We start from the raw sequence: 214,812 nt of genomic DNA on the forward strand, positions 1-214,812 counted from the left end.
ACCCGCCTTGATCGGTAATTTGCTGGCCTTGTAAGGTAAAAGCCACACTTGATGGAATCACCGCAGAACCGATATAGAGATTCTGGCTGACACCAATCACCATATTTGGGTAACCGGCTGTAATAGTGCCGGTATTACCCGCAACCAGCACCACACTTTCACCTGCAGCATTCACATCAATAATCGGGGTTTCAGTCTGGGCCGATGGGATAAGTTGGGCAAAGATACTTTTGGCATTGACTGTAAACTCACCCACATTGGCATCTGATGCCAGTGCAGTAGATGAGTAATACAGCCCGGTATCGGCAACAATGGTGTCCCGGATAATGGTTTTTGATGTGCTGCCTGAATACCATTGACGCGCTGACAAACCTACAAAATCAACTTCAAGTGGATCGTTTAGCGAGTAAGTAGCTACCTTGTACTCAACATTTTTACCATCGATCACCATGATTGCAGTGCGTGTCTCAACTTTGGTAATACGTACATATTGCTCATATTCCAAAGCCTTGCCCTCATCACTGATCAGAACAATGGTATCACCCACGGCAGACTCGGTTTCTTGTGGAAACATGGCCGCCTGAAGTGATGACATGCCTTTCCAATGTGTATCAAGTGGTGTACCTGCAATCTGCCCGCCTTTGGCCAAATAATTTTCTAACCGGTTCTGGGCAGACTGGCGTTCATCGGTCCAGTTTTCCGTGCTGAATAATAATGCTGATACGTTTGGATCAGCAGGCAATTCAGACACAAACACCGTTGCACCCATCAATAAATCGGTATCTCCAGTTGTGACAGCCGGAAAGACCTTGCGCATGGATACATCACCCATGGTGCGATCCATCTCAGATACATCGTTGAACAGGTTATTGCTGATGCCATCCTGTACTACAACGCCTGAATATTTCCCACCGCCATCAGAGTTATCAGTCAAGCGCTCAGACTTGTAAATCACTAAATCCTTTGTTTCAATCGCCATCGTTTAACTCCGTAAAGCGCAAGGTCACGTTGTAATAATCATCCAGTGATACCGCTGGAATTCCTTTAACCGGATCGGCCTCTAAAGCCCCATCCTGGTGATTGAATTTGACTGTGAACTGCCGACTGTCATGTGGCTGCTCAAACTGCAGTTGAAACACTTCATTCTGCAGCTTCGACCATTCCAGAACAGTTAGTAATTCACGCAGCTTGATCCAGCCCATTTCCTTATCTGCCGGCTGTAACGTAATCGGTCTGCCTGACTTCTTTTTCCCTTCTTGAACTACCAGAGAGCCATCGATTGCATAGTTTTGATTCTGCTCAATAGCCTTCCAAGAGAATTCATTAGGCCATAAAAAACCGTCCTCTAATGGGACGGTCTCTGATGTTGCTAAGCGAATAAGTTTCATGATGATTTCTTTATTACCTTTAATTTTTCAAGCATTGCCACCAATGGATCTACCTGGTTTGCATCAACCTGAGCCTCTACTTGCTGCCCATTCGACTCGAAGCGAATTATGGTTGTTGGACTTGAGTTAATGTTGCTGGCTGCATTAGATACTGAAGGAATAGACGGCACGTAGTCATTCAAGTTACTCGAACCGGTTGAAGCCATATTGATAGAGCGAAGCAATTCATTGATCTTGTTTGTGCCATTTTGAGTTGTTAGACCCTTAGACGCGGCTTTATCAAATTCAGCATTAATCAATGCGGTTAATGGACCGCTTCTACCTAAACTTGAATATTTCGCATCCCGATCTGCCGCCATCCCTTGCGCCCAAATATCACCAGCAAGTTTCTGGGCCTCTTTGTCGCTATAACCCTTGCTCTTAAGCTGCGATAAAACATCGGCTTTACTGTAAGACTGATAATCATACATAGAGCTAAGGGCTTCACCCTGTGCCTTCATTTCAGCTTTAAAATCCTGGTTTGCTTTCTCTACAGCAGCCCGCCATGCATCACCAGCACTTTCAGCCTCCTCCCGCATAACATTGCCTGCAGATCGAGCACCGTTCTCAATATTCTTAAAGCTATCACCAGTACGGTTGATAGATGCCTCAAGATCGGACATGGATTTAATTGATGCTTTGCCAGTAGCATCAACTTCAATTTTTAGATCTAGCATGTTTGCTTGTGAGAGAAGTGTGCTATCAGCAACCCCTTTGTTGGCTGCAATAGCTTTTTCAGCATATTGCTTAAAGGCTTCCTGTTGTTGGGACAATGTAGCCTGACCACTTTTCTTCATTTCATCAAATGCAGCTTTGTATTGCTCGGCTATAACCTTTAATTGAGATGGGGTTTTCATTCCAAATAAATTAAAAGCCTCTTGGACCGAGTTTATCCCCGCCTTTGCTTGATCAGCTTTATCTTTAATATCTATAAGTTGTTGTTCTGCTTGACGTAACAAACCATCAGCAACCTTTTCACCCAAGACATTTCGAAGGCTATTAATTTTCGCTTTTAAATCATCAACCTCTTTCTGATTAGTAGCGGTACTAATTGCATTGGAGATACTTGCATCCAATGCACGCCCAACATCCACCCCTTTTTCTTTTAGATTATCAAGATTGCTAACTAGAACATTTACATCATTTTTAGCTGATATAAACGCCTTTGTTGACTTGCCGCTTAGCTCCTCATAGCTCAATCCAGTACGGCGAATTGCCTCATCTAGGATCGCACCCTGAACCATTGCAGCGCCTTTAACTGAGTTGGCATACTGAACTTGTAATGCGCTTGATTCCGCCTGCAGTTTTTCAATATCTGCACGATACTTATCTGTTGCTGCCTTCCAGTCATTCCAATTAGCATCTTGATTTGCTTTTTTCCATGCATCTAACTCAGCCTGTTTGGCTTTAATCTTGGCATTGGTTGCTTCAATTTGCTTCTCGATATTGATAGGAATTGCAGCAAGACGACCTTGAAAGGCAACAAGATCCTCATCTTTCAAGATACCAGTCAATGCTTTACGAATTTCATCACCTGATGCCTTGCCTTGGGCTTGCAATGCAAGAAGTGCAGTGATTCCATTATTGATACCAGTTGTGCTATCAAAATTGAATGATTTAGCTATACCATCTAGAGTTTCGGATACTTTTTCTCCAGCCTTAACTTGTTTATCGAACTCAAGTACAGTGGCTTTTGATACCTCATTTAAACCTAATGAAGCATTTTTAAGCATTTCGGTGCGTGCAGCATTTTTCTCTTTTACTGCAGCAGCTTCTTCCTGTTTCTTTCTGGATTCCTCTTCCGCCGCAACCCATTCCTTTTCTTGCTCAACTAGAGACTTAGTTCCAGTGATTCTTGAGACCGCCCAATCTATAAAGTCTGAGCCCTGCCTAAGTAGCCATTCATCAGTTTTCTTGAGACCATCAATGATTAAGTCACTAGCAATAACCAACCCGGCAGCAGCTATACCGTATGCCCCAAATCTAGACAAAACCGCAGCAATACTTCCCTTTAGCCCACTTGCGGCAGAAGAAACCTTACCAAAAACACCTGATGCTGCAATATTAGCCGTATTGCTTGCATTTGTAGCAGCTGCAAGTTGGGTCTTAGCTAACGCAGCGGCTCTAGATGCACCAGCATTCGCGATTTGAGCCTGAGTATTTGTCACCACAGATGTAGTTTCAGTTGCAATTGCTAGCTGTGCCCCACGAATTGCATTGGCTTTTTCGAGAAAAGTCGCAGCCATTCCAATTGCTTTATAAGCCACAAAGGCTTGAGCTGCGCTAATAAAGGCACTTACCAGCACATCTAGATTGTCAGCAACAAGTTTAATAGCCTCAGCCACTCTTGCGCTAACTCCGGATGCGGCATCTGCTTCACCAATATATACAGTCCATGCGGTTTTTAAATTTTCAATTGATGCGCCAATAGTTGTTGGAAACTTAGCAAATTCAGTACTAATTTTTTCCGATTGGCTTAATAGCGCTTTCGTCACAACATCAGTAGTCAATTGACCAGCTTCAGCCATTTCGCGCAGCTTGCCAATCGTCACACCAATACCATCAGCCATTGCTTGTGTTAATCGAGGTGACTGCTCAACCATTGAGTTAAATTCATCACCACGAAGCACACCTGAACCTAATGCTTGGTTTAATTGGGTTATAGCAGCCTCATTTGATGCAGCCGAGCCGCCACCCACCTGAATTGCTTTATTGATTGTTTCAGTAAGAGCGAGCGCTTGTTCTTGAGGCCATTTCATCTCCTGACCAATCTTGGTTAGCCTGGCATACAAGTCACCTGTAGCGGTTAAATTTGAATTTGTGGCAATGGCAACATTTTTAACATCATCCATTGCCTTTTGAAGGTTGCCATGCTCACCAACAGCAATAGAAATACGACCTGATAAATTCTTATACTCATCTGCAGTTTGAGCAATCTCCATTGCCGATGTGCCAATGCCTAGTGCTGCAAGCGCACTGGTTAATGCAGTAAATCCGGTTTTTAACCCTTGAATTTCACCAGATGCTCGCTGAGTAAAGGACTCTGTTTGTTGTAATTCTGCATTTGCTTTACCCAGCTCCGCATCTAATTTGGCTACTTCTGGATTGATAAGGCTTAGTTCTGATTTAAATGCGATAAATGCCTTGTCTGCTTGTAAGACCTCTTTCTCTAACGCATCTACTTGCTGTTGCGCATTACGAATATCTTCTGGTGTTGCATTGGTTTTTGAGAACTCTTCAAGCTTTGTTTTTGAAGTCGCCAAATTGGCTTTTAAGATATTCAGCGATCGAACCGAATCAACACCCAACTTTTTAAACCCATCAATCGCCCCATCCGCTGCAAAATCTGTGCTTTTTAACGACTCTGTAATAGCGTTCAATGACTCAGTAAGCTTGATGGCTCGTTCATTTGCATTTTTTGGAATAATGCCATCAATAGCTTTTGCTGCCTGATCTGAAACACCAACTATACTTGCAGATCCATCTTTAATTGCAGCTATTGCTTTTTCCGCAGCTTGTTTAGACTGATTAACATTAGTGACAAAGCTTTTAGTATCAGCATCCATCACCAATTTAAAAGTTAGATTTTTTCCAACCATGACAACCTCTAAATTTTAGGCAACAAAAAACCCGCGCATGGCGGGTAGAAATTTTGGCATTAAAAAAGCACCCTATGGTGCTTTGCAATAATCAAGAAGAAAGGTTGCATCACTCATAGATGAGGAACTAAGTCTTGTGTTTACACTAGACTCTGTTTCATTTTTCATCATAAATTCTAGAAAGCCATCTATGGTGTAATTGTAGGCACGCAATAAACTACCCCTCATCATATCCTCACAAACTGTTTTAGGTTGCCGAGCATCCAACTCCCTTTTAAGTTTTTGTAACTCTTGAACAGGTCCTGAAAGGTCAATTCGTGGTGTTGCTCCAGCAACCTTAAGAGCATCGCTCCACTTTGCACTTAAATCTCTATAAAATTTTATGTCATCAGCACTCATTTTTGGTGATTCAATTAATTTTAAAGCATCAGATTGTCTTAAATCAGGAAGGCTCTTTTGCAACTCTGCAACTTTTACAGTTTTATTTTGCTGGTCTATGTATGCTTGTTTGCTGGCTTCAATTCTAACCCTATCTTCTTTATTGCTTTCATTAATGAAATAAAAAAGAGCAACGATTACAACCAGAGCACCAATTGAAAGATATTTCAGATTCATCCTCAGCGCTCCCAATTAATGCTATAGACAGCGCCATCAACGACTGTTATTTCATACTTCACATTATTGAGCGAATAAAAATAACTTGTTGCTTTGTGTGGCCAACCATCACGATCATGGATAATATGCTTATAAGAAGAATCTGGATTGCCCAGTACATCTAGCATCTTGCTATATGAATTTCCACGCTCTACAAAACCATAACTACCACGAACTGAGTCAACACTGACTGCATATGAAGATGAACATACTGCCAAAATAATCACTAAAAATATCTTTTTCATGAATTTTACCCTTTGTTTTCACAAAGAATATCCAATCATTCGGTAAAAGTCACCTGCATATTATTCCCTCAATTCCTCAAAGAACTTCTTAAATTCATTGGCATTGGCATGATCAATCAGAGCCCATATCTTTTTTAAACGTCTCAAAACCTTTCTTGTCAGATTGAGCGACACGTGCAGCAACGGCAGAATTGAGAACCCCTTGCTTGTACATCTTATTTGCAGCTTTAACGTAACCATCAAATGCTCCATAGGTCATCTGCATGATTTCGCTATGTTGGTGGCCCATTGATACCAGGAACTGAAATGAATCAAACCAGGTGGATTCTGTGGCCTGTTTTGCAGACCGCTTTGGCTTTTCATATTTGAAATAGGTATGATTTACCAGAAGCATAGTTTTAAGCAGTTCTTTAAAGGCATGCTCATTTGAAGCAAGTTTGAATAGTGATTCATTGTCCAGATCAGTGACACATGCAATTGTAGAAATGACGTGTATGCCATGTGCTGCAAATAATTCTGTCAAAACTTCATCTGAATGATTTTTATTTTTAAGGAACTGCTTGATTACCTCAGCATGTGTAGCCCAAATGTCAAAGTCTTTCATTTGTATCTGTCGAACTTCAATGTCATTCACCACGACGGATCGGTTTGTGGCTAAGAAAAAATCATTCATGATGGGGTCTCAATGTAAATTTTGGACATAAAAAACCACTCCGAAGAGTGGTTTTTTTATTTTCTAAAGATTCAATTAAACATTTGCCCAAATTGGTGGATAACCAACATAAGCATTAGAGCTGAAAATGATGTTACCAATACTTCTATTATTGCTGTCATTCCTTTTCCCTCTGATTTTAATTGTTCTTTTTTTATACAAGTAAATAAGAATATTCTCAACAATTAATTCAACCAAAGGGTAAAAAATTGTGACCATATTCAATATAAAAAGGCGACATTGTAACAGGCACAAAAAAGACGCTTATGCGTCGTGGAATTCTTTGTGCCTGTGTGTATTACACTGCTGCTGGAATTGTCACTACATGACCATACAGGCCTAATGCTGGATCTGCTTCTTTGGTCACATCTGATAACGCCTGACCTGAAATTTCATATTGACCCAATTCTTCATGAATCAATGGGAAAGTTGTTTCAGGTGATTTTTTGGTACGCCATAGAGTTACAGCCACATGTTCACCATTTGCTGTATTAATCCCTTTAAAGAAGAGCTCGTACTCTTTTTCAAAGTCAGATGCCAATGTAGTGTTGGTTACTGCACCAGTTGTGTAACTTGCCAAAATTGGCATTGTTAGATCAGCAACATCATTGAAAATAACAGTACCGAATTTAGCATCTAGGGTGTAATCACCCACATCAACCGTTTTAGGCGTGCCACTAGTTGAATCCTTGAATGAAACCGTTTTTAGGTTATAACCATCCAACTTGATTTCTTCACCTGCAACCACATTACCAAGCGATACATCCGTAACAGTTTTTGTAGGCACTTCATGTGTCATACCAGAAAGAATGTATTGCAAATTTTCCGGATTAACTTCCTCAAGTTGCCCTGAGAAGTTTACAGAGGTGGCATTAATCATGGTGAAATCGGTAGTGCGTTTACCAGTCGTTGATTCTTTATGCTCAATAACATCAGCACCGATTTCCAATTCAAACTCTGGTACGTTTCCAAGGTGGCGCATAGCACCAGCTACACCATTTACAAGCTCAGATAAGTAGAACTTACCTTGCAGTGAGATATAATTCTTTTTAGCCATTACTTTTCATCTCCTGTGGTTTTCTTGGCTGGAGCAGCTTTTGTTTCAGGTACTTCCTGAATTGTGCCATCTGCCAGTAATTTTTTAATTTGAGCATCACTCAGCCCACCGACTACATCGCCTTTTTTGAAGCGACCTACTGGCTGCAATGCCTTGTATTGTTTTGCCATGACTGGCTCCTAAATGAATTTTTGAGATTCAAAAATAATGGTGATGTATGCAAAGCCTGGACTATATCCATCCTTCACGGAAAGGAACTCCAAAGCGGTACGTGATGCTTGAGGTTGCCAACCAGAAAGCAGCTTAATTACTTTCTCTGCCAGAGAACCAGCCTCATCACTTACAGCCCGGCCATCTGTCATTTGAGACTGAGCATTTCGACAAGCCACTGTGACAGCCCATTGCTGGCCGATCTGGTTGATGTTGCCCTTGCCTGCACTGGCTTTTTTATCGATACGCACAAAGTTCACGTGTGCCGCTGGTACAACCTGTGACATCTCTGTCACACTGACCGAATTGAGTGGTGTATAAATCTTTAGAAATTCTGGAATCTCTTTCAGTTTTTCTGCAATTTCATCACGCACCGCGAAGAAGGTGCTCATCTATAAAACTCCCAACAATATCTAAAATCATGGCCTCATCTTCAGCATTAATGCCGAGTTGAGTACGTGGTGGAAGAATGGATTGCTTGACCTTTCGATATTGACCACCCACTGCAAAAGTAATGTATTGACCATTCTTAGGCAGAATCGTTGCTCCATAATGCAGATGAGGGGCGTATTCAACATCCGTTCCCACTTCCACACCACTTGAAAGGACATTGTGCGTGTAGGAATTCATCAAGCGACCAGTATCACGGAGTGTTTCACCAACACCCACTCCATCACGCCCTTGCATGCTTGCACGCCATGAAATCTTCCATGGATTGCCATCAACATCAGTACCTGTTAAAAATCGGTGCTGAACACTTGAGACAAGCCCTTGTCCGATCTCATCAAACAACTGGTTTTTTAATGCATCAAAGCTACCCAATTGCTTGAGTACTGCTTCAATCGGTGAGCTATCAGCCTGAATACTAATAACAAAAGCCATAAACACCTCACTTCATGCTGGGCATTTGATCCAGGATAGAATCACCAAAAACACCACCTGTATAAGTTGTGCCAATTGGCATGGTGGAAGGTTTGTTTTTAGGTTGGTCATCCACGATCTGGTTTGTTTCAGGCAATTGGATCTGCAAATGTGCCTTGTTGTCAGCAACACGTTTCAAGAATGCGATTGCATCCTCATAACGCTGTCTAACCTCGTCGGTTGGTTGCTGGAAATAAAGGCGATAGCGTGCAATATCACACGCCATACGCTTTAAATTACTCGGCACGTTAGGAAGCGGCAAAGGATAACGACCACCAATGTGACCGTTAATTTCCTCTGTTGCATCTTGGATTGCATCATTAACAGCTGATTGAGATGGAAGCACCTGTTTAAGTTGCTCTATCTCATTACCAAATCGTGCGACCAAATCAGCTTCAGTCGCATACATAGATCACCTATTTAGTTTCGTCAGCTGGTTTGTCACTGGCTTTTGGCTTAACCGCTGGCTTAGCTTTTTCAAGTTCAGCTACCTTTGCTTTAAGCTCGGCATTTTCCTTTTCCAGCTCAGCCAAACGTACGGCGATACCATCTGCCTTAGGTTCTTTAAGCTCTTGATATTCTTCAATAGCCCCAGATGCTAAAAGGGCCTGAAGTTTTTTCTCTTCAAGCCCTTGGATTTCATCACCTGGACGAAAATGTCCGATCGACTGTTTTGCAATATACTTTGGCATTTAGTTCTCCTTATACGAATCCACGGCCACCCACTAAACCGTTCTTGTTATTTGGAACAGCAAGTGGAGAGGATTCAGCCAATAATTGAATGCTTGAAGGGTTCTTTTCTTGCCATTGGCTTAAATAGAATTCCAAAGCCTGTCCAAATGCTTCAACGTTTTGCAATGCACAATGGGCAATCCAGCCATTTGCATCAGAAACAAGACCGAAGAAATCTTCAGGAATAAAACGTTCCGCAACACCTTCCATGCTGTGCTTAACGTCATACGTCCAGATTTCAATATTATCCACTGTGCCACGGAACTGAGGCTTATCTGCCTGGTCAAAAGTTGGCGTGATTGGAACACTAATACCTGCATAAGGAGCAATGAATTTTTCTTTAAACTCAGGGTCCTTAATCAAGACATTAAATACTTTAGATGTGGTCAAAGCCATATTTGGCGATGTACCTGAGTGCTCAACAGATAAGTCAATCATTGATTGAATATCTTTAACAGGAGTGGCACCGGCTTGTCCCCATTTGATCAACGGCGTGAAGTTACAAGCAGGGTTGCGCTCATAATCCACTTCATACATTGGGAAGTCTGCTGAAGCGAAAGTGGTTTTACCGTAGAGTAAGACATCGCGGGCAATTAACAGTTTTCGATTTTCAATAGACTGGCGAAGATACAAAGCCTTCTGCGCTTGGTCAATTAAAAGTAGATCCGCATCAGATAAACGATTTGAACCGGTCGCAATCACCCCAAACTGACGTAAGCGTGCGATCAGAGCAGTGTTTTGTACTTCACTTGGCATAACCGTCATCATTGGCTTTAAGTAAGCAGGCTTCACGAATTTCACGTTGCCAGATTCACCTACTTTGATTTGGCGACCAGCAGCCGTCGGAGTAACGAACGGCGCAAGTGGAGTTGCTGTATTCAACTCACCAACTGGAACTTCCTTTTTGGTGTATGAAACACGTTGAGGGAAGAAGCGATCCATCAACCAAGTATCTACCTTTTGAGTAGTATCGGTCAGTAGCACCAGTTGTGGCACATCCAGCAATTCAACTGGTGCATTTTGAAATGTAAAAGTTTGACTCATGTCTTAGTTCCCCACAACTTTACGAAGTTCGATTTTATTAGCCAATGCCTGTGCACGTACTGCATCATATTGATCTGCTGTTAATGGAACTCCGTTCACAGTAACTACAGCAATATCGAAAGGACCTTGTGTGTAGATTGGCATTTCTAAGTTATTGTTGGCGTGATATGTAGATTGCTCTGCAGTGAAATCTGATACAGCAATCGCGTTCCAATCCCCTACCACCCCAGTGGTAACAACAGGGTGGTCAGCCACATTATTTGCACCAACGTTAAGTAGGTCGCCTCGTTTGTATGCAGTTGCTGTTTTTACTTTGGCATTTTCAGTGCGAATACCATCACCTACCACCAATTGATTGGTCGTAATGGTTTGAGTAATTGTTCCCATTATTTAGACTCCTGAGCTGCCGCAAATTTGGCGAATGCCTGATCTAAAGCTGATCCTTGTGGAGCTTGCCCACCTTGACCACCATTAGCTTGGTGAGTGAATAAGTGTGCATATGCTGGATTAACACTTGGTGCCGGCGTTTGTTGTTGCTGTCCAGCTGGCGGTTGTTGGTTGCCTGCTGCAAATTGCTTAAGTGTTCCAGCCATCAGATCAAATGCATCGTCTGGCATTGCAGCAAACTTGGATTTTTCATCAGCACTAAACTCTTTGTTCAAAGCTTTGGCCAAAGCATCAATCTCAGCATTGCGCTTATCTGTAGCAAACTTTTTAACCTGGTCCTGCAAACCTGAAATGGTTTGCTCATGTTCTTTAATTTTTGCTTTCGCTTGTTCTAGGTCCACGTCTGTGTCCTCTGGTTGATTAAAGTTTTTTGGAGAGTGACTGGCTGCCACTGCGTTTGTGTTGTCATCCGCACCCAAAGCACAGAAAGACACTTCACGAATACGTCCACCGCGGAATACTGCAACAGGAGCTTGGAATGTTCGACCATTTACAATGATCGAACCCTCTTTAACTTCCTCAACTGTGGTCGGATAAATTCGAACTGACATTTGCCATGGGAAGTCATCATCAGAGTCTTGAGCGACTTGAGTGCCAAATTCATTTGAAAGCAAATTGCCTTCAATTTTCAGACCTTCAGCATGACTGATGGAATGGGAGTTGATTGCTCCAACACGCTGACTGGTTCGATGTTCAAGTAGTGCAGGAATACGACCTTTGATTTGAATTGAATCAAGATCAAATACCACTTTGTCCCAATACCAGTGATCAGTAATTGCTTCACCACTGTAAGCAATACCCGAGAATGTGCGTTTCTTTTTTCCATCTTCAGGCTTGTCTACACTGACTTGACCTAATTGGAAGCAAAACTGGTCTTGCTCCTTTTTTTGATTTTCATTTGGATCTGGCATTTTCATGCTCCATAAAAAAACCGCCTTTACGGCGGTATAAGATAGACATTAGAAACTCACCTAGGTGGGCCAATGAATAAATTAATTTTGACGGGTATTAGCTTAAGTCTCCAATCACTTTCAAATCTCTTGTTTAAAAAATTTGAAATTTGATTCTCATGTTTTTTGAACTCAGAACATGTCAGAACTATTGCATTTCTACCACTCGTTAATCCATATCTCGTAAAACCCTCAAGAGCTCTTCTCATTGAAGTATTATTTGATAATAGAAGTTTGGCTTTCCCTTCTTTTATTAATCGTTTTCGGCCTCTTACTTTAGGGCATTTATTAGCAGGTATTTCAATTTGAATAGCAAAACAGTCCATTTCCATATAACCAAAGGAATTAAATCGTAAAGATTTTATAAATCCAATTTCACCCTAAACCAATATCCATTTATTCCTAAGGTTGTATTAAAAATGTAGCTTAAACATAAATTTATACAGCACCTATAACTTAATAATTCAGTTAAATAATGGCTTCAATGTATAAATCATCTGTCCTTCAATCGTTTCTATCGAAACCACTTCAAAAGACAATCCCATCGGCATGAGAACACCATTACCAGCATTCAACATATCTAGATCAATGCCCATGCCTTTAGCATTCTCAATCTTAATCACGATGTCACCAACACTTTCAGCCATTAGCAACGGCGCATTAAACTGGACTGTCTGCCCAACCTGATAAGCCCCTACCTGCTGAAGAGTCGCAGCACCTACCACGGTTGATGCCGTACTACTTGCCACAGCTTGAATGGCTGCCATGTCGGTACTCAGCCAGCGCTTCAGCACATCATCAGCCAAGCTAATGGACGGCTGGCCAAGATATGTAGTCAATGCAGCATCATTGCCTTGTACATAATCCAGAAAAGTACGAATTGCACTTGGCCGAATGTTTGGATCGAGTGGAATAACAGTATTGGCCACCGTATCAAATAGGTCCCGAGTCTTATCATCCATTGGAGCGAATAAACTGGTGAGCTTTTTACTTGCTGTCCACTCAGCTCTAATGACCTCCTTCTGCTCAAGGAGATACTCCTTATCCAGAGATGAAGCACTGATCTTTTTATCAACCAGCGATTCAAGCTCACCAAACTGCAAAGGATGAGAACTCCAATCCAAAGCCTCAGCCACTTCTGGCAACTGATCATCAGGAGTAATGCCGTATTTCAATGCTTGTTTCTCGGTCAAAGCAATCACGATGCAACGGCAACGGAATGAAATGGGTGGATAATGTGTCAGCCAAAATGGATGATCAATTGGCAATACAATTCGATTCAAAGCCAAATGACTGGGACGGACCCGGCTATCATTGATAGCTGAGTACATCAAATACGGTCGTTTAGCCTTATTGCGTTGCTGTTGTTGCCACCGGCCATGACCATATGCGTTCTGGATATTGGTACGGAATACATTGTCCAGGTAATGCTTTGGCAGAATGATTTCAGATTCAGCAATTAGCTTTTGAAAGTCATTAAACGTTCCACCGTCTGCAATAGATTTATTCACGGCCTTGATGACGGTTTCAATCTGCTCAAGACTTGATAGGAAGCTGACTGTAGTTGCCATCTGCCGAGTCTTGAGGTCCATTGAATAGAACTCATCAGGTAGAACGATCTTTTTGCTGTGAGCGTACTGAAGCGCCTCAAGAAATGTGACTGGTTGCATAACTCACGCCCAATAAAAAACCACCTTTCGGTGGTTTAAGTTTCTATCTGAAAATCAACAACACGACAGCGAGGCATAATCACCGGCTCACCATTCCGAATAACAAAAATTTGTGTTTTAGACGGCTTAATTGAAGACTTAAGTTGCTTGAGTAATTTCTTACGTTTTCGCTTTGAAGGATTTGCAACTAAATAAGGCTTACCATTTTCATCGAAATACATTCCAGTTGGTTTCATATCACTGCCCATCCTTCGCCATTGCATACCCCAGCACATCAGCCGCATATAAAGCTTGATCCAATTTAGCTGTGAACTCAGTCCGCGATGCTTCAGGTATTAACTTTGCCAAGTTAAAAATCAAAGTTTCAGGACTGTCTGATTCAGCCACTAATTGTTTAATCTGATCCTGATTTAAAAGCTCTAAATCACCCTGACCATCCGTCAGCTCTTCAACTTCCTGCTGTGCTGCAGATAACTTGTTGGCAGATGCCTTAAAGCTGAATACTTGGCGTGGTAATGCAGAGAATTGTGTATTCGCCGGTAATTGCTGAGTTTCAGCAATATCACCATCCTGAAGTCCATATTCACGCTGAAAGTATTGCGGTGTCAGGTTAGCCCCGGCATTCTTCAACTTCACATCGCGATCAGCTTTTTCAGGTTCAAGTGACTTTTCTTCACCAATGATGATTCTGTGACGCTCCCAACCATTGATATCGCACAACGCATTAATAATGGCTTGAATCGTCGGCATGATCATTCGAATGTCAGCTTTGTACTTGGCATTCTGCACTTCAAGATGAACCTCACCCAATGATCGAGATCCAGAGTTATCTGTACCACTGGTGAGCGTCTGACCAAGAATAACTTTCTGAATACGGCGCTCTAGGTTCTTATCAAAGGTTTCAAATGTTTGCGAGCTATTTCCAGAATTATTAGCTGCCTGAATTTCTACCGAGTCTGTCGTCCCAAGCGCAAGAACAGAACTTGCATGTGCCCGAAGTAATGCGTCACGCATATCTTCAGTTTTACCAACAGTCTTACCAACCATCATCGGCAGGCCAAATTTCTCAACAAACTTAGCCCAAAATTTAAATCCTGAATTCTTAAAGAACCACACCCAATACAATCGACTCAGTAGAGCTTCACCTAAAGGGTTCTCATAAGTAGATTTACAACGTGTCAAAAAGTGCTTGAAACGCTGGTCCACCTCCTGATCTTGCCGAGTACTGTTGTAATTGGCCAACAAGATTAGCCGACCATCATTCTTAGGCTCATACCATTGCATTGGTTTTTCACCAATCCACTTAAAACCTATAAACGGAGTAATGGTATTGCCATCAATGTGAAGACATGGATCCTCAGGCTTACTGTAAATAGTCTCTAGCACTGAGTAGCCATACCAACGGGCATTCTGTGCACCCAAAACAATTTCAGACCACCACTCCCGTAAATGATCCATCAGGATTTTGGATTCAGGTCTGTCTGTCGGCTCAATACGCCAAGGCGCACTTTCTAATTTATCCTGACGCTTTTCAACACACTGATAAATCTCATCGTCATACATCATGACTTTGAGACGTGGACGAGTCACACCTGCTTTACGCAGAACCTCATCACCATCAGGCATCTTAGTTAGATAGCTGATTAAAGCCAATTCAGCTTCATGTGAATACAATCCACCTGAAGCCGGCTTTTCAATTTCAGACTTTTTTGATTTCTTAGCCATAAATTAAACCTTATGCCGCTGGTGGGCTGTAATTAATCATCACCGTTGCTTCTTCAACTGCATCAATCAAGGTGTCTACCTGGTCGTCATGATCCTGAGTCATTGCCGCATTAAATGACTCACACTCTTCAATAAATGGAGCGACCCACGGCGCATTGACTGGAAGCATCACAAAACGGTCATCAGGGTTATTTTCAAAGTCATTTTCCAGTGGTACCTGGATATCCATAAAGCGAGTTAGCTTATCGATGTTACGCTGCACCGGCAGCACAGGAACACCGGAATAAGTACCTAAGTTTTGAATCAACTGTGTGCCATGGGCCTTGTCTTCAACCTTCATCCAACGGATTGGACGGAGCTCATAGTTATAATCTTTATGCTTATCGATAAAGGCTTTTGCCTGCCTGTTCATTTCAGGTGCTTCCCATTTACCCCGCAAAAGATCAATCAGGTAAAGCTTCCCATCAATACCGAGACCGGCCAGCAAGAACACAGTAAAGTCGTTATGCTCTTTAATCTTCTGTGCTGTATCGACATAAATCGCACGCCACTGCAATGGCGGCAACTCTTTGTATGTTCCAAACCATTCAGCCTTAATGAGGTCACCGCCTAATTTCTTAGGCTGCTGCATATACTGACTTGAGAATGTATAACGGGAAACCGTAGCACCCTCTTTATCTTGGCCACCTTTCTCAAGCTGCAGTAATGATTTTAGGGTTTCCTTTTGTGGCCAGTAGCTTTGGCGGCCCTTTTCATCACGCTCAACATCTCTTGGTACCAACTTTTGAATGTGTTCAGGCAAAGTATTGATATAAGCCTCATCAATTAATGCCGGAATAGAAACTTGCTCCCAATCACCAGGTAAGTTGCCAGTCATTACAAAGTGAGTTGGATCCTCAACATGCAGACGCTGCATGATCATGATGATGGGTGTATCTGACTTAGCCTTTCGGGAGTTCACCGTATTCAGAATTTTACGGTTTGCTGAATCACGCTTGATCTTACTAAAGGCATCTTCAGGCTTTAATGGGTCATCAATGATGATACAGCCCGTAAACCCTTCTTCCGCCAAGGTACCAGCACGGCGGCCAGTAACCTGACCACCCATCGATGCAACGTAGATATGTCCCACATCATAGTCATCTACAGTAATCTTCCACTCTTTCTTTGAATCGGTACTGTTGGATACCTGAAGATTCCACATTGCCTGAAAATCTTTCGATTTCACAATGTCACGGGCAGTATCAGAAACACCTTCAACTAAAGATTGGGAGAATGACAAATATAAAAAGCGTGAACGAGCGTTAAGAGCCAAGCCACGCGGTATTAGGTTTGTCGTTAATTCGGTTTTACCTGCACCTGGTGGAACGTTAATCACCAGGTTCGCGATATTGCCTTTGATAACTTCGTCAATTAACCAAGCCACATACTGATGATGCCAATTGACCATAAACTTAAAGCCCATGCGGGGCTTAAAGAACCGCCGGGTGAAATATAAATGCTCATCTTCACACAGCTTTTTTTCAACCTGTGTTTGCAGATCCATTTAGTATTCCTCTTGGGCTTTCCTCACAGCTTCATTGATTTGCTCATCAGTAGCCTTTGTGACAGTGGTTTGGGTAACTTCACTTGTGACTTCAGTCTTATTCGTAAACTGCCCACCTACATCCCTTGCGGCTTGCTCAAGAATCTTAAGAGACATCACTGTATTTTTTAAATTACGCTCTAACTGCTTTTGATAATGCTTCAGTCGATAGAATTTCTGAGCAATTGGAATATCAATCAGACCAGCATCAAAGTCAGCACGGGTTTTATGAAATAAATCTACAAATTTTTTAGATAGATTCTTACCTGCAACTTTGGTCGGGTCATATAGCTGGCATTGCTTTCTATCAATTTTCACCCCAAATTCTTGCAAGACCTGATCCGCTACCTCTTGAGGTGTATCACGGCATGCAAGAGCTTGAACTATAAATATTTTTACAGGCTCTTTTAGTGCTGCCATAAACACCTCTTTGTCTAGCTACGTCTAGCAAAATAGGCAAAAAAATTTAAGCCAACTTCAATAAACACGTACCGCATGCATGAGCAATATTAGCCCGGGATATAGTTGGGCCATCTTCAACTAACTTAGCCATTTTTTGAATATCGGAATGACCACCATAGCGACGAACAACCCCGAAGAATTCCTCTACATCATGGCCGCGCATTTTTAGAATTGGATGCCCTGTGTGGCTGTCATAGCATGGCCCGCCATTTGGACTGATCTTGTGCATTAAGTGATAAAGCTCATGCTCAACCAATGCCATAAAGTCCTCATCGGAACAGTAAGAGCAGTAATGTGCATCAAGCGTGATAAGTGCTTTTGGTAGAAACCCAAACCATCTAATCAACTGTGCTTCCTGTCTAAACTTTTTCCAACCACTTACTTGAAACTGAACAATCTCAGCTTGCCCCAATACAATGCGCTCTAATTTATTGAAAGCTTTTTCAGCCCATAAAAAACAAACACCAGAATGACCAACTAAATGCTCATGGTCTGGGTTATAGAGCTTACTGTTTGGATCAAGAATATTTGTATGCAGCCAGTCGTAAATTTCTTGTGCTGGCTCAAATAAAAATTCTTCTGTCCACTCTTCAGGATCAGTAATGTGCTTTGGTGGATAAGGTCTATTCATCGAAACACCACTTCAAATCATCCGGCACAGTCAAATGAATACCCAATTTCGTGACAGTAAAATCATGTACACAATTCAGATACTCAGTCATCTGCTTAACGCTTAATTTGGTTGTGCTGCAAAGTCTTATTACTTGCTCTGCAATCACTCGATATTCTTCACATTCATTCTGCTTCAACATGGCAATCGCTTTACATGTCTCTGTAAACTCTTGATCATCACGACGGTAAATAAAAATGAGGAACCTTTTCTTAAACTCAAAATGTAATTGATCTTTATGGGTGCCATTCTTCTTTTCGATCTGGCCTAACCACATCCAATAAAGTCTATTCTGGGCTGCTGACCGATCATCCTGTTTTTGATCTATCACCACACGTAAAGGCTTGCCGCTTTCCAATGCCTGAGTGTAATTGGTGTGCATGAAGTTAATAGCTTTAGTGATATCGGCATGGCTTTGGATAGGAAACACGGCTTTTTGCATTTCCTCTCCTTAAAACTTATCATGATGCAAAATTACAAAATCAAGAAACCGTAATGCTTTATCTCATTGGCATCTTATTTCTAGGCTTCATTATTTACTATTACAGGCTGGATCAGGCTAGTTCCACATCAGCTGAGTTTATTCTTTATCTATGCATTTCATTGATCATAATTTGCATTGGTCGAGCCTGGCGTGTTCTGACTTAATCAAAACACCTCTCTGTCTTCCATCACCAACATCCGATCCACTCTCACCAACCACTGATCAAACATTGCCTCACTCTCCGCCCGGTTACCCAATTCAAAACGGTCAAATTTCCCATGGCATGAATGACACAACGGTACCGTGAACTCATCACTGGATTTAATCGATCTACCCTTGCCATGCTTTGCTGAATTGCTATGCGCTGCCTGACTATTGGGATTACCACATCGAATACACGGCAATAATCGAACCGCAGCCAGTCTTTTTGAATCACGCATACAACGCTACACGCAAATTCTTAATACGCTCTTTCAACTTAATCATGATGCCGTCAATTGCCAGTAACTCATTTCGAGTCAATCCGGACCGGCTGAGATTCTGATACTTAGACAGCTCAGCACTGCAAAATTCTAAGTCTTGTTTCGCTTGTACTTTGTCTGTCATGGAATCACCAAATAAGAAAAGAAAAACCCCAACAAGTGTCAGGGTCTTTATGTGTTTGAATGAGTGAAAAGAACTTTATTTAAATTGCATAAACATCTGTTTCTACCTCATCCCAAAATTTCAAAATCTGATCTCGGTGATCAGCAGGCTCACTACCCCTGATAATATAAAAAGTTTTTACATTACCTTTAATACTAACACTTGTGCGAATGTAAGACTCTTGGAGTCTTTCCATTCCTGTGAGTGGTCCATATCGCTTTGAAATCACCTGATCTTTTAAATCTAAATGATTTTTATCAACAGCCTGCCCGCCAAAGTTACCACCAATAAAATATGTCATGTTGAGCATCCTTAATGCCAATTAAATAAAAATTAATCATGACCATAATGGATGCAAAAAACAATAGAACAATTATACTAACATACTGTTTTATAACACAATTGTATTAATATAAAATTATAACTTAATGAATTGTCTGTTCTTTTTTTTGCAAAAAATATAAAAATAAAACCCCGCCAATAATGCATATTTAGCGGGGTCTTGCGTGCCGTAATACGTCCGGCAAATGTCACCGAAGTGACAAGGGTCTATTTAACTTCTTTCAAACAATCCCTACACACCTGGATTTCTTCATCATCAATCGTGTAATCGATTTCAGTGGCACCATGAAGGCCAAATAAACACATTAAGAATCGGAGCATCACTTTTCTCCATGCGAAAAAAAAGCCCACTTCAGCAGTAGATTGATGTGGGCTTAAACTAAGGACCTTGGAGGGTCATTCAGAAACTACAGCTGTTTCTAGCAGCAATCATGCATACTTGTTCGTGAATTTCTTGTGAAGAAAATTCATTAAAAAAGCCCGCTTAACTCGGGGAAGTTAAACGGACTAGTATGGGGTATCATCTTTTTTATTTTTTATTGCGCTTTCTCTTGGAGCAAAAAAAATATATCACCAAGCTTTGATTTACAAAGTATAGAGAATTTGGAGAAACTGTTTTTCTGTGTATGCTTTTGGTTATTTTTTGATCTTTGTTAGACAATGATCATTAAATCTAATTTGGGTGCCCCGATATTGCTTACACCGAACATTTCTCAGGGCATTAAAAATGCTCACATTACTGTAAGCATTTGTGGTACTTCTCGTCTTTCCGAGTGTCAGTCGTTTTTCCCAGCTAGGCGATAGATAACTTCGTCTAACCTGATAAAAAATTAACCGGGATTTGCTATTCAATCAATCGTTTTATTTCGTAATTTTTTGATAAATATCACGTTTAATTCACGACTGATCTGATTTTGAATTGATCACCACAAAAGATCCATGCTGTGGTCCATGGCTAATCCCTACTTTGATTGCCACTGAATAGGCACAGTACTAATCAATTTTCGGTTTCGATTCAAATTTCGGCGGGGCATCACTCCCAATTCTGATTTCACTTTCCTGCATATCCTATTCATGCTCGATGAACTGCATGGGTTGTACCCTCTTTCGTGGGGCCCATACGTATTTGCTCAAACAGGCTTTAGCTAATCAGCAAACTATAGAAAATGGGTTTTAAGATACTTTTCTCCTGGCATTAAAAAACCTCCCAAGGGAGGCCTATTTAGCAATCTAATTAGGTGATTTTTGAATCTTCAAAATTTTTAGGGAGATTTAAATTTATTTTAAAATTCGCAATTTGATCAGCATTGCCCCAATCCCCATAAATAAGCGCTTTTACTTCAATGCCAGTATCTTCATATAGATGCTTATCCTTTAAAATTTTGAGAAACTTTTCTGCATCTTCATCACTTAGATAACCTATTTGAATACCACCTACAATCACCATAATTGCATAAGTGTATTCTGTGTTTGTGGTATCCATGATCAAAAGAGCATTGACAACTTTACTGACAGAATGATCAAGTTGAGGGCCAACTATTTCAATTATTGGTTCTTGAAAGTCAATTGCACTGTAAATTTGATGACCAAACTTATTTTTAGTCATTTCTTTAAACTTTCCACCGGACTTATATTGGGTGGGCTTCACCATGACAAAAAATGTTATTAGAACAATGATCAGAAGAAGAACTAGACCCATGACTCATACTCTTCACATGGGAAAGACAACAACACCTTAACACGAAAGGATGTACGTTCTTTAGATTTTGATCTGCCCTCACAATTTATTTAATTCAGAAGACAGATACTCAACGAGCTGCTTTTTACACCCTATCTCAGGTATATCAAATACCCAATAACATGTAGATCTAGACCTGCATTTAAATATGACGGTCAAAGTATTGATTTCAATATAAGCATCTTCATCCCTAAGCTCTGCAAATAATCGCAGAGTTATTGAAAAAAACTTTAACTTATTGACTATTTCATATTTTGATGGCTCATACTCCTTTAGAGCCTCGTCATAAATAAAGTCAAAGATCTCTTGGACCATAGTAATGTCCAGCAGTTTAACTTCGAGTAATGAAGATAAATGAACACTTACCATTACGCTGTACAAAAACTGTATTGTGGCTTGTTCTAATCTTTAAAAGGTTGTAGATGCAAAAAAGCCCACCATTTGGCGAGCTTTTAAATTAACTTAGTGCATCACATACACTTCGGTCACTATAACAGAAATATGCCATATCTCGGCATGCCAGTCAAATACTAATCAATACGTAATCGCTTATCATGCCCAGCTAAATAAAACTTCCCCGCATAAATCATATTTCTTAAAACATTCCGGCCCAGCTTGAATTCATCTTCCATTTTTCGATCTGACAAGCCTCTTACATTTCTTTCAATAAATAACTGAACAGCCACCTTAGCTGAATCACAAATCAGTTTTGATTGCTTCACTTCAATGATGAGCTTCCGCACCTGCTCCGCTTCAAAATCATTAATCTTACAAATGATCTGATCCTTGCGTGGTGCCACACCTTTATTGTTCTCACAGATCAACCAATAGATCTGGTTCACTCCAAGGCTATCCGGCTCATTCCCCGACTTCATGCGACAGGTTTGAATGTATGCACCGTACTGCTTTAACCAATCTTCAGCTGTAAATTTTGACCAATCCATTACTTGTGTTTTAACCGCTGCATTCATCCCATTGCCCTCAAACTTCTTTAATATCGATGTCGTGTACTGTTTTCATTAAGTGCTTTTTAGATCTATAACTCGCCAATTTCCGCGTTACTGCCGACTTCACATCCTCAACAATCAGCTTCCCATCGCTCAGGTATGTGAAATCTGCAAAATATCTAAGTGCTGGCTTGGCTCGTTTCTCCCCTTCTATTTTTACCTTAGGTGCTAACTCAAATTTGACCTGACACTTAAGCTCTGAAATTTCACCCCTTTGCATTAACGCTGTAAGCTCGATATAGCGTTTGTATTCCTTGACGCTATCGAACTTCATTCCATCCTTTTCAATGCGCTGTGCGTTGAATTTGTTGCGCTTGGTGGCTGTCTTACGACCACCACCGTAAAGTTTTTTGTATTCAGCGAGTGAGATGCTGGTCATTAGTCACCTGCAACCAGCTTAAAAACCAAAATCACCACAATGATTGAAATTGAGAACCCAATACCAAAACTAAAACCCCGGTTCATCCACTCCATGACAGCGATATTGTTAAAGCCACCAGTCGCCCACCTCCAAATAAATTTGACCGCAAAGAACAAAGCAGTGCCAAGCAGAATACAAATGAGGAAATCTTTGTTATTCATCTCTCAATCACCTTCGTAGTGGGTGCAATATGATTGCGGATATCGGATACATAGTCCGTGCGGTCGTGGTCTGCTAGAGCGGCGCGGATGCTATGGAGCTTAAAAAACTTCTCCACCCCTCGTAATGCAATCAAACCTGAGCCATAGAAAACTTGACTGCCATCAAGAATCACATCAGTTGCCGCATCAGGCGCCCCATCCACAATCGCCTGACACTTTTCCAACCCCAATTCTTCGATTAAGTTCATGCTGTCACCTTAATTTTAAAAATCTGCTTAGCCTTTTCCGTAGCCTTATAGCCTGCCGGTGTTTCAAAATCGCTTTCTACATAACCAGCTTGCTCTAACTGATTCACATATCGCTGTGCTGAGCGCTTACTCATTTGCAACCAGCTCTTTACATCGTCAGTGCTTGTGCGACTACGCTTTTTAATAATGTTCCCCAGTACAAGAATCATTCGCTCACCGTATGCAACTGCAAGCATGGAAGGGAAACAATCCACGGTTTTATCGTCTAATGGGTGTTTCATGCGGCACCTCGATATTTATCTTCATGTTTAAAGTTTGCTTCAACCAAAGCACGTGATAATTGAGGACAAACAGAATTACCCACCATTCGAGTTTGCTCGGTTTTAGTCAGGCGAATTTCATTGCCATGCTCATCAATTCCTTTTTCAAAAACGTAAGATTCTGGAAAACCTTGTGCTTTAAAAAGCTCAACTGGTTGCAGCATGCGAAAACCAATATCTACAATTTGATATTCTTGCTGCCCCACGGTAACCAAACCAAAACGGTCGCGAGTCGGGATTGTGCGTAAAGGCTCACTAATCGAATTTCCATCTTTTTCACTGCCGTAAAAAGCAGTTAGAAATGCACGAACTTCAGCAAATTGATTAACTGTGGTCATCGCATGTAATGGCTCATTGAGTTTTTGCCCGATACAGTTTTTCTTCATTTTAGATAGATGACTGATTACAAGAGAGTTATGGTCTTTAGCGGTAATCGTGTGAACTGGATCTGTCACAGCACTCCCAACAACACCTGTATAGTTTTTTGCCAAAAATGCCGATATGAGGGCATGGTGACCACCTTTGGTTTGAGCGCAAATAGTTCTCAATGGTTCATGAACTGGCATCGACCTCTTATTGGATGCATTAGCACATTCAGTAAGAACTGGAACAACACCATTCACAATAAATGGCTCAGGGCTATCAAATACAAACTTCTTCAAACCACCTGCGATACGCTCCATTGTTGCTGTAGCCAATGGGCGATTACGAGTGAATATACTTGGTGCTTCAATACTCCAGTCAATACACTCAGCTGCAGTACGCCATGGTTTTAATTTTCCTTTTTGCACCTGGATGCTATCCGGGTGACCGTGTGTTGGTGCAGGCCATTGAATTGGTAATCCATCACGACGAGCAATTAAGAAGAAACGCTTGCGAATAGTGGGTGATCCATAATCACATGCGCGCAGTTCACGCCATTCAACCTCATAACCTTGGCGGTTTAATGCATTCACAAAACTTTTGAATGTTCGACCTTTCCCCTTAGGACATGGACGACCATCTTTACCAAGCGTTCCCCAGGTTTTAAACTCTTCAACATTCTCAAGCATGATTACTCGAGGACGAGTTTTAGCGGCCCAGCGCAATGCTACCCAAGCCAATCCACGGATTTTCTTTTCAACCGGTTTGCCACCTTTAGCTTTGCTAAAATGCTTACAATCCGGTGATAACCAAACCAGACCTACCGGTTGATTTCCAGTTGCCTCGATTGGATCTATATCCCAAACACTTTCACAATAATGCTTTGTATCCGGATGATTGATTCGATGCATGGCCAATGCTTTTGGATCGTGATTAATCGCAACATCAACAGGACGTTTGAATGCCTGCTCAAGACCTGTCGACGTGCCACCACCGCCAGCAAAGTTATCAACGATCAATTCATGAGGAAGAAAAGACATATTCACACCCCACCCCCTAAACCTTGTTCTTCAAAAGACTTGATTTTTATCTTGGCTTCTTCCAAATATTTCTTAAGCTCATCACCTTGAAGTGGCCGAGTGTCTTTAGGTGCAGGCCCATTACCCCAATCCCCATAATCAGCAACAATCTTTTTTTCAATAGCTGGTGGCTTAATCCATACAGCCTGAAGAACGCCTTGTGCTACAAACTCAGAAACAACATCGGTGTAATTTTCCTTAAATGCCTCGTATGCATAGAATTGAGCACGCTCAACATTCTTCGCCCAGTTGATATCGTTAAACATGTCGTAGCAGCGGTCGTAGGCTTCTTTCTCAGCATTTGTGATTTGATGTTTTTTATCACCAACCCACTTAACAATATCCGCCAACGCTGCATGTTTGCCCTTGAATGAATCAACAGCTCTTTGTTGTTCGGTGCCAAAACCTGTGATACCTAAACACCACTTGCGGAACATTGCTGGATCTGGACAAAAGCCGTTATCACGAACCATGCGTAGACCTGTTGTAATCTGCTCTCGTGAAAGATCTTCAACACAAATTTTCATTGCATGATTGATTGCTTCAGCTGGCATGCCTTCAAAAGTTTTTTCAAAAGAACGTGGTGCAATTGCTTTGAAAGTTGCAACCAGCTGACCAGTCTTGATTGGCTGAATCACTTGTTGATTAGAAACCATAGCTGTCATTGCCCTGCTCCTCTTTTGCGATCAACTGCTGAATCTCATCCCAACGAGATGATTTTTGGTTTTGTTGTCCAGGTGTGAATTGCTGTTTCGGCTCAAACAATCCTTGGTAGTTTCCAGTGATTGAAGTTTTTAAGGACTGATTGCTTCCATCGAATCCCCATTGCTGGAAATCCTTGTAGATTGTGTTTAGGGCATTTTTGGTTAGTTTGGTTTTTGCTGTTTGAGAGCGGTTAGAAACGTATTGCTCCCAGAGAGAGAAATCACAGAGAACTGCAAATTTTTCAGAAGTCAGTTTGATTACTTCGTCATAAGATAATTTACGAGATTTCTCTTTGCGCTCTTTTTCGGCTTTTGCTTTTTGTTGTTTTGAAAAAACTTGGTAAGCATAAAAATTAGCTTCCAAAGGTTTTTTAGAGCGAAGCGACTTAAATAATAATTCTATAGAAGTAATTCTATAAATTAATTCTATTGTGTCTACAGATTTTGTAGTACCTAGCACTACAGATTTTGTAGTGGTGCTATCCATTTTTTGTAGTGCTACAGATTTTGTAGTGGTACTACAATTTTTAAAGTGCTCAACAAGAGAAACCTCATTAATGCGGTACTCGTTACCCTTTCGGCTGTTCTCGCTAACAATGGAAATTACACCCAAATCAAGTAACTCTTTAAGCCCCTTACGAACAGTCATAGCGCTGGTTTTTTTGGCGCCCTCAAGCTTTCCACCTTGCAACTGTGAATAGCTAACATGATCTGTAGTCTTGTCTTTGAAACCGTTAATACGATCCTCAAGCTCTGCATATACGTTCCTGGCTGCGTCAGTTAAGAATGGGCGAACCTCATAGCGGTAAAGACGACTTGAAGGAACATAACCTCGCTCAAACCTGTCTTCCATTTTTTTACCTTTGGAGAACGGGACTATGTTGTCCTCGTGTTTTTTTAGTGCTGTCATTCCCAACCTCCCAATCGCTTCCCGGCGTTCAATTCCTGCACGTTTGCATGACGAATCAGGTGGATTAATGCAAAGCTTCTGTTTCCATCCAGCAATACGCCATTGCCTTGAACTTTATGCACAGTCATTAAGCCGCATGGCTTGGATTCATCGATAAAAACAACCGTATCGCCGGCTATAAGATCTGATTCTGAAATCAAGCAATGCCAGCACTGCTCTTCTTTAAAATTCGTGCACTTGTTAGCGCATGGGTGTTGTGGTAGATTTGTTTGCATTCTTGGGTTCCTAAATTCTTGAATAACGACCACTTCTCTGTTCGCGCAGGAAGTGGTTTTTTAATATCCGAGTTCTTCTTTACGTTCGCTAACTTCGTCATGAAACAGATCGTCTACTGATTCAATTCGATTCATCCAGCTCTTCGACATAACTAACAAAGCTTCCACTCTGGACTTATCAATGCTTTGATATTCCTTGGGAACGATCTTCAAACCAATGCAACTCAACAGCTCGCAAAGAGTTTCAATTTCTGTCAATCCATTGTTTTTCTTGTCATTTTTCATTCTAGAAATGGTACTAGGGTCAACCCCTAGTTGCTCCGCGATATCGCTATTTTTCCCTTTTGCAAGAGCCTGCAAAATGCGTGATACGTCATTTCTGGCACTTGCAGATAGTTCTATTGATAATTTGTTCATGGTGTTCCTGGGCTGTTAAAGCATTGAGTTTTTTTCATTTGCTTTTTTGGTCGCAATTCAATCCAGATGTCCTGGTAAGACCTCGGAAAGATTTTCTTTCGAGTGCATAAACCTTGATCTTCAGCGATAACTGCTAGCCTGATTTTTCGATCAATAGGTATTGCCTTCCATCCGCTAACTGAGGCTGGTGTGATTCCAAGCAATCTAGCTACAGCGCTTACACCACCAAGAGCCTCGATAAGTTGTGAGTCTTTCATAACTTACTCCTAATTCACGAAACCTATTATTAGGCATTCCTTATTTTTAATCAATAGGAATACCTTATTTTTTATATGTTAGGATCACCTAATGAAAACACTTGCCGAACGTCTAAGATATGCCATGGAAGTTTTACCTCCTAAGAAAGTAAAAGGGGTTGAACTTGCACGTGCTGTAGGAGTTAAGCCACCATCAGTTAGTGATTGGCTTTCCGGGAAATCCAAAACAATGGAAGGGGAAAACCTCCTACGAGCTTCCAAATTTCTTGGTGTAAATCCGAGCTGGCTTGCTACGGGCGCTGGAAAACACAATCTTGATCTAACCTCCAATGTGATACCGGTTGCCCCTAAGATGGCCCCTGTCCTTTCATGGGTTCAAGCAGGTGTGTTTACTAACGTCCAATCTGTAGATATGTCACAAGTGGAAGAATGGCTCCCTCTTCCAGAAGAATGCACAAACTGCTTTTACTTGAAAGTACAAGGCATTAGTAATAGCCCTGAATTTCTTGAGGGGGATTATATTCTTGTTGATCCTGATGTTTATTATAGTGATATGCAGTCTGGCGACATGATTGTAGTTAGGAAATTCGAAGATGCTACTTTTAAAAAATTGGTAATTGAAACTGATGGTTCTCGCTACCTTCAGGCATTAAATCCGGAATTCAAACCCAATATCATTCCACTTGATGAAAATTGTCATTTTGTTGGTCAGGTTGTTGATTGTATTCGCTATACATATCGCGCCAAACGGAGAACAAGAGCGAATTAAAAAAACAAAAGCCCAAGTGCATTCAATCCTGGGCTTTGATGGTGGATGATAATAATGAATAGTCCAAAACTCCCAATACCGCCGCTACATACATATAGGAATCAATCCAGCACAATACAGCTGGCAATAAATCAATTCCTTATATCTTATGTACGCGAAGATTATTATTTTAATATCGCCATGCTTGATGGAGCTAAAGCCTATAACCTCGTGAAACTCGTAAGTATAAATTTTGGATATGCCACTGTTGATATAATTTTCAAAACCATCACAGGTGAATTGATAAACCTGCCTATAGATTTACTTATTTCAATAGAGGTAGCTGGGCAGAAAGAAGTTTAAAGCCGCTATATGCGGCTTAGGTGTTAGCTGTAAACCTACTGCATGTTTTTAGGGGTATTAGGTTTTGTTTTAAATGGGGTGGTAAATGGGAAAAAGACTAAAGGATGATGAAATAATAGCTTTAAAGAGTGTTCCCAAAATACTATTAAAGCCACTTCGTCAAAAGTGGATAGAACAGCTAAAATTTAGGCAGCTTTCTATTGAGTTGTGTAGCCAGGATCAGAAGCATAGATTTAAGCTTTATATGAGACAATCAAATCTTGATGAGGATAATTTCTCATGTGGATTGAGTTATTTGGAGTCAAATGAGAGTGATATAACGCTAGCTAGATACAATGGTAGTAGTCATGTTCATGTTAATAAGTGTGATGGTCAACGATTTGATTTTCAGTGCCATATCCATCAGGCTAACGAGGCGTCATTAAAAGTTTCTAAAAAAATTGAAAACTTTGCTATTCAAACAGATAGATATAAAAATCTATCTGGCGCTATACAATGTGTGCTAAAAGATTTTAATATAATCGATATAAACATCGGACAGCTTATAGAGCAAGGAGGATTGTTTGATGAAAATTAATGAAGTTAAACAATTGCTTTGCAATAGTTTTTGTCGTGATATAGGTTTTAAAGAAACCAAAAATGGAGCAATAGTGTCCCTGCCTATATTTGATATGGATGGTGATGCTTTTAGTATTTATTTAAGCGAGATAACTGGTGGTTGGCGTTTATCAGATGGCGCAAGCACAGTGATGCGCTTAAGCTACGAGAATGACTTAGACGCATTGTTAAAAGGCTCGCGTCTTGATTTATTCAACAACTATGTAGCAGAGGCTAATGCTGAATATGATGATGGTGAGTTCATAATGCAGATCCCAGCTGATCAACTGGTCATGGGCTTGTTTGAATTTACTAGATTGTTAAATAGAGTTAGCGATTTAGCTCTACTAAAACAACATAGAGTTGTATCTACATTTAAAGATCAACTTAGAGAAGCTTTATTCTCTCTACTACCACCTGATCAGATTCACGAAAATTATCGCGTCCCAGGGCTGCCGAATGCTGATGATTATGTTATTGATTATATGGTGGAAGCAGAAACTCCCTTATTTCTATTCGGTGCCAGCAATAAGGACTCTGTTAGACTCTCAATTATTACAATGCAATACCTTGAAAAACATGATATTAACTTTAACTCCTTGGTGATTTTGGAAGACTCTTCAAAACTGCCAACACAGGATTTAAGTCGACTCATGATTGCAGCTAACGATATAATTCCTAATTTGCATGAAATGCAAGCTATCGAGAAAAAAATTAAACATAGATTAGTTTGCTGACGCTCAACTTGACTCTATAGCAACACAACCCACCCCAGCGGTGGGTTTTCTTTTGTCTATTAAAACACAAAAATTAGGTTTGCTTAATTTTATTAGGCATACATATTGACAATATAATTAGGTTTGCCTAATATTTATTTCACCAGATAACAAAAAAGTCCCTAGCTTTCGACGGAGAGGGACTTTTACTCAAAGAGTGAGATAAGTATGAACCAAACACCTTCCCACAGTCAAACACCTACGTTTGGCCATATCCCAACTACAGGGATTCTTTACCAGCAGCCGCCTTCTAGTGAACAGATTGCTAAGGCGAATCGCTGGAACAAGTTCAAAGCTTTTATGCGTGACGCCATTGCAGTAGTGGTTTTTAGTTCGCCAATCGTGGCAACGCCTTTTGCAGTTCGTAGTTGTTCAGATGATGTGGATCGTCAGGCAGTGCAGGCGGTTAAGTTTCAGATGGAGGTTAACCATGAACGCTCAAACTAAACCTGAATTGCTTGCTCCGTGTTTTCCGATGCTTTCAATCAAAAAGTCAGGCATTGAAGTTGATGCAGACAACGTGCAGTTCTCTTTCGTTGTTGGAAATCAGTCTATTGATTGTGAAATCAAAGCAGCAGAACTGACTGATTCAATGTGTGTTGAGTCTCAATTTGATCCTGAATCTGGCCGTGATGTGGATTACACCAGGCTTGAAGTGGATAACAAGACTTTGGCACTGGTCACTCGATCTGACTTTGAGGAAACACCAGCTGGCTTGCATTTCATTCTGACTGAATCTCAGGTTTATGAGTTGAATGAATGGCTTGAGGCGGATGCTGTTGAAAAGTTTGAAATGGCACAAGGATAAGAAAAATGAATGCACCAGTACATCAAAACCAAAACCCTTTTGCAGTGTCAGCGCCTCAAACTCAGGCGATGTCTACTGTTCAATCTGACAGTCAACGTGCTATTGCGGAAGTTCAAGCGGCTCTTGTGATTGCTAAACAGTTTCCGCGCAATCCGATTGAAGCTTATGACCGTGTAATGAATGCTTGTCAGCGTCCAGGCTTGGCACAGTCGGCAGTTTACTCTTATGCACGTGGTGGTACTTCCGTCACTGGTCCATCAATTCGACTGGCTGAAATGCTGGCTCAGAATTGGGGGAATATTCAGTACGGAATTCGCGAGCTTTCATCTGAAAACGGTGAATCTACTGTTGAAGCCTTTGCTTGGGATGTTGAAACCAATACCCGTCAAACTAAGGTTTTTCAGGTTCCACACATCCGCTATACGCGCCAAGGCACTAAAAAATTAACTGATCCGCGCGATATTTATGAGTTGGTTGCAAACAATGGTGCGCGTCGTCTTCGTGCCTGCATTCTTGGTGTCATTCCAGGTGATGTGGTAGATGCAGCTGTTGATCAATGTGAAAAAACTATTCATGCATCTGCTGACACTTCGCCAGAAGGCGTGCAGAAGCTCATTAAAGCTTTTGAGCAGTTTGGCGTATCCAAAGATGATATTGAGGGATTCATTCAGCGTCGAGTTGATGCAATCACTCCTGCCAATGTGGTTTCGCTCCGGAAGATTTTCACCAGCCTTCGTGACGGTATGAGCAGCGCCAAGGATTGGTTTAAAGGTGCAAAAACAGTTGATGTTGCAGCGGTTGATGCACCAAAACCAACCCTGAGTGATGATGAATTTAATGCAGCACTTGAGCAGTTAAATGCTGGTGCTATTGATAAAACATACATACTTGATGGCTACGCTTTAACAGATGCGCAACGTGTAGCAGTGGAGGCTCAATAATGAAATTATTCCGCTGCTCATCTCTACATAAATTAATTGGTGATGGTCGCTCTAAAGCGGCCGTCATCAGCGACACTGCAAAGTCTGCAATCCGTGACACGGTGAAAGAAGACCTTTATGGCTTTCGCTCATTCACTGGCAACCAGTACACAGCCAAAGGCAATCTGCTTGAGGATTTGGCAATCGAAATGTCTGGCAAGATGCGTTATCGCAATTACCAAAAGCACGTAGGTCGTGTTGAAAATGAATTAATCACTGGTGAGTGCGATGTGCTTGATCTTAAAAACAAACTGATCATCGACACGAAATGCACCTGGGATATTGGCACCCATCCTTTCTTTGTTGATGAAGCCATGGAGAAGGTTAAAAAAGCAGGCTATGACGTTCAGATGCAAGCCTACATGTGGTTGTATGAATGCGAAGTCGCTGAGGTGGATTTTTGGTTATTCCCTACTCCACTGGAACTCACAAAGGATTGGGATGATCGGGAGCAACTGATCGACATGGTTGAGAAGATCGACATTCGTGAGCGTTTAACGACTGTGGTGATTGAACGTGATGAAGCAATCATTCAGAAGATCAAGGACAAAATTCCACACTGTCAGGAGTATTACGCAAGGCTGTTTGCTGAACGCAGTAAAGGAAAGGTGGCGGCATGAAAAACTAACTCGCGTCCACCCTCTAATGAGCGAAGCCTTTGTGATTTGGCTTGTCAGCATTGGCTATAGAGGCGTAACAAATGCATCTGGTGTTTTGTTCTACTGCGAAGCGTCTGGAAAGAATTTCCCTCGTAACGTGATGATTATGGCGAATGGTCGATTGAATAAACCAGCGACCCAGTTGTTTGAAGAATTTAAAAAATACAACCCTTTTGGTGAGGTGGCGTGATGATTGGAACTCAAATCAAACCTGACTACTCGGAAGCAGTTGCTCAATTTATTAAAAGCGGCGGTCAGATTAAGCCGGCAGTAAATACCAATAAAGCTATCGAGTGGAACCAACCCGTTTCTACAGGTGGTTTAAAAAATAATATCCCACTTCGCAAGGCAGCCGAAGCTAAAGGTTTAAAGACGTATGTACCTTATGCACCTTGTGAAAAATGTGGTAGCTCGGAACGCTCAGTCAAAACTAATGCTTGCATTATATGTGACCGACGTAGAGCAAGAGCCAAGACGGGTTTGAGCTCAAAAAATTTGGAAGCAATTGGTCATTACTTGTTAGGTAAAGGCGAAGCGGTTGAGTTCACCAGTGGCGGCAAAAAGTACGTTTTGAAAGTTGAGGTGGCTTGATGAGATTAGCTAAATTTACTGCGAGTACACAAAAGCTTAAAAAAGCTGGCTTGTACCAGATAGGCGCAAGGAAAAACGCCTTAATTAAGGTCAATAAATACATAAATTGCACGGTGAAGTATACAGAAAATGGTCCTGTGACCATTCCTGAAAATCTTATCTACTTTTTCACTGAAGAAGAGCTTCAAGCACTAAAAGATGGGAAAACACAAATTAAAAATGGGAAGGTGGCGTGATGGATATTCAAATTAGAAAGCAATTAGAGCAGCTTGAGTACATCAAAGACAAACTTGAATACATTGAATATGACGAAGCTCTTGGTTGTTATATTGAAAAGCAAGATGGATTACCGACAGGTGTGGCGGCATGGGTAAATGGTGCGTTTTATGGATTTGAGCAAGCAGCCAAAGCCCAAGCGGTGCCGGAATGGATTTCTGTTAAAGATCGATTGCCAAAAAATAATATTTTAGTTTTAGCAATGTCTCAAACCGTTAGCAATATCTTCAATGTTTACGATGTAATGGCTTTGGATGAGTTTGAAGAAGCTGACGTAACGCATTGGATGCCATTACCTGATGCGCCGCAGGAGTCAATCAAATGACTGAAATTCAAAAAACAAACATCCGGTTTGCTCAACTCCAACTTGATAACCTGATCGAGCGTGATAAGCCATACATTGATTCATGGTCAGCTGGTGATGTTGGTTCGTTCAATGCGATTTTAAATGCAGTGGATTTTGACAATGAGTTCACTTTTGATATGCGCGGCTGGTCACGTCAGCGTGTAATCAGTGGCACAGGTGCAATGCTGGAAATCAATGAAATGAATGAGGATAAGTTGTATCACTTGTTTACGACTTATTTGAGTGAATTGCCGAGTGGTGTGGTGAAGTCTTTAGGAGAAGTGTCGTGAATCTAATTGAAAAGTTAGGTGGGTATGGGAAGGCGAAGCGTGAGCTTGAGTTAAAAGAGCAAAACTCTGTTCTTCAATGTTGCAGTGCTGTAACCGCTGAAATGATTCGTGATGCTTTACTCGAATACCGCCGACAGCACAATATTTTTGAGGTTGGGGATAAGGTTGTTTTTAGAGAGTGCTCAGGAATTGGTGGCGCAAGTGATGCTATTGATTTAATGACGGTTAAGAGTATTGATGCTTTTGGGGTGAGAATGACAAATAGTTTATGCCCGTGGGCTATTCAAATTCGTCATGCAACTGATGCAGAAATCACAGCAGGTAAAAGATTGGAGGTGGATTGATGGAAATTGATCGCAGAATTCGGGCGAAAGAGTTCATGCAGTTACTTGCCATTGGTAAAGATAAATTCTATTCAATGGTGAACTCTGGTGATATTAGACAACCGGTCCGACTTTCAGAAAAGGATGTTTTTTGGTACTCATCATATGTGAAGCATAAAGTCGAGGAACATAAAACAGAATCTGATATGATAGCCCACACATAGTGGGCTTTTTCTTGTCTATCCTTAACCTACTTTCACATAAACGGGTAACTAAACGGGTAACATGAACACCACAAATAAATTATTTTATATATTACAGTAGGTTAAAGTGAAAATTGTCATTCTCAACAAACCTTATGACGTCCTCTCCCAATTCCGTAAAGACGAAGCACACATGACCATGTCTGACTTCGTAGATGATCCGACTTTGCGCTTGGCGGGTCGCCTTGATATGGACTCGGAAGGTTTAGTTTTTTTAACCGATCACGGCGGTTTAAACCAGTTTATTACCAACCCGGCCAACAAGAAGTTTAAAACCTATCTGGTACAGGTGGATGGTGATGTCACTGAAGAAGCGCTGGAACAGCTTCGTCAAGGGGTTGAACTGAAAGATGGCATGACCCTTCCTGCCAAAGCCATTAAAGTGCAACAGCCTGAATGGTTATGGGAGCGTGATCCTCCGGTTCGTTTCCGGGCGTCGGTGCCTACCTCCTGGATTGAAATTTCAATCTGTGAGGGCCGTAACCGCCAGGTTCGCCGTATGACTGCTGCGGTAGGCTTTCCAACTTTACGTTTGATTCGTACTAAAATTGGTTCGATTGATCTGGTTCAGTTGGGTCTGCAACCGGGTGAAACCAAAGAAATTGAACCTTTACTTTACCCTGACTTTAAAGATGTCCCTGCCGAAGAACCTTACCGTTCACGTTCTTATGTGAAAAAACCAGGTGGTACGGGCGGTAAACCTATGGTTCGCAAGAACAAAGATGGTTCTGTGAAGAAGAAATCAGGTACCAAACGTATCTGGCAAATGGATGAAAGCGAGAAACCGCGTCGCAAGACCAACGGAACAACGCGTCCAAACACCAAAGCGCCGCGTGGACGTGGTCGTGGTCGCGGTTAATCGCCACAATATAATAAGGGTGCATAAGCACCCTTTTTTAATACAAAATCCAAATATATTGTTTTTTTATATTCTGTAGACTGAGTTTAGGTTGCAATTTGAGTCGGCTTATTATGAAAAATATTATCTTTTCTGCTTTAATCGCAGGTTTTTCGACTTTGAGTTTTGCTCAAAATCCTTTAAGTGTTCATGTACTGAATCTGGATTCCGGCTTGCCTGCCTCCAATGTATCCGTGGTACTGGAAGCGCAGCAAGGTGATAAATGGACCAAGCTCAATGAAGCGAAAACTAATACCGAAGGCCGAATCACGGATTTATACCCCAAAGACACCAACCTTCAAAAAGGCATTTATAAAGTTACTTTTAAAACCGGCGACTGGTTTAAGGCAAAAAATCAGCGTTCTTTTTTTCCGGAAGTACCGGTGGTATTTGTGATTGATGGCAGTTTGGAGCATTACCATATTCCGCTGTTGCTGAGTCCTTATGGGTATTCAACCTATCGGGGGAATTAAAAGTTTATCTTTTAAGCGGCACAGTTTTTTCAAGAATTAAGTCATCATCATGATCTAACTTTTGTGTTTCCTCGAAATGTATAGCTAATGATAAATACATAATGGAGTTTCTAACAAGCCTAGCTAAATCCATTAAGGATTTTTCAAATTCAGCAAGCGGCATTTCAAAAATATAATCTTTCTTTATTTTTTTATCATTGATATCTGAGATTAGTTTTTGATATTCACTAGAATTTATAAGATTTTTTTCTTCTAAATATGCTTTTTTTTCAAGAGCTTTATTATAATTATAAGGCGTTACTTGATCATATTTAGTATTCAGCTCATAACCAAAATCATCAACAATTCTAAATGATCTATGTTCAAGATGATTTCTAATTTTAGCTAGTCTATGTTTTTCATCTTGCACCTGACTTCCATCTTCAATTTCTTTCAAAATATAAAATAATGCATGTAAAAAAAAGTTTGTTGACTTCTTTAGCTCTACTCTTGGTTTAAATTTTTTATTTTCATTCCTACCAAAAATTTTTGAGAAACTAATTTCACGATTACCTATATTTAAATTTAGATATTTTGCTAATAGGTAGGCACTTTTATCAAAAATAGAATATAAAATTTTAAATGCTGATTTCATGTGAGATGTTTTTAGATTATCTACAGCATGCAAAGTATCATCTGTATGTGGATATGTCTGATTGTAAAAATGTCTTGATTCACTACTCATTTCTGAAGCTTGAAAAATTAAAAATCGTGCGTATGTAAAATCATTTCTTAATTCATCAAAATTTGAATGAAAGACCAAACTTTCTTTGAGGCTAAGCAGATTATTTATTTTATAGTTAATAGAAGGCAATCCTAGAATATCTTGATATACAATTTCATATTTACATAAATCGTTTAAATCATTTATAAAAAGTTTGTTATCAGCAACCCATTTTAAGTAACGTGCCTCTACTTTACTTCTCGTCTTTTGCTTATATGCTTCTAAAAAATTGAAATCTTCTAATTTAAAATTATTTTCAAACCAAGAGTGAAATCTATTTAGAGTTCCATTAGTCAATAATGGTATTTTTTGCTCTTCTTCCAATTTATCTAAATTTTCTAAAGCAGTTTTAATTAAGTTATTGCAATAGTAATAATGAATTTGAGTGTGAGATTCATCAAAAAGTTGTGTACCTCTAAAAAGCATGCCTTCTGCTTTAGCAATTAAAGCTACTGAATTTCCATCCAATTCAATTGCCTTATCCCAATAAAACTGAGCACAAAAACATCGTCCTTGAGAAGATAGAAAATTTCCCAAATTTGTTAATGCAAAAGATAATAGACCAGTATCGCTTTTATGTTTTTCGAGTAAGAAAACCGATTTTTCATACAAATTTACTGTATCAATTAAACTTTGTGAATACCAATCCTCATGATGGTATTGATAAAGCTCTGAGCTGCAATTTCCTAAAATGTAATAGAAATATCCTTCACAAAAACCATCCAAAAATACAAAATCTGTCTCAGTATGCACCTTTAGAAATTTAGTCAATTCAGATTTCTTATTCTTATCTAAAATTAGTTCATCTACTAAACCAGCCATAGCATTTAATTGACGTATACCGAGTTCAAACATAATTTTTCAATAAAAAACCCATACCTAAGTATGGGTTTTACATGGTTTTTATAGCTTATGCAAATCAAGCTTTTAACCACTTCTCAGCCTTAGCCTGATCTGTAACTTTGAGTTCTACTTCAGGCAGTTCAGAACCACCGGCCTGAACCTCAAAAGTCATCAATTCATCACGGCGGAAAGCATGAACGGTATAAGTACCTTCCTGCTTCGCATATTTTTCTACCAGTTTGCTGGTCGCTTTCAAGCCATCAATCGCGAGAATGACATCTTGCGCAGAAAGACCTGCTTTTGCCCCTGCACCATCACGACGCGCAGTTTGAATCACCACACCTTCGGGTTTATCGGCAAGCTTTAAGCCAAATGGCAATGACTTGTCATTTTTAATATCAAAACTTAGACCAAACTCAGGGAATAACTGGTCTAGCGGCAACTCATCGGTGGTATTGATCAAATGATTGATCTGTTCAAGCCAGTTATCACCGGTCAACTCATTACACAAATCGAAGATGGTACGCTCATTAACTTGAACACCATTTTGCGCATTTTTATACAATTTACGCATTAAGGCGTCCAGGCTTGAACCGCGTAGACGCAAGCCCAAATCCAGACACAGCGCCACTAAACAGCCCTTGTTGTAGTAGCTGGTACCGGCGTTATTGGAGTTTTCATCCTGACGGTAGAATTTTACCCAGGCATCAAAACTTGAATCTGCAACGGTTTGAATCGCACGCCCCGGGTTCTGCAAATAGCGGTCTATCTGCGTCTTTAATAATTTCAGATAGGATTCTTGAGAAATCACACCACTACGCAGCAAAATCAGGTCGTCATAATAAGAAGTAAAACCTTCAAAAATCCACAATAATGAAGTGTAGCCTTCTTTGTTCAAATCATAATTGACGAAATTTTCAGGACGGATAAATTTCACCAACCAGGAATGGAAATATTCATGACTGCACAGCCCCAGAAAATGCTGATAATCCGCTGATGGTTCAGCAGGTTCATCCGCTTTAGGCAAATCGTCACGCGGGGTAATCAGACTGGTACTGTTCGGATGCTCCAGGCCCCCATAGCTATTGCCTGTCGCCATGGTCATAAAGGTATAGTCGCTAAATGGTGCTGAACCAAACATTGAAATTTCAGTGGCACAGATTTTTTCAATGTCTTGCTGCATGCGCGCGGCATTCATGGCATGTTTGCCAGACACCACGAATTCATGCGGAATACCATTGGCTTCAAAGCTAAAGCGGGTTTGCTCTGCCAGCTCAAATGGTGAATCAATCAATTGGGCATAGTTGTCTGCCTTCAAGGTATAGCGGCCTTTAACCAGGCTTTTGGCCATTAAACCGGTTGCCAACTGGAAATGCTTCAGCTCATCTGGCAAGAACACTTCCACTTCAACCGCTTTATCTTCCTGTCCCTCAAGTCCCAAACATGCACAGGCCGGATTCACATAAAGGCGGGTTTGATCGACATAAGCGCCACGTACCGATAAATCATAGGCATAGACATCATATTCCACCGTAATCAGCTCATGATCGGTGTTAAATAAACGCCATTTATTCTTTTCAAATTTCTGAATTTGTAAAATGCGGCCCTCTTCATCATATGCACGAACTGACTCAATATGCTTTGAGAATTCACGAATCAGATAGCTCCCCGGAATCCAGGTCGGCAAAGCAAGGACTTGGGTCGGATCTGCCAAAAAGCGAAGTGTCACGTGAATAAGATGCTGACGATAATCGTCAAATTCGATTTGATAATGCAACATAATGGGCAATATAAAATATAAGAAAAGTTAACTTAACAATTAGCTTAGCATTTTTTGCCCGGCAATGCTGAACTGTCGCAATTGTCTACAATTCCGACTAGCCATACTTAAAAAAAAGGCATAGCATTCCTCATATTTTTTGCATTTCTACCACCAATGGATTGGTAAATAAGGAAGATCATTGAAAGCTGTCATCTACCTCCTCGCATCCTTAAGTTTATTGTGCTCCACGATAGTCAATGCTGCATTGCTGAACCTGGTTCCTGAAAGCGTTGAAGCCGCTGCATGGACCATTCTTGACACCCAATCAGGTCAGGTCATTGCAGAGCACAATAGCCATGAGCAACGTGCACCGGCATCCATGACCAAAATGATGGTTGCCTATATCGCCCTGAAAGAAATTGAAGCCGGTCATTTAAAGAAAGATGAGGTCATCACGGCGACACCGGTGGTAAAAATGGTGCAGTGGGATGAGTCGCAGATGTACCTGAAAGAAGGTGATCAGATCACCGTTGATCAGCTGCTTGCAGGCCTGATCGTGATGTCAGCCAACGATGCGGCTGTGACTTTGGCAGAACGCATTTCGGGTAGCGTACCGGCTTTCATCGAACGCATGAATAAAGAAGCCAAAACCTTAGGAATGAAGGACACGCATTTTGCCAATGCGCCAGGCGTGACCATGCCAAATCATTACTCATCTGCTCATGACATGGCCTTGCTCGGTCAAGCCGTTAGTGTTCAGACACCTGAATACCTGCATTATTCAGTCATGCCAAGTTTCAGTTATAACCAGCGTTTTCATCGCGCAACCAACCTGGCACTCAAGTTTGACCCCAGTGTGGATGGTTTAAAAACAGGTTTCACCAAAGCGGCAGGCTATAACCTGGCACTGACTGCACACCGTCCTACCGGTAATCCTGCACTGCCTGAACGCCGCCTGATTGTGGTGGTGATGGGAACAAAAAATGCCTTAAAACGTGCTGAAGTTGCACATACCCTGCTGGATATGGCTTATACCTATACCCGTAATGAAGTGGCAATTAAAGACAAGCAGCTGATCGCTGAGTTGCCGGTCATTAAATCCACTTTAAAAATGTTCAAACTGGAAACCAGCCAACCGCAAATTGTGACGACGTCTTTGTATAACCAGCCCTATGCAATTGACCTGCAAACTTATGATAGGGTGAATCAGCGTGTTATGCTGAATACCGGCAATGGAACAATTCAGGCGGTTGCTCCCTTACAAGAAACCAAAACCTACTTAAATGTTGAAATTAAAGAAAAATACCTGACTGCACCTTTAGCCCAAGTCATGCAACTGGCAACTGTGCATGTTTACCAGAATAACCAGTTGATTCGTACCATTGCCATTGAAAATGATGTGCAAATTGAAGAAGCCAATTTCTTCCAGAAAATTGCCATTTGGCTTAAGCAGCTTTTTAGCTTTTTCTCCACTGAGGAAATTAAAGTCAAAATTTATCCTCTAGGTTAATTGCGTGACATTTCTTTAAATTATGTAAGCTGTATAACAATATAAACAAAAGCAATGAATTGAAGGTGGCATATTGATGCCATCTTTTTTTTCGTCTTTAAAATAAAAATAGGTCAAAAAAATGAGTAATCTCCATAAAATTGTTATTGTGGGTGGCGGTGTCGGCGGTTTAGAGCTTGCAACGCAACTGGGTAATACTTTAGGTAAATCCCATCAAGCTCACATCACTTTAGTCGATCAGAAACTCACCCATATCTGGAAACCGCTGTTACATGAAATTGCAGCGGGTACCCTTAATCCGCATGCCGAAGAAACCAATTATTTTGCCCATGCTGCCAAACATCATTATGAGTTTGTTCTGGGCAGTTTTATTGGAATCGACGCAAACGCCAAACAGATTATTCTTGAAACATCGCAGCGGTCTAAATTCCAACAAACCAAGCCAGATCAAAGCCAGAAAAATATTCATCTGGATTACGATACCCTGATTATTTCAGTGGGTTCGACCTCGAATGACTTTAATACTGAAGGCGTGAAACAGCACTGCCATTTTCTGGATAGCCGTAAACAGGCAGATGTGTTTCAGCAAGACCTCCTGCATTTATATCTGCAGGCCCAAAATCATGATACTACCCGCGTCCTGAATATTGCCATTATTGGTGCAGGTGCAACCGGTATAGAACTTGCTGCCGAAATGTTTCAAGCCAAAGAAACTTATTTTAAATATGGCTTAAACAAAATTGACCCGAACAATGTCCATATTAGCGTAATTGAAGCCGCCGACCGGATTTTGCCTGCCCTTTCTGAAAGCATCGCCAACCACACCCGCCATCAACTTGAGCAATTTGGAGTTAAGGTATTGACCCAACACCGGGTAGCAAAAGTTGACGAGGACAAAGTCTATTTTGCCGATGGAAGCTCTATAGATGCCGAACTGAAAGTCTGGGCGGCAGGCATTAAAGCCCCTGCTGTTCTGGAAAAGTTAAAAGACTTTCCGAAGGACAATATTCACCGCCTTAAAGTGTATGCAACACTGCAAACGCTATCTGATCCGAATGTTTTTGCTTTTGGTGACTGCGCCCATTGCCAGCCCACTGCGGATGAACCGGTACTCGGTCCACGTGCTCAGGTGGCCAGCCAGCAGGCCAGTTTCCTGGTTGATGCCATGAAAGCCCGCATTCAGGGCAAGCCCCAACCGATGTTCAAATTCTCCGACAAAGGCTCGCTGGTGTCATTAAGCCATAACAAAGCCGTGGGAGAATTACTCGGACAAGTGAATGTGCAAGGTTTGCTGGCAAAATCGATGTATATTTCTTTATATCGACTGCATCAAGCGACCATTCATGGCTATGTCCATGCAGGTCTTTTAACCGCCAAAGATTTTGTCACAAGAAAAATGGGGCCAAAGATAAAATTGCATTGAAATTTAAAAAATTGTCCCCATTATTAAAAAAACGCCATACAAAGTGGGAAAATTGCAGATTTTTGCTAAATCTAGTCTACAAAACCCACTTTTCACTTTATGATGTACCCTTAAAAAATTGAATGGATCAATAACATGACTGCTATTGCAAATGACCTCGTGGTTTCTTTCCACTACACGTTGACTAACGCAGAGGGCGAAACTCTCGACCAATCACAAGGTGAGCCACTTGCATATTTGCACGGTGCGGGTAACATCATCCCTGGTTTAGAAAACGCTTTAGAAGGCAAAACTGTTGGTGAAAAATTCACTGTAAACGTTCCTGCTGCTGAAGGTTATGGTGAATACAACCCTGACCTCGTACAAGAAGTTCCAGCTCAAATGTTCCAAGGTGTGGACAACATCCAACCTGGCATGCAATTCCAGGCTCAAACTGATGACGGCGTTCAAATCGTGACTGTTAAAGCGGTTGAAGGCGACAACGTTGTTGTAGATGCCAACTTCCCGCTTGCTGGCCAAGATTTAACTTTCGAAGTTGAAATTGTTGAAATTCGTGCAGCTTCTGCTGAAGAATTAGAACACGGTCACGTACACGGTGCAGGTGGTCATCACCACTAAGATCGTTCATGATCATAAAAGGCAAAGTTTTGACTTTGCCTTTTTTATTGCCTTAAATTTTGAAATTATTTTCAGTCGTCCAGGAAAGTTTCAGTGTGATGAGCAATTTTCTAATACTCTATCCCGAAATGCCCCGCTAGAAATGACTGATCTGTTTTAAGCGCTGCAGATCAAGAATACGGATTTGACTATAATTCCACTCTACAATGCGCTCTTGGATAAAATATTGCAGTTGCTTGTTTAAGGTTTGCCGGGACACATGCAGTAATTCGGCAAATTCCTGCTGGCTCATTTTAAACTGCATGCTCGAATTGGCCTGACCTGCTGATCTTGCCTGTTGACCCAAGCTTATTAAATGTCGCGCAATTTTTTGCGTCATACTCGCGGTTTGCAGATAACGGTTTTTCTCCATCAAGCCATACATCCGTTCACTCAATAATTGAATGATCTGCCACATGGCTTGCGGCTGCTGCTGTAATTGTTCCAGAAAAACCTGACCTGAAATTACCGCCACTTCGACTTGCTCTACCGCATAAAAATCGAAATTCAGCGGTTTTTGCTGTAAAAATGGCACCAGATTAAACACCGAATACATTTTCACATAATCGCTGACCTTAAACTCGCCATCACTGAGCAGCCAGCCAATCTGCATCCGTCCAGACAACAGCACATAGATATCCTCCATTTTCTGCTGATAATGCAAGATCTGTTGCTGTGGTAAAAAACGCAGATATTTCACATGCTGCATCAAAGTTTGATGCGACGGTGCATTAAATGCAGAAAAGACTGCATCCTCCTTGAAAATTTGCTGTAGCTTCTCTGCACGACTGAGCATACGAAATGGATACTCTCATTAAAAATAAAAAACCTGGTACATAAATACTAGGTTTTTTATATGCTTGGACCAAGCAATTTTTAGCACTATGTATATCTCGAATACAGATGACTATGGGTCAACATAGCGCAAATCAGTTCGTTGAATCATTAGGATGCTTTTTCCAGAATTTGCCCATTTTCAAAAGTAAAATTAGAAATGTCCTGTTTCACCACTTTCTTCAAGCTCACACTTGGGCGGCCATCTACACCAAATGGAATATCTCCTTCAATGGTGACACGGCGTACAACACGCAGCTCATCGCCATAGTCATTAATCGCACGGTGCTGGGTGGCACGGTTATCCCAAATGGCAACATCCCCTACACTCCAGCGCCAGCGCACGATGTTTTCCAGATTCACGGCATAGTCCTGGAATAGATCAAACAGGCGACGTGAATCCTGGCTGTTATACCCGACAAAGCGTTTAAAGAAGTGACCCAATAACAACGTCTTTTCACCGCTTTCAGGATGCACACGTACCAAGGGATGCTCTGTTTCATATTCGGTTGAATTGAACAGCGCACGATATTTTTCTGCATCAATACGCGGACTTGTCGTCACTTTGGAGGCGTAATCATAGTCATTGCTATGCACTGCACGTAAACTGTCTGCCAAAATTTTCAGTTGTTCCGGTAAATCGTTATACGCTGCGGTGGTATTTGCCCAAACCGTATCACCCCCTGCTACCGGTGCAACGATGCTGCGTAAAATGGAAGCTTTTGGATAATCTTCAATGAAACTAATGTCGGTATGCCAGGTGTCTGCCCGTCCACCACGTGAATCAAGCTCTAGTACATGCGCTGTGCCACTTTTGACCGGAACGGTTGGATGGTTCAATGGCTTTCCTAATAAAGCAGCAAAGCCTTCCTGCTCGTCATCAGTTAAGTGCTGCTGGTTTTTAAAGAAAATGGCCTTGTACTTAATTAGAGCATGGTTAATTTCATACACCGTGTCTAGATCCAGAGTTGAAGACAATTTAATTCCTTCAATTTCCGCACCAATGCGACCGGTAATCGGTTTCACCTGAATATGTTGATACTGGTAGTTTGGATCATATTGTGCTGTTTGAGTCTGGCTCATGGCTATTCCTTATATTTCAATTGTTATTGCAACCTTGTGTTGTTGAAATACAGTTTGCCCTGAACAGGCCATAAACACTGTCAAAGCATTGACAGTGATCAGCACAATACCTGCTGAAGTTTTGAATTTTCCTGATTTAGCCATCTTGATGACTCACACAGACTCATCGCCCAAAGAAGAAGTGAAATCTTCAGATCAATCCAAACTATTAAAAATATAAAAAATGTCGAATTTTTAAAGTGATTTATTTATGATCACGTCAAAATATCAAGAAAATCATCTGGGGAATAACATGCACCTGACCTTTGTGGTTTCAGCATTTATGATGGGGTATCTCGATAAAATAAGTAAGCATTGATTATGTTTATCTGCCTATCAAAAAAGCCCCTAAATTAGGGGCTATTTATTTAAAAATTAGAGATAATTGCCTTCACGTTCTGGCTGATACAACACTTTTTCAATTTTCACTTTCATTAAGTGACCATCTGGCTGTGGCCATTCAATTTCCTGACCTTCAGCCAATCCTAAAATTGCTGCACCGACGGGCGCGAGTACATTCACCTGCCCTTTCTCACCCAAAAATTCATGCGGGTAAACCAGGGTAATTGTGGTCGGTTCATTCGCAGGGGCAATAGTAATCGATACCCGTGCATTCATTGTCACCACGTTTGCCGGCATATCCTGCGGAGCTACCACTTGGGCACGTGCCAGCTCATCTTCAAGATGCTGCATGGTTGGCGTCAGTTTAGATTGATGCTCAAGCATCGTTTCCAAACGGTCAAGATCTTGTTGCGAAATCACAATGATAGGTCTTTGCATATTCAACATCCTCTTTTTTAAACTTTTCTTTCATTCAGCAACAATAAGTCTATTTACACAGTTGATTTAAAATTAATTTCAAGTATACATATGTATATAAATAATTACTTTTACAAGAATAATACGATGTCTCTTACTGAACTCCATTCAGCAGCTGAACTTGGCTCTCACAATTTTATGCAGCATATTCGTAGCCACTTTGAAATGCCAGAACACCAACATGAATTTTATATTGCTTCCGCACTTAAAACCGTTAATTTTGATGGCACATTTGCCAGTTTTGAACGACTGGATCAACTGTTTACCGCATTTAAAAAACAAATAGGTACACAAGCCACAGATTTTATTGAAGATCCCCTAAAATTAAATACCGTCTACCTGATTTCCAGTTATATCGGGCAATTTATCAGTCAAAAATTGGGTATCGATGAAAAATGGCAAAGCTTTGCAGAGCTGCAAGCCCATTTCATAAAATTCCGTGATCGTCCCAATAACTTTGTACATAGCTATGCGCTCAATTGCAATGATCAAATTATTCTGCCCCTGCATTATGTGGCAAAGCATTTCTGTGAAAATGATTTACCGCTGAGCATCAGCCAGGAAATTGAAGCCATTATTCTAAATTATCAAATTACCTTTGCAGATAAATGCCATAAATTTACTGAACAAATGCACGATTTACAAAGCATGTATTTCAAGGGTTATCCGCTGTTTTGTGGTTCTGCTTTTCAAAATCTGGTGCAGATTTCCGATTTGGATCATAGCCTGTCCAGCCTGGATCGCCTAGATGATCTCATGCGTGAAATTCGCCAGAACTATATGGTTTCAATCGATAAATTTTTAGAAGATGACGCCCATTTTTTCTTTATTCTGTTTTTATCCGCTTATGTTGGGCAAGTCATTGCCGAGCAAGCTGGAACTTCGCTACGCTGGTTCGCGCCGGAACAAGTCAGCCAGATGCTCGGGCAACACATCCCGAATGCGTTAACCACCTGCCGGATTGCGCAGATTAATGCTTCCATTTTTTTGGTGACCCAGCATATTTGCCAGTTTCTATTTGAACCTGTCATTCCCGAATCCAGCAAACAATACGTTTTGAATGCCTTGCAAAGCATTAAAGCCAGCAGCAATCCTATTTATTTGGCTGAAGATACGCAGAAGACCAATAGCAATTTACAGCAATCCCCATTTTATGAGGCTTTATATCATGCCGGTCAGCTGACCCAATTTTTATTGCTGCATATTCATGGGGTGATTCCACGCACTTCTTCCGAGCAGAGCCTGACACCCACCAGTTATCCACCGGGCAATACCTTTTTTAGCCATATGGAGGGACCGGATGGCCCCTTAAGACAACTGGATATCAATGCTGAAAAACATCCTTATAATGTGTTGGGTTATGAGATGTATGCCTGTCTCCCGCATGTGCGAACCGATGCCATTTCCCTGCATGTCCGTAACTATGGCGAACAGCCTATGAACATCCATTTAGTCATCCCTTTTTTCCAGGTGTTTGACTATCGCGGTTTTTGCATTCTGCAGCCCTATTTTCTCAGTAGCGATGCCATCACCAGTAAAAATTTACCCGAGATTTATCATGCCATGGGGGCATTTTTTAAAGGCATTCAAGACAGCGAACGAAATCGCCCGGCAGCGTCACAAACCTGGGCGCAATATTACAAGCCGAGCAAGCTCCCTTATCCAAAGGCGATGCAACAAAATATTCCCCAGCGGGTGTCATAAAAATATAAAAAAAGCCTCCATTCAGGAGGCTTTTTTTAAGTCAGAAACTTATTTTGCGTAAACAGGGAATTTCGCGCAAACAGCAGCAACTTTTTCTTTAACAGTAGCGATCACAGCTTCATCACCTTTGCTATCCAGGATGTCAGCGATCCAGCCAGCAAGTTCACGTACTTCAGCTTCGCCGAAACCACGCGTTGTAACAGCTGGAGTACCGATACGGATACCAGAAGTCACGAATGGAGAACGTGGGTCGTTAGGTACAGAGTTTTTGTTCACAGTGATGTGAGCAGCACCTAACCAAGCGTCAGCATCTTTACCTGTAATGTCTTGTTTGATTAAAGACAACAAGAACAGGTGGTTTTTCGTACCGCCAGAAACAACGTCATAACCACGAGCGATTAATACTTCAGCCATGGCTTGAGCATTTTTAACTACTTGTTGTTGGTAAGTTTTGTATTCAGGTGCCATTGCTTCTTTAAAGCAGATTGCTTTAGCAGCTACAGCGTGAACCAATGGACCACCTTGGTTACCCGGGAATACAGCTGACTGTAATTTTTTCTCGATTTCTTCGTTTGCTTTTGCAAGGATTAAACCTGAACGTGGGCCACGAAGTGTTTTGTGAGTTGTCGTTGTTGTTACGTCAGCAATTTGAACTGGGCTTGGGTAAACGCCAGCAGCAACCAGACCTGCCACGTGAGCCATATCGACAAACAGATAAGCGCCAACTTTGTCCGCGATGTCACGGAAACGTTGCCAATCAACAACTTGGCTGTAAGCAGAGAAGCCAGCAACGATCATGCGTGGCTTGTGCTCGATTGCTAAACGCTCAACTTCTTCGTAGTCAATTTCGCCAGTTTCAGGGTTTAGACCGTATTGAACTGCGTTATAAGTCTTACCAGAGAAGCTTACTTTTGCACCGTGAGTCAAGTGACCACCGTGAGCCAGGCTCATACCCAAAACGGTGTCGCCCGGGTTAAGAAGCGCTAAGTAAACTGCAGAGTTTGCTTGAGAACCAGCATGCGGTTGAACGTTAGCGTAATCAGCACCAAAAAGTTCTTTAGCACGGTCAATTGCCAATTGTTCAATAACATCTACATATTCACAACCGCCATAATAGCGTTTGCCTGGGTAGCCTTCTGCATATTTGTTAGTGAGTTTTGATCCTTGCGCTTCCATCACTGCTGGTGAGCAATAGTTTTCAGAAGCAATCAACTCGATGTGCGCTTCTTGGCGAGCATCTTCGTTAGCGATTGCTTGAGCAATTTCCGGGTCAAATTCAGCAATAGAGATATTGGCAAACATTAGCGAGGTCCTATTAAATTAGGGCTTTTAAGCCGTGCTAAGATTGGCGCGTATTGTAGCATGAAGTTTATAAATGTTGAGAATGAACTTTACTCAGTTTGAAATAAAAATGCTCATGATTTAAAAAACATGAGCATAGATAATCAAAACAAGTTACTGAATTGGCATTAAAGATTTTACATCTGCAATAATATTAGGAATATTCGAAGTATAGGCAGTTGAATGATTCCAGGCTAAGTCATATTCTAGAACGATATTAGTCGTTCCAAGTTTCGTTGCATTGGTAATAAGGTCAGCTGTCGCATTTGCTGGAACAGTCGTATCCGATCCACCCTGATAGATTTTCACTGGTGTCGTAACTTTTACAGATAAGGGCTGAGAAGTGCTATTCAAAAAGGTTGAAATTGCAGGTACTTGCATAAAATTACTTTGGGTTAAATAACCAGACAATGAAGTATTGGCGGCAGTTGCCATTTTAGTATTAAAATCTATTCCTAAGGGTTCTGAACAGATTGTCTCAGCTTGAGCGGCTATTGTTGCTGCATTGGTTTCAAAGACTTGAGCATAGGTCGGTGATGCGGCTTGACCCTGCATTCCCGCAGTAATCAGCGCGGCATAAGTATTTAAAGATGCCAGGGTAGAAACTTGATCTTTGAGGGGTAAATTCGCTACAAGCTGTTTTCCCGTATTAAAAATTGTTTGTAAATTAGATGCAGGTGCAACGGCAACAGCTCCTTTATAGTCAAGATTTGCACGCGAAGCATATTGAGCGGCGCCTAGTGCTGCATGTCCGCCTTGTGAGTGCCCTACTGCCATCCATTGATTCGATACTTTTACCCCCAAATAATGACGTGCAGCGACAACTGCATCAGTAATTGAATAAGCCTCGCTTTTTAAATTCAGGAAAGGATGAAACTCATTGCCACTTGGCTCGCCCAGGCCTTCATAATCGGGAGCCACCACCACATACCCTGCACTTAAAAGTTGAGTAATCATCCCTTCAATCTCTACCTTCAGTTTACTTCGACTCGGTGCACATTGATCTGCCACACCAGTCGTACCATGCGCCCAAACCACAATTGGCCAGCCTTCTACAGGTGCCGCTGTTTTCGGTGTAATGACCAGTGACGTCGCTTGAACTTCCTGACCATTAACCCCCAGCATTTTATAAGTCATCACCAGGCTTTCACCTGCTACGCTGGTCATATTTGTTTCGGTATAGGCTTCGGTTCTTACCACAGGATCAGCAATGTTATTCAGCGGAATAGAAGGTTCAGGCTGAACAATGACGCCGCCATTATCCCCACCCCCAGTTCCATTGCCCGCTCCATTGTCAGTTCCAGTTCCATTACCAGAACCAGAGGCACTCTCATCTCCACTTCCTCCGCCACCGCAGGCGGTAAGCAAAAAGGCACTGCTAATTAACACCGTTAATAATGTTTTTTTCATTTTTGCATTTCCTTATATTATATATTGTTATTTTGATGATTGAGGTAATCATGAATACAAACTATTACCTTTATTTAATATTTGAACAATGTGATTTAACATCAAATAAAAAATATAAAAAAAGACTAGATTGCTATTAATATAAATAAATGATTTTTATAAATTTTATTTTTATGGTGTTACAAATATCAAACACTATTAATTTAACAAAATATGTCTGCTTTTATTTGTCTGATTTCAGGCTTGCATGAAATCTGATTGTAGATGTTTAAAAAGAAAAATAGTGAACAAAGTGGTCCCTTCTTATGCGGCCTCGATGACCGATCAACAAAAAATGACCGCTCAGAAGCCGTTATCTCAGTTGTAGCGTCCAGATTCTTGAAGTCATTAAACATCACTCAAAGGATATATTCAGGCTTTCTTAAATACCCCCTGATCAAGCCAGTTATCCTAAATTCATCTAAAGCGTATATTTCGCGTGATATTTTCAAAGCAGTGCATTTAACCAGCATTTCGCTACAGAAATCATCATGAATGGGCAAAAGACTGTATTTTCAGTTTGTACCGGTATCTTCGAAAATGCTAAATTTACCCAAACGATCGCAACGGTTATGGACCTGTCATGCAAGCAATTATTCTCGATACCGAAACCCATACTTTAAATGGACAGCCGATTGAGATTGCATATGCGCCGATCCAAATCCAAGGTAGCAAACTTTCCTTAGATAAGAGTGAAATTTTCGACCAGCTCTATAGTGTCGATGAACCGATTTCTTATGCCGCCATGGCGGTGCATCATATTCTGGAATCCGAGCTGGTTGGTCAGCCTCACTACACGACTTTCAGTCTTCCACAGGAAACTACGTATATTATTGGCCACAATATTGATTATGATATTCGTGCCATTGAGAAATGCGGTGTAGATACCAGCAAAATCAAAGCCATTTGTACCCTTGCCCTTGCGCGTTTAGTCTGGCCAGATGCCGAGGCTCATAATATTTCTGCCCTTATTTATATGATCAGCAAAGGCAGTGAAAAAGCCCGTGAAATGATTAAAAAAGCGCATCGTGCCGATATGGATATTATTTTAACCGCCAATATTTTGATGCATGAAATCCATCATTTAAACATTCAAAACATTGAAGAGCTTTATCTGGCATCGGAAGACGCACGTATCCCTCGTACGATTAATTTCGGCAAACACAGGGGTACAGCGATAGCAGATTTACCGGCAGATTATATGCAGTGGCTGCTTCGTCAGGATGATCTGGACCCTTATTTGCGCAAGGCTCTCGAGAAAGCCAATATTTTAACGCTGTAATATTATGATTTGTAATATGATTTAAATAATACTGTCATTATTAATACTTACAATCGGCCTTAGTTTACCGTAGGGATAAATTAAGGCATGAATCAATATCATAAAACTGATTTAGGCATTGAAAGTTTAAAACAACGTTCTCTCAATCTGAATGCACGTCAACGCCGGTTGTTACTGCTGATCGGCACCGATGATTTTGACCTGCTTGCCGAACAATTCAAGCGTCGTATCGCGCCACCCGAATTACTTGAACAATTACTGGAAATGGGATTAATCGCCCAACAAGCGAGCCCATCCATTGAAGCTCCACTTACATCCAGTACCCTGAATACCGAAATTGAAGCCAGCCTTGCGCTGCAAAACACTCAACTTAAGGATTACTCTGCCGAAGAAATTTTGGTTCCCGGCGTTTCCCCATCTTCAATCACGGATGAAAAAGCTGAGCCGGCCTCCTATGAAAATGAAATACAGACAACGCTAGAAGTCATGGACTTTGAACAAGTCAAACAATTCATGGCTCAACTGCTGCAACGGCATTGCGGCTTAATGGCCAAACAGCTGATTAACCGTATTCTGTCTGCCGATGATTTACGCAGTTTAAAACTGTGTCAAATGCAATGGATTACCACCTTACAGGAAAGTCGCATGACACCTCAGGAATTAAATAAATACCTTAACCAGATCAATTTTTCTCTCCAGAAACATCTGAGCTGATCAGGCTTAAGAGCTTTTTTATGTTTCATTATTTATTTAAGGTCTTAACCATTAAGAGGATATTTATTTTTATACTTATAAAACAATAAGATTGGATTTATTCAACCACAGTCAGATTAAACCAGAACCCATGGCCTGATTCAAAATACGACCTAAGCTGAATGGCAAATATTTGCTAAAAGCCCAATATAGTCAATATTTCAGAGGAATTCATGATGACGTCCTTACATTATTTAGAATTTCATCCAGCAGATAATCCTATGCACTTAAAAAAAGTAGGTAACTGGGTACTGACATTTTTAAGTCCGAAAGAGAATCTGAATCATATTCAACTTGCCATTACCAGTGTATTGCCCCGTCAGGTCAGCGAAAACCTGCAACCCCTTCGGGTCATTATTGATCAAACAGACGTTGAAAATCGCTGGTCAATCCAGCAAATCATCTGTTACAACAGTACGCAAGGCAAGGATGAAATATTCAGTTGTGATGATGGCATTGGAATCAAAGTCATAGAAAACATCATACAAGAATTTAATAAATATGATGTCGAGCTCAGTTTAATTTAAGCCTTCATCTTTTATTCGATTCACTAATATTTTCCAATCGGATTGTTACTATTTTATAAAAACTCACCTTGAACAGGAGTTTTTATCTTTTACCCATAATTTAGAATAAGTTTTATCAGACTTCTTTCATAAATTCCCTTTATTTCTCTCTCTGGGAAAAAAATAAAGAGGGTGTGAACAAAGATGAAAGAAGTCAACTATATATGCATTATTCAATTATACGATAAATACTCGCGGAAATACGGCTTTCAAAAAGCAGTTCAATACTGGGGCGAATAATTTCACCATTCACAATAATATGTTCAATCTTTTGAAATAATGAGAGTTTATGCAATACTGAATTTTCCGGAATTGCCCGTAATAATGCCTGTACTGCATGAATATTGCTAAATTGGTCTTTAACCTTCACCTCTATTAATTGGCTCATATTATTCTCTGCTCTCTTTATTTAACTAAACTTTTTATAACATATATTTGATTTATCCATAATTTAGAGATGTTAGATTTCTTGGCAATGTAATTTTTTATAACTCAATAAATGATATCTACTTTAAATATTTCAGTTAAGCTTTCTAAACTTCAATAATAAACTCTGTAGATCACCTTCAGTAATCTAAAATAAGTTCTGCAATTGGGGCCATCCGCAAAGCATTTTTTGACATGAAAAATAAGAAAGCCCGCATTACTGCGGGCTTTTATGTTGGAAGGCTAGTGCTGATTTTTTGCTTCAACCCGAAGTTGCAAGCTCAACAAGCTGTCATTGATCCGTCCAACCACTTTGTAGCGTCTCTCGACCTACTGTATTTTTAATATAAAACTCGAAAATGAAATAGGCAACCCTGACCAACATTTATATACAACAATCTAAAGAAACTATGATTGTATATTTTATAAACACGTGAATAATAGATGTCTTTTTAATATCCGCGCTTAAATTCACATAAAACCTTAAATAAGGCCATATTTAATAGTTTATCTCTGCTATTTTTAACCCACCGACAGTAAATATTTCTTATAATTAAAATCAATAGCATAAAATTCTTTCTATTTTTTTACTCACACTTTCAACCTTATACTGTTCAGTTGAGAAAGCTTTTATTGCAGATCACATATGAGTCTTGTATCCATTTTAGTTTCTTATTTTAAAGAACAGGACGATAAACTATTTCCTATTCTCATCAACTTTTTAATTAAAAATACGGATCAATTGATCCGTATTTTTTTCATGGCTCAAGCTCAAATGCCCATACACATATATTTAATATCCAGATAGTCTTCAATACCGTATTTGGAACCTTCTCGTCCTGTACCCGATTCTTTAACGCCACCAAAAGGCGCAACTTCTGTAGAAATCAAGCCTTCGTTAATGCCCACCATCCCATATTCTAGCGCTTCACCGACTTTCCAGGCACGGCTTAAGCTTTCGGTATAAATATAGGATGCCAAACCAAACTCAGTGTCGTTGGCCATCTGGATGGCTTCTTCATCTGTACTGAATTGAAAAACCGGTGCAAGCGGTGCGAAAGTTTCATTCCTGGCTACAAGCATGTCTGGTGTGACATGTGACAATACAGTCGGTTCAAAGAAGGTTTGACCTAATTCATGACGTTTACCGCCCACCAGGACTTTCGCCCCTTTCCCGACAGCATCGGCAATGTGCTCTTCGATTTTCTCCACGGCTTTTTCATTAATCAACGGACCCTGTTCCGCGCCTTCTTCAAAGGCAGGTGCAACTTTTAATTCTCGTACGGCAGCCGTTAATTTTTCCAGGAACTGATCATAAATATTGGTGTGTACCAAAATACGGTTACTACATACGCAAGTCTGACCGCTGTTACGGAATTTCGATGCCATGGCCCCTTTCACCGCCCTGTCTAAATCGGCATCTTCAAACACGATAAAGGGTGCATTCCCCCCTAGTTCCATACTGATTTTTTTCATGGTAGACGAACACTGTTTCATCAACAGCTTGCCCACTTGAGTGGAACCGGTGAAGGATACTTTTTTCACGACTGGGTGCGTAGTAAGAACCTCACCAATTTCACGCGAACTGCCTGTCACCACATTCAGCACACCTTTAGGAATACCCGCCTGTTCGGCAAGTACCATCAAGGCAAGCGCAGATAAAGGCGTTTCTGAAGCTGGCTTGATCACCACCGTACAGCCTGCTGCAAGTGCTGGCCCCACTTTACGGGCAATCATGGCATTCGGGAAGTTCCATGGCGTAATTGCGGCAACAACACCCACCGGCTGTTTGATTACCACTAAACGGCGACCCTGTTTATCATGTGGAATGACATCACCATAAGTACGTTTTGCTTCTTCGGCAAACCATTCAATAAAACTGGCACCATACAGGATTTCACCACGACTTTCTGTTAAGGGTTTTCCCTGTTCAGTACTTAAAATCACTGCAAGATCTTCCTGATTGGCCACCATCAGATCAAACCATTTACGCAATAATACTGAACGCTCTTTGGCGGTCATATTTTTCCAGGCATTCAGTGCAGCCTCGGCAGCCTGTACAGCTTGCTCCACTTGTGCAGTGGAAACACTTGGCACCTGTGCAATGGTTTCGCCTGTTGCCGGATTGGTTACAGCAAAGCTTTTGCCATCTGCTGCATCCATCCAAAGCCCATCAATAAAAACTTGTTGTTTCAGCAAATCAGGATTTTTAAGTTGCATCTATATTCTCCTTCATAGACGCCTGGCACGGTACGTTGAGCAGGTGCTACGCCATCTTTAATTTAGCCAGCAATATGTCATCGATTTCATCAGCCGAGGGGATCTACCCTCCCGGAAACGAATTCTATGCCCAAAGCTCAATATTGCCTGGCAAGCTTTTCCAGCTGTTGAAAGAATGCTTGCTGTTTAATCTGCAATATGAATTTTTTAGGATAGCGATGACGTCTTGTCCTTCAGGATATCCCGAATGACCCGGATGTCCAAGCGCGACAGTAAAGTCTGTAGAATCAAACAATATAAAACCCATAATCTGCAACTTTTAAAATTTCGTCTAAATTTCTCCCATCTTTTTTTAGATTTGATTGGTCTGATGGCACAGATTTGCTTATCAGATTCATATAAAAATGGACTAAATTATTCTGCAATAAGGTACATACCAATACAGTCTGCTATTTTGTGAAATTATTTTTTGTTTACAGCCAGGTCTTTCTTAATTCAGCCCACAGAAGTTTCAGCATAGGTACCAATTAAGCCGCTATTCCATTGTTATTTATATGATGTACACAATCACAGCACCCAAAGGTGGATTTCTATCGATGCAAAAAATCTTCCTTGCTATCAGCTAATTTAATAAATAGTTTAATTTTTGATTTTTCTTGTTTATCAATATTAGGTTTGCTCTGCTGATCCCTTGGATTTATTACAGATTTTGACATTTTTTACAGTAACGTAGGATTCGTTAGTTGAATTTGATGGTGATTTTACCGTAAGCAAGTATTGGAATAATGAGAAACCGGCAGACAGAATATAGCCGTATAAAACTATTTCTTTATTATCAATATGTTTAGAGCAAATAAAAAGGCTTGAAGAAAGGAAAATGGTGCGCTCAGCGGGACTCGAACCCACGCCACAGGCTTCGGAGACCTGTACTCTATCCAGTTGAGCTATGAGCGCGCGATGCACATCATAACAAAAAAAACCATAAGGTAAAGCAACTATCTATAAGTCATCAATTTTTGTGCTTATAGTTTAAGCAATGTTCCAAAATTGCAACAGACAATTCTTGCTTATTTACTTGGTTTATTTAGCAAGATCACTCACAATACTCCTACTATTGACCAGGTGAGAATTTCATGACTGATGCATTGACCTTGAGGGACGTATCCAAAACCTATCGTAACGGTTTTCAAGCACTAAAAGGGATCAACCTAACGGTACCTGAAGGTGAGTTTTATGCCCTCCTTGGTCCAAATGGTGCAGGCAAGTCAACCACCATCAGCATCATTAGCTCACTGACAAAAAAAACCTCCGGTACGGTGGAAATTTTTGGCCATAACCTCGATACCCATCCTTCGGCAGCCAAACAATGCCTGGGCGTCGTGCCACAAGAATTTAACTTTGGGCAGTTTGAAAAAACCTTTGATATTTTGGTGACTCAAGCCGGCTATTACGGTATTTCTAAAAAAATTGCAGAAAGCCGGGCTGAAGAATATCTAGAAAAATTAGGCTTATGGGAAAAGCGTGGCATACAGGCACGCATGCTTTCTGGCGGGATGAAACGTCGCTTGATGATTGCCCGTGCCATGATGCATCAACCTCGGCTGCTCATTTTAGATGAACCGACTGCCGGTGTGGATATTGAATTACGTCGTTCCATGTGGGATTTCCTCACTGAAATGAATGAAAAAGGCACATCTATCATTTTAACTACGCATTATTTGGAAGAAGCGGAAATGCTATGCCGTCGCATCGCCATTATTGACCGCGGTGTAATTAAAGAAGATACCAGCATGAAATCTTTCTTGAATCAGCTGAGTGAAGAATCGTTCATCTTCGATTTGGTCGAACCGATTCGACCCATCCATCTGGATATTATTGGCGTGCGTTTTAATTTGATTGATCCTGTGACCCTAGAAGTGACCATGGACAAGGCACATACCTTAAATGAACTGTTCCAGGTTCTGGAAGCGCAAGGCATTCAGGTGCGTAGCATGCGTAACAAGTCAAACCGCCTGGAAGAAATCTTTGTGAAAATGGTGGAAAAAAACCTTGAAGGAGCTGCGCAATGAACTTTAATCAACTCAGTGTTGCGCTCTATACTCTGGTCCATAAAGAAGTGCGTCGCTTCATGCGCATCTGGCCACAAACCTTATTACCACCTGCCATTACCATGAGTCTGTATTTCGTGATTTTTGGGAATCTGGTCGGTTCGCGGATTGGCACAATGGGTGGCTTTAGCTACATGCAGTTTATTGTACCCGGCTTGATTATGATGGCGGTGATCACTAACAGTTATGCCAACGTCTCGTCCAGTTTCTTTAGTGCCAAATTTCAAAAAAGCATTGAAGAACTGATTATGAGTCCCGTTCCTTTACACATGATTCTTTGGGGCTATGTGATTGGTGGGGTCTGTCGCGGTGCTCTGGTCGGCATTATTGTGACTGCCATGAGCCTGTTTTTTACCGACTTATATATCACCAACTGGTTCGTGACTATATATACCGTGCTGATTACTTCATTTTTATTTTCACTCGGCGGTTTTATCAATGCCGTGTATGCAAAATCATTTGACGATATTTCAATTATCCCGACTTTTGTACTGACTCCACTGACCTATTTAGGTGGTGTATTCTATGCCATTAGTGCTTTAAGTCCGTTTTGGCAAAATCTCTCTTTAATTAACCCGATCGTATATATGGTCAATGCCTTCCGTTTCGGCATTTTAGGTCATAGTGACGTCAATGTGTCCATTTCATTGACTGTGATTACCTTATGTTGTGCCGTACTGTACGGTATAGCGTACTATTTACTTTCTCGTGGTTCAGGAATGCGTGAATAATGAGTGTAGAACATTCTCTATTAGGTAAAGACACCAATTATCCAACAGAATATCAACCAGATATTCTGTTTCCCATTTCACGTGCCACTGCACGCGAAAAATACGCCCATGTTGAGGGTATTCAGCAAGGCAAAGACTGGTGGCATGTTTTTGAAATTTCCTGGCTCAATGCTGCGGGTATTCCTCAAGTTGCGATTGGCCGTATGACCTTGCCGGCATCTTCACCCAACCTGATCGAATCAAAGTCGCTCAAGCTCTACTTTAATAGTATGAACTTCACCCAATTTGATTCAAAAGAAGCGTTTATTGCAACTGTTGAAAAAGACTTGTCTGCAGCAGCAGGCGCACCGGTCACGCTGACTTTATTCCAGGCAGATGATCTGGACATTTCCAAGCCTGAAGGCATCTGTATTGATGATTTAAGCCCCGAACGCTTAGAGAACCAGCCGGATGCGAGTTTATTAAAATTAGATGCAGAAAATAGTGAAGCCGTTGAAGTACAACTTTATTCACATTTATTACGCAGTAACTGTCCAGTCACCGGCCAACCGGACTGGGGCACAGTTTTTATCCGTTATCAGGGTAAAAAGCCTTGTTATCGCAGCATTTTAGCTTATATTATTTCTTACCGTCAGCATAATGGTTTCCACGAACAATGCGTGGAACAGATGTTTGCCGACATCTGGCAAAATCTTGAGCCTGAAAAACTGATGGTATATGCAACGTATACCCGTCGTGGTGGATTAGACATCAACCCTTGCCGTGTATCCGATGCGACATGGATGCCTCGCCCCATTCGTTTGGCGCGACAATAAAATGAAGAATATTGAGGTTTTTTGACATGCCATTTTTTGGTTTTATTCCTTCTGCAGAACTATTAACAAGTATTCAAACCGCTCAGGAAAAGAAAAATTCCAGCGAACCGCTTTACCCTTTACGCGACAAGACCGCATTGCTGATTAATGAAGAAATCATTGATGCCATTTTGACCGAGCTTGTGCGTCGCTTCCCAGCCAGCGATAAACGTGATACTGCTGAAAAACTGGCCGGCTATGTCAAATCAACCGTTGCTGTTTTATTGAAACAGTTACTAGGCAAGGCTTCAAATGATGTGGTCAAGCAATCCATTGAGTTTTCGCAAAAAAGCCTGTTTAAAGATGCAGCGGGTAACTTCCGTGTAGGTGAGCCATTAGATGCAAGCCTGGTCACCAACCTGAAGCATAGTTATGCAGAAATTAAGGCGGGAAATGAAGTCAATAAGGCGGCTTTAACCGAATCATATAAGCAATTTGCAGAAGCGACCGTGCGTCATTTCATGAATGACTTTAATAAGACCCTCGATTTGGGCATGATCAAGCGTAAAGCTGCGGATCTGGGTTCTGCTGCAGTGATTAAAGCCGTTCATATTGCTGTAGAGAAAATCATTCCACATCTCAATAAGGATGAGCTGTTGGTGCTGGCTGAATACCATGACACCCTATTTCATGCTTGAGCACGTTTAAAATGCTCTAAAACCTGGCAATAGCCAGGTTTTTTTATTGCAAAATTTTATTCTCAAATGATGAACAAGCATTACTGTCTTTATCATTATCTATCTGAATCAAATTTACAGATTTACTATGTATATCCGTCATTTCAGAAACAGGACATTCATTACTCTTTGCCCTTCCTCCATTTTTTGCGCATATTTTCTCTCTAAGGAATAACTTCTATATAAAGTGATGAAAAAAATTAAACCCTGCTGAATTGACTTTTTAGGCTATTTTTTACGGTTTAAATTTTGCTTTCTTTCATCTTTTTATCGTTTGCAGCGACAATCATCAAGAAAAAAGATTCAGTTGATGAACTTGCATAATGGTTATCGAGCAGGGAGAGTTTCGAATTTTTAAGGAATGAATAGAACATCGGATGCTCTTAGCAGGTTTTGCTTGCAATCTGGCTTTTTTTCTCGATATAACGCAAAACACGATTAGAAAACATTTTTAGCTCATGGGTAAATATTAGATGATTTATTTGCAATCCAGACTCCATTCAACCAGACAAAATGTTCCGACGGTTTTTTAGGCAAATACCCCCTGACAAAGCAAAATTGCTGCTAAATGTCATATTCTAAGCCTCGATAGAACGTATCATTGCAAACGAAGTAAAAAACTGCTTTGACTTAGCTAAAGCAGACTGATCTTGAATTTGCAGCCCTTCTGCCGAGAACGCAAAGTACAGCTCAGAGAACCGGCATCAAATACACGGATTTATGCAAAAAATCACGTTCTTTGTCTTTTTTTGTATATGGAGTTGTGGATACAGCCTTAGTCAATGCTATCTTAACCGCTTGAAAAATTCCGTTATCTTTCATGAGATGGATTTTCGGTCACTCTATTTGCAATGCCGTCTTTTAACATCGTGATGTTAATTTGCACACACTGATTATGTTTTTGGAACTTTGAGTAATATGTTAAGTATCAACTTTTATAACAGAATTAAACGTCTTCCTTTACTTCTCGGTGCACTTTCCATCACCAGTTTCTGTCAAGCCAACGATTTTTATAACCACCCAAGCTATAACAGCTTTAAGCAAAAAACCATGCAGACTTATGGCTTGAGTGCAGAACAGGTCGATTGGGCCATGAATGGCTCGAAAAACCTGCCTAATATTATCAATATCATGAACCGCCCTGGCGAAAGTAAGCCCTGGTACAAATATAAAACCAATTTTATGGCGGAAAGCACCATTCAGCGTGGCGTACGCTTCAAAACCCAATATGCCGACACCTTAAACCGTGCTGAACAACAGTTTGGGGTACCGCAATCGATCATTTTAGGGATTTTAGGGGTAGAAACCGGTTTTGGTGCCAACAAAGGAAATTTCATCACCCGTGATGCCTTGGCAACCTTAGGCTTCGGCTATGAGCGACGTGCCCAGTATTTCCAGGATGAACTCGCTGCACTGATTGCATGGACTTACAAAGACAGGGTGCCTGCCAGCTCGGTAGTAGGCTCCTATGCTGGAGCGATTGGTTATCCTCAATTCATGCCAAGCAACATTAGCAAATTGGGTGTGGACTATGATGGCAATGGACACATTGACTTAAGAAATTCTGCCGTAGATGCCATTGGCTCTATTGCCAACTATTTAGCCCAACACGGATGGCAACGCAATCAGCCTGTCGGCTTTGCTGCCCGCTATACCGGTAACACTCCCGCCTCTATTATTGCCAAAGATCTGGAACAGCCGACTCCCTATGGCGCGTTAAAAAATCAAGGCATCACACCAATCAATCCGATTGTGCAAATTGATGACCTGGATATGGTAAATATTATTCAACTTCAAGATAGTTATGGGCCTATTTACTATATTACCTATCCCAATTTTCAGGTCATTACAACCTATAACAAGAGTCGTATGTATGCCACCGCGGTATGGCAATTAGGGATTGAAATCGCCAGCCGTTAAGGCTGGTTTTTTACCAAAAAACAATAAAGTCAAGATTTTTTTTTACAAAATTGTTCACCAAATGGACCTTTTTAATATATTGTTACAATATTGGTTATATTTTGATCGAAAAACGATGTATTTCTGTTCTTTTTGTAATTATTTTAATTAAAAAGTAGACAGCTTTAGCTTGGCATGAATATTATCCATCTCGTCAAATGTAGTTGCAAAAGAGAATTAACAGACTTGATAGCTTGCATTTCAATGACTTAATTGAAATAAAAGCAGCGGTCTTTAGGAGTTTAATAATGCATTCATCGATAAAGTATATTTTAGCCTTAACCACCACCTTTGCCCTGAGCCAGTCTCAAGCAGAGCTGGTACAGTCATCCTTCAATACAGACAGTGACAACTCTCGCTTGGCCACGCGTGTATTAAACAAAGATGCTCAAAATTTTAATTCCCACTTTTCAAATTTAAATAGTCTTTCAATCACTGAACGTTCTGGTGATAAAATTCGTCGTCAAACCATTGCCGCCAAAATTGAAATCCCTGCAGATGAGCCTTCAGTGATTGAAAAGCTAAATACTGTTGCATCGAATACAGTACGTAAATTCAGCCAAACTGGCGCAGCTTCTTGGTATGGTCGTCAATTTCATGGCCGTAAAACTGCAAGTGGTGAAACATTCGATATGAATGGCTTGACTGCCGCTCACCGTAGCCTGCCATTGAACTGCTATATTCGTGTAACCAATAAAAACAATGGCAAGAGTGTAGTCGTAAAAGTAAACGACCGCGGTCCTTTCCATGGTAACCGTGTCCTAGACTTATCTTATGGCGCTGCAAAACAACTCGGTATTACTCATGCAGGCACTGCAAAAGTAAACATCGAACGTGTCGATGGTCCAAATTCATAAGACTTTTCCCGACTCCTGATACATTTGACTTAAAAGCCACTTCTTGTGGCTTTTTTAATGTTTGGACAGAAATACCTTCCCTGCCTTCCCACTAGGCTTCAACATCAGCTTTACTTTGTGAACAAGCATTAAGCCATCCCGCTCATATGAGTGAGGAATTGCTGGTGCTGAATTTTGACCCGTACTGTTTTCTGGTTTATATTTTATCTCTAGAAGAATAAAACATAGGTTGATGGATGCTCATCCATAAAAGCCGGAGTGAAAAATGAAAACAATGACAGAATGGCTGGATGAATATAGCGAGAGCCATCAGAACCCGACTAACAAAATCATTCATTGGGTCTGTGTACCGACTATCCTGTTTTCCATTATTGGCATTTTGGCCCATTTCAGTGCGTTATTGACCGCCTTCGTTTTAGTTTGTACCCTGGTCTTTTATGCACGCCTAGACGTAGTCCTTGCTGTCGCCATGGCTGCCCTTATTGTCGTGATGGCATGGCTCATTTTTATTTTACCTGCAGGAACAGGATTTTATATCGCGCTTTTTGTATTGGCCTGGATTGGACAATTTTATGGCCACAAAGTTGAAGAAAAAAAGCCTTCCTTCTTCAAAGACCTCCAATTCCTCCTCATTGGCCCGGCATAGTGTATGAATGCTTATCTAAGCAAACTACTGCCAGAATATAAAAACCGTCTTAAATCGCAAATCAACGCAATTTAAGCCCTATTATCGTTTTAGCCTTCCGAAGCTCTTTTATTGATAGGTTCTTCCTTTATATTTCAACCAGCCATCCACATGTTTTTGTTGCGGATCATGATGAGTCCAGTGAATTACTCCGCCTTTTTCGCTATATTCATATTCGCCATTAAAATGAATGATGTCTCCTTTTTGCAAGTTTTCAATTCTTGGTGCCAAATCAATATTATGAGCCACCAACACAGTTAAGCCATTCTGCAGTTGCAAAATAAACTTTTGATGGCGTGAGCCGTTGTTATCATCCGCTAGAACTGCTTTGACTGTTCCGCTGGACTGAACCTGCATATTGCTTTTTTGTGTTTGAAAGGCCTGCTGAATTTTTACATCATCATTTTGAATTTGAAAATTTGCTGCCTTCGAATCTACAGATACTTGCTGAGATTCTGATTTCGATAAAATTTCAGTGTGTGCTTTTGAATTGCTGAGCGCTTGATTTGAAGGATTTTGCTGTTCTTGTAAATCAATACCGAAATAGGCAGCAATTAAAATAACAATAACTGCACCAATCCCCTTCTGAGCTTTACTCGCCATCTTTATTGTTCTCTCAAAATTTTAAACTCTTCATAAAAAAAGCCCCAAACGGGGCTTTTTTTTGCAAATAATCAGAGATTATTTTGCAGCAGCTTGAGCAGCAGCAACTTCTTCAGCGAAAGAAAGTTCAGCTTTTTTCTCAATACCTTCACCCACTTCGAAGCGAACGAATTGAGCAACTGTAGTACCAGTTGATTTAAGAACGTCAGCAACTTTCTTGTCGTTGTCGATTACGTACATTTGACGCTCAAGAACAACTTCGTTCAAGTATTTTTCAACTGAACCAGTCACCATTTTTTCAACGATGTTTGCTGGTTTACCAGATTCCAATGCTTTCGCTTCAGCAATTTCTTTTTCTTTAGCGATAAGATCAGCAGATACGCCTTCAGCAGTTACAGCAACCGGGTTGAACGCAGCAACGTGCATTGCAATACCTTTACCAGTTTCAGCAGAACCTGTGTAAGCCACTACAACACCAATTTTTAAACCGTGTTTGTAAACTGCAAGGTTTTCACCTTCAACAATTTTCGCACGACGAACCTGGATGTTTTCACCGATTTTTTGAACAAGAGCAATACGCGCTTCTTCAACAGTTGCACCATCTTCAAGTTTAAGTTCAGCAATTTTAGCAGCATCAGTTTCGTTTGCAGCAAGCGCAGCAGCAGCAACTTTAGCAGAGAAACCAGCAAAGTTTTCGTCTTTAGCAACGAAGTCAGTTTGGCAGTTTACTTCTAAAAGAATAGCTTTGTTGCCTTCTTGAACGATAGTGATTGCACCGTCAGCAGCAATGTTACCAGCTTTTTTAGCTGCTTTTGCTTGACCAGATTTACGAAGGTTATCAATCGCTAATTCGATGTCACCGTTCGCTTCTGTTAATGCTTTTTTACATTCCATCATTGCTAAACCAGTACGGTCACGCAATTCTTTTACCATGCTCGCAGTAACTGCAGTCATGTTATTCTCCTAAATACGGTAGAAAATGAATCTGTTCAACAAAAACGGCCCAAAGTGTTCTCTGGGCCGTTTTGCTTTCTCGACGCTTAATTTGCCACGACTACATGTCGCAAAAATGACAATTCTGCGTCAAAACGCATTAAGCCTCTGGAGCTTCTTTAGCAGCTTCTTCGCCTTTAGCTTGAGCATTTGCTTGTGATTGAGCGTACTCTTTACCAGCAATGATAGCATCAGCCATAGCAGAAGCGTAAAGTGTAACCGCACGGATCGCATCGTCGTTACCAGGAATAACGTAGTCTACGTTGTCTGGGTTAGAGTTTGTATCAACGATACCGATTACAGGAATACCAAGGTTCTTAGCTTCTTTAATCGCGATTGATTCATGGTCAACGTCAATTACGAATAATGCGTCAGGTAAACCACCCATGTTTTTAACGCCGCCTAAAGCACGTTCAAGTTTTTCCATTTCACGAGTACGTTCTAAAGCTTCACGTTTAGTCAGCTTAGCGAAAGTACCGTCAGTAGATTGAGTTTGAAGATCTTTTAAACGGTTGATAGATTGGCGAAGTGTTTTCCAGTTCGTCAACATACCACCTAACCAGCGGTGGTCTACATATGGTTGACCAGCGCGTTGAGCTTGTTCACGAATGATGTTAGAAGCAGCACGTTTAGTACCAACAAACAATACTTTGTTCTTTTTGCTTGCAAGATTGTTAACAAAGTTCAAAGCATCATTTAACGCAGGAACAGTGTGCTCAAGGTTGATGATGTGAATTTTGTTACGCGCACCAAAGATGTATTCACGCATCTTTGGGTTCCAGAAACGAGTTTGGTGACCGAAGTGAGCGCCTGCTTGAAGAAGGTCGCGCATGCTTACGTTGTAATCTGCCATTTTCTTTACCTTAAAGTTTGGGTTAGGCCTCCATATATCCGCATTCTCCACCCCAAAGGGCACCCAGAGAAATGTGTCGATATATGTGCGGATTTTATTGCCCCATCGCACAAAGCCCGTGAAATTTATTCACGAAAAAGCATTTGATAAAATGGGCGGCTATTTATACCATAGTCACACACAAATTTCCAAAAGTTTTTAAAGATCATGAACAGTACTTACGAAGCTCCCCGTCGTTTAATCAAAACACCTGAAGAAATTGAAAAAATGCGTGTGGCGGGTCGACTGGCAGCAGAAGTTTTGGATATGATCAAACCGCATATCAAACCGGGTGTATCTACACTCGAACTGGACACCATCTGTCACGATTATATTGTCAATAAACAAGAGGCTATTCCTGCCTGTCTTGGTTATGGCGCAGCACCTGGCCGTCCAGCTTTCCAGCATACCATTTGTACCTCTGTGAACCACGTGGTGTGTCACGGCATTCCGTCTGCCAGCAAAATCCTGAAAAAAGGCGACATCCTTAATATTGACGTGACTGTGATTAAAGATGGCTATCATGGCGATACCAACATGATGTATATCGTTGGTGGTGAAACTTCAATTCTTGCAGAACGTTTATGCAAAGTGGCGCAAGAAGCCATGTACCGCGGTATTGCGACGGTAAAACCAGGTTCTACCATTGGTGATATTGGCAATGCCATCCAGAAATATGTTGAATCAGAACGCTTTGGCGTCGTACGTGAATATTGCGGCCATGGTATTGGCACCGTGTTCCACGACGAACCCCAAGTTCTGCATTATGGTCAACCGAATACCGGCATGGTGCTTGAAGAAGGCATGACCTTTACCATTGAACCGATGGTGAACGGCGGCGACTGGAAAACCAAAATTTTAGGTGACAAATGGACGGTAGTAACCAAAGACCATAGTTTGTCCGCACAATATGAACACACCCTTTTAGTGACTAAAACCGGTGTTGAAGTGCTGACTGCACGTCCTGAAGAAGACCTGTCCCGCTTTAATCAATAAGTTCATTCCAAATTGACTTAAATGGCTGCATCTGTTGTAGCCATTTTTATTTACAGTGTTCTTTATTTAAACGTTTTGCTGAAAATCTGTCCCCAAGTTCAATTGATTTTCGCTTTATTTCCCACATACTAAAGCCCCATCCAATGTACCGCAGAGATTTTTATGTCCGATTTTAGCAATGTTACTGTTAGCCAAAATGATGATGATACCGTTTCCTTACTGATTGACCATAAACCTATTTCTGAACGTTACGGCATGAAATTTAGTGCCAGCATTGTGGATGAACTCAAAGCTTTAGCTGACGGTCAAAATATGAAACTGTTTGATCAGTTTGTATTTTCACATACCGATTTAAACTTTGAGCATAGCTATCGTTATGTGACTTGCATTCTTAAAGAAGAAGCGGGTTATAAAGTGACGCGTAATTTTGTCTATACCATTACTGCGCAAGGTCAGCAGCCGATTGAACATGTCATTACCAAACAGGGGCAACCGATGACCACTGCTGATGTACATGAGTTCATTAATACCCATTTGCAAAAATCCTTAAATGACTATACCGACCTGAATTATGCATATTGATGTTTTGTTTTGATGATCACCTGATCACGCCAGGCACTACAATTAAATCGAAGCTCATCTAATTGTAGTGTTCTTTTTCACTTCCTCATTCACATTAAACCCACCCTTTTTAATCTTATTTTTTTAATTATTTTCATCTCTATTCTTCAAACCAAACCATTTAATTATTTGTTCTTATTGCTCAGCTGATTTAACCGGGTTAAATACTTTTTTCCAATATTGGCACATTCAAGCTCCCCTTTTTAGCGCAATTTAAGATAAGATAGTGTGCTTTTTATTTTTTAATCCCTATAAGAAGGAATACTGCCGTGGACGTACGTCTCTCTGATCGTGTAAATGCCATCAAACCGTCCCCTACACTTGCTGTTACCAACAAGGCTGCTGAACTTAAAGCCGCTGGTAAAAACGTAATTGGCTTGGGTGCAGGTGAACCAGATTTTGACACCCCACAACACATCAAAGATGCAGCAATTGCCGCTATTAACAACGGTTTCACTAAATACACCGCTGTTGACGGTACTCCAGGTCTTAAAAAAGCAATTATTGCGAAATTAAAACGCGATAATAATCTTGATTACGCTGCAAACCAGATTCTGGTTTCTTGCGGTGGTAAACAGTCATTCTTTAACTTGGCGCTTGCTTTGTTAAACAAAGGTGATGAAGTGATCATCCCTGCACCATACTGGGTAAGCTATCCAGATATGGTGATCATCGCTGAAGGCGTGCCTGTAATCGTGAAATGTGGTGAAGAACAACGTTTCAAAATTACACCTGAACAGTTAGAAGCTGCGATCACTGACAAAACCCGTTTAGTGGTACTGAACAGCCCATCTAACCCGACTGGCATGATCTACACTAAAGAAGAATTACTTGCTTTAGCTGAAGTTCTGCGTAAATACCCAGAAGTTCTTGTTGCGTCTGATGACATGTACGAACCAATCCGTTGGGATGATGAATTCTACAACATCGCAACTGTTGCTCCAGACCTTTACGACCGCGTAATCGTATTGAACGGCGTGTCTAAAGCCTATGCAATGACTGGCTGGCGTATCGGCTATGCAGCGGGTCCTGCTAAACTGATTGGCGCGATGAAAAAAATCCAGTCTCAATCGACTTCTAACCCGACTTCTATTTCACAAGTTGCTGCTGAAGCTGCATTGAACGGTCCTCAAGACGTTCTTGAACCAATGATTGAAGCATTCAAACGTCGTCATGACCTGGTTGTAAAAGGCTTAAATGACATCAACGGTATTACTTGCTTACCTGCTGACGGTGCATTCTATGCCTATGCCAATATCAAGCCGTTAATTCGTGCCAAAGGTTTAAAATCTTGCACAGAATTCTCTGCATGGTTACTAGAAGAAACTGGTGTTGCGGTTGTTCCTGGTGATGCATTCGGCCTAGGCGGTTACATGCGTATTTCTTATGCAACTGCTGACGAAGTACTGGTAGATGCGCTTGCTCGTATCAAGAAAGCGGCTGATTCAATCGAAGGCGTTGACGCTGCGATTGCTTCAATTGCTGCTGAAAAATAATCTGCTTTTTCTAAAGTAAGATTTAAAAAAACCCGCGAATTTCGCGGGTTTTTTCTGTTTCAGGATTTATCTTTTTAGCTGTAAAAATATCCAGATTCATTTTTCTTTTCTAAACACACTTTGATTATTTCAACGCGCTTTCGGCATGCTTCTGATCAGGAGCAGCCCAAATCACCAAGGCAATTCCCGTTAAAACCATGACAGCAGAAATGATCATCCGCCAGCTTAAAGTCTCACCAATAAACAATGCGCCACCTATAATCGCTAAACACGGCACAGACAGCTGCACACTGCTGGCTGTCAAACGGTCAATCTGTTTCACAATGGCATACCAAAGCACGTATGCTCCGCTTGAGGCTAAACCGCCTGACAGCACAGCTAAAAGTATCCCTTGAGGCAATGCAAAACTTTTCGTGTAAAACACAACATAAGCCAGCAAAACAAAAGGAATGGCCATCACAAAATTGGCCAATGTACTGGCCAAGGGGTTTTGCATATTTTTGCCCGCGATGCTGTACATCGCCCAACCTATTCCTGAAAGCACCATTATCGCGGCATACCCCAAATTTGGAGCAGCGGCACCCGGAAGCAAAAGAATAAAAATCCCGATAATTGCCATACACAATCCGGCACCACGGCGCAGATTAATTTTTTCACCATGACATAAACCATAGCCGACCATGCTGAGCTGGACTGTGCCAAATAACAGCAATGCCCCGACTCCCGCATCTATATGCAAATAAGCCAGTGAAAATGCCACAATATATAAGGCAAGAAAAAAACCGTTTTGAAGACTCCATTCTATTTTGGCTTTTTGTGCAGAAAACAGGTAAAGCATCCATAAAACGATAGCGCCACTCGCAACCCGAATCAGGCTAAAACTCATGGGGTCAATTTGCTGTTCGGCCAATGCCAAACGGCATAAAACCGAATTGGCAGCAAAGGCCAGCATGGCAATCGAGATTTTGAGCAGCATGGTTGAGCATCCTTATTCAACAGCCTGCATTAGGTATATCGGAACTATTTCATTAAATCTACATCGTTTTTCTGATGCAATGTATCAAAAATACCAATGTGTCAATTCTGCACATAAAACTGTGGGGATTATTTTTCTCCTTTATTTTTAGCAAAGCGTGTTCCAGCCTCGGCTACCAACCTTTGGATATCATTGGCAAAACAATAAAACTCAGGTTGATGATTACTGTGAATTTCCCTCTCCCGCTTTAAATCCTCCAGCTGTTGACTCAAGGTAAAGACAGGAAGGTCGCAATAGGGTTAATCTCGACGGCACCACAACAAAAAGGGGTTGAACGACACAAGCATTGACCTTACTTTTTTTTGATCCATTTTTTGTTTTTCTAAAAAACAGCACACTTATACTGGGACGTGCTATCCCCCCATTTTCTTATCATTTCAGCTGATGTCGCTAAATTAAATACTCTCGAATATTTCTTGACGATTTTTATGTACATCGTTAATTTAAACAACAAGTTCCTTTTTAGAACTTATCAATAAGGAAATAAATAGAATGAATCCCAAAGAAATGACTGGACTGCAACTTTTACAAGCCATGTGTGATGGCAGAATTCCAGCACCCTCAATGAGTGAAACCATCCCCATGCAGCCTTATGAGGTTTCAGAAGGCACGATCTGTTTTAAAGTAAAAGCCAATAACCACCATTTAAATCCCTTGGGTGGCGTGCATGGCGGTTTTGCAGCAACTGTACTGGATTCCGTCACGGGCTGTGCTGTCCACAGTATGCTCGAAGCAGGTGCAGGCTATGGCACCATCGATTTAAATATAAAAATGTGCCGTCCCATTCCTCAAAATCAACAACTACTGGCTATAGGCAAAGTGATTAATATCAGCAAGAATCTGGGTATTTCAGAAGGCCGGATTATGGATGAAAATGGCAAACTTTATGCCCATGCCACTGCGACGTGTATGATTATCCGTTAATACCTAATATGCGCCTCATTCAGAGCTTAGATCATTTCCTAAGCTCTTGAGCTAACATAGATTAAACGGCTGATTTAAACGATTTTGTGAGTGCTGATAAAGACACGTCCGGACGCGAAGTTCCCTTATAGATACATAAATACTTAAATACGCTATCAAGCGAGATAGAGAGTTTCTTCTGTTCCGACACCGACCACACTTTAGAATTGTTGCGTCCAGATAAAGCGCTGCCATTCAGCTGATACAAATACAGGTCATGATCACGCTGCAACGGTTGCTTGCGGCCATTGGAATAACTATCCAGAAGCAATTGACAGGGTGAGTTAATCACCCATTTATTGCTAAACCAAAGCTGCAACAAGTCACCCAGATATAAGACCTCAGTACCGACTGGCCAGACCTGAATATAGGCATCCTCAACAGCGGTCTGATAGCGCTGCGGGTCTTGAATAATAGAAAGGTAATTGTCTTGATAAAAAGATAAATTTGAAAAAATTTCGGCAATCGTCAGCGTATGCATTCGCTTTCTCCTGTTTAGCCATTTTAGTGCTGGCAAGTTGGTTTAAATCCACACTGTTTGAACTTGCATTCAAACGCTCTGTTATGAATTTAATCTAACAAGCCAGTTTTGGCTGTGCAAGTTTTTTTAGGATTTTTGATTTAGTTGTTTAAATAAAAAGCATACGGCATAAAAATTAAGGCATCATGACACTTTTAGCTTGACCCCCTGCGAAATCTGCTTATAATCGCATGCAGATTCTCCAATAGCTCAGTCGGTAGAGCGACGGACTGTTAATCCGCAGGTCCCTGGTTCGAGCCCAGGTTGGAGAGCCAGATTTTAAAAACCCACTCAACAGAGTGGGTTTTTTTATGGCCTAAATAATCTATAGCTGTTTAAATCACTCAATACACGATACTGCTCTTTTTTAGATTCAATCTGCCCATTCCTGTTTTCTATCAAGTTAGGTTATTCATTGCATTCAGAGTATTGAGATATAAAATTTATAGCAAAATCAGCATAAGCCCTAAAAGCAAAAAGCGCATCGAAATGCGCTTTCTACTCATCAATCCATATCAACATGGATCAATATCACAATTGTTTTATTGCTGAGGTAAAGGAATATACTGTGAATTATTATTCTGTGCTTTACGTTCAGTCACCACCACATTCAGGGTTAATGGTTGCTCATCTCGAACCACTTCAACTTTAATGGTGCTATTCGGCGCTTGTAAAGCCACATAATTAATCAAGTGGGAAGCTGAAGTAATCTGCTCTCCATTGACCTGGATAATTTTATCACCCTTTTTAATTCCCGCTTTAGCTGCTGGACCGTGAGGAAGCACATCTGCTACAACAACACCAGTCTGCTTAGGTTCAAGAATATTGTCCTGTTGCACTGGCATGAGGCTAATCCCCAACCAGCCACGAACCACGCGACCATCTTTCAGAATTGAATTGAGAATTTGCTGGCATACTTTCGCAGGAATGGCAAAGCCAATTCCCAATGAACCACCCGATTGAGAGAAAATAGCCGTATTCACGCCAATCAGATTACCCGCCACGTCAATCAGTGCCCCACCCGAGTTCCCGGGATTAATCGCTGCATCTGTTTGAATGAAGTCTTCATAGGTATTAATGCCCAAATCTGAACGGTTGGTGGCAGAAATAATCCCTTGAGTAACCGTTTGCCCTACACCGAACGGGTTACCAATGGCAAGTACGACATCGCCAACTTCATTGCCGCTGAGTTTAAAAGGCAAAACTGGAAGCTTGTCGAGTTCAATCTTAATTACCGCCAGATCGGAATCCGGGTCTGTGCCAATCACTTTAGCGACTGCACGGCGTCCATCATTCAAGCCCACCACAATCTGTTCAGCCTGAGCAATGACATGGTTGTTCGTCAAGATATAGCCATCTGAACGCACAATCACCCCTGAGCCCAGACTGTTTTCATTTTGCTCCTGATCGAACTGTTCAGGGACCTGATCGCCAAAAAACTCGCGAAAAGCCGGATCATTCAACAAAGGATGTTCTGCTTTATTCACCTTCTGGGTAGTGAAAATATTCACCACCGCAGGAGCCGCCACCTTCACGGCATTACTGTAAGATTCGACGGCACCCGCCCTGTTGGTATTGACTAAAGGCTCGACTTTTTCTCTGGGCATTTTTATACCGTCAGAGGCAACAGGGGCTTGTGGCTTCTGAGAATGTTGCCAGACAAGAAAACCGAGAGTGACTAAAACAAGTAAAACCCAAGGTAACCATGAAAAGGTGCGACGCACGGTAATTTCCTCTAACAATATTTTAATTCGTTGATGACTAAGTAATTTATCTGCCATTGTAAAATGAAATACAGCAGGAAACTTAAAAATAATTCAGAGTTTTGTGCTGCTTTAGTTACAATTCAAAATATGTTTTGATGATATTCAATATTAAGGCTTTTGAGAAATTTATGGCAAAGCTCCATGAAATTATTCAGTGGTGTGATCAAACCCTGAAATCACACGAATTTAAAGACTATGCACCAAATGGCTTGCAAATAGAAGGCAAACCGGAGATTGGCAGAATTTTGTGCGCTGTTACGGCATCTCAGGATGCAATTGAGGCTGCTATTGAACAAGGTGCCGATTTACTGCTGGTTCATCATGGCTATTTCTGGAAAGGCGAACCCTACCCGATTACCGGCATGCGCGGTAAACGTATTAAAAGCCTGATTCAGCATGATATCTCACTGGTCGGCTACCATTTGCCTTTAGATAGCCACCCGACTTTAGGCAATAATGCCGCCATTGCCGACATTTTAGCTTTAGAAAATATTGAGGCTTTAGATCCGGCTGAACGCAATCCGATTGGCAATATCGGTTATTTAAAAACCGCCATGTCTGCTGAAGACTTTAAACAGTATGTCTCTGAACGTTTAAATTCTAATGCCATTCATCTTCCTGCCGAAAAAACCAGCATTCAGAAAGTGGCTTATTGTACCGGTGGCGCTCAGGATTTTATTGGCAAAGCTGCCGCTCAAAATTGCGATGCCTACATTTCCGGCGAGGTCAGTGAACGGACTTTTTATGAAGCCAAAGAACTGAATGTACACTACTATGCCTGCGGACATCATGCCACCGAACGATATGGGGTACAACGTCTGGCAAAAGCTATTTCAGAACAGTTCGATATTGAGTATAGTTACTTCGAATTAAACAATCCGATTTAATTCAACATGAGCGGTTTAACATTTTCTTTATACGTATAAATTGAGGCTTTATTCTGTATTGTTATTTATAAGCAATGCGCAATTTTCCTCAAGAATCTATTACAATAAAGCCACTTAATGTTAAAACCCAGCAAAACGCAAGGAATTGAAGACATGACAACGATTACTTTACCGGCACTTCCATACGGTTATGAAGATCTTGCTCCGCACATCAGCAAAGAAACTTTAGAATACCATCACGACAAACACCACAACACTTACGTTGTAAACTTGAATAACCTGATCAAAGGCACAGACCTTGAAGGTAAAACTTTAGAAGAAATCATTAAAGCATCTGCTGGTGATGCTGCTAAAGTTGGCGTATTCAACAACGCGGCTCAAGTTTGGAACCATACATTCTACTGGAACTGTATGGCTAAAAACGGTGGTGGTAAAGCGACTGGTGCTTTAGCGGCTAAAATTGATGAAGCTTTCGGTTCTTATGAAAAATTTGCTGAAGAATTTGCTGCTGCTGCAACCACTCAATTCGGTTCAGGCTGGGCTTGGCTGGTTGCTGATGAAGTAAATGGCAGCCTTTCTATTCTTAAAACTTCAAATGCTGACACTCCACTTGCGCACGGTAAAGTTGCAGTATTGACGATTGACGTTTGGGAACACGCTTACTACATCGACTACCGCAATGCACGTCCTGCTTATATCAAGACTTTCCTTGAAAGCCTGGTAAACTGGGATTATGCAAATGCTAAATATGCTGGCCAAGAAGCTGGCGTTGAAAAATAAGATTTGAAATAAATTTTATTTTTTGCATAAAAAACCATCCTTTAAGGGTGGTTTTTTTATTTTCAGAACCCAAATGCATATTAATAAAGCAAATGATTCATTTCTTTACATTATCTTGTTGACGACCAGAGTTTTCATCCCTAAAATGCGCTTCAGATTCTCCAATAGCTCAGTCGGTAGAGCGACGGACTGTTAATCCGCAGGTCCCTGGTTCGAGCCCAGGTTGGAGAGCCATCTATTCTTCCATAGCTCAGTCGGTAGAGCGACGGACTGTTAATCCGCAGGTCCCTGGTTCGAGCCCAGGTGGAAGAGCCAAGATTCTAAAAAGCCCACTCATCATGAAGTGGGCTTTTTTTATATCCTGCATTTCCATTCACTGCTTATCTCAACCCTATTTTTTAAATACCTGCCTTAAACAGCCCGCTTGTAAATTGTAGACCATTCACCTATCTATTGTTCGCCGGTTAAAATTTCGTTATGTTAATCTGAATAAAAATATTCTAATAAACTGCCATGAATGCAACCTGGTTAAAATCTCTCATTTTCTGGATTATTTTGATTGTTGTCATGTTCGCGGTGTTTCAATGCAGTCAAAATTCTGAAAATAAAAAGCAGGCTTCCGCGCTCATGTATGAACGCCTGTTTCATTGCACCCGTAATTTATCGCAAAAGAACCCGGAGGTTTTAAAACATATTCAGCAACAGCTTAAGCCCGAGCTCACCCAAGCCGAGCTGATGGAATTGATCAATGAATGCCGTAAAGCACACCCCTTACAAAGTAGAGAAAATTATATAGACCAGATAAAAGCACTTAAATAATCGGTAAAAAGCTTATTTTTAAGACATTCAATTCATTTTCATGGCTTTTTTAACCCTCAGCCCTTGACCCATTAAGCTGAGATACATAGAATGCGTACCAGATTCTCCAATAGCTCAGTCGGTAGAGCGACGGACTGTTAATCCGCAGGTCCCTGGTTCGAGCCCAGGTTGGAGAGCCAAATTCTAAAAACCCACTCAACAGAGTGGGTTTTTTCTTATATCAAGATTTTATTGTGTTCAATTCAAGCCAAGCCACTTTTTTCCTTATTGGTTGCATTGCCACGCTCGCCTTGCTGACCATTATTTTTCAGCAACTGTTCAAACCACGGCAGAAGTTTTTTCCAAAGCGCGTGATCACGCCTTTTGAAAGCAAAATGTTTATCCGGCTGAAAGAAGCTTTTCCGCAGCATCATATTTTGGCTCAGGTTGCTTTTAGCGCATTAATCACCAATGACAACTTTAAGATACGCAACAAGTTCAACCGTAAAGTCACCGACTTCGTTTTACTCAATCAAAAGCTCGAAGTGGTCGCGATTATTGAACTGGACGATCCCAGCCATCTAGGCAAGGAACAGGAAGATGCCGAGCGTGATGCCATGCTGAACGAAGCAGGCTATCAGGTCTATCGCTATATCGATATTCCAAGTGTCCATAACTTAAAAAAAGACATTTTAAATTAATTCCATTTCGGCATAAAAAAGCCACCGCATGCTACGGTGGCCTGATTCAATATAAATCGTTCAATTATTTGCTAGCTTGCTGTTCAGACGGCTCTACGGTAGCGCTAGAAGCAGCCTGCTCAGCTGCTTCTCGAGCTTTGATCCGCTCCAGCATTTCAGCCTGCTGCTGCTTGTATTTTTGCTGGTTTTTCTCGTCGCTACTGACTGCCAGATAAGCCATAGAGACCAGAAAAATCGGGATAAGCAAACCCAGGCTCATCAGAATAATCATCTTCTTGGGATTTGGTTTCGCGCCTGACTGCGACATAATCAATACCTGTCAATCTATATACACTAAATTTTCCTGCCCACTATAACAAAACCCTGTGCTGTCTCAACAGATCATTCGCCTACTTTGTAAACTCGCATCAAAAAGCCGGTCGAAACCGGCTTTTTTTCGTCAAAACCCATCAAAGTCAGACAGCAAGCTGAATGCTCTCTAATACTTCTCGCAAGGTTTTTAGATAATTAAAGCCTGCTTCAGGCTTATCTTGCATCCGCCAAGCCACATAACCATCCGGACGTACCAGTACAGCACCCGCTTCATGGATTTCAGATTTATGGTTCCAGGTTCCGTAAACATCACGGTATTCACGGGAACCAATCTGAATTATGTCCAGATAAGGCAAATTCAGGGCATGTACCGCGTTTTTCCAGCCTGTACCAGACAGTCCAGTCAACAAGGTGAAACGGCCCTGTCCTACGATATCCAGCGTTGATTGCTTCTGTCCTTTGGCATTAATCAGCCAGGTATGCGGTACTTTTGCTCCCGGACGTGTCGTTGCCTGCAAGTAAAGCTGCGGATCCTGCATAAAGGTTTCCGCTGTCGCCTCGGCAATCACAGCATTTGAATCATAACGCTGATTCAGCTCCACCCCTTGGGCATTAAATTCGAAATGCTTGATCTCGAGCGCCTGGAATAATTTTTGACGAATCTCGGCACCCGCGTCATCTTCAGCGAAAATTCGCTGCAACATCGCCGCCTGTGTCGTGACCCCCTCATCAAAGCCAAAGACATCTTTCAGATGCTTATAGTCAAAACGGGACTGATTGGCACGGGCAACTATCTGTTTGCCCACAGGTGCACGCTCACGCGTATAAGAATCCAGCAAGCTTTCTTTGCTCCAACCTTTCACCGCATAGGCCAGTTTCCAGCTGAGGTTAAAGGCATCCTGCATGCAGGTATTCGAGCCTAAACCGCTGGATGGTGGATGACGGTGTACGGCATCACCACCACAGAACACACGACCTTTGGAATACTCTGTCGCCCAGGTCTGATTCACATACCAATACGACAGTTTTTGGATGTCTACTTCTGCAACTTCAGCTCCGACAAAAGCATTCAGGCGGGCACGAACCTGTTCCTCGGTCACTTGTGGCTCACCTTTGGAAATGTCAAATCCCCAGCCCATGATCCACTCATTCCATGGGGTAATGGCGCGCAACAGACCCATGCCCAGGTCACCAAAACTGGCTTCGGGATTAACAATCCATTGCAGGATGGCCGGGCGATGCTGCACGTATTGGCTTAAATCTGCCTTGAAGGTCACATACACGGTACCGGCACGTGCCATGACACCTTCCAGCGGCAGATTTAACTGCTCGACAATTTTAGAACGTGCGCCATCCATACCCACCAGATATTTGGCACGCAAGCTAAACTCGCTATTGGTAATCCGGTTTAAAAAAGTTGCCGTCACACCGTGTTCATCCTGCGTATGAGATAGATATTCGGTATTAAAGTTATAAATCGCACCGCGTTCGGCGGCATTTTTTGCTAACAACGCTTCCATTTTCGGCTGGATCAGATCCACCAATGGACAGGGACTGCCCTTGATATAATCGCCATGCCGTTCATCACCAGTACCCCAGGCACTTAAACGGGCAATTTCTTCCCCAACCAGACTGGTGGTAATCAGGCTTTCCCCCATCTGCTCCCAAGGCGTGGCAATCTGCTTGACCTGTTTTTCTACGCCCAGATCGCGTAACACTTCCATGGCCCGCTGATTGGTAATATGTGCACGTGGACTGTTGGCTAGCCAACTAAACTGGGTAAAAAGCTGAACTTTAATCCCATAACTGGCCAATGCCAGTCCCAAGGTGGATCCCGCAGGACCTGTTCCCACCACCAGCACATCCGTATCAAATTGCTCAGACATCACCTGCTCCTTTCCAATGCCAACCTTCAGCTGTCTGACCTCAGTGTATGCAACATCCTGATTTAACAGAACACCCATAGGCTTAAACTATGGTTGCATAGTTTTTAGGTCTGCCACATTTCATAATCTGACGTGCAGCATCAACCCAGAATCAGGCTGGGCAATCGGGTTTATAGGTGTGGTGAATTATGGAATTACGTCATTTAAGATATTTTGTCAGCGTAGTTCAGCAAGGCAGTTTCACCAAGGCGGCCGAAAAAATGTTTACCGCACAGCCTTCATTAAGCCAGCAGATTAAAGACCTGGAAGAAGAAGTTGGGGTATTATTGTTTGACCGCTCTGCTAAAAAAATCCGTCTAACTGATGAAGGTGAAGCCTTTTTACCTTATGCACAGAATGCGCTGGAAAATGCCCAGCTCGCTATCTCTGCTGCACGTCAGGTCGCCTACAATAAAAACAACCAGATTTATATTGGCTTTTTAAATGTGGCAGAACTGAAGGTCATGCCCTTAATTCTAGACAAACTCAAGCAGCAAATTCCGGATCTGCACATTCATGTACAAAGCCTGACCTGCATTGAACAGATTCAGCGCCTAAAGAATGCTGAACTCGACCTGACCTTTACCCGTTATGCCGTGCAGCATGATGATTATGAAAACCTGTGCTTACTGACTGAAAAAATCTATGTTGTAGCAGCAGAAAAATTACACCCCTCTAAACATCAGATCAACCGTGAGTACCTGAGAAAACAGAACATCATCATGTGTGAGCAAAGTGCTTCGCCGGTATTTTATGAAAAAATCAATCAACAATTGCAGCTTAAACATCTACCGCATCATCAGATGCACTGGGTGACCAATGTCCTGCAACATATCAACATGATCAATATGGGCTTGGGCTTTAGTTTCGTTCCGGAATACCTGCTGAAATTTTTAGGTGATCATGTTCAGGTGGTGGCGACCGAATTCGAGCTTCCAACCCTGCAGCTGTATGCCAGTTTCAGGAAAAATTCAAAAAATGCCGCACTCCAGTTCATTACCCGGGAACTAAAGATGCAAATTCAGTTGGGCTGATGTTGCAGCTAACCTTTACCGCATAATAAAAAAGTATCCGCATGGACACTTTTATGGCAATTTTTACTTCAAATAATCACTAAAACAAGGCAAGGAAAATTCCGGCAAAAATCATGACACCTACCAAGCGGTTATGGCGAAATGCCCAGAAACAGCGCTGCGGATCGCGATCACGGGTCTTGATCCATTGATAGATAAAATCGGCTGCCACACAGAGCAATGCGATTAAACCAAATGGCATCAACAGATTTTCCAGATACAGCGCCGTCGCAATCAATACAAGGCTGATGACTTGCAATAAAGAAATAATCTCAATGTCATATTTACCGAATAAGATGGCCGTCGACTTCACCCCGATCTTTAAATCATATTCACGGTCGGTAATGGCATATTGGGTATCATAAGCCACGGTCCAGGCCAGATTGCCAAAATACAATAACCAGCAGGTAAGATCTGGCGTTGCTCCCACTGCGGTATAAGCCATTGGAATAGACCAGGAAAATGCCGCTCCCAAAAATACCTGTGGCAAGTGGGTATAGCGTTTCATAAACGGATAAATAAACGCCAGGAATAATGCACCAAATGACCAGTAAAAGGTTTCTATCGGCAAGAAAAACAGCATGCAGGCACTGGCAGCAACCAGAGCCAAAAATACATATATCGCTTCTTGAGCACTGATTATTCCGGTCGCCAGTGGACGGGTTTTGGTTCGCTCCACATGGGCATCGACTTTACGGTCAGCAAAATCATTAATGGCACAACCTGCCGCCCGCATAAAAATGGTACCCAAAATCATGGGAATCAGAATGCTGATGGATGGCATACCCTGATTGGCAATCCATAACGCCCACATGGTGGGCCAAAACACCAGTTCTGTACCAATCGGCTTATCAAAACGGCAAAGATAATAATAAGCTTCCAGACGTTCACGCCAGGTAATTTGATGCGCAGTTGCCATGACAATCCTTAACCAGGTTACTGTTTAATTTTTTGTTGAATAAATTGCTCAAATGCAGGTAAAAAAGTTTCCTGCACAATGAATTTACAACCATGCCAAGTATAACAACTTTGCCGCGTCCAGCCATCTTCCAGCAGAATGACACGGCGCTCGCAATCAGGATTGGTACGCTGAAATAAAAACCATCCGATCGGTTTTTTACCGATATGCTTAAAAAGTCGCGCCCGACGCTGCAAGCTTAATATGGGAAAAATACTTTTCGCCTTGACCCAGGGCTGGGCTTCACAGCCATATAAATAGCTTTCACGTACCCAGGAGGTATGCTGATGCGGCATGTTCATCCAGCGGCTATCCACCCGGCTTAAACGTTGATAATGCTCTTCAATGGGCTGGACCTTGAATACCCCACCCGCCAAATCGGTTAATTGTTGGGTCAGTGAACCTGAAGCATATAACCAGGGCTTTAATGCAGGTAAAACAATTGAATTTTGATTTGCGTATGCACGCGGTTCACGCATAGCCATAAAGCTCTTAAAAATATGAAAATTTATACACAGTTTAAATGATCTTCAGAAGACTTTAGTTTACTTGTTATCATTTAATTTAAAATGAAATTTTGGTTTAACAGTTGTCTGTTTTGGCAATGACTTCAAATTTTCCCTGCGGAGTCTTAATTAAAATCATGCCTTCGGCACTTAAATAAAAGCTTTCAGGATAAGTATAATCCAGAGCCAATTCAGGATTTTTAAGACCGACAAACTCAGCCTGCTTATAACCCTCCACAGTACGGCCTACTTCCAGATATTCCACAGTCGAGAAATTCATTTTAAATCCCTTGTCATGATCAAGTGGATCAATCCAAGGATAAAAGCTGGTCTGTTTTTTACGCGGCTTTGCCATAAATGGAGGACTCTTGTAAATCTTCACCCCATAATACAAAAAACCCACGACAAGCGCGGGTTTTTCTTGAACCTAAATTCGAATATGAATTACAGGCTGTAGTACATATCAAATTCAACTGGGTGAGTAGTCGTGTTCAGACGACGTACTTCTTCAGTTTTAAGTTCGATATAGGCATCAAGCATTTCTTTAGTGAACACGCCACCTTTAAGCAGGTAATCGTGATCCGCTGCAAGAGCTTCAAGCGCCATATCCAGGCTGTGAGCCACTGTAGGGATTTTAGCTTCTTCTTCAGGAGGAAGATCGTACAGGTTCTTGTCAGCAGCTTCACCTGGGTGAATCTTGTTTTGAATACCGTCAAGACCCGCCATCAACAATGCAGCGAAACCTAAGTACGGGTTCATCATTGGATCTGGGAAACGTGCTTCAATACGCTTGCCTTTAGGGCTAGATACGTAAGGAATACGGATAGAAGCTGAACGGTTGCGTGCTGAGTAAGCAAGCATGATCGGTGCTTCGAAATGTGGTACTAAACGCTTGTACGAGTTAGTAGACGGGTTAGTGATCGCATTCAATGAACGAGCGTGCTTGATGATACCACCGATGAAGTACAATGCCATTTCAGAAAGGCCTGCATATTCATCACCAGCAAACAGGTTCTTGCCATCTTTAGAGATTGACATGTGAACGTGCATACCAGAACCGTTATCACCTACCATTGGTTTAGGCATGAAAGTCGCAGTTTTAGCGTATTGGTGAGCAACGTTCCAAACCGCATATTTGAACTGTTGTACTTCGTCAGCTTTACGAACCATCGTGTTGAAGCTCACACCAATTTCTAACTGGCAAGATGCAACTTCGTGGTGATGTACTTCTACACGACCTGGACCCATGATGTCTTCAATACGTGCACACATATCAGCACGCATATCTTGATGAGAGTCAACTGGTGGAACCGGGAAGTAACCGCCTTTAACGCGTGGACGGTGACCAGAGTTACCAGCTTCGTAATCTTTACCAGTAGACCAAGCAGCTTCTTCAGCGATCAATGTGTGGCGCGCGCCAGACATGTCGATGTCCCATTTTACTTCGTCAAAAACGAAGAATTCTGGTTCTGGACCGAAGAATGCAGTATCACCGATACCTGTTGATTTTAAGTATTCTTCTGCACGGCGAGCGATAGAGCGTGGGTCACGTTCATAACCTTGACCAGTAGATGGCTCGATTACGTCACAAGTTACCACAACTGTAGCTTCAGCGAAGAACGGGTCAAGGAAACATGTTTCAGCGTCTGGACGCAAGATCATGTCAGAAGCTTCAATGCCTTTCCAACCAGCAATTGAAGAACCGTCAAACATTTTACCGTCTTCAAAAGTATCTTCGTCGATTGTATCTGCAGGGTAAGTTACGTGCTGCTCTTTACCCTTAGTATCAGTAAAGCGAAAATCGACCCATTTTGCGCCACTTTCTTGGATGAGTTGAAGGACCTTGTTCGCCATGCTCATTTTGCTCCGATGATTTTTTGTTGCACCTGCTAAGTGCGTGTTAGTAGTTGGTTTCTATAAAGCAATTCTCGTACCAACTTTAAAAAAGCAAAGCTAAAATACTGAATTCTTTATCAGAATAGAAGATTTGAGCCTTTTGCTTTGTTGCTATTATACTGTGTGTAAATCTAAATGCACCATATTCAAACACTCATAATCACATTTACTTGAAAAGTGGCTTTTAATGTATCAAATTGGTGCATGCTTACTGTCTCTAGCTTAAAAAGCTCCTGTTCTGGCTGCGGTTTGCCTGAATATCCATCAGTCCCGCTTAAAATAAATTCTTAATAATTTGTTTTCTGTCATGTTAATGATTTCATTATGGAATATTTTTGATATTGTCGCATTGAAGCCGAAAACCACTTAAACTCAAAATCAAACATATCTCATTATTATTCATATGTTTTTTATTTTCCAACTTTTAAACTGCAGATATTTCAGACTATCGACAGCATGAAATACTCTGCGCCATTTTGGTGACAACCCCTAAATCTGATTTTAAGTGATTTATGGTTTTTTATGAAGCCAAACTTCAATGAGGTAAAATTTAAGTAGCTTTCACTTACTTTTAGATGGTTTATTACCAAAATAAATTAAATCCTAAATATGAAGTGTTGAAAGTGATCTTTCATCTGTAGCCTATTTTCACAGTAGCCTTCCATGATTAAGCTTGTTTTGAATGAATTTTCTCCACCATAAAATGCAAATAAATCAGATTATTCTCATATAGTGATTTCTATAAAATCATTATCATGGAAATAGTTCAGCCGAAAATGTTTATTTTTTGCTATGATTATTCACACTCCATTTTTTAGCCATTTTGCTGCCCTTAGTTCAACCTGGACCAAGCAGTGAAAATCCGAATCATGCGAGTATTCTTGGACTATTCGAGCACATATACGTGCGCAAATTTCAATAGGTTAGCTCATGCTTTTAATGATCGACAACTATGACTCTTTTACCTACAACATCGTGCAGTATTTTGGCGAGTTAAATCAGGAAGTAAAAGTAGTCCGTAATGATGCCGTGACATTGGAAGATATCGAGCGATGGCAACCGAAGTATCTCGTCATTGGTCCCGGCCCGTGTTCACCAAGCGAAGCAGGCATTTCCATTCCTGCAATCCAGCACTTTGCCGGCAAAATTCCTTTACTAGGCGTGTGTTTGGGACATCAAAGTATTGGTCAAGCTTTTGGTGGAGATGTGATTCGCGCCAAAAAAGTCATGCATGGCCGCTTATCGGACATGTATCACAGCAATAAAGGGATTTTCAGCAATCTACCTTCTCCATTTTCGGCAACGCGCTATCATTCCTTGGTGATTGATCAGGCAACCTTGCCGGAATGCCTGGAAGTGACCTGCTGGACCAATGAAGAAGATGGCTCCATGGAAGAGATCATGGGCGTGAAACATAAGACATTGCCGGTCGAAGGCGTGCAGTTCCATCCGGAATCCATTCTGAGTGAACACGGTCACCAAATCTTCAAAAACTTTTTAGAAATTTACGCATAACGAGTGCTACAAAGACTATGAATATTCAACAAGCTTTAAATAACATCACTAAAAATATTGAACTCACTCAACCGCAAATGGAAGAAGTGATGCGTACCATCATGCAAGGTGAAGCAACCGATGCACAGATTGGTGCCTTGATGATGGGACTGCGCTTAAAAGGCGAAAGTATTGATGAAATTACTGCGGCTGCTCGTGTCATGCGTGAGTTCGCCATCAAAATTGATGTCAGTGACTTACCTCACCTGGTCGATATTGTAGGTACGGGTGGCGACGGCCAAAACCTGTTTAACGTGTCTACCGCATCAAGTTTTGTCATTGCAGCCGCAGGTGCAACCATTGCCAAACATGGCGGCCGCGGTGTGTCATCCAAATCAGGTTCTTCTGACCTGCTTGAACAGGCAGGCATCAACCTTGACCTGAACATGCAGCAAACTGAACGCTGTATCCGTGAAATGGGGGTCGGTTTCCTGTTTGCACCCAATCATCACAAAGCCATGAAATATGCCGCTGGTCCACGTAAAGAACTCGGCTTCCGCAGTATTTTCAACCTGCTTGGTCCGCTGACCAATCCGGCCGGAGTGAAACGTTTTGTGATTGGCGTATTCTCGACTGAACTTTGCCGTCCAATGGCTGAGGTACTCAAACAGCTAGGGGCAGAACATGTGATGGTGGTGCATTCTAAAGATGGTCTGGATGAAATCAGCCTGGCCTCTTCCACTTATGTGGCTGAACTGAAAGACGGTGAAATTACCGAATGGGAAATTCAACCCGAAGCCGTCGATATTGAATCACAAACATTGACCGGCCTTTCTGTAGATAGCGCAGCTGAAAGTTTGACACTTATTAAAGATGCCTTAGGCAAGAAAAAATCTGCCCTGGGTGAAAAAGCGGCCAATATGGTGGCACTGAACGCTGGTGCAGGTATCTACGTTTCAGGTTTGACCAATAGCTATAAACAAGGTGTCGCATTGGCACATGACATTATTTATGGCGGGCAAGCTTTAGAAAAGATGGGCATTTTGTCTGAATATACAAAAACGTTAAAAGAATACGAAGCTTAAGACAGTAGGACAAAGATCATGGTAGATATCGCAAATACAATTTTAGGCAAAATTGTGGATCGCAAACAGCAAGAATTTGCTGCTCGTCTTAAGCAACACAGCTATAAAGATGTGGAAGAACTGGCTCAGGCGGCAACACCTGTGCGTGGTTTTGCACAATCTTTACAAAGTAAACGCCCGGGGGTGATCGCTGAAATTAAGAAAGCCTCTCCATCGAAAGGCGTGATTCGTGAAAATTTCAATCCTGCCGAGATAGCCCAGCAGTATGAACAGGCAGGCGCTGCTTGCCTGTCTGTACTGACAGATGTGGACTTTTTCCAGGGTGCGGACGAAAATATTCGGATTGCCCGTTCGCACTGTGCCCTGCCTGCATTACGCAAGGATTTCCTGATTGACCCGTATGGCGTAATTGAAGCCCGTGCCCTGCATGCAGACTGCATTCTTTTAATTGTGGCCTGCCTGTCTGACCAGCAACTGGAAGAAATGTCGAAAACCGCATTCGAGCACAATCTGGATGTACTGGTTGAAGTGCATGATGAAGATGAGCTGGAACGTGCTTTACGACTTTCAGAACGTTGTTTGCTGGGCGTGAATAACCGCAATTTAAAAACTTTTGATGTCGACTTGAACACATCACTGCGTTTAAAGAAATTGCTGGAGCCTTCACGCTTATTAGTGACTGAAAGCGGCATTGCCACACCAGATGATGTCCACATGATGCAAGAACATGATATTCATGCCTTCCTTGTGGGTGAAAGTTTTATGAAACAGCCTCGTCCAGATCATGCCTTTACTGCATTGTTTGGTCAGCCTGTAACGATTGAATGAATATTAGAGATTATGAGTAAACATGATTCTTCGCTTTCGAAAGATCAGTACAATTTACTGAAATCTTTTAAAAAGCAAATCACTCATCCGCATTCCTCGAATATTGCGAAGCAGCCTGCGCCTGTGCAAAAGGCTGCTGAACAGGAGCAGGAAGATGACTTCGCACTTTTTCAAAAGCAAATGCAAGGTGTCAAGAAAATGGACACCAGCAACATTGCCAAACTTGAAAAAGCATCAAAGAAAAAACCGGATGCACAAACCTTAGCGAAACGTGCAGCTGCGACCGGCCCTATGCAAACCGATGCGACCGAACTGTCCGATACCCAAGCCATGCTGAATCCCGTGGCCAGCCAGGCCACATTAAGCTACCGCATTGCAACGTTGCAGCACAAAGTCTTTGAAGATTTAAAAGCAGGCAACCTGCGCTGGTTTGAGGCGGTTGACTTGCATGGCTGTACTGTAGAAGAAGCACGTGTTGCGGTACTGCAAATTATTCAGATGGCCAAAGATGAAAATCAGAACGTGATTAAGATTGTGCACGGCAAAGGTCCGGAAGCGATTTTAAAAACCTATGTCAACGGTTGGCTGCGCCAGCACCGTGATGTTTTGGCCTTTGTCAGTGCGCCTGAAAAGCAAGGCGGCACAGGTGCGGTTCTGGTTCTGCTCAAACGAAGCGAAAAGAACCCAAAATTCAAACAGTAATCGGAATTTTTCACTAAAACAGGGCATTGTAGCGGTTTTCTGCTACAATGCCGTCCTTGTTCAATATCAGTGTAAGTGAACACGTCTTATGTCTATGCAGCAATCCTACGCCAACATTTTAACTGCCGTTGGTGAAGATCTTAATCGTCCTGGTCTAAAAGATACGCCAATGCGTGCTGCTAAAGCTTTTTCGTATTTAACGTCTGGATATAGCAAAACTCTGGAAGAAGTGACCAATAGTGCGGTCTTCCCCTCTGACAACCGTGAAATGGTCCTGGTCAAAAATATCGAATTCTACTCACTCTGCGAACATCATTTACTGCCGTTCTATGGCCGTGTACATATTGCGTATTTACCTGAAGGCCAGGTATTGGGTTTATCCAAATTTGCCCGTATTACTGAAATGTTTGCGCGTCGTTTGCAAATCCAGGAAAACCTGACCCAGCAAATTGCAGAAGCAGTGGCTGAAGTGACTAAAGCACGCGGTGTTGCGGTAATGATTGACTCTGCACATATGTGCATGATGATGCGCGGTGTAGGCAAACAGGAATCCACCACCCGTACCGTGTCTTTTGTGGGCGATTTTAAAACCAATAAAGAGGAACGTCGTGAATTTCTAGCGGCTGTACCTGAAAGCTATTAATTTCATGCTAAAAAAAGCCTCAAGATCTGTTGAGGCTTTTTTTATGTGAGGTTAGAGTCTATAAGACTTTAAAGCACCTGATTGAAGTATATACATTTAAGGATCGCTCATGTCGCAACTTTGGTTAGCCGGACAAGGTTTAACGCAGGCTGAAAAATCAATTGATTACCCCCGCCCTGACCGTTTGGTGCAAGGTAATCCTCAACGTGAAACGTATAGTCTGTATGAACATCCCAATATGGACTGTGGCATCTGGCACTGTGAAGTGGGCTGCTGGAACATTCAGTTTGCCGACAACAAACAGGAATTCTTTCAAGTGATTGAAGGTGTGGTTCGTATCCACAACCAAGCGACTGGAACTTATATTGAAGTGAGCGCCGGAAATGCCGGGATTATTCCGCCAGGCTTTGCGGGAAGCTTCGAAGTGGTTGAAGCCGTGAAAAAATACTACGTGATTGTCGAAGCCTGATTTTTACAGCATAGACATCCACCTAAAATTTCCAAAAAAACTCCCGAAGCTTAAAGGAGTTTTTTTATTCATCGATTTAATTTTTCCAGATTAAGCCTTAACTGCCTGCTTGGTGACCTGAATGCAGTTTCGGCCATTGTTTTTTGCCGCATAAAGCGCTGCATCTGCCGCATCCAAGAAACGCTGATAGTCAGGATGGCCATCATACAGTGCACAGCCAATACTGACGGTAAAATTAAAACTGATGCCCATGCTGGTACGAATGGTGGTTTCCTGAATCCGGCTACGGACCTTTTCTGCAATCTCTTGTGCCCGAACCAGATCACTGTCCACCAGCAGCAATAAAAACTCCTCTCCACCCACGCGGAAGGCATAATCACTGCCCTTAATGGAATCGAGCAGCACTTCACCAATAAACTTTAAAGCCGAATCACCGGCTGCATGGCCGAATTTGTCATTAATCCGCTTAAAGTAATCGGCATCTATGGCCAGCAAAGACAGAGGCGTATTATTTTTACGGGAAAAATTAATCTCCCGCGAAACAATGGTATGCAAATAGCGCCGATTGAGCAGTTGAGTGAGGGAATCACTGCCTGAGTCGATATAGTCAGCCACCTGAAACAGCTGATCGACCAGATGCTGAATCTCCCTGTTGTTTTCACGAATATGCTGGATGAGCTGAATGGCCTGCTCTCTTTCAGCTGCATTCAAAACTTGCTGGCTCAGCAGATCAATCTGGTGAATACGGTCAATAATGACCGAAACCTGCTCAGACCCGGTAAAGGCATAAGCGGCTTTATGGATAAACCATAAACCAAATTCAGATTTGGACAGCAAGGGATGCGTAAATTTCGGCTCATTCGAAAATACCTTAAACATCAGCTCATTTTCCCAGTCCAATAACGAACTGCGCTGCCTGTCCTTTTGCGAGGCTACATCCTGCATGGCTGAAAATAAACGATAGGTATGTTTTATATCATTATTTTTTTCCAGATTGACTTCATAGGAGCGGCACATAATTTCCGAAGCAAAACCCAGTATCTGTACAATATACGCTGCAATCAGCAGACTGTTTTCTTGTACCTGCTCGGTCTGAAGCAAAAAGACTTTCTTTTCAATTTCACCGATACCCCGCATAATCAGCCAGGATGGAATGCCGATACGCGCATGGACTTTACCGACCATCAGCTGCTTTTCGACAATCTCGATAAAGTTCTGCTGTAGCGGTACATTAAAGCAATCGATTAACCATTGATTCAGCGTGGTTTTTAAACGGTTTTGCACCATATCATCAGATAAGAAATAGGAGGCTTCCTTTTCCTGCATGATATTTTTATAAAACTCATAGACCAGTGTCTGGGAATGCGCCTGAATAAATTGAAAGGTGTCATTTAAATCAGTTGTTGAAAAGCCCTGACAAACCGACTTCCATTGTGCAGCAAGCGTGGCAATGCTTTCAGTATTCATACTATTGATTCCAGCACCTTGAGAATATGAGGGAGATTTTTAGGTGAATAATATAACAAATTTTTACAAAATAACGTTGTGAACTATTCGATGTTTTTCATAAATAGTGAGAAAAAATAAATTTCTTATAAGCTACTAAAAAAACCGTACATATCCCAGACTGGTTTTCATCCAGTCCTTATGGTCTTGTTGTTGGTATTGCCAACTGAAACGAATCGCATTTTGATGATTCAGGACATATTGCAGGTGGCTATCCAGTTTAAGCTGCCATTGCTTCGAATCTTGCCAATAAGGTAATTCAACTTGTATTAAGCTATTGATTTTATCTGACCAGATATTCTGGCAGCCTATGGTAGGTCCCATCCCGACATGCCAGCCCTGCTCTAACGCCTTGCCAGCCTGTATATGGTTTTGCAGCTGCATATAGCACACATGCTCACGCTCCGGGTCTGCATAGCTATAGCCCATCTGAACCTGTAAATGGGCAAGGCCATGCTGCTCATGCTCACTGAATCGGCCATTTTGATCCAGCGATTCCTGCTTCCAGCCCAGGTTAAAACCCCAGCTGAGTGGCGTTTTAAATGGCGTTATCGGGTTATAGGAATTCACATTCAAAAAATCAAAGTGCTCCAGTTTCAACTTATCATCACGATACTGGATTGAGCCCTGCCAAAAAAGCAACTGTGTTCCGGTCCTAAAGCCCCCTTGCGGATCAATCAGGTCATGATAAGCCTGACGATGTCCCAGCTCGACGAACTTCTTACCCTGCACCTCACCCAGATTGACCGAAAAATGACGGGCATCATGCGCTTGAGTGGGGTCTACTTTAGGGCGTTGCGGTTGCTGGCGCTGTTTTTCCAGATCTATTTCACTACGCATACTCAATAGCTGGCGCAAGCGTGGCTGGGCAAAACCTGGTTCAACTTTACGTCCAATCAATTGCAGATATAAATCGTCATAGGCCATTTCTAAAATCTTGGCTTTATCGAAGTCGTTATAAGATTCTATGTGCTTAGACATCTCTACTGTTGCAGTAAAAGCGACTTGATGCGCCACTTGAGCCAGCTTTTTACCATGCTGTCTGGCTTGCGCTAAGAGCTGGGTTTCCAAAGCGGGCCGGTAAACTGTCTCTTTCACCAAACCTTGCCGCTCTATGGCCTTAATGGTTTCCACCGGAATGGCTGCAACTTTAAACTGTTGTTTTAAATTCAGCTGTGGACGAACCAGGTCAATTAAACCCAATAAGCGATAGGCACAGTTATCACCCACAAAGTAATAAGGGAAACTGACATGTTTCATTTCCCAGATATGCTGCACTAAAAACCGGGTTTCATCGGGGGTCAAGCTGAGTTCATATTCCCACAAATCACGGCTTTCCAGATCGCCATATTCTTTTACCTTGCGGTAATAAGGCATTAAGGAATATTCACCCCGATACTGCCCGGTCAGGCCATTCCATGCAAAAGCCCAGCCTTCGCCATTGGTGACTGTTGCCGCATAATTCACGGCATAGGACACTAAATTGAGCTGTTTTTGATCTTTAGGGTCCAGACGCAACAAGGTATGTCCAAACATGGAACTGGGATTGCCCATAAAGTCGGTGGCATAGATGAGGGTGGCTTTATAGGGCTTGATCTGTCCAATCCAGCCGTCCAGTTCCGGACAAGTGACTTCTGGTAATTGTTGTGCTGAAAGATTGAGTTGCTGCATTAACCACTGACTGCGTGCTGGAAAACGGCAACGTACTGATTGATTCGGCGCTGCGGGTTGAAACAAGGCCTGGATATTGGCATGTAATTCCTGCTTTAAATCTGCCTTCCCGCCGTTTGATAAAAAATAACCTGCATAGCTGACTTCACTTTGTCCTTTTTTATCGGCATACATCAGTCTTTGCCAAGTGATGTCCTGGTCTAGTTGTTGTTGATCTGCACGTTCTATGTAGGGCTGAGCGATATAAGCCTGAGCAGTTTGAACAGTCGTTGCTGAATAGGCAATGGTGGAAGAGGTTAAAGCAAAAACGAACGCAAGTGATTTCATGCAAATTGAGTATTTATCTTTTATTCAAGAAGAAAGGTAAAATAAGAAAAACCCCGTCAGACTGACAGGGTTTTGGGACATTCAATTATACGTAGGCTTTCAGCACTTCATCTTTAGCCATCACTGCTTGCAAAGAAGCAAGTACCTGAAGTGAATCGTGATTTTCTGCAGAATAAATTTGAGCAAAATTCTGTTTAGAAACCGCAAAGAAACGGGCTTTGTCTTGCGCTTTAATGTTTAAAAGTTCAGCCAGTACATTTAGGCTTTCCCCCTCACCCACAGCCATGTCACGTGCCAAAGATTCAGCATTTTCATTGGTAAAAGTCACCGCTTGAGCCGTCACCGTACCTGTACCGCTACACCCCAGCGTACCAAAAGTAATACCGAATAATTGGTTGGCAAAAAGGCCATTGGTCGTTGCAGCAAGAATTTTAGGCACCTTACCGGATTGACCTGCCCAGACTTGAGAACCGATACCACAACCTGCATCTCGATCTGCAAATGCCGCGGTAGAACCAAGTGCAACCACTGCAGCTAAAGCTAATTTTTTCAACATGGTTATTCTCCAAATTTATTATTCAAGCGTTCTAATTCTTCACAGTTGTGTAAATTTTATTACACCTCTGTAAGATAGCTGCAACTTTCTGATAACGCAAAGCAATTTCTACTAAAGTTATTCTTTAACATACAAGTTTTTGAAATTATTTAGTTTTTAAAGTCCAGACCCCATCTTTGCTGCGATTACCCAGTATTTTTAGCACCAAAACCAGACTCAAAAGCAGCAGTAAATACCACGACCCCATCTTGCCCCAACCAACCATATGCCAAGTTTCGACCTGACTGGGATAGAGCCAGATTTTATTAAAGGTACTGATATTTTCCGCAATCCAGATAATAAACGCCAATACAATCAGTACGGCTAACATCGGTAGCTGAATCTGATGTTGCTGTAACTGGAAGCGAATTTTGGTTTTCCAGAAAATGATCACACTCCAGGCGAAAAGCAACAGGCGGATATCGGGAACAAAAAACTTGCTCATGAAGTTGATATAGGACAGCACCGCCAAAGCCAGCAGGTTGCTAAAACCCGGCAATTTTTCAAATGACACCTGATACAACCTGAGTGAACGAGCAAAAAAACTTCCTACTGCCGAATACATAAAGCCTGCAAATAAAGGAACCGTCAGTATTTTAAACACCGCCGGCTGTGGATATTGCCAGGATGCGATTTGCGGATGGGTCAGAAAAATTTCCATGCCCATGGCCAAAATATGGAACAAGGCAATAACCTTGGCTTCGGCCCAGGATTCCAGTTTTAAATACAGCAAACAGGCCTGAATGATTAAGGCATAGAACAATAAGTAATCATACCGGAAAAAGCCGTAAAACTCCTGGCTCCCCATAGATGCACTAAGTGCAAAAGCAATCAGCAGCAATATCCCAAATAAGGCAGCCGAAGCTGCCTTAAATGAGAACTCAAAACATGATTTAAAAAAACTGATCAAGGTTGAATCCTAAAAACTGAGTGAACTCACATCTATTTATAAATATTTGGCGCTATATTCATGCACCGTATCAATAAACACTTTAGGATTCGCAGGATCAACCCACTGGGTAATACCATGGCCCAGGTTGGCCACATAACCGGTTTTCTCGCCATGCGCATAAGCATCATCCAGCATGGCTTTGGTGGCTTTTTCAATCGATGCTGGCGTGCCATATAAGGTGGCCGGATCGAGGTTACCCTGTAATGCAGCACGACCATTCACGGTTTGGCGGGCGACATTCAAAGGCGTGGTCCAGTCCAGTCCAAACGCGTCTGCACCAGTGGCCACCATAGGCTCAAGCCACTGGCCGCCGCCTTTGGTGAATAAAATAACCGGAACTTTACGCCCGTCTTTTTCACGGTTTAAACCGGCAACAATTTTTTGCATGTAATTCAGTGAAAATTCGATATATTCACGATGTGCCAGCGCACCACCCCAGCTGTCAAAAATCTGTACCGCCTGCGCCCCGGCATCAATTTGCGCATTTAAATAATCAATCACGGCAATCGCCAAGCGGTCCAGCAAAGCGTGCAACACTTCCGGCTGGGCATACATCATCTGTTTGGTGTAACGGAAATCCTTGCTGGAACCGCCTTCCACCATATATGTAGCCAGTGTCCACGGACTCCCTGAAAAACCAATCAACGGCACTTGTCCACCCAATGCCGAACGAATGGTGCTTACAGCATTCATCACATAATCAAGGTCGGATTTGGCATTGAAATTGGGCAAACTGGCAACATCTTGCTCTGTGCGGATGGTTTTATGGAACTTTGGACCTTCCCCGGCTTCAAAATAAAGTCCCAGCCCCAAAGCATCGGGTACGGTTAAAATGTCTGAAAACAGAATGGCAGCGTCCAAATCATAACGACGCAAAGGTTGTAAGGTCACTTCACAGGCAAAATCGTTGTTTTTGCACAGGGAAAGGAAATCGCCTGCTTTGGCACGTGTTTCACGATATTCAGGCAAATAACGTCCTGCTTGACGCATCATCCAAACTGGTGTGGTATCTACCGGCTCACGCAATAAGGCCCGCAGAAAACGATCGTTTTTTAGCGTCGTCATTTACTTTCCCATCTCATTTTTAATCTTCGAACCATCATAACAAAAAGGTCGAAAATTTAGTAACTTCTCTTGCAGCTAAAAATCGATCACGTTAAATGTAAAATAATTTTTACACAAAACAAATACTGCATCTCCTCATTTTTTCTGCAATACTTGCGTAGTTTTGTCACATAGTTAATGAATAATTCTTAAGGTTGAATTACATGTACGTTCGCACATTACTCGCCATGAGTTTAAGTTGCATTTTTGCAGGTACAGCATTTGCCGCATCTACTGCTGAACAACCATTAAATCCTAAAAAGATGACCAATATTGCAGTTCAAGATCCGATTGATCCACTTGCAACCGATGCAGCATCTGGTGCGGCCAGCACTGCGAATACGCAGATTACACCACAAGAACAAAATGACCTGAACAAGGCTTCAGAAACCCTGCAAGATCTTCAAAATACGGAAGATGAGAATGCTGCGATTGGCGCTGCACCGACAACAAAAACACTGAGCACGCCAACCGGTACCACTTCTGCTGCTGCGAAAGCGTCCTGGACCTTGCAAGGTTTAAATAACGCTGAATGGTATGACAATATTGGCAAGGGTCAATTTCCTGTTTATGCACGTGCACATGTGATGCTGAACAATGCCCATGCTTCTCCGGGTGCGATTGATGGTGCAAGCGGTAAAAATACCCTTAAAGCGATTGCTTCCTTCCAGCAAATCAATGGCATTAAACCAACCGGTATTTTAACTCAGGAAACCTGGAATGCTTTGATTGCTCGCCAAGGTTCCAAACCTGCATTTATTGAATATACGATTACCGATGCAGACCTGAAAGGTCCTTATGCACAAACCATTCCGCACGATTATGCCTTGCAAGCCAAAATGAAAGGTCTGTATTACACACGCGTAACGGAAATGCTGGGTGAAAAATTCCATATGGATGAAGACTTTTTGAAAAAGTTGAATCCTAAAGCCACTTTCAAAAAGGCTGGTGAAAAAATCATTGTGGCCAATATCCGCAATGAAGTTCCGGAAGATATTCATCTAATCGTTGCGCATAAAGGTGCAAAACAACTGTACTTGTTTAATAGCCGCAACCAGATGATTGGATCATTCCCTGCCACGATTGGTAGTTCAGATACCCCATCTCCTACAGGTACCTATAAAATTACCGGTGTAGCGCCAAATCCATGGTACAGCTATTCACCAAGTAACTTTATTCAAGGTAAAAATACTAAACCACTTTCTTTACCGCCTGGTCCGAATGGCCCTGTAGGAAATATCTGGATTGGTTTAAGCAAAAAATCCTTTGGTATTCACGGTACGCCAAACCCGTCAGCCATTTCCAAAACCGCATCGCATGGTTGTATCCGCTTGACCAACTGGGATGCCAATGACTTGGGCAAGAAAGTCAAATCAGGTGTAACGGTTAAATTCCTGGAATAATTCCTGTACGCTGCATCAAGAAAAGCCTGCATCCGTTGCAGGCTTTTTTATAACCTGCTGCCTGAACAGTAAAGCCATCTTCAACAAGCATCGTTTCAAAAATAGAATGATTTGTTGCCATTTTATAATTTCTATGTCATTTTCAAACCATTAAAATAAGCCCATGTTTAAAAATAATGATAGGAGCATCATGATGAATGCTTTTTTACATCCAAGTGACAACCGTGGTCATGTCAAAATGGGCTGGCTTGAATCTAAACACAGCTTCTCGTTTGGCAGCTGGTACAACCCAAAACTCATGGGTGTGAGTGCCCTGCGCGTGATTAATGATGACCTGATTGCAGCGCATAACGGTTTTGGTACCCATCCTCATGACAATATGGAAATTTTGACCTGTGTGCTTAAGGGAACGATTTCTCATAAAGACAGCATGGGAAATGAAGGTGGAATTTCTGCCGGTGAATGGCAGCTGATGAGCGCCGGAACAGGTGTTCAGCACAGTGAAATTAACCAGGGTGATGAGCCTGTTCATTTATTGCAGATCTGGATTATTCCAAATGAACGCAATGCAGAACCAAGCTATCAACAAATCAAATGTGATCCGCGTGAACAGCCGAATCAATGGCATTTGATTGTTGGCCCCAACGAAAATGCACCGATGCATATTCGTCAGCAAGCCGAAGTAAAAACTGCGGTGATTCAGCAAGGTCAAAGTTTGCCTATTGAAGCGACTCAACATATCAATTATGTGCATGTGATTTCAGGTGCAGTCAAAATTGCAGAGCATACTGTAGAAGCTGGGGGTGCTATTGCCTTTATAGAGGCAAGTCAGATTGAAGCGTTGCAAGATGCACAAGTCATCTGGTTTGATTTGCCTGAATTGCAAGGTTAAAGCTATCGATCAATCCCGGTCCGAGATGATTATTGCTAAATAGTCATCTCGATATATTTAAATAAAATCAATAATTTATTCAATTTAAACCAGTGATTACACCCTCTCACCCTCAACTATAGAAAAATACAAATCCAACCAATCAGCAGCACTTTTTTACCCAAAACAACTGCTTTTTAGGCGAATATCAAGCTTATCTTTTTTATGCAATCAGCCGATAAAAAATTATTTTAATCAGTCAGGACTCGTCTGGCCATCCCATTTCAAAAGCTTAAACAGGATCAAAAAACCTTGAAATTGGTTTTTAATAATCAGAAGAGAAAATCCATATGAACCAGATTTTGAATGTCGATACAGCTCAACAACAGGCTTTGCTTTTTTTATTAGATTTTTTAAAACAGCGAGACTACCAGTTTACCACCACTACCCCACTTTCCCATCAACGTATTCTGAGCCGGAAAAGACAAGAAAAAAACACTGCAATTACGCTTCGGGACATATTCGGCTGGAATTTGGCATTTACCGAAACTGATCTCGAGCCGGCGCTTTTCGAAATTCTGAAAGACAATCAGCTTATCCATTTTCAGGATCATCAATGGCGGAGTGATGTACGTGTCGCTTCACTCAGTCAGGAATTATTCATTCATTCCAGTTTCCCGACCGTTCAGCAGGATTCGGTATTTTTTGGTCCCGACACTTACCGCTTTGAGTATCATCTCAAACAATATTTGGCAGCTCGCCCCCATTCATTTAAACGGGCTGTGGAATTGTGCTGTGGTACTTCGGCCGCTGCCATTAGCATGGCCAAACATTATCCAGACTTTAGTGAAATAATCGTCTCGGATCTTAATCCGAAAGCGTTGTTATATAGTCAAATCAATGCCGGCTTTGCAGGTTTAGGCAATATTTATCCGGTTTACAGTAATTTATTTACCCGTTTGGATGGGCAGTTTGACCTTATTTTTGCCAATCCGCCTTATTTGATGGATGCAGATCAGCGCCAATATCGGCATGGTGGAAATCAACTGGATGGTAATGAACTCGCTTTTAATATTGTAAAACAAGGCATTCAGCGACTAAATTCTCAAGGATATTTATTTTTATATACTGGTGTGGCTATCCGTCCAGACGGTAATCCTTTTTTAGAACAGCTTGAAAAATTGATAGTGCCTCAACCGAATTTCCATTGGTCTTATGAGGAAATTGATCCCGATGTTTTTGGGGAAGAATTGGAGCAACCAGCGTATCAACATATAGAAAGAATTGCTTTGGCTTTGGTGAAATTAAAAAATACAGTTGAGCTTAAATAGGAAATTACTTTTCGAATATAGGAACAATTAACAGATATAAATGAGTCAAGCTAGCTGTGAGAATCATTAACCATCTTGAAATAACTTCATTGTTAGTGCTCAACGGCTTTGTTGCACAAACCTACCGATAAGGTCTTATTCCACAATATAATTCTGAAATGAATAAGCCAGCACCTAAAATTTATCGTACAATGAATTGGCCCTCTTATAAACGTGCTTTAGTAAATAGAGGAAATATCTCAATTTGGTTTGATCCTAGTACTCAGTGGTATGAACACCCACAGGGTAAACAAGGTCGAAATCAAACTTATTCCGATGCAGCTATTCAATGTTGTCTCATGATCAAATCACTATTTCGACTCTCTTTACGCATGGTCACAGGATTTGTTCAGAGCCTTATTAAACTCTGTGGTTTCGATTGGACCGCACCAGATTATTCCACCCTCTGTAGAAGACAAAAGCATATTAATATTGCGATTAGCTATCAGAAAAGCAGTGATGGACTGCATCTACTCATCGATTCCACTGGCCTGAAATTTTTAGGTGAAGGTGAATGGAAACGTAAGAAACATCAGCCTGAATATCGTCGTCAATGGCGTAAGCTTCACATAGGTATTGATGCTAAAACCCTGCAAATACGGGCGGTTCAGCTCACTACAAATAATGTCAGTGATTCACAGGTACTTGATGATTTAATTAATCAAATTCTACGAGAGGAGAAGATTGATTCTGTTTATGCAGATGGAGCTTATGACACAAAATACTGCCGACAAATAATTGTAGGTCGACAAGCACATGCAGTGATTCCACCCAGAAAAAATGCAAAGCCTTGGAAAGATAAAAAGTTTCATTCACTTGAGAGAAATGAATTGCTTCGAACAATTAAGCGTTTAGGTAGGACAATATGGAAAAACTGGTCGGGGTATCATCGTCGAAGTTTGGTTGAGACTAAAATGCACTGTATTAAATTATTAGGAGATAAATTATCAGCAAAGCATTTTTCAAGTCAGGTAAATGAGATACATGCGAGAATTGCAGTTCTGAATAAATTTACGGAATTAGGCCGACCCCACACCCACGTTGTAACTTAAATTTGAATAGAATAGGCGGCTAGGTTTAATTTTTAAATCTTTGTGCAACAAAGCCCTTTAATTCCAATTTCATAGTTTTTTCCTAAAACTGGACTTAGAAGCTTATCATTTATATCTTTTGCACTTTGTGGTTTAAAAATATCTGATCAGTAACGATTTTACGCTAAACAAGGTTGTTACAATATTCACTTTATCAATTAATTTTCACGTTTATATTTCAATGTATAGGCTATACATTATTCAATTATATCTTTTAATGATCAATAGAAAGCCTAGTTTCAAACACATTCTTCCAGACACAAACAAATATGATCAAAATAGAGTTATTATTCTATAAAATAATAAAATCAATTACTTAAATCATATTTTATTTTAATAAAAATACAAATGTGTATTAAAAATAACCATTACTTACATTTTTTTGATTACAAAATATAATGAGTAAATTGCTTCCCATTTCATACATTTTTCATATATAAAAAGACATACTATTTTTAAGGTTTTTCTAAACCAATTTTTTTACTTCATAATTTTTAACATCATAATTAAAGGTGAACCATGCAAAATAAGAAGCGCACCCCATTAGACGCGCAACAGTCCCATCTTTGGATTATTGGTGGTGGTATCGCAGGTATGGCTGCTGCTGCATTTGCAATCCGTGATGCCAAAGTCCCTGCCAAAAATATCCATATTTTAGAAGAACTCGATATTTCAGGTGGTTCGATGGATGGTGGACATACACCGCATGCCGCGCAAGCTTGGGTAACACGTGGTGGGCGAATGCTGACCGATGAAACTTATTTGTGCCTATGGGACTTATTTTCCAGTATTCCATCTTTGGAAAATCCAGACATTTCGGTGCGTGAAGAATGTCGTGAGTTTAATGAAAAAGTGAAAACCCACGCCAATGCACGGTTGATTGATGCCGAACATGTCATTGCGGATGCAGCAAAGCTTGGTCTGAATACGCTACATCGTGCACAGATGCTGCGCCTATTAGCTTCAAAAGAAGAAAAAATTGGCAGTCGCCGCATTGATGAGTTTTTTGATGAAACCTTTTTTGAAACCAATTTCTGGCGCATGTGGCGCACGACTTTCGCTTTTCAAAAATGGCACAGTGCAGCAGAGTTAAGACGCTATTTCTTGCGTTTTATTCAAGAATTGCCACGCATTCATACCTTAGCGGGTGTGAAACGTACCAAGTACAACCAATATGACTCGATGATTCTGCCCCTACAGCGTTGGTTAGTCGCACAAGGCGTCGATGTGCGTTTTGGACACTATGTCACAGATGCAGACTTCATTACCAATGCTGAAACTCAAGAACGCTACGCTTCACGCCTATATGTACAATTGCCTGAAGGCTCAGAGCAAATTAATCTGAAAGCCAATGATTTAGCTATTTTCACTTTAGGCTCTATTACAGCAGACTCACGTTATGGCGGTAATCATGACGTGCCTGCCCTTATTCGTCATCGAGAAGATCATGGCTGGACGCTTTGGGAAACGCTGGCACAAAAAGCCCCAGACTTTGGCCGTCCAATGACTTTTTATGGCAATGTCGATGAACATAAGTGGGAGTCTTTCACTCTGACCATGAAAGATGACGTGCTACTTAAACGTATTATTGACTATACAGGCAATGAACCAGGCACAGGCGCACTCATGACTTGGTATGAGTCGGGTTGGCATTTATCCATCGTGGTTCCTGCACAGCCACACTTTGCCGACTTACCTGAAGGTTTATATACCTTATGGGGCTACGGTTTCCAAATTGACCATATAGGCGATTACATCAAAAAACCAATGTCCGAAGCCACGGGGCAAGAAATCCTAACAGAACTGATTAAACAGCTCGGTTTTGACGACATTTTAGATCATGTTTTGGCAACGACTGATGTTACTACCGCCATGATGCCATACGCCTCTGCCCTATTCGCCTGCCGTAAACCGGGGGACCGTCCACAGGTAATTCCACAAGGCTCACAAAACTTTGCTTTCCTTGGACAGTTTGTGGAAATTGAAGATGACGTGGTCTTTACTGTGGAATATTCAGTTCGTGGGGCGATGCTTGCCATTTATGAATTTTTTGGGGTGGAACGTGAAATCCCTGAAATTTACAACGGTCTACTTGATCCTAAAGTTGGTTTGAAAGCTTTGGAAACAGTATTCCACTAAGTTTTTAATATAAACTGAAGGGACAGCTTTTTGCTACTATTACATCGTTTAATTTAAAATCATCGAGTGTGACAGAGATGCCATATGTTATCCATCATAACAGGGATGTTTTGTATGGATAACAAAGGCTTTTGCTTACTTTTAGCCTATCAAAAGTAAGGTTATTGTCTACGTAAACATCTTTTATACTTTATTAAAAAGTTGAGGCGGTGTACGTACCTAATTTTAAATCACATAAACAGGAAAATTATATAAAACTTTATACGTCATTAGTAGACGTCTTTCATAAATCATTTTTCACTCAACTCCAAGTTATAGATTCCAGTAATTAAACTGAATCTCAAACCCAGTCTTTTACCTCTATTTCGGTAACGTCCAGCAAGGATTTTAAAGGTCTTCAGGCGACCAAATACATGCTCGATCCCGATTCTTCTTTTGTTGATTTCCTGATTATAGATTTTGAGTTCAGGATCCAGTTTACAGCGTCTTTTGGCTTTTAACGGCAACAGGCTATTAGGATACACAGCATAAATTCCCTGGTAGCCTTTATCTGCAAGGATAAAAGCTCCTGAAGGAATCTGCTTTAAATTACGTTTGAATAGCTCAAAATCATGCACCGTACCGCGATCAGTGCATAAACTCAGAATTTGCTGAGTTTTATAATGGATGATGGCATGTACTGTACTTTAAAGGTATGCGTCTTTTTCTTGCCACTATAGCTTTTCTTCTGTTTTTTTAGGCCTTTGAATTGGAATTTCTGTGGCATCCACGATCACCACATTCCAGTCTATGCCTTCGCCTTCGGGCAAATTCTTCGGTAAATTAAACAGCTTGGACTGAATCAGGCAATCTTCAACATGACGTACAATTCTTGAGGCTGTGGGCTCTGAAATACCGTAACTTGTAGCAATGTGAAATAAGGTTCGGTATTCCCGCCAATAGCTCAGACAGAGCAGAACCTGATCCTCCACACTTAACTTGGGTGGTCTGCCTTTAGCTGGAACATGCTTCTGCAATTGCTCAACCATTAAATAAAAGGTTGACCATGAGATGCCCGTATATCGCTTAAACTGTTTTTCAGAAAGCTTCTTTGAATCAATGTATTTCATCCGCAGATTATGCACGAATGCTAAGAAAATTAGAGTACAAATATCAATCAAAAAGGTGCTCGTTTTTTGATTTATGAAAGAGATCTATTTACCTATTATCCAAACCTGTCTGAATTATTCTTATTTTGATTATTCCAATCCAAAATTTTATGTGGGTTATAATGTGGGACAAAAGCACAGGTAAGAAAAAAGCCCTTGCAAATACAAGGGCTTAATTCGAAATTTGGCGGAAGCGGTGAGATTCGAACTCACGGAGGACTCGCACCCTCGTCGGTTTTCAAGACCGGTGCATTAAACCGCTCTGCCACGCTTCCATGTTCGCCATAATACGGATGTTTTTAAAAGCTGACAAGTAAAAATTACAACTAAACCATTCAAATGAATATTGTTTCACCAAATCAACTTAAAACATCATAATTTGGCTGCCAATTCAGCACCCTCGCGAATTGCACGCTTGGCATCAAGCTCTGCTGCCAGTTTGGCACCGCCAATAATATGGTAATTCGCCAAGGTATGTTCACCGTCATTCGGCATAATCTCCTTCACTGACTCCTGCCCTGCACACACCACTACGGTATCCACACGTAACAGCTGGTCATAGCCATTGGTTTTAATCCATAAGCCCTCATCTGTAATGGATTGATATTGCACTCCGCGCAGCATTTTTACTGCATGCTTTTTCAATTGTGCACGATGTACCCAACCTGTGGTCTTGCCTAATCCAATCCCCAGCGGTGTCGTTTTGCGTTGCAAGAGATAAATTTCACGTACCGGATGAGCCACTTCAGCAGCTTGCAGGCCACCTTCAGAAATATAATTCGGATTAGGGTCAATGCCCCACTCCCGCTGCCAGTCCGCCAAGGGTTGCGGCTGTGGCTGATGTTCAGGCTTTAATAAAAACTCGGACACATCAAAACCAATACCACCGGCACCAATCACCGCCACCCGATTGCCAACAGCAGCTCCACGTAATACTTCTGCATAAGACAACACTTGCGGTGCCTGACTGCCTGCTATTTTTAATGCACGAGGGATTACTCCCGTTGCCACCACAACTTCATCAAAACCCTCACGTTCCAGTTGTTCACGGTTGACTCTGGTATTTAAGCGCAGTTCTACACCAGTTCTTTCAATCTGAACTTTAAAATAACGGATGGTTTCATGAAACTCTTCTTTACCCGGTACCACTTTGGCCAGATTGAATTGCCCGCCCACTTCATGGCTTGCTTCAAATAATGTGACTTTATGACCACGACTGGCAGCCACTGTTGCAGCCGACATGCCTGCCACACCACCACCGACAACGGCGATTTTTTTCGGTGCTTTGGTTTTTACATACACCAGTTCTGTTTCATAAGCCGCGCGTGGATTGACCAGACAGGTTGCACGCTTATTTTTAAAGGTGTGGTCCAGGCAAGCCTGATTACAGGCAATACAGGTATTGATTTCATCTACCCGATTGGTGGCAGTTTTGCTGACCCAGAAGGCATCTGCCAACAATGGTCGTGCCATCTGCACCATATCTGCTTTTCCAGCCGCCAAAATTTCTTCGGCCGTTTCAGGCATGTTAATCCGGTTGGAGGCAATCACAGGAATAGCCACATGCTTTTTCACTTCGGCCGTATAGTCAGCAAACGCTGCACGTGGCACTGAAGTGACAATGGTCGGAATACGGGCTTCATGCCAGCCAATTCCGGTATTCAGCAAGGTAACTCCGGCTTTTTCCAAAGCCTGTGCCACCGTAATCACTTCCTGCATGGTGTTGCCATCATGTACTAAATCGAGCATGGACAAACGGAAACAGATAATAAATTTTTCACCGACTTTTTCACGAATAGCTTTAACAATCTCTATGGCAAAACGCATGCGGTTTTCAATGTCGCCACCCCAGCGGTCGGTACGCTGATTGACATGACGGCTTAAAAACTGATTCAGCAAATAGCCTTCAGAACCCATAACTTCCACGCCATCATAGCCGGCTTTTTTGGCAATGCTAGCCGTGTGTGCATAATCTTCGATGGTCTCTAAAATCTGCTTTTCACTCATTTGACGCGGTTTAAATGGTGAAATTGGAGATTTAATCGGGCTGGCAGAAACCACAAAAGGCTGATAGCCATAACGGCCCGAATGCAAAATCTGCATCAAGATTTTTGCACCATGCTTATGTACGGCATGCGTCACCAAACGATGTGGCGCCACATCCGCCAAATTATTCATGGTACCGCCCGCCGGAAGCAACCAACCCTGACGGTTCGGTGAAATTCCCCCGGTAATAATCAGCCCTACGCCACCTTTTGCCCGTTCGCCAAAATATGCGGCCAATTTAGGATAATTATAAAAACGGTCTTCCAGACCGGTATGCATGGAACCCATCACGACACGGTTTTTAATAGTCGTAAAGCCCAAATGCAGCGGTTTTAATATATTTGCATAGCGAGTTGTCATGATGGATCCTTTATATATTGGCTTTGCAACTTGTTGCATATTACTTTACCTATTTTTATTCTTTTGTTTATGACTTGTTTTACACATTGTCTGACGAAACAGTCAATTTTTCATAAAAAAAGCGCAGTCTAAGCACTGCGCCTGAGATAGAACCCGTTATTTTTTATTATAATTCAGTTTTTTAATTTGTTTCTTGATTCCAGTATTTCAATTTTGAAGTATGACCAATTCCCACATTAAAGCTATTGGTCGGGTCCAGTTTTTGATAATGCTTTTTGAGCGCAGGCTTGGCCACATATAAATGCCCGACATTATGTTCTGCGGGATATTCAGCCCCACGTGCATCCAGTAAACTCCACATCTGATGTTCTATTGCCAAAGGATCTACGCCTTTTTTCACAATATAGTCCTGATGGAACACATGACATAAAAAATGACCGTAATACAGTTTATGAATAATCAGCTCATCCATTTCTTTCGGCAAAGTTTCCACCCATTCCCGGTCATTACGGCGTAAGGCAATGTCCAGCGCGACAATATCTTCCACTTCTGAACGATGGGTGTCGCGATAACGAATGGCAGCTCCGGCTACGGCAAAACGGTGTAGAAAGGCTTTGCGTCCTTCTTCTTCGGTACACAGAAAATAATTTCCAGTGGTATTAGCTGAAAAATAGTGCTGTAAAAATTGCTGCACCTGTTCTACATCCTGATTTTCGATGCGCAGCACCAGATGATGCTCATACAAATCCCGGAACTCATTCATGCGTTTCGGTAAATGCGACGGTAAAAATTTGCTCAACATTTGCAGGACTTTATCAGACAGCCCTTTCATGCCGACTTTTTCCAGGTAGCCATCGAGCTTATCTTTCATGGCAAAAGCCGCCGGCACTTTGGCAGTCCCGAATTTTTCAATGAACATGAAAGTGTCTTTGCCATATTCCGCGCCAATATCGTAAGCCACCCGGTGAATATATTCGCCTGCAATTGGCAAACGCGGCAAATCGGTAAGTAGAAAACGGCGAATAGCAGTTAAATCTTGCTGGGTATTGGTGCCGACATAAAACACCTGACTGGGAATTTTTTCAAAGGTATCCAAACGTACCGCAAACACGCAGACTTTTCCTGCCGAACCGGACGCTTCATACAAGCGCGATGGATCGGCATTAAAACGCGCCGGCGTGTTCTCATCGACCTGAGTCACGTCATGCGCATAGCGATGATCCGAAGCACAGCAGTGCTGATCATTTTCAATATCAGTCAATTGATATTGCTGATTTTCCAGATTAGATAGAATTTCTTCTGGCGTTGAACCGAGCTGGATGCCCAGATGATTGACCAATTGCAGTTGCCCCGATTCATTTACTCGGGCATACAGGGCCAGTTCCGTATAGGCAGGTCCACGGCGAACCAAAGCCCCACCGGAGTTATTGCAGACTCCACCTAAAACCGATGCACCGATACAGGAGGAACCAATCACCGAATGTGGCTCGCGATTAAACACTGCCAGTTCTTTTTCCAGTTTGTCTAGCGTTGCACCGGGCAAACAAACCACTTGTTTCGCATCATTAATCACTTGAATGCCAACCAAGCGTCGAGTGTTGATCAGAATCACCGGACGGTCATAATCATCGCCAAAAGGGGTTGAACCACCGGTGAGTCCGGTATTGGCTGCCTGCATAATCACAATACAGTCTGCATCCACCGCAGCCTGCAAGACTTGCCACTGTTCCAGCAATGAACCCGGGACGACCACAGCCAGGACTTGACCGGAACCGTAACGGCGACCTTGACGGTATAATCGTGTGTCATTGTCATCTGTTAATACATGTTGCTTGCCGACAATGTGGATGAGTTTTTGAATGGTTTGCTGTGCATCTAAATTGGATGGCATTTGTCATATCCTATTGATGAATTGTCGCGCTTAATCAACACGGTATTCATTACTGCGGAGTCTTTCCAATATTATTTATATTCAGGAATTAACCTTCGGTTCGACCTACTTTTCTTTCGGGAAAAGTAGGCAAAACCATTGTCATCCGCAAAACTCGTCATATTCCGTCAAATCTTTATTTTCATCGCAGAAACATGATGTTAAGTATAAAGTCCTGCCTCAAACAGTTGCGGATGACGTTTACGCGTATCAAATTCAAGCTTTGACTAAATTTAATATTCAAAATTATTATTTAAGCCAACTCTTTCTCCAACTTCACCAAACAATCCGAAGTAATATCGGCAATGGTTTTGGCACCGGTCAGCGTCATTGCCACGCGCATTTCCTTATCAATCAATTCAAGCAGATTGGAAACACCCTCACCACCGGCAGCGCCCAGTGCATAGACAAAGGCACGACCCAACATACAGGTATCGGCACCTAAAGCCAGCATACGCACCACATCCAGACCATTACGGATACCCGAATCGGCTAGAATTTTGATGTCGCCTTTAACTGCATCGGCAATCGGTGGAAGCGCACGCGCGGAAGACAAGACTCCATCCAGCTGACGGCCACCGTGATTCGACACCACAATACCATCTGCACCGAAACGTACTGCATCCTTGGCATCTTCAGGGTCTAAAATACCCTTGATCACCATTGGACCATCCCAGAACTCACGAATCCACTCCAGATCCTTCCATGAAATAGAAGGATCAAAGTTAGAGCCTAACCAGCCAATATAATCCTCAAGACCCGTTGGTTTGCCCAAGTATTTGGAAATATTGCCCAGATCATGCGGACGGCCCATCAAGCCCACATTCCAGGCCCAATGCGGATGGAAACAGGATTGCATATAACGGCGCATTGCCGCATTTGGCCCGCTCATACCCGAGTGGGCATCTCGGTAACGTGCGCCCGGTACAGGCATATCTACTGTAAATACGAGCGTTGAGCAACCTGCCGCTTTGGCACGTTCCAGGGCATTTTTCATAAAGCCGCGGTCACGCAGTACATACAACTGGAACCACATTGGACGCTGAATTGCTGGCGCCACTTCTTCAATCGGACAGACTGACACGGTCGATAGCGTAAAAGGAATACCTTTTTTATCTGCCGCCACTGCCGCCTGAACTTCCCCGCGACGTGCATACATCCCGGTTAAACCGACTGGCGACAATGCCACCGGCATCGACAGGGTTTCATCAAACAGTTTGGTTTCCAGGCTAAGTTGCGACATGTCATTTAAAACACGTTGTCTTAGTGCAATTTTGGATAAATCTTCCACATTACGCTTCAGTGTATATTCCGCGTATGCACCACCATCAATATAGTGAAAAAGAAAAGGCGGCAACCGGCGTTTCGCAGCTTCACGATAATCATTCGCAGAAGAAATAATCATGCTTATATCCTGTTTAATCTACTGGCACGCTGGCGACGAGCTTCTTCTTCATCAATCAAGCGTACCTGTTGTACTACAAACTCAATGTGTCCACAGACTGCACTGCGTGCAGCATCCGGATCACGGCGTTCAATCGCATCCATCACCTGAAAGTGCTGATCGTGCAATTGATCAAAACGGTGCGATTCGCTATAGACTTTCCGGCGGCCCAAAACCACGTTGTATTTCAGCAGGTCAAACAGGCCGCGCATCATCTGTATTAGCACTAAATTATGTGAGGCTTCGGCAATGGCTAAATGGAACTCGGCATCTGCTTTAGACGCCTGATCATCATCCCCAATAGATTGATAATGGGCAATCCGATCGTAACAGCGGCGAATATTTTCCAGGTCTGCTGCTGTTGCACGCTGAGCGGCATACCAGGCCGTTCCGCCCTCCAAGACGCTGCGGGCTTCCTGTACATCAAACCGGTAAGCCGGGTCCTGATCGATCAGATTGCTTAAAGGTTCTACAATTTGATGATTGGTCCATGCACTCGGCAGCAGCTGCAAAAAGGTGCCAGATCCTGCCTTGCTCAGTAACATGCCCGTACTGGCCAGATGCTGAATGGCTTCACGCAGCGATGAACGCGACACCCCGAGCTGTTCACATAATTTACGTTCTGCAGGCAAACGGTCTCCAACCTGCATATTGCTCTGTTCAATCAACATACGGAGCTGCTGTACGGCTTGGTCGGAAACTTTCATCTGCATTTCTCTACTCTTGCATCAATTCCAGTTTATGGAATCATCCATGGGAACACATAGGCTTGTAAGGTAATGATAATACCAATCATCACGGTAAAGGAGATACTGTGTTTCACGGTAAAGCGGAACAAATCAGATTCTTTACCCACCAGACCTACAGCCGCACAGGCAATGGCAATCGATTGAGGTGAAATCATTTTCCCGGTCACCCCGCCACTGGTATTGGCCGCAACCAGCAATACTTCCGGCACGCCAATCTGTTGTGCCGTGGTCGCCTGAAGTGCCGAGAAAAGCGCATTGGCAGATGTGTCCGAACCGGTCAGGAACACGCCTAACCAACCCAGAAATGGCGAGAAGAAGGTAAATGCCTGACCGGTATGTGCCAACGCCAAAGCCAGGGTAGCCGACATGCCTGAATAGTTCGCAATAAAGGCAAAAGCCAGCACCATACCAATGGAATAAATAGGAACTTTCAATTCATTGATGGTTTCGCCAAAAGTGATGACTGCTGCTTTAGGCTTCATTTTCAGGAAAATGATGGTGATGATGGCGGCAATGAAAATGGCTGTGCCTGTAGCAGAAATCCAGTCAAATTTATAAATCGCATCGTAGTCCTTAATTTCAGGGACCACCGGCGGCATCTTCTGGATCAGCTGATGCAAATACGGCACCTTGATCGAAATCACCAGATCATGCAGCGCGCCATCTTTGGCAAATAAATCCTTAAAGGGCTTGATACTCCAGATGGTGACCATTGCGGTTAAAATGGCAAATGGCGACCATGCCTTGGCAATTTGGGCAATGCTATATTTCTGCTGTTTTTGAGCTGCGAGCTGTTGAGCAGCGGATTCATCCACATTTGCGTCCTGGTCTGCAAAACGGAAAATGTGTTTTGGCTGCCAGAATTTAAGCAAAATTGTTAAAGAAACCAGTGAAGCAATTGCAGCGGTAATGTCTGGCAGTTCAGGACCTACAAAGTTAGAGGTGAGATATTGTGCAAGCGCGAACGATCCACCACCCACAATCACCGCTGGCCAGGTTTCTTTCACACCGCGCCAGCCATCCATAATCGCCATAATCCAGAATAGAACAATCGGCACCATAAACGGCAACTGACGTCCTACCATCTGGCTGATTTCCATGGTATCCACCCCGGAAACCTGCCCGGCCACAATAATGGGAATCCCCATTGCGCCGAAGGCAACCGGTGCAGTATTGACAATCAGGCATAAGCCCGCTGCATATAAGGGTTTAAAGCCTAATCCCACCAGCAATGCAGCGGTAATGGCAACCGGAGCACCAAAACCTGCTGCACCTTCAAGGAAAGTACCAAAGGCAAAACCCACAAAGAGCATCTGTAAGCGCTGATCTTCGGTAATCGACAGAATGGAGGAACGAATAATATCGAACTGCCCTGTTTTAACCGAAATTTTATATAGAAATACGGCCCCGATGATGATCCAGGCAATTGGCCACAAACCATAGAAAAAACCGTAAATCATCGATGCAAAAGCCATCACGGCCGGCATCTGATAGGAAAATAAGGAAACCAGCAGCGCCAGGATCACGGTAATTGTTCCCGCTACGCTACCTTTCATGCGGAATACCGCAAGTGCTAAAAAGAAGAAAATGATGGGAATCAGGGCAATCAAACTGGAGAGCCAGATATTGCCCATAGGATCGTAAATCTGTTGCCATTGTTGAAGCATTGTCCTCTCCTTGAAATGCTTTTCCAGAATACAAAATGGTCTGATCACCTACCAATGAATACTTAAATTGGTATGACCAATAATCATTTAATTTAAAAAATATATCTCTAAACTTTAAATATGCTACTTTTTAACCAATTAAAGATCAATATCCAATTTATTTATTTAAAATTGGTCATACCAATATAATGTATAAAATATTCAAAATCTGCACAGACCACACTGGTTAAAATTCACTCAGATATTTTTAATTATTTCATTTTTATTATTTTTTTGGAAAATTAAAAAATCCGGGACAACCATCTAATACTTTAGTCGATAATAGGGGTTATTTGAACGATGCTTGCTCAAAGCAAAGCACTATTTACAGTAAGCGTAGATCCTGATCATTAGTCTCCTGGATAATTAGAGACAGATAACAGGTGCGACAGAAAACCATGCTGACAGGAAATAAAATGCGCGGACATGTTGCAGGCGATCAAACTTTGAATGTGCTGCTCAAAATTGTTATGGGCCTTGCTTTTAAACCCTGTATAACACCGGTTTATAAGCCACAGCTTTGCTCTGCTTCACGATTCAATCCAAATCTTTGCTTATAAACATATATTGAATCTATCAGTTTCAAATTTTCAACGAGATTTTCTTTTGTAAAACCATTAGAAATAAAATAGTGCTACAATTAAAGAAATGTGTATTTTCTTGGGCCACCAAATTTCTCGGTGCCTATTTCATATCGTTAGGATTAACAATGTCTGATAATGCAACTATCTTGCAGAATGTCCCAGTAGGCAAAAAAGTTGGTATTGCCTTCTCTGGTGGTCTAGATACTTCAGCTGCTCTATTGTGGATGAAACAAAAAGGCGCAGAACCTTATGCTTATACAGCAAACCTGGGTCAGCCTGATGAAGACGACTATGATGCGATTCCGAAAAAAGCGGAAGCGTATGGCGCAGTAAAAGCTCGCTTGGTTGATTGCCGCTTACAACTTGCATTAGAAGGTATTGCTGCTATTCAATGTGGCGCTTTCCATATCAGCACTGGTGGTGTTCCTTATTTCAATACTACGCCATTGGGTCGCGCAGTAACCGGTACCATGCTTGTTACCGCAATGAAAGAAGATGACGTCAACATCTGGGGTGACGGTTCAACTTATAAAGGTAACGACATTGAACGTTTCTACCGTTATGGCTTGTTGACCAATCCAGCGCTTAAAATTTACAAACCTTGGTTAGACCAGACTTTTATTGATGAGCTTGGTGGTCGTGCGGAAATGTCACAATTCCTGATCGACAACGGCTTTGACTATAAAATGTCAAAAGAAAAAGCCTACTCAACCGACTCAAACATGCTGGGTGCAACGCACGAAGCGAAAGATCTTGAATACCTGAATGCCGGTATCAAAATCGTTGACCCAATCATGGGCGTTGCGTTCTGGAAAGATGACGTTGAAATCAAGCCTGAAGAAGTATCGATTACTTTCGAAGAAGGTTTCCCTGTTGCAATCAACGACAAACGTATCGAAGATCCGGTTGAGTTCATTCTTGAAGCGAACCGTATCGGTGGTCGTCACGGTCTAGGTATGTCTGACCAAATCGAAAACCGTATCATCGAAGCAAAATCTCGCGGTATTTACGAAGCGCCGGGTATGGCACTGCTTCACATCGCTTATGAGCGTCTGGTGACGGGTATTCATAACGAAGACACCATTGAACAATACCGCATCAACGGTCTGCGTTTAGGTCGTTTGTTGTACCAAGGCCGCTGGTTCGATTCTCAAGCACTGATGCTGCGTGAAACTGCACAGCGTTGGGTTGCTAAAGCAGTAACGGGTACTGTGACTTTAGAACTGCGTCGCGGTAACGATTACACCATTATGAACACTGAATCTCCTAACCTCACTTATGAAGCTGAGCGTTTAACCATGGAGAAAGGTGATTCTATGTTTAGCCCTGCTGACCGTATTGGTCAATTGACGATGCGTAACCTTGACATCACGGATACGCGTGCAAAACTGGGGATCTATACAGGTGCAGGCTTACTTTCTGTAGGTACTGGTTCAGCTGTTCCTCAATTAAAAGACAAAAACAAATAAGTTTGTTTGACGTCAAAAAAAACCGCTCGAAAGAGCGGTTTTTTTTATCTGACCCGTTTATGATTTGATTAATTCAGTGGCAGGAATATTGGAGCGAATAGATTGATAATAAATCTGGTTACGGCCTAAATGCTTGGCACGATATAAAGCCTGATCAGCAATTTCCAACAACTCTTCTTTACTCAGCTCGGTCTCGCCATGATAAACAGTAATGCCCAAGCTGATGGTAATAAAATCGGAGATTAAAGATTTTTCGTGTGGAATTTCTAAACGCTCGATGGCCTTAAATATATTTGAGGCTACGGCATAGGCACCATGAGCATCCGTTTCAGGCAACAATACGACAAACTCTTCCCCACCATAGCGCGCTACGAAATCCATATGCCGAATGGCATTTTTAATTGATTTGGCGATAGAGGAAATCACATCATCGCCTTTTTGGTGCCCATAAAAATCGTTATAGTTTTTAAAAAAATCGATATCAATAAACAGGATCGCCAAATCACTTTGTTCTTGACGGGTCTGTTCGTAAAATACATCCATCATTTCATCGAAAGTACGACGATTCGAGATTTTGGTCAGGTCATCATGCTGACTTAAATGCAATAATTCCGAATTATGAATCCGATGCATTTTTTCACTAATTCGGGCACGCATAGTAAACAAATAAATCATGCGTTCTCGCGCAAAAATCATATGACTAATCACATAACCAAATACGCAACTGCCAAAAAGAATACGCCCCAACACCACGGCATCAAAATCAACATGAAGCAGAAAGAAAAGAATGACTGTTACTGAGGCTGCTAAAAACCCGGTCATCAGCATCTGAAATGGCTTTACTCCAGTAATAAGGGAACCCATGATGTAAATCATGCACAGGATAGCCATACCTTGTTGTCGTAAGGCGACGGTTTCTACGGTCAAGGTTAACCAGGACATGGAGACCATGGCCCAAAACATCAGCACCATGGAAGCCGGAGCAAAATAGGGACGCAGTTTGGGAAAATGCGAAAAAGAAAATAAGACCAGTAGGCATAGAGCGCCATTGGCCAACCCTAAGCTACAGTTCAGAAAATCATGCTTGAGATACTGTTTGTCAATTACCCAGTAATCGCTAGGTAAAATCACCAGAATAAAAATAAAATAAGATAAAACGCCACCCCACAGGTATTTTTGTACATGTTTACGGGCACGTTCCAAGTTTTTCGACCAAAATTCCTGTTCCATTTTTTTGGGAAAAACCTGTCCTACGCGTTGACTTTGCCGCGTAATCAGTTCTTCTATCTTTTCTTTATCATATTGTAATTTCGCTAGATTATACTTGGATTCCATTGCCCAGCATTTCTTATTTCTTCTAGTTACTAAAAATAACATATTTTTCTTATTTAGAATTATATATATATAACCATTTGTCTGTAATTCTCGTTACCATTTTCACACTTTATGGATTATCATTTGTTTTATTTCTTCGATTGAAATGGCCTTGAATACAATCACCCTTCTCCAGCCAGACGATTGGCATGCTCACTTACGTGACGGTTTATCTTTAAAACGCACAGTTCCAGATCTTGCCAAGCAGTTTGCTCGTGCCATCTGCATGCCCAATACTGTCCCTCCAATCAAAACAGTTGAGGAAGCACTGGCTTATCGTGAACGCATTATGGCGCATGTCCCTGAAGGTGTCGCATTTGATCCCCGGATGGTGCTTTATTTTACCGACCAGACCCAACCGAGCGAAGTCAAAAAAATTAAAGAATCCGAGCATGTGAATGCCATCAAGCTGTATCCAGCCGGTGCAACCACAAATTCAGACAATGGCGTCAGTGATATCCGTAAAGTCTATGCAGTGATTGAACAGCTTGAAGAACATCAAGTACCGTTGTTGCTTCATGGTGAAGTCACCCATAACCATGTGGATATTTTTGACCGTGAAAAACGCTTTTTAGATGAAGTGCTTTCACCGCTTCTAAAACAATTCCCTAAACTTAAATTGGTTTTAGAACACATTACCACAAGCGACGCGGCACATTTTGTACTTGAACAAGACCGCAATGTCGCTGCGACCATTACCCCACAGCATTTACTGTTCAACCGTAACGATATGCTGGTGGGTGGTATTAAACCGCATTTCTATTGTTTGCCAATTTTAAAGCGTCAAAGCCATCAGCAAACCCTGCTTGAAGTGGCGACCAGTTCTAATCCCAAGTTTTTCCTGGGAACAGACAGCGCGCCGCATTCAAAAAATGCCAAAGAAAATGCCTGTGGCTGTGCCGGTTGCTACAGTGCACCTACCGCAATTGAATTATATGCTCAGGCTTTTGATCAGGTAGGCCGACTGGACCGACTGGAAGGTTTTGCCAGCCACTTCGGTGCTGACTTCTATGGCCTGCCGCGCAACACCAATACCATTACTTTGGTCAAAGAAGAACAAGTTATTCCGGAAAGTTTAGACTATTTGGATGGCGAACAGATTATCCCATTGTATGCGGGTAAGACCATCCAATGGAGAAAAGTGTGACAGATGAAACCCCACCAGTAATTGGTCAGCGTTTCCGTGGATTTTTACCTGTTGTTGTCGATGTCGAGACAGCAGGTTTTAACTCACAGACCGATGCCTTGCTGGAAATTGCAGCGATCCCCATCATTTATAATGAAGAAGGCCAATTTGTACCTGGTGAAGCGTACCATGCCCATATTAATCCTTTTGAAGGGGCGAACTTAGACCGTCGTTCTCTGGAATTTATTGGTATTGATCCATCCAACCCAATGCGTATTGCAATGGCGGAAGATGAAAAAAGTGCATTAAAACGCATTTTCAAGTCGGTTAATGAAGTTCGTCGTCAGCAAAACTGTACCCATGCGGTTTTGGTCGGTCATAATGCACATTTCGATTTGGGCTTTGTACAAGCGGCCATTGCCCGTACGGGGACTAAAAATCAAAATCCTTTTCACAGTTTTTCAGTGTTTGACACCGTGACTTTAAGTGCCGTGATGTTTGGTCAAACCGTACTGGCAAAATCCTGCATTCAGGCGGGAATCGAGTTCGATGGCAAGGAAGCACACTCTGCTTTGTACGACACTCAAAAGACTGCAGAGCTGTTTTGCTATATTTTGAACAAACTCGCTCCCCATCTACTTGACACCTTGGTGGCGGATCAATAAGATACCGCCATCTTCTAAACGTCCCTATCGTCTAGAGGCCTAGGACATCGCCCTTTCACGGCGGTAACCGGGGTTCGAATCCCCGTAGGGACGCCATCTATTTTTCTCTTCTTTATCTTCATAGTTTTATATTCTATTTACCATCTAAACTTTTAGTTTTTAGATTGGCACTAGGTTTCCTTTATTTTTACTACCGAAAACATTTTCAAATTAAAACCTTGATTCGTATATTCACATCCATAGCCTCTTAAAAAGCCGTCATAACTTGCGGATAATCACTAAACATGATTTCTAAAATTAATCATCAGCCCATCCTGAATATTCGTTTTCAAGCTTGATTTTTAAAGTTTAGGCTTAAATGCTGTGACACCTTTTTTTATCGCCATTTGCATGCTAAGTTTCCCTCATTGCAATTAATGAACCTGCTCGCATGTTGAAAAAATTTTTCCTTGTTTTAATCATTCTCCTGCCCTCTGCTTTATATTTATATATCGTCAGCAGAGATGAAGCTCCAGCCAAGGATTCATCCATTACACCGGCAGAAGCTCCAGCGCAAGAACAGCCTGAGAAATATCAAACACCCGACCACTAATATGTGGTCTTTTTAATTTAAAACCGCTTCAACCCATTTTCATCATCGAAGAATCTGGTTGCTTTAACATTCACCTAACCCATAATTAAAATAATGCTTTCAGCCTATTTTTTATCTTATCCAATCTTCCCCAACCTTCGCAGTATTCACCTGCCGAGGAGCCTAAGCCGTCGCTAAAAAGAGTAATGGCTGCACTTTATCTCATTAAGCTATCCCTAGAGGGTGGATTGATACAAGTTGTATCGTGCTGAAAATGAATGCGCTTTTAACGCGACAGATCAATTCCCGATTAAAAAACTGCACTTTTTATTTCAGATTTGTCATTTTTTATGCAATTAATTCAATATTTTAAAAATAACACAATTACAGGTTTGACAGCTTTATTAAAAATCCATAATATACGCATCACCTCCTAACGACCCTATCGTCTAGAGGCCTAGGACATCGCCCTTTCACGGCGGTAACCGGGGTTCGAATCCCCGTAGGGTCGCCATATATCGTGCTATACGATCATTCAAGCTTCAACACCTATCATTATTACATTGCAGATTCGTAGTTTTTCACTACAATAGTTCGCTTCATTTTTCTTTTTCTTTTTTCTCTTATGCAGTCATCTCATACTCCGAATGATGCTATGCATCAGGGCAATTCTGCGCCTTTAAAACGCGCTATGAGTACTCGACACCTGGTCATGATTTCGCTAGGCGGCGCAATCGGCACGGGGTTATTTTTAGGTTCGGGTGAAGTCATTGCACAAACGGGGCCTGTAGGTGCCATCATCTCCTATGTATTAGGCGGCTTAATCGCTTATGCAGTCATGCTTTGTCTGGGCGAACTTGCGGTGCACATGCCCGAATCAGGTTCTTTTGGTACCTATGCACGCAGATATATTGGTCCAGGTACCGGTTATATGATTACCTGGTTGTACTGGCTGACCTGGACTGCCACCCTGGGAACCGAATTTACCGCCGCAGCCTTGTTGATGCAGGAATGGTTTCCGCAAATTTCTGTCTGGATCTGGACCCTCGTTTTTGCAGCCATTGTTTTTGGGCTCAATATGAGTTCAACCAAACTGTTTGCCGAATCTGAATTCTGGCTTTCCCTGGTCAAAGTCTTGACCGTGATTAGCTTTATTATTCTCGGCTTGTTGGCAATTTTTGGTGTGCTTTCGTTTCAGGGGAACACTTCTGCGCCTTTATTTAGCAACCTTACGGCTCAGGGCTGGTTTCCTCAAGGCTTATTTCCAATTTTCGCCACCATGCTGATTGTCAATTTTGCCTTCTCTGGCACCGAACTGATTGGCGTTGCCGCAGGTGAAACCCAGGACCCGGCTAAGAACGTACCCAAAGCGATTAATGCCGCAATCTGGCGACTGCTGATTTTCTTTGTCGGCACAATTGTGGTGATTAGCGCACTGTTGCCGCATCAGATGGCAGGCTTGGGTGCTGAAGGCGTCAGTAGCAGTCCGTTTGTAACGGTATTTACTTATATCGGTATTCCGCACGCGGAAGATATCATCCGCTTTGTGATTATTACCGCGCTATTATCGGCAGCCAACTCGGGTTTATATGCCGCTTCCCGCATGATGTGGTCTTTATCTGACAAAAAACAGCTACCTGCCGTATTCTCCAAAGTGAACCATCGTGGCATTCCTTTTGTGGCGATTATTGTCACCATGTTTGGTGCAATTCCGGGATTACTGTCAGAGCAGTTTGCACCGGAAACCATCTTCAAGAACCTGCTGGGTGTGGCTGCATTTACCATGGTGGTGGTCTGGATGAGCATTTGCTTAAGCCAGTTTAATTTCCGTCGCCAGTGGTATAAGGCCGGCCATAGCGTGGAAGAGCTGGGCTTTGCCGCACCGCTGTTCCCGATTGTACCGATTCTAGGTTTTGTGTTCTGTTTTATTACCTGTATCAGTATGGCAGCAGATCCGGAAATGCTGGCCGGCTTTATTGGCTGCCTGCTATTTATTGCGGGTTGTTATCTCAGTTATTATGTTTTCTATCGAAAGCAAAACTAACACAGAAATGGAGTGGTCAAGTACCGCTCTTTTTTTTAAGCTCAATCAAGATAATCCCTTTGATAAAAGCTCTGACCATGTATGAAAATCATTTTTATTCACGGCATGAATCAACAAAATTATGATCAACCCTCATTAAAACAGCGTTGGCTATCTGCTTTTCAGACCGGTTTGCGTAATTCTCAGCAAAATATTGATCTTAATGCCCTGGAAATACGCTTCCCCTTTTATGGAGATTTGCTCAGCAAACATCATTTATATAACAACCTCGATCTGGAGACTTTTTTACCCAAGTCTATTCCGCATTTGCATCTTCCCTTTCATTTAAGGCATAACACTACCCTTGTCCCGGAACAGCATCCCTGTGCGAGTAGATTACCGAGTGTAAACGCCGAATGCGCCAAGTCATTCACACAGCGATTAGCCCTCATGAGCGCACTCACCAGAGATCATGCATTTAAGGAACTGGCACTATTTCTGAATCATTATCCCAAGCTGCATGAAACCTTTATCCATAAATTCCTGATTGAAACCTATTTATATTTATCTAATCCGGATTTCATGCATGAAGTCCATCACCGGATCATGTCTTATCTTCATCCCGAGCTAGATCATATTATGGTGGCGCATTCCCTCGGTTCGGTCATTACCTACAACCTGCTGCATCAATATCCGCATTTTAGAATACAGCGCTTTATTACCTTAGGCTCTCCCCTGGCTTTTAGAGTCATTCAGGAAAAACTCGTCACCCCTATTTCCAGACCACCGCAACTGCAGGGCGACTGGTTTAATTTTTATTCACCTGATGATTTTTTGACTGCTTTCCCTTTATCCGAGGCCCCTTTCAATTTTCAGCCACCCATCATTAACCAGGCCATTACCACATCTTTTTATAATCCTCACAGCATTAGCGGTTACTTACAGCATCCAGCGGTGATCAACAGCATCATTGAGGGTTTAACCGCAGAAAAATAGTGCTTTTCAAAACACATTTCACGCATTTGTTTTATTTTTATTCAGTTGAATCCGTTTTTAAAAATTATCCTAGAAAAAGGTTTGACAGGGTGTCCTATCCACCCTATTATACGCCCACCTCTGAAACGTCCCTATCGTCTAGAGGCCTAGGACATCGCCCTTTCACGGCGGTAACCGGGGTTCGAATCCCCGTAGGGACGCCAATTCTTAGATGACCCTATCGTCTAGAGGCCTAGGACATCGCCCTTTCACGGCGGTAACCGGGGTTCGAATCCCCGTAGGGTCGCCATATTCGAGATAGCAATATCTCTGCAAAAAGCCTGATCATGATGAATCAGGCTTTTTCGTTTTTAAACAGATTGAATTCCTGCATCGCCTGATCTTTACTGCACAGCCAAAAAATCATAAAAATAGCGCAGACCTGCCTTTCAGCATGCACGGCAAAAAAAGACGATGGTCTGCTGCGCAGTTTAAAACTTCCTAGTCTAAGGCAGGCTCATCCCGTTAAGCACTGCGACGCGAATTAATCTGACCTTTAATGATTGCGGTAATATTGTTTTTGGCATATTTCAAAAATACTTTCAGCGGTGACAGTTTTGGATTCGGACGCTTGCCCCGCGCAATATCTTTAAACTGTGCGGCATACCAGATGATTTCCATAATTGCCATTTTGTCGACCATAGGAATGCCGGTTTTAATTTTATGCACCGCATAACGTACATCCTGCCCCGCAATCAGGCGATCGGTTAAATCCGTTTCCACTGCCAATGGACGGGCAATACCAATAAAATCGCAGGCATCGCTGTCGAGTGCCGCATTCATCCCTTCTACGGTACGGAAGCCACCGGTCACCATTAAATGACACTTCACTTCTTTACGAATTTTCTCGGCAAAATCGAGGAAATAGGCTTCGCGGGCAATGGTACTGGCTTTGCGTTTTTCTGCCTTGGCACCTGCCATGGCCGGAGCTTCATAGGTTCCGCCTGAAACTTCAATCAAGTCGATTCCAGCAGCATCTATGGCTTTAAACACCGCAACCACTTCTTCTTCGCTAATGCCGCCACGCTGGAAATCGGCCGAGTTCAGTTTCACCGAAATGATAAATTGATCCGAAGTTGCCGCACGGACAGCCTTATAAATTTCCAGCAGGAAGCGCATCCGGTTTTCAATCGGACCGCCCCATTGGTCCTGACGCTTGTTGGTCAATGGCGATAAAAACTGGCTGATCAGATAACCATGCGCACCATGCAGCTGTATGCCTTCAAAGCCGGCTTTTTCGCAGATTTGTGCAGAAGTGGCAAAACGCTGGATAATATCGAGAATCTCATCTTCACGTAATTCACGCGGCGTACCAAAGGTGGTTGCCAGCATCGGAGAAAAAGGCACCGCCGAAGGCGCAACAGTTTCCCTGTTTAAACCTTTGGGACACTGACGGCCGGGATGGGACAATTGCACCAGCTGCACCATGCCATATTTCTTGCCGAGCGCTGCCCATTGCTGTAGTTTGGCCAAATCGCGTTCTGACTCAATCACTACCACGCCCGGTTCATTTTTGGCGCGAACATCCACCATGACATTGCCGGTAATCGCACAGCCCAAGCCACCCTTGGCCCAGGCTTCATACAGATTAAAATGCAACTGGCTTGGCTGACCTGCGTCATTTGCCAAGGCTTCACTCATCGCGGCTTTGATAATTCTGTTTTTAAAGGTGGTATGTCGAATACTTGTTGCTTCAGCAAGATGGCTCATCTCTCAATCCCGATGTATTTGTATTTATTTAGCCTTAATACCCTAAACTTATTTCGTTATCCGTCAATGACTCTTCTGACAATATGACTTGTCAGTAATTTTAAACATACTGGCTGGCTTCGATTAACTGACGGGTATATTCCGTTTGCGGATTTAAAAACAGCTGTTCAGTGTCTTGAAATTCCATCACCTGCGCACGGCGTAACACCAGCACTTTCTGACACAGGGCTTTAACCACTTGCAGGTCATGACTGATAAACAGATAGCTGATCTGATGCTCTTGCTGTAAGCGTCTGAGCAATTTCACGATGGCACGCTGCGTGGTACGGTCCAGCGCCGAGGTCGGCTCGTCCAGTATCAGCAGTTTAGGACTCAACACCAAGGCACGTGCCAGGGCGACACGCTGACGTTGCCCACCAGACAGCTCATGCGGATAACGGCTTCGAAATGACACCGGCAATTCGACTTTTTCCAGGGCTTCATCAATCCGCTCTGATATTTCTGTCGCTGAGAGTTTTTTTAGGCCCAAACCTTCACCAATGGTCTGTTCCACATTCAGGCGCGGATTCAGGCTGCTAAACGGGTCTTGAAACACGATCTGAAATTCAGCGCGTAAAGGCCGTAACTGCTTTTCATTGCACCGGTTTAAATCGGTGCCCAGCAGCACAATTTCACCGTCACTTTTAATCAAACGGCTAATGGCCAAAGCCAGCGAGCTTTTGCCTGATCCGCTTTCGCCGACAATGCCAATTGATTCACCTTGCATTAACTGCAAATCCAAGGGTTCTACCGCGACAAAGTAGTCTTTGACCCGGTTGAGTAATCCCTGCTTGATCGGGAACTTCACCGCAACCTGCTTTAAGGTCAATAAATTTTCAGCTTCTGGAATCTGCAGCGCCTCACCAAAATCATGATTGAGCAAATCACGGGTATAGGCCTGTTTCGGCTGTTGAAAGATTTCGGTAACGCTACCCTGTTCTTCCACTACACCTTTGTTCATTACAATGACCTGATCGGCATAGCGACGCACCAGATTAAGATCATGACTGATCAGGATCATCGCCATCTTGCGGCTTTGCTGCAAGGATTTAAGCAGTTTTAGAATCTGTGCCTGTAAGGTGACATCCAGCGCCGTGGTCGGCTCATCCGCAATCAGGATGTCCGGATCTAAGGCGAGTGCCATGGCGATCATCACGCGCTGCCGCTGCCCGCCGGAAAGCTCATGCGGATAACGGCGCAATTTATCTTCAGGGTCGGTAATGCCGACATCTTGCAGCAATTCAATAATGCGTGCCCGGGTCTTCTGTTTGGACCAGCCTTGCAGCAACAAGGTTTCGCCAATAATTTTTTCCACCCTGTGCAAGGGATTTAAAGCCGTCATCGGTTCCTGAAAAATCATGGCTATTTTCTGGCCACGAATTTGGCGCAGCTGTTCAGTTTTCATTGCCAGTAGATTTTGCTGTTCCAATACGGCCTGACCTTGAATCTTTAAGGTACTGGGCAACAGTCCCAGCAAGGCCAGACTGCTAATCGACTTGCCCGAACCACTTTCACCGACTAAGCCAATGGTTTCACCGGCATGCAGCTGAAAATTCAGGTCAGCTACCAGCACCTGCTCTGCTTGCCGGATATTTAAATGCTGGACAGTTAACAAGGCTTGCGGATTATTGGCGTCTTGGATCGAATGCATCGCGTGTCGCCTCCCCAATATAAATCAGTAAAGATAGGACAATGGCCAGGGTAAAGAAGCCGGACAGTGCCAGCCATGGTGAATTCAGGTTGGATTTGCCTTGTAATAACAATTCACCCAAAGATGCCGCATCGGGCGGTAAACCGTAGCCTAAAAAGTCCAAGGCGGTAAGAGCGGTGATGTTGGCGGTCAACATAAAAGGAAGTTGCGACAGGCTGGAACTCATGGCATTCGGCAAGATGTGGCGCAGCATAATGGTCTGGTCTGTAACTCCCAGGCTGCGTGCGGCACGCACATAGTCCAAATTGCGTGCCTTTAAAAATTCGGCACGCACCAGACCAACCAAAGTGGTCCAGCCGAATAACAGCATAATCAGAAACAGCCAATAGACGTTTGGGGTAAACATGCTGACCAGAATCATCACCATGAATAACATCGGCAAACCGCCCCACACTTCCAGAATACGCTGACCCAATAAATCGACCCATCCCCCGTAATAGCCCTGAATCGCGCCAACCGCGATGCCCAGCAATGCTGAAGCAAAGGTTAAGGCAAAGCCAAACAGCAGCGACACACGCAAACCATAAAGAATACGGGCCAGTACATCACGTCCCTGGTCATCGGTTCCCAACCAGTTTTGTGCAGTCGGTGCAGAAGGTACGGGGACTGCCAGTTCCAGATTAGGCGTCTGGTAGGAATATTGAATCAGCGGCCAGATCGCCCAGCCCTTTTCATCAATCAATTGCTGCACCACCGGATCTTTATAATCGGCTTCGGTTTCAAATACCCCGCCAAAAGTCGTTTCCGGATAAGACTTCAACACCGGCACATAAAGTGAATGATCGTATTTCACTAAAAGGGGTTTATCATTCGCGATCAGTTCAGAAGCCAGTGATAAAACAAAAATCACGGCAAAGATAATTAAGCAGCCGAAACCGAGTTTATTTTCCTGGAATCGTTTTAAGCGCGCCTGCATTAATGGGGACATTATTCAGCACCTCGCGATTCAAAGTTAATCCGCGGGTCAATCACCTGATATAGCACATCGCTAATCAGTCGCAGCACCAAACCGAGCAAAGTAAACAGGAACAATGTGCCAAAAATCACCGGATAATCGCGCTGTTGAATGGCCTCAAAACCGAGCAGGCCCAACCCGTCCAGATTGAAAATGATTTCAATAAACAGGTTACCAACAAAGAAAATGCCAATCAGCGCTTCCGGTAAACCCGCAATCACGATCAGCATGGCATTACGGAAGACATGACCATAGAGCACCCGTGATTCGGTGAGACCTTTGGATCGTGCCGCCAGCACATACTGTTTGTTTAATTCTTCCATAAAGGAATATTTGGTGAGATAGGTCAGTCCGGCAAAACCGCCAATCACCATGGCCAGCAAAGGCAAGGTCATATGCCAGAAATAGTCCTGGATTTTGCCCAGCCAGCTTAGGCTGTGGAAATTTTCCGACACCAAGCCTTGCAGCGGGAACCACTGAAAATAGGACCCTCCGGCAAAGAATACAATCAGTAAAACCGCAAATACAAAGGCAGGCACGGCATAACCGATCGCCAGTAACAGCGAGGTGGATTTATCAAACAGCATGCCATGCTGGCGGGCTTTTTTAATGCCCAAGGGAATAGACACCAGATAAATCAGCAAAGTGCTCCACAGGCCCAAAGATAAAGACACCGGCATTTTTTCCCACAGCAATTGCGTGACCGGCTTGTCTTTAAAAAAACTGGTACCGAAATCGAAGCTGGCATAACTTTTCAGCATGTTCCAGAAACGGATGTGCGCAGGCTGATCAAAGCCATATTGAGCTTTAATCTTCTGCACCATTTCATCACTTAAGCCTTTCGCTCCCTGATAATTGCTTTTGGCACTGGCCGTTTCGCCACCCGTTGCACCCAGCCCCTGAAAAGCTTCTGCCTGTTGAATGGCTTGCTCAACCGGGCCACCCGGTGCAATCTGGATCACCACAAAGTTAATCAATAAAATGAAAAACAGCGTTGGAATAATCAGCAGCAGTCTTTTTAATATATATATGCCCATCGAAACAGCGTTCCTTGTGCCTGCGTTATGACTTCTTGTTTATTTTTGACGTAAATACTGAGTGACTTTTTTCGCTTGTCCGGCATCACTCCACCAGTAGTCAATGCCCGATGATAGCTTCGGTTTTACCTTGGGCTGATGATACATGTTCCAGTAGGCAAACCAGTTTTCTCCCTTACCATAGGTCGGAATCTGATAATAACCGGCACGCAGCAAACGATCCAACACCCGGGTTCTGAGTACCAGCTGCTCACGACTCGGTGCATGAATAACCTGCTGGACCATCGCATCAATCACAGGATTTTTAATGCCTGCATAGTTGTAGTTCCCCGGCTGATCTGCCGATGCACTGCCCCAGAACTGTGCCTGCTCATTGCCCGGATTGAGCGACTGCGGCATCACGTTGGTGGTCATGTCAAAATCCTTGGTGCGCATGCGCTCGATATACTGCGGCACATCGACATGGCGGATCGCCACTTCAACGCCCAGACGTTTCATGTTGCGGATAAACGGCATCAAGGTACGCTGCAAACCATCCTGATGGATTAGAAATTCAATCCGGATCGGCTTGCCTTGGGTATCCAGCAAACGGCCATTTTTAAAGGTATAGCCGGCTTTGATGAGTAGCTGACGCGCCGTCAGCAGATTATTGCGGTTAAATCCGCTGGCATCCGACACCGGATATTTCCAATCTTTCAAAACACCCTGCCGCTGAATTGGATTCAGTCGGGCTAGATAGGGTTTTAAAATGGCCAGCTCTGCAGGGCTGGGCGTGCCTTTAGCCTCCAGCTCACTGTTGGCAAAATAACTCTGTAAGCGTCGATACTGTCCGTAAAATAGCGCCTTGTTTTGCCATTCAAAATCGTAAGCGTAGGTGATGGCTTGTCGAAACTTGATGTCTTGAAAAGGTGTGCGGCGGCTATTAAACACAAAACTTTGTGTCGGAATTGGGTTCTGATGCTTGAATCTATATTTCACCACCATGCCTGCCTGGACGGCGGGAAAACGATATTCCGTGACCCATTTACGTGCGGTAAATTCTTCATGCAGGGTATATTGCCCCGACTTAAAACCTTCAAAGGCAATGTCCAGATTGCGGTAATAAACATATTTCAGGCGATCAAAATTATATCGGCCTTTATTGACCGGCAGGTCTTTGCCCCAGTAGTTTGGATTGCGTTTGTAGCTGATGCTGCGACCGGCATCAATCCGGTCAATCAGATAAGGCCCTGACCCCAAAATCGGCTGCATGGTGACCCGGGTGAAATCCTTCTTTTGCCAGTCTTTTTTGGAATAGATTGGCATCTGCGCCAGAATCAGTGGCATCTCTGCATTATTGGCAGAATTAAAGCTCATCTTGACCGTATATTTGGACAATGCTTCAGTTTTATCCAGATCGGCCAGATACATTTGCAGTCCAGGATTGGCCTTGGTTTGATAAGTATCAAAAGTAAATTTGACGTCTTCGGCAGTCACTGCACTGCCATCGCTAAAACGTGCTTTGGGATTGAGGTGGAAAATGACATATTGGGTCTGCTTGGGATCATAAGTCACTTTCTCGGCCAGCAAGGGATACATCACCCCCGGCTCATCCAGCGAATTCGACATCAGCGAATCAAACAGATACTCCACCCCATCGGTTGAGCTGCCTTTGCCATTCATACTGTTTAAATTGTCAAACGTGCCATTGCTGGCAGTACTTAAATAGCCGCCTTTAGGCGCTTGGGCATTGGCATAGGGCATGACCAACAAGCCAGCATATTTCGGCTGGCTATGTACCGCAATATAGGGCGTGGTCTGCACCGCAGCCCATAGCCCCTGGGTCAAAAGACTGAGCCCCCATGCAAAACCCCAATATTTCGCCCTGGCAAATGACATCTAAATGACTCCCTGTCTTTGCATTTATTATAAGTTTGGAACTTTAATCACATCACCAATTCGCAATTGTTTATTGGGTTGCATCTCATTCATTTCCGCAAGTTTTGCACTTTCCAGACCATAACGGTTGGCGAGGCCAATCAGGGTATCACCACGTTTGACTTTATATTCAACCACAGTTTTAGGAATAACAATCTGCTGGCCGACACGTAAACCGGAACGAGGGCTAAGACCATTCATCGCTGCCAATTCAGCAACCGATACCCCTGTCCGACTGGCAATGGCGTTCAATGACTCGCCCGATTTCACGGTATACCCATCGGTGTTGTTAGATGACTTCACTGCTTTTGACATAGGCTCATCCACTTTAGCGTCCAGCTTTGGCAGATCCCCGTCAATTTTTAAACGCTGTCCAATACGGACCGTTGAATTGCGGGTTAAGCCATTCAATGCAGCCAAATAATCCAGCTGTAAATGATATTTTTTTGCAATATTACTTAAGGTCTCGCCCGGTTTAACCACATGGCTATCACTCTTTTCAAAGCTGACTTTTTCAATTTTCGCTTCGACTTTGTTTGATGCTGCGACCGGTTCTTCACCCGTCAGTTTCAAACGCTGTCCCACACGTAAGCCAGCATTGCGGTTAATGCCGTTAATATTGGCAATATAATCCATGCCTAAATTGTATTTGGCAGAAATGGCAGACAAGCTATCCCCGGATTGCACGGTATAACTCTCCGGAACAGTTGAACTTGCAGGAATCTTCAGGGTTTGGCCTATCCGGACGCCACTGTTGCTGGATAATTTATTCAGCTGTGCCAGTTCGGTTAAGGAAATTTTCGATTTGCCTGCAATACTCGACAGGGTATCGCCACGTTGCACCTGATAACTTTCCGTTTTATAGGCTGGCTCAATGTCTACCGGATCTATTTTAACCGGACTCGCTTTTTCTTCTGGCTTGCTGTCTACTTCATGCAGTGGCACATTAATTTTTTGCCCCACTCTTAAACTACTGCCCGCAGTCAGACCGGTGGTTAAATCGGCCAGCTCCTGATTGGACAAGGCATAACGGTCAGCAATCAGTTTAAGATATTCGCCACGTTTCACTACATAAGATTTGGTTTTCACTTTAGCAGTAGATTTTGAATTATTGCTTTTGCTTTCAACAAGATCGGAATTATTTTGTGCCGTGTCTTTTAACGATAATTTTTGCCCCACACGCAAACCGCTGCTGACCGATAAGTTGTTGAACTCTGCCAGCTGTTTCACCGACAAGCCAAACTGGCTGGCCACTCCGGTCAGGCTGTCATTGGCCTGCACTACATAAGTTTCAGGCTGTGCTTTAGACTTGGCCGATAATGTTTCGGTATTTTTCTCGCTTTGTGGTTTGGCATCATATAAATAGATACTGGTTCCCACGTACAGCGGAGAGTTTGGATCTATCTGGTTCCATTTCGCCACATCGCGCCAGTTCAGGCCATTTTTCATGGCAATGACGGCTAAAGTATCGCCCTGTTGAACGGTATAGGTACTGCGTTTTCCTTTTGGCGGGATCACCACCACTTCTGAATCGGTCTTGACGTAGTTCTTGCCCTGGTTACGTTTGGCTTCATCTGAATCAGGCTTGGTGCTTTCCGCCACCCCTTTTGGATAAGCAAAACCTTTGGTTAACTCCTTGCCTTGCTGTTCAGCGACCGACAGGCTGGTTTGAATGGCCGTTAACTTGATTTTGCCGTCAAAGGGATCGACAATTTCGGTGCCTTGCGGTGCAATGGCTTTAATTTCTGCAACGACTTTTTCCTGTTCAGCTTTACTGGCTACCGGTTGCAGTACCTGTTCTAGCGTTTTATTTTCACCTTCCGCTTTTACTGCCGCCATAATCTGCTCGCGCTCAGCGGCAGACAATGGAGGTTCTACCGTCACAGGCTTGACATTTGCCACCTGACTCACCGCAACAGGAATACGTGGTGCACTCGGAATATCGCTATTTGCAGCAAAAGATGCCAAGGCATCAGAGCCTTGAGGCGTAGCCACACGTTTGGTACCTGAAGGCTTGGTGACTGTCACAGGATTTGCCGCAGTCACTGGCTGAGAACTTTTAGAAGTACTTGTAGAAGTAATTGTAGACGTACTTGCGATTAATACCGGTGGCGCTGTTTTTGCCGGATTAATCACTTGCGTATTGAGCTCAGGCGGATTGCTTCTTTCCGGAGTAAAAGGTTTTGCCGTACTTGCCCATAACGCCCCTGAACTTGGCGATAACTTTTTAAGCCGCGCATCAATAGCAGGACTTAAATCCGCAGGAATAATGATCTTCATCGGGCTTTGCTCATCAACCCAGTCCCCACGATGTCCTGGATTTAGCTGATATAGCTCGGCGCGGCTTAAACCGGTAATGGAGGCAACTTCATTTAAGTTTACCGGTCCTACCGGAACTTCCCTAAAGTGTGGTCGGTTGGCAATCGGCGGTAAAGACACCCCATAGGCCCCAGGATTTTTAATAATTTGCGCCACTGCCAGGAAGCGTGGCACATAGTTCATGGTTTCCTGAGGCAGTTTCAGTGACCAGTAATCTGTAGGCAAACCGGCTGCCTTATTGCGGTTAATCGCCTGCTGGATCCGCCCCGGACCCGCATTGTAAGCCGCCAAGGCCAGTTCCCATGAACCAAACTGGTTATATAAGCCCCCCAGGAACTCATAGGCTGCACGGGTCGATTCCACCACATCACGACGACCATCATACAGACTGGTCTGTCTTAAACCATAAATCCGTCCGGTACTTGGAATAAACTGCCACATCCCGGCTGCGGCTGCACTACTGGTCGCAGCAGGGTCATAAGAACTTTCAATAATCGGCAATAGAGCCAGTTCCGTCGGCAAACCGCGGCGTTCCGCCTCTTTCACGGTATGATAAAGATAGCGTGAAGCACGGGCACTTAAACGGTCCAGATAAGGCTGTCGGGAAATAAACCAGCCGCGCTGTGCTTCAATACGGGCATCCCAATGGCTATGATCCATCTTGAAACCGACGGTCATGCGTTTCCAGACATCACCATGTTTTAAAATCAGCAGGCGATCGCCTTCTACTGCGCTCATGTCTGTAGCAGACAATAAATCTTCCAATGAATCCAAGCTGTCGGCATCCAGATATCCGGATGAACCCACCATTTTCGATTTTGAGCCATGTGTCGCACTCTGGCTTGAAGAACAGCCTGACAGTCCCAATGCAGCTAAAGCTGAACCCAGTACTGTTATTTTTAAAAAATTGGGTAAGGTTGGCTGCCACAAAATCGCGGTTGGTTTATACATAAAAAAATCCAAACAACTCGTATAAAATTTATTTTTTAGATCTGCCATTGTAGTGAAGCATGGGGTAGACACAAGGGATTAATTTAGCGCGATTTCACTATAAATGTTACAAGAATTTAAAAAATAACCGTGTAATACACTTTTAAAGTGAAATTGCGTTATACAATATGCCAGTCACCCGGTTTATTTTGACTCTCATTTATAGCGTTCGGATTTGGTTTATATGACTCAAACAATCACTCTTTATGTCGATGGCGCGTGTCGCGGCAATCCTGGTTTAGGCGGCTGGGGTGCATATATCATTACCGAATCGGAAAAGCATAAACTGTGTGGCGGAGAAGCGGAAACCACCAATAACCGCATGGAACTCACCGCCGCAATTGAAGGTATTCAGTTTTGTCCGCGCGATGCCAAACTGATCATCTGGACCGATTCCAAGTATGTCAAGCAAGGCATCACCGAATGGATTCATGGCTGGAAAAAGAAAAACTGGAAAGATGTCAAAAATCCGGACCTGTGGAAATTACTGGATGCGACCTGTCAGGGGCGTGACATTGAATGGAACTGGATTAAGGGCCATGCCGGACATCCAGGCAATGAGATGGCTGATCAACTGGCCAACCAGGGTGCCGATCAAACCTTAACAGCCATGAAAAATCTCTTGTCATCTGCCGAAACTGTTTTAGAACAAGCCGACATGCTGGATAAAAAAAAAGCTGAGCAGGACTGGCTATTAGATGACCCCTTTGGTTTTGACCTGATGGAAGCCGAGCTGCAAGATGACAGCGAAGTTTTAGAAAACGATGTTTTAGAAAATGCGGAACAGGAAAACCCTCAGGCAGACACCATGCAACCTCAAGCGCAAGCTCCGGAACCTGTTTTAGAAAGTGCAACATCTGCTTCCGAAAAACCGCTGCACCCGCATATCGTGATTACCCCACGCAGCAAAGAAGTTCATGGTCCGCGCCAACTGATTCTGGATACCGAAACCACCGGTTTCTATTTTCAGGACACTGACCGAATTATTGAGGTCGGGGCGATTGAAATGGTCAACCGCAAACTGACCGGCAGCTCGATTCATATTTATATCAACCCGCAAAAACCGGTCGGTGAATCTGAAAACATTCACGGTATTTCAGATGAGTTCCTGAAAGACAAACCACTTTATGCAGAGATTGCCGATGTGCTGTTTGACTATTTAAAAGGCACAGAAATTATTGCGCATAACGCGACCTTCGATATGAACTTCCTGGATATGGAGTTTAAACGCGCAGGCTTTGTGGCCTTATCGGAAGTCTGTGAAGTAACCGATACCTTGGCCATGGCCAAGAGCAAGCATCCGGGACAAAAAAATTCGCTCGATGCTTTGGTGCGCCGTTATGAAATTCCGCAGCGTGACCGTACTTTCCACGGTGCCTTACTCGATGCCGAAATTCTGGCAGATGTCTACCTGGCCATGACCGGCGGTCAGGTATCTTTCGATATGGATACCCTGACCGAAGCCGAGCAACAACAGGGTCAAACTGCCCGCTCCACTGTACAAATAGAGCTGCCTGTGATTTTACCTTCAGCCGAAGAATTGGCAGAACATGAGAATTGGGTCAAACAATTTGAAGAAAAACATGGAACAGCTTGTCTTTTTGCAAAATAAAATCTACATTTCTAGTGGTTTTTTGTATTTAATCGTTTAGCACTTACGTTATAGTTAAACGCAAAGAAGTTTGGCCTTGAACGGGCTACTCACAAACAGATAAAACACTAGGAAAGGTGCAGATACATGTCTTACCAAACCTCTATTCATTTTGACCCGACTGCATTGCTGATAATAAAAAATGAGGTTGATAATTCAATTAAATTAGTTGAATCAGCGGTTAGTTCCTTGGCAGAAGACCAGACTTTACCTTTCGGTATTGATGATGCACTTAATCAATTTGAGCAGTGTGCTCAGGTTCTTGCTCTTATTGACATGCAAAGCCTGGCTAAAATTGCCCAATATTCCGCAGAGTTAATGCGCAAGATTATGGGGAATCCTGCGCAGATTAATACTCAGGAAGTGGTGGCCTTAAGTGAAGGCACCACCATGTTGAAACGTTACATCGAATTTATTTGCTTACGTGAAGTTAAAATTCCACAATTCCTGCTCGACACCCTGAATCGTCTGGAAATTGTGCTGGGTAAACCGATTACGCATGAAGGTCAGCATATCGAGTCATTACTGGACTGTATTACCCCCGATTTTAAACTTCCTCAAGCACCCAGCCTGGAAAAGTCGCAATATGTACATCGCCTGTACAAACTGTCTTTAAACAAGCTGATTAAACAGGAAGAGACTGAATTAGATCTGCAGGCAATCAAACTGGTCGGTGCCTATCTGGCAGGTCTGGCAGAAAATACGCCAAGCAAGCAATACTGGAATCTGGTGCATGTGGCATTTAATCAGATAGATCACTTATTGATCAATGATGCGCGTTTACGTACCCTGATCAGTATTGAACGCAATATGGCACAATATTTCAGTGCTCCAGATCGCTTTAAGCCAAGCCTGCCGGATTTAGCCAATATCTTGAGCTTGTGCATAAGCCAGGAAGATGAGACGGCCCAGCATATCCGTAGCCAGCTAAATGTGGGTGAAGATCATTTGACCGATACCCAATTGCAGGTATTTAGCCGCCATCTCTATGGACCTGATTTTGATACCATGCATACCATTAGTGAACTTGTGACCACAGAAATGGCACAAATTCGTAATGACATCGAATTCAACTATCAAAACATGACAGCTGAGAAAACGAAGGAATTACAGGACAAATTAATCAGTCTTGCCAACATTTTCAAAGTATTGAATCTGAGTGAAGCTTTCAACGATTTATCTCGCCAAGCCAACTTGCTGGACAAGGCTGAAGTGCTGAAAGATGAAAATTTTGCTCAGCAATTGATGAGTTGCATTTTATCGGCAATGAATTCGATTGGTGTTCTGGAACGTCATCACACTTCAAGCCGTTTACAGCTTCGTGTCCATAACATGAACATCTCTTTGGACCGTTTAGATGAAGCGCATGAAGCTTTACTCAATGAAACCAAAGCCGTGACTGAGCTTTCCAGCCAAATCCTGATGCAGTACATGCAAGATCAAAATCTGGCTGCGCTTGAGAATATTCCAACCCAATTGCGTGAAATTGGTGGTGCCCTGCTGTTCTTAAATGCCCCATCCGGTCAGACTTCATTGAACACTGCTGCAACGTTTATCCAACAGCAAATTGAAAATTCTGCAACGATCACTGCTGAACAAATCAACCACATCCTCGACACCTTAGCCAGTGCCGACATGCTGATTGACAATTTAAAATCAAAACAGCCTGTCCTGCAGTCGATGTTTGATGTAGCATTGCAAAGTAGCGAAAAACTGAAAACTGTTGCCTAATGTCCGAATTGTCACTTGCCTATATCTTCCATCAGCATCAACTTTTAGTCGATGAAAACTTTCAGCTCCCTCGGGTAGAACGTTTAGTAAGTGACCTTCAGTTCAACACGGGTGATCAAGTGATTGCCCGTGACCTTCTCGAAAACGAGCCTATTCCTTCCGGCTTGCAACTGGTACCCATCCGTCAATTATTAACGCTCTGGGATACCCAACAATTCGAAGCCGCCAGTCGTGCCATCCAGCTGTTAGAATGGCGCCGCAACCACAAGTTCTGTAGTCATTGTGGACATCCAACTGAAGCCCATGCGACTGAATATGCCATGGTTTGCCCAGCATGTGGTTATCATCAGTATCCACGGGTACAGCCCTGTGTCATTACCGTGATTACCCGTGGTCAAGATGAAATTTTGCTAGCTAAAAATGCCAAAAACAAAACGAATATGTACGGCCTGATTGCTGGTTTTGTTGAGGTAGGAGAAACCCTGGAAGAAGCGGTACGCCGGGAAACTTTTGAAGAAGTGGGCTTAAGACTCAAAAATATCCAGTATCTTGCCAGCCAGCCCTGGCCTTTTCCGAGTAACCTGATGCTCGCCTTCCGTGCTGAATATGCTTCTGGAGAAATCAAGCTGCAAGAAGAAGAAATTAGCGACGCGCAATTCTTTAAAATGGATCAACTGCCTGAAATTCCATTTAAAGGCAGTATTGCCTATGCCATGATTAAACATATTACCGAAGGTCATCCTGTGGCAGATGACACCCGTGAATGGCTTTAAGTCAAGGTTTTAGAGCTTCATCGAGAACCGCCAAAATCTGTTTCTTGGTTTGGAAATAGCGGCTGAACAAACTGGAAACCGACCCCATAATAGACACATGTCCAGTACCCGGGATGGTAATCATCTGGCTATGGTTGCCCTTTTCCTGCAGAATCCGATGTAAATCTTCTGAATTATTATGGCCGACCACCTGATCATTGGAGGCTAAAAACAGGTAATGTCGCACCGTATTGGTTTCCACGAAATAGTAAGGCATCACCTGCTGATAAGGCACGCTTTGGTCAAAAGCATCTGCACAAATCGGATCATCTTTATAATCAAAATGATAAGGCCCAGACAAACCAATAATGGCACGAATTTGGCTGCGGCATTGCAAAGGGTAAGGTGTCGGATGATAAAGTGCCGACATCACATTAAATGCACCCGCCGAATGCCCCATCAATACCAGTTTTTCAGTCTGGATATTGTATCTGGACTGATGCTGGGTCAAATAGTTTAAGGCCAAACTCAGGTCATCAATATAACTGGGAAATATATGCTCGGGCGCAAGATGATAATTAATCACCGCAACATCATAGCCTTCTCTGGCAAAGGCTTCACCCACGAAACGGTAATCTTTTTTATCTCCATGCAGCCATGCCCCACCATGCACAAACACGATTAAAGGCCGATGCTCTAGAGGAGATGCAGCAGAGAAAATATCTAAACGCTGACGGGCTTTTAAACCATAGGCAATGTTTTCAGTGACCGTATAACCTTTACGCGGGGTTAAACGGTTCAGAGCATAACTACCAAAATCGTAAAGGCGAAAATCCTTGTACAGTATTTTCACTTTTTCGATTTTTTGCTGAATTTCCTGACTAACTGTTTGTACAACCTTATTGAGCATAGGTTGGCTCTGCTTGATCCGGATCAATAGCCACCGGTGTCTGTTCAACCGGCAGTGCATTCACGACAGGACTACTAAAACTTGAAGTCATGGCACGCGATTGCTCAATATTATCAATTAAAGTAATAATTTTAGTCACGTTGCCGACTTGTTGCAGCACCTGATTCAAATCATTAATTTCAGCAGTGTTTAAACGCCCCATCACATATAAAACACCATCTTCGGTGTGAATGCGCACTTTACTGTCAGACACCACCACAGCTTTCATAATCAGGCCACGCGTATTTGCCGTCACTGTGGTATCTTGCATAATGGTGCCATAACCAATCTGGTTACCGACAGCAATGTAATTATGCACGGTTTTCACATCACTCATGGCACGGACATTATCTTCTGCCAGCCGTTTCAAGTGTGCATCCGGCACTTGACCGGTTAATAATACATTGCCATGAAAACTTTCAATATTGACACGGGATTGTTTAAAACGACTGTCTAATTTATATAAATTGATTTTAGCGGTACGTTCGATTGAGGAATCAATAAACACCTGTCCAAGAGAACGGGCGCCACTTTCTGTACCTACCGGGGCTGATCCTGTGCCACTAGAGATAAAACTTGCACAACCAGATAAACTTGCTACACACAGTAACGTCATTGCAATACGGTTAAACACTCAGCAAGACTCCTCATTATTCAGTTCTATTTTATGTCAGCATTTACGCTATGATTTTGTTCAAAGATTAATAAACTCTTCATCAAAAGTAAAAGCATTTTCAATCCATTGTTGATCATAAGTGAATTTGGAAAAATCTTGCTGTATGGTTTTTGCAAATTGTTGAAGAAAATCAAAACAAATCACATCAAAACGACAATAAAAGGTTTGCAATTCCGGATGGGCATGCAAAAAGCACAGTGCCGATTTCATCATTTTGCGCTGTTTGGATAAAGAAATGCTTTCGAAGGATTGGGCATACTGGGTCACTGAACGCGCCTTGACTTCGACAAAAACCAGTTCCTGAGCCTGCTGTACAATCAGGTCAATTTCCCCGTAACGGCAATGATAATTTGCCACAACCAGCTGAAAGCCTTGGGCCTGTAATAATGTTAAAGCCTGCTGTTCAGCCCATTGACCCAAATTTAAATGTGCCGTAAGATTTGACATTACAATCCCTTGATTCCCTTTTTGGTATTTTCATAACAGTGTGGAATGCGCTGGATTTGATTGTTATTGACTTGAATCAGTCCGGTCCGCCCCTGGAACTGCATACTTTTTAAATTGGGTTCGGCCAAATACTGGCTCGCAATATGCCAGGCATCCCCACCAAAAGCGATCAGACGCTGATAGGCCATGGAAGCGGCGTTTGCTTGAGCGGCCTGGATGACATCTGGCCATTCAGATTCATATAAGGCCGGCGCATCACAAAATTTTACCCCTACAGGCAATACCTGATCTTGTTCAATGGCATTCGGTAAAATATAGATGTTTTTATGCGGCAGCTTGGGCAGTTTATTCAGCCAGGCATTGTTTCCGAGTAGCAACAAACCAGTATGTTTATTTAACTTTTTGGGTATTTCTTCAATTAAATTCAGAGGATAATTGGTTTCAGTGAGTAAAGAAATCAGAAACAGTTCATTGTCAGTTTCCGAGTCTTTTTGCTGCAACACATACAGCTCTTTGATTTGGTCATTCTGCAATACCTGATTCAGCGCCACTGCATCATCCTGCTTGGACAGGCTAAATTGTCCTACCTTTGCAGATTGTGAGGATACTTCATTCAGGGCCAAAACCCGAACCTTCGGCTGTATCTTGATTAAAGCTTCCACATCCTGACGTGGCAAAGGCCCAACTATCATTTGGGTTTTTTTATTGACATTTTGTTTAAGCAACTGCGCAATCGGTTTTTTGTCCGAGTTTACAAATTTAATGGGTGTTTCCAGCTCTGATGCCTGATAAGCACTCATAAAACCCTGTTTGACACTTAATCCGGCTCGCGCCATAGGCCCCGATTCAGGTAAAATGACCAACACTTCAGCTTGAGCGTGATTGAAAATGCAATACAGGATGAAGCCAATTATTTTTTTATTATTATTCAACATTGGAGAAACCTTATGAGTGCTCAGTTATTTGTTGTAGCAACCCCAATTGGGCACTTAGATGACATTACTTATCGTGCTATTGATATTCTAAAGTCTGTAAGTATCATTGCGGCAGAAGATACGCGTACTTCCGCTCAATTATTAAAGCACTTTAATATAGCAACTCCACTGACTGCCTGTCACGAACATAATGAAAGTAATAAAATTGACATCTTGATCCAGCGCTTGCTGAATGGCGAAAATATGGCCCTGATCAGTGATGCGGGTACGCCGCTGATTAGCGATCCGGGGTTTAAACTGGTTCGTGCGGCACAAGAACATCATATTCGCGTTATTCCGGTTCCGGGTGCCTGTGCCGCCATTGCGGCGCTCAGTTCTGTCGGCTTGCCGAGTGACCGCTTCAGTTTCGAAGGTTTCTTGCCCTCACGCCAAAGCCAGCGTCTCAGCCAGCTGGAAAAGCTGAAAGATGAAACCCAAACCCTGATTTTTTATGAAGCACCGCATCGTATTTTAGAGTCGGTCAAAGATATGGCACAGGTGTTTGGTGCCGATCGTCCTGTGGGTTTTGCCCGTGAAATTACCAAAACCTTTGAAACCATCAAAAAGATGACCTTGGCAGAACTGGTTCAGTTTATTGAAGCTGACCACAACCAGCAAAAAGGTGAAATTGTGCTGGTGATTGGCGGTGCAACTGAAGAAAAGGATCTGGAGCAGGAAAAACTGGACCAGCTCTTGACCCGTTTATTACAGGACTTATCCGTCAAGGCCGCTTCACAATTGGCCGCAGATTTAACGGGGATAAAAAAGAAAGTGGCGTATCAACGCGCTTTGGAACTCAGCAATAAGGTCTAAGCGGCTGTCCGTTTAAAGCACGTTTAAAAGCAAAAAGCATCACGAAAGTGATGCTTTTTTATTTTGTAGCCAAGCTGGCAAAAGAATCTATTAATCTTTTGCTGACTCGTCTGCAGGCACCTCAGTGATGCGACCGCCACGAGCAAGGAAAGCAGCCACTTCATCTTCCAAAGCTTGACGCTGTTTCAGTTTAGCAGTCACTGTCAGTGTTTCGGCTTCAGCCACATCACCATCAGTTGCAACTGAATCACTGTCAGATGCACCTTTTTCAGCAGCTTTTGCTTCATCTTCATCGACTGCAGTGTCTTCTACATCATCGTAGTCATTCATATCTGTCATCTTCCTTTCTCCCCAAAAATGACGTCTATCCATCCAATTTAAATTGATTGTGAACTAGGAAGAAATTTAGCAATCTCTTTAGCTTTCGCATAGAGTCAATTTAAAAAAAATCGTATCTTTTTTAATCAAAAAAGTAACCTTATATAAATATTTGTACAAAAAACAGTTTTTCCTGCTTAAACCGCATATCGTGTATCTTTTAAGATCTGCAATCCGTTGGCTTGAGACATAAAAGCATCTTTTAATGCGGCATGTTGTTCCACTTGTTTCAAGCCAAAATTTCGTGCCCACACCACGGGGAAAAGCGGGGTTCTTTCCATCCATCCAATCGCAGACATGCTGTGCATCATGGCATCGTTTTGGCCTTTGCGGCGGTGTTCGTAGCGCTGCAAGGTCTGTTCATGTGCCCATACGCCACGTTTCAGATCATGCAACAGGGCATCGCATAAAATGGCTGCGTCCAGACAGCCAATATTGACCCCTTGACCGGCCAGTGGATGAATCACATGTGCAGCATCTCCAATCAAGGCTAAACCGGCTTTGACATACTGCTGTGCGGCACCTGCTTTCAGCGGGAACTGTGCCCGTGGTGTTGCCTCTAACACCTCACCCAGCATGTGATGACTTTCACGCGTGAGCAACGCAGTAAAATCGGCATCATTCAAGGCTGCATATTCTTCCGCATAATCGTCTGGCAATGTCCAGACAATAGATTGCCAATAGCCTTCCTGTTCCGGCTTTAAACTGGCCATCGGTAAAAAGGCCAATGGGCCAGTTTCCAGAAAAATCTGACGGGCCACATGCTGATGTGGCTGGGCCGTTCGAATGGCACAGCTCAAACCGGCCTGTTTATAATCCAGAATATCCAGGTCAATAAAGGCCTGTTCACGGACAAAGGAATTTGCACCATCCGCGCCGATCAGCAGTCTGGTTTTTAATTGGGTACCATCTGCCAGGTGAATCTGCCAGATTCCCCCCACACCCTGCTCTATAGCTGTGACCTTGACCTGAGTACGATAATCCTGAAGCTGCTCCAGCATTTTTTCCTGAATGGCCAGGTTCAACAGGCTTGGCTCGACCATCGACCCTAAAGCTTGCTCAACCGATGGCGTCTGCGCTGTTGCATGCCCAAAGTTAATTTCACCATAGCCATTTTTATTCCACACTTGCATGCCTATATAGGGCTGCTGGCGTGCCAGCTTTTCCCAGACACCGACCGTTTTCAATAAATGAATGGTCGCCTGGCTGAGCGCCAGCACACGCGGGTTGGCAACACTTTTGGTTTTCCCGGCATCCAGGATGGGAGCGGCATCCAGTACCGTGGCCTGCACGCCACCTTGTGCCAGTAATAATGCTGTCAGACCACCGACCAGACCACCGCCAATAATGACGACATCGAAAACATCAGCTTGAACTGGACTCATGCTTTTAACCCCATTGCATAATTGGCCACCAGAGGCTTAATGCCTGGGATTGTATCAAAAGCGACCAAGCCTGTATTCCGAATGAATTTTAGAACGGGGTTGTTATTGCTAAAACCACGGACCACTGAATCACAGAATTTAATCACGCGTTGCTGATCGGTCAGACGGGATTTTTCATAGTCTTGCAGCATGGCTGCATCACCTAAGTCGGCTTGTTGTGCGACTTGTTCGATTAAATAACGGAGCAAAACATAGGCATCACGCATACACAGGTTAAAGCCCTGACCGGCTACCGGGTGGATGGTATGGGCTGCATTGCCCATCAGTACCACACGTCCAACGGCCTGTTTTTCTGCCAAAACTTGCGACAAAGGGTAACTAAAACGCTTGGCAGTTTTCTGGAATTTACCCGCACGGTCACCATAGGTTTGCTGTAAAGCATCAAGGAAGTGCTGGTCATTTTCATCGCCCAGCCATTCGCCTTCTGTACCTTTTTGCACCGGCCAAACCACTGAACGGCGGTATTCACCCGGTAATGGTAACAGCGCTAAAGGTCCAAGCGGGCTAAAACGTTCAAAGCCGACATGGTTATGCGGTTTTGAAGTTTGTACAGTCGTAACAATAGCCACTTGATCATAGTCATGTACCGATGCACCAATGCCCAAGGCTTTACGACAAAATGAATCGCGGCCATCGGCAGCTATGACCAGCTTGGATTGTAAAGACAATGTTTCTTCGCCACGTTGCGCTGCGATATAAGCAAAGTCAGCATCTTGGGTCAGTGAGGTCACTTGTACGCCATCAATCAGTTCAATCAATGGCTGTTTGCGCACTTCTGTTAGCAACACACGGCCGAGCCAGGCATTTTCAATGACCTGACCAAAACTTTCGACTTTTTCCTGTTCTGCTTTTAAACGTGCCTTGCCAAAGCTGCCCTGTTCGGTAATATGCACTTCCAGAATTGGCGTGGCATGTTCTTGCAGTGCATCCCATAAACCGAGTTCCTGATAAATTTGTACGCTACGGCGTGACAAGGCACTGTTACGTGCATCAAAGCTCGAATGATAAGGTACAAGATTGGCATCATCATAATTGGGGTACTTAATGGCTTCGAGCAGCTTCACTGCAATGTTTGCCTTAGCCAACATCAAGGCTAAACTTAGCCCGACCATACCACCACCGACGATGATCACTTCTTGCTGCATGTTTTGATCCTTTTATGTCGTATCTATCAGGTCTAGATACTTATAATCTTGATTGATTTTATATTACCTCAAAGAAATGCATTTTTATAATGAATTAGCACTGCCTCTTATAGATGATATCCAATGCTGAATGGATTTCAGTCAAACTCGGCTTATTCCCTCGCTGTCTTGGCTCCATAAAAAATGTTTAACGCTTAGTGCTCAATATCGTGGCGATATTCCTCAAATAGCCACCATGAAAAAACATGTTGAAGTGATCGGCTTCAAGTCTGTATGGAGATGAAATTTCCTCAGGAAACCGTCATGTTTCAATCTCGAAACGTAAAAAAACGGAACTTAAGTTCCGTTTTTCCAGACTCAATGGAATTCTCATAACACGATGATACAGATTACAGAAAAATCGCCTTCATGAGGTTTCAAGTGGGTCTTTGTATTCGGTCGTGATCTGCTAACGCAGCACTCTTGTCTGAGGCTCATGATGTACTGTTCTGCCTAATTTCGTGCCTGTATAAATCAGGTAGAGTGCCGACAAGCCCACCAAGATATAAATAATCCTGGATAGAACGCTCATTTCACCAAAAATAGCGGCAACTAAATTGAAATCAAATGCACCAATTAAGCCCCAGTTCAGGCCACCAATAATCGCCAAAGCGTAAGCAATCCAGTCGATCGTATTTAATCTCATCATTTTTCTCCCACTGTTCTTTAGTTTATTTAAGGATCAAAGAAATTATGGGAAAGAACGCAGATTTAATATGTTGCTTTGATGCTAATAACAGATTTCTTGTGTTGAAGTCGTGTCAGTTTTTAAACTTTAAATTTTAACTGGGTTGGTTTTATTTAAGTTATTCGCGATAAACGTAAGTAAAAAAGCCGATCATCTGACCGGCTTTTCATCCTAAAAATTGCTTAGGCTACTTTGGCTTTTGCCATCAGGGCTTCAATATCTTCCACTGTTTTCACCACACCTTTGGTGAGCACCAGTGGTCCATTTTCGGTAGCAACCACATCATCTTCAATGCGGATACCAATGCCACGCCATTTGGCATCGACAGTTTCATCATCAGGTGCAATGTACAAACCCGGTTCAACCGTCACCACCATGCCCTCTTCATAGGCACGCCATTCGCCATCCTGTTTATAGGAACCGACATCGTGCACATCCATGCCCAGCCAGTGTCCGGTACCATGCATGTAGAACTGACGGAAACTTTCTTTTTCAATAATTTCCTCAAGATCACCGTGCATAATGCCAAGGTCCAATAAACCCTGAACCAGAATGCGTACCGCCACATTGTGCGGTTCCTTATAAGAATTGCCAATGCGTACGGCATCAATCGCAGCCAGTTGTGATTTTAATACCAGCTCATATAGGGCTTTCTGTTCAGGACTGAACTTGCCATTGACCGGAAAAGTACGGGTGATGTCTGAGGCATATAACTGATATTCGCAGGCTGCATCAATCAGCACCAGATCACCATCATTCAGTGCTTTGTCATTTTCCACATAATGCAAAATGCAGGCGTTGGCTCCCCCACCAACAATACTGTTATAGGAAGGCACGCAGCCATTTTTACCAAAAATATAATTCAGCTCGGCTTCCAGTGCATATTCCATCATGCCCGGTTTCACCGTTTGCATGGCACGGGTATGCGCTTCTGCCGAAATATCCGATGCAAGCTGCATGAGCTTGATTTCTTTTTCAGATTTATGCAAACGCATTTCATCCACAATGCGGTCGAGTTGAATCACTTGGGCAGGTGCAGAAGTACCTTTGCGTGATTCACCACTGGCTTTGGCAATCCATTTTGCTACACGGGCATCAAAATCGGCCTGGTGACCAATACGATAGAACAGCTTTTGTTTATTGTGCAGTTTCTCGATAATTTCTTCATCGAGCAGGTCAATGGCATAGGCTTCATCCGCCTCGTAATCATCCACTGCACCGTCTACACCGGCACGGTAACCGTTCCAGATTTCCATCTCGCGGTTACGTTCACGGCAGAACAGACTATAGGTATAACCTTCATCAATCGACTCAAAAGTCTCGATCACCGCCACGGCTTCAGGCTCTGCAAAGCCCGTCAGATAGAAAAAGCTGCTGTCTGCACGGAATTTATAATCCGCATCGCGGTTACGCAGGGCAACCGGACTGGTGGCAATAATTGCAATACTGTGCGGACCCATTTCTTCTGCCAGGCGGTCACGACGTTCCTGAAAATCTGCTTGAGTCAGTTTCATCATTAAGTGTACTTTTGTCTTTTATGGGTAAGTGATAACTTTTAAAGGGTCAGTTAAATGATCTGTTCTTGAACACCCTCGCCCGAATTAGCTCGGACGATGTGGAGTAAACATTTCAACTACACTGCTGGCTTCTGTAGCCGCAGTATTTTTTTGCAATTGCGGCTGGATGTTTTGCAGCAATGGGGTTTCTGCCACTTCCACTTTCTTGCGTCCCAATGACAGGCTGACAGGAATCAAGCGCACAAATTCGTAAAGCTCCTGATAGCTTTCTTCGCCTTCTTCGTCATCATCCGATTCATCAAACTCGACTGCTGCAACATCCTGCAGATGTTCAATCAGTTCCATTTCATCCTGACGGATATGACCGGAAGCCAGACCAAATCCCAATACTACACCGGCACACCAGTCTGCCAGGGCCTGTACACGATCCGCAAGAACATGTTCATCATCCGGAAGCAAAGGCAAATAATCGAGTTCATCTTCAGATAAAGCATGGGCAATATCTTCCGCTTCATCGGTTAATACCTCTAAAACCTGCTGCTCTAGCGCCGGAATTTCAAGGGTCGCTAAAATCTGTTGCCATTCATCACCGGTGGGTGCCTGAGTAACACAAACAATACCCGTTAGCAGTCCATGTAACTCACTTGGACTTGAAATCTCTTCAATTTTTGAAAAATTGTGGTGCCATTCTGACCAACCTGAAATATCGTCTTGCATTCGCTTATCCAATCTCTATACTTCTTATATATTACCTTTGTTTGCGATACTGTGCGACTACGATATGTTAGAAGAATTACAGCGTCTACAGGCGCATATTGGCGTTTTAAAAACGCGACTTGCGCATTTTAAAAGTGAAAATGATGCCCTCAATGCTGCAAAAGCAGATTCCAACGAGCACCATCATGCCCAAATTGTGCAAAAAAATGGCATCATCACCCAGAAACAAGAAGAAATAGATAATCTGAGCGAGCAATTAAGCGAAACCCAATCACAATTCAAGCAATTGAATAGCGATGCAGCCTCTTTGGCAGACCGTTATAGCCGCCTGGAAAAAAGCTGTACCGATCTTAAGAACCGTTTTCAGGAAATTCTGGCTGAGCGTAATGAATTACGTGTCATTAAAGAAAAGATGCAAAATGATCAGCGTCTTGCTCAACAGGAAATTCAAGGCTTGCAGCAGGAACGTGAAAGATTGTTACAAAAAAATGAACATGCCAAAGCCAAAGTTGAAGCCATTATTCAGCGTCTTTCTATTTTAGGTACTGCTCAAGATCAGCATGCGCAAGAAATTCAACAACTTGCTCACCCAGCCGATGTAAATGAGGATATTTAATCATGAGTGAACAAATTGCTGTGGAATTGCGTGTACTCGGCCATAATTTTCGTTTAGCCACCACTGAAAAAGAAAAAGCTGATTTAGAGCGTGCAGCTGAACTGTTAAATGAAAAATATGATGATTTTCGCCGTAAAGCGCCACGTGTCGAACCAAGTAAACTGATTATTATGGTGGCGCTTGAACTGATGCAGGAAGTTCTTTCAATGAATAAATCCTTGCAAGAATACGCCCATTGCGAGCGCTTGCTGACGACCATTTTAGAAGATGTCGAGGATTTGGTTTAATTTCCTGTTAAATTGAATAAACTATCAGCATTTGGGATTTAACTTTACAGTTGTTGCACATTGAGGATTTGCCAACACCTCATTATTGGTTATACTTATTCTATCTCTGAGGTGTTCGCCAGTGAGTCTATATCCCTGCCGATACTTAAATCTACGGATTGTGTTCTGCATATTTAGAGTGTATGCCCATCTTCGAATGGGAAACCCAGCAAGTATGCGTCGCGTCCACCTTGAACTTCTTCGGGTTCAGGGTAACGACATGCAGCGGCATCTTCGGAGTGTTTTTTCTTATTAGTCTCAGTGACCTTGATTACAATATTTAATCCTTTATTTTTCTTTTTAAAACATTTTTAAATTTTACTCCCCCTCATATTGATTGATTATTGATTGATATTTTATGCAAAAAAATACCCAAGATTTTCATCTTGGGTATCTCATTTAAGTTCTGGCATTCAGTTATTTAGACTTTTGCAGCCGCAAAGCATTAATCACAACAGACAACGAACTCAGCGACATGGCCACCGCAGCAAGCATCGGGGTTAATAACAGCCCGGTTAAGGGATAAAAAACACCCGCCGCAACCGGCACACCTAAGCCGTTATACACAAAAGAGAATGCCAGGTTCTGCTTCATGTTCTTCACGCCCAGTTTTGCCATATGGATCGCATCGGCTACACCGCGAATATCACCTTTGACCAAAGTCACCTGAGCCGTCTGTTTGGCAATATCGGTACCATTGCCCATCGCCACACCGACATTGGCCTGGGCAAGTGCCGGTGCATCATTAATGCCATCGCCCGCCATTGCCACAACTTTGCCTTGAGCCTGATATTTCTTAACCAGATCTAATTTTTCAGTCGGGGTACAGTTGCCATAAACCTGCTGAATCCCCAGCTCAGCCGCGACCAGTTTGGCATTCTGTTCATGGTCACCAGTCGCCATCACCACTTCAATGCCATCGGCAATCAGCTGATCAATCACCTGATGGGCATTGTGTTTAATCGCATCATGAATGGAGATATAGGCCAACACCTGCTGCTCATTGGCCAGGAAACTGATCACATTACCGCTCTCGCGTTGCGCATCCAGCTGCGCCTGAGCATGTGCAGAAAGCTGCAAACCCAACTGATCAATCAGCTTTTGACTGCCCACATACAGGGTTTGACCCTCAATTTGCCCTTTCACCCCAAAACCGGTGACATCTTCAAAATCACTGACTTTCAGCAATTGTTCATGCGGAACCAGCCTGGTTAAAGTCTGTGCAATCGGATGGGTTGAATACTGTTCAATCGAGGCAATCCATTGTTCCACCTGCGTTTGCTGAGCTGTATCTGAAAGCAGTTTAATCTCTTTCAGGCTCGGTTTACCTTCAGTCAAGGTTCCGGTTTTATCGACAATTAAAGTGGTGACTTTGCTTAAGGCCTCAATCGCCTCTGCATCTTTAAACAGCACGCCCTTTTGCGCTGCCCGCCCTGTGGTGGCCATCACCGACATCGGCGTTGCCAGCCCCAAAGCACATGGACAGGCAATAATCAGTACTGCCACTGCACACATCAGCGCCAGATCAAACTGGGCTTTGCCAAAGAGCATCCACGCCATAAAGGTCAACACACTAATCGCCAGAACAATCACCACAAAATATTTGGCAAATACATCGGCAAGTTTTTGCAACGGCGCTTTGGAACGCTGTGCTTCCGCCACGGTCTGAATCATTTTCGCCAAAGTGGTATTGGCGCCCACTGCCGTGGTTTGAATACGGATACTGCCCTGCTGGTTCACCGTACCGCCAATCACCCGGTCATCGACTTCTTTTTTCACCGGAACAGGTTCACCGGTCATCATGGCTTCATCTACATAGGTTTTGCCTTCCACCACAATGCCGTCGAGTGGAATCTGGTCCCCTGAAGAAATCTGCAGGATATCGCCCTGCTTGACCATGCCAATATCCACCTCAACTACCTGATCATGCTGCACCAGTTTTGCAGTATGCGGTTGCAGTTTCAGTAACGACTTTAACGAGTCAGCTGTCTTGGCACGTGCTTTCAGTTCCATGATTTGCCCAAGTAAACTCAAGGACACAATCATACACGCCGCTTCATAATACACGGCGACCCCATGACCGGTTTTGGCCTGCATCGGGATCAGGGATGGAAAAACTGTCGCCACAAGACTGTAAATAAATGCCGCCAGCACTCCGACACCAATCAGGCTCCACATGTTCAGGTTACGGGTTTTATAGGAAATCCAGCAACGCTCAATAAAAGGTTTTCCTGCCCAAAGGATGACGGGAATAGACAACACCAGTTCAATCCACGGCTGAATATGCTGCGGAATAAAGGCATGAATATGCGAACCCATGGCCAGTGCAAAGACAATTAAAGTCAGTGGCAACGTCATCCAGAAGCGACGGCTGAAATCGACCAGCTCAGGATTGAGGGCATCATTTAAGCTTGGCTGCATCGGCTCCAATGCCATGCCACAGATGGGACAGGTTCCCGGCCCTTTCTGCACAATTTCAGGGTCCATCGGACAGGTATAGTCCATATCTTCCGCGCCTTCTGGCACAGGTCGCTGGTCTGCCGGAAGCAGATAAAACTCCGGGTCGCCTTTAAATTTTTCCAGGCAGGACGGGTTGCAGAAATAGTAAGTTTTCGCCTGATACTCTGTTTTTAAATCGGTTGAAGTATCTACCGACATGCCACACACAGGATCAATTTCCGAACTCTGTACTGATGCAGGATGAGTTCCGCCACAGCAACTGGATTTCTTTTCTGCAACGGCCGCTTTTGATGTTGAACCGCAGCAGGAAGATGCTGTTGGCTGAGTCTGCACATATTGCTCAGGCTGCTGGTTAAATGCAGTCAAACAGCGTTCTGAACAGAAATAATACTCTTTTGATTCAAACTGGCTGTGCCATTTAGAATCGGTTTTCACCTGCATGCCACAAACCGGATCGACCGTTGTTTCACTCACCTGTTCTACGGTTTGCGCTTTAGTTCCCGCACAACAGCCTGAGGATTGCGCTACTGGCGGTTGATTTTGCGAACCACAGCAAGATTTTTTTTCATCTGCTTTTGGTTTAGATGCACAACCGCAGCCCGAAGCTTTAGGTTTATTTTTTTCTAAATACTGTTCCGGGTGGGCCTGGAATTTATCCAGACAGCCCTGACCGCAAAAATAATAAATTTTATCTAGGTATGTAGTGTGCGGCTTGGATAAATCTGTCACGGTCATGCCACAGACAGGATCAATATATTGCTCTGCTTCAACCTTTTGACTGCCACAACACGAACTGGATGATGCAGCAACTTTTGCCCGACTGGCACAGCCACAGCCGGAAGCCGGCTTGTTTTGCTGCTGAAGGTATTGCTCAGGAGAATTGATAAATTTCTGTTTGCAGCCATGGCAACAGAACAAATATTTTATCCCCTCAAATTCAAAAGCATGTTCCGAATGCTCAGACACATTCATGCCACATACTGGATCAACTGTTACTAATTCAAGAGCTGAATTCTGTTTTTCACAGCAGGAAGATTTTTGTTGCTCATTCATCCGACTCACCTATTTTATTCTTTCATTGTGTTAGCATAAAGTCTGTACCCAGGTACAGAGTCAAGTCATTTGAGGATATTTTATGCTCACCATCGGAAAACTGGCCAAACACTGTCATGTCAACGTCGAAACCATCCGCTATTATCAGCGCATCGGTTTAATGCGCGTACCTGAATCCACGCAGAGCTACCGCTATTACAATGACAAAGACATTGAAACCTTAAGCTTTATTCAAAAAGGCAAAGATGCAGGCTTGCAGCTCAGTGAAATACAGGAATTACTGCAACTTCAACTCGAAGACCGTGAACAGGTAAGGCATGTCATAGAGCAGCGCCTGGAAAAAATTGACCAAAGGATTCAGGAATTGCAGGCACTCAAAACCCGTTTAAGCAGCTGGGTGGATGAATGTAAAACCACCAGTGAAAGCGGTTGCCCGATTTTGAAAGAGCTGAAAAACAGTTAAACTGCTTTATAAGATGAATATTTATCTATTTTTTTGGGAACAAATAAAAGATGTCCGTGGATTTAAAAGTTTTACGCAAGCAACTTCGACATCAGCGCAGAGCCGTTTCCAGCTTTCAACAAAAACAGGCACAACAAAAAGTACTTCAGCAACTGATCCGGCTCAAACATTTTCAGCATGCAAAAAAAATTGGTGTGTATCTGCAGGCTTTTGGAGAGATTCATACCAGACAAATTATTGAATACTGCTTTAAAAAGCATAAGCAGGTCTATCTGCCGATGATTTGCAGCATGAACCAGCAATTGCACTGGGTCAAGATTACGCAGCAACAATACCGAAACAATCAGTTTTCATATCATCCCTTGGGCATGAAAGAGCCGATGGCCGGGCGTGGGGCGCATGTTTCGACGCTGGATTTTTTAATTATGCCTTTACTGGCTTGTGACCTCTATGGCACCCGCATTGGGATGGGTGGCGGTTTTTACGACAAAACCCTGGCCAGTGCACCCCATAAGCCCTATCGGCTTGGTCTTGCGCATGACTTTCAATTGATTCCATTCCGCCTGCATCGCGAAACCTGGGATCAACCTCTGGATGCCTTACTTACCCCTGCAAAATATCTACATTTTAAGCGTTGAATTGGTATTTTTGACGAATAGGAATATTTTAAAATCACATATTTACTCATTTTTTATACATTTTCATTTGCCCTGCCCTTGTAATTTTTAAAATACACTTCACTATAAAAATATGGCAACACCATTGTTACTCATTAGGAGTGCCCATGTCTGAAATTATTATGAATCAAGAAACCTTAGATGCACAGGTTCCAAGCGTATTACCACTTTTAGCGCTACGAGATGTGGTGGTTTATCCCCACATGCAAATTGCGTTATTCGTAGGTCGTGAAAAATCGATCAAAGCAGTTGACGTGGCCCGTAACAGTGACAATCTCGTATTTGTAGTTGCACAACAAGATTCTCTTACAGAAGAAATTGATCACGACAACTTATATCAATACGGTACTGTCGCGAAGATTGTGCAAGTTGTGAATCATGAAAATGATGAAAACTGTATAAAGGTACTCATTGAAGGCTTACACCGTTCCAAGCTGGTCAAAATCATCGACCATGATGAATACTTATCAGCCGAACATGCCATTAGCCCAATGACCGTGAATGTTGCAACGGCCTCTCAAGCGACACGTGTGCAAGAACTGCGAACTTTATTTGCCCAGTATGCAGAAGCCAAATTACGTAATGCACGTGAATTGATTACGGCTGCAAATAAGATCGATGACTTGTTGCAACTGTTGTTCTTTGTGGCAACCCGTGTGCCCTTGAACATCGATATCAAGCAAAAGTTCCTGGAACATGATGATTTTGAAGCACATTTGACTGAGCTCATGACTTATTTGCTGCAACAGTCTGAGGAACAGCAGATTGAACAAACCTTGCATGACTCGGTAAAACGCCAGATGGAGAAAAACCAGCGCGAATACTTCCTGAATGAAAAAATGAAAGTCATTCAGCGCGAGCTTTCCGACATGAACGGCGGTGCTGAAGATGACGTGGCTGAAATTGAACGTCGCCTTGAAGAAGCTGATTTACCTGAACACGTGCGTAAAAAAGCCGAATCTGAATTCCGTAAGCTCAAAGCCATGCAACCGGCTTCCAGTGAAGCTGCGGTGGTGCGCAACTATATCGAGGCGATTTTAGATACGCCTTGGAATAAGGCCAGCAAAGTCAGCATTAACCTGAACAAGGCGCAAGAGATTCTGGATGCCGACCACTATGGTCTGGACGAGGTGAAACAGCGTATTGTTGAATACCTTGCTGTTCAATCACGCGTGAAAAAACTTAAAGGTCCGATTCTTTGCCTGGTTGGTCCTCCAGGGGTGGGTAAAACGTCCCTGGGTGAATCGATTGCCAAAGCCACAGGCCGTGAATTTGTACGTATGGCTTTAGGTGGCGTGCGTGACGAAGCGGAAATCCGTGGTCACCGCCGTACCTATATCGGTGCAATGCCAGGTAAAATTGTCCAGTCCTTGACCAAAGTTGGCGTGAAGAATCCGCTGTTCTTGCTCGACGAAATTGACAAGATGGCACAGGATTACCGTGGCGACCCTGCTTCTGCCTTGCTTGAAGTACTTGATCCATCACAAAACAGCAAGTTCAACGATCACTACCTCGATCTTGATCTTGACCTGTCTGAAGTGATGTTCATCTGTACTGCAAACAGTATGAATATTCCTGAGGCTCTTTTAGACCGTATGGAAGTAATCCGTCTGCCGGGTTATACCGAAGAGGAAAAGGTCAATATTGCCGAGCGTTACCTGGTTCCTAAAGCCATTAAGGACAACGGTTTGCGTGCGAAAGAATTGACCATTCATGAAGAAGCAATCCGTGACATCGTGCGTCGTTATACTCGCGAAGCGGGTGTGCGTAGCCTTGAACGTGAAGTGTCAAAAATTGCCCGTAAAGTGGTGAAGGAAGCGGTCAGCAAAAAAGCCAAAAACCTGCATATCGATGTCACTGCTGAAAACCTGTCTGATTACCTGGGCGTACATAAGTTCGACTTCGGTATGGCAGAAGAAGAAGCACAAGTGGGTCGTGTCAATGGCTTGGCTTGGACTTCAGTTGGTGGCGAATTGCTTTCGATTGAAGTTGCTGCGGTAAAAGGTAAAGGTAAATTCATTACCACCGGTTCACTCGGTGATGTGATGAAAGAATCCATTACCGCTGCAATGACTGTGGTGCGTACTCGTGCCGATGCCTTGGGTATTGAGGCTTCAAGATTTGAAGAAACCGATATTCATGTGCATTTACCTGAAGGTGCAACACCGAAAGATGGTCCATCTGCAGGTTTAGCCTTAACTACCGCACTGGTTTCAGCTTTCACAGGCATTCCGGTACGTGCCGATATTGCCATGACCGGTGAAACCAATCTGGGCGGTCGTGCAATGCGCATTGGTGGCTTGAAGGAAAAACTTTTAGCTGCACATCGCGGTGGCATCAAGCTAGTATTTATCCCTCAAGAGAACGCTCGTGACCTGGTGGAAATTCCAGAAAATGTTAAAGCCGGCCTTGAAATTAAGACCGTGAAAAGCATCGATGAGATCTTGCCATTGGCCTTGGTAGAAGCACCAAAACCTTTGGTGAAAGCCCCAATTGTTAAACCAATTGCAGAAGGCAAAGCAGCCCGTCATTAATTGTAATTTGCTACAAAAAAAAGAGAGCTTCGGCTCTCTTTTTTTGTGTAAAAGTTTTACGATATTGATAAAGCCTCAACTTGAAAAATCAGCAGCTCATCCCCAGTTAATATTATAGAGACACAGATGCGCTGTAAGTTTCTAATTTATTTCTAGTTAGAAAGTTGTTAACAAGTTATGTGAATGGTCATCTACATCTCCAGGTGGATGACCTTTTGATCGCAGTCCCAGTATTCTATTCAGGGGCTGCGTTTTTTATTGTTCCTATTCATCCGCCTGCAGCATCAAGCTATAAGCCAGTCCATCTATGACATTGGCCATTTTGGCAATATTTAGGGTTTTCAAGGTATCCGTGGCTCGATGATAGTGCTTGTTACGGAAATGACCTGTATCGGTAATCATCATCGCTGGAATATCCAACTTCCAGTAATTCAGATGATCTGAAAATTCCATCCCCGTGATAAAGGACGGTGCCACCAGTCGTTGACATTCCAGGCGGTCCAGTATTCGCATCGATTCACAATATTTCGCACTCAAATCATAAGACTGTAAATTACTGACAGCTGCTATAAAATTACCATGACTGGGATAAACCCACTTCAAACCGGCCGGATATTGCTGGATCAGATTTTCATCATAGTAACCGATCATCTCTAAAATATACACGCCCCGGATGTGGTCTTTTTGGGCTTGAATGGATTTTGCATGCACAAAACTGCCCATCTGTTCGGTCTTGAAAAATGGCGGCTCCTGCAAGGTATAAAACACAAATTCGACATTATGTGCCAGCTGGGATTTCTGCTGTACCAATATGCGCGCGGTTTCAATCACCCCGGCTACTCCGGAAGCATTATCATCTGCTCCCTGCTGCTCCCCAAACACGTCATAATGCGCACCGACAATAATTTTGTCGGAGTGACCTGCGGTTAAAGTACACACCACATTGCGGTAACCCAAACCATTGACCGCATAATTCTGATACTGGCAAGGGATGCCAAACAAACGCATTTGTTCTTTAATCCATGCGGAAACACGCTGTAATTCTTCTCTATTCTTATAATGGCGATGTCCCTGCGGGCCGATGATTTGCTCCAGATAAACCTTTAAATTATCGGTACTGGCAGGTGTTATGCTGGGTGATGCCCAAATTGAAGTATTCAACAAAAGCGTGCAAAGAAAAGTGCTCAACCATAAGCCTGAATTTTTATCCTTTTTTAATCTCATTGATTATTCGTCCTCTCTTCTTATGCATATTCAATCCATTACTGAAGATTAAAGCAGCATCTCGCAAGGCTTTTCAATTGCAATTTGTTGCTCAAAAACAAGTAAAACCAGTTTTAGCGTTTATAATAAAGAGGACTCTCAAATCATCGAATCTTATGAAAATCCGTATTATTACCATCGGTCAAAAAATGCCAGCCTGGGTGCTCACCGGTTTTGAAGATTACTTCAAGCGTATCCAGCCTTTTGTGCAGACTCAAATTATCGAATTACCTATGGCAAAACGCGGAAAAAACGATTCTGAAGCCGATATCCTGAAATATCGCCAGATTGAAGGTGAAAGCATTCTGAATGCACTGAAACACAATGAAACCCTGATTGCCCTTGAAGTCGGAGGTAAAGAATTCAGTACTGAAAAACTGGCTGAAACCATGAAACAATGGATGCTCGAAGGGAATGATATGGTCTTGGCGATTGGCGGTCCGGATGGGCACTCCGAAGCGGTACGTAAGGCTGCTGCATGGCACTGGTCTTTATCCAAGCTTACCCTGCCTCACCCTTTGGTTCGCGTCATGCTGATCGAGCAGCTCTACCGCGCAATGAGTATCAACCATAATCATCCTTATCATCGGGCGGGTTGAACGGCTTCATCCTGCACTAGGTGATTTAAGCTGGACAATACCGTATCAGGCGAACCTATTGCCAAGCTTGGGTTATCCACCTGACCGGACCCTGCATTATTGTTCCAAAAAAGGAACAATATGTTGATATAAATTGTATTTATTCTATTTCTCTTTATTTGGCATCATAGCCTCAATCGATGTTATTTAAATTAGGCGCATCAACATGAATCTACAGACTTTACCCGGTTTATTTATTTCGCATGGATCACCCATGCTGGCGCTGAATCCGGAACAGGTTGGTCCTGCGTTGGAGCGATTGAGCTTAAACCTGCCTCGGCCTGAAGCCATTATTGTGATGTCTGCCCACTGGGAAAGTAATGCACTTGAGGTCAGTAGCAGTGTCCGCCCTGAAACCTGGCATGACTTTCGCGGTTTCCCGCCAGAGCTGTATGAAATACGCTATCCTGCACCGGGTCAGCCTGAACTCGCAGAAGAAATCCTGCATCTTTTAGCCAGTGCCGGCTTTGCTGCGCATGCCAATAGCACCCGCCCTCGGGATCATGGCGTGTGGATGCCATTGCTGCATATGTATCCTGCTGCCGATATTCCGGTGGTAGAAATTTCTTTACCGATGAACATGTCTGCCGAAGATATTTATAAAATTGGCCAAACCCTGGCACCCTTGCGTGAAAAGCAGGTGTTGTTGATCGGTTCGGGAAGTATTACCCATAACCTGCGTGAACTGGCATGGCATGGTGAAGCCGCTACTGTGCCGGAATGGGCTTCTACATTCCGTAACTATGTGGTCAATAAGCTGAACCATAATGATTATGCTGCGGTACTGGACTGGCAAACCATTCCTTATATAGAGCGTAATCATCCAACCTTGGAACACTTTGCTCCATTATTCTTTGCCATGGGCACAGGTCACCGTTTTAGTATTGTGCATAGCAGTTTCAGTATGGGTTCTTTGGGTATGGATATTTATCGTTTCGATTAATTCATGGTTCTTGGACTTTTCACAAAGTATTTAAAAGAAATCTGCCCACCAATTCATAACTTTTTATTAGTAATTAACAAAATTATAGTTATGGATACATTTTGAAACCGAATTCACCAAAATGTATCCATATTTTATAAACGCTTATACTTTATTCTCTTAAAAATTTTCAAAACCAGATACTTTTAAAATGAAATTTAAACTTCTAGCAATTGCCCTTTTCCCTCTTACGCTTACCGCCTGTCAATCTGGCGATATACAAAAAGCTGGAGATGTCGCCATGTCTGTCTTACAACAACAAAATGCAGATCAAACGCTCAGTACTTATCAATGGAGTACAACTACAGGCACTGCACCAAAACCACTGCTACTGAATTTTGATCATAAAGGACATTTAAGTATTGCAACCAGCTGTAATGGCATGGGTGGTAGCTGGAAAGTCGAAAATAATCAGATTATTACCGGTAATCTAATCTCTACCCAGATGACATGTGAAGACTCAGCCATGCAGCAGGAAAAAGTTGCTACAGATTTATTTGCTAACCGCAAAGCACCGTTCATTCTAGATTTAAAAGATCCACAGCAACCAACATTAACCATAGTTTCAGCAACAGGTCAGAAATACATATTCACCGGCACCATGACGCCGGAAAGCAAATATCAAAGTCAGGCTGAAACCATTTTTCTGGAAATTTCACCTGAAACAAAACCATGTACTGGGGTTGCACCACAAACCTGTTTACAGGTTCGGGAGGTTAAATACAGTGAAAGCGGGATAAAAACCCAGGTCGATAAAGACTGGACTTTGTTCTATGACAAAATCGAAGGTTTCACCCATAACCCCAATGAGCGACAAATCATCCGGGTCAAGCGTTATGAAATCAAGCATCCTGCTGCAGATCAGTCGAAATATGCTTATATCCATGACATGACGGTTGAACGCTCAACTGTTAAGTAAATAGTTTATTCAGGACATAAAAAAACCGGGGCATTTGCCCCGGTTTTTTTAAAGCTTAAACCAAGTCAGACTTAGAATACGCCTTGAGCAAGCATAGCATCAGCCACTTTTACGAAGCCTGCAATGTTCGCACCATCAACATAATTCACAGTACCATCTTCTTTAGTACCGTATTTCACGCAGTTACGGTGAATTTCTTTCATAATCGCGTGTAAACGTTCATCAACTTCTTCAAACGTCCAGCCTAAACGCAATGCATTTTGAGACATTTCAAGACCAGAAGTCGCTACACCACCAGCATTCGATGCTTTACCTGGTGCATAAAGGATTTTCGCTTCAACGAATTTTTCCACTGCTTCAAGCGTAGACGGCATATTTGCACCTTCAGCAACACAAATCACGCCATTTGCAAGAAGTTGAGCTGCATCGTCTGCATTTAATTCGTTTTGAGTTGCACATGGAAGCGCGATGTCACACTTGATAGACCAAGGACGTTGACCTTCAAGATATTCAAAACCGTGTTTAGACGCAAACTCAGAAATACGGCCACGTTGAACGTTTTTAAGTTCCATCACTTCAGCAAGAAGTTCTTCAGTGAAACCGTCTTTAACGAATACAGTACCCGCAGAGTCAGAAAGTGAAACCACTTTTGCACCCAGGAACATGGCTTTTTCAGCAGCGTATTGAGCTACGTTACCAGAACCAGAAATCGTTACAACTTTATCTTTAAAACTATCGTCACGAGTTTTCAGCATTTCTTCCGCGAAATAAACCGTACCGTAACCCGTTGCTTCAGGACGAGCCAGTGAACCACCGAAAGTCAGGCCTTTACCAGTGAATACGCATGAAGTGTCATTGCTGAGCTTCTTCATCATACCTGCCATGTAGCCTACTTCGCGGCCGCCTACACCGATATCACCTGCAGGGATGTCAGTATTTGAACCCAGATGACGGTACAACTCGATGATTAATGCCTGGCAGAAACGCATGATTTCGCCTTCAGACTTACCTTTAGGGTCAAAGTCTGAACCGCCTTTACCACCGCCCATCGGCAATGTAGTCAAGGCATTTTTAAAAGTTTGTTCAAAACCTAGGAATTTCAAAATTGAAAGGTTCACTGAAGGGTGGAAACGCATCCCCCCTTTAAATGGACCAATAGCTGAGTTGTACTGTACACGGAAAGCACGGTTTACGTGAGTTTGGCCTTTGTCATCTACCCATGAGACACGGAACTGAATCGCACGTTCAGGTTCTACAAGACGTTCAAGTAATCCATGATCAGCATATTCTGGATTCTTTTCAATGAATGGCCAAAGGCTAGTCATTACCTCTTCTACAGCTTGTAGAAACTCTGGTTGATGTTGGTCACGTGATTTAACGTAGTTTAGGAAGTCGTTAAGGCTGTTGTATTTCAACGCTTAATCCTCAGCAGAAAATGGATCAAAATTGGTCAAAATTTCAATCAATGATATATTTTGGCGCAAAACATTAAATATCACTTGCACCTATTCAGCAATAGTTTTTTGAAAAAAACTTCAATTTTCTATGTAGAACATATATTTAATTTAATTATTCAGTCTTTTTATTTATAAATAAAATAACTTTTAGATATGTATCAATGTAATATTTTGCCCGATATTAATGCATTTTTAGTCCCATTTTTGCGCACAGGAATTCTATGTAAAAACATGCTAGTATTGCTCTCCAGCACATTGTTTCACGCTGCTTGCCCAGCACTCCCGGTTATACATGAACACTCAAATTAGCTTGATTCAAAAAATTGACGCCCTGCTGCCGCAAACACAATGCGGACTTTGCGGCCATCGCGATGGATGCCTGCCTTATGCAAAAGCCATAAGTGAGGGTGAAGAGGCCAATAAATGTGTACCCGGCGGACAGCCCGTTGCCGATGCTTTGGCTGAATTGCTGGGTCGCCCAAAACTCAAAGCGGAAGAAAGCGTTTGGCCGATTCAAAGTGATGGCCGTCCGCAACGCATGAAAGCCATTATTCGTGAAGATGAATGTATTGGTTGCACCAAGTGCATCAGCGCCTGCCCAGTCGATGCGATTATTGGTTCAGGCAAGCTCATGCATAGCATTTTGACTGACCTATGTACCGGTTGCGAACTCTGTATTCCGCCCTGCCCGGTCGACTGTATTGACCTGGTAGAAGACACCCACGTCGTGCCTTCAGAAGAGGCTCGCATTGCTGAACAAACCGACCTGCGCAATCGTTATTACGCGCATATTCAGCGTGAAGAAAAACGGCGTATCAATCGTAAGGGTCCTGTGGTTCGTGCCAATATTGATACCGCCTTGTTTGCCCAATTTTCAGCGCAAAGTGATTTGGTTCCAGAAATTCAGGTGGCGGAAAAAACAGCTAAAGCTGTCGTGAGCCATGATGCTGCAACCACCATTCAGCTGGCAAAAATTCGCACTCAAATCAAAAAATTAGAAAAACAGCTCAGTGTTCGTGAAGACCTTCAAAAACGTGCCCTGCTGGATGATTTGCAACAGCAGCTGATGGTTTTGGGAGCCTTATGATGGCCATTAAAAACATGACTCGAAAGCAGATTCAGATTTTTTTTGAACGCTTACGTGAGCAAAGACCCAGCCCTAAAACCGAACTGAATTACAGCAGCCCTTTTGAACTTTTATTGGCCGTGACACTTTCGGCTCAAGCCACCGATGTCAGCGTGAATAAAGCCACGGACAAACTGTTTCCGGTGGCCAATACCCCTGAAGCCATTTATGCTTTGGGCGTTGAAGGGTTAAAAGAATATATCAAGACCATCGGCTTATATAACGCCAAAGCCGAGAATGTCATTAAAGCCTGCAAGATGCTGATTGAAAAACACAACAGTGTGGTGCCCAGCAATCGGGCTGATCTGGAAGCATTACCGGGTGTGGGACGTAAAACTGCAAATGTGGTGCTCAATACCGCCTTTGGTCATCCCACCATGGCAGTCGATACGCATATCTTTCGGGTAGGCAATCGTACCGGTCTGGCTATTGGCAAAAATGTGCTTGAAGTTGAGCATCGGCTGGTTAAAGTCATTCCCAAGGAATTTATTGTCGATGCCCATCATTGGCTGATTTTACATGGCCGTTATACCTGTATTGCACGTAAACCGAAATGCCATGAATGTGTGGTAGCGGATGTCTGCAACTGGCCAGATCGTTTCGAATTCGGTGCGGCACGTCGCATTGCGGTCAAAAACCTTGAAGCTGAACTTTAAGTTCAGCCGGGTTGAATTAATCAGCCGTTTATTTATTTTTTTCTTGTTCAGCTTTTTCCTGGTCTCGTTTTTGTTGTTCTCGTCTTTGTTGGTCATGTTGCGCCTGTAACTTCGGGTGCAATTGACGCTGAGGTGCTTGAGCTGCATTTTCTGCCCGTTCCTGTTGGCGTACTTTTTTAAGCATCTTGAAACTGACATAGAACAAAGCAAACAATACTGCCAGAAATACGACCATTAACCCTAATACAGCAAATTTCACAGCAGCGTCCTTTTTGAGAGCATAATAAAAAGAGCCCTAATATGACTTAGGGCTCTTCGATTGTCAAAAGCATCGAAATACGATTATTTTGATTGGTCCAGAATGGCAAAAAGATCAGTTTGAACTTCTTCAATTGGACGCAGACCGTTTAACTTGTCATAAGTCGGTGCATTTTCACCCGATGCTGCGCGGCCTTGGTAGAAACCTACCAGCTGTTCAGTTTCAGTATGATAAGAACCTAAACGTTTACGGATGGTTTCTTCCTGGTCATCAGGACGCTGAACCAGGTCTTCACCCGTTTCATCATCTTTGCCTTCCACTTTAGGCGGATTGTAAACCACATGGTAAACACGGCCAGATGCCGGGTGCTGACGGCGACCAGAAAGACGTTTTACGATTTCTTCGTCTGGAACATCAATTTCAATCACGTGATCAATGTTGATGCCTTCATTTTCCAAAGCTTCTGCTTGAGGAATGGTGCGAGGGAAACCATCAAAAATGCAACCGTTTACACAATCAGGTTGAGCAATACGTTCTTTTACAAGACCGATGATAAGCTCGTCTGATACCAGACCACCGCTTTCCATCACGCTTTTAGCTTTAAGACCTAATTCAGTACCTTCACGAATTGCAGCACGGAGCATATCACCGGTTGAAATTTGTGGGACATTGTAGCGCTTACAGATCAACTGAGCTTGTGTACCTTTACCTGCTCCAGGTGGTCCGAGTAATATAATGCGCATAAAAAAACATCCTCATTTAACAAATATATGTGATGCGTTTGCATGACAAATCTCTCTATTCGTCATGTAGTCCAGCATCTAATTATAAGAAAGCCACAAACAAATGTATTGTACCCGCTATAAATCCGGTTACGCCACCCAAGACAATCAGAATCCATTCATCTTCCTGAAAGGCAGGACGTAACAGATTCTGAAACTCTCTTGGCGTCAACTCGCGAATACGGTCTCTAAACATTTGATAGATTTTCTGTGCACGGCTCGCATTAAAGGCCGGGTCGCATACAGGCACCATCGTAATTTCAATCGAGCGATCGATCAAGTCCGTCTTGAGTTTTGCATACTCTTTTGGTCCTAAAGACAGCTGCAAAGAGGTCCGAACAATCGGAGTTTCCATAATTTCGTTGATATGGCGTTTAACGATACGGCGAGTTTTATCTTTCTTCCCACCATACATCATCTCGGTCATAATGGATTTTAACGTAATCAGGTCTTCTGTGACCACTCGCGCAAAAACATCGGAAACTTCATCCTGACGTTTCATAAAGGCACCCTGGATATTATAGGTGCCAATACGTGGAATCACCGGTTTGATCCAAGGAAACTGGCGGCTTTCGGTGCGCGCAAAAAACTGCGGATAGCGAATATAATGCGGTTCCAGCGGATTAAACACCATCCAGATGGCAATCCAGTTGGTCAAAAACCCCCACACCGCTGCCCAGAAAGGAACCGTCCAGTGCCAAGGCACCACAAACCAGACAATCATCTGGAATATACCGAAGAACATTCCAATTAATGCACTGATATGCCAGATAAAGTTGATTTCTTTGCGCCCCACCTTAAGAAACATGTTTACCATTAAACGGCGATCACCTTCCATTTGGCGCACCACCATTTCACGCATGTCCACAAGTGACTCGACGTTCATGGTCAGCTCAGTCACCAGTTCCCTTAAAATACCTGGCAGCTGTTTATGCGCTTGGGAATAAATACGGCGTTTAATCGAATACGGCAAGTTTTCCCATAGTACGGCATTACGGTCAATCATCATTTCATCAATCAGATGTTCAAGTTCAAACCCGACCTGCTCACCGATGATCCGTGCCATATCTTCAGGATCCATGGCATCCAGAAATTCACGTAAAGAACCCAGTTTCGACAATGTATTATCTGTGATAATCCCTGAAATGCGACCGGCTTTACGTGGCACAATCCCCTGCCATCCCACAGGCAGCGGACCTACATGGAATCCCCAAAACGTCAGGGGATAAAATACCATTTTCAGCGCCATCCACACATGCGCCCAAGTTACAAAAGCTGTCACAGGAATGATGCTAAGTACTGCCCAGAAATCAGGGCGATTCAAGAAGGTTTGCCACAATTCGTTGACGTACTCAAACATGCACGATATCCATATTTAATTTTTTAATCACAAAATACTTAATTGTAAAAACTGACTATTTTCACTATATACCGACACTTAGAGTATAGGAAAATTGTAGCATGGGTTCTGTTTCTGCAATCACTTCGCCATATTGGTCCGTCATCTTTTCACCAGCGCCGATACCAATACTAAAACTGCTAATTCGTTCTTTACTAAGCAATACATAGGCCAAATCTACACCGGCTCCCAGTCTTGCTTCGTATTCATTATTGATGTGTTTGCTTTCAATATGTCCTGCATAGACACCCACGTAGTAACCGTTTTTATCTTTTCCGGTGAGATAGTAAGGATAACGAAACCCGACCTGAGCACCGGCATTATAGTCATCATTATAAAACACACCCGCTTTTGCATAAGCGATGCCATAAGGATTCACCCATTCTGCATTCAAATGAAGAAGCTTTTGGGTAAATCCCACCCCGACATTCCATGTTTTAGCACTGTCTGATGTCAATTTCGCTTCAGGTGAATATGGATTGTCTTGTGCATGAGCAATATTTGCCAGCGCAAAAAAAGCCAGCAAAGGATACACTTTTGTGATTATTTTCATCGTTGTCCCTAAATTTTATTTTTTAATACAGTCCTTTTTTTTTGAATTTTGACTTTAGCAGAATTATCAGAACTCTTATATACTTCACTTTACAATTTTAATGTCTGTAAAGTCAAAGTTTAAGCTAAACCCGTCCACCAGTTCACCGGAACAAATATCAAAAAATGCTGACTTGCGTTAGAATGTGCCACCAGATTTTTTCACTCCCCTGTATGTAAGTCGATCGCGTATGAAGCAGCACTTTCCTTTAAAAAATGTTCAACAAGAAAAGCGCATTTATCGCAATCGGGTTTTTATCTCCATCGGGATCGTGGCTTTCTTTCTGCTCCTGCTTGTTGCCCGTTATGCCTATCTGCAAATCGTGCATTATAATGAATTTTCAACGGCTTCAGACCAGAACCGTATCCGCCTGCAGCCTTTGGCACCTGCGCGCGGCTATATCTATGACCGTAACGGTATTTTGCTGGCAGACAATTATCCGGTCTTTTCTGCAACCATGTCTCGGGCCGATGTGCAGGACATTGACGACACCGTAAAGCGCCTCACTCCCATTTTAAGCCTGACGCAAGAAGATATTGACCGTTTTAGCAGCCGCATCAAGACCTCTAAAAAAACCGAACGCGTATCGCTCAAATTAAATTTAAACGAAACCGATATTGCCAAATTTAGCGAAGTCAAATTTCAGTTTCCCGGGGTCAATATTGAAACCCAAATGACCCGCTATTATCCGCATGGCGACCTGTTTGCTCATGTAATCGGTTATGTGGGGCGTATTAACGACAAAGAATTAAAATCGATTGATAAAGACTTATATGCCGGCACCAACCTGATTGGTAAAATCGGGGTGGAGAAATCTTATGAAGATCTGTTGCATGGCTTGCCAGGCAATGAATCTGTCGAAGCCGATGCTCACGGTAACGTATTACGCAATTTAGGTCGTAAAGAGCCGGTACGCGGGAATGACTTGTACCTTTCCATTGACTATGGCTTGCAGGTCACAGCAACCGAGCAGCTGGCGGGTCGTCGTGGTGCCATTGTGGCGCTGAATCCGAAAACAGGGGAAATTCTGGCCCTGGTTTCCAGTCCAAGTTTTAACCCGAATTTATTTGTGACCGGGATTAGCAATACCGACTATAGCGCGCTACGGGACGACCTTGACCAGCCGCTGTATAACCGTGCTGTGCAAGGGGCCTATCCTCCAGGTTCAACCATTAAACCGATGTTTGGTTTAGGTGGGCTGCATTACAATATCGTGGATTGGAACACCGCCATTTCAGACCCCGGGTATTTTTCTTTACCCGGCGATTCGCATAAATTCCGTGATTGGCGCAAATCAGGTCATGGCACGGTCAATCTGCATAAAGCTCAAGTGGTTTCTTGTGATACCTATTATTATATTTTGGCCTACCGCATGGGCATTGAAAAAATGAATGCTTGGATGCGCCAATTTGGCTTTAGTGAAAAAACTGGCGTCGATTTACCGAGTGAAAGTACCGGTTTGTATCCAAACCCGGACTGGAAAATGCGGACCCGTAAGAGCAAATGGCTAAAAGGTGAAACCATTTCAGTCAGTATCGGACAAGGTGCCTTTACTGCAACGCCGCTACAGCTGGCCATGGCGACCGCAATTACGGCAAATCAGGGTGCGCATATTACCCCGCATGTACTGCGTGAAAGTCACGGCGCCAAACCTTTTCACATGCGTAATGCACCTGATGGCAAAATCCAGTTTAACGGCAAACCGGAAGACTGGATTAAAATGCGCGATGCCATGGTTGATGTCATCGAATCTGGTACAGGACGTGGCATCCGTACCCCGCTGTATCACATTGCAGGAAAAACCGGAACCGCACAGGTCAAGAGTATTGCCCAGGGCAAAAAATACAACGAAGCATTATTAACCGAGCGTCAACTTGACCACGGTTTATTTGTCGGTTTTGCCCCGGCAGAAAATCCTGAAATTGCGATTGCGGTCGTTTGGGAAAATGGTAAACACGGGGGCTCCGCAGCTCAGCTGGCCCGCCCTATGTTTGATTACTGGTTATATACCCGTAAAAAGAATCCAATCCGTCCGGCAGCGCATCAAATTAGTGGCGGCTTAATGACTGCCGGCATCAAACCTGGTGAATTGCCAAGTGGCACGGTACCCGCAGGCACGGCGAACAATACTCAGACCAGTGCAACAGCAGCGCCACAGCAGGTTCCACAAGCTGCCTCAGGTGCACAACCCGCAGAAGCTGAAGGTGAATGATCTATGAAAAATCAACTCCGTATTATTGGTGGTGAATGGAAACGCCGTCAGCTTCCTTTTGCCAGTATTGAAGGCTTACGCCCTACCCCCGACCGTGTCCGTGAAACTTTGTTTAACTGGCTGATGTGGGATATTCAAAATGCACAGGTTCTCGATATCTGTGCCGGCTCAGGCGCCTTAAGTTTTGAAGCTTTATCCCGCGGTGCAGCACAGGTGTTAATGATTGAACCGAACCGTGCACAAGCTGCTTTTTTGACAGATAATTTGCAGTTGCTGAAAGTGACCAGCCAACATGCCAAACTGAAAGTCGCCACGGCACAGCAAATCTTACCTACCCTGAAACAGTCCTTTGATCTGGTTTTTTTAGATCCGCCTTATAGTCTGGATTTATGGGAAGAACTGGCCCAGCTTGCTGACCCGCTGATTAAAGACCGGGCATTTATCTATGTAGAGGCCGATCGCGAGTTAAATCAGCTTAAACTCCCTATTTCCTGGCAACAGATTAAACAAAGCAAGGCGGGAACAGTCCGTGCAGGACTGTATCAAAAAAATGCCTCCTGATTAACAATAAAAAAAGGATTCCGGAATGGAATCCTTTTTTTGTCAAATGTAGTCAGTCAATTTAAGATCGGTGATAGATTAATCAACGACCATAACGCCAGTCCCGGTCATCTCTATCATGATCCCAGTCCCGACGGTCTTTGTTGTCCCAGTCCCGGTCACCATGATGGTGTCGGTCATAGTGTCCGTTACGGTCTCGATGACCATCATAATCGTCATCATAAGGATCTAGGACACAGCCAGTTAAAGACACTGCCAATACAGAAAGCAAGAGCACTTTTTTCATCATTTTCGTCACCTCTTTACGGCGTATTCTCAGTATTAGCGGGTTTGATGAAGAGCGATAGGATTGCGTGTTAGATTCTTGTAGCCATTTATGTATTTTTTATTCACAGGAACAATTTCTGTAATGAAAGCTGAAGCGGCGTTATACGAAGTTCTCCTTAGATTTGCAGAAATACTGCTAAATAGAGGCTTGGTTTTTTGGCTCATGTTTTGAATACTACTGACTTTTCATCTGTACCTATTTCTATGACCTGGTTGTTATTTATTGTTGGGGCCATGGTCGCAGGTTTTGTGCAGGGACTGACCGGCTTTGCCTTTGCCTTAATCGCCATGTCATTCTGGGTGTGGGCGCTTCCTCCGCAAATTGCTGCGCCCCTGGTGGTCTTTGCTTCGGTATGGAGCCATATCATTTCATTGTCCAATGAACAGAAGCATCCACATCTGAACAAAAACCTGGTATTGCCTTATTTGATTGCCGGGCTGATTGGCGTACCTTTAGGCACCTATTTGCTGCATATTATTCAGCCCGAAACCTTTAAAGTGGTTTTAGGCATTTTTTTGCTGTTGTGGTGCCCGGTGATGTTTTTCAGTCCGGCATTCCCACGGCTGCAACAGTCGGGAAAACTGGCAGATAGCCTGATAGGATTTCTCGGCGGAATTTTGGGTGGTTTAGGCGGTTTTTGCGGTTCATTGCCATCTGCCTGGGTCATGCTGAAAAATCTATCCAAACAGCAACAGCGTTACGTTTTACGACACTTTAATTTTGGCATTCAGCTGTTTACGCTACTAGCCTATTTACTGCAAGGCACGCTTGACATCCAGCTCTGGCCTTATATGACAATTTTGCTGATCAGCGTCAGTTTTCCCGCCATTCTAGGGGCAAAATTATTTTATAAAATCTCGGAAACCCAATTTAAGCATATAGTTTTAAGCCTTTTATTTGCTTCCGGTGGCTTCCTGATTTTCAATACACTGTTGTAAGGTTGATTTCTGGTTTACACAAATCATTTACATATGTTGAGATATTGCAGGTCTATTGATCCATAACGACTGATCAAACGCCCCATAAATCTCATTTAAACAAAAAATGCCCAATCAGTCGGACAGATCAAATTTATCGGCAGGAAAACTTTATACAATAACTTAATCCCACCATCAATTTTCCTAGAAATGAGAACCTTGATTTTATTAGCAGGAATAATTCTACTCTCTGGCTGCTCTCTCGGCACTTCTCGCGAGCTTAAACATGCAGAAAAAATGCTTGCAGATTTTCAGTGCAATAAAATTGAAAGTGCACAAATGGCGCATAGTTCGATTACCTCTTATCATGAACAGACACTTGCCTCTAGCCGCCAAAAAGCCGAATCTTATATCCAGAGCTATAAAGATGGAGAGGATTTATTTAATCTGCCCTTAACAGAAGTCATTGAGGAACAATATTATATTTATCAGGAAGCTTGCCAGCATTTAGGCGGGATTAGTCCGGCACAAAATCAATAATTTTTTTAAGTAAAAAGTCAAACTCAATACTTACTGATCCCTCATATGCAGCGAGCCAAGATTTTCTATCTGCATCTCTTGGCTTCGCTTAAAAAATGACAATGAACTCGGTTTTTCAGTTAGGTTTCAGGGTAATAACGTGTATCCACGCTAAACTGTTCTGGAAATTTGGCATGAATTTGTGCATAAAAAGCCATAATTTCAGCCATATCTTTTTCATAGTCGCCCATAGGATAAACAATTTTACCCACCCCGGTTTTCTTCTTGGCATAATCCATATAAGCCAATGCAATGGGCACCCCTGCATTGATCGCCACATGGTAGAAACCGGTTTTCCATTGTTCCTGTTTGGCACGCGTCGCTTCCGGTGTGACCAGCATCACCAGTTTTGGATGGGTTTTAAATAAATCCGACATCACTTGCACCATGCTTGGACGTGGTTCTCCCTCTTTCTTGGCTGTGCGGTCAATCCCGATTCCGCCCATGGCACGTACAAATGGACCAAAAGGAAATTTCATATAACTGTCTTTAATGGTAATACGAACGTTGACGCCTAAGGCCTTGAGTGCCAGACGTGCATATAAGGCATCCCAGTTGCTGGTGTGCGGTGCAGCAATCATGACACATTGATCCAAGTCAAGTGGCCAATGATTATCGATTTCCCAGCCCATCATTTTTAAACTTTGTTCAGCTAATTTTTCAAACACTTGCCGCACCGACACCTATATAAAGTGCGCAGATTTTAACAAGGTGGCTGAAATATAAAAGTGCAATATGGCCAATAAATAATCAATTAATATATAAATGTATAACTTTAGAGTTCAAATAAAATAGGTAAAGTTGCCGTTTTATTTTTGCCGAAATTTTAGCTTGGCAAGCTTACACCCAAGTTGCCTATTCAAATCCATACAAAATAGATATAACAAAGCCATAACAAGATGAACATTTAATTAATCTGCATTTTTACGTATTTTTTTAAAGCTATATGGGCCAAAAGGACAATATCGTGAAAAAAATAATATTCATCCTGTCATTAACGATTCTGGCTTTAGCTGGGTGCAGCAAACCCAAAACCGACACTCATGACAGCAATACAGCACCTGATCAGCCCATGACTCAAACCACCCCATCAGCCGCCACCACAGATCAACCCACCTCAGCTATAAGCGATACGGCAGAAACATCCCTGGATTGGCCTGGTGAATATAAAGGGGTTTTACCCTGCGCCGACTGCGAAGGTATTGAAACCGAACTGGAATTAAAGGCAGATAAAACCTATGAATTGACCCAGGAATACTTGGGTAAAGGAAAAGACAATGAATTCAAGGTAAAAGGAAGGTTTAGCTTTGATGCAAATCAACCCTCCATGATTAGCCTGGACCAAGCGGGAGAAAATCGTAAATTTTTTGTCGGTGAAAACTTTGTTGAAGCACGTGATATAAAGTCTGGAAAAGCCATTGATTCCAAGATGAATTATAAATTACAAAAAGATCTTAAATAGTTTCTATTTGAACCTTTGTCTTTAGGCACTTAAAAAGCTTGAAAATTGAAAACGACAAATATGCAAATGAAGATAGAGAATCAGAAACTTATACGCGATGGAATGACATTCATGACTCAATCCGCATCTATAACTACAGATAGATATATCAGAATACCTGGCTTTTGTTGATGGTTTAAGAAATTTCAGCTTTGACGTATATGATCAGGATGAACTCGAACTTTTATTCATCAATTGAATAGAAAGTGAATAAAAAATCCCCGCTTTTGCGGGGATTTTTAAGATCAAATGATCAGTATGAATTACATCATACCGCCCATTCCACCCATGCCGCCCATATCAGGCATAGCAGGTTTATCTTCAGGGATATCTGTGATCATGCATTCAGTGGTTAGCATTAAAGCAGCTACAGATGCAGCATGTTCAAGTGCAGAACGGGTTACTTTTGCAGGGTCAAGAATACCCATCTCAAGCATATCGCCATATTCACCAGTTGCAGCGTTATAACCGAAGTTGCCTTCGCCATTTTTCACAGCATTGATGACTACAGATGGTTCGTCGCCCGCATTCGCTACGATTTGACGAAGTGGCGCTTCAATCGCACGACGTAAAATGTTGATACCTACATTCTGGTCATCATTTCCACCTGTCACACCTTCAAGTGCTTTAGCAGCACGTACCAGTGCAACACCACCACCAGCAACAACACCTTCTTCAACCGCAGCGCGAGTTGCATGAAGCGCATCGTCTACACGGTCTTTTTTCTCTTTCATTTCAACTTCAGTTGCTGCACCAATTTTGATGACTGCAACACCGCCAGCCAATTTAGCAACGCGTTCTTGAAGTTTTTCTTTGTCATATTCAGAAGTCGATTCTTCAATTTGCGCGCGGATTTGTTGAACACGTTCAGCAATCTGGTTCGCATCGCCAGCACCATCCACAATCACGGTGTTTTCTTTAGAAACCGTGATTTTATGTGCAGTACCTAAGTCTTGAAGTGTCGCTTGCTCTAAAGACATGCCCACTTCTTCAGAGATCACAGTCGCACCAGTCAAGATTGCGATATCTTGCAGCATTGCTTTACGACGGTCACCGAAACCAGGTGCTTTCACCGCACATACTTTAATGATGCCACGCATGTTGTTCACAACTAGAGTTGCCAACGCTTCACCTTCAACATCTTCAGCAATAATAAGAAGCGGTTTACCAGTTTTTGCAACCGCTTCAAGTACAGTAATCAATTCACGGATATTGCTGATTTTTTTATCCACCAGAAGGATAAACGGATTTTCAAGTTCAGCTGTTAACGTATCTTGCTTGTTGGCAAAGTACGGGCTGATATAACCGCGGTCAAACTGCATACCTTCAACTACGTCTAAAGCATCTTCGAAGCCTGAACCCTCTTCAACCGTGATTACGCCTTCTTTGCCCACGCGTTCCATAGCTTGCGCAATCAGTTTACCCACTGTTTCATCAGAGTTGGCAGAGATTGAACCCACTTGTTCAATGGCTTTAGTATCAGAAGCAGGTTTTGCAGTAGCTTTAATGTTTTCAACTACAGCTTTTACCGCAAGGTCGATACCGCGTTTCAAGTCCATCGGGTTCATACCCGCAGTCACTGACTTGATCCCTTCGTTCAGGATTGCTTGAGCCAATACAGTTGCAGTTGTAGTACCGTCACCTGCGATGTCATTGGTTTTTGAAGATACTTCACGAACCAGTTGCGCACCCATGTTCTCAAATTTGTCTGCCAGTGAAATTTCTTTCGCTACAGTTACACCATCTTTAGTGATGTGTGGTGCACCGAAAGAACGGTCGATCACAACGTTACGGCCTTTAGGACCTAAAGTCACTTTTACCGCATCTGCAAGTACGTTTACACCTGCAATCATTTTAGCGCGGGCTGAATCACCAAATTTTACGTCTTTAGCTGACATGGTTTACTCCAAATATTTTAATTTTCAATAAGCTGAATAAATAATCAGGTCTGAATTTTCCGGCTCAGGATTAACCTTCAAGCACAGCTAAAATGTCAGACTCTTTCATAATAAGAAGTTCTTCGCCTTGTACTTTTACCGTTGTACCTGCATAAGTACCAAACAATACTTTGTCGCCAACTTTTACATCTAAAGCACGCACACCGTTGTCAGTAATCTGGCCATTGCCTACTGCAATGATTTCACCTTGAGCCGGTTTTTCAGCAGCAGAACCTGGAAGCAAAATACCGCCAGCAGTTTTAGTTTCTTCTTCAACACGACGAATAACTACGCGATCATGTAATGGACGAATGTTGCTCATTGGAAACTCCATCAGACTAAGTCTTTTATTAGTGAAGTAATGATGACTTTGTTATTCCATCGGTCATCATCAAATAATTTCGATGACACTTTTGTGGGGATGGAAAAAAACGCTTCAAGGGGCAAGCAAAAAAAAATTGCTGTTTTTTGTATTTTTTTTATTCAAATCCGATATTTCTTCATTTAATCGGCATTTTCTTCTTTTAATACAAATTGTTTTTGCTGATTGTTAAAATAATAATGCTCCACATCGCCATTGGAATAAATCAGATTCAAACTGTTAGGCAAGCCACGATGCAAACGGTAGGAAATTGCAGTTCCCGCATGAATGTCCAGCACCGAATGGTCTGCCCCCAAATGGTAAATCTGGTTCAGGTCATATACAGCCGACTGATGCAGATGACCATGCAACAGGCCATTTAAACCACTTTGACTCCACGATTCTAAAGCCATACGCCCCAGCATTGGACAGTCCTTGATGCCATGCGGATTATCTGGAGGCGTATAAAATGGCTGGTGCGCAACAATCAGTTTGAGTTTATGCCTGGGAGCCATCATCAGCCTTTGATCAATTTGCTGAATTTGCTCCAGGGAAATATGCCCGCGAGTGTGATAGCGCCGCCGAATACTATTCACGCCAATGAGATAAAAATGCTTGGTTTCCAGTACCGTTTCCATATGGCCAAAGAAAATTTTATAGCGGGTAAAAGGACTGAATATCCGGTTCCAGACATGGTATAGGGGAATATCATGATTACCCGGTACCACCAGGTAAGGCAGATTTAAACTTTCCACAAACTGTTTGCAGTCATAAAACTGCTTGTAACGGGCGCGCTGGGTTAAATCCCCGCTGACCACCACAGCCTCTAAAGGATGTTGCTGACAAAATAGGCGAATTGCTGCCATACAGGCCGGTTTTTCCGTACCAAAATGCAAATCAGACAGATGTAGAATCATAAGGAACCATTATTTTCAATGCATGCTTGCGTACGGAAATCTGAAGCGGAGGCTGCATTTCCACAATCTCACCATCCAGTGCCAGGGTCAGTTTCTTGGCTTTGGAATGTATTTGCACCTTGTCGGCGGAAAAGCTATATACCTCGGGCGTATGATCAAGCTTGCCGCGGATCAATTGCCATAAGATTTTAAACAAGGTGGGTTTATCGCTTTTCGCCACTATCACCCCCACGACCTTTCCCAATTCAGCACATTTGGCAATGCGTAAATTCATCTCTGCAAGTTGCAGCTGATTATTACCAAAAAAAATCAGCGGCGTTTTGACGGGATATTTTTTACCGTCAATTTCCACTTCAAGTTTCAGCTCTTTGCGATCACGAATCAGCACATCCAGCGCTGAAGTATAGGCATGTAGAGCAAAACGCCCAAAACGCCGGTTATAGAGTTCACGCCTTTGTATGAATAAAGGATAAAGCCCCAAACTGGCGTTGTTCAAATAGATATGATCATTGATTTGCGCCACATGGACTTCACGGATCTTCCCGGTCGCTATAACATCGGCCGCTTTGAGCAAATCCAGCGGAATATGCAGTAGACGGGCAACATAATTAAAGGTTCCCAGGGGAAAAACTCCCATGGGAATCTCGGTACCGATCAGTTTGGTTGCCACCGTATTGAGTGTGCCGTCCCCACCCGCAGCCACCACAACACCAATTTCTTCGGTCTGTTGATGACGTTCGATTATTTTGTCCATAAAACTGTTAAAATCTGCTTCTGCACTGATTTCAAAAGCCTGAATTTCATAGCCATAGGCTGTTAAATTTGTCATAAGCTGTTCATAGATTTCATCTTTATTGGCTGCATGAAATCCCGATTTTTCATTATAGATAAGCGATAAAGGCTTGGCAGAAACTGACATTTTCCATACTTCTTTGAAGTAATTGCTCTAATTTTGTCCAAATTATCGACAATTGAAAGCATCTTTATGTAAAATTCGAATTACCACCATTTATTAAATCAATAACAATTGCCACCCAAATAACCAAACTAAGTAATTGTTTTTAAAAAACATAATTTAAATAAATTATACCCATAAAGTTAATAAATGGATTAATTAATAAACACACCACATCATAACATGTTGTTTTTTATTACATAAAAATAGAAACATATAATATTCCAATCTATTTCAGCTACTTCTTTAGTCTTATTTTTTTCACGATTTTATGCTTTAATACAGCCACTTTTTTTTTATATTTTCTTCCGGGCGATGTATCCCATTGTCCGGATTGTACTTTGTACATTTGAATCGTACATATTTGAGATAGGCCTCACCATGACCCAAGTGAACGCACCAGAATTCGTTCGTCACCCTAAGCTTATTGCATGGGTGGAAGAGATTGCTAAATTAACAAAACCGGCAAAAATTGAATGGTGTGACGGTAGCGCAGAAGAATATCAACGTCTTATTGACTTGATGATCGCTAACGGCACTATGCAAGCGCTGAACCAAGAAAAACATCCTGGTTCTTACTTGGCAAATTCTGATCCTTCTGACGTTGCTCGTGTTGAAGGTCGCACATTTATCTGTTCAGAAAAAAAAGAAGACGCAGGTGCGACAAACAACTGGGAAGCGCCTGCCGAAATGCGCGCTCGCCTGAACGGTTTGTTTGACGGTTCAATGAAAGGCCGTACTATGTACGTGGTTCCTTTCTCTATGGGTCCTTTAGGTTCTCATATTGCCCACATCGGTATTGAAATCACTGACTCTCCTTACGTTGCAGTCAGCATGGCCAAAATGGCTCGTATGGGTAAAGCGGTTTATGAAGTACTGGGTACTGATGGCGAATTCGTTCCATGTGTACACACTGTTGGCGCGCCGCTTGAAGAAGGTCAAAAAGACGTTGCTTGGCCATGCAACCCAGAAAAATACATCGTGCATTACCCAGAAACCCGTGAAATCTGGTCATTCGGTTCTGGCTACGGCGGTAACGCATTGCTTGGTAAAAAATGCCTGGCTTTACGTATCGCTTCTTCGATGGGCCGTCAACAAGGCTGGTTAGCTGAACACATGCTGATCCTTGGCGTGACCAATCCACAAGGCGAAAAACATTACATCGCTGCTGCATTCCCTTCTGCTTGTGGTAAAACCAACTTTGCAATGTTGATTCCACCAGCAGGTTACGAAGGCTGGAAAATTGAAACTGTAGGTGACGATATTGCCTGGATTAAACCGGGTGAAGACGGTCGCTTATATGCCATCAACCCTGAAGCTGGTTTCTTCGGTGTAGCGCCTGGTACAAATACCAAGACCAACCCGAACTGTATGGCGACATTAGCGAAAGATGTTATCTATACCAACGTTGCTGTAACTGACAACGGTGAAGTATGGTGGGAAGGTCTGACTAAAGAAGCTCCTGCTAACCTGACCAACTGGAAAGGTCAACCACACACTGGCGCAGAGAAAGCAGCACATCCAAATGCTCGTTTCACCGTTGCTGCGGGTCAATGTCCTTCTATTGATGCTGACTGGGAAAATCCGGCAGGTGTTCCAATTTCTGCGTTCATCTTCGGTGGTCGCCGTGCAGATACAGTGCCTTTAGTTTCTGAAGCATTCGACTGGGTTGATGGCGTATATAAAGCTGCAACCATGGGTTCTGAAACAACTGCCGCTGCTGTAGGCCAACAAGGTGTGGTACGTCGCGATCCATTCGCAATGCTTCCATTCGCAGGTTACAACATGGCTGACTACTTCGCTCACTGGTTAGAAATGGGTGAAAAAGTTGGCGAGAAAGCTGCTGCTGCCGGCAACAAGCTGCCTGGTATCTACAACGTGAACTGGTTCCGTCGTGATGCTGAAGGCAACTTCGTATGGCCTGGCTTCGGTCAAAACATGCGTGTTCTTGAGTGGATTATTGACCGTTGTGAAGGTCGTGCAACAGCAGTTGACACACCAATCGGTCGCGTTCCAACTTACGAACAGCTGAACTGGACTGGTTCTGACTTCACTAAAGAACAATTCGAGCTTGTCACTTCTCAAGACAAAGATCAATGGATCAAAGAACTTGAAAGCCACACTGAATTGTTCAACAAACTTGGTGAGCGCTTACCAGCTGCACTTAAAGCACGTCAAAACGAGCTTTTAGAAGCTGTAAAAAAATCTGCTTAATCAGTAGATATTGAAAAAAGGCCGCACGTGCGGTCTTTTTTCAACCGTTTGTTTAATAAAAAGATTTTATAACTTAACAACAACCATAAAAGGGGAAAATTCATGTTAAAAATGCTTACACTTAGCGCTTGCCTGTTTGGCCTGTCTACTTTAGTGATGGCCAAACCTGAAACTGCAGAACAACCTGCCTTACACATTTGTGCAATCAAAGGTACGCCAGACTCTAGCCAGTTTCAGATCAAAAAGCGCATTAAAGTGGCTAAGGGAACTTATGGCAGTGTAGAAGAGCTGTATTCACGTTTTGCAGAACGTGCCCATCAAGTCGGTGGCAATGTGGTCATTAACTACAATGCCAGCCAGAGATTCGGTTTCTGGCCTTGGCGTATTGTACGCCCAGTGGTTTGGGGAACTGCAGTGAAATGGAATACGCCAGTAAATTGTAAAGAACTCGGCGGCGTTGAAATTTAAGCACAGCCCAGAGCTGGGACTTCAGTCAAGATAAAAACTACGACTTGCTACATCCAAAAGACCGCTCAGGCGGTCTTTTTTATTGACAGGTTTAAGCAGCCGTATCGCTTGATCTTTTCAGCAGCAACTTCAAAAGATATTGATCTAATTGCTGTATTTCATCAGCACTAAATTGAAAGCCGAGTTTGGTTCTGCGCCATAAAATATCTTCACTGGTTCTTGCCCATTCCTGATCGACCAGATAGTCGACCTCTCTAGCAAACAGTCCATGACCAAAATCTTCACCCAATTCACTTGTCGTTGAAATATTCTTTAAAAAATTCCACACCCGTGAGCCATAAGCATGTGCCCAGCGCGAAGCCAATGACAAAGAAACCTGATCAATGCCTTGCATAAGCTGCTGCATTAACAGCTCCACCGAAACCAGGTTTTCCGCACCCGGCAAACATGCCGTCTCGGTCCAGGATTTATTCATGTCCGGGAATGTCGGTGCCAAATGCGCCATTGCCGATTCTGCCAGTTTTCGATAGGTAGTGAGCTTGCCACCAAAGACCGAAAGTAAGGGGGCATCATTTTCCTGCGTAGGCGATATCGCCAAAGTGTAATCTCGGGTAATCGCCGATGGATTATCTGACTCGTCATCACACAAAGAGCGCACACCTGAATAGGTATATAAAATATCCTCTACCGTCAGCTGATGTTTAAAATGATCATTATAAACATTCAGCAAATAGTCCACCTCCTGCGAGGTGATTTTGACCTGATCCAGGTTGCCCTGATATTCATGATCTGTGGTACCAATTAAGGTGTATTGCTCCAGATAAGGAATGGCAAATACAATACGGTGATCATCATTTTGCAGAATGAACGCTTTATCGCCTTCATAAATTCTAGGCACGATAATATGACTGCCTTGGACAAGACGTAAACCATGTGGTGATTGCTGTTTTAAATTGTGCTCAATAAACTGGAACACCCAAGGCCCAGTAGCGTTAACCAGTGCTTTTGCCTGCACCTGATAACTACCCTGTGCATGTTCCAGATGGATGTTCCACACGCCATTTTCACGGTAAGCAGCGGTACAATGAGTTTGTGTGGCAATTTTAGCGCCCAGCTCATGGGCCTGCATGGCATTTAAAACCACCAAGCGCGCATCATCCACAGTACAATCCGAATACTCAAAACCCTGCGTCATTTCATCTTTTAAAGGACTGCTGGCCGGATCAAAATGAATATGCCGAGAAGCAGCTAATTTTTTCCGCTTGCCCAAGTGATCATAAATAAATAAACCGGTCCATATCAGCCAAGCGGGACGTAAATGCGGCTGATGCGGCATGATAAAACGTAAGGGACGAATGATATGCGGCGCTTTGGCTAGCAGGATTTCCCGCTCCAGCAAAGCTTCATGTACCAGGCGGAATTCTTTATATTCAAGATAACGCAAACCGCCATGAATCAACTTACTGCTGGCAGAGGAAGTATGGCTGGCGAGATCATCCTTTTCACATAAAAAAACGGATAAACCCCGTCCTGCAGCATCAACCGCAATACCTACGCCATTGATGCCACCACCAATCACCGCTACATCATAGACCGGATGACTCACTTGCATGTCCACCTCCTCTAGTCCTGTTCGAACAGTAAACTTAAATTTCCTGTTGTTCCAAGAAACTTAACACTATTTAAAGTGAAAGGACACCGAATAATTGTCGTTCACTTCCATGAAGACAAAATGGACAGCGTGTTTATTTTTATCAACTCCCCCAAAACTTGATCCCACTGCTTATTTATATACTTTCTTTTTACACTGTAAATTTTGCACATTTCTCATACAAAACTGAAAGAATCATAGGCTTATTCCACTTTAATAATGGGTTTAACATCAGAAAAACAATAGCAAAATGGACTTGTGCAGATGATTGAACAAAACGTTTCTCAAGTAAATTTAGACACCAAAACACGGGTCAAATCTATTCTTGGCGGTTCGGCAGGCAACCTGGTGGAATGGTATGACTGGTATGTCTATGCTGCTTTTACCTTATATTTTGCCCATGCCTTCTTCCCCAAAGGCAGCCAGACAGCGCAATTACTTCAGGCAGCCGCCATTTTCGCAGTCGGCTTTTTAATGCGACCGATTGGTGCCTGGATTATGGGTATTTACTCGGATAAAAAAGGACGCAAATCCGGGCTTACCCTTTCTGTGACCTTGATGTGTATTGGCTCTCTGATGATTGCTGTTTCCCCAACCCATGATCAAATTGGCATATTCGCGCCTATTATTTTAGTAGTTGCCCGGCTCATCCAGGGCTTAAGTGTCGGTGGTGAATACGGCGCCAGCGCCACCTATTTAAGTGAAATGGCTGAAAGAAACCGGCGCGGCTTTTTCTCAAGCTTTCAGTATGTGACCCTGATTGCCGGTCAGCTGACTGCACTCTGCGTATTGCTGATTTTGCAGTTCGTCCTCACTGAAGAACAGCTGCATGACTGGGGCTGGCGTATTCCCTTCTTTATTGGAGCTTGTCTCGCCATTGTGGTGTTCTATATCCGTCGTGGATTGCTTGAAACGCAATCTTTTAAAAATGCTCAAAAAGATAAAACTCAGCCTGAATCTGGCATGTTTGCTTTATTTAAACATTATCCTAAACAAGCCTTTACGGTTTTATTTTTAACCGCTGGAGGTACGGTTGCTTTTTATAGCTATACCACCTACTTGCAAAAATACTTGGTGAATACTTCCGGATTTAGCAAACCTGCAGCCACACAAATTACGACTCTGGCGCTGTTCATTTTCATGTGTATACAACCTTTAGCCGGTGCTTTGTCAGATAAAATTGGACGTAAACCGCTCATGATTGCTTTTGGGGTCTTAGGCGTTTTATTTACCTATTTTATATTTGATCGTCTAGGTCAGACGCATGACTACTGGGCAGCATTTTGGCTCTGCCTGGCAGGCCTGGTTATTGTAACTGGCTATACCTCCATTAATGCAGTCGTCAAAGCCGAATTATTCCCGGCCCATATCCGTGCCTTAGGCGTTGCACTGCCCTATGCCCTCGCCAATACCCTGTTTGGCGGTACAGCCGAATTTTTTGCCTTAAGTTTTAAGGAAGCCGGACATGAGTCCTGGTTCTTTATTTATGTCACGATTTTAATCTTTATCTCGTTGCTGGTTTATATCTTTATGAAAGATACCAAACACCATTCCGAAATTAAGGAACATTAGTCCAAAACCAATCAAAAAAGCCTTTCTTTATTGAAAGGCTTTTTTGATTTATCTGTACGCTTAAATAAAATAAGTAGTGCATGCGCAATAAAAGCCCAAAAGTATATTCTTTCAATTTAAGTCGACTAAAATGATCCTTGCCACAATCTTTATATTCATATGGCTACTCCCCTAGTATGCAGTGTCAGACAAGTGATGATTAATTCGATTTAACCCGGTTGAATCATCCACTTCTAAGCCTAGGATGGTCACATTTGGAAAGCTTTTTTATGAGATATAAGCACGGTAAGATCGTTAAAAAATCGGGCTTATGGCATACTGAATAGAATAATAACGCCGGGAACTTTTGAAGATGAACAAGAGCTATAAATTGTTGGGTTTGGGTTTGATTGCGCTTGGACTGGCTGCCTGTCAAAGTACTCCGCGCCAATACAACGGTAATGTCGGCTATCAGATTGAAAGCAAGTCAACGGATAGCACAACCTTGGCTTATACTCTGGCTATTCGCCAAAACCAGAAAGTTGATGAACAGAAATTACAACGTGCCTGCCAAAAAGTATTAGGCCTAAATAAACAATATAAATTAACGATCCTGAGCATTAGTGAAATTGCCAATCCGGAAATACAAACACCACACTATGGCCGTCAATTGGGTCAAAGTCGCACCAGCATAAGTCTCAGCAATACCCCAGATCTATATAACAGTGAAAATATGGCGACTCGCCAGTCGTTGGAGGCGCGTCCAAGTACCTTAAGTGTGGTGCGTTATACCTGCTCTTAAAATTTACAGGCTAGATAGAAATAAGACGCTGTTTATAGCGTCTTATAAAAACTGACATTACGAAATTCCTTTGCTTCATCCAGGTCCGGCCAGGTGGTCGCACTGCGCTCATCCAGCTTTTGATAATTTGGATGACTAAAGTTTTTCACCCGACTGTCTGCTACCCATACCTCAGGTGCAAATTTCAGGAATTCATCCAGGAAAAAGCGGTTACATTGGTCATACAGCACATCTGCGGCCAAGAGGACATCCACCTGTTCTGCTTTATATAAATCATCCAGATATTCAAGTTCTACATTATTCAATGCTGCATTGGCGCGACAGGCATCCAAACTAACCTGATCAATATCACAGCAGATTACCCGCTTCGCGCCTGCCATTTTCGCCGCAATCGCCACCACGCCCGACCCTGCACCAAAATCCAGAACCACCTTGTCTTTCACATGATGCGGTTCAGCAAGAAGCCACTGCGCCATAGCAAGTCCAGAAGCCCAGCAGAAGATCCAGTACGGCGTATTATTCCAGATCCGGCGAATCACTTCGTCATCCAGTTTGTCTGTTGGAAATACAGGTGGAATCAGCCATAAAGAAATGGGGGTTTCAGGCAATTGCTGTGCCATCAAGTCACAACCGGGGATCACCTCATGTAAGGCTTGAATAAGATGTTCTGGGGCTTTTGGAAATTGAAAAGTACAGCTCATTGGATTTTTATTCGTTTTAATTTGAAAAAATTTGAAGATATTCCGCCTCCTTTTAGGAGAGGGTTATGGAGAGGTCTAAATTCCTGAGACTTCTTCCCTCATCCCAACCTTCTCCCTGAGCCGTATACGGCGCAAGAGAAGGAGTATCCATTATTTTTACAATGAATTTCCCCTCTCCTGAGCAAGATTTAAAGCATTGCTTTTAAATCGAAGCGCAAGAGAGGGTCAGGGAGAGGTCAATTTATTAACCCAAAGCCTTCTCAGCAGCTTCAACCGTTTGACGAATCAAAGTGGTAATGGTCATTGGACCTACACCACCCGGAACTGGTGTATAAGCAGAAGCGATTTCTTCGATCCCAACCAGTTGAATGTCACCGACACCACCGCCATCACGTGGGTGGAAACCGGCATCTACAACCACTGCACCTGGTTTGATCCAGTCTTTTTGAATCAATTCAGCTTTACCAACAGCGCCTACAATAATGTCTGCCTGTTTTACAAAGCTTGCAAGGTCTTGGGTACGTGAATGGCAAATCGTGACTGTTGCATTGGCTTCAAGCAGCATTGCAGCCATCGGTTTACCCAAAATGGCAGAACGGCCTACAACAACGGCATGTTTACCTGCAATTTCAATGTTGTTTTCTTTCAGAATGGTCATGATGCCTGCAGGCGTTGCAGAACCATAAGCCGCTTCACCCATTGCCATACGGCCATAGCCCAGGCAAGTTACACCGTCAACGTCTTTCGCCAGTGAAATGGCATCAAAACATGCACGCTCATCAATTTGCGCAGGTACCGGATGCTGTAAAAGAATACCGTGAACATCTGGGTTCGTGTTTAATTTTTCAATTTCCGCAAGCAACTGTTCAGTTGTGGTTTCCTTTGGAAGCTCAACTTTGAGTGAATCCATACCAACACGGCGGCAGGCATTCCCTTTCATACGAACGTAAGTTGCAGATGCACCATCATCACCCACCAAAATAGTCGCAAGGATTGGAGTACGACCTGATTTTGCTTTTAACGCTTCTACGCGAGTTAACAAATCAGCCTCAATTTGCTTTGCCAATGCACGACCATCTAATACTAATGCCACGGCACTTCTCCCAAATGTTGATATGAATCAATTTCGCACATTCTACATGAATATTTTAAATATTTTCCGTTATATGCTGCTTTTCTGCACATCTGCATAAATCTACTATTGTTTTTTTTTCAGGGCTTGATAATATACGCAGCAACAAGAGATGGCGGGGTGGCAGAGTGGTCATGCAGCGGACTGCAACTCCGTGTACGCCGGTTCGATTCCGACCTCCGCCTCCAATCTTGTTAAGCCCGAGTGGTGAAATCGGTAGACACAGGGGATTTAAAATCCCCCGCCCACAAAGCGTGCCAGTTCGAGTCTGGCCTCGGGCACCATTCTTAGCCTACTAAGATGGTGTAAATAAAGAACCCAGCATTAAGCTGGTTTTTTTATGCCTGAAATTTCTGCCAGGCCCCTCTCTTATTTCACGCTCTTTCATTTCTTTGTTAATGATGATTCTGTAAATAACCCTGCAGGCTAGCTTCCAGCTCTTGCTGCAAATGTGCTGGCTTTATTATTTTCACATAAGGAATCCAGTAACGTACCAGCGGGTTCAATTCTTTCTGATGCCGAATCTGACAACTCATCAATAGTCCTTCTGTTTCCGATTCATCTAGAATCGCCTGTTCTGGAAAAATCCGGCGTTGCTTAAAATAAATCGAAGCCTCGGGGTGTACCGATAAAACCACTTCCTGTTTTTCGTACTGAAACCAGATGCCTTCATCATCTTCCAATTGCTGCAAGACAGTCTGATCATGTTCAAACGCTGAAAGCCGATGGCTACAGATAATTTTCTCAATACGCCCCAGACGGTAAACGCGCAGTTCCTGTTTGCGTACAGCCGCCAAATACCAGTTGCCCATGTGATGAATTAATCGATAGGGTTTTACAACCCGTATTTGGCCTCTGTAAAGCAAAGCAATTTGCTGTCTTTTTTGAATACTGGCAGTGAGCACCTTGAAATGTTCAGCATACTGGGTGTTATCTTCAAAATTGTAGCCTTTGGCAGAAAAAACCGGATTGGACCGATTGTCGAACAGTTCCCTTAAAAAGGAGATATCTAAAGAGGGATAAAGATTCTGAATGCCAGACAACTGGGCAAAATTTTGAATATCCTGTAATTTAAAGCGCCCAAAATAGGAAGAATCCAGGTAAAATTTTTTGGTTTTAGTATCTTGAATAAGTGGAAGATAAGAATTTAAACGATCAAAATCACGCTCTATGGTTCTGCTACTGACCCGAAACTCAAGCGCCAATTCGTGCACGCTCAGTTGATGCCCTACATTAAGCTTTGTCAGTATACGGGCCAAACGTTCTGCAAGACGCTCATGTGTTGAAGGATGACCCTTCATAAAACCCCTCTTTGTGCTTTGCAGCACAACGCTTAAAATGCGTAAAATTATTCAATTATGAAAAAATTATAGCGTCAATTAAAAACGTGTTTCTGAGTATTTTCTCCGACTTAAGGCTAATATGGCTGCTTTAAAAGGTTATTTAGCCAAACGTATCCGACGGCTTTTTTTGCCTTTACCATTCAGGCGTTCGACATAACGCTCCAGATGTAGCATGGCTTTATAAAACTGATGCAGATTAGAAGGCAATACCTGATTGCAAATAATGGCTTTATGCAATCTTTTCAAGGCACGTAAGCCATGTTCAGATGTATAAGGAGCTGAGACTATTTTCATAATATTCTTCCTTTTATTACATGACGTTTCAATTAAAACCAATCAATTTAGTCGGATTATCTTAAAACTTAATTTACCTCCTGGTTCTGACAGGTTGTGTCGAGTAATCGACATTTTTTTACCATTTTTTAAACTTTATGACCTTTTTTCTATTCATTAATTTAAATTAGTTATCATTTTTTATTACATGCAAAATAAAAGCCAACATCTGTTGGCTTTTATTTTATTTAAAGCTGGAATCGTTAGATGATTTCCACTACAACTTTACCGACATGCTCACCGGTATCCATCACCGCATGTGCATCCTGAATCTGGTCAAACTTGAAAGTTTTGTAGATCATTGGCAAGCATTCGCCTTTTGCCCACAGCGGAGCAACCTGCTCCTTTAAGCCTTGAGCAATTTCAGCCTTTTCAGCAGTATTACGTGCACGCATGGTTGAACCAGTAATGGTCAGGCGCTTCATCATGATTTGACCGAGTTTGACCTCTTTGGCTTTTGCCCCACCCAAGAAAGCGATATAGACCAGACGACCGTCACGACGCAGCAGATTCAGGTTTTTTTCCAGATATGGCGCACCGACCATATCCAGAATCACATCGACACCGCCATTGTCAGTAGCTTCATTAATGACTTGCTCAAAGTCTTGAGTCTTATAATTGATGGCATGGGTTAAATCTGAAATGGCCGCAACTTTTTCATCGCTACCCACGGTGGCAAAAGTTTTGATTCCAAGCGATTTACACAGCATTAAAGCAGTGGTTCCAATTCCGCTGGTTCCACCATGCACCAGTACCGTTTCCCCTGCTTTGGCTTTACCCATCTGGAATACGTTGGCCCATACAGTAAAGAAAGTTTCAGGAATCGCCGCTGCCTGAGTAAAGCTTACGCCTTCAGGAATTGCCAAGGTTTGGCTTTCAGGCACCACACAATATTCCGCATAGCCGCCGCCATTGGTCAGGCCGCAAACCTTATCGCCAACCTTAAACTGGCTAACACCACTACCCACGGCCACCACTTCACCGGCCACTTCCAGACCCGGTACAGGCGTTACCCCTTTAGGCATTGGATATAGACCCTGACGCTGCAAGATATCTGGACGGTTAATACCAAAGGCATGTACTTTTACCAAGACTTCATCTGCTTTAGCTTCAGGTACTGCAACAGTTTCGTAAGCGAGTTTATCCACGCCGCCCGGTTCTGTAATAATGACTTGTTGCATTGTCGCTTGTGACATAGTTTATTCCTGATCTATTCATTGCTTTTTAAATTTACCGCCCTATTTGAACATAGAAATAGCCGGGAATGAATAACCGTGGACTTATGTATAATCCTCCCACTATTCAGCAAAATAATATGAGATAGCACATGGCAACCATTCAAAAAGCTAAAATGCAGGATATGGATGCTATCTTAGGCATCTGGCTCAATGCTTCCTTGCAGGTGCATGATTTTATTCCTGCTGCTTACTGGGAAAAGCAGCTGATTCCGATGCGTGATCTTTATCTGCCTTTGGCCGAAAATTTTGTCATTAAAGAAAATCAAACAGTGCTGGGTTTTGCGTCTTTATTAAGATCAGAGGCAGTGCTGGCTGCACTTTTTATTGCACCTCATCAGCAAGGTTCTGGATATGGCAAATGTTTAATTGATTTTTTAAAACAGCAATGTGATGAATTGCATTTAAATGTCTATACTGAAAATACCGCAGCGGTCAGTTTTTATCAGCAGCTGGGCTTTAAAGTCATCAGCCAAGCCCTGGATAAAAACACCGGTCATGCAGAATTGAATATGACTTGGTCCAAGCCTTAATTTGGAAAAGATAAGGACAAATTGATGTCAGCCGTCATTGCATACAATGAAGATAATTATAGTGACTTTGAATGGTTTGAAGGCCTGGCAGTCATCCGTTTCTATGCCGACTGGTGCAAACCCTGTGTACAGAACTTCCCTGTCTTTGAACAGCTGGCCGCTGATTATGCTGAAGTAAAACCCGAGATCAAATTCGGCAAGATCAATGTCGATCAATCCCCGATTCTGACCCTACGCTATAACGTTTATGGTTTGCCTTCTACACTGATTTTTAAAAATGGACAAATCATTCAACGGATTGCAGGGGTGAAAAGTTTGAATGAAATGAAAAGTATTGTTGATTTAATGGACTAATATAAAATTATCTTTGCTGATCGATAAAAATACTCAATTGAATATTGTAGCGTCATTTCAGTAAATCTTACTTTATTTCTATTATTATTCAATATATTGTAAGACCCACACCGACAATAAAAAATACTCAATTATTATGGATTTAAAAGTCATTTTCCTATTTTGCCTGTTCCCTTGTTTGGGCATTATTTTCCTGACATGGTTGTTGCGTTTTCCTTGGGCCTGGCTATTTAAAACTGTGATTGCTTTTGAAGTTGTAGTTGCAATTTTGGTATTTGTCATTGAGCTTGATGCAAGAAAAACACCTGGGAATAGCGGCTGGATCATGATCTTTGCAGCCGTCTTTCAGATCTATTTTGCCGTACTGCTTATGTTGACCCGCTTAGTGATCTGGCTGATAAAAAAACGGGGCTAAAGTTATGCATTCACCCCTTCTTTCATATTCATGGTTTGGATAATTTTTTAATTAACTGAAGTGTTTTTTATTTGGGCATATCCACAAATTGCATCAGGAATTTACGTACCAATGGCAGCACGACCAGAATCAATGGAAATGCCATCAGCCATGACAAGCTCCAGGCATGTAGCCATAATGAGATAAACTGGTCACTCCAGCCTTTATTCAGCAGCATGTTAAAGCAGGAAATTGCCCCGCTCATAATGCCCGACAGAATAAGGGGCATCAGCCAGGCCAGATGCTTAGGGTGAAATTTTGGGAGATTATTTTTCATCATTTAACCTGATCTTTTAAATCGTGAATCGAATTACAAACGGGTAATGTTCGCTGCGGCTTGGTCAATCTGTTCTGCAATCTCTTGAACGTCTTTACTGCTTAATTCAGCATGGGACAGCTTTAAACGCAGGGAAGTTTTCAGGTTTTCCATCGCACGTTTGATATCAATAAACTGTTCGTTGTTGTGGATTTGCTTACGCGTATTAAAACGGTCGAGAACTTTATTGACCTCTTGTTGATGCGCGGCTAAATGTTTTAGGCCTTTGGCTGTAATATGATATTGCTTGCGCTCATCCACACTCAGCTTTACTTCTGTGTAATGGTGTTCTTCAAGATAGTTGATGGTCGGACAGATGGTGCCGGTGCTCGGCTTGTAGTTTCCACCAACCAAAGCAGCAACATCTTTGATAATGTCGTAGCTAAACTTTGGGGATTGGGCAATAAAGTGCAGCACCAAGAGCTTCATTTCGCCTGCTTCAAACAGGCGTTTTCGGATTTTAACAGGACTTTCGCTAACTGCGAGAAGGTCTGAATTTGGCATAGCTAAGACATACCTCAAAAACCATTAAGATATATCTTAATATATTTTTAAAATTTTAGTTACCTCTATTTTTTAATTATTTTAGATTTAGATGACCTCTAAATTCCTTCAATTTTTATCCTACTCCAATATAATAATGAGACTTTTTATGTATATTTTCTAATAACATATCAAAATTATTAAAAAAAATTTATGTTTAATATTTCAATTTTGAATTTTTTAAATTGTTATGAAGCTATTTTAAGAATTCAGTTAATATTAATTATATAAACTCAAAGTGTTTTGATCCTTCCATTCCATTTAAGAATTTTAGAAAAGTTTTACATTAAAGAAGAACTTTCATATTTATAATGCTTCTTTACTAAGCTTTATCAAGTCTTTAAGCTTATCTCTCCATTCATTGATAACCTTATTATGTTCTGCTTCATTGAACTTCACACTTTTTAATCCTAATTCTGAACGAAAAGCATTAAGTAAATCTATATTAACTTTGGCCATCTCTCCTTTTAATTCAAAAAGTTTAATATTTGCTATATCTTCCAATTCACATCTTTTTAAAATTAACTTTAGCCTTTCATCTACATATTCTTTTTTTAAATTACTAACAGCTTTTTTGTGTTCCAAAGCTCGTTGTGTAGCATTCATGTCCCCTTTAACAAATGCATCATAATATTTTTGCTGTAAAAAAATTATTTCATTTTCAAAATTATTAATTATAGGGTCAATTGCAGAAATCTCACTTTTTATATCAATAATTGCGTAACCCAACTCAATCATTTGGAAATAAATAGATATATAGGTATTCTCCCATCTATTCACTATCTCCAAAGAGTCAAGATGCAAAACCATTTTTACTTTTGTAAGACTCTGAAAAAATTCAATAGGTAATTCAATATTTTCATTAATTGCTACATAAATTGGATGTTTCAACTTATACAATGCTGAATCAATATTCTCTGCCAAATTCATGAAAATATTAAGTTTAAGCTGGAGTTCTCGACTTTTTCTATTATGTCTGACCGTTAATAAACTGAATACTATAGTCACTAATACTGTGCATAATGCAATTAAACTTTGATTAGTTTTCAAAAAGACTAAGAATTCATTCATTATTATGATTATCAAAAATTTAATTTTAATATTCTACATAAAAAACCCGCCTTTCGGCAGGTTTTTTAAATCAATTCAATCTATTAAAGACGAACCAATTCCACAATTTTCTCAGCCAATTCTTCAACCGACTCTTGCGCGAAGCTTACATCTGTACCTTCCGCAACAGTGGTAATCACCGCAATACCTGTTTCACGAAGCAGTGCAACTTGCGCAGCATCAAGATCAGCTTTCGCAATCGCAACAATACCTTGTTGAAGCAACAGGTTTTCAAGCGCTTGCGCATTTTCCAGTGCTTTAGCAGATACCGTAATTGACGCAGGTTTTTGACCCAAACGTGCCGCACGGTCTTCCGCAGTGACAGGGTTACTATGTGCAGTCCATTCAACTGACTCTTCAACCATACCCGCACCAATCGTAACGTTGTTCAAACGATCAATGAAGATAAACGAACCGGTGTAACGGCTGTCCTGATAACGGTCAAAGACCACTGGCGCATCAAATTCAACAGTCACATTGGCAATCGCATTCAGCTCAAGGTGATCCACTTGCATTTGCTCAAGCGTATTCACATTGGTACGGAAGTTAATGCCAGTCACTTTGGCAGGCACAGTTTGCGTACCAATCTTGATATTATACAGCTTGCCAATTACTAACGGCTGATCCGCCATCCAGACCACAGTCGCTTTCACTGAACGTGAAATGGCAGGAACAGCCTGATCCGCACGAACCAGCATATTACCGCGTGATACGTCAATTTCATCGTTTAGCGTTAGTGTGACCGCTTGACCTGCAAAAGCATGTTCAAGGTTGCCATCAAAGGTAACGATCTCTTTAACCGTTGAAGTCTTACCAGATGGCAAGGCAACAACTTTATCGCCCACATTGATTTCACCCAGCGCAATCGTACCAGCGAAACCACGGAAGTCGAGGTTAGGACGGTTGACATACTGCACAGGGAAACGGAAATCACGTTGCGCGGTATCACGGTTAATTTCAACAGACTCAAGCGTACCCATCAAGGTTTCGCCAGTGTACCACGGCGTATTGGCAGACTTGTTCACCACGTTATCGCCATTCAATGCAGAAATAGGCGTAAAGATGATGTTACTTGGCTTGCGGTCGCCTAACTGGTTTACGAAGTTGGCATAATCGGCCTGAATTTCATTGAAGCGCGCTTCAGAGAATTCCACCAGATCCATTTTGTTGATCGCAACAATAATGTTCTTAATACCGAGCAAGCTTGCAATATAGGTATGACGGCGGGTTTGGGTTTGTACACCATAACGCGCATCAATCAGAATGATTGCAAGGTCACAGGTAGATGCACCTGTCGCCATGTTACGGGTATATTGCTCATGTCCCGGAGTATCGGCAATGATGAACTTGCGCTTTTCAGTAGAGAAATAACGGTAAGCCACATCAATGGTAATCCCCTGCTCACGTTCAGCTTGCAGACCATCTACAAGTAACGCCAAGTCAGGTGCATCACCTGTTGTACCGACTTTTTTCGAGTCACGGGTTACGGCTTGCAATTGATCTTCATAAATCAATTTTGAATCGTAAAGCAAACGACCAATTAAAGTCGATTTACCGTCATCCACGTTACCGCAAGTCAGGAAACGTAGCAGGTCTTTATTTTCGTGCTGTTTTAAATACGCCAGGATATCCTGGCTAATCAATTCTGATTGATGAGACATTGCTCAAAGCTCCACAAATTCGTTGAAATCGGTTTCTAAATCTCCCTAAATCCCTCTTTATAAAAGAGGGACTTTTTCTCCTCTCTTTCGTAAAGAGAGGTTGGGAGAGATTAATTAGAAGTAACCTTCCTGCTTTTTCTTTTCCATCGAGCCTGCTTCATCATGGTCAATCATACGACCCTGACGTTCAGAACTTGTGGCTAAAAGCATTTCCTGGATAATTTCCGGCAAGGTGTTGGCAGTTGATTCAACTGCACCCGTTAACGGGTAACAACCTAAAGTACGGAAACGTACCGATTTCATTTGTGGAACTTCACCTTCATGTAAAGGCATACGTTCATCATCAACCATAATCAGTGTGCCACTACGTTCAACTACAGGACGTTCTGCAGCCAAATAAAGTGGTACTAATGGAATGCTTTCCAAATAGATATATTGCCAGATATCAAGCTCAGTCCAGTTTGATAACGGGAATACACGAATACTTTCGCCTTTGTTCACTTTACCGTTGTAAAGGTTCCAAAGCTCAGGACGCTGGTTTTTAGGGTCCCAACGGTGCTTCGTATCACGGAACGAATAAACACGTTCTTTGGCACGTGATTTTTCTTCATCACGGCGCGCGCCACCAAAAGCGGCATCAAAACCGTATTTATCCAAAGCCTGTTTTAAGCCCTGGGTTTTCATGATGTCGGTATATTTAGAACTGCCGTGATCAAACGGGTTGATTCCAGCGTCTTTACCTTCTTTGTTTTGATGCACGATCAAATCGAAACCATGGGTTTTCGCCATGTTGTCGCGGAATTTGATCATATCTTTGAACTTCCAGCCCGTGTCTACATGCAGTAGCGGGAATGGAAGTTTTGCAGGATAGAATGCTTTTAAAGCAAGATGCAGCATTACTGCAGAATCTTTACCAATAGAATACAACATGACCGGATTTTCAAATTCGGCAGCCACTTCACGGATAATGTGAATACTCTCAGCTTCAAGCTGTTTAAGATGAGTAAGTCTTTCCTCAGTTATGGACATTGACAACACCAGCTCAGATCAACGTGTACTTATTACACTTTTAAAAATATATATATTCATTATAGAGATTTAGTTATCACATCTATTGCTTGTTTTATTATATTGATATGCATATTTGTCATATAAAGCTTAACTAATAAAGAGTATAAGTTTTTATTAATGATTCACTTAAATGATGTTCTATTATTTTATCCAGATGCGCCCTTTACCACAAGCCAACATTAAAATGTACAAAATCTAATCTGATTGTTAATTCATCTAACACATCTATGTCATTCTTGCTAAAAATTGCATAGAGTACTTAGACTTTCTCCCATCTCCTGTATTTTTTGAATTATGCATACGCTAGACCGTACTCTTGAATCCGTTAAATCCCGCCTGGAACAGGCGCAGCTTGCAGGTCATATCTATCAGCACAATGCGCATTTACTGATCTTGCAGGAACCGTTGAATGATGATGGTTCAATCCTGAATAATTTTGTGCAACATGAACATACCGCTGACCAGATTGGGCTGCAATATGGACTAAGACTTTCGGATAATCATTTTGATTTTTTGATTGGAGTCACGCATAGCAACCAGGATCGCAGCTATGAAATTGGTGCAGGCAATCTGAAGGCCGATCAGAAAGCCTTTAACCTGTTGTATGCCTTTTATAATTATCCCAAGGCATTTTATCTGGTCAGCCTGCCCATGACAGCCAGTAGCGCTCAGCTTGAACATGCCATTGAAACGCAACTTTTCAACCAGCCACAGTTAGACTTCCTGAACACAGCCATCAAAACCAATCCGATGGGACAACAGGTCAACTGGATGAAAGCTTTTATTCTGCAACAGGCTTTAGACATGAAAGTCCGTATTCAATCCTGCTTGCTTTAAGCATAGTTATTCAAGCTGCATGCATCATCCATTTAAGATAAAAGATTAAAGCAAGCTGATTGAAAAGATCATTCATTTTCGTATTACAAACAGTTGAATCTATATAAATTTTTATCATAAAAAACATGCAGTCTTAATGACTGCATTTTTATTAAAATTGAATAAACTTTATACAATTACCCTGCATAAACTCACTTGAGTAATACTGCCAGAACACTACATTATCTGTATCTGTTTATATGACCTATATAGAGCATAATAATGACTCACTCTATTTACCCCTGCCTATGGTTTGAAGAAAATGCCCAAGCAGCCTTTGAATGGTATGGTTCTATTTTTCCGCATAGTCATATGATCGAAACAAACCAATATGTGGCAAAAGCAAATTTTTCAGGCGTACCATTTTTAGGCATGAATGGAGGTCCTACTTTTCATCCCAATCCTTCCATTTCCTTTATGGTCATTTGTGAAAACCCAAATGAAATTGATCGCTTATGGAATCAGTTGATCGAGGGTGGTTCTATCTTGATGGAATTAGGTCAATATGCCTGGAGTGATTATTACGGCTGGCTGCAAGACCAGTATGGTTTTAGCTGGCAAATTCATCCTGAAAATTTGAGTGAAATCTTTAAGCAGAATCCTCATGCCCAAGCCGCAGCATTTAAAATGAAAAAGCTGGTGATTGAGGATTTGATTCATGCCTGATCACTCGGCATCACGATCAGGTAACAATAAAACAAGCATCAATACATTGATAATTTTTTGAAAAACTCAATAACCAATAAAAGCGAGTATAACAATGAATAATTTTAAAAATTTATACCAGAACAGGCTTAGCCGTTGCCTTTATTGGAGCTTAGGCTGTCTGCCATTGTCTACACAGGCTGCAGATCTCGTGCAAATCAAACAACATCCTATTGATGCAATTGTGCAGCAAAATATGACACAAAAATCAGTTGCACCGCCATTTAAAAAAACCGGCAAAATCGATCAGATGCGTATCATGCATATCGATATCGACTATGTTTATGATAAAGATAAAGCGCAGCAGAAAAAAAATCTTCAGACTCTATTACAGCGTATTAACAAGATTCAACCCAATACCATTTTCTTGCAAGCCTTTGCCGATCCTGATGCCAATGGTTCAGCCGATCAGGTCTATTTTAAAAACCGCCACATCCCAAGCAGGGACAATCTTTTTCCTGTTCTTGTTAGCCAGATTCGCAGCAAGACTCAGGTCAAGCATATTTATGCCTGGCTCCCCTTAATGGCATGGGAATTTCCAAAAAGTTATAAACTGACTTATGTCTCACATTACGACGGCGGAAAACAGGGTTATATTCGGGTTTCTCCCTTTGATCCTAAAAACCTTCAATATGTTTCCGAGATTTTTGTAGATTTTATCAAATCAAATGCGGTAGATGGTGTGCTCTACCATGATGATGTTACGCTGAATGATTATGAGGACAGCTCGGCTCCGGCACAAAATATGTATCGGGCTTGGGGATTTGGTGCAGATCAATTATTAAAACAGCCTCGGCAATCCAAACAATTAGAGTTTGCAAAATTCAAAACAGCCTATCTGGATCAATTTGCTGCAGGTATTACCAAAATCATTAAACAGCAACAGCCTCATCTACTGACTGCACGCAATATGTATGCACCGGTGGTCTTAGAGCCTCATAGTGAAAACTGGTTTAGCCAATCCATGCCCAGTACTTATCAATATTATGACTACAATGCCATTATGGCGATGCCCTATATGGAAGAAGCGGATGACCATCAACAATTCTATTTGGATCTCGTAAAACGGTCAAAAAAATATGACCCAGATTTGAGTCATACGATTTTTGAACTTCAGGCGTTGAATTGGCGAAATAATCAAAAACTTTCCACCGAAGAAATTGTGGATACCATCAAGTTTTTAGAAAAACACGGGGTAAAACATATTGGTTATTACCCCGATGATTTCGTACAGGAACATCCTCAACCGTCTAAGCTGAAATCCGCTTTTTTAACTGGTGATTAGTCTCAAAAAATTCCAGAAACCCTTTATTATTATAATAAAGGGTTAAATTCCTAGCCTGCTGCATATTGATAATATCTGCCGTATTCACCTTAAAACTACTGGCAAGTTGCGGTACTGCGACCGCTACTGGGGTTTTTCTACGATCCTTACCTGAAAAGCGAGCCCAGTTATAAGTTGCCCACAGCAACAGCAGACCAATAAAGCTTAAAATCATCACAACAATATTGATTAAACTTAATGGGCTATTGGGTTGGGCTTGTATAACCAGTTGCTGATAAATGGTTTGACCTTCAAACCACCATAAAAATAGGGTCAACACTGGCATAAATAACCACATAAACATAAACCAACCCACAATTTGTAAGCTGTAACCCGCGCTTTTATTACGTACATATTCAGGTTGATCAATATACGCTGGCAGTTCTAATTTTGACTCATCTTCAATTAAATAATATTTATATACTTTAGTCATTTTCTGGCGCTCCTCTAAATCCACGATCTGGGCTTACCCAACGTGCACGTTTTTGAGTCTTGAAAATCGTTTTAGGTAATGCAACCACTGTCGTCAGCATAGTGAGAACCCAGAAGAACAATGGATACCAAATGACCCAAAAATAGTTTCTGAAGATTCGGGCTTTATCATAGGGCTTATCGATACATAAACTAACAAAGAATTGAATAAGGCAAGTTAAACCCAGAATAATCCCGTACCATTGTGGAAAGAGAGATTGAATTGCCCACTCTCCGGGTAAAGAAAAAAACAGACCATATAGATATAGGATAATAATACCGAACATCACATATGCCCAAACCACACTGACAATAGACTCTAGTGCAATAGGCCACATACGGCGTCGATTCCACTTAAATAAGCTCGGTAAATAAGCAAATAAAACCTCTACTCCTCCTTGTGCCCAACGCAAACGCTGTTTCCATAAACCTTTAAAAGTTTCAGGCATATAGATATAGCACAGTGCTCTTGGGACATATTGCAGGTCCCAATGATCGAACTGTAAACGCCATGATACATCGATATCCTCCGTGATCATGTCATCACGCCAATATCCAATCCGGTCTAGCGCCGTTTTACGAAAACCGACTATTGCGCCTGAAACAGTAAAGATTCGTCCATAGGTGCGTTGTGCACGTTTAATTAATCCAATAATAGAAGAGAATTCACCCACCTGAATTTTGCCCAGAATACTGGAGCGGTTCAAAATACGTGGATTCCCCGTGACTGCCCCAACCCTTGGATATCTTGTTAAATGATGCATCATCCATAGCACTGCATGCGGATGGATTAAGGCATCACCATCTATACACACCAGATATTCATTTTGACTCACCATTGCACCGGCACGTAAAGCATAGGCCTTGCCCTGATTTTCAGCCAAATGGACAACTCTGAGTTTCGGATATTTTTGCAAAAGTTCATCAAGAATTTCGGCAGTTTTATCCTGACTTCCGTCATTTACTGCAATGACTTCAAAATCCGGATACTGCGTTTGCATGGCAAATTTTATGGTATCCCGAACCTGGGCTGCTTCATTAAAACAAGGAATAATAATACTGCATCCATGTTCGCTAGCATGAGGTAATGGCGGTTGCTTGCGTTCATGTTTTAAATAGAACCAGATTCCCCCCGCAATCCAAAGCCAAGCCATAAATAATGGGTAGAAAAAAGCAAAGCCAAAATACACATCACTAATTTGAAATAAACTTGAGTCAGTCATTATTTCCTCCCCTTCGCAGTATTATTTTCATATGGATTACGATAAGTGAGTGGACTGGTATTAATACTTAAATCTTGGTAAAGATACTCTTGAACTTGTTGTCCAGCCTTTAATTGATAATTATTAATTCCAATTTTTTGTACGGATAATTTTTTTAGTTCCTGATAATATTGCGAATACTCTTTCCAGTCGCTTCGTTTTGCATTCTGATTTACTGTAAAACTCACGATTAAATACTGTTTTTGTATACTGTTTAATTTTTCGAGTTGTTTTTCTAAAGTTTTAAATATTCCAGCATCTTTCACCGGATCAAATTCAATATAAAGAAAATCCTTATTATTTAAACTGTATTCCATCAAAGGCATTAATCCATCTACATGCTTATCCTTTAAGGTAATTTTCAAAACAGTTTGATAATTATTACTGATATTGGTGTAATATTTTGCCTGTTTTTTAGCTTGATCTTTTATATCAAAAACCTTTTTTATTTTTTGAGCACATTCTCCATCCCAGGTCTGTTTCTGTATTGCACAGTCGAGCTCATCTCCAATATCGATCATTACACCTTCAACTGAAGAATTATATTTAACCAATTCGGCAGTGAGATCTGCAAAATTGAGTCCCTGTTTGGTTTGTAAACTAATCGGTAATTCAGCATATACCCGATTACCTACACGGGTGCGCGCTTGCCAAACTGTACGATTTAATAAATCTTTACGCATGCCCAGTTGACGATTTGGGAAATAGGCAACATCTATTTTTCCATCACCATTCTCATCCGCTACGGTTTTTAATAAAATGGTATTGGTTTGTAATGCACTAACCTGATCTAGAAATTGCCCAAGTTTTTGATCAAAAATTTCATTATTGGGACTGACCATTTCAGCCAAATCAAAACGGATATAACTTCTACGTTGCTTATGGATATCACTGGCAAAAGTCAAAAAATCCAGCATTTCTGCATGTAGCATTTCAGGGGTCGGGTTATTCATGACCAGGGCGCGTTGATAGGTTTGCCCCGAATCAGCAAGGGTGGACATACTGCCCAAACTAAATGACATAGGCAGACCCGCTTTTTCTGCAAGTTCTTCACTTTCCTTGGTCACGGCACCATAAGGCCAGAATATAGCCCTTGTATCTATTCCTAATTCAGTGTCTAAAATTTTCTTAGACTGTTTTAAATCATCTATAACCCGTTTTTGATAGGCTTGATCTGATTCATAACGTTGATATTTTGGCAAAAATTGGCGAGTAATTGCCGCGGGTTGCATACTTTGTTGAGGATTGGCAAGTATGCCTTTGTGCAGATTATCCGAATGTGATACAAACTCTACCAGACCTGAACGTTGCATTTCCCGCATTTGATCCCAGGTCATTAAGCTATTTTGACCATAGGCCTCATAAGCATCTTTGGTATTCCCATTAATCCAGCTCGTAGGAATAGCAAAAGCAGCGGAATATTTATACTGTTTCAATAACGGGAAAACTCGGGTATAACTACTGATTGCCCCATCATCAAAGGTTAATAACACTGATTTTTTAGGTAATTTCTTTTTCTTTTGCCGAGCATCCCATACATCTTGCAAACTAATCGTTTGCCACCCTTCCTGTTTTAACCATGCAAAATAGCGTCCTAAATTTTTAGTACTAATTGCATAAAGATCCCGATCTCCGTCACGGGAAACGTCATCCCGAACATCATGAAAAGTGATGGTCACAAATAAATTATCAGGTATTTCAGTGGTATTTTTCGTTATATTTTGAGCAAAAACCGTCACTGGAACGGCGAATGCCGTTACCATGACAGCAGAAAGTAAGGTTTTTATCACGTGTTTCATTAAAAAATTCCTTTAAAGCCCACTGTTGCATATGTTTTTTCTTCATCTTCACCATCATAAGGATGAGTTCCCCAGCCTATGCCATAGTTCAGACGCCATGTCCGAGAAAGCTGCCAATCATGTTCATAAAAAACGTTATAAATTGGCTTGCTGGAATAATTATCTTGTCCAAAAGTCCCAATGGTAGCTTCAAAATGTTGAGTGAAATTCCTTTCATATCTACGCCACGTAATCCACTCATGCTGTAAATTCAGTTCTGCACTATAACTTTCTTCAGGATTGAAATAGTCCACAATGACATCTTTGTTCTGGCTGTAATAACCGGCCAGAGTCAAACTGGTGGTATGATGCGGGGCTTGAAAAATCTGTTGTTTAAGGTATGCCGAAACCTCTTGGCGTGTATTGTCATCATCAATATCGGTTAACTGATAGACAAGACCTGCCTTACGGGATTCATGCTGTTGCCAATTCAAATCAAAGGTATAAGATTTTCCTTCATTGCCATTTCTGATGGCCTGTAAAGGAATATCCGCCTGACTATTAAATCCTAATGCGTACTGCCAATGATCATTCAGCCATTGTGACCAATTGAGCTTGACCCCAAAACGGTCTTGATCTTGTTCATTGTCGATACTCTGAGACAACATGATATTTACCGCTTTACGACGCGATGCCCATTCCAGCCCTAGACCTACACGTTGATATTCAATGGTGCCGGTATCATATTCACCAGAACGAAAACTGTGATCAACATAGGTACGATAATTATCAAAAAGCCATGGGCTGTGAATGCGTGTGAAATGATCCTGCTCACGGTTCCCTCTCAAACGATCGAGTAAAGCCGAATTATCTGAGTCACTTTCTGAAAAATTACTCAGGTGTTGAATAGAGGCATGATTACGGTCATTCAGTTCTTTTTTATTTTTTACTACAGTCGTATCTTCAGGCATGGTTTGTATGAGTTCAGCACTTTGGATACGCCATTCCTGGATATTTTCCAAAGCTCGCAGGTTTTCTAAATGACGGATTCGGATGCCTTCATCTACCGGTATGACGCCATCCCATTGAGATACGATCCATTCAGCACGTTGCGGGTTTTCACGCAAAAGTTGAATAAATGCGCGATTATTTTGGAAAAGTACGTTATTAGGCGCTTTTGCAATCAATTGTTCATAATATTGTTCGGCTTTGGCATATTCTTGACGATAGGCATAATTCAGCCCGACTAAAGCTAAATACTCACTTCGGTCATCATGGGTAACTTTATCCACACCTTTAGCATTACTGTATTGAAAAGTAGGTAAGGCTTTGTCCATTATTTTTAATAATTGATCAGCTTCCTTATATTTCTCCTGCTCAATTAACGAGTAATATAAGCCTGCATACAACTCAAAATGCGCATAGTTCTTTTCTTGCAGCAAATTTTTATAAATTTTTTCAGCGATTTGAGGCTGTTGATTCTTAAAGTAGGCATCTGCAATAGCCTGACGCACATAAGGAGGCATCTGTTCTATAGGCACGCCAGTTTTTGGAATTTGCTCGAAGACTTTTTGAGAGCGATTTCGTTCGTTTAAGGCATAAATGTATTCATAGTAAAATCGTCGCTTCCAACTCGGATCATTCGGCAGTTGCGATTCGTACTGTTCCATATCCGCGAGCACTTCATCAAGTGGCTGGTACGGCTGTTTTCGACCTCTATAAATGGAAAGCTTATAATATTCCACAGCATTTTGAATGCGCTGGGAAAATTCATTAATTTTGGCATTGGCTCTCAGATCGGCATTTTCTTTGAGTGATTGACTATTTTGTATAAAATTTTCCGCATTGGCATAATCTGCATTGGTCAGCAAGGCCAATGCATACTGTTCTTCGGTACTCACATCCTTGCTTTTTTCAATAGCCAGATTAGCCGTACTCAATGCCTCTACCGGCATATCTAGCAACCGGTAAGTATAAGAAAGCTGGGCTAAATAATCTGCTTCAACCTTATTAATGTCGACCTGAGAAAGTGTTTTTTTCGCCTGTGCCTTTTTACCCGCTTCTGCCTGCAATATGCCTGTCCAGACAATCCATTGTGGATTGGAATCGGTTTTTGCAAAGGTTTTGGCCCAGTTTTCTGCTAACTCAAATTTCTTTAAGTCGCGTAATGCCTTGATGACATATATTTTTCCATAGTCTGGAAATTGTTGACTTTGTATACCCTTTAGGTAGCGAATATCCGACTCTGCAAACTTTTTATTTTCATAAGCCATTACTACAAAATCAGCAATCAGTTTCTGATTATTGGGATAGCGGCCCAATAATTGTCTGAGTTTTTGTAAACCAGTGTCCACCTGGCCCTGTTTAATTAAAGGTATAACTTTTTCACGTTGTTGATCCACAACGTCCTTATAGATCAATTCTGCGTATGACAATGTAGAAAACAGTAAAGTCCCACAGGAAAGCGCGAGTACAGTGAAATTAAAGTTCATAATTAAAATATTCTTTATTCATTGTTATTAATGCTGACATTGTAATCCACAATATGTGAATAAAAGAGCAAATTAATAAAATATTGTGTTTCGTTTTGTGTTTTTTATTATTATATGTGATATAAATCACATTATTTTAAATATAAATTATATTGTTTTTAATCTGATTATTTTAATTTAAATATAATATTTTCTTTATTCAAGCAACCTACAATTTTCATACAACGCGCTATTTTAACGGGTTGTAAAAATATCCTTCCTTACAATCTACTATTTTAATTTAAAATTCCTCAACGTTAGATTGTTATCCATATCAAATATCATGCAATAAAAAACCCTCAAAAGAGGGGTTTTTTATTGCACTTGTTATATGTCACACCAAACCTTTATTCTTCAACACTTCAAACATGGTTGAGCCAAGTTCTGCAGGACTACGGGTATAAGCCATACCGGCTTTTTCAAAAGCTGCAAATTTTTCTTCTGCTGTGCCTTTACCACCAGAAATAATTGCTCCGGCATGCCCCATACGCTTGCCTTTAGGTGCTGTTACCCCTGCAATATAACCCACAACCGGCTTAGTCACATGAGACTGAATATATTCAGCGGCTTCTTCTTCTGCTGTTCCGCCAATCTCACCAATCATGATGATAGCTTCGGTTTGCGGATCTTCCTGGAACAGTTTCAGGCAATCAATCTGGTTCATGCCTGGAATTGGATCACCGCCAATGCCAATACAGGTGGATTGACCCAAGCCTAATTTAGTAGTCTGTGCCACTGCTTCGTAGGTCAATGTTCCGGAACGGGAAATAATGCCGATTTTACCTGTCTGATGAATATGTCCCGGCATAATCCCGATTTTGCACTCACCCGGCGTGATAATACCCGGACAGTTTGGCCCGATCAGACGTGTGCCATTACCGTTGGTTTCTAAATAGCGTTTGGCTTTTAACATATCCAGTGTTGGCACACCTTCCGTAATTACCACAATCAGCTCAATTCCAGAATCTACTGCTTCTACAATTGAATCCAATACAAATGGTGCAGGGACATAAATCACAGAGGCATCTGCATCTGTTTCTTTGACTGCTTCTTTCATGGTATTAAAAACAGGAAGATTTAAATGGGATTGACCGCCTTTTCCAGGAGTTACCCCACCAACGACTTTGGTGCCATAGGCTAAGGCTTGTTCTGAGTGAAATGTACCATTTTTACCTGTAAAACCTTGTACCAATACTTTCGTGTCTTTATTGATTAATACGCTCATGTTTGATACTCCTTAAGCTTTTACAGCAGCGACAATTTTTTCTGCAGCATCGGCCAAACCTGATGCAGAAATTAACGTGAGTCCAGATTCATCCAATAACTTGGCACCCAGTTCTGCATTATTTCCTTCCAAACGCACAACGACCGGCACGGCTACGTGAACTTCCTGAACCGCTGCAATAATGGCTTCAGCAATCATGTCACAACGTACAATCCCACCAAAAATATTAATTAAAACCCCTTGTACTGAACTGTCTGCCAAAATAATTTTAAAGGCTTCAATGACACGTTCTTTGGTTGCACCCCCTCCCACATCCAGAAAGTTTGCCGGCTGACCGCCATACAGTTTGATGATGTCCATGGTTGCCATGGCAAGACCGGCACCATTGACCATACAGCCAATGTTTCCTTCTAGGGCTACATAATTCAGGTCATGCTCTGAAGCTTTCAATTCACGTTCATTTTCCTGGGACTTATCGCGCATCGCTGCAATTTCGGGTAAACGATACAAAGCGTTAGAGTCGATCCCGACTTTGGCATCAACACATAAGATGTCACCATTTTCACGGACTGAAAGCGGGTTAATTTCAAATAAGGCAAAATCATTTTCAATGAATGCCTGATAAGCTGCGGTCATGATTTTGACAAACTGATTGATCTGTCCATCTTTTAAATTCAGTGCAAAAGCCACTTCACGCGCCTGGAATGGCAATAAACCCACCAGCGGGTCAACTTCAACTTTAATAATTTTTTCAGGAGTTTCTTCAGCCACCTTTTCAATTTCGACCCCACCCTCAGTGGATGCCATAAAGGTTACACGACGGCTGGAACGGTCCACCACTGCACCGAGGTATAACTCGCGTTCAACTGGGTAAACATCTTCAGAGACTAAAATGCTGTTGACTGGCTGTCCATTGGCATCGGTTTGATAAGTGACCAAACGTGTACCCATAATCTGGTTAGCATAGTCTGCGGCTTCTTGTGCAGACTTCACCACTTTTACTCCACCGGCCTTACCACGCCCCCCGGCATGAACCTGGGCTTTGAGTACTGCAAATTTTCCTCCAAGCTGTTCGAAAGCTTTTACGGTTTCTTCTGCATTTGTTGCCAGAATACCCTCTTGCACCGGCATTCCATATTTTTTTAATAACGTTTTTGCTTGATACTCATGTAGATTCATTGAACAACCTTTTACTACTTATTTGACTTTGTTATTACGTTCACCAATATTTTTTGGTTCACATCAATCAATATTGGTATTTTCTAGAACTTAAAATGATTCTTATCTTTATTTTTAGATGATTGTTCTAATAAAAACAACCATCAAATGTAAAAAGAGCGGCTTAAGCCGCTCTTTTTTATTACTTACGCTTACGTTGAATCGCGTGAATCGCTCGACCATCTACAGCCAAAGCAGCTTCATGAACCACTTCAGAGAATGTAGGATGACCAAATGTCATCAACTGTAAATCTTCAACTGAAGATACAAACTCAAGTGCGATCATACCTTGGTGTACGATATCGGACGCAGCAGGTCCAATCACGTGCATGCCCAATAAACGGTCAGTTTTTGCATCAGCAACAAACTTCACGAAACCAGCATTTTCGCCAGCTGCCATTGCACGACCATTTGCAGCAAAGCCGAATTGACCTGTCTTAACGTCATGGCCTTTTTCTTTTGCTTGCTCTTCTGTTAAACCGACCCACGCCGCTTCTGGGTGTGTGTAAATTACAGAAATGATGGTGTCATAGTTCACTTGTGCAGCATGACCGTGAATACGTTCAGCTGCCATTACGCCTTCTTCCATTGCTTTATGAGCAAGCATTGGACCACGTACCAAGTCACCAATTGCATATACACCTTCAACAGAAGTCGCGCACCAGTCATTTACTTCAACCAGACCGCGTTCAGTTAACTTAATGCCTGAATCTTCAGCCAATAAGCCTTCAGCATAAGCACGACGACCTACACAAACGATCAACTTGTCGAAAGTTTGAGTTTTGTCTTCGCCACCTTGAGTGTACTGAACAGTAACTTCACGGCCATTTACTTCAGTACCAGCAACTTTAGCGCCAACACGGATGTCTAGACCTTGTTTAGTCAATACTTTTTGGTAGTCTTTCGCCAATGCTTTATCAGCCATTGGCAAGAATGCATCCATTGCTTCAAAAACAACAACTTCAGCACCCAGACGACGCCATACTGAACCCAGCTCAAGACCGATTACGCCCGCACCAATTACGCCTAGACGTTTAGGTACTTCAGGGAATTCAAGTGCGCCAGTTGAATCAACAATGATGTCTTGATCTACAGGAGCTACTGGAATGTTTACCGGTACTGAACCTGTCGCAAGAATGACATATTTAGGTTCAAGAATTTGAATTTCACCTTCGTGAGATACAAATTCAACTTTTTTACCAGCAAGTAATTTACCTGTACCTTTTAACCATCCGATACCGTTACCTTTTAGAAGGCCATCGATACCCATTGTTAATTGGTTTACAATTTTGTCTTTACGAGCAAGCATTTTTGCTAGGTCGAATTTCACTTCACCAGTTGCAATACCGTGATCTTCTAGGTGATGCACTGTATCTTCATAACGGTGTGAAGAATCAAGCAAAGCTTTAGACGGGATACAACCTACGTTTAAGCAAGTACCGCCTAAAGACGGTTTGCCTTTATGAATACGTTTTTCGATACAGGCAACTTTGAAACCAAGTTGAGCTGCACGAATTGCCGCTTCATAACCACCTGGTCCACCGCCGATAACAACAAGATCAAACTGTTGAGACATGTTTATCTCCAAAAATGGGCCTAGAGTTTCGCTCTAAGCCCATGGATTTATTCTATAGAATTAAAGGTCAAGGATAAGACGAGCAGGTTCTTCTAACAATTCTTTGATTGCTACAAGGAAACCTACAGCTTCTTTACCATCAATTAAACGGTGGTCATAAGACAGCGCCAAGTACATCATTGGCAAGATTTCTACTTGACCATTCACTGCCATAGGACGGTCCTGGATTTTGTGCATACCCAAGATTGCAGTTTGTGGTGTATTCAAAATTGGCGTAGAAAGCAATGAACCGAAAGTACCACCATTGGTAATAGTGAACGTACCTCCAGTCATGTCTTCAATGCCTAACTTACCGTCACGTGCCTTAGCAGCATAAGCGCGAATACCGTTTTCTACTTCAGCATAGTTCATGCGGTCAGTATCACGTAATACAGGAACCACTAGACCACGGTCGCTTGATACAGCCACACCGATGTCATAGTAACCGTGATAAACAATGTCATCACCATCGATAGAAGCGTTTACAGCAGGGTAGCGTTTCAGTGCTTCAGTCGCTGCTTTAACGAAGAATGACATGAAGCCCAGACGCGCACCATGACGCTTTTCGAATGCGTCTTTATATTGAGCACGCATTTCCATGATTGGTTTCATGTTCACTTCGTTGAACGTAGTCAACATTGCTGTTGATTGAGTCGCAGCAAGTAAACGCTCAGCAACACGTTTACGAAGACGGGTCATAGGAACACGTTTTTCGATACGCTCGCCAACAGCAACGCTTAAAGGCGCAGCAGCTGGAGCCGCTGGTTTAGCTTGATGGTTTGCAACATCTTCTTTAGTAATACGGCCACCGCGACCAGTACCTGCTACATCGCTAGCTGCAATACCCGTTTCAGTCAATGCTTTACGCACTGCTGGAGCTTGGTCTTGAACAGGCTGGCTACGTTCTACCACAGGTGCAGCACCCGCTTCAGTTTGAGCTGCAGCTTGTTCAACTTTCTCTTCAGATTGAACGGCTTGAGTTTGCGCAGCGCCAGAAACAGCACCTTCTTCAAACTGTGCAATCACTTCATTTGACAGTACTGTGTCGCCTTCATTTTTAATGATTGACGCAATTGTACCGTCCGCAGGAGCAACAACTTCCAAAACAACTTTATCAGTTTCGATATCACAGATCACTTCATCACGTGATACCGCTTCACCTGGTTGTTTATGCCAAGTTGCGATCGTACCGTCAGCAACTGACTCTGGGAATACCGGTGCTTTAATTTCGGTTGCCATTATTTAGAATCTCCTGATTGTTCAGCTGCAATCGCGAGTGCGTCATTTACCAGCTGAGCTTGTTGTTTTGCGTGCAAATATGGTGAACCACATGCCGGTGCAGCAGAAGCTTCACGGCCTGCGAAGCTAATACGTACTTGTTTACCTGATTTCATCACGTCGTCATATAGACGCGGTGCGATGAACAACCAAGCACCTTGGTTTTTCGGTTCTTCTTGAGCCCAAACCACTTCTTTGATATTTGGGTAAGAAGCAAGTACTTCAGCAATGCGTTGTTCTGGATATGGGTACAATTGTTCAATACGAACGATTGCAGTGTTGTTTAATTCCTGTTCACGACGTTTTTCAAGCAAGTCGTAATAAACCTTACCACCACAAAGTACCAGACGAGTCACATCAGACTTGTTGATGTTGTCGATTTCGTCAATCACAGTCTGGAATGAACCATTTGCAAGCTCTTCAAGCGTAGAAGTTGCAAGTTTGTGACGAAGCAATGACTTCGGCGACATGATGATCATTGGCTTGCGGATTGGACGAAGTGCTTGACGACGCATCGCATGGAAAATTTGCGCTGGGGTAGTCGGTGTCATCACCTGCATGTTGTCTTCAGCACAAAGCTGCAAGAAACGTTCTAAACGTGCAGATGAGTGTTCTGGACCCTGACCTTCAAAACCGTGTGGAAGAAGCATGGTTAAACCACACACGCGTTCCCATTTGGTTTCGCCAGATGCGATGAACTGGTCAATCACGACTTGCGCACAGTTCGCAAAGTCACCGAACTGTGCTTCCCAGATAATTAAGCTCTTTGGAAGCGTCGTTGCATAACCGTATTCAAATGCAAGTACCGCCATTTCTGACAATAAAGAGTCATAAATTGCTGTACGTGGCTGGTTTTCTTTCAGGTTACATAATGGAATGTAAGTTGAACCGTCCACCTGGTTGTGCAATTTTGCATGACGGTGTGAGAAGGTGCCACGACCCACGTCTTCACCGGTTAAGCGAACCAGGAAGCCTTCATCCAGAATAGAAGCATAGGCTAGAGTTTCTGCAGCACCCCAGTTCAGCGGCATTTCACCCGTTTGCATTTTCAGACGGTCGTCGATCACTTTTGCAACCTGACGTTGCATCACGAAGCCTTCTGGAAGCTCGCGCATTTTTGTGCCAAGTTCTTTCAAGCGTTCGATTGGGAACGAAGTATCCCATTCGTCTGTATATTCGTGACCCAGGTATGGCGTCCAGTCAACAAACATTTTGGTATTTGGTTCAAGCACCAATGCATTGGCAACATGCTTGCCTGCTTCAAGGTCTGAACGGTATTGCTCAACCATTTGGTCAGCAGAAGCACGATCAAGAACACCTTGTTGTACAAGCTGATCTGCATAAAGCGTACGCGTGGTCGCTTTTTTGTTAATCACCTGATACATCATCGGTTGAGTTGCAGCTGGCTCGTCCGCTTCGTTATGCCCACGACGACGGTAGCAGAACATGTCAATCACAACATCCTTACGGAAAGTATGACGGAAATCATGCGCTAACTGAGACACAAACAATACAGCTTCAGGATCATCACCATTCACATGGAAGATTGGTGCCTGAATCATTTTCGCGATATCAGTACAGTATTCTGTAGAACGTGCATCACGTGGATCAGAAGTTGTGAAACCAACCTGGTTGTTGACCACAAGATGAACTGTACCACCTACGGTATAACCACGGGTTTGTGACATCTGGAAGGTTTCTTGGTTTACACCTTGACCTGCAAATGCTGCATCACCATGAACAATGATTGGCAATACATCATCACCACCAATGTCTTTACGACGTACTTGACGTGCACGTACCGAGCCTTCAACCACAGGACCTACGATTTCAAGGTGCGACGGGTTAAATGCCAATGCCAAGTGAACTTCGCCACCCGGAGTCATCACGTTAGATGAGAAACCTTGGTGGTACTTAACGTCACCAGAACCTTTTTTATGCAGTGATTTACCTTCAAACTCGCCGAACAGGTCAGCCGGGTTTTTACCCATGATGTTCACAAGAAGGTTTAAACGGCCACGGTGCGGCATACCGATAACCACTTCTTTACAGCCTACAGAGCCTGCACGTTGAATCAGTTCATTCACCATCGGGATGAAAGATTCACCACCTTCCACACCAAAGCGTTTTGCACCAACGTATTTATTACCGAGGTATTTTTCCAGACCTTCAGCTGCTGTTAAGCGTTCTAAGACGTGTTTTTTCTGTTCAGCAGTGAAACCGAATTGGCCTTTTGCACTTTCAAGACGTTGTTGAATCCAGCGTTTTTCTTTGGTATCAACAATGTGCATGTATTCAGCACCAATAGAAGCACAATAAGTCGCTTCCATCGCTTGAACCATTTCAGCTAAAGTTGCTTCAGTCTTACCGATTGCAAGGTTGCCCGTGTTAAACACTGTGTCTAAATCAGATTGAGTCAAACCATGCGCAGCAAGATCAAGATCAGGCACGATTTCACGCTTAGCCAAACCTAATGGATCTAATTTTGCTTTTTGATGACCACGGTTACGATAAGCTGCAATGAGTTGCAATACGCCAATTTGACGACGCTCATGCTCAGAACTTACAGCACTTTGAATCACAGGTTGAACGCGACTTGAGTTGCGACCTAATAAAAGGAATTGCTCACGTACATTGCTATGTGGTTGATCACCTTTAGGGAATTTACCGAAGTATTCTTGCCAGTCAGCACCTACTGAATCTGGAGCCGTCAAATACTGCTCATAAAGTTCTTCAATATACGCTGCACTGTCAGCGCTAAGTTCAGTGTCAAGACGCAGTGCGTCAGCAACTTCTTGCATTTGTGGACCCATTTCCTATTGCAAAAACATTTTCAGGATGCTTTTTAAGCGAACCCATGATTAATAATGTCAAATTGGTAACATGACATTAGTCCCCATAAGGCATAAGCCATGAGGCGTGATCACTACATTAGGAATAACCCAATGTGAATAATGAATCATAACGCCCTCATTGGCATCATCACTCATTGATATATACTCGACCAAAACCGAGCAATTTTTTGCAAATCGACTTAGAAAAAATAACTACGTGACTTAATTTTTCTAAAGCGATTTATATTTATTTATAAACCTTATACATAATTTCAAATGTTGAAAAAATGTACGCAAATACAGGGCTTTTTTTAAATATAGCTTTGTGTCAAATCGTAACATGTTCTCCAGTTGCAATTGATTTTTTTGACACATACCTCTCATAACTTAGCGAAATACACATCTAACATTTTCATCTAACATATGGTGCTTTATCTCATAATTAGATTCAATCTAGACCAAAGTCCTAGCCCACCTCACCATATATAACAAAAGAGAGCACAATATTTAAACTGGCTCTCTTTATCTGCGTTATATAATAACATTTTAATCTCAAATTTGCAGATTCAAGCCTAAAATTAGTGCTTTAATCACCCATTCAAACCATCCCACCAGACCCAGATCGTTTTTAAGCAAAATTCTGCTTTTGTTTTAATCAATTATATATTTTTTAACACCGCTGCACACCCCCACTCCCATCTATTCATATAAGCATTTAGTATTCCATACTTATTTACAACTATTAAAAGTATAAAAAAAGCACACCTATGGGTGTGCTTTTTTTGACTGGAGCAGATTAGCCTGCTTGGTCTAACAACATGCTACGGATGTGACCGATAGCTTTAGTTGGATTAAGACCTTTAGGACAAACTGATACACAGTTCATGATGCCTTTACAACGGAATAGCGAGAACGGGTCGTCAAGACGAGCCAAACGCTCTTGAGTTGCAGTATCACGAGAGTCAATGATGAAGCGGTAAGCATTCAACAATGCTGAAGGACCCAGGAACTTGTCAGGGTTCCACCAGAATGACGGACATGAAGTTGAACAGCATGCGCAAAGAATACATTCGTATAAACCGTCAAGGTGTTCACGTTCTTCAGGAGACTGTAAACGCTCTTTCGGTGGCGCAGGCTGGTTGTTGATCAAGAACGGGTGAATTTTGTTGTACTGATCGTAGAACTGGTTCATGTCTACAACCAAGTCTTTAACCACTGGTAGACCTGGAAGTGGACGAACAGTAATCACTTCTGGTAAATCATTCAGGTTCCACAAACATGCCAAACCGTTTTTACCATTGATGTTTACACCATCAGAACCACAAATACCTTCACGGCATGAACGACGGAACGTTAAAGATTCGTCTTGTACTTTCAACGCAAGAAGAGCATCAAGCAACATACGGTGCTTGTCTGTCAATTCAAGTTTAAAAGTTTGCATGTACGGTGCTTTATCCTTGTCAGGATCGTAGCGGTAGATATTAAATGTACGAGTACCTCTACTCATCTTACTTCTCCCTATTAGAATGTACGCGGTTTAGGTGGAATTGCGGCAACCGATAAAGGCTTATAACGCACTGGCTTGTACTCAAGATGGTTGTCAGCAGAGAACCATAATGTGTGCTTCATCCACTCATCATCACGACGACCGTATGGATAATCCGCATGTTCTGGCGGCAATTCAAAATCGACCACCGTATGCGCACCACGACATTCTTTACGAGCAGCAGCAGAAATCAGTGTTGCTTTCGCCACTTCATACAAGTTTTCAACTTCCAAAGCTTCAATACGTGCAGTGTTGAATACTTTAGATTTGTCTTTCAAGTGAATGTTACGAACACGTGGCTCAATCGCAAGAATTTGCTTCACACCTTCTTCAAGCAGTGCAGATGTACGGAATACACCAGCGTGGTCTTGAACGATATCACGGATTGCATCAGCAACTTCTTGAGCATTTTCACCTGAAGTTGACTCATCCAGTTTACGAATACGCTCAACAGTTTGTTCAAGCACAGTCGTAGGAAGCGGTTGGTACTCATCACCATGATGTTTAGTTACATAGTCAATGATATGTTGACCAGCAGCTTTACCAAATACAACCAAGTCAAGCAATGAGTTTGTACCTAGACGGTTCGCACCATGTACTGATACACATGAACATTCACCAATTGCATAGAAACCTTTCACTGGTTTAGTGAAGTCACGGCCTTCCGCATTTGTAGAATAAACATCAGTATCTTTGTTGTAGTGTGCTTCAAGCGGAGTTGTTTCGCGAGATTCAGGAACCACAACCTGACCATGAATATTCGTTGGAATACCACCCATTTGATAATGGATTGTTGGTACTACTGGAATTGGCTCTTTGGTGATATCCACGTTCGCGAATTTCTTACCAATCTCGAATACAGATGGAAGACGTTTCATGATTGTGTCAGCACCCAGGTGCGTCATATCAAGAAGAATGTAGTCACCTTTAGGACCACAACCACGACCTTCCTTGATTTCCTGGTCCATAGAACGTGATACGAAGTCACGTGGCGCCAAGTCTTTCAAAGTTGGAGCATAACGTTCCATGAACGGTTCGCCGTCTTTGTTACGAAGGATTGCACCTTCACCACGACAACCTTCAGTTAACAATACGCCTGCGCCCGCAACACCCGTTGGGTGGAATTGCCAGAATTCCATATCCTGTAATGGAATACCTGCACGAGCCGCCATACCAAGACCGTCACCAGTATTGATATATGCGTTAGTAGATGCACGGTAAACACGACCTGCACCACCTGTAGCAAATAATGTCGCTTTCGCCTGAAATACTGCAATTTTACCAGTTTCCTGGTCAATAGCAGTTACACCCAGTACGTCACCTTCTTCGTTACGGATCAAGTCAAGAGCGATCCATTCCACGAAGAATTGCGTACCCATTTTCACGTTGCTTTGATAAAGCGTGTGAAGAAGTGCGTGACCTGTACGGTCAGCTGCAGCACATGCGCGAGGAACCGCTTTTTCACCGTAGTTTGCAGAGTGACCACCGAATGGACGTTGGTAAATTGTACCGTCTGCGTTACGGTCGAATGGCATACCCAAGTGTTCTAATTCATAAACCACTTGTGGCGCTTCACGCGTCATAAATTCGATCGCGTCTTGGTCACCTAACCAGTCAGAACCTTTTACGGTGTCATAAAAGTGGTAGTGCCAGTTATCTTCTTGCATGTTACCAAGAGATGCACCAATACCACCCTGTGCAGCCACAGTATGAGAACGTGTTGGGAATACTTTAGTCAGTACCGCAACTTTCAAACCCGCCTGAGCAAGCTGGTAAGATGCGCGCATACCTGAACCACCACCACCAACGATAACAGCATCGAAAGTTTCGTGTGGAATATTTGTGTAATCTTCTTTAGGGGTTATAGCGCCCATGATATTTTCCTATCAATTCGCCCAAAAAATCTGGATCGCCCAGATTGCATATGCAAATACAGCAATAATGACTGCTGAAGTCAGCACCAAACGCAAGCCTGAAGCTGAAGGACCCATTTGACGAGTAGTCACATAATCTGTGAATACCTGCCACATGCCGATCCAAGCGTGTGCGACAAGAGATAAGACTGCCAATAAAGACATAATCTTCATTGGTAATGTCATCATAAAGCCAAACCATTGTTCATAGTTAAATCCGCCATTAAGAAGGATCCAACCCAATACCACAACAGTATAAACAGCTAATACAACAGCACTTACACGTTGGATAAACCAATCGCGAGAACCTGAACCCGTTAAACCTGTAGCACTTTTCATTAGAGAACAATCCATACAAATGATGCGACAATCGAAATCGCAGCCAAGATCAATGAAATAGTAGCTGCTACACGACCACTTTGCAGTTCTTCAGCAAAACCAAGGTCAGCAAGTAAATGCTTAATACCCATAATAAAATGGAAAAGTAAGCCGGCTACAAATACCCATACGATAAAGCGTACAATGAAGCCGCTAAAGATTGCCTGAACTTCAGCAAAACCTTCAGCAGAAGACAATGATTTGTCTAGAAGCCACAAAAGTACCGGTACAAGTAAAAATACGATGACACCAGAAAGACGGTGTAGAATTGATGCAATAGCCACAGGGGATTTTAAGTTTACTTCTAAAACTTGACCCATGGACAAATTGACAGGTCTGTTGCTTTTCACAGCGGGCATCCTGTAAGTAAAAACTCCATCCGGAGTTTGTTGGAATTAATTCGAAGGAAAGCTAGCATTTTTAGGCAATTACTCTATCCAGTAATACCTAATTTTAAAACGACACTGAATTATAAAACGTGAACTATCAAAACACAAACAATCACATTTAGCTTTTCCATAAAAAAATATTAAATAAGAATCATTAACATAAAATCCCCAAATCAAGCAGACAAAATACATCTAAGAAAACAGAGCTATATACTTGGTTTTTATTAAATAAAAGCCAATTTTATTTATCGTTTTTAGCTTTGAGAATTAAATTTATTTATTTAGACTAAAGATGAACAAAGAATTACTATATTTTACAACACACTTAACCACATTCATATCATTTATGATAGTTTTCATTTTTAATATAAATATCTAGAATTTATAAAAATTATATCAGCTTAAGATCATGAAATGAAATAACCACTTAGTCTGTGAATAATTCCCCCACTACAGCAAAATCACGCTGATTTTTTCAGCAAAATTATGGTTTATTTTTCCCAATTTGAACAAATAACCAGCATTTCCACCCACTTTTAGCAGTTATTTTTTAACCAAACAAACTTTATTTTACTTTTAATTTATCGCTTTTAATTATGACCAATAAAACAGCAAAAAACACAGTAAAAAGATGTAAGTTACGAAAATTATAATAATTTTAAATATTAGACTTGATATAAACTTTCAGTCTATCAGAGTTTTTAGGAATTAAAAATTGCCTACAATTCCCACAACATGCATATTTTTTTCTGCAACTTATTTTCATTTGACTTATTATACGGCGTCGATACTGATATTTTCCTCATGGCTACTGGATTTTGTGATCCAATCCTTATGAGGGTGTCGTTTTATCCATAAGTATAATTGACAAAATTTCAGTACTCTCTAATCTTATAGCAAATTTTTGATCCGTCTGATTCGCGCATTAAAAGATTAGTACTACGAGTCAGATAAAACATTCACCAGGACAGGAGATCTATTGAATGTCTGCAGCAACTGGCAAAAAAGCCGTTTTACAGCTTGATGGCAAAGAAATTGAATTACCAATTTACAGCGGCACATTGGGCCCAGATGTAATCGACGTTAAAGATGTGTTGGCCGCAGGTCACTTTACTTTTGATCCTGGTTTTATGGCAACAGCTGCATGTGAATCTAAAATCACATTCATCGATGGTAATAAAGGTGTGCTTTTACACCGCGGTTACCCAATCGACCAGCTTGCAACTAAAGCAGACTATCTAGAAACTTGCTACTTATTGTTAAACGGCGAACTTCCAACTGCTGAACAAAAAGTAGAATTTGATGCTAAAGTTCGTAACCACACTATGGTTCACGACCAAGTTAGCCGTTTCTTCAATGGTTTCCGTCGTGATGCTCACCCGATGGCAATCATGGTTGGTGTAGTTGGTGCGCTTTCTGCGTTCTATCACAACAACTTGGACATCGAAGATGTTAACCACCGTGAAATTACTGCAATCCGCCTGATTGCTAAAGTTCCTACGCTAGCAGCTTGGAGCTACAAATACACAGTTGGTCAACCATTCGTTTATCCACGTAACGACTTGAGCTACGCTGAAAACTTCTTGTACATGATGTTTGCTACTCCTGCAGACCGTGACTACAAAGTTAACCCAATTCTTGCGAAAGCAATGGACCGTATCTTCACGCTTCATGCTGACCACGAACAAAACGCTTCTACGTCTACAGTACGTCTAGCGGGTTCTACTGGTGCTAACCCTTATGCATGTATCGCTGCTGGTATCTCTGCACTTTGGGGTCCTGCTCACGGTGGTGCGAACGAAGCCGTTCTTAAGATGCTTGATGAAATCGGCACTGTAGAAAACGTGGCTGGCTTCATGGAAAAAGTGAAGACTAAAGAAGTTAAACTCATGGGCTTCGGTCACCGTGTGTACAAAAACTTCGACCCACGCGCGAAAGTAATGAAAGAAACTTGTGACGAAGTTCTTGGTGCACTTGGCATCAACGATCCACAGCTTGCACTTGCTATGGAACTTGAACGTATCGCGCTTTCTGACGAATACTTCATTAAACGTAACCTATACCCTAACGTAGACTTCTACTCAGGTATCATCCTTAAAGCGATTGGTATCCCGACTGAAATGTTTACTGTAATCTTCGCTCTTGCACGTACTGTTGGCTGGATCAGCCACTGGTTAGAAATGCACAGCGGCCCTTACAAAATCGGTCGTCCACGTCAGCTTTACACTGGTGAAGTTCAACGTGACATCCAAGGTCGTTAATTCATTTAGAATTGATTACTAAAAAAACCACCCATATGGGTGGTTTTTTTATATCTTTCACTCCCTCTTATTTATTTTTACAATCAAAATTTTAATTATTTTTTGAAGAAAAAATGTAATCTACGCTTTATATGCAGCCTTATTTTACTTTTGATACTTTTTCATAAAATAGCCACGTACTATTTTAAATAAACAACAATATAATTTTTTCATTTTTTAAAAAATAGAAATCCAACTTAACAATTAAAATGATCCGCCAGATTTAAATGTTAATGATTCACATACACACCCTCACTCACTTCATTTGAATTCAGCATTTATTTATGCTTTTAGAATTAAACTCAACATCTATACTTATCTTCTACCCCCAATTTTTTTCTTTATTTATACCTTTAAAAATTATAAAAGTCTCATCAATAGACTTCTTACATTACCCCCTTTACTCTACTATGAGATGAAAAAAAGAGGTTAGGAATAATTATGAAAGAGGTTTATTCTAATTTTATACATTTTAAATACAAATTAAATTCATATACTAACAGCACATTAAAATATTTTATAGTTAATTTTTTATAATAAGCTCATATATAACATTAAGTAATATTAGAATATTATATTGTTATTCACCCTATTTATAAAAAACAAATAAAGCCATTTAATTACAGTCCATTACCAGTATATTTTTTATTTATTATTTACATTAAAAAGAATAGAAACACATCATTTATTTATTAATAAATTATTTCTTTTAATTTATTAGAGTTGTTTATTACAACAGTCTTACCCAAAAATAAAGATAGGACGAAAAAAATGGCTAATCGAAGTAATGAGAATGAAACAGAACATTCAAATCGCGGATTTGCAAGTATGGATCCCGAGAGACAACGTGAAATAGCAAGTAAAGGTGGTCATGCCGCACATGAAAGTGGGCATGCTCATGAATTCACCTCAGAGGAAGCCCGTGCAGCCGGTCAAGCTGCTCATAGAAGCGGACATGCTCATGAATTTACCTCGGAAGAAGCGCGTGAGGCAGGTGCGCGCAGCCATATGAATACACGCGGTCGCAGCCGTTATGATGACGACGATGACCGTGGTGGTCGCTCTGGTCGTAGCCGTTACGATGATGATGACCGTGGTGGCCGTGGTCGTAGCCGTTATGATGATGACGATGACCGGGGCGGTCGCTCAGGTCGTAGCCGTTATAACGATGATGATGACCGTGGTGGCCGTGGTCGTAGCCGTTATGA

Annotated in this window: 211 protein-coding genes, 12 tRNA genes, 1 other RNA gene and 3 pseudogenes; 99 read left to right on the forward strand and 128 right to left on the reverse strand. The window is 42.4% G+C overall.

Features of this window, described 5'->3' with window-relative positions; all coding sequences use genetic code 11:
• The 36 genes and pseudogenes from E0H88_RS03865 to E0H88_RS04040 form a co-directional block, all read right to left on the reverse strand.
• A pseudogene (locus E0H88_RS03865) lies at nt 1-979 on the reverse strand (hypothetical protein); the annotation flags it as partial.
• On the reverse strand, nt 969-1,388 hold the full coding sequence (locus E0H88_RS03870; RefSeq protein ID WP_131273168.1) for a hypothetical protein: 420 nt from the start codon (nt 1,386-1,388) through the stop codon (nt 969-971). The pseudogene E0H88_RS03865 and the gene E0H88_RS03870, both read right to left, overlap by 11 nt.
• Nucleotides 1,385-5,026: a tape measure protein gene (locus E0H88_RS03875; RefSeq protein WP_252151983.1), complete on the reverse strand. Its 3,642-nt coding sequence runs from the start codon at nt 5,024-5,026 to the stop codon at nt 1,385-1,387. Before E0H88_RS03875 ends, E0H88_RS03870 begins: the two co-directional genes overlap by 4 nt.
• 72 nt (nt 5,027-5,098) lie before the next feature.
• Nucleotides 5,099-5,641, reverse strand: coding sequence for a hypothetical protein (locus E0H88_RS03880; protein ID WP_252151984.1), 543 nt, complete (start codon nt 5,639-5,641; stop codon nt 5,099-5,101).
• 2 nt (nt 5,642-5,643) lie between these two features.
• Nucleotides 5,644-5,925, reverse strand: a complete 282-nt coding sequence (locus tag E0H88_RS03885) for a hypothetical protein (RefSeq protein WP_131273169.1) — start codon at nt 5,923-5,925, stop codon at nt 5,644-5,646.
• A 112-nt stretch (nt 5,926-6,037) separates the two neighbouring features.
• Entirely contained in the window at nt 6,038-6,598 is a 561-nt protein-coding gene (locus tag E0H88_RS03890) for a hypothetical protein (RefSeq protein ID WP_131273170.1), read from the reverse strand.
• A 337-nt stretch (nt 6,599-6,935) separates the two neighbouring features.
• Nucleotides 6,936-7,694, reverse strand: a complete 759-nt coding sequence (locus tag E0H88_RS03895; protein WP_131273171.1) for a phage tail tube protein — start codon at nt 7,692-7,694, stop codon at nt 6,936-6,938.
• The gene (locus tag E0H88_RS15860) at nt 7,694-7,864 is read right to left on the reverse strand and encodes a hypothetical protein (RefSeq protein WP_165493271.1); all 171 of its coding nucleotides are present in this window, start codon (nt 7,862-7,864) and stop codon (nt 7,694-7,696) included. Before E0H88_RS15860 ends, E0H88_RS03895 begins: the two co-directional genes overlap by 1 nt.
• A gap of 9 nt (nt 7,865-7,873) precedes the next feature.
• Entirely contained in the window at nt 7,874-8,296 is a 423-nt protein-coding gene (locus tag E0H88_RS03900; RefSeq protein WP_131273172.1) for a phage tail terminator protein, read from the reverse strand.
• A complete protein-coding gene (locus E0H88_RS03905; protein ID WP_131273173.1) occupies nt 8,271-8,786 on the reverse strand; it encodes a phage virion morphogenesis protein in 516 nt (171 codons plus the stop codon). Before E0H88_RS03905 ends, E0H88_RS03900 begins: the two co-directional genes overlap by 26 nt.
• A gap of 7 nt (nt 8,787-8,793) precedes the next feature.
• On the reverse strand, nt 8,794-9,234 hold the full coding sequence (locus E0H88_RS03910) for a gp436 family protein (RefSeq protein ID WP_131273174.1): 441 nt from the start codon (nt 9,232-9,234) through the stop codon (nt 8,794-8,796).
• Between the two features lie 7 nt (nt 9,235-9,241).
• Complete coding sequence (locus E0H88_RS03915) at nt 9,242-9,517, reverse strand: hypothetical protein (protein WP_131273175.1); 276 nt, start codon at nt 9,515-9,517, stop codon at nt 9,242-9,244.
• A 10-nt stretch (nt 9,518-9,527) separates the two neighbouring features.
• Nucleotides 9,528-10,601 carry a major capsid protein gene (locus tag E0H88_RS03920; protein WP_092818193.1) on the reverse strand — a complete coding sequence of 358 codons (1,074 nt, stop codon included), beginning with the start codon at nt 10,599-10,601 and terminating at the stop codon, nt 9,528-9,530.
• A gap of 3 nt (nt 10,602-10,604) precedes the next feature.
• Complete coding sequence (locus E0H88_RS03925; protein ID WP_092818194.1) at nt 10,605-10,988, reverse strand: hypothetical protein; 384 nt, start codon at nt 10,986-10,988, stop codon at nt 10,605-10,607.
• A complete protein-coding gene (locus tag E0H88_RS03930) occupies nt 10,988-11,959 on the reverse strand; it encodes a hypothetical protein (RefSeq protein WP_131273176.1) in 972 nt (323 codons plus the stop codon). Before E0H88_RS03930 ends, E0H88_RS03925 begins: the two co-directional genes overlap by 1 nt.
• A gap of 503 nt (nt 11,960-12,462) precedes the next feature.
• On the reverse strand, nt 12,463-13,668 hold the full coding sequence (locus E0H88_RS03940; RefSeq protein ID WP_131273178.1) for a phage head morphogenesis protein: 1,206 nt from the start codon (nt 13,666-13,668) through the stop codon (nt 12,463-12,465).
• Nucleotides 13,669-13,703: 35 nt separating this feature from the next.
• Nucleotides 13,704-13,904: a hypothetical protein gene (locus E0H88_RS03945; protein WP_131273179.1), complete on the reverse strand. Its 201-nt coding sequence runs from the start codon at nt 13,902-13,904 to the stop codon at nt 13,704-13,706.
• A gap of 1 nt (nt 13,905) precedes the next feature.
• Nucleotides 13,906-15,393, reverse strand: coding sequence for a phage portal protein family protein (locus E0H88_RS03950; protein ID WP_131273180.1), 1,488 nt, complete (start codon nt 15,391-15,393; stop codon nt 13,906-13,908).
• Nucleotides 15,394-15,403: 10 nt separating this feature from the next.
• Nucleotides 15,404-16,939, reverse strand: a complete 1,536-nt coding sequence (gene terL, locus E0H88_RS03955) for a phage terminase large subunit (RefSeq protein WP_131273181.1) — start codon at nt 16,937-16,939, stop codon at nt 15,404-15,406.
• On the reverse strand, nt 16,940-17,398 hold the full coding sequence (locus tag E0H88_RS03960) for a DUF2280 domain-containing protein (RefSeq protein WP_131273182.1): 459 nt from the start codon (nt 17,396-17,398) through the stop codon (nt 16,940-16,942).
• 46 nt (nt 17,399-17,444) lie between these two features.
• The gene (locus E0H88_RS03965) at nt 17,445-18,071 is read right to left on the reverse strand and encodes a putative metallopeptidase (protein ID WP_131273183.1); all 627 of its coding nucleotides are present in this window, start codon (nt 18,069-18,071) and stop codon (nt 17,445-17,447) included.
• Nucleotides 18,064-18,552: a recombination protein NinB gene (locus tag E0H88_RS03970; RefSeq protein ID WP_131273184.1), complete on the reverse strand. Its 489-nt coding sequence runs from the start codon at nt 18,550-18,552 to the stop codon at nt 18,064-18,066. The genes E0H88_RS03965 and E0H88_RS03970 overlap by 8 nt, the downstream gene beginning before the upstream one ends.
• A gap of 206 nt (nt 18,553-18,758) precedes the next feature.
• Nucleotides 18,759-19,034 (reverse strand): DUF968 domain-containing protein, encoded by a 276-nt coding sequence (locus tag E0H88_RS16050; protein ID WP_131273185.1) that lies wholly within the window; start codon nt 19,032-19,034, stop codon nt 18,759-18,761.
• A gap of 245 nt (nt 19,035-19,279) precedes the next feature.
• The gene (locus tag E0H88_RS03980) at nt 19,280-19,540 is read right to left on the reverse strand and encodes a hypothetical protein (protein WP_131273186.1); all 261 of its coding nucleotides are present in this window, start codon (nt 19,538-19,540) and stop codon (nt 19,280-19,282) included.
• A gap of 1,275 nt (nt 19,541-20,815) precedes the next feature.
• Entirely contained in the window at nt 20,816-21,280 is a 465-nt protein-coding gene (locus E0H88_RS03985; RefSeq protein ID WP_092818206.1) for a hypothetical protein, read from the reverse strand.
• 569 nt (nt 21,281-21,849) lie between these two features.
• Nucleotides 21,850-22,290: a hypothetical protein gene (locus E0H88_RS03990; RefSeq protein ID WP_131273187.1), complete on the reverse strand. Its 441-nt coding sequence runs from the start codon at nt 22,288-22,290 to the stop codon at nt 21,850-21,852.
• A 10-nt stretch (nt 22,291-22,300) separates the two neighbouring features.
• Nucleotides 22,301-22,705, reverse strand: coding sequence for a DUF1064 domain-containing protein (locus E0H88_RS03995; protein ID WP_131273188.1), 405 nt, complete (start codon nt 22,703-22,705; stop codon nt 22,301-22,303).
• Complete coding sequence (locus tag E0H88_RS04000) at nt 22,705-22,908, reverse strand: hypothetical protein (RefSeq protein WP_131273189.1); 204 nt, start codon at nt 22,906-22,908, stop codon at nt 22,705-22,707. The genes E0H88_RS03995 and E0H88_RS04000 overlap by 1 nt, the downstream gene beginning before the upstream one ends.
• Complete coding sequence (locus tag E0H88_RS04005; RefSeq protein WP_131273190.1) at nt 22,905-23,156, reverse strand: hypothetical protein; 252 nt, start codon at nt 23,154-23,156, stop codon at nt 22,905-22,907. The genes E0H88_RS04000 and E0H88_RS04005 overlap by 4 nt, the downstream gene beginning before the upstream one ends.
• A complete protein-coding gene (locus tag E0H88_RS04010) occupies nt 23,153-23,437 on the reverse strand; it encodes a helix-turn-helix domain-containing protein (protein ID WP_131273191.1) in 285 nt (94 codons plus the stop codon). The genes E0H88_RS04005 and E0H88_RS04010 overlap by 4 nt, the downstream gene beginning before the upstream one ends.
• A complete protein-coding gene (locus E0H88_RS04015; RefSeq protein ID WP_131273192.1) occupies nt 23,434-24,879 on the reverse strand; it encodes a DNA cytosine methyltransferase in 1,446 nt (481 codons plus the stop codon). Before E0H88_RS04015 ends, E0H88_RS04010 begins: the two co-directional genes overlap by 4 nt.
• Before the next feature lie 2 nt (nt 24,880-24,881).
• A complete protein-coding gene (locus tag E0H88_RS04020) occupies nt 24,882-25,583 on the reverse strand; it encodes a hypothetical protein (protein WP_131273193.1) in 702 nt (233 codons plus the stop codon).
• Nucleotides 25,564-26,532 carry a phage replication initiator YdaU family protein gene (locus E0H88_RS04025; protein ID WP_131273194.1) on the reverse strand — a complete coding sequence of 323 codons (969 nt, stop codon included), beginning with the start codon at nt 26,530-26,532 and terminating at the stop codon, nt 25,564-25,566. The genes E0H88_RS04020 and E0H88_RS04025 overlap by 20 nt, the downstream gene beginning before the upstream one ends.
• Complete coding sequence (locus E0H88_RS04030; RefSeq protein ID WP_252151985.1) at nt 26,529-26,807, reverse strand: hypothetical protein; 279 nt, start codon at nt 26,805-26,807, stop codon at nt 26,529-26,531. Before E0H88_RS04030 ends, E0H88_RS04025 begins: the two co-directional genes overlap by 4 nt.
• A 60-nt stretch (nt 26,808-26,867) precedes the next feature.
• Nucleotides 26,868-27,224: a helix-turn-helix domain-containing protein gene (locus tag E0H88_RS04035; RefSeq protein WP_131273195.1), complete on the reverse strand. Its 357-nt coding sequence runs from the start codon at nt 27,222-27,224 to the stop codon at nt 26,868-26,870.
• Entirely contained in the window at nt 27,221-27,481 is a 261-nt protein-coding gene (locus tag E0H88_RS04040) for a Cro/CI family transcriptional regulator (protein ID WP_131273196.1), read from the reverse strand. The genes E0H88_RS04035 and E0H88_RS04040 overlap by 4 nt, the downstream gene beginning before the upstream one ends.
• Nucleotides 27,482-27,572: 91 nt before the next feature.
• On the opposite strand from E0H88_RS04040, the gene E0H88_RS04045 reads away from it, so the two are divergent.
• From E0H88_RS04045 to uraH, 17 genes are all read left to right on the forward strand, one after another.
• A complete protein-coding gene (locus E0H88_RS04045; RefSeq protein ID WP_131273197.1) occupies nt 27,573-28,250 on the forward strand; it encodes a LexA family protein in 678 nt (225 codons plus the stop codon).
• Between the two features lie 54 nt (nt 28,251-28,304).
• Nucleotides 28,305-28,592, forward strand: coding sequence for a hypothetical protein (locus E0H88_RS04050; RefSeq protein ID WP_165493272.1), 288 nt, complete (start codon nt 28,305-28,307; stop codon nt 28,590-28,592).
• Nucleotides 28,593-28,677: 85 nt separating this feature from the next.
• The gene (locus E0H88_RS04055) at nt 28,678-29,169 is read left to right on the forward strand and encodes a hypothetical protein (protein ID WP_131273198.1); all 492 of its coding nucleotides are present in this window, start codon (nt 28,678-28,680) and stop codon (nt 29,167-29,169) included.
• The gene (locus tag E0H88_RS04060; RefSeq protein WP_131273199.1) at nt 29,159-29,926 is read left to right on the forward strand and encodes a DUF1828 domain-containing protein; all 768 of its coding nucleotides are present in this window, start codon (nt 29,159-29,161) and stop codon (nt 29,924-29,926) included. Before E0H88_RS04055 ends, E0H88_RS04060 begins: the two co-directional genes overlap by 11 nt.
• A 207-nt stretch (nt 29,927-30,133) precedes the next feature.
• Complete coding sequence (locus tag E0H88_RS04065) at nt 30,134-30,412, forward strand: hypothetical protein (RefSeq protein WP_131273200.1); 279 nt, start codon at nt 30,134-30,136, stop codon at nt 30,410-30,412.
• Nucleotides 30,396-30,773: a hypothetical protein gene (locus E0H88_RS04070; RefSeq protein WP_131273201.1), complete on the forward strand. Its 378-nt coding sequence runs from the start codon at nt 30,396-30,398 to the stop codon at nt 30,771-30,773. The genes E0H88_RS04065 and E0H88_RS04070 overlap by 17 nt, the downstream gene beginning before the upstream one ends.
• A gap of 5 nt (nt 30,774-30,778) precedes the next feature.
• Nucleotides 30,779-31,714, forward strand: a complete 936-nt coding sequence (locus E0H88_RS04075) for a hypothetical protein (RefSeq protein ID WP_131273202.1) — start codon at nt 30,779-30,781, stop codon at nt 31,712-31,714.
• Nucleotides 31,714-32,373 carry a hypothetical protein gene (locus E0H88_RS04080; RefSeq protein WP_131273203.1) on the forward strand — a complete coding sequence of 220 codons (660 nt, stop codon included), beginning with the start codon at nt 31,714-31,716 and terminating at the stop codon, nt 32,371-32,373. Before E0H88_RS04075 ends, E0H88_RS04080 begins: the two co-directional genes overlap by 1 nt.
• A gap of 25 nt (nt 32,374-32,398) precedes the next feature.
• Nucleotides 32,399-32,602, forward strand: a complete 204-nt coding sequence (locus tag E0H88_RS04085) for a hypothetical protein (protein ID WP_131273204.1) — start codon at nt 32,399-32,401, stop codon at nt 32,600-32,602.
• A complete protein-coding gene (locus tag E0H88_RS04090; protein WP_131273205.1) occupies nt 32,602-33,003 on the forward strand; it encodes a hypothetical protein in 402 nt (133 codons plus the stop codon). Before E0H88_RS04085 ends, E0H88_RS04090 begins: the two co-directional genes overlap by 1 nt.
• Nucleotides 33,003-33,239 carry a hypothetical protein gene (locus tag E0H88_RS04095; protein WP_131273206.1) on the forward strand — a complete coding sequence of 79 codons (237 nt, stop codon included), beginning with the start codon at nt 33,003-33,005 and terminating at the stop codon, nt 33,237-33,239. Before E0H88_RS04090 ends, E0H88_RS04095 begins: the two co-directional genes overlap by 1 nt.
• Nucleotides 33,239-33,604, forward strand: a complete 366-nt coding sequence (locus E0H88_RS04100; protein ID WP_131273207.1) for a DUF551 domain-containing protein — start codon at nt 33,239-33,241, stop codon at nt 33,602-33,604. The genes E0H88_RS04095 and E0H88_RS04100 overlap by 1 nt, the downstream gene beginning before the upstream one ends.
• Nucleotides 33,601-33,915 (forward strand): hypothetical protein, encoded by a 315-nt coding sequence (locus E0H88_RS04105; protein WP_131273208.1) that lies wholly within the window; start codon nt 33,601-33,603, stop codon nt 33,913-33,915. Before E0H88_RS04100 ends, E0H88_RS04105 begins: the two co-directional genes overlap by 4 nt.
• Entirely contained in the window at nt 33,912-34,259 is a 348-nt protein-coding gene (locus E0H88_RS04110) for a hypothetical protein (RefSeq protein WP_131273209.1), read from the forward strand. Before E0H88_RS04105 ends, E0H88_RS04110 begins: the two co-directional genes overlap by 4 nt.
• Entirely contained in the window at nt 34,259-34,462 is a 204-nt protein-coding gene (locus tag E0H88_RS04115; RefSeq protein WP_131273210.1) for a helix-turn-helix transcriptional regulator, read from the forward strand. Before E0H88_RS04110 ends, E0H88_RS04115 begins: the two co-directional genes overlap by 1 nt.
• 106 nt (nt 34,463-34,568) lie before the next feature.
• Nucleotides 34,569-35,360, forward strand: a complete 792-nt coding sequence (locus E0H88_RS04120; RefSeq protein WP_131273211.1) for an rRNA large subunit pseudouridine synthase E — start codon at nt 34,569-34,571, stop codon at nt 35,358-35,360.
• Nucleotides 35,361-35,473: 113 nt separating this feature from the next.
• The gene (uraH, locus tag E0H88_RS04125) at nt 35,474-35,872 is read left to right on the forward strand and encodes a hydroxyisourate hydrolase (RefSeq protein ID WP_131273212.1); all 399 of its coding nucleotides are present in this window, start codon (nt 35,474-35,476) and stop codon (nt 35,870-35,872) included.
• Nucleotides 35,873-35,876: 4 nt separating this feature from the next.
• Here uraH and E0H88_RS04130 read toward each other — a convergent pair whose 3' ends face one another.
• Both E0H88_RS04130 and E0H88_RS04135 read right to left on the reverse strand, forming a co-directional pair.
• Nucleotides 35,877-37,490 (reverse strand): LA2681 family HEPN domain-containing protein, encoded by a 1,614-nt coding sequence (locus E0H88_RS04130; protein ID WP_131273213.1) that lies wholly within the window; start codon nt 37,488-37,490, stop codon nt 35,877-35,879.
• A 64-nt stretch (nt 37,491-37,554) separates the two neighbouring features.
• Complete coding sequence (locus tag E0H88_RS04135) at nt 37,555-39,258, reverse strand: M61 family metallopeptidase (protein ID WP_131273214.1); 1,704 nt, start codon at nt 39,256-39,258, stop codon at nt 37,555-37,557.
• A gap of 181 nt (nt 39,259-39,439) precedes the next feature.
• On the opposite strand from E0H88_RS04135, the gene E0H88_RS04140 reads away from it, so the two are divergent.
• From E0H88_RS04140 to slyD, 3 genes are all read left to right on the forward strand, one after another.
• Complete coding sequence (locus E0H88_RS04140) at nt 39,440-40,750, forward strand: D-alanyl-D-alanine carboxypeptidase PBP6B (RefSeq protein ID WP_092819265.1); 1,311 nt, start codon at nt 39,440-39,442, stop codon at nt 40,748-40,750.
• Nucleotides 40,751-40,871: 121 nt separating this feature from the next.
• Complete coding sequence (locus E0H88_RS04145; RefSeq protein ID WP_131273215.1) at nt 40,872-42,173, forward strand: NAD(P)/FAD-dependent oxidoreductase; 1,302 nt, start codon at nt 40,872-40,874, stop codon at nt 42,171-42,173.
• Nucleotides 42,174-42,308: 135 nt separating this feature from the next.
• Nucleotides 42,309-42,791 carry a peptidylprolyl isomerase gene (gene slyD, locus E0H88_RS04150; RefSeq protein ID WP_092819263.1) on the forward strand — a complete coding sequence of 161 codons (483 nt, stop codon included), beginning with the start codon at nt 42,309-42,311 and terminating at the stop codon, nt 42,789-42,791.
• A 136-nt stretch (nt 42,792-42,927) separates the two neighbouring features.
• Here the strand turns inward: slyD and E0H88_RS04155 are convergent, their stop codons facing one another.
• The 4 genes from E0H88_RS04155 to rnk all read right to left on the reverse strand — a co-directional run bounded on the left by E0H88_RS04155 (nt 42,928) and on the right by rnk (nt 45,566).
• The gene (locus E0H88_RS04155) at nt 42,928-43,626 is read right to left on the reverse strand and encodes a Crp/Fnr family transcriptional regulator (protein ID WP_131273216.1); all 699 of its coding nucleotides are present in this window, start codon (nt 43,624-43,626) and stop codon (nt 42,928-42,930) included.
• Between the two features lie 149 nt (nt 43,627-43,775).
• The gene (locus tag E0H88_RS04160) at nt 43,776-44,747 is read right to left on the reverse strand and encodes a TauD/TfdA dioxygenase family protein (RefSeq protein WP_131273217.1); all 972 of its coding nucleotides are present in this window, start codon (nt 44,745-44,747) and stop codon (nt 43,776-43,778) included.
• Between the two features lie 9 nt (nt 44,748-44,756).
• Nucleotides 44,757-44,891, reverse strand: coding sequence for a hypothetical protein (locus E0H88_RS16200; RefSeq protein ID WP_286364005.1), 135 nt, complete (start codon nt 44,889-44,891; stop codon nt 44,757-44,759).
• Nucleotides 44,892-45,161: 270 nt separating this feature from the next.
• Entirely contained in the window at nt 45,162-45,566 is a 405-nt protein-coding gene (gene rnk / locus E0H88_RS04165) for a nucleoside diphosphate kinase regulator (RefSeq protein WP_092819260.1), read from the reverse strand.
• Between the two features lie 126 nt (nt 45,567-45,692).
• Here rnk and E0H88_RS04170 point away from each other — a divergent pair, with 126 nt between their 5' ends.
• Nucleotides 45,693-47,309, forward strand: coding sequence for a hypothetical protein (locus E0H88_RS04170; protein ID WP_131273218.1), 1,617 nt, complete (start codon nt 45,693-45,695; stop codon nt 47,307-47,309).
• A 48-nt stretch (nt 47,310-47,357) separates the two neighbouring features.
• Here E0H88_RS04170 and glyA read toward each other — a convergent pair whose 3' ends face one another.
• Nucleotides 47,358-48,611 (reverse strand): serine hydroxymethyltransferase, encoded by a 1,254-nt coding sequence (gene glyA, locus E0H88_RS04175; protein ID WP_131273219.1) that lies wholly within the window; start codon nt 48,609-48,611, stop codon nt 47,358-47,360.
• A 153-nt stretch (nt 48,612-48,764) separates the two neighbouring features.
• Nucleotides 48,765-50,060, reverse strand: a complete 1,296-nt coding sequence (locus E0H88_RS04180) for an alpha/beta hydrolase (RefSeq protein WP_131273220.1) — start codon at nt 50,058-50,060, stop codon at nt 48,765-48,767.
• A 622-nt stretch (nt 50,061-50,682) separates the two neighbouring features.
• Between E0H88_RS04180 and E0H88_RS04185 the strand changes: the two genes are divergently transcribed.
• The 3 genes from E0H88_RS04185 (at nt 50,683) to E0H88_RS04195 (ending at nt 52,661) form a co-directional block, all read left to right on the forward strand.
• Nucleotides 50,683-51,381 carry a putative quorum-sensing-regulated virulence factor gene (locus E0H88_RS04185; protein ID WP_131273221.1) on the forward strand — a complete coding sequence of 233 codons (699 nt, stop codon included), beginning with the start codon at nt 50,683-50,685 and terminating at the stop codon, nt 51,379-51,381.
• An 87-nt stretch (nt 51,382-51,468) separates the two neighbouring features.
• Nucleotides 51,469-52,095: a hypothetical protein gene (locus E0H88_RS04190; protein WP_131273222.1), complete on the forward strand. Its 627-nt coding sequence runs from the start codon at nt 51,469-51,471 to the stop codon at nt 52,093-52,095.
• 215 nt (nt 52,096-52,310) lie between these two features.
• On the forward strand, nt 52,311-52,661 hold the full coding sequence (locus E0H88_RS04195; protein ID WP_131273223.1) for a hypothetical protein: 351 nt from the start codon (nt 52,311-52,313) through the stop codon (nt 52,659-52,661).
• 208 nt (nt 52,662-52,869) lie between these two features.
• Here E0H88_RS04195 and E0H88_RS04200 read toward each other — a convergent pair whose 3' ends face one another.
• The 3 genes from E0H88_RS04200 to E0H88_RS04210 form a co-directional block, all read right to left on the reverse strand.
• On the reverse strand, nt 52,870-53,088 hold the full coding sequence (locus tag E0H88_RS04200; protein WP_092819254.1) for a hypothetical protein: 219 nt from the start codon (nt 53,086-53,088) through the stop codon (nt 52,870-52,872).
• 809 nt (nt 53,089-53,897) lie between these two features.
• A complete protein-coding gene (locus tag E0H88_RS04205; RefSeq protein ID WP_131273224.1) occupies nt 53,898-55,346 on the reverse strand; it encodes an NAD-dependent succinate-semialdehyde dehydrogenase in 1,449 nt (482 codons plus the stop codon).
• An 878-nt stretch (nt 55,347-56,224) separates the two neighbouring features.
• A tRNA-Arg gene (locus E0H88_RS04210) sits at nt 56,225-56,300 on the reverse strand.
• 179 nt (nt 56,301-56,479) lie between these two features.
• On the opposite strand from E0H88_RS04210, the gene E0H88_RS04215 reads away from it, so the two are divergent.
• The 7 genes and pseudogenes from E0H88_RS04215 to E0H88_RS04245 all read left to right on the forward strand — a co-directional run bounded on the left by E0H88_RS04215 (nt 56,480) and on the right by E0H88_RS04245 (nt 63,253).
• Nucleotides 56,480-57,415 carry an ABC transporter ATP-binding protein gene (locus E0H88_RS04215; protein WP_131273225.1) on the forward strand — a complete coding sequence of 312 codons (936 nt, stop codon included), beginning with the start codon at nt 56,480-56,482 and terminating at the stop codon, nt 57,413-57,415.
• The gene (locus E0H88_RS04220) at nt 57,412-58,185 is read left to right on the forward strand and encodes an ABC transporter permease (RefSeq protein WP_086195004.1); all 774 of its coding nucleotides are present in this window, start codon (nt 57,412-57,414) and stop codon (nt 58,183-58,185) included. The genes E0H88_RS04215 and E0H88_RS04220 overlap by 4 nt, the downstream gene beginning before the upstream one ends.
• Nucleotides 58,185-59,000 carry an NADPH-dependent 7-cyano-7-deazaguanine reductase QueF gene (queF, locus tag E0H88_RS04225; RefSeq protein WP_131273226.1) on the forward strand — a complete coding sequence of 272 codons (816 nt, stop codon included), beginning with the start codon at nt 58,185-58,187 and terminating at the stop codon, nt 58,998-59,000. Before E0H88_RS04220 ends, queF begins: the two co-directional genes overlap by 1 nt.
• Before the next feature lie 26 nt (nt 59,001-59,026).
• Nucleotides 59,027-59,677, forward strand: coding sequence for a hypothetical protein (locus tag E0H88_RS04230; protein WP_092819868.1), 651 nt, complete (start codon nt 59,027-59,029; stop codon nt 59,675-59,677).
• A gap of 957 nt (nt 59,678-60,634) precedes the next feature.
• The gene (mltB, locus tag E0H88_RS04235) at nt 60,635-61,636 is read left to right on the forward strand and encodes a lytic murein transglycosylase B (protein WP_131273227.1); all 1,002 of its coding nucleotides are present in this window, start codon (nt 60,635-60,637) and stop codon (nt 61,634-61,636) included.
• 287 nt (nt 61,637-61,923) lie between these two features.
• On the forward strand, nt 61,924-62,532 hold the full coding sequence (locus E0H88_RS04240) for a septal ring lytic transglycosylase RlpA family protein (protein WP_092819870.1): 609 nt from the start codon (nt 61,924-61,926) through the stop codon (nt 62,530-62,532).
• Between the two features lie 265 nt (nt 62,533-62,797).
• Nucleotides 62,798-63,253, forward strand: a pseudogene (locus E0H88_RS04245) (Mpo1 family 2-hydroxy fatty acid dioxygenase).
• A gap of 33 nt (nt 63,254-63,286) precedes the next feature.
• On the opposite strand, the gene E0H88_RS04250 reads toward E0H88_RS04245, so the two are convergent.
• The 3 genes from E0H88_RS04250 to rpsB form a co-directional block, all read right to left on the reverse strand.
• A complete protein-coding gene (locus E0H88_RS04250; RefSeq protein ID WP_092819872.1) occupies nt 63,287-63,820 on the reverse strand; it encodes a DUF3465 domain-containing protein in 534 nt (177 codons plus the stop codon).
• Between the two features lie 78 nt (nt 63,821-63,898).
• A complete protein-coding gene (tsf, locus tag E0H88_RS04255; protein ID WP_092819873.1) occupies nt 63,899-64,774 on the reverse strand; it encodes a translation elongation factor Ts in 876 nt (291 codons plus the stop codon).
• A gap of 139 nt (nt 64,775-64,913) precedes the next feature.
• A complete protein-coding gene (rpsB, locus tag E0H88_RS04260; RefSeq protein WP_092819874.1) occupies nt 64,914-65,666 on the reverse strand; it encodes a 30S ribosomal protein S2 in 753 nt (250 codons plus the stop codon).
• 207 nt (nt 65,667-65,873) lie between these two features.
• Here rpsB and map point away from each other — a divergent pair, with 207 nt between their 5' ends.
• The 3 genes from map to E0H88_RS04275 all read left to right on the forward strand — a co-directional run bounded on the left by map (nt 65,874) and on the right by E0H88_RS04275 (nt 68,818).
• Nucleotides 65,874-66,701 carry a type I methionyl aminopeptidase gene (gene map, locus E0H88_RS04265; RefSeq protein WP_092819875.1) on the forward strand — a complete coding sequence of 276 codons (828 nt, stop codon included), beginning with the start codon at nt 65,874-65,876 and terminating at the stop codon, nt 66,699-66,701.
• A gap of 162 nt (nt 66,702-66,863) precedes the next feature.
• Nucleotides 66,864-67,283 (forward strand): hypothetical protein, encoded by a 420-nt coding sequence (locus E0H88_RS04270; RefSeq protein ID WP_092819876.1) that lies wholly within the window; start codon nt 66,864-66,866, stop codon nt 67,281-67,283.
• Between the two features lie 308 nt (nt 67,284-67,591).
• Nucleotides 67,592-68,818: a pyridoxal phosphate-dependent aminotransferase gene (locus tag E0H88_RS04275; RefSeq protein WP_092819877.1), complete on the forward strand. Its 1,227-nt coding sequence runs from the start codon at nt 67,592-67,594 to the stop codon at nt 68,816-68,818.
• A 124-nt stretch (nt 68,819-68,942) separates the two neighbouring features.
• On the opposite strand, the gene E0H88_RS04280 is transcribed toward E0H88_RS04275, so the two are convergent.
• Nucleotides 68,943-69,794: a DMT family transporter gene (locus tag E0H88_RS04280; protein WP_131273229.1), complete on the reverse strand. Its 852-nt coding sequence runs from the start codon at nt 69,792-69,794 to the stop codon at nt 68,943-68,945.
• 552 nt (nt 69,795-70,346) lie between these two features.
• Between E0H88_RS04280 and E0H88_RS04285 the strand changes: the two genes are divergently transcribed.
• Entirely contained in the window at nt 70,347-70,778 is a 432-nt protein-coding gene (locus tag E0H88_RS04285) for a PaaI family thioesterase (RefSeq protein WP_131273230.1), read from the forward strand.
• Nucleotides 70,779-70,839: 61 nt separating this feature from the next.
• Here the strand turns inward: E0H88_RS04285 and E0H88_RS04290 are convergent, their stop codons facing one another.
• On the reverse strand, nt 70,840-71,298 hold the full coding sequence (locus E0H88_RS04290; protein ID WP_131273231.1) for a hypothetical protein: 459 nt from the start codon (nt 71,296-71,298) through the stop codon (nt 70,840-70,842).
• Between the two features lie 238 nt (nt 71,299-71,536).
• Between E0H88_RS04290 and E0H88_RS04295 the strand changes: the two genes are divergently transcribed.
• Nucleotides 71,537-71,612: transfer RNA gene (locus E0H88_RS04295), tRNA-Asn, on the forward strand.
• A gap of 267 nt (nt 71,613-71,879) precedes the next feature.
• On the opposite strand, the gene E0H88_RS04300 is transcribed toward E0H88_RS04295, so the two are convergent.
• Nucleotides 71,880-73,061 carry a S1C family serine protease gene (locus E0H88_RS04300; RefSeq protein WP_092819881.1) on the reverse strand — a complete coding sequence of 394 codons (1,182 nt, stop codon included), beginning with the start codon at nt 73,059-73,061 and terminating at the stop codon, nt 71,880-71,882.
• A 170-nt stretch (nt 73,062-73,231) separates the two neighbouring features.
• Here E0H88_RS04300 and E0H88_RS04305 point away from each other — a divergent pair, with 170 nt between their 5' ends.
• From E0H88_RS04305 to E0H88_RS04335, 7 genes are all read left to right on the forward strand, one after another.
• The gene (locus E0H88_RS04305) at nt 73,232-73,990 is read left to right on the forward strand and encodes a Nif3-like dinuclear metal center hexameric protein (protein WP_131273232.1); all 759 of its coding nucleotides are present in this window, start codon (nt 73,232-73,234) and stop codon (nt 73,988-73,990) included.
• 153 nt (nt 73,991-74,143) lie between these two features.
• Complete coding sequence (sodB, locus tag E0H88_RS04310; RefSeq protein ID WP_092819991.1) at nt 74,144-74,770, forward strand: superoxide dismutase SodB; 627 nt, start codon at nt 74,144-74,146, stop codon at nt 74,768-74,770.
• A gap of 158 nt (nt 74,771-74,928) precedes the next feature.
• Nucleotides 74,929-75,004, forward strand: a tRNA-Asn gene (locus E0H88_RS04315).
• Nucleotides 75,005-75,009: 5 nt separating this feature from the next.
• Nucleotides 75,010-75,085, forward strand: a tRNA-Asn gene (locus tag E0H88_RS04320).
• A gap of 198 nt (nt 75,086-75,283) precedes the next feature.
• Entirely contained in the window at nt 75,284-75,589 is a 306-nt protein-coding gene (locus tag E0H88_RS04325; protein WP_131273233.1) for a hypothetical protein, read from the forward strand.
• A 103-nt stretch (nt 75,590-75,692) separates the two neighbouring features.
• Nucleotides 75,693-75,768, forward strand: a tRNA-Asn gene (locus E0H88_RS04330).
• A 54-nt stretch (nt 75,769-75,822) separates the two neighbouring features.
• Nucleotides 75,823-76,269, forward strand: coding sequence for a DUF2726 domain-containing protein (locus tag E0H88_RS04335; protein ID WP_131273234.1), 447 nt, complete (start codon nt 75,823-75,825; stop codon nt 76,267-76,269).
• Nucleotides 76,270-76,333: 64 nt separating this feature from the next.
• On the opposite strand, the gene E0H88_RS04340 is transcribed toward E0H88_RS04335, so the two are convergent.
• Together E0H88_RS04340 and E0H88_RS04345 are read right to left on the reverse strand one after the other, a co-directional pair.
• The gene (locus E0H88_RS04340; RefSeq protein WP_092819884.1) at nt 76,334-76,576 is read right to left on the reverse strand and encodes a hypothetical protein; all 243 of its coding nucleotides are present in this window, start codon (nt 76,574-76,576) and stop codon (nt 76,334-76,336) included.
• Nucleotides 76,577-76,724: 148 nt separating this feature from the next.
• On the reverse strand, nt 76,725-78,467 hold the full coding sequence (locus E0H88_RS04345; protein ID WP_131273235.1) for an FAD-dependent monooxygenase: 1,743 nt from the start codon (nt 78,465-78,467) through the stop codon (nt 76,725-76,727).
• 188 nt (nt 78,468-78,655) lie between these two features.
• Between E0H88_RS04345 and E0H88_RS04350 the strand changes: the two genes are divergently transcribed.
• A complete protein-coding gene (locus tag E0H88_RS04350; RefSeq protein WP_131273236.1) occupies nt 78,656-79,540 on the forward strand; it encodes a LysR family transcriptional regulator in 885 nt (294 codons plus the stop codon).
• Nucleotides 79,541-79,619: 79 nt separating this feature from the next.
• Here E0H88_RS04350 and ubiA read toward each other — a convergent pair whose 3' ends face one another.
• The 4 genes from ubiA to glnA all read right to left on the reverse strand — a co-directional run bounded on the left by ubiA (nt 79,620) and on the right by glnA (nt 82,903).
• Nucleotides 79,620-80,498: a 4-hydroxybenzoate octaprenyltransferase gene (gene ubiA, locus E0H88_RS04355; protein ID WP_131273237.1), complete on the reverse strand. Its 879-nt coding sequence runs from the start codon at nt 80,496-80,498 to the stop codon at nt 79,620-79,622.
• A gap of 17 nt (nt 80,499-80,515) precedes the next feature.
• The gene (locus E0H88_RS04360) at nt 80,516-81,016 is read right to left on the reverse strand and encodes a chorismate--pyruvate lyase family protein (RefSeq protein ID WP_131273322.1); all 501 of its coding nucleotides are present in this window, start codon (nt 81,014-81,016) and stop codon (nt 80,516-80,518) included.
• A gap of 103 nt (nt 81,017-81,119) precedes the next feature.
• Nucleotides 81,120-81,398, reverse strand: coding sequence for a hypothetical protein (locus tag E0H88_RS04365; RefSeq protein ID WP_092819888.1), 279 nt, complete (start codon nt 81,396-81,398; stop codon nt 81,120-81,122).
• An 89-nt stretch (nt 81,399-81,487) separates the two neighbouring features.
• Nucleotides 81,488-82,903 (reverse strand): type I glutamate--ammonia ligase, encoded by a 1,416-nt coding sequence (gene glnA / locus E0H88_RS04370; RefSeq protein ID WP_171458665.1) that lies wholly within the window; start codon nt 82,901-82,903, stop codon nt 81,488-81,490.
• Nucleotides 82,904-83,869: 966 nt separating this feature from the next.
• On the opposite strand from glnA, the gene E0H88_RS04375 reads away from it, so the two are divergent.
• The 6 genes from E0H88_RS04375 (at nt 83,870) to E0H88_RS04400 (ending at nt 88,160) form a co-directional block, all read left to right on the forward strand.
• Nucleotides 83,870-84,454 carry an anthranilate synthase component II gene (locus E0H88_RS04375; protein WP_131273239.1) on the forward strand — a complete coding sequence of 195 codons (585 nt, stop codon included), beginning with the start codon at nt 83,870-83,872 and terminating at the stop codon, nt 84,452-84,454.
• Nucleotides 84,455-84,471: 17 nt separating this feature from the next.
• The gene (gene trpD / locus E0H88_RS04380; protein WP_092819891.1) at nt 84,472-85,518 is read left to right on the forward strand and encodes an anthranilate phosphoribosyltransferase; all 1,047 of its coding nucleotides are present in this window, start codon (nt 84,472-84,474) and stop codon (nt 85,516-85,518) included.
• 18 nt (nt 85,519-85,536) lie between these two features.
• Nucleotides 85,537-86,346: an indole-3-glycerol phosphate synthase TrpC gene (gene trpC / locus E0H88_RS04385; RefSeq protein ID WP_092819892.1), complete on the forward strand. Its 810-nt coding sequence runs from the start codon at nt 85,537-85,539 to the stop codon at nt 86,344-86,346.
• A 12-nt stretch (nt 86,347-86,358) separates the two neighbouring features.
• Nucleotides 86,359-87,048: a Smr/MutS family protein gene (locus tag E0H88_RS04390; RefSeq protein WP_092819893.1), complete on the forward strand. Its 690-nt coding sequence runs from the start codon at nt 86,359-86,361 to the stop codon at nt 87,046-87,048.
• Nucleotides 87,049-87,142: 94 nt separating this feature from the next.
• The gene (gene folE / locus E0H88_RS04395; RefSeq protein WP_171259699.1) at nt 87,143-87,691 is read left to right on the forward strand and encodes a GTP cyclohydrolase I FolE; all 549 of its coding nucleotides are present in this window, start codon (nt 87,143-87,145) and stop codon (nt 87,689-87,691) included.
• Between the two features lie 109 nt (nt 87,692-87,800).
• Nucleotides 87,801-88,160, forward strand: coding sequence for a cupin domain-containing protein (locus tag E0H88_RS04400; RefSeq protein WP_131273240.1), 360 nt, complete (start codon nt 87,801-87,803; stop codon nt 88,158-88,160).
• A 90-nt stretch (nt 88,161-88,250) separates the two neighbouring features.
• Here E0H88_RS04400 and E0H88_RS04405 read toward each other — a convergent pair whose 3' ends face one another.
• The 5 genes from E0H88_RS04405 to hemE all read right to left on the reverse strand — a co-directional run bounded on the left by E0H88_RS04405 (nt 88,251) and on the right by hemE (nt 94,276).
• The gene (locus E0H88_RS04405) at nt 88,251-89,627 is read right to left on the reverse strand and encodes a diguanylate cyclase (RefSeq protein ID WP_131273241.1); all 1,377 of its coding nucleotides are present in this window, start codon (nt 89,625-89,627) and stop codon (nt 88,251-88,253) included.
• A 135-nt stretch (nt 89,628-89,762) separates the two neighbouring features.
• Nucleotides 89,763-91,664: an Lnb N-terminal periplasmic domain-containing protein gene (locus E0H88_RS04410; RefSeq protein WP_131273242.1), complete on the reverse strand. Its 1,902-nt coding sequence runs from the start codon at nt 91,662-91,664 to the stop codon at nt 89,763-89,765.
• Nucleotides 91,665-91,749: 85 nt separating this feature from the next.
• Nucleotides 91,750-92,220, reverse strand: coding sequence for a DUF3015 family protein (locus E0H88_RS04415; protein WP_092819898.1), 471 nt, complete (start codon nt 92,218-92,220; stop codon nt 91,750-91,752).
• Between the two features lie 145 nt (nt 92,221-92,365).
• Nucleotides 92,366-93,166: a DUF817 family protein gene (locus tag E0H88_RS04420; protein ID WP_171458667.1), complete on the reverse strand. Its 801-nt coding sequence runs from the start codon at nt 93,164-93,166 to the stop codon at nt 92,366-92,368.
• 39 nt (nt 93,167-93,205) lie between these two features.
• Nucleotides 93,206-94,276, reverse strand: a complete 1,071-nt coding sequence (hemE, locus tag E0H88_RS04425) for a uroporphyrinogen decarboxylase (protein ID WP_131273244.1) — start codon at nt 94,274-94,276, stop codon at nt 93,206-93,208.
• Between the two features lie 203 nt (nt 94,277-94,479).
• Between hemE and E0H88_RS04430 the strand changes: the two genes are divergently transcribed.
• Nucleotides 94,480-95,718 (forward strand): L,D-transpeptidase family protein, encoded by a 1,239-nt coding sequence (locus tag E0H88_RS04430; protein ID WP_131273245.1) that lies wholly within the window; start codon nt 94,480-94,482, stop codon nt 95,716-95,718.
• Here E0H88_RS04430 and E0H88_RS15865 read toward each other — a convergent pair.
• Nucleotides 95,702-95,839, reverse strand: a complete 138-nt coding sequence (locus tag E0H88_RS15865) for a hypothetical protein (protein WP_165493273.1) — start codon at nt 95,837-95,839, stop codon at nt 95,702-95,704. The genes E0H88_RS04430 and E0H88_RS15865 overlap by 17 nt on opposite strands.
• A gap of 72 nt (nt 95,840-95,911) precedes the next feature.
• Here E0H88_RS15865 and E0H88_RS04435 point away from each other — a divergent pair, with 72 nt between their 5' ends.
• The 4 genes from E0H88_RS04435 to E0H88_RS04450 all read left to right on the forward strand — a co-directional run bounded on the left by E0H88_RS04435 (nt 95,912) and on the right by E0H88_RS04450 (nt 101,189).
• Nucleotides 95,912-96,610: a pirin family protein gene (locus E0H88_RS04435; protein WP_131273246.1), complete on the forward strand. Its 699-nt coding sequence runs from the start codon at nt 95,912-95,914 to the stop codon at nt 96,608-96,610.
• A gap of 329 nt (nt 96,611-96,939) precedes the next feature.
• On the forward strand, nt 96,940-97,920 hold the full coding sequence (locus tag E0H88_RS04440) for a methyltransferase (RefSeq protein WP_131273247.1): 981 nt from the start codon (nt 96,940-96,942) through the stop codon (nt 97,918-97,920).
• A 158-nt stretch (nt 97,921-98,078) separates the two neighbouring features.
• Entirely contained in the window at nt 98,079-99,011 is a 933-nt protein-coding gene (locus E0H88_RS04445) for an IS5 family transposase (protein ID WP_131273248.1), read from the forward strand.
• Nucleotides 99,012-99,569: 558 nt separating this feature from the next.
• The gene (locus E0H88_RS04450) at nt 99,570-101,189 is read left to right on the forward strand and encodes an oleate hydratase (protein ID WP_004883953.1); all 1,620 of its coding nucleotides are present in this window, start codon (nt 99,570-99,572) and stop codon (nt 101,187-101,189) included.
• 290 nt (nt 101,190-101,479) lie between these two features.
• On the opposite strand, the gene E0H88_RS16000 is transcribed toward E0H88_RS04450, so the two are convergent.
• From E0H88_RS16000 to lldP, 8 genes are all read right to left on the reverse strand, one after another.
• Nucleotides 101,480-101,860, reverse strand: coding sequence for a transposase family protein (locus E0H88_RS16000; protein WP_228143288.1), 381 nt, complete (start codon nt 101,858-101,860; stop codon nt 101,480-101,482).
• A gap of 42 nt (nt 101,861-101,902) precedes the next feature.
• On the reverse strand, nt 101,903-102,298 hold the full coding sequence (locus tag E0H88_RS04460; RefSeq protein WP_092819906.1) for a transposase family protein: 396 nt from the start codon (nt 102,296-102,298) through the stop codon (nt 101,903-101,905).
• 224 nt (nt 102,299-102,522) lie between these two features.
• Nucleotides 102,523-102,612: transfer RNA gene (locus tag E0H88_RS04465), tRNA-Ser, on the reverse strand.
• Nucleotides 102,613-102,709: 97 nt separating this feature from the next.
• The gene (locus tag E0H88_RS04470; RefSeq protein ID WP_131273249.1) at nt 102,710-104,743 is read right to left on the reverse strand and encodes an NADPH-dependent 2,4-dienoyl-CoA reductase; all 2,034 of its coding nucleotides are present in this window, start codon (nt 104,741-104,743) and stop codon (nt 102,710-102,712) included.
• Nucleotides 104,744-104,924: 181 nt separating this feature from the next.
• A complete protein-coding gene (gene dld / locus E0H88_RS04475) occupies nt 104,925-106,634 on the reverse strand; it encodes a D-lactate dehydrogenase (RefSeq protein WP_131273250.1) in 1,710 nt (569 codons plus the stop codon).
• A gap of 292 nt (nt 106,635-106,926) precedes the next feature.
• Nucleotides 106,927-108,078, reverse strand: coding sequence for an FMN-dependent L-lactate dehydrogenase LldD (gene lldD / locus E0H88_RS04480; protein ID WP_092819909.1), 1,152 nt, complete (start codon nt 108,076-108,078; stop codon nt 106,927-106,929).
• 2 nt (nt 108,079-108,080) lie between these two features.
• Nucleotides 108,081-108,824, reverse strand: coding sequence for a transcriptional regulator LldR (lldR, locus tag E0H88_RS04485; protein WP_131273251.1), 744 nt, complete (start codon nt 108,822-108,824; stop codon nt 108,081-108,083).
• Between the two features lie 32 nt (nt 108,825-108,856).
• Nucleotides 108,857-110,533, reverse strand: coding sequence for an L-lactate permease (gene lldP, locus E0H88_RS04490; RefSeq protein WP_092819910.1), 1,677 nt, complete (start codon nt 110,531-110,533; stop codon nt 108,857-108,859).
• A gap of 748 nt (nt 110,534-111,281) precedes the next feature.
• Between lldP and argG the strand changes: the two genes are divergently transcribed.
• Nucleotides 111,282-112,625, forward strand: coding sequence for an argininosuccinate synthase (argG, locus tag E0H88_RS04495; protein ID WP_092819911.1), 1,344 nt, complete (start codon nt 111,282-111,284; stop codon nt 112,623-112,625).
• 57 nt (nt 112,626-112,682) lie between these two features.
• Here the strand turns inward: argG and E0H88_RS04500 are convergent, their stop codons facing one another.
• Entirely contained in the window at nt 112,683-113,960 is a 1,278-nt protein-coding gene (locus tag E0H88_RS04500; protein WP_131273252.1) for a GGDEF domain-containing protein, read from the reverse strand.
• A 151-nt stretch (nt 113,961-114,111) separates the two neighbouring features.
• Here E0H88_RS04500 and pyrC point away from each other — a divergent pair, with 151 nt between their 5' ends.
• From pyrC to E0H88_RS04540, 9 genes are all read left to right on the forward strand, one after another.
• Nucleotides 114,112-115,146 (forward strand): dihydroorotase, encoded by a 1,035-nt coding sequence (pyrC, locus tag E0H88_RS04505; RefSeq protein ID WP_092819995.1) that lies wholly within the window; start codon nt 114,112-114,114, stop codon nt 115,144-115,146.
• On the forward strand, nt 115,131-115,790 hold the full coding sequence (gene rnt / locus E0H88_RS04510) for a ribonuclease T (protein WP_092819913.1): 660 nt from the start codon (nt 115,131-115,133) through the stop codon (nt 115,788-115,790). The genes pyrC and rnt overlap by 16 nt, the downstream gene beginning before the upstream one ends.
• A 20-nt stretch (nt 115,791-115,810) precedes the next feature.
• Nucleotides 115,811-115,886: transfer RNA gene (locus tag E0H88_RS04515), tRNA-Glu, on the forward strand.
• Nucleotides 115,887-116,220: 334 nt separating this feature from the next.
• Nucleotides 116,221-116,382: a hypothetical protein gene (locus E0H88_RS15870; protein ID WP_165493274.1), complete on the forward strand. Its 162-nt coding sequence runs from the start codon at nt 116,221-116,223 to the stop codon at nt 116,380-116,382.
• Nucleotides 116,383-116,799: 417 nt separating this feature from the next.
• Nucleotides 116,800-116,875: transfer RNA gene (locus tag E0H88_RS04520), tRNA-Glu, on the forward strand.
• A gap of 111 nt (nt 116,876-116,986) precedes the next feature.
• A complete protein-coding gene (locus E0H88_RS04525; RefSeq protein WP_131273253.1) occupies nt 116,987-118,405 on the forward strand; it encodes an amino acid permease in 1,419 nt (472 codons plus the stop codon).
• An 81-nt stretch (nt 118,406-118,486) separates the two neighbouring features.
• Nucleotides 118,487-119,380 carry an alpha/beta fold hydrolase domain-containing protein gene (locus E0H88_RS04530; protein WP_131273254.1) on the forward strand — a complete coding sequence of 298 codons (894 nt, stop codon included), beginning with the start codon at nt 118,487-118,489 and terminating at the stop codon, nt 119,378-119,380.
• Between the two features lie 127 nt (nt 119,381-119,507).
• Nucleotides 119,508-119,583 (forward strand) — tRNA-Glu (locus E0H88_RS04535).
• Nucleotides 119,584-119,593: 10 nt separating this feature from the next.
• Nucleotides 119,594-119,669 (forward strand) — tRNA-Glu (locus tag E0H88_RS04540).
• A gap of 215 nt (nt 119,670-119,884) precedes the next feature.
• On the opposite strand, the gene E0H88_RS04545 is transcribed toward E0H88_RS04540, so the two are convergent.
• From E0H88_RS04545 to E0H88_RS04570, 6 genes are all read right to left on the reverse strand, one after another.
• Nucleotides 119,885-121,129: an NADH:flavin oxidoreductase/NADH oxidase family protein gene (locus tag E0H88_RS04545; protein WP_131273255.1), complete on the reverse strand. Its 1,245-nt coding sequence runs from the start codon at nt 121,127-121,129 to the stop codon at nt 119,885-119,887.
• A 100-nt stretch (nt 121,130-121,229) separates the two neighbouring features.
• Nucleotides 121,230-122,819, reverse strand: a complete 1,590-nt coding sequence (locus tag E0H88_RS04550) for an ABC transporter ATP-binding protein (protein WP_131273256.1) — start codon at nt 122,817-122,819, stop codon at nt 121,230-121,232.
• The gene (locus E0H88_RS04555) at nt 122,794-123,807 is read right to left on the reverse strand and encodes an ABC transporter permease (RefSeq protein ID WP_131273257.1); all 1,014 of its coding nucleotides are present in this window, start codon (nt 123,805-123,807) and stop codon (nt 122,794-122,796) included. The genes E0H88_RS04550 and E0H88_RS04555 overlap by 26 nt, the downstream gene beginning before the upstream one ends.
• Entirely contained in the window at nt 123,807-124,871 is a 1,065-nt protein-coding gene (locus tag E0H88_RS04560) for a microcin C ABC transporter permease YejB (RefSeq protein ID WP_092819919.1), read from the reverse strand. Before E0H88_RS04560 ends, E0H88_RS04555 begins: the two co-directional genes overlap by 1 nt.
• A gap of 39 nt (nt 124,872-124,910) precedes the next feature.
• Entirely contained in the window at nt 124,911-126,749 is a 1,839-nt protein-coding gene (locus E0H88_RS04565; protein WP_131273258.1) for an extracellular solute-binding protein, read from the reverse strand.
• 27 nt (nt 126,750-126,776) lie between these two features.
• Nucleotides 126,777-130,058, reverse strand: a complete 3,282-nt coding sequence (locus E0H88_RS04570; protein WP_131273259.1) for a LysM peptidoglycan-binding domain-containing protein — start codon at nt 130,056-130,058, stop codon at nt 126,777-126,779.
• A gap of 223 nt (nt 130,059-130,281) precedes the next feature.
• Between E0H88_RS04570 and dnaQ the strand changes: the two genes are divergently transcribed.
• The 3 genes from dnaQ (at nt 130,282) to nudC (ending at nt 134,252) form a co-directional block, all read left to right on the forward strand.
• Nucleotides 130,282-131,709, forward strand: coding sequence for a DNA polymerase III subunit epsilon (gene dnaQ / locus E0H88_RS04575; protein WP_131273260.1), 1,428 nt, complete (start codon nt 130,282-130,284; stop codon nt 131,707-131,709).
• Nucleotides 131,710-131,835: 126 nt separating this feature from the next.
• The gene (locus E0H88_RS04580) at nt 131,836-133,479 is read left to right on the forward strand and encodes a chemotaxis protein (RefSeq protein ID WP_131273261.1); all 1,644 of its coding nucleotides are present in this window, start codon (nt 131,836-131,838) and stop codon (nt 133,477-133,479) included.
• A complete protein-coding gene (gene nudC, locus E0H88_RS04585) occupies nt 133,479-134,252 on the forward strand; it encodes an NAD(+) diphosphatase (protein ID WP_131273262.1) in 774 nt (257 codons plus the stop codon). Before E0H88_RS04580 ends, nudC begins: the two co-directional genes overlap by 1 nt.
• A gap of 1 nt (nt 134,253) precedes the next feature.
• Here the strand turns inward: nudC and E0H88_RS04590 are convergent, their stop codons facing one another.
• From E0H88_RS04590 to E0H88_RS04605, 4 genes are read right to left on the reverse strand one after another with little or no spacing between them, the layout of a single operon-like run.
• Entirely contained in the window at nt 134,254-135,141 is an 888-nt protein-coding gene (locus E0H88_RS04590; RefSeq protein ID WP_131273263.1) for an alpha/beta hydrolase, read from the reverse strand.
• Complete coding sequence (locus tag E0H88_RS04595; RefSeq protein ID WP_092819926.1) at nt 135,131-135,814, reverse strand: BON domain-containing protein; 684 nt, start codon at nt 135,812-135,814, stop codon at nt 135,131-135,133. The genes E0H88_RS04590 and E0H88_RS04595 overlap by 11 nt, the downstream gene beginning before the upstream one ends.
• A 60-nt stretch (nt 135,815-135,874) precedes the next feature.
• Nucleotides 135,875-136,303 (reverse strand): YraN family protein, encoded by a 429-nt coding sequence (locus tag E0H88_RS04600; RefSeq protein WP_131273264.1) that lies wholly within the window; start codon nt 136,301-136,303, stop codon nt 135,875-135,877.
• Nucleotides 136,303-137,238, reverse strand: coding sequence for a penicillin-binding protein activator (locus E0H88_RS04605; protein WP_131273265.1), 936 nt, complete (start codon nt 137,236-137,238; stop codon nt 136,303-136,305). The genes E0H88_RS04600 and E0H88_RS04605 overlap by 1 nt, the downstream gene beginning before the upstream one ends.
• 12 nt (nt 137,239-137,250) lie before the next feature.
• On the opposite strand from E0H88_RS04605, the gene rsmI reads away from it, so the two are divergent.
• On the forward strand, nt 137,251-138,090 hold the full coding sequence (gene rsmI, locus E0H88_RS04610; RefSeq protein ID WP_092819929.1) for a 16S rRNA (cytidine(1402)-2'-O)-methyltransferase: 840 nt from the start codon (nt 137,251-137,253) through the stop codon (nt 138,088-138,090).
• Between the two features lie 90 nt (nt 138,091-138,180).
• Here rsmI and E0H88_RS04615 read toward each other — a convergent pair whose 3' ends face one another.
• The 6 genes from E0H88_RS04615 to E0H88_RS04640 all read right to left on the reverse strand — a co-directional run bounded on the left by E0H88_RS04615 (nt 138,181) and on the right by E0H88_RS04640 (nt 144,019).
• Nucleotides 138,181-138,429 carry a hypothetical protein gene (locus E0H88_RS04615; RefSeq protein ID WP_086194938.1) on the reverse strand — a complete coding sequence of 83 codons (249 nt, stop codon included), beginning with the start codon at nt 138,427-138,429 and terminating at the stop codon, nt 138,181-138,183.
• Between the two features lie 176 nt (nt 138,430-138,605).
• Nucleotides 138,606-139,853 carry an FAD-dependent monooxygenase gene (locus tag E0H88_RS04620; protein WP_131273266.1) on the reverse strand — a complete coding sequence of 416 codons (1,248 nt, stop codon included), beginning with the start codon at nt 139,851-139,853 and terminating at the stop codon, nt 138,606-138,608.
• Nucleotides 139,850-141,058 carry a 2-octaprenyl-6-methoxyphenyl hydroxylase gene (gene ubiH / locus E0H88_RS04625; RefSeq protein WP_131273267.1) on the reverse strand — a complete coding sequence of 403 codons (1,209 nt, stop codon included), beginning with the start codon at nt 141,056-141,058 and terminating at the stop codon, nt 139,850-139,852. Before ubiH ends, E0H88_RS04620 begins: the two co-directional genes overlap by 4 nt.
• 448 nt (nt 141,059-141,506) lie before the next feature.
• Nucleotides 141,507-141,743, reverse strand: a complete 237-nt coding sequence (locus tag E0H88_RS04630) for a DUF378 domain-containing protein (RefSeq protein ID WP_131273268.1) — start codon at nt 141,741-141,743, stop codon at nt 141,507-141,509.
• 224 nt (nt 141,744-141,967) lie between these two features.
• The gene (gene pepP, locus E0H88_RS04635) at nt 141,968-143,299 is read right to left on the reverse strand and encodes a Xaa-Pro aminopeptidase (RefSeq protein ID WP_165493276.1); all 1,332 of its coding nucleotides are present in this window, start codon (nt 143,297-143,299) and stop codon (nt 141,968-141,970) included.
• A gap of 87 nt (nt 143,300-143,386) precedes the next feature.
• Nucleotides 143,387-144,019 carry a UPF0149 family protein gene (locus tag E0H88_RS04640; protein ID WP_131273270.1) on the reverse strand — a complete coding sequence of 211 codons (633 nt, stop codon included), beginning with the start codon at nt 144,017-144,019 and terminating at the stop codon, nt 143,387-143,389.
• Nucleotides 144,020-144,083: 64 nt separating this feature from the next.
• Between E0H88_RS04640 and E0H88_RS04645 the strand changes: the two genes are divergently transcribed.
• From E0H88_RS04645 to ssrS, 3 genes are all read left to right on the forward strand, one after another.
• Nucleotides 144,084-144,635 (forward strand): hypothetical protein, encoded by a 552-nt coding sequence (locus E0H88_RS04645; protein ID WP_092819935.1) that lies wholly within the window; start codon nt 144,084-144,086, stop codon nt 144,633-144,635.
• Nucleotides 144,636-144,637: 2 nt separating this feature from the next.
• Nucleotides 144,638-144,922, forward strand: coding sequence for a cell division protein ZapA (locus E0H88_RS04650; protein ID WP_092819936.1), 285 nt, complete (start codon nt 144,638-144,640; stop codon nt 144,920-144,922).
• Nucleotides 144,923-145,022: 100 nt separating this feature from the next.
• Nucleotides 145,023-145,206: non-coding RNA, 6S RNA (gene ssrS, locus E0H88_RS04655), on the forward strand.
• A 172-nt stretch (nt 145,207-145,378) separates the two neighbouring features.
• Here the strand turns inward: ssrS and E0H88_RS04660 are convergent.
• A complete protein-coding gene (locus E0H88_RS04660; RefSeq protein WP_131273271.1) occupies nt 145,379-148,474 on the reverse strand; it encodes a heavy metal translocating P-type ATPase in 3,096 nt (1,031 codons plus the stop codon).
• Nucleotides 148,475-148,556: 82 nt separating this feature from the next.
• Here E0H88_RS04660 and E0H88_RS04665 point away from each other — a divergent pair, with 82 nt between their 5' ends.
• From E0H88_RS04665 to lon, 3 genes are all read left to right on the forward strand, one after another.
• The gene (locus tag E0H88_RS04665; protein ID WP_131273272.1) at nt 148,557-148,937 is read left to right on the forward strand and encodes a MerR family transcriptional regulator; all 381 of its coding nucleotides are present in this window, start codon (nt 148,557-148,559) and stop codon (nt 148,935-148,937) included.
• A gap of 50 nt (nt 148,938-148,987) precedes the next feature.
• Nucleotides 148,988-149,575, forward strand: a complete 588-nt coding sequence (locus tag E0H88_RS04670; RefSeq protein WP_131273273.1) for a 5-formyltetrahydrofolate cyclo-ligase — start codon at nt 148,988-148,990, stop codon at nt 149,573-149,575.
• Nucleotides 149,576-149,721: 146 nt separating this feature from the next.
• Nucleotides 149,722-152,148: an endopeptidase La gene (lon, locus tag E0H88_RS04675; protein WP_131273274.1), complete on the forward strand. Its 2,427-nt coding sequence runs from the start codon at nt 149,722-149,724 to the stop codon at nt 152,146-152,148.
• A 264-nt stretch (nt 152,149-152,412) separates the two neighbouring features.
• Here lon and E0H88_RS04680 read toward each other — a convergent pair whose 3' ends face one another.
• The gene (locus tag E0H88_RS04680; protein ID WP_131273275.1) at nt 152,413-153,372 is read right to left on the reverse strand and encodes a M28 family peptidase; all 960 of its coding nucleotides are present in this window, start codon (nt 153,370-153,372) and stop codon (nt 152,413-152,415) included.
• A 155-nt stretch (nt 153,373-153,527) separates the two neighbouring features.
• Here E0H88_RS04680 and rlmH point away from each other — a divergent pair, with 155 nt between their 5' ends.
• The 3 genes from rlmH (at nt 153,528) to E0H88_RS04695 (ending at nt 155,950) form a co-directional block, all read left to right on the forward strand.
• Nucleotides 153,528-154,010: a 23S rRNA (pseudouridine(1915)-N(3))-methyltransferase RlmH gene (gene rlmH / locus E0H88_RS04685; protein WP_131273276.1), complete on the forward strand. Its 483-nt coding sequence runs from the start codon at nt 153,528-153,530 to the stop codon at nt 154,008-154,010.
• 205 nt (nt 154,011-154,215) lie between these two features.
• Nucleotides 154,216-154,992: a dioxygenase family protein gene (locus E0H88_RS04690; protein ID WP_131273277.1), complete on the forward strand. Its 777-nt coding sequence runs from the start codon at nt 154,216-154,218 to the stop codon at nt 154,990-154,992.
• A 190-nt stretch (nt 154,993-155,182) separates the two neighbouring features.
• The gene (locus tag E0H88_RS04695; RefSeq protein ID WP_131273278.1) at nt 155,183-155,950 is read left to right on the forward strand and encodes a DUF4377 domain-containing protein; all 768 of its coding nucleotides are present in this window, start codon (nt 155,183-155,185) and stop codon (nt 155,948-155,950) included.
• 71 nt (nt 155,951-156,021) lie between these two features.
• Here E0H88_RS04695 and gdhA read toward each other — a convergent pair whose 3' ends face one another.
• Nucleotides 156,022-157,365: an NADP-specific glutamate dehydrogenase gene (gene gdhA, locus E0H88_RS04700; RefSeq protein ID WP_131273279.1), complete on the reverse strand. Its 1,344-nt coding sequence runs from the start codon at nt 157,363-157,365 to the stop codon at nt 156,022-156,024.
• A 307-nt stretch (nt 157,366-157,672) separates the two neighbouring features.
• Between gdhA and E0H88_RS04705 the strand changes: the two genes are divergently transcribed.
• The gene (locus E0H88_RS04705; protein WP_286364006.1) at nt 157,673-158,494 is read left to right on the forward strand and encodes an RnfABCDGE type electron transport complex subunit B; all 822 of its coding nucleotides are present in this window, start codon (nt 157,673-157,675) and stop codon (nt 158,492-158,494) included.
• A complete protein-coding gene (nth, locus tag E0H88_RS04710) occupies nt 158,494-159,189 on the forward strand; it encodes an endonuclease III (RefSeq protein WP_131273281.1) in 696 nt (231 codons plus the stop codon). The genes E0H88_RS04705 and nth overlap by 1 nt, the downstream gene beginning before the upstream one ends.
• A gap of 28 nt (nt 159,190-159,217) precedes the next feature.
• On the opposite strand, the gene E0H88_RS04715 is transcribed toward nth, so the two are convergent.
• From E0H88_RS04715 to E0H88_RS04730, 4 genes are all read right to left on the reverse strand, one after another.
• Nucleotides 159,218-159,448 (reverse strand): hypothetical protein, encoded by a 231-nt coding sequence (locus E0H88_RS04715; protein WP_131273282.1) that lies wholly within the window; start codon nt 159,446-159,448, stop codon nt 159,218-159,220.
• An 83-nt stretch (nt 159,449-159,531) separates the two neighbouring features.
• Nucleotides 159,532-160,191 (reverse strand): adenylate kinase, encoded by a 660-nt coding sequence (gene adk, locus E0H88_RS04720; RefSeq protein WP_092819948.1) that lies wholly within the window; start codon nt 160,189-160,191, stop codon nt 159,532-159,534.
• Between the two features lie 82 nt (nt 160,192-160,273).
• A complete protein-coding gene (locus E0H88_RS04725) occupies nt 160,274-161,590 on the reverse strand; it encodes a DUF445 domain-containing protein (RefSeq protein ID WP_092819949.1) in 1,317 nt (438 codons plus the stop codon).
• Nucleotides 161,591-161,654: 64 nt separating this feature from the next.
• Nucleotides 161,655-162,173: a hypothetical protein gene (locus tag E0H88_RS04730; protein WP_092819997.1), complete on the reverse strand. Its 519-nt coding sequence runs from the start codon at nt 162,171-162,173 to the stop codon at nt 161,655-161,657.
• Nucleotides 162,174-162,411: 238 nt separating this feature from the next.
• Between E0H88_RS04730 and mrdA the strand changes: the two genes are divergently transcribed.
• On the forward strand, nt 162,412-164,433 hold the full coding sequence (gene mrdA, locus E0H88_RS04735) for a penicillin-binding protein 2 (RefSeq protein ID WP_131273283.1): 2,022 nt from the start codon (nt 162,412-162,414) through the stop codon (nt 164,431-164,433).
• Between the two features lie 3 nt (nt 164,434-164,436).
• Nucleotides 164,437-164,994: a 16S rRNA (guanine(966)-N(2))-methyltransferase RsmD gene (gene rsmD, locus E0H88_RS04740; RefSeq protein ID WP_131273284.1), complete on the forward strand. Its 558-nt coding sequence runs from the start codon at nt 164,437-164,439 to the stop codon at nt 164,992-164,994.
• Between the two features lie 82 nt (nt 164,995-165,076).
• Here the strand turns inward: rsmD and E0H88_RS04745 are convergent, their stop codons facing one another.
• Nucleotides 165,077-165,283: a hypothetical protein gene (locus E0H88_RS04745; RefSeq protein WP_131273285.1), complete on the reverse strand. Its 207-nt coding sequence runs from the start codon at nt 165,281-165,283 to the stop codon at nt 165,077-165,079.
• Nucleotides 165,284-165,525: 242 nt separating this feature from the next.
• Between E0H88_RS04745 and E0H88_RS04750 the strand changes: the two genes are divergently transcribed.
• Together E0H88_RS04750 and E0H88_RS04755 are read left to right on the forward strand one after the other, a co-directional pair.
• Entirely contained in the window at nt 165,526-166,260 is a 735-nt protein-coding gene (locus E0H88_RS04750; protein ID WP_131273323.1) for a sulfite exporter TauE/SafE family protein, read from the forward strand.
• A 189-nt stretch (nt 166,261-166,449) separates the two neighbouring features.
• Nucleotides 166,450-166,779 (forward strand): hypothetical protein, encoded by a 330-nt coding sequence (locus tag E0H88_RS04755; RefSeq protein WP_131273286.1) that lies wholly within the window; start codon nt 166,450-166,452, stop codon nt 166,777-166,779.
• 119 nt (nt 166,780-166,898) lie between these two features.
• On the opposite strand, the gene E0H88_RS04760 is transcribed toward E0H88_RS04755, so the two are convergent.
• Complete coding sequence (locus tag E0H88_RS04760; RefSeq protein WP_131273287.1) at nt 166,899-167,486, reverse strand: 1-acyl-sn-glycerol-3-phosphate acyltransferase; 588 nt, start codon at nt 167,484-167,486, stop codon at nt 166,899-166,901.
• A 299-nt stretch (nt 167,487-167,785) separates the two neighbouring features.
• Here E0H88_RS04760 and E0H88_RS04765 point away from each other — a divergent pair, with 299 nt between their 5' ends.
• Entirely contained in the window at nt 167,786-168,280 is a 495-nt protein-coding gene (locus E0H88_RS04765) for a copper resistance protein NlpE (protein WP_252151987.1), read from the forward strand.
• A 302-nt stretch (nt 168,281-168,582) separates the two neighbouring features.
• On the opposite strand, the gene groL is transcribed toward E0H88_RS04765, so the two are convergent.
• From groL to E0H88_RS04785, 4 genes are all read right to left on the reverse strand, one after another.
• Entirely contained in the window at nt 168,583-170,217 is a 1,635-nt protein-coding gene (groL, locus tag E0H88_RS04770) for a chaperonin GroEL (RefSeq protein ID WP_092819956.1), read from the reverse strand.
• A gap of 70 nt (nt 170,218-170,287) precedes the next feature.
• Nucleotides 170,288-170,578 (reverse strand): co-chaperone GroES, encoded by a 291-nt coding sequence (locus tag E0H88_RS04775; protein ID WP_016167026.1) that lies wholly within the window; start codon nt 170,576-170,578, stop codon nt 170,288-170,290.
• Nucleotides 170,579-170,760: 182 nt separating this feature from the next.
• A complete protein-coding gene (locus E0H88_RS04780) occupies nt 170,761-171,534 on the reverse strand; it encodes a metallophosphoesterase family protein (protein WP_131273289.1) in 774 nt (257 codons plus the stop codon).
• On the reverse strand, nt 171,515-172,453 hold the full coding sequence (locus tag E0H88_RS04785; RefSeq protein WP_131273290.1) for a diacylglycerol/lipid kinase family protein: 939 nt from the start codon (nt 172,451-172,453) through the stop codon (nt 171,515-171,517). The genes E0H88_RS04780 and E0H88_RS04785 overlap by 20 nt, the downstream gene beginning before the upstream one ends.
• Before the next feature lie 417 nt (nt 172,454-172,870).
• Between E0H88_RS04785 and E0H88_RS04790 the strand changes: the two genes are divergently transcribed.
• Entirely contained in the window at nt 172,871-174,703 is a 1,833-nt protein-coding gene (locus E0H88_RS04790; RefSeq protein WP_092819959.1) for a phosphoenolpyruvate carboxykinase (GTP), read from the forward strand.
• A 102-nt stretch (nt 174,704-174,805) separates the two neighbouring features.
• Nucleotides 174,806-175,171 (forward strand): hypothetical protein, encoded by a 366-nt coding sequence (locus tag E0H88_RS04795; protein ID WP_131273291.1) that lies wholly within the window; start codon nt 174,806-174,808, stop codon nt 175,169-175,171.
• Nucleotides 175,172-175,262: 91 nt separating this feature from the next.
• Here E0H88_RS04795 and glpD read toward each other — a convergent pair whose 3' ends face one another.
• Nucleotides 175,263-176,783 (reverse strand): glycerol-3-phosphate dehydrogenase, encoded by a 1,521-nt coding sequence (gene glpD / locus E0H88_RS04800; RefSeq protein WP_131273292.1) that lies wholly within the window; start codon nt 176,781-176,783, stop codon nt 175,263-175,265.
• Between the two features lie 303 nt (nt 176,784-177,086).
• Here glpD and E0H88_RS04805 point away from each other — a divergent pair, with 303 nt between their 5' ends.
• Both E0H88_RS04805 and E0H88_RS04810 read left to right on the forward strand, forming a co-directional pair.
• Complete coding sequence (locus tag E0H88_RS04805; RefSeq protein WP_131273293.1) at nt 177,087-178,394, forward strand: MFS transporter; 1,308 nt, start codon at nt 177,087-177,089, stop codon at nt 178,392-178,394.
• Between the two features lie 352 nt (nt 178,395-178,746).
• Complete coding sequence (locus E0H88_RS04810) at nt 178,747-179,175, forward strand: hypothetical protein (RefSeq protein ID WP_131273294.1); 429 nt, start codon at nt 178,747-178,749, stop codon at nt 179,173-179,175.
• Nucleotides 179,176-179,207: 32 nt separating this feature from the next.
• Here the strand turns inward: E0H88_RS04810 and E0H88_RS04815 are convergent, their stop codons facing one another.
• Both E0H88_RS04815 and folD read right to left on the reverse strand, forming a co-directional pair.
• Nucleotides 179,208-179,876, reverse strand: coding sequence for a class I SAM-dependent methyltransferase (locus E0H88_RS04815; RefSeq protein WP_131273295.1), 669 nt, complete (start codon nt 179,874-179,876; stop codon nt 179,208-179,210).
• A gap of 244 nt (nt 179,877-180,120) precedes the next feature.
• The gene (gene folD, locus E0H88_RS04820) at nt 180,121-180,969 is read right to left on the reverse strand and encodes a bifunctional methylenetetrahydrofolate dehydrogenase/methenyltetrahydrofolate cyclohydrolase FolD (protein WP_131273296.1); all 849 of its coding nucleotides are present in this window, start codon (nt 180,967-180,969) and stop codon (nt 180,121-180,123) included.
• A gap of 153 nt (nt 180,970-181,122) precedes the next feature.
• On the opposite strand from folD, the gene E0H88_RS04825 reads away from it, so the two are divergent.
• Nucleotides 181,123-181,196, forward strand: a tRNA-Cys gene (locus E0H88_RS04825).
• 10 nt (nt 181,197-181,206) lie between these two features.
• A tRNA-Leu gene (locus E0H88_RS04830) sits at nt 181,207-181,292 on the forward strand.
• 111 nt (nt 181,293-181,403) lie between these two features.
• On the opposite strand, the gene E0H88_RS04835 is transcribed toward E0H88_RS04830, so the two are convergent.
• From E0H88_RS04835 to E0H88_RS04845, 3 genes are all read right to left on the reverse strand, one after another.
• Nucleotides 181,404-182,309 (reverse strand): helix-turn-helix transcriptional regulator, encoded by a 906-nt coding sequence (locus E0H88_RS04835; protein WP_131273297.1) that lies wholly within the window; start codon nt 182,307-182,309, stop codon nt 181,404-181,406.
• A 138-nt stretch (nt 182,310-182,447) separates the two neighbouring features.
• The gene (locus tag E0H88_RS04840) at nt 182,448-182,645 is read right to left on the reverse strand and encodes a hypothetical protein (protein ID WP_131273298.1); all 198 of its coding nucleotides are present in this window, start codon (nt 182,643-182,645) and stop codon (nt 182,448-182,450) included.
• Nucleotides 182,646-182,887: 242 nt separating this feature from the next.
• A complete protein-coding gene (locus E0H88_RS04845; RefSeq protein ID WP_131273299.1) occupies nt 182,888-183,880 on the reverse strand; it encodes an NAD(P)H-quinone oxidoreductase in 993 nt (330 codons plus the stop codon).
• Nucleotides 183,881-184,011: 131 nt separating this feature from the next.
• Between E0H88_RS04845 and E0H88_RS04850 the strand changes: the two genes are divergently transcribed.
• The 3 genes from E0H88_RS04850 (at nt 184,012) to E0H88_RS04860 (ending at nt 185,221) form a co-directional block, all read left to right on the forward strand.
• On the forward strand, nt 184,012-184,452 hold the full coding sequence (locus E0H88_RS04850) for an N-acetyltransferase (RefSeq protein ID WP_131273300.1): 441 nt from the start codon (nt 184,012-184,014) through the stop codon (nt 184,450-184,452).
• Nucleotides 184,453-184,476: 24 nt separating this feature from the next.
• Nucleotides 184,477-184,806, forward strand: a complete 330-nt coding sequence (locus E0H88_RS04855; RefSeq protein WP_131273301.1) for a thioredoxin family protein — start codon at nt 184,477-184,479, stop codon at nt 184,804-184,806.
• Nucleotides 184,807-184,942: 136 nt separating this feature from the next.
• The gene (locus E0H88_RS04860; RefSeq protein ID WP_131273302.1) at nt 184,943-185,221 is read left to right on the forward strand and encodes a hypothetical protein; all 279 of its coding nucleotides are present in this window, start codon (nt 184,943-184,945) and stop codon (nt 185,219-185,221) included.
• A 67-nt stretch (nt 185,222-185,288) separates the two neighbouring features.
• Here E0H88_RS04860 and E0H88_RS04865 read toward each other — a convergent pair whose 3' ends face one another.
• The 5 genes from E0H88_RS04865 to cysD all read right to left on the reverse strand — a co-directional run bounded on the left by E0H88_RS04865 (nt 185,289) and on the right by cysD (nt 189,913).
• Nucleotides 185,289-185,537: a DUF2798 domain-containing protein gene (locus tag E0H88_RS04865; protein ID WP_131273303.1), complete on the reverse strand. Its 249-nt coding sequence runs from the start codon at nt 185,535-185,537 to the stop codon at nt 185,289-185,291.
• 33 nt (nt 185,538-185,570) lie between these two features.
• Nucleotides 185,571-186,080 (reverse strand): PadR family transcriptional regulator, encoded by a 510-nt coding sequence (locus tag E0H88_RS04870; RefSeq protein ID WP_131273304.1) that lies wholly within the window; start codon nt 186,078-186,080, stop codon nt 185,571-185,573.
• A 345-nt stretch (nt 186,081-186,425) separates the two neighbouring features.
• Nucleotides 186,426-187,190 (reverse strand): hypothetical protein, encoded by a 765-nt coding sequence (locus tag E0H88_RS04875; protein ID WP_086198719.1) that lies wholly within the window; start codon nt 187,188-187,190, stop codon nt 186,426-186,428.
• Nucleotides 187,191-187,273: 83 nt separating this feature from the next.
• Nucleotides 187,274-188,890 (reverse strand): sulfate adenylyltransferase subunit CysN, encoded by a 1,617-nt coding sequence (cysN, locus tag E0H88_RS04880; protein WP_131273305.1) that lies wholly within the window; start codon nt 188,888-188,890, stop codon nt 187,274-187,276.
• A 114-nt stretch (nt 188,891-189,004) separates the two neighbouring features.
• Nucleotides 189,005-189,913 carry a sulfate adenylyltransferase subunit CysD gene (gene cysD, locus E0H88_RS04885; RefSeq protein WP_171259703.1) on the reverse strand — a complete coding sequence of 303 codons (909 nt, stop codon included), beginning with the start codon at nt 189,911-189,913 and terminating at the stop codon, nt 189,005-189,007.
• A gap of 342 nt (nt 189,914-190,255) precedes the next feature.
• On the opposite strand from cysD, the gene E0H88_RS04890 reads away from it, so the two are divergent.
• The 3 genes from E0H88_RS04890 (at nt 190,256) to pgaB (E0H88_RS04900) (ending at nt 192,827) form a co-directional block, all read left to right on the forward strand.
• Nucleotides 190,256-190,798 (forward strand): hypothetical protein, encoded by a 543-nt coding sequence (locus tag E0H88_RS04890; RefSeq protein ID WP_131273306.1) that lies wholly within the window; start codon nt 190,256-190,258, stop codon nt 190,796-190,798.
• Between the two features lie 261 nt (nt 190,799-191,059).
• Nucleotides 191,060-191,503 carry a VOC family protein gene (locus E0H88_RS04895; protein ID WP_131273307.1) on the forward strand — a complete coding sequence of 148 codons (444 nt, stop codon included), beginning with the start codon at nt 191,060-191,062 and terminating at the stop codon, nt 191,501-191,503.
• 190 nt (nt 191,504-191,693) lie between these two features.
• Nucleotides 191,694-192,827, forward strand: a complete 1,134-nt coding sequence (pgaB, locus tag E0H88_RS04900) for a poly-beta-1,6-N-acetyl-D-glucosamine N-deacetylase PgaB (protein ID WP_252151988.1) — start codon at nt 191,694-191,696, stop codon at nt 192,825-192,827.
• Here the strand turns inward: pgaB (E0H88_RS04900) and pgaD are convergent.
• The 14 genes and pseudogenes from pgaD to sdhC form a co-directional block, all read right to left on the reverse strand.
• Nucleotides 192,793-193,299, reverse strand: a complete 507-nt coding sequence (gene pgaD, locus E0H88_RS04905) for a poly-beta-1,6-N-acetyl-D-glucosamine biosynthesis protein PgaD (protein WP_092819979.1) — start codon at nt 193,297-193,299, stop codon at nt 192,793-192,795. The two genes, pgaB (E0H88_RS04900) and pgaD, sit on opposite strands and share 35 nt — an antisense overlap.
• Nucleotides 193,292-194,560 (reverse strand): poly-beta-1,6-N-acetyl-D-glucosamine synthase, encoded by a 1,269-nt coding sequence (gene pgaC / locus E0H88_RS04910; RefSeq protein WP_131273309.1) that lies wholly within the window; start codon nt 194,558-194,560, stop codon nt 193,292-193,294. Before pgaC ends, pgaD begins: the two co-directional genes overlap by 8 nt.
• Nucleotides 194,560-196,398 carry a poly-beta-1,6-N-acetyl-D-glucosamine N-deacetylase PgaB gene (pgaB, locus tag E0H88_RS04915; RefSeq protein ID WP_131273310.1) on the reverse strand — a complete coding sequence of 613 codons (1,839 nt, stop codon included), beginning with the start codon at nt 196,396-196,398 and terminating at the stop codon, nt 194,560-194,562. Before pgaB (E0H88_RS04915) ends, pgaC begins: the two co-directional genes overlap by 1 nt.
• Nucleotides 196,398-198,869, reverse strand: coding sequence for a poly-beta-1,6 N-acetyl-D-glucosamine export porin PgaA (pgaA, locus tag E0H88_RS04920; RefSeq protein ID WP_131273311.1), 2,472 nt, complete (start codon nt 198,867-198,869; stop codon nt 196,398-196,400). Before pgaA ends, pgaB (E0H88_RS04915) begins: the two co-directional genes overlap by 1 nt.
• A 373-nt stretch (nt 198,870-199,242) precedes the next feature.
• Entirely contained in the window at nt 199,243-200,133 is an 891-nt protein-coding gene (sucD, locus tag E0H88_RS04925; protein ID WP_131273312.1) for a succinate--CoA ligase subunit alpha, read from the reverse strand.
• 12 nt (nt 200,134-200,145) lie between these two features.
• Entirely contained in the window at nt 200,146-201,312 is a 1,167-nt protein-coding gene (sucC, locus tag E0H88_RS04930) for an ADP-forming succinate--CoA ligase subunit beta (RefSeq protein WP_131273313.1), read from the reverse strand.
• A gap of 181 nt (nt 201,313-201,493) precedes the next feature.
• Nucleotides 201,494-202,927: a dihydrolipoyl dehydrogenase gene (gene lpdA / locus E0H88_RS04935; protein ID WP_131273314.1), complete on the reverse strand. Its 1,434-nt coding sequence runs from the start codon at nt 202,925-202,927 to the stop codon at nt 201,494-201,496.
• A 60-nt stretch (nt 202,928-202,987) separates the two neighbouring features.
• Complete coding sequence (gene odhB, locus E0H88_RS04940; protein ID WP_131273315.1) at nt 202,988-204,205, reverse strand: 2-oxoglutarate dehydrogenase complex dihydrolipoyllysine-residue succinyltransferase; 1,218 nt, start codon at nt 204,203-204,205, stop codon at nt 202,988-202,990.
• Nucleotides 204,205-207,045 (reverse strand): 2-oxoglutarate dehydrogenase E1 component, encoded by a 2,841-nt coding sequence (locus E0H88_RS04945; RefSeq protein ID WP_131273316.1) that lies wholly within the window; start codon nt 207,043-207,045, stop codon nt 204,205-204,207. Before E0H88_RS04945 ends, odhB begins: the two co-directional genes overlap by 1 nt.
• A 153-nt stretch (nt 207,046-207,198) precedes the next feature.
• Nucleotides 207,199-207,291, reverse strand: a pseudogene (locus tag E0H88_RS04950) (hypothetical protein); the annotation flags it as partial.
• Nucleotides 207,292-207,874: 583 nt separating this feature from the next.
• Nucleotides 207,875-208,585: a succinate dehydrogenase iron-sulfur subunit gene (locus E0H88_RS04955; protein WP_092819987.1), complete on the reverse strand. Its 711-nt coding sequence runs from the start codon at nt 208,583-208,585 to the stop codon at nt 207,875-207,877.
• Between the two features lie 14 nt (nt 208,586-208,599).
• Nucleotides 208,600-210,498 (reverse strand): FAD-binding protein, encoded by a 1,899-nt coding sequence (locus E0H88_RS04960; protein WP_092819988.1) that lies wholly within the window; start codon nt 210,496-210,498, stop codon nt 208,600-208,602.
• A 12-nt stretch (nt 210,499-210,510) separates the two neighbouring features.
• On the reverse strand, nt 210,511-210,876 hold the full coding sequence (gene sdhD, locus E0H88_RS04965) for a succinate dehydrogenase, hydrophobic membrane anchor protein (RefSeq protein WP_092819989.1): 366 nt from the start codon (nt 210,874-210,876) through the stop codon (nt 210,511-210,513).
• Nucleotides 210,876-211,274 carry a succinate dehydrogenase, cytochrome b556 subunit gene (gene sdhC / locus E0H88_RS04970; RefSeq protein WP_131273317.1) on the reverse strand — a complete coding sequence of 133 codons (399 nt, stop codon included), beginning with the start codon at nt 211,272-211,274 and terminating at the stop codon, nt 210,876-210,878. Before sdhC ends, sdhD begins: the two co-directional genes overlap by 1 nt.
• Nucleotides 211,275-212,287: 1,013 nt before the next feature.
• On the opposite strand from sdhC, the gene gltA reads away from it, so the two are divergent.
• Both gltA and E0H88_RS04980 read left to right on the forward strand, forming a co-directional pair.
• A complete protein-coding gene (gene gltA, locus E0H88_RS04975; RefSeq protein WP_092819990.1) occupies nt 212,288-213,565 on the forward strand; it encodes a citrate synthase in 1,278 nt (425 codons plus the stop codon).
• An 810-nt stretch (nt 213,566-214,375) separates the two neighbouring features.
• Nucleotides 214,376-214,812: KGG domain-containing protein (locus tag E0H88_RS04980; protein ID WP_215628938.1), on the forward strand; the 437-nt coding region annotated here is incomplete at its 3' end.

Origin of the sequence: Acinetobacter sp. ANC 4216 (assembly GCF_004331195.1) — a bacterium.
In the GTDB taxonomy this organism is placed as follows: Bacteria; Pseudomonadota; Gammaproteobacteria; order Pseudomonadales; family Moraxellaceae; genus Acinetobacter; species Acinetobacter kookii.

Bases quoted from the DNA above. Each gene is read 5' to 3' on its own strand.
- E0H88_RS03870 (WP_131273168.1), bottom strand. From the start codon at position 1,388: ATGAAACTTATTCGCTTAGCAACATCAGAGACCGTCCCATTAGAGGAC.
- E0H88_RS03875 (WP_252151983.1), bottom strand. From the start codon at position 5,026: ATGGTTGGAAAAAATCTAACTTTTAAATTGGTGATGGATGCTGATACT.
- E0H88_RS03880 (WP_252151984.1), bottom strand. From the start codon at position 5,641: ATGAATCTGAAATATCTTTCAATTGGTGCTCTGGTTGTAATCGTTGCT.
- E0H88_RS03885 (WP_131273169.1), bottom strand. From the start codon at position 5,925: ATGAAAAAGATATTTTTAGTGATTATTTTGGCAGTATGTTCATCTTCA.
- E0H88_RS03890 (WP_131273170.1), bottom strand. From the start codon at position 6,598: ATGAATGATTTTTTCTTAGCCACAAACCGATCCGTCGTGGTGAATGAC.
- E0H88_RS03895 (WP_131273171.1), bottom strand. From the start codon at position 7,694: ATGGCTAAAAAGAATTATATCTCACTGCAAGGTAAGTTCTACTTATCT.
- E0H88_RS15860 (WP_165493271.1), bottom strand. From the start codon at position 7,864: ATGGCAAAACAATACAAGGCATTGCAGCCAGTAGGTCGCTTCAAAAAA.
- E0H88_RS03900 (WP_131273172.1), bottom strand. From the start codon at position 8,296: ATGAGCACCTTCTTCGCGGTGCGTGATGAAATTGCAGAAAAACTGAAA.
- E0H88_RS03905 (WP_131273173.1), bottom strand. From the start codon at position 8,786: ATGGCTTTTGTTATTAGTATTCAGGCTGATAGCTCACCGATTGAAGCA.
- E0H88_RS03910 (WP_131273174.1), bottom strand. From the start codon at position 9,234: ATGTATGCGACTGAAGCTGATTTGGTCGCACGATTTGGTAATGAGATA.
- E0H88_RS03915 (WP_131273175.1), bottom strand. From the start codon at position 9,517: ATGCCAAAGTATATTGCAAAACAGTCGATCGGACATTTTCGTCCAGGT.
- E0H88_RS03920 (WP_092818193.1), bottom strand. From the start codon at position 10,601: ATGAGTCAAACTTTTACATTTCAAAATGCACCAGTTGAATTGCTGGAT.
- E0H88_RS03925 (WP_092818194.1), bottom strand. From the start codon at position 10,988: ATGGGAACAATTACTCAAACCATTACGACCAATCAATTGGTGGTAGGT.
- E0H88_RS03930 (WP_131273176.1), bottom strand. From the start codon at position 11,959: ATGCCAGATCCAAATGAAAATCAAAAAAAGGAGCAAGACCAGTTTTGC.
- E0H88_RS03940 (WP_131273178.1), bottom strand. From the start codon at position 13,668: ATGCAACCAGTCACATTTCTTGAGGCGCTTCAGTACGCTCACAGCAAA.
- E0H88_RS03945 (WP_131273179.1), bottom strand. From the start codon at position 13,904: ATGAAACCAACTGGAATGTATTTCGATGAAAATGGTAAGCCTTATTTA.
- E0H88_RS03950 (WP_131273180.1), bottom strand. From the start codon at position 15,393: ATGGCTAAGAAATCAAAAAAGTCTGAAATTGAAAAGCCGGCTTCAGGT.
- terL (WP_131273181.1), bottom strand. From the start codon at position 16,939: ATGGATCTGCAAACACAGGTTGAAAAAAAGCTGTGTGAAGATGAGCAT.
- E0H88_RS03960 (WP_131273182.1), bottom strand. From the start codon at position 17,398: ATGGCAGCACTAAAAGAGCCTGTAAAAATATTTATAGTTCAAGCTCTT.
- E0H88_RS03965 (WP_131273183.1), bottom strand. From the start codon at position 18,071: ATGAATAGACCTTATCCACCAAAGCACATTACTGATCCTGAAGAGTGG.
- E0H88_RS03970 (WP_131273184.1), bottom strand. From the start codon at position 18,552: ATGCAAAAAGCCGTGTTTCCTATCCAAAGCCATGCCGATATCACTAAA.
- E0H88_RS16050 (WP_131273185.1), bottom strand. From the start codon at position 19,034: ATGCGTGATTCAAAAAGACTGGCTGCGGTTCGATTATTGCCGTGTATT.
- E0H88_RS03980 (WP_131273186.1), bottom strand. From the start codon at position 19,540: ATGACATATTTTATTGGTGGTAACTTTGGCGGGCAGGCTGTTGATAAA.
- E0H88_RS03985 (WP_092818206.1), bottom strand. From the start codon at position 21,280: ATGGGTCTAGTTCTTCTTCTGATCATTGTTCTAATAACATTTTTTGTC.
- E0H88_RS03990 (WP_131273187.1), bottom strand. From the start codon at position 22,290: ATGAATGCAGCGGTTAAAACACAAGTAATGGATTGGTCAAAATTTACA.
- E0H88_RS03995 (WP_131273188.1), bottom strand. From the start codon at position 22,705: ATGACCAGCATCTCACTCGCTGAATACAAAAAACTTTACGGTGGTGGT.
- E0H88_RS04000 (WP_131273189.1), bottom strand. From the start codon at position 22,908: ATGAATAACAAAGATTTCCTCATTTGTATTCTGCTTGGCACTGCTTTG.
- E0H88_RS04005 (WP_131273190.1), bottom strand. From the start codon at position 23,156: ATGAACTTAATCGAAGAATTGGGGTTGGAAAAGTGTCAGGCGATTGTG.
- E0H88_RS04010 (WP_131273191.1), bottom strand. From the start codon at position 23,437: ATGAAACACCCATTAGACGATAAAACCGTGGATTGTTTCCCTTCCATG.
- E0H88_RS04015 (WP_131273192.1), bottom strand. From the start codon at position 24,879: ATGTCTTTTCTTCCTCATGAATTGATCGTTGATAACTTTGCTGGCGGT.
- E0H88_RS04020 (WP_131273193.1), bottom strand. From the start codon at position 25,583: ATGACAGCTATGGTTTCTAATCAACAAGTGATTCAGCCAATCAAGACT.
- E0H88_RS04025 (WP_131273194.1), bottom strand. From the start codon at position 26,532: ATGACAGCACTAAAAAAACACGAGGACAACATAGTCCCGTTCTCCAAA.
- E0H88_RS04030 (WP_252151985.1), bottom strand. From the start codon at position 26,807: ATGCAAACAAATCTACCACAACACCCATGCGCTAACAAGTGCACGAAT.
- E0H88_RS04035 (WP_131273195.1), bottom strand. From the start codon at position 27,224: ATGAACAAATTATCAATAGAACTATCTGCAAGTGCCAGAAATGACGTA.
- E0H88_RS04040 (WP_131273196.1), bottom strand. From the start codon at position 27,481: ATGAAAGACTCACAACTTATCGAGGCTCTTGGTGGTGTAAGCGCTGTA.
- E0H88_RS04045 (WP_131273197.1), top strand. From the start codon at position 27,573: ATGAAAACACTTGCCGAACGTCTAAGATATGCCATGGAAGTTTTACCT.
- E0H88_RS04050 (WP_165493272.1), top strand. From the start codon at position 28,305: ATGAATAGTCCAAAACTCCCAATACCGCCGCTACATACATATAGGAAT.
- E0H88_RS04055 (WP_131273198.1), top strand. From the start codon at position 28,678: ATGGGAAAAAGACTAAAGGATGATGAAATAATAGCTTTAAAGAGTGTT.
- E0H88_RS04060 (WP_131273199.1), top strand. From the start codon at position 29,159: ATGAAAATTAATGAAGTTAAACAATTGCTTTGCAATAGTTTTTGTCGT.
- E0H88_RS04065 (WP_131273200.1), top strand. From the start codon at position 30,134: ATGAACCAAACACCTTCCCACAGTCAAACACCTACGTTTGGCCATATC.
- E0H88_RS04070 (WP_131273201.1), top strand. From the start codon at position 30,396: ATGAACGCTCAAACTAAACCTGAATTGCTTGCTCCGTGTTTTCCGATG.
- E0H88_RS04075 (WP_131273202.1), top strand. From the start codon at position 30,779: ATGAATGCACCAGTACATCAAAACCAAAACCCTTTTGCAGTGTCAGCG.
- E0H88_RS04080 (WP_131273203.1), top strand. From the start codon at position 31,714: ATGAAATTATTCCGCTGCTCATCTCTACATAAATTAATTGGTGATGGT.
- E0H88_RS04085 (WP_131273204.1), top strand. From the start codon at position 32,399: ATGAGCGAAGCCTTTGTGATTTGGCTTGTCAGCATTGGCTATAGAGGC.
- E0H88_RS04090 (WP_131273205.1), top strand. From the start codon at position 32,602: ATGATTGGAACTCAAATCAAACCTGACTACTCGGAAGCAGTTGCTCAA.
- E0H88_RS04095 (WP_131273206.1), top strand. From the start codon at position 33,003: ATGAGATTAGCTAAATTTACTGCGAGTACACAAAAGCTTAAAAAAGCT.
- E0H88_RS04100 (WP_131273207.1), top strand. From the start codon at position 33,239: ATGGATATTCAAATTAGAAAGCAATTAGAGCAGCTTGAGTACATCAAA.
- E0H88_RS04105 (WP_131273208.1), top strand. From the start codon at position 33,601: ATGACTGAAATTCAAAAAACAAACATCCGGTTTGCTCAACTCCAACTT.
- E0H88_RS04115 (WP_131273210.1), top strand. From the start codon at position 34,259: ATGGAAATTGATCGCAGAATTCGGGCGAAAGAGTTCATGCAGTTACTT.
- uraH (WP_131273212.1), top strand. From the start codon at position 35,474: ATGAAAAATATTATCTTTTCTGCTTTAATCGCAGGTTTTTCGACTTTG.
- E0H88_RS04130 (WP_131273213.1), bottom strand. From the start codon at position 37,490: ATGTTTGAACTCGGTATACGTCAATTAAATGCTATGGCTGGTTTAGTA.
- E0H88_RS04135 (WP_131273214.1), bottom strand. From the start codon at position 39,258: ATGTTGCATTATCAAATCGAATTTGACGATTATCGTCAGCATCTTATT.
- E0H88_RS04145 (WP_131273215.1), top strand. From the start codon at position 40,872: ATGAGTAATCTCCATAAAATTGTTATTGTGGGTGGCGGTGTCGGCGGT.
- slyD (WP_092819263.1), top strand. From the start codon at position 42,309: ATGACTGCTATTGCAAATGACCTCGTGGTTTCTTTCCACTACACGTTG.
- E0H88_RS04155 (WP_131273216.1), bottom strand. From the start codon at position 43,626: ATGCTCAGTCGTGCAGAGAAGCTACAGCAAATTTTCAAGGAGGATGCA.
- E0H88_RS04160 (WP_131273217.1), bottom strand. From the start codon at position 44,747: ATGAGCCAGACTCAAACAGCACAATATGATCCAAACTACCAGTATCAA.
- E0H88_RS16200 (WP_286364005.1), bottom strand. From the start codon at position 44,891: ATGGCTAAATCAGGAAAATTCAAAACTTCAGCAGGTATTGTGCTGATC.
- rnk (WP_092819260.1), bottom strand. From the start codon at position 45,566: ATGCAAAGACCTATCATTGTGATTTCGCAACAAGATCTTGACCGTTTG.
- E0H88_RS04170 (WP_131273218.1), top strand. From the start codon at position 45,693: ATGTCTCTTACTGAACTCCATTCAGCAGCTGAACTTGGCTCTCACAAT.
- glyA (WP_131273219.1), bottom strand. From the start codon at position 48,611: ATGTTTGCCAATATCTCTATTGCTGAATTTGACCCGGAAATTGCTCAA.
- E0H88_RS04180 (WP_131273220.1), bottom strand. From the start codon at position 50,060: ATGAAAAAAACATTATTAACGGTGTTAATTAGCAGTGCCTTTTTGCTT.
- E0H88_RS04185 (WP_131273221.1), top strand. From the start codon at position 50,683: ATGCAAGCAATTATTCTCGATACCGAAACCCATACTTTAAATGGACAG.
- E0H88_RS04190 (WP_131273222.1), top strand. From the start codon at position 51,469: ATGAATCAATATCATAAAACTGATTTAGGCATTGAAAGTTTAAAACAA.
- E0H88_RS04195 (WP_131273223.1), top strand. From the start codon at position 52,311: ATGACGTCCTTACATTATTTAGAATTTCATCCAGCAGATAATCCTATG.
- E0H88_RS04200 (WP_092819254.1), bottom strand. From the start codon at position 53,088: ATGAGCCAATTAATAGAGGTGAAGGTTAAAGACCAATTTAGCAATATT.
- E0H88_RS04205 (WP_131273224.1), bottom strand. From the start codon at position 55,346: ATGCAACTTAAAAATCCTGATTTGCTGAAACAACAAGTTTTTATTGAT.
- E0H88_RS04215 (WP_131273225.1), top strand. From the start codon at position 56,480: ATGACTGATGCATTGACCTTGAGGGACGTATCCAAAACCTATCGTAAC.
- E0H88_RS04220 (WP_086195004.1), top strand. From the start codon at position 57,412: ATGAACTTTAATCAACTCAGTGTTGCGCTCTATACTCTGGTCCATAAA.
- queF (WP_131273226.1), top strand. From the start codon at position 58,185: ATGAGTGTAGAACATTCTCTATTAGGTAAAGACACCAATTATCCAACA.
- E0H88_RS04230 (WP_092819868.1), top strand. From the start codon at position 59,027: ATGCCATTTTTTGGTTTTATTCCTTCTGCAGAACTATTAACAAGTATT.
- mltB (WP_131273227.1), top strand. From the start codon at position 60,635: ATGTTAAGTATCAACTTTTATAACAGAATTAAACGTCTTCCTTTACTT.
- E0H88_RS04240 (WP_092819870.1), top strand. From the start codon at position 61,924: ATGCATTCATCGATAAAGTATATTTTAGCCTTAACCACCACCTTTGCC.
- E0H88_RS04250 (WP_092819872.1), bottom strand. From the start codon at position 63,820: ATGGCGAGTAAAGCTCAGAAGGGGATTGGTGCAGTTATTGTTATTTTA.
- tsf (WP_092819873.1), bottom strand. From the start codon at position 64,774: ATGACTGCAGTTACTGCGAGCATGGTAAAAGAATTGCGTGACCGTACT.
- rpsB (WP_092819874.1), bottom strand. From the start codon at position 65,666: ATGGCAGATTACAACGTAAGCATGCGCGACCTTCTTCAAGCAGGCGCT.
- map (WP_092819875.1), top strand. From the start codon at position 65,874: ATGAACAGTACTTACGAAGCTCCCCGTCGTTTAATCAAAACACCTGAA.
- E0H88_RS04270 (WP_092819876.1), top strand. From the start codon at position 66,864: ATGTCCGATTTTAGCAATGTTACTGTTAGCCAAAATGATGATGATACC.
- E0H88_RS04280 (WP_131273229.1), bottom strand. From the start codon at position 69,794: ATGCTGCTCAAAATCTCGATTGCCATGCTGGCCTTTGCTGCCAATTCG.
- E0H88_RS04285 (WP_131273230.1), top strand. From the start codon at position 70,347: ATGAATCCCAAAGAAATGACTGGACTGCAACTTTTACAAGCCATGTGT.
- E0H88_RS04290 (WP_131273231.1), bottom strand. From the start codon at position 71,298: ATGCATACGCTGACGATTGCCGAAATTTTTTCAAATTTATCTTTTTAT.
- E0H88_RS04305 (WP_131273232.1), top strand. From the start codon at position 73,232: ATGGCAAAGCTCCATGAAATTATTCAGTGGTGTGATCAAACCCTGAAA.
- sodB (WP_092819991.1), top strand. From the start codon at position 74,144: ATGACAACGATTACTTTACCGGCACTTCCATACGGTTATGAAGATCTT.
- E0H88_RS04325 (WP_131273233.1), top strand. From the start codon at position 75,284: ATGAATGCAACCTGGTTAAAATCTCTCATTTTCTGGATTATTTTGATT.
- E0H88_RS04340 (WP_092819884.1), bottom strand. From the start codon at position 76,576: ATGTCGCAGTCAGGCGCGAAACCAAATCCCAAGAAGATGATTATTCTG.
- E0H88_RS04345 (WP_131273235.1), bottom strand. From the start codon at position 78,467: ATGTCTGAGCAATTTGATACGGATGTGCTGGTGGTGGGAACAGGTCCT.
- E0H88_RS04350 (WP_131273236.1), top strand. From the start codon at position 78,656: ATGGAATTACGTCATTTAAGATATTTTGTCAGCGTAGTTCAGCAAGGC.
- ubiA (WP_131273237.1), bottom strand. From the start codon at position 80,498: ATGGCAACTGCGCATCAAATTACCTGGCGTGAACGTCTGGAAGCTTAT.
- E0H88_RS04360 (WP_131273322.1), bottom strand. From the start codon at position 81,016: ATGCGTGAACCGCGTGCATACGCAAATCAAAATTCAATTGTTTTACCT.
- E0H88_RS04365 (WP_092819888.1), bottom strand. From the start codon at position 81,398: ATGGCAAAGCCGCGTAAAAAACAGACCAGCTTTTATCCTTGGATTGAT.
- glnA (WP_171458665.1), bottom strand. From the start codon at position 82,903: ATGAGCATGGCGAACAAGGTCCTTCAACTCATCCAAGAAAGTGGCGCA.
- E0H88_RS04375 (WP_131273239.1), top strand. From the start codon at position 83,870: ATGCTTTTAATGATCGACAACTATGACTCTTTTACCTACAACATCGTG.
- trpD (WP_092819891.1), top strand. From the start codon at position 84,472: ATGAATATTCAACAAGCTTTAAATAACATCACTAAAAATATTGAACTC.
- trpC (WP_092819892.1), top strand. From the start codon at position 85,537: ATGGTAGATATCGCAAATACAATTTTAGGCAAAATTGTGGATCGCAAA.
- E0H88_RS04390 (WP_092819893.1), top strand. From the start codon at position 86,359: ATGAGTAAACATGATTCTTCGCTTTCGAAAGATCAGTACAATTTACTG.
- folE (WP_171259699.1), top strand. From the start codon at position 87,143: ATGCAGCAATCCTACGCCAACATTTTAACTGCCGTTGGTGAAGATCTT.
- E0H88_RS04400 (WP_131273240.1), top strand. From the start codon at position 87,801: ATGTCGCAACTTTGGTTAGCCGGACAAGGTTTAACGCAGGCTGAAAAA.
- E0H88_RS04405 (WP_131273241.1), bottom strand. From the start codon at position 89,627: ATGAATACTGAAAGCATTGCCACGCTTGCTGCACAATGGAAGTCGGTT.
- E0H88_RS04410 (WP_131273242.1), bottom strand. From the start codon at position 91,664: ATGAAATCACTTGCGTTCGTTTTTGCTTTAACCTCTTCCACCATTGCC.
- E0H88_RS04415 (WP_092819898.1), bottom strand. From the start codon at position 92,220: ATGTTGAAAAAATTAGCTTTAGCTGCAGTGGTTGCACTTGGTTCTACC.
- hemE (WP_131273244.1), bottom strand. From the start codon at position 94,276: ATGACGACGCTAAAAAACGATCGTTTTCTGCGGGCCTTATTGCGTGAG.
- E0H88_RS04430 (WP_131273245.1), top strand. From the start codon at position 94,480: ATGTACGTTCGCACATTACTCGCCATGAGTTTAAGTTGCATTTTTGCA.
- E0H88_RS15865 (WP_165493273.1), bottom strand. From the start codon at position 95,839: ATGGCAACAAATCATTCTATTTTTGAAACGATGCTTGTTGAAGATGGC.
- E0H88_RS04435 (WP_131273246.1), top strand. From the start codon at position 95,912: ATGAATGCTTTTTTACATCCAAGTGACAACCGTGGTCATGTCAAAATG.
- E0H88_RS04440 (WP_131273247.1), top strand. From the start codon at position 96,940: ATGAACCAGATTTTGAATGTCGATACAGCTCAACAACAGGCTTTGCTT.
- E0H88_RS04445 (WP_131273248.1), top strand. From the start codon at position 98,079: ATGAATAAGCCAGCACCTAAAATTTATCGTACAATGAATTGGCCCTCT.
- E0H88_RS04450 (WP_004883953.1), top strand. From the start codon at position 99,570: ATGCAAAATAAGAAGCGCACCCCATTAGACGCGCAACAGTCCCATCTT.
- E0H88_RS04460 (WP_092819906.1), bottom strand. From the start codon at position 102,298: ATGAAATACATTGATTCAAAGAAGCTTTCTGAAAAACAGTTTAAGCGA.
- E0H88_RS04470 (WP_131273249.1), bottom strand. From the start codon at position 104,743: ATGACAACTCGCTATGCAAATATATTAAAACCGCTGCATTTGGGCTTT.
- dld (WP_131273250.1), bottom strand. From the start codon at position 106,634: ATGCCATCCAATTTAGATGCACAGCAAACCATTCAAAAACTCATCCAC.
- lldD (WP_092819909.1), bottom strand. From the start codon at position 108,078: ATGATTATTTCTTCTGCGAATGATTATCGTGAAGCTGCGAAACGCCGG.
- lldR (WP_131273251.1), bottom strand. From the start codon at position 108,824: ATGAAAGTTTCCGACCAAGCCGTACAGCAGCTCCGTATGTTGATTGAA.
- lldP (WP_092819910.1), bottom strand. From the start codon at position 110,533: ATGCTTCAACAATGGCAACAGATTTACGATCCTATGGGCAATATCTGG.
- argG (WP_092819911.1), top strand. From the start codon at position 111,282: ATGTCTGATAATGCAACTATCTTGCAGAATGTCCCAGTAGGCAAAAAA.
- E0H88_RS04500 (WP_131273252.1), bottom strand. From the start codon at position 113,960: ATGGAATCCAAGTATAATCTAGCGAAATTACAATATGATAAAGAAAAG.
- rnt (WP_092819913.1), top strand. From the start codon at position 115,131: ATGGAGAAAAGTGTGACAGATGAAACCCCACCAGTAATTGGTCAGCGT.
- E0H88_RS15870 (WP_165493274.1), top strand. From the start codon at position 116,221: ATGTTGAAAAAATTTTTCCTTGTTTTAATCATTCTCCTGCCCTCTGCT.
- E0H88_RS04525 (WP_131273253.1), top strand. From the start codon at position 116,987: ATGCAGTCATCTCATACTCCGAATGATGCTATGCATCAGGGCAATTCT.
- E0H88_RS04530 (WP_131273254.1), top strand. From the start codon at position 118,487: ATGAAAATCATTTTTATTCACGGCATGAATCAACAAAATTATGATCAA.
- E0H88_RS04545 (WP_131273255.1), bottom strand. From the start codon at position 121,129: ATGAGCCATCTTGCTGAAGCAACAAGTATTCGACATACCACCTTTAAA.
- E0H88_RS04550 (WP_131273256.1), bottom strand. From the start codon at position 122,819: ATGCATTCGATCCAAGACGCCAATAATCCGCAAGCCTTGTTAACTGTC.
- E0H88_RS04555 (WP_131273257.1), bottom strand. From the start codon at position 123,807: ATGTCCCCATTAATGCAGGCGCGCTTAAAACGATTCCAGGAAAATAAA.
- E0H88_RS04560 (WP_092819919.1), bottom strand. From the start codon at position 124,871: ATGGGCATATATATATTAAAAAGACTGCTGCTGATTATTCCAACGCTG.
- E0H88_RS04565 (WP_131273258.1), bottom strand. From the start codon at position 126,749: ATGTCATTTGCCAGGGCGAAATATTGGGGTTTTGCATGGGGGCTCAGT.
- E0H88_RS04570 (WP_131273259.1), bottom strand. From the start codon at position 130,058: ATGTATAAACCAACCGCGATTTTGTGGCAGCCAACCTTACCCAATTTT.
- dnaQ (WP_131273260.1), top strand. From the start codon at position 130,282: ATGACTCAAACAATCACTCTTTATGTCGATGGCGCGTGTCGCGGCAAT.
- E0H88_RS04580 (WP_131273261.1), top strand. From the start codon at position 131,836: ATGTCTTACCAAACCTCTATTCATTTTGACCCGACTGCATTGCTGATA.
- nudC (WP_131273262.1), top strand. From the start codon at position 133,479: ATGTCCGAATTGTCACTTGCCTATATCTTCCATCAGCATCAACTTTTA.
- E0H88_RS04590 (WP_131273263.1), bottom strand. From the start codon at position 135,141: ATGCTCAATAAGGTTGTACAAACAGTTAGTCAGGAAATTCAGCAAAAA.
- E0H88_RS04600 (WP_131273264.1), bottom strand. From the start codon at position 136,303: ATGTCAAATCTTACGGCACATTTAAATTTGGGTCAATGGGCTGAACAG.
- E0H88_RS04605 (WP_131273265.1), bottom strand. From the start codon at position 137,238: ATGTTGAATAATAATAAAAAAATAATTGGCTTCATCCTGTATTGCATT.
- rsmI (WP_092819929.1), top strand. From the start codon at position 137,251: ATGAGTGCTCAGTTATTTGTTGTAGCAACCCCAATTGGGCACTTAGAT.
- E0H88_RS04615 (WP_086194938.1), bottom strand. From the start codon at position 138,429: ATGACAGATATGAATGACTACGATGATGTAGAAGACACTGCAGTCGAT.
- E0H88_RS04620 (WP_131273266.1), bottom strand. From the start codon at position 139,853: ATGAGTCCAGTTCAAGCTGATGTTTTCGATGTCGTCATTATTGGCGGT.
- ubiH (WP_131273267.1), bottom strand. From the start codon at position 141,058: ATGCAGCAAGAAGTGATCATCGTCGGTGGTGGTATGGTCGGGCTAAGT.
- E0H88_RS04630 (WP_131273268.1), bottom strand. From the start codon at position 141,743: ATGAGATTAAATACGATCGACTGGATTGCTTACGCTTTGGCGATTATT.
- pepP (WP_165493276.1), bottom strand. From the start codon at position 143,299: ATGAAACTGACTCAAGCAGATTTTCAGGAACGTCGTGACCGCCTGGCA.
- E0H88_RS04640 (WP_131273270.1), bottom strand. From the start codon at position 144,019: ATGCAAGACGATATTTCAGGTTGGTCAGAATGGCACCACAATTTTTCA.
- E0H88_RS04645 (WP_092819935.1), top strand. From the start codon at position 144,084: ATGTTAGAAGAATTACAGCGTCTACAGGCGCATATTGGCGTTTTAAAA.
- E0H88_RS04650 (WP_092819936.1), top strand. From the start codon at position 144,638: ATGAGTGAACAAATTGCTGTGGAATTGCGTGTACTCGGCCATAATTTT.
- E0H88_RS04660 (WP_131273271.1), bottom strand. From the start codon at position 148,474: ATGAATGAGCAACAAAAATCTTCCTGCTGTGAAAAACAGAATTCAGCT.
- E0H88_RS04665 (WP_131273272.1), top strand. From the start codon at position 148,557: ATGCTCACCATCGGAAAACTGGCCAAACACTGTCATGTCAACGTCGAA.
- E0H88_RS04670 (WP_131273273.1), top strand. From the start codon at position 148,988: ATGTCCGTGGATTTAAAAGTTTTACGCAAGCAACTTCGACATCAGCGC.
- lon (WP_131273274.1), top strand. From the start codon at position 149,722: ATGTCTGAAATTATTATGAATCAAGAAACCTTAGATGCACAGGTTCCA.
- E0H88_RS04680 (WP_131273275.1), bottom strand. From the start codon at position 153,372: ATGAGATTAAAAAAGGATAAAAATTCAGGCTTATGGTTGAGCACTTTT.
- rlmH (WP_131273276.1), top strand. From the start codon at position 153,528: ATGAAAATCCGTATTATTACCATCGGTCAAAAAATGCCAGCCTGGGTG.
- E0H88_RS04690 (WP_131273277.1), top strand. From the start codon at position 154,216: ATGAATCTACAGACTTTACCCGGTTTATTTATTTCGCATGGATCACCC.
- E0H88_RS04695 (WP_131273278.1), top strand. From the start codon at position 155,183: ATGAAATTTAAACTTCTAGCAATTGCCCTTTTCCCTCTTACGCTTACC.
- nth (WP_131273281.1), top strand. From the start codon at position 158,494: ATGGCCATTAAAAACATGACTCGAAAGCAGATTCAGATTTTTTTTGAA.
- adk (WP_092819948.1), bottom strand. From the start codon at position 160,191: ATGCGCATTATATTACTCGGACCACCTGGAGCAGGTAAAGGTACACAA.
- E0H88_RS04725 (WP_092819949.1), bottom strand. From the start codon at position 161,590: ATGTTTGAGTACGTCAACGAATTGTGGCAAACCTTCTTGAATCGCCCT.
- mrdA (WP_131273283.1), top strand. From the start codon at position 162,412: ATGAAGCAGCACTTTCCTTTAAAAAATGTTCAACAAGAAAAGCGCATT.
- rsmD (WP_131273284.1), top strand. From the start codon at position 164,437: ATGAAAAATCAACTCCGTATTATTGGTGGTGAATGGAAACGCCGTCAG.
- E0H88_RS04745 (WP_131273285.1), bottom strand. From the start codon at position 165,283: ATGATGAAAAAAGTGCTCTTGCTTTCTGTATTGGCAGTGTCTTTAACT.
- E0H88_RS04750 (WP_131273323.1), top strand. From the start codon at position 165,526: ATGACCTGGTTGTTATTTATTGTTGGGGCCATGGTCGCAGGTTTTGTG.
- E0H88_RS04755 (WP_131273286.1), top strand. From the start codon at position 166,450: ATGAGAACCTTGATTTTATTAGCAGGAATAATTCTACTCTCTGGCTGC.
- groL (WP_092819956.1), bottom strand. From the start codon at position 170,217: ATGTCAGCTAAAGACGTAAAATTTGGTGATTCAGCCCGCGCTAAAATG.
- E0H88_RS04775 (WP_016167026.1), bottom strand. From the start codon at position 170,578: ATGAGCAACATTCGTCCATTACATGATCGCGTAGTTATTCGTCGTGTT.
- E0H88_RS04780 (WP_131273289.1), bottom strand. From the start codon at position 171,534: ATGATTCTACATCTGTCTGATTTGCATTTTGGTACGGAAAAACCGGCC.
- E0H88_RS04785 (WP_131273290.1), bottom strand. From the start codon at position 172,453: ATGTCAGTTTCTGCCAAGCCTTTATCGCTTATCTATAATGAAAAATCG.
- E0H88_RS04790 (WP_092819959.1), top strand. From the start codon at position 172,871: ATGACCCAAGTGAACGCACCAGAATTCGTTCGTCACCCTAAGCTTATT.
- E0H88_RS04795 (WP_131273291.1), top strand. From the start codon at position 174,806: ATGTTAAAAATGCTTACACTTAGCGCTTGCCTGTTTGGCCTGTCTACT.
- glpD (WP_131273292.1), bottom strand. From the start codon at position 176,783: ATGCAAGTGAGTCATCCGGTCTATGATGTAGCGGTGATTGGTGGTGGC.
- E0H88_RS04805 (WP_131273293.1), top strand. From the start codon at position 177,087: ATGATTGAACAAAACGTTTCTCAAGTAAATTTAGACACCAAAACACGG.
- E0H88_RS04810 (WP_131273294.1), top strand. From the start codon at position 178,747: ATGAACAAGAGCTATAAATTGTTGGGTTTGGGTTTGATTGCGCTTGGA.
- E0H88_RS04815 (WP_131273295.1), bottom strand. From the start codon at position 179,876: ATGAGCTGTACTTTTCAATTTCCAAAAGCCCCAGAACATCTTATTCAA.
- E0H88_RS04835 (WP_131273297.1), bottom strand. From the start codon at position 182,309: ATGAAGGGTCATCCTTCAACACATGAGCGTCTTGCAGAACGTTTGGCC.
- E0H88_RS04840 (WP_131273298.1), bottom strand. From the start codon at position 182,645: ATGAAAATAGTCTCAGCTCCTTATACATCTGAACATGGCTTACGTGCC.
- E0H88_RS04845 (WP_131273299.1), bottom strand. From the start codon at position 183,880: ATGTCACAAGCGACAATGCAACAAGTCATTATTACAGAACCGGGCGGC.
- E0H88_RS04850 (WP_131273300.1), top strand. From the start codon at position 184,012: ATGGCAACCATTCAAAAAGCTAAAATGCAGGATATGGATGCTATCTTA.
- E0H88_RS04855 (WP_131273301.1), top strand. From the start codon at position 184,477: ATGTCAGCCGTCATTGCATACAATGAAGATAATTATAGTGACTTTGAA.
- E0H88_RS04860 (WP_131273302.1), top strand. From the start codon at position 184,943: ATGGATTTAAAAGTCATTTTCCTATTTTGCCTGTTCCCTTGTTTGGGC.
- E0H88_RS04865 (WP_131273303.1), bottom strand. From the start codon at position 185,537: ATGAAAAATAATCTCCCAAAATTTCACCCTAAGCATCTGGCCTGGCTG.
- E0H88_RS04870 (WP_131273304.1), bottom strand. From the start codon at position 186,080: ATGCCAAATTCAGACCTTCTCGCAGTTAGCGAAAGTCCTGTTAAAATC.
- E0H88_RS04875 (WP_086198719.1), bottom strand. From the start codon at position 187,190: ATGAATGAATTCTTAGTCTTTTTGAAAACTAATCAAAGTTTAATTGCA.
- cysN (WP_131273305.1), bottom strand. From the start codon at position 188,890: ATGTCTCATCAATCAGAATTGATTAGCCAGGATATCCTGGCGTATTTA.
- E0H88_RS04890 (WP_131273306.1), top strand. From the start codon at position 190,256: ATGCATACGCTAGACCGTACTCTTGAATCCGTTAAATCCCGCCTGGAA.
- E0H88_RS04895 (WP_131273307.1), top strand. From the start codon at position 191,060: ATGACTCACTCTATTTACCCCTGCCTATGGTTTGAAGAAAATGCCCAA.
- pgaD (WP_092819979.1), bottom strand. From the start codon at position 193,299: ATGACTAAAGTATATAAATATTATTTAATTGAAGATGAGTCAAAATTA.
- pgaC (WP_131273309.1), bottom strand. From the start codon at position 194,560: ATGACTGACTCAAGTTTATTTCAAATTAGTGATGTGTATTTTGGCTTT.
- pgaB (WP_131273310.1), bottom strand. From the start codon at position 196,398: ATGAAACACGTGATAAAAACCTTACTTTCTGCTGTCATGGTAACGGCA.
- pgaA (WP_131273311.1), bottom strand. From the start codon at position 198,869: ATGAACTTTAATTTCACTGTACTCGCGCTTTCCTGTGGGACTTTACTG.
- sucD (WP_131273312.1), bottom strand. From the start codon at position 200,133: ATGAGCGTATTAATCAATAAAGACACGAAAGTATTGGTACAAGGTTTT.
- sucC (WP_131273313.1), bottom strand. From the start codon at position 201,312: ATGAATCTACATGAGTATCAAGCAAAAACGTTATTAAAAAAATATGGA.
- lpdA (WP_131273314.1), bottom strand. From the start codon at position 202,927: ATGTCTCAACAGTTTGATCTTGTTGTTATCGGCGGTGGACCAGGTGGT.
- odhB (WP_131273315.1), bottom strand. From the start codon at position 204,205: ATGGCAACCGAAATTAAAGCACCGGTATTCCCAGAGTCAGTTGCTGAC.
- E0H88_RS04945 (WP_131273316.1), bottom strand. From the start codon at position 207,045: ATGCAAGAAGTTGCTGACGCACTGCGTCTTGACACTGAACTTAGCGCT.
- E0H88_RS04955 (WP_092819987.1), bottom strand. From the start codon at position 208,585: ATGAGTAGAGGTACTCGTACATTTAATATCTACCGCTACGATCCTGAC.
- E0H88_RS04960 (WP_092819988.1), bottom strand. From the start codon at position 210,498: ATGGGCGCTATAACCCCTAAAGAAGATTACACAAATATTCCACACGAA.
- sdhD (WP_092819989.1), bottom strand. From the start codon at position 210,876: ATGAAAAGTGCTACAGGTTTAACGGGTTCAGGTTCTCGCGATTGGTTT.
- sdhC (WP_131273317.1), bottom strand. From the start codon at position 211,274: ATGCCCGCTGTGAAAAGCAACAGACCTGTCAATTTGTCCATGGGTCAA.
- gltA (WP_092819990.1), top strand. From the start codon at position 212,288: ATGTCTGCAGCAACTGGCAAAAAAGCCGTTTTACAGCTTGATGGCAAA.